At 57.5% G+C, this 227354-nt stretch carries 229 protein-coding genes and 3 tRNA genes (2 of these 232 only partly in view); 114 read left to right on the plus strand and 118 right to left on the minus strand.

Annotated elements, in window-relative coordinates:
- On the plus strand, positions 1-955 hold the end of the coding sequence (locus BM320_RS10550) for a hypothetical protein (protein ID WP_090199720.1). The gene continues 1112 nt to the left of window position 1, outside the view; only the last 955 of its 2067 coding nucleotides appear in the window; its start codon lies beyond the left edge, outside the window; it ends in the stop codon at positions 953-955.
- On the opposite strand, the gene BM320_RS10555 is transcribed toward BM320_RS10550, so the two are convergent.
- Together BM320_RS10555 and BM320_RS10560 are read right to left on the minus strand one after the other, a co-directional pair.
- On the minus strand, positions 952-1290 hold the full coding sequence (locus BM320_RS10555) for a hypothetical protein (RefSeq protein WP_090199722.1): 339 nt from the start codon (positions 1288-1290) through the stop codon (positions 952-954). The genes BM320_RS10550 and BM320_RS10555 overlap by 4 nt on opposite strands.
- The gene (locus BM320_RS10560; protein WP_090199724.1) at positions 1287-1985 is read right to left on the minus strand and encodes a DUF599 domain-containing protein; all 699 of its coding nucleotides are present in this window, start codon (positions 1983-1985) and stop codon (positions 1287-1289) included. Before BM320_RS10560 ends, BM320_RS10555 begins: the two co-directional genes overlap by 4 nt.
- Positions 1986-2066: 81 nt before the next feature.
- Here BM320_RS10560 and BM320_RS10565 point away from each other — a divergent pair, with 81 nt between their 5' ends.
- From BM320_RS10565 to BM320_RS10590, 6 genes are all read left to right on the plus strand, one after another.
- Positions 2067-3509 (plus strand): FAD-linked oxidase C-terminal domain-containing protein, encoded by a 1443-nt coding sequence (locus BM320_RS10565; protein WP_090199726.1) that lies wholly within the window; start codon positions 2067-2069, stop codon positions 3507-3509.
- A 1-nt stretch (position 3510) separates the two neighbouring features.
- A complete protein-coding gene (locus BM320_RS10570; RefSeq protein WP_090199728.1) occupies positions 3511-4620 on the plus strand; it encodes an FAD-binding protein in 1110 nt (369 codons plus the stop codon).
- Positions 4620-4970 (plus strand): hypothetical protein, encoded by a 351-nt coding sequence (locus BM320_RS10575; protein ID WP_090199731.1) that lies wholly within the window; start codon positions 4620-4622, stop codon positions 4968-4970. The genes BM320_RS10570 and BM320_RS10575 overlap by 1 nt, the downstream gene beginning before the upstream one ends.
- Positions 4971-6287, plus strand: a complete 1317-nt coding sequence (gene glcF / locus BM320_RS10580) for a glycolate oxidase subunit GlcF (RefSeq protein ID WP_090199734.1) — start codon at positions 4971-4973, stop codon at positions 6285-6287. It begins immediately after the preceding gene.
- Positions 6288-6341: 54 nt separating this feature from the next.
- Positions 6342-7151 (plus strand): trypsin-like serine peptidase, encoded by an 810-nt coding sequence (locus BM320_RS10585; RefSeq protein ID WP_090199736.1) that lies wholly within the window; start codon positions 6342-6344, stop codon positions 7149-7151.
- Between the two features lie 131 nt (positions 7152-7282).
- A complete protein-coding gene (locus BM320_RS10590; RefSeq protein ID WP_090199738.1) occupies positions 7283-7750 on the plus strand; it encodes an Hsp20 family protein in 468 nt (155 codons plus the stop codon).
- Positions 7751-7889: 139 nt separating this feature from the next.
- Here the strand turns inward: BM320_RS10590 and BM320_RS10595 are convergent, their stop codons facing one another.
- A complete protein-coding gene (locus BM320_RS10595; RefSeq protein ID WP_090200575.1) occupies positions 7890-9935 on the minus strand; it encodes an NADH:flavin oxidoreductase in 2046 nt (681 codons plus the stop codon).
- Positions 9936-10028: 93 nt separating this feature from the next.
- Between BM320_RS10595 and BM320_RS10600 the strand changes: the two genes are divergently transcribed.
- The gene (locus BM320_RS10600) at positions 10029-10646 is read left to right on the plus strand and encodes a TetR/AcrR family transcriptional regulator (protein WP_090199740.1); all 618 of its coding nucleotides are present in this window, start codon (positions 10029-10031) and stop codon (positions 10644-10646) included.
- Between the two features lie 105 nt (positions 10647-10751).
- Here BM320_RS10600 and polA read toward each other — a convergent pair whose 3' ends face one another.
- The 3 genes from polA to BM320_RS10615 form a co-directional block, all read right to left on the minus strand.
- Positions 10752-13565 carry a DNA polymerase I gene (gene polA / locus BM320_RS10605; RefSeq protein ID WP_090199742.1) on the minus strand — a complete coding sequence of 938 codons (2814 nt, stop codon included), beginning with the start codon at positions 13563-13565 and terminating at the stop codon, positions 10752-10754.
- Positions 13566-13641: 76 nt separating this feature from the next.
- Positions 13642-14193: a TIGR02117 family protein gene (locus tag BM320_RS10610; RefSeq protein ID WP_165615030.1), complete on the minus strand. Its 552-nt coding sequence runs from the start codon at positions 14191-14193 to the stop codon at positions 13642-13644.
- Between the two features lie 68 nt (positions 14194-14261).
- The gene (locus BM320_RS10615; RefSeq protein ID WP_090200576.1) at positions 14262-14441 is read right to left on the minus strand and encodes a zinc-finger domain-containing protein; all 180 of its coding nucleotides are present in this window, start codon (positions 14439-14441) and stop codon (positions 14262-14264) included.
- Between the two features lie 87 nt (positions 14442-14528).
- Here BM320_RS10615 and BM320_RS10620 point away from each other — a divergent pair, with 87 nt between their 5' ends.
- Positions 14529-15458 (plus strand): ABC transporter ATP-binding protein, encoded by a 930-nt coding sequence (locus BM320_RS10620; RefSeq protein WP_090199746.1) that lies wholly within the window; start codon positions 14529-14531, stop codon positions 15456-15458.
- A 1-nt stretch (position 15459) separates the two neighbouring features.
- Here the strand turns inward: BM320_RS10620 and BM320_RS10625 are convergent, their stop codons facing one another.
- Positions 15460-15822, minus strand: coding sequence for an HIT domain-containing protein (locus BM320_RS10625; RefSeq protein ID WP_090199749.1), 363 nt, complete (start codon positions 15820-15822; stop codon positions 15460-15462).
- Positions 15823-15830: 8 nt separating this feature from the next.
- Positions 15831-17408, minus strand: coding sequence for a DUF5928 domain-containing protein (locus tag BM320_RS10630; protein WP_090199751.1), 1578 nt, complete (start codon positions 17406-17408; stop codon positions 15831-15833).
- Positions 17409-17558: 150 nt separating this feature from the next.
- On the opposite strand from BM320_RS10630, the gene BM320_RS10635 reads away from it, so the two are divergent.
- Entirely contained in the window at positions 17559-18356 is a 798-nt protein-coding gene (locus BM320_RS10635) for a sulfotransferase family protein (protein WP_090199753.1), read from the plus strand.
- A gap of 22 nt (positions 18357-18378) precedes the next feature.
- On the opposite strand, the gene BM320_RS10640 is transcribed toward BM320_RS10635, so the two are convergent.
- Both BM320_RS10640 and BM320_RS10645 read right to left on the minus strand, forming a co-directional pair.
- A tRNA-Leu gene (locus BM320_RS10640) sits at positions 18379-18464 on the minus strand.
- Positions 18465-18476: 12 nt separating this feature from the next.
- On the minus strand, positions 18477-18962 hold the full coding sequence (locus tag BM320_RS10645) for an Lrp/AsnC family transcriptional regulator (protein WP_090200578.1): 486 nt from the start codon (positions 18960-18962) through the stop codon (positions 18477-18479).
- Between the two features lie 113 nt (positions 18963-19075).
- On the opposite strand from BM320_RS10645, the gene putA reads away from it, so the two are divergent.
- Both putA and BM320_RS10655 read left to right on the plus strand, forming a co-directional pair.
- Positions 19076-22537, plus strand: coding sequence for a bifunctional proline dehydrogenase/L-glutamate gamma-semialdehyde dehydrogenase PutA (putA, locus tag BM320_RS10650; RefSeq protein WP_090199755.1), 3462 nt, complete (start codon positions 19076-19078; stop codon positions 22535-22537).
- Positions 22538-22571: 34 nt separating this feature from the next.
- Positions 22572-23303: a rhomboid family intramembrane serine protease gene (locus BM320_RS10655; protein WP_090200579.1), complete on the plus strand. Its 732-nt coding sequence runs from the start codon at positions 22572-22574 to the stop codon at positions 23301-23303.
- Here BM320_RS10655 and BM320_RS10660 read toward each other — a convergent pair.
- The gene (locus BM320_RS10660; protein WP_090199757.1) at positions 23300-24088 is read right to left on the minus strand and encodes an inositol monophosphatase family protein; all 789 of its coding nucleotides are present in this window, start codon (positions 24086-24088) and stop codon (positions 23300-23302) included. The two genes, BM320_RS10655 and BM320_RS10660, sit on opposite strands and share 4 nt — an antisense overlap.
- 89 nt (positions 24089-24177) lie before the next feature.
- Entirely contained in the window at positions 24178-25083 is a 906-nt protein-coding gene (locus BM320_RS10665) for a LysR family transcriptional regulator (RefSeq protein ID WP_090200581.1), read from the minus strand.
- A 92-nt stretch (positions 25084-25175) separates the two neighbouring features.
- Here BM320_RS10665 and metF point away from each other — a divergent pair, with 92 nt between their 5' ends.
- The gene (gene metF / locus BM320_RS10670) at positions 25176-26042 is read left to right on the plus strand and encodes a methylenetetrahydrofolate reductase [NAD(P)H] (RefSeq protein ID WP_090199759.1); all 867 of its coding nucleotides are present in this window, start codon (positions 25176-25178) and stop codon (positions 26040-26042) included.
- Between the two features lie 15 nt (positions 26043-26057).
- Here metF and BM320_RS10675 read toward each other — a convergent pair whose 3' ends face one another.
- The gene (locus BM320_RS10675) at positions 26058-27116 is read right to left on the minus strand and encodes a T6SS phospholipase effector Tle1-like catalytic domain-containing protein (protein WP_207496901.1); all 1059 of its coding nucleotides are present in this window, start codon (positions 27114-27116) and stop codon (positions 26058-26060) included.
- Positions 27103-29403, minus strand: coding sequence for a xanthine dehydrogenase family protein molybdopterin-binding subunit (locus BM320_RS10680; RefSeq protein ID WP_090199764.1), 2301 nt, complete (start codon positions 29401-29403; stop codon positions 27103-27105). Before BM320_RS10680 ends, BM320_RS10675 begins: the two co-directional genes overlap by 14 nt.
- A gap of 181 nt (positions 29404-29584) precedes the next feature.
- Between BM320_RS10680 and BM320_RS10685 the strand changes: the two genes are divergently transcribed.
- The 4 genes from BM320_RS10685 (at position 29585) to BM320_RS10700 (ending at position 34411) form a co-directional block, all read left to right on the plus strand.
- The gene (locus BM320_RS10685; RefSeq protein WP_207496872.1) at positions 29585-29965 is read left to right on the plus strand and encodes a COG4315 family predicted lipoprotein; all 381 of its coding nucleotides are present in this window, start codon (positions 29585-29587) and stop codon (positions 29963-29965) included.
- Between the two features lie 80 nt (positions 29966-30045).
- Complete coding sequence (locus BM320_RS10690) at positions 30046-30543, plus strand: RNA polymerase sigma factor (protein WP_090199769.1); 498 nt, start codon at positions 30046-30048, stop codon at positions 30541-30543.
- Positions 30540-31301 (plus strand): anti-sigma factor family protein, encoded by a 762-nt coding sequence (locus tag BM320_RS10695; protein ID WP_090199771.1) that lies wholly within the window; start codon positions 30540-30542, stop codon positions 31299-31301. Before BM320_RS10690 ends, BM320_RS10695 begins: the two co-directional genes overlap by 4 nt.
- Positions 31302-31360: 59 nt before the next feature.
- On the plus strand, positions 31361-34411 hold the full coding sequence (locus BM320_RS10700) for a valine--tRNA ligase (protein WP_090199773.1): 3051 nt from the start codon (positions 31361-31363) through the stop codon (positions 34409-34411).
- 61 nt (positions 34412-34472) lie between these two features.
- On the opposite strand, the gene BM320_RS10705 is transcribed toward BM320_RS10700, so the two are convergent.
- Entirely contained in the window at positions 34473-34634 is a 162-nt protein-coding gene (locus tag BM320_RS10705) for a twin-arginine translocation signal domain-containing protein (protein ID WP_090199775.1), read from the minus strand.
- A gap of 76 nt (positions 34635-34710) precedes the next feature.
- Here BM320_RS10705 and BM320_RS10710 point away from each other — a divergent pair, with 76 nt between their 5' ends.
- Positions 34711-35814, plus strand: a complete 1104-nt coding sequence (locus BM320_RS10710) for a pyridoxal phosphate-dependent aminotransferase (RefSeq protein WP_090199779.1) — start codon at positions 34711-34713, stop codon at positions 35812-35814.
- A gap of 81 nt (positions 35815-35895) precedes the next feature.
- Here the strand turns inward: BM320_RS10710 and BM320_RS10715 are convergent, their stop codons facing one another.
- A complete protein-coding gene (locus tag BM320_RS10715; RefSeq protein ID WP_090199781.1) occupies positions 35896-36549 on the minus strand; it encodes an outer membrane protein in 654 nt (217 codons plus the stop codon).
- A 188-nt stretch (positions 36550-36737) separates the two neighbouring features.
- Positions 36738-37913 (minus strand): pyridoxal-phosphate-dependent aminotransferase family protein, encoded by a 1176-nt coding sequence (locus tag BM320_RS10720; RefSeq protein ID WP_090199783.1) that lies wholly within the window; start codon positions 37911-37913, stop codon positions 36738-36740.
- A 127-nt stretch (positions 37914-38040) separates the two neighbouring features.
- Here BM320_RS10720 and BM320_RS10725 point away from each other — a divergent pair, with 127 nt between their 5' ends.
- Positions 38041-39831, plus strand: a complete 1791-nt coding sequence (locus BM320_RS10725) for an ABC transporter ATP-binding protein (protein ID WP_090199785.1) — start codon at positions 38041-38043, stop codon at positions 39829-39831.
- The gene (gene ygfZ / locus BM320_RS10730) at positions 39824-40555 is read left to right on the plus strand and encodes a CAF17-like 4Fe-4S cluster assembly/insertion protein YgfZ (RefSeq protein ID WP_090199787.1); all 732 of its coding nucleotides are present in this window, start codon (positions 39824-39826) and stop codon (positions 40553-40555) included. The genes BM320_RS10725 and ygfZ overlap by 8 nt, the downstream gene beginning before the upstream one ends.
- Here the strand turns inward: ygfZ and BM320_RS10735 are convergent.
- A complete protein-coding gene (locus BM320_RS10735) occupies positions 40545-41573 on the minus strand; it encodes a serine hydrolase domain-containing protein (protein WP_165615031.1) in 1029 nt (342 codons plus the stop codon). The genes ygfZ and BM320_RS10735 overlap by 11 nt on opposite strands.
- A gap of 105 nt (positions 41574-41678) precedes the next feature.
- Positions 41679-42242 carry an elongation factor P gene (efp, locus tag BM320_RS10740; protein WP_090199791.1) on the minus strand — a complete coding sequence of 188 codons (564 nt, stop codon included), beginning with the start codon at positions 42240-42242 and terminating at the stop codon, positions 41679-41681.
- Between the two features lie 211 nt (positions 42243-42453).
- On the opposite strand from efp, the gene BM320_RS10745 reads away from it, so the two are divergent.
- Together BM320_RS10745 and BM320_RS10750 are read left to right on the plus strand one after the other, a co-directional pair.
- The gene (locus BM320_RS10745; RefSeq protein ID WP_090199793.1) at positions 42454-42777 is read left to right on the plus strand and encodes a DUF6280 family protein; all 324 of its coding nucleotides are present in this window, start codon (positions 42454-42456) and stop codon (positions 42775-42777) included.
- Positions 42778-42895: 118 nt separating this feature from the next.
- On the plus strand, positions 42896-44347 hold the full coding sequence (locus BM320_RS10750; protein WP_090199795.1) for a cobyric acid synthase: 1452 nt from the start codon (positions 42896-42898) through the stop codon (positions 44345-44347).
- Here the strand turns inward: BM320_RS10750 and BM320_RS10755 are convergent.
- The 9 genes from BM320_RS10755 to nth form a co-directional block, all read right to left on the minus strand.
- On the minus strand, positions 44344-45000 hold the full coding sequence (locus tag BM320_RS10755; protein ID WP_090199797.1) for a hypothetical protein: 657 nt from the start codon (positions 44998-45000) through the stop codon (positions 44344-44346). The genes BM320_RS10750 and BM320_RS10755 overlap by 4 nt on opposite strands.
- A 68-nt stretch (positions 45001-45068) precedes the next feature.
- Positions 45069-46442 carry a TolC family outer membrane protein gene (locus tag BM320_RS10760; RefSeq protein ID WP_090200583.1) on the minus strand — a complete coding sequence of 458 codons (1374 nt, stop codon included), beginning with the start codon at positions 46440-46442 and terminating at the stop codon, positions 45069-45071.
- Between the two features lie 50 nt (positions 46443-46492).
- On the minus strand, positions 46493-47119 hold the full coding sequence (locus BM320_RS10765; RefSeq protein ID WP_090200585.1) for a protein-L-isoaspartate O-methyltransferase family protein: 627 nt from the start codon (positions 47117-47119) through the stop codon (positions 46493-46495).
- A 150-nt stretch (positions 47120-47269) separates the two neighbouring features.
- On the minus strand, positions 47270-48343 hold the full coding sequence (locus BM320_RS10770; protein ID WP_090200587.1) for a DUF1513 domain-containing protein: 1074 nt from the start codon (positions 48341-48343) through the stop codon (positions 47270-47272).
- Position 48344: 1 nt separating this feature from the next.
- Complete coding sequence (locus tag BM320_RS10775) at positions 48345-49361, minus strand: imelysin family protein (protein ID WP_090199799.1); 1017 nt, start codon at positions 49359-49361, stop codon at positions 48345-48347.
- A complete protein-coding gene (locus BM320_RS10780; protein WP_090200589.1) occupies positions 49358-50845 on the minus strand; it encodes a di-heme oxidoreductase family protein in 1488 nt (495 codons plus the stop codon). Before BM320_RS10780 ends, BM320_RS10775 begins: the two co-directional genes overlap by 4 nt.
- Positions 50846-50932: 87 nt before the next feature.
- Positions 50933-52195 (minus strand): imelysin family protein, encoded by a 1263-nt coding sequence (locus BM320_RS10785; RefSeq protein ID WP_090199802.1) that lies wholly within the window; start codon positions 52193-52195, stop codon positions 50933-50935.
- 183 nt (positions 52196-52378) lie between these two features.
- Complete coding sequence (locus BM320_RS10790; protein WP_090199805.1) at positions 52379-53371, minus strand: adenosine kinase; 993 nt, start codon at positions 53369-53371, stop codon at positions 52379-52381.
- Positions 53368-54012: an endonuclease III gene (nth, locus tag BM320_RS10795; RefSeq protein WP_090199807.1), complete on the minus strand. Its 645-nt coding sequence runs from the start codon at positions 54010-54012 to the stop codon at positions 53368-53370. The genes BM320_RS10790 and nth overlap by 4 nt, the downstream gene beginning before the upstream one ends.
- A gap of 95 nt (positions 54013-54107) precedes the next feature.
- On the opposite strand from nth, the gene BM320_RS10800 reads away from it, so the two are divergent.
- The 4 genes from BM320_RS10800 to BM320_RS10815 all read left to right on the plus strand — a co-directional run bounded on the left by BM320_RS10800 (position 54108) and on the right by BM320_RS10815 (position 57530).
- Positions 54108-54947, plus strand: a complete 840-nt coding sequence (locus BM320_RS10800; protein WP_090199809.1) for a bifunctional helix-turn-helix domain-containing protein/methylated-DNA--[protein]-cysteine S-methyltransferase — start codon at positions 54108-54110, stop codon at positions 54945-54947.
- 173 nt (positions 54948-55120) lie between these two features.
- Positions 55121-55738: a hypothetical protein gene (locus BM320_RS10805; RefSeq protein ID WP_090199811.1), complete on the plus strand. Its 618-nt coding sequence runs from the start codon at positions 55121-55123 to the stop codon at positions 55736-55738.
- A 257-nt stretch (positions 55739-55995) separates the two neighbouring features.
- Positions 55996-56652 carry a YiaD family glycine zipper/OmpA-like lipoprotein gene (locus BM320_RS10810; RefSeq protein WP_090199814.1) on the plus strand — a complete coding sequence of 219 codons (657 nt, stop codon included), beginning with the start codon at positions 55996-55998 and terminating at the stop codon, positions 56650-56652.
- Positions 56653-56762: 110 nt separating this feature from the next.
- Complete coding sequence (locus tag BM320_RS10815; protein WP_090199816.1) at positions 56763-57530, plus strand: FadR/GntR family transcriptional regulator; 768 nt, start codon at positions 56763-56765, stop codon at positions 57528-57530.
- Here the strand turns inward: BM320_RS10815 and BM320_RS10820 are convergent.
- The 6 genes from BM320_RS10820 to BM320_RS10845 form a co-directional block, all read right to left on the minus strand.
- Positions 57512-58246 (minus strand): CPBP family intramembrane glutamic endopeptidase, encoded by a 735-nt coding sequence (locus tag BM320_RS10820; RefSeq protein ID WP_165615032.1) that lies wholly within the window; start codon positions 58244-58246, stop codon positions 57512-57514. The two genes, BM320_RS10815 and BM320_RS10820, sit on opposite strands and share 19 nt — an antisense overlap.
- A 115-nt stretch (positions 58247-58361) precedes the next feature.
- On the minus strand, positions 58362-58919 hold the full coding sequence (locus BM320_RS10825) for a F0F1 ATP synthase subunit B (RefSeq protein WP_090199820.1): 558 nt from the start codon (positions 58917-58919) through the stop codon (positions 58362-58364).
- Positions 58920-58922: 3 nt separating this feature from the next.
- Positions 58923-59471, minus strand: coding sequence for a F0F1 ATP synthase subunit B' (locus BM320_RS10830; RefSeq protein WP_090199822.1), 549 nt, complete (start codon positions 59469-59471; stop codon positions 58923-58925).
- A gap of 80 nt (positions 59472-59551) precedes the next feature.
- A complete protein-coding gene (locus BM320_RS10835) occupies positions 59552-59776 on the minus strand; it encodes a F0F1 ATP synthase subunit C (protein WP_090199824.1) in 225 nt (74 codons plus the stop codon).
- 59 nt (positions 59777-59835) lie between these two features.
- On the minus strand, positions 59836-60594 hold the full coding sequence (locus BM320_RS10840) for a F0F1 ATP synthase subunit A (protein ID WP_090199826.1): 759 nt from the start codon (positions 60592-60594) through the stop codon (positions 59836-59838).
- Positions 60584-60919 (minus strand): AtpZ/AtpI family protein, encoded by a 336-nt coding sequence (locus tag BM320_RS10845; protein WP_090199828.1) that lies wholly within the window; start codon positions 60917-60919, stop codon positions 60584-60586. The genes BM320_RS10840 and BM320_RS10845 overlap by 11 nt, the downstream gene beginning before the upstream one ends.
- Before the next feature lie 203 nt (positions 60920-61122).
- On the opposite strand from BM320_RS10845, the gene BM320_RS10850 reads away from it, so the two are divergent.
- Positions 61123-61449, plus strand: a complete 327-nt coding sequence (locus BM320_RS10850; RefSeq protein WP_090199830.1) for an ArsR/SmtB family transcription factor — start codon at positions 61123-61125, stop codon at positions 61447-61449.
- On the opposite strand, the gene BM320_RS10855 is transcribed toward BM320_RS10850, so the two are convergent.
- Positions 61446-62321 (minus strand): DMT family transporter, encoded by an 876-nt coding sequence (locus tag BM320_RS10855; protein WP_090199832.1) that lies wholly within the window; start codon positions 62319-62321, stop codon positions 61446-61448. The two genes, BM320_RS10850 and BM320_RS10855, sit on opposite strands and share 4 nt — an antisense overlap.
- The gene (locus tag BM320_RS10860) at positions 62318-63199 is read right to left on the minus strand and encodes a LysR family transcriptional regulator (protein ID WP_090199834.1); all 882 of its coding nucleotides are present in this window, start codon (positions 63197-63199) and stop codon (positions 62318-62320) included. The genes BM320_RS10855 and BM320_RS10860 overlap by 4 nt, the downstream gene beginning before the upstream one ends.
- Before the next feature lie 107 nt (positions 63200-63306).
- On the opposite strand from BM320_RS10860, the gene BM320_RS10865 reads away from it, so the two are divergent.
- The 8 genes from BM320_RS10865 (at position 63307) to rimM (ending at position 68087) form a co-directional block, all read left to right on the plus strand.
- A complete protein-coding gene (locus BM320_RS10865) occupies positions 63307-63843 on the plus strand; it encodes an FMN-dependent NADH-azoreductase (protein WP_090199836.1) in 537 nt (178 codons plus the stop codon).
- Between the two features lie 207 nt (positions 63844-64050).
- On the plus strand, positions 64051-65556 hold the full coding sequence (gene ffh, locus BM320_RS10870; RefSeq protein ID WP_090199838.1) for a signal recognition particle protein: 1506 nt from the start codon (positions 64051-64053) through the stop codon (positions 65554-65556).
- 3 nt (positions 65557-65559) lie between these two features.
- On the plus strand, positions 65560-66108 hold the full coding sequence (locus BM320_RS10875; RefSeq protein WP_090199840.1) for a GNAT family N-acetyltransferase: 549 nt from the start codon (positions 65560-65562) through the stop codon (positions 66106-66108).
- On the plus strand, positions 66105-66611 hold the full coding sequence (locus BM320_RS10880; protein WP_090199842.1) for a GNAT family N-acetyltransferase: 507 nt from the start codon (positions 66105-66107) through the stop codon (positions 66609-66611). The genes BM320_RS10875 and BM320_RS10880 overlap by 4 nt, the downstream gene beginning before the upstream one ends.
- On the plus strand, positions 66604-66900 hold the full coding sequence (locus tag BM320_RS10885; protein ID WP_090199844.1) for a chorismate mutase: 297 nt from the start codon (positions 66604-66606) through the stop codon (positions 66898-66900). The genes BM320_RS10880 and BM320_RS10885 overlap by 8 nt, the downstream gene beginning before the upstream one ends.
- A 48-nt stretch (positions 66901-66948) precedes the next feature.
- Positions 66949-67347: a 30S ribosomal protein S16 gene (gene rpsP, locus BM320_RS10890; protein WP_207496873.1), complete on the plus strand. Its 399-nt coding sequence runs from the start codon at positions 66949-66951 to the stop codon at positions 67345-67347.
- Positions 67348-67411: 64 nt separating this feature from the next.
- Positions 67412-67564: a hypothetical protein gene (locus BM320_RS16425; protein WP_165615033.1), complete on the plus strand. Its 153-nt coding sequence runs from the start codon at positions 67412-67414 to the stop codon at positions 67562-67564.
- The gene (gene rimM, locus BM320_RS10895) at positions 67557-68087 is read left to right on the plus strand and encodes a ribosome maturation factor RimM (RefSeq protein ID WP_090199848.1); all 531 of its coding nucleotides are present in this window, start codon (positions 67557-67559) and stop codon (positions 68085-68087) included. Before BM320_RS16425 ends, rimM begins: the two co-directional genes overlap by 8 nt.
- Here the strand turns inward: rimM and BM320_RS10900 are convergent.
- A complete protein-coding gene (locus tag BM320_RS10900; RefSeq protein WP_090199851.1) occupies positions 68056-68982 on the minus strand; it encodes a phosphotransferase in 927 nt (308 codons plus the stop codon). The two genes, rimM and BM320_RS10900, sit on opposite strands and share 32 nt — an antisense overlap.
- 63 nt (positions 68983-69045) lie before the next feature.
- On the opposite strand from BM320_RS10900, the gene trmD reads away from it, so the two are divergent.
- From trmD to BM320_RS10920, 4 genes are all read left to right on the plus strand, one after another.
- Positions 69046-69855 (plus strand): tRNA (guanosine(37)-N1)-methyltransferase TrmD, encoded by an 810-nt coding sequence (trmD, locus tag BM320_RS10905; RefSeq protein WP_090199853.1) that lies wholly within the window; start codon positions 69046-69048, stop codon positions 69853-69855.
- Between the two features lie 377 nt (positions 69856-70232).
- Positions 70233-70616, plus strand: a complete 384-nt coding sequence (gene rplS / locus BM320_RS10910) for a 50S ribosomal protein L19 (RefSeq protein ID WP_090199855.1) — start codon at positions 70233-70235, stop codon at positions 70614-70616.
- Between the two features lie 11 nt (positions 70617-70627).
- On the plus strand, positions 70628-70849 hold the full coding sequence (gene rpmE, locus BM320_RS10915; RefSeq protein WP_090199856.1) for a 50S ribosomal protein L31: 222 nt from the start codon (positions 70628-70630) through the stop codon (positions 70847-70849).
- 86 nt (positions 70850-70935) lie between these two features.
- Positions 70936-71250, plus strand: coding sequence for a DnaJ family domain-containing protein (locus BM320_RS10920; RefSeq protein WP_090199858.1), 315 nt, complete (start codon positions 70936-70938; stop codon positions 71248-71250).
- Positions 71251-71300: 50 nt separating this feature from the next.
- Here the strand turns inward: BM320_RS10920 and BM320_RS10925 are convergent, their stop codons facing one another.
- On the minus strand, positions 71301-72605 hold the full coding sequence (locus tag BM320_RS10925) for a DEAD/DEAH box helicase (RefSeq protein WP_090199860.1): 1305 nt from the start codon (positions 72603-72605) through the stop codon (positions 71301-71303).
- 393 nt (positions 72606-72998) lie between these two features.
- Here BM320_RS10925 and BM320_RS10930 point away from each other — a divergent pair, with 393 nt between their 5' ends.
- The gene (locus BM320_RS10930; RefSeq protein ID WP_090199862.1) at positions 72999-73808 is read left to right on the plus strand and encodes a division plane positioning ATPase MipZ; all 810 of its coding nucleotides are present in this window, start codon (positions 72999-73001) and stop codon (positions 73806-73808) included.
- A 144-nt stretch (positions 73809-73952) separates the two neighbouring features.
- Positions 73953-75503, plus strand: coding sequence for an FMN-binding glutamate synthase family protein (locus tag BM320_RS10935; RefSeq protein WP_375342071.1), 1551 nt, complete (start codon positions 73953-73955; stop codon positions 75501-75503).
- On the opposite strand, the gene BM320_RS10940 is transcribed toward BM320_RS10935, so the two are convergent.
- From BM320_RS10940 to BM320_RS10950, 3 genes are all read right to left on the minus strand, one after another.
- Positions 75504-76478: a DMT family transporter gene (locus BM320_RS10940; RefSeq protein WP_090199866.1), complete on the minus strand. Its 975-nt coding sequence runs from the start codon at positions 76476-76478 to the stop codon at positions 75504-75506.
- Positions 76479-76616: 138 nt separating this feature from the next.
- A complete protein-coding gene (gene leuB, locus BM320_RS10945) occupies positions 76617-77720 on the minus strand; it encodes a 3-isopropylmalate dehydrogenase (RefSeq protein WP_090199868.1) in 1104 nt (367 codons plus the stop codon).
- 57 nt (positions 77721-77777) lie between these two features.
- Positions 77778-78674: a LysR family transcriptional regulator gene (locus BM320_RS10950; protein ID WP_090199870.1), complete on the minus strand. Its 897-nt coding sequence runs from the start codon at positions 78672-78674 to the stop codon at positions 77778-77780.
- Between the two features lie 90 nt (positions 78675-78764).
- Here BM320_RS10950 and BM320_RS10955 point away from each other — a divergent pair, with 90 nt between their 5' ends.
- A complete protein-coding gene (locus BM320_RS10955) occupies positions 78765-79676 on the plus strand; it encodes an NAD-dependent epimerase/dehydratase family protein (RefSeq protein ID WP_090199872.1) in 912 nt (303 codons plus the stop codon).
- On the opposite strand, the gene BM320_RS10960 is transcribed toward BM320_RS10955, so the two are convergent.
- The 5 genes from BM320_RS10960 to BM320_RS10985 all read right to left on the minus strand — a co-directional run bounded on the left by BM320_RS10960 (position 79611) and on the right by BM320_RS10985 (position 84861).
- Complete coding sequence (locus tag BM320_RS10960; protein ID WP_090199874.1) at positions 79611-80495, minus strand: endonuclease/exonuclease/phosphatase family protein; 885 nt, start codon at positions 80493-80495, stop codon at positions 79611-79613. The genes BM320_RS10955 and BM320_RS10960 overlap by 66 nt on opposite strands.
- An 89-nt stretch (positions 80496-80584) precedes the next feature.
- Positions 80585-81361 carry a hypothetical protein gene (locus tag BM320_RS10965; protein ID WP_242650998.1) on the minus strand — a complete coding sequence of 259 codons (777 nt, stop codon included), beginning with the start codon at positions 81359-81361 and terminating at the stop codon, positions 80585-80587.
- A 340-nt stretch (positions 81362-81701) separates the two neighbouring features.
- A complete protein-coding gene (gene leuD / locus BM320_RS10970) occupies positions 81702-82307 on the minus strand; it encodes a 3-isopropylmalate dehydratase small subunit (protein ID WP_090199876.1) in 606 nt (201 codons plus the stop codon).
- Positions 82307-83713 (minus strand): 3-isopropylmalate dehydratase large subunit, encoded by a 1407-nt coding sequence (leuC, locus tag BM320_RS10975; protein WP_090199878.1) that lies wholly within the window; start codon positions 83711-83713, stop codon positions 82307-82309. The genes leuD and leuC overlap by 1 nt, the downstream gene beginning before the upstream one ends.
- Before the next feature lie 209 nt (positions 83714-83922).
- Entirely contained in the window at positions 83923-84861 is a 939-nt protein-coding gene (locus BM320_RS10985) for a calcium-binding protein (RefSeq protein ID WP_090199882.1), read from the minus strand.
- 130 nt (positions 84862-84991) lie between these two features.
- Between BM320_RS10985 and BM320_RS10990 the strand changes: the two genes are divergently transcribed.
- Positions 84992-86350: a mechanosensitive ion channel family protein gene (locus tag BM320_RS10990; protein ID WP_090199883.1), complete on the plus strand. Its 1359-nt coding sequence runs from the start codon at positions 84992-84994 to the stop codon at positions 86348-86350.
- Positions 86351-86536: 186 nt separating this feature from the next.
- Here the strand turns inward: BM320_RS10990 and BM320_RS10995 are convergent, their stop codons facing one another.
- Both BM320_RS10995 and acs read right to left on the minus strand, forming a co-directional pair.
- The gene (locus tag BM320_RS10995) at positions 86537-88525 is read right to left on the minus strand and encodes an Ig-like domain-containing protein (protein ID WP_090199885.1); all 1989 of its coding nucleotides are present in this window, start codon (positions 88523-88525) and stop codon (positions 86537-86539) included.
- Positions 88526-89117: 592 nt separating this feature from the next.
- Positions 89118-91076, minus strand: coding sequence for an acetate--CoA ligase (gene acs, locus BM320_RS11000; protein WP_090199887.1), 1959 nt, complete (start codon positions 91074-91076; stop codon positions 89118-89120).
- A 242-nt stretch (positions 91077-91318) separates the two neighbouring features.
- Between acs and BM320_RS11005 the strand changes: the two genes are divergently transcribed.
- Positions 91319-92011, plus strand: coding sequence for a hypothetical protein (locus tag BM320_RS11005; RefSeq protein WP_090199889.1), 693 nt, complete (start codon positions 91319-91321; stop codon positions 92009-92011).
- Here BM320_RS11005 and ureG read toward each other — a convergent pair.
- The 11 genes from ureG to BM320_RS11060 all read right to left on the minus strand — a co-directional run bounded on the left by ureG (position 91980) and on the right by BM320_RS11060 (position 102193).
- Positions 91980-92588, minus strand: a complete 609-nt coding sequence (gene ureG, locus BM320_RS11010) for an urease accessory protein UreG (RefSeq protein ID WP_090199891.1) — start codon at positions 92586-92588, stop codon at positions 91980-91982. The two genes, BM320_RS11005 and ureG, sit on opposite strands and share 32 nt — an antisense overlap.
- 14 nt (positions 92589-92602) lie before the next feature.
- Entirely contained in the window at positions 92603-93238 is a 636-nt protein-coding gene (locus BM320_RS11015) for an urease accessory protein UreF (protein WP_090199893.1), read from the minus strand.
- Positions 93228-93686, minus strand: coding sequence for an urease accessory protein UreE (locus BM320_RS11020; protein WP_090199895.1), 459 nt, complete (start codon positions 93684-93686; stop codon positions 93228-93230). Before BM320_RS11020 ends, BM320_RS11015 begins: the two co-directional genes overlap by 11 nt.
- Entirely contained in the window at positions 93687-94280 is a 594-nt protein-coding gene (locus BM320_RS11025) for a hypothetical protein (RefSeq protein ID WP_131802387.1), read from the minus strand.
- 66 nt (positions 94281-94346) lie between these two features.
- Positions 94347-96071 carry an urease subunit alpha gene (gene ureC, locus BM320_RS11030; protein WP_090199899.1) on the minus strand — a complete coding sequence of 575 codons (1725 nt, stop codon included), beginning with the start codon at positions 96069-96071 and terminating at the stop codon, positions 94347-94349.
- 1 nt (position 96072) lies between these two features.
- The gene (locus BM320_RS11035) at positions 96073-96378 is read right to left on the minus strand and encodes an urease subunit beta (RefSeq protein ID WP_090199901.1); all 306 of its coding nucleotides are present in this window, start codon (positions 96376-96378) and stop codon (positions 96073-96075) included.
- 42 nt (positions 96379-96420) lie between these two features.
- Positions 96421-96723 (minus strand): urease subunit gamma, encoded by a 303-nt coding sequence (locus BM320_RS11040; RefSeq protein WP_090199903.1) that lies wholly within the window; start codon positions 96721-96723, stop codon positions 96421-96423.
- Positions 96724-96726: 3 nt separating this feature from the next.
- Positions 96727-97578 carry an urease accessory protein UreD gene (locus tag BM320_RS11045; protein WP_242650999.1) on the minus strand — a complete coding sequence of 284 codons (852 nt, stop codon included), beginning with the start codon at positions 97576-97578 and terminating at the stop codon, positions 96727-96729.
- A 180-nt stretch (positions 97579-97758) separates the two neighbouring features.
- Entirely contained in the window at positions 97759-100044 is a 2286-nt protein-coding gene (locus tag BM320_RS11050; RefSeq protein ID WP_090200594.1) for a glycosyl hydrolase family 28-related protein, read from the minus strand.
- A 121-nt stretch (positions 100045-100165) separates the two neighbouring features.
- Entirely contained in the window at positions 100166-100570 is a 405-nt protein-coding gene (locus tag BM320_RS11055; RefSeq protein WP_090199905.1) for a DUF4864 domain-containing protein, read from the minus strand.
- 57 nt (positions 100571-100627) lie between these two features.
- Positions 100628-102193, minus strand: coding sequence for a lysine--tRNA ligase (locus tag BM320_RS11060; protein ID WP_090199907.1), 1566 nt, complete (start codon positions 102191-102193; stop codon positions 100628-100630).
- 108 nt (positions 102194-102301) lie between these two features.
- On the opposite strand from BM320_RS11060, the gene BM320_RS11065 reads away from it, so the two are divergent.
- Entirely contained in the window at positions 102302-102721 is a 420-nt protein-coding gene (locus BM320_RS11065) for a tellurite resistance TerB family protein (RefSeq protein ID WP_090199909.1), read from the plus strand.
- A 3-nt stretch (positions 102722-102724) separates the two neighbouring features.
- On the opposite strand, the gene dacB is transcribed toward BM320_RS11065, so the two are convergent.
- From dacB to mgrA, 5 genes are all read right to left on the minus strand, one after another.
- Positions 102725-104185, minus strand: a complete 1461-nt coding sequence (dacB, locus tag BM320_RS11070; RefSeq protein ID WP_242651000.1) for a D-alanyl-D-alanine carboxypeptidase/D-alanyl-D-alanine endopeptidase — start codon at positions 104183-104185, stop codon at positions 102725-102727.
- On the minus strand, positions 104185-104778 hold the full coding sequence (locus BM320_RS11075; RefSeq protein WP_090199913.1) for a nicotinate-nucleotide adenylyltransferase: 594 nt from the start codon (positions 104776-104778) through the stop codon (positions 104185-104187). The genes dacB and BM320_RS11075 overlap by 1 nt, the downstream gene beginning before the upstream one ends.
- 113 nt (positions 104779-104891) lie before the next feature.
- Positions 104892-105728, minus strand: coding sequence for a TolB family protein (locus tag BM320_RS11080; protein WP_090199914.1), 837 nt, complete (start codon positions 105726-105728; stop codon positions 104892-104894).
- Positions 105725-107320: a glycoside hydrolase family 43 protein gene (locus tag BM320_RS11085; protein WP_090199916.1), complete on the minus strand. Its 1596-nt coding sequence runs from the start codon at positions 107318-107320 to the stop codon at positions 105725-105727. Before BM320_RS11085 ends, BM320_RS11080 begins: the two co-directional genes overlap by 4 nt.
- A gap of 14 nt (positions 107321-107334) precedes the next feature.
- Positions 107335-108360, minus strand: coding sequence for an L-glyceraldehyde 3-phosphate reductase (gene mgrA, locus BM320_RS11090; protein WP_090199918.1), 1026 nt, complete (start codon positions 108358-108360; stop codon positions 107335-107337).
- A gap of 151 nt (positions 108361-108511) precedes the next feature.
- Here mgrA and BM320_RS11095 point away from each other — a divergent pair, with 151 nt between their 5' ends.
- From BM320_RS11095 to BM320_RS11110, 4 genes are read left to right on the plus strand one after another with little or no spacing between them, the layout of a single operon-like run.
- Complete coding sequence (locus BM320_RS11095; RefSeq protein WP_090200596.1) at positions 108512-109444, plus strand: aldo/keto reductase; 933 nt, start codon at positions 108512-108514, stop codon at positions 109442-109444.
- Positions 109441-110511: an NAD(P)/FAD-dependent oxidoreductase gene (locus BM320_RS11100; protein ID WP_090199920.1), complete on the plus strand. Its 1071-nt coding sequence runs from the start codon at positions 109441-109443 to the stop codon at positions 110509-110511. The genes BM320_RS11095 and BM320_RS11100 overlap by 4 nt, the downstream gene beginning before the upstream one ends.
- A gap of 10 nt (positions 110512-110521) precedes the next feature.
- Entirely contained in the window at positions 110522-111247 is a 726-nt protein-coding gene (locus BM320_RS11105) for a GNAT family N-acetyltransferase (protein ID WP_090199922.1), read from the plus strand.
- A gap of 32 nt (positions 111248-111279) precedes the next feature.
- On the plus strand, positions 111280-111579 hold the full coding sequence (locus BM320_RS11110) for a hypothetical protein (protein WP_090199925.1): 300 nt from the start codon (positions 111280-111282) through the stop codon (positions 111577-111579).
- Positions 111580-111604: 25 nt separating this feature from the next.
- Here BM320_RS11110 and BM320_RS11115 read toward each other — a convergent pair whose 3' ends face one another.
- From BM320_RS11115 to BM320_RS11125, 3 genes are all read right to left on the minus strand, one after another.
- A complete protein-coding gene (locus BM320_RS11115) occupies positions 111605-114106 on the minus strand; it encodes a GcvT family protein (protein ID WP_090199927.1) in 2502 nt (833 codons plus the stop codon).
- A 138-nt stretch (positions 114107-114244) separates the two neighbouring features.
- The gene (locus BM320_RS11120) at positions 114245-115465 is read right to left on the minus strand and encodes a hypothetical protein (protein WP_090199929.1); all 1221 of its coding nucleotides are present in this window, start codon (positions 115463-115465) and stop codon (positions 114245-114247) included.
- Between the two features lie 40 nt (positions 115466-115505).
- Entirely contained in the window at positions 115506-116492 is a 987-nt protein-coding gene (locus BM320_RS11125; protein ID WP_090199931.1) for a 2-hydroxyacid dehydrogenase, read from the minus strand.
- Between the two features lie 136 nt (positions 116493-116628).
- On the opposite strand from BM320_RS11125, the gene BM320_RS11130 reads away from it, so the two are divergent.
- Both BM320_RS11130 and BM320_RS11135 read left to right on the plus strand, forming a co-directional pair.
- Entirely contained in the window at positions 116629-117132 is a 504-nt protein-coding gene (locus tag BM320_RS11130; protein ID WP_242651001.1) for an SH3 domain-containing protein, read from the plus strand.
- A 42-nt stretch (positions 117133-117174) separates the two neighbouring features.
- Positions 117175-118083 carry a cation diffusion facilitator family transporter gene (locus BM320_RS11135; RefSeq protein ID WP_090199935.1) on the plus strand — a complete coding sequence of 303 codons (909 nt, stop codon included), beginning with the start codon at positions 117175-117177 and terminating at the stop codon, positions 118081-118083.
- Positions 118084-118103: 20 nt separating this feature from the next.
- Here BM320_RS11135 and BM320_RS11140 read toward each other — a convergent pair whose 3' ends face one another.
- Genes BM320_RS11140 through coaBC form a run of 7 tightly spaced genes read right to left on the minus strand, consistent with a single transcriptional unit; the run spans position 118104 to position 124918 of the window.
- The gene (locus BM320_RS11140) at positions 118104-118532 is read right to left on the minus strand and encodes a hypothetical protein (protein ID WP_090199937.1); all 429 of its coding nucleotides are present in this window, start codon (positions 118530-118532) and stop codon (positions 118104-118106) included.
- The gene (locus tag BM320_RS11145; protein WP_090200597.1) at positions 118516-120543 is read right to left on the minus strand and encodes a M3 family metallopeptidase; all 2028 of its coding nucleotides are present in this window, start codon (positions 120541-120543) and stop codon (positions 118516-118518) included. The genes BM320_RS11140 and BM320_RS11145 overlap by 17 nt, the downstream gene beginning before the upstream one ends.
- Positions 120544-120585: 42 nt before the next feature.
- Positions 120586-121398: an amino acid ABC transporter permease gene (locus tag BM320_RS11150; RefSeq protein ID WP_090199939.1), complete on the minus strand. Its 813-nt coding sequence runs from the start codon at positions 121396-121398 to the stop codon at positions 120586-120588.
- Positions 121395-122177, minus strand: coding sequence for a transporter substrate-binding domain-containing protein (locus BM320_RS11155; RefSeq protein WP_090199941.1), 783 nt, complete (start codon positions 122175-122177; stop codon positions 121395-121397). Before BM320_RS11155 ends, BM320_RS11150 begins: the two co-directional genes overlap by 4 nt.
- 43 nt (positions 122178-122220) lie before the next feature.
- Positions 122221-123276, minus strand: a complete 1056-nt coding sequence (locus BM320_RS11160; RefSeq protein ID WP_090199943.1) for a HesA/MoeB/ThiF family protein — start codon at positions 123274-123276, stop codon at positions 122221-122223.
- Positions 123273-123728, minus strand: coding sequence for a dUTP diphosphatase (gene dut / locus BM320_RS11165; protein WP_090199944.1), 456 nt, complete (start codon positions 123726-123728; stop codon positions 123273-123275). The genes BM320_RS11160 and dut overlap by 4 nt, the downstream gene beginning before the upstream one ends.
- Positions 123725-124918 (minus strand): bifunctional phosphopantothenoylcysteine decarboxylase/phosphopantothenate--cysteine ligase CoaBC, encoded by a 1194-nt coding sequence (gene coaBC, locus BM320_RS11170; protein ID WP_090199946.1) that lies wholly within the window; start codon positions 124916-124918, stop codon positions 123725-123727. The genes dut and coaBC overlap by 4 nt, the downstream gene beginning before the upstream one ends.
- A gap of 146 nt (positions 124919-125064) precedes the next feature.
- On the opposite strand from coaBC, the gene cobU reads away from it, so the two are divergent.
- From cobU to BM320_RS11190, 4 genes are read left to right on the plus strand one after another with little or no spacing between them, the layout of a single operon-like run.
- Positions 125065-125586, plus strand: a complete 522-nt coding sequence (cobU, locus tag BM320_RS11175) for a bifunctional adenosylcobinamide kinase/adenosylcobinamide-phosphate guanylyltransferase (protein WP_090199948.1) — start codon at positions 125065-125067, stop codon at positions 125584-125586.
- On the plus strand, positions 125583-126161 hold the full coding sequence (locus BM320_RS11180) for a histidine phosphatase family protein (protein ID WP_090199950.1): 579 nt from the start codon (positions 125583-125585) through the stop codon (positions 126159-126161). Before cobU ends, BM320_RS11180 begins: the two co-directional genes overlap by 4 nt.
- A 58-nt stretch (positions 126162-126219) precedes the next feature.
- Positions 126220-126909, plus strand: coding sequence for a glutathione S-transferase (locus BM320_RS11185; protein ID WP_090199951.1), 690 nt, complete (start codon positions 126220-126222; stop codon positions 126907-126909).
- Positions 126910-126960: 51 nt separating this feature from the next.
- A complete protein-coding gene (locus BM320_RS11190; protein ID WP_090199953.1) occupies positions 126961-128475 on the plus strand; it encodes a YifB family Mg chelatase-like AAA ATPase in 1515 nt (504 codons plus the stop codon).
- Here the strand turns inward: BM320_RS11190 and BM320_RS11195 are convergent.
- From BM320_RS11195 to rsmI, 4 genes are all read right to left on the minus strand, one after another.
- The gene (locus tag BM320_RS11195; RefSeq protein ID WP_165615034.1) at positions 128445-129284 is read right to left on the minus strand and encodes an alpha/beta hydrolase; all 840 of its coding nucleotides are present in this window, start codon (positions 129282-129284) and stop codon (positions 128445-128447) included. The two genes, BM320_RS11190 and BM320_RS11195, sit on opposite strands and share 31 nt — an antisense overlap.
- Positions 129285-129333: 49 nt before the next feature.
- Positions 129334-130278: a glutathione synthase gene (gene gshB / locus BM320_RS11200; protein WP_090199956.1), complete on the minus strand. Its 945-nt coding sequence runs from the start codon at positions 130276-130278 to the stop codon at positions 129334-129336.
- A gap of 69 nt (positions 130279-130347) precedes the next feature.
- A complete protein-coding gene (locus BM320_RS11205) occupies positions 130348-130704 on the minus strand; it encodes a YraN family protein (protein ID WP_090199958.1) in 357 nt (118 codons plus the stop codon).
- Positions 130701-131561, minus strand: coding sequence for a 16S rRNA (cytidine(1402)-2'-O)-methyltransferase (rsmI, locus tag BM320_RS11210; RefSeq protein WP_090199960.1), 861 nt, complete (start codon positions 131559-131561; stop codon positions 130701-130703). Before rsmI ends, BM320_RS11205 begins: the two co-directional genes overlap by 4 nt.
- 89 nt (positions 131562-131650) lie before the next feature.
- Between rsmI and BM320_RS11215 the strand changes: the two genes are divergently transcribed.
- From BM320_RS11215 to murJ, 3 genes are read left to right on the plus strand one after another with little or no spacing between them, the layout of a single operon-like run.
- Positions 131651-132829 (plus strand): penicillin-binding protein activator, encoded by a 1179-nt coding sequence (locus BM320_RS11215; RefSeq protein WP_090200599.1) that lies wholly within the window; start codon positions 131651-131653, stop codon positions 132827-132829.
- A complete protein-coding gene (locus tag BM320_RS11220) occupies positions 132789-135602 on the plus strand; it encodes a [protein-PII] uridylyltransferase (RefSeq protein ID WP_090199961.1) in 2814 nt (937 codons plus the stop codon). The genes BM320_RS11215 and BM320_RS11220 overlap by 41 nt, the downstream gene beginning before the upstream one ends.
- Positions 135599-137185, plus strand: coding sequence for a murein biosynthesis integral membrane protein MurJ (gene murJ / locus BM320_RS11225; RefSeq protein WP_090199963.1), 1587 nt, complete (start codon positions 135599-135601; stop codon positions 137183-137185). The genes BM320_RS11220 and murJ overlap by 4 nt, the downstream gene beginning before the upstream one ends.
- Here the strand turns inward: murJ and BM320_RS11230 are convergent.
- The gene (locus BM320_RS11230; protein WP_090199965.1) at positions 137182-137862 is read right to left on the minus strand and encodes a rhomboid family intramembrane serine protease; all 681 of its coding nucleotides are present in this window, start codon (positions 137860-137862) and stop codon (positions 137182-137184) included. The two genes, murJ and BM320_RS11230, sit on opposite strands and share 4 nt — an antisense overlap.
- 88 nt (positions 137863-137950) lie before the next feature.
- On the opposite strand from BM320_RS11230, the gene trpS reads away from it, so the two are divergent.
- The 13 genes from trpS to BM320_RS11295 all read left to right on the plus strand — a co-directional run bounded on the left by trpS (position 137951) and on the right by BM320_RS11295 (position 149208).
- Positions 137951-138967 carry a tryptophan--tRNA ligase gene (gene trpS, locus BM320_RS11235; protein WP_090200601.1) on the plus strand — a complete coding sequence of 339 codons (1017 nt, stop codon included), beginning with the start codon at positions 137951-137953 and terminating at the stop codon, positions 138965-138967.
- 221 nt (positions 138968-139188) lie between these two features.
- Positions 139189-139644 (plus strand): universal stress protein, encoded by a 456-nt coding sequence (locus tag BM320_RS11240; RefSeq protein ID WP_090199967.1) that lies wholly within the window; start codon positions 139189-139191, stop codon positions 139642-139644.
- Between the two features lie 75 nt (positions 139645-139719).
- A complete protein-coding gene (locus tag BM320_RS11245; RefSeq protein WP_090199969.1) occupies positions 139720-140283 on the plus strand; it encodes a NifU family protein in 564 nt (187 codons plus the stop codon).
- Positions 140273-140932 (plus strand): tRNA (adenosine(37)-N6)-threonylcarbamoyltransferase complex dimerization subunit type 1 TsaB, encoded by a 660-nt coding sequence (gene tsaB / locus BM320_RS11250; protein ID WP_090199970.1) that lies wholly within the window; start codon positions 140273-140275, stop codon positions 140930-140932. Before BM320_RS11245 ends, tsaB begins: the two co-directional genes overlap by 11 nt.
- Positions 140929-141339: a GNAT family N-acetyltransferase gene (locus BM320_RS11255; protein WP_090199972.1), complete on the plus strand. Its 411-nt coding sequence runs from the start codon at positions 140929-140931 to the stop codon at positions 141337-141339. Before tsaB ends, BM320_RS11255 begins: the two co-directional genes overlap by 4 nt.
- 200 nt (positions 141340-141539) lie before the next feature.
- Positions 141540-142535, plus strand: a complete 996-nt coding sequence (locus tag BM320_RS11260; RefSeq protein WP_090199974.1) for a BMP family lipoprotein — start codon at positions 141540-141542, stop codon at positions 142533-142535.
- A 78-nt stretch (positions 142536-142613) separates the two neighbouring features.
- On the plus strand, positions 142614-144152 hold the full coding sequence (locus BM320_RS11265; RefSeq protein ID WP_090199976.1) for an ABC transporter ATP-binding protein: 1539 nt from the start codon (positions 142614-142616) through the stop codon (positions 144150-144152).
- Positions 144152-145237: an ABC transporter permease gene (locus tag BM320_RS11270; RefSeq protein ID WP_090199978.1), complete on the plus strand. Its 1086-nt coding sequence runs from the start codon at positions 144152-144154 to the stop codon at positions 145235-145237. The genes BM320_RS11265 and BM320_RS11270 overlap by 1 nt, the downstream gene beginning before the upstream one ends.
- 1 nt (position 145238) lies before the next feature.
- Complete coding sequence (locus tag BM320_RS11275; RefSeq protein ID WP_090199980.1) at positions 145239-145661, plus strand: hypothetical protein; 423 nt, start codon at positions 145239-145241, stop codon at positions 145659-145661.
- Positions 145662-146627 carry an ABC transporter permease gene (locus tag BM320_RS11280; protein WP_090199981.1) on the plus strand — a complete coding sequence of 322 codons (966 nt, stop codon included), beginning with the start codon at positions 145662-145664 and terminating at the stop codon, positions 146625-146627. It abuts the gene before it with no gap.
- Positions 146611-147417, plus strand: coding sequence for a purine-nucleoside phosphorylase (locus BM320_RS11285; RefSeq protein ID WP_090199982.1), 807 nt, complete (start codon positions 146611-146613; stop codon positions 147415-147417). The genes BM320_RS11280 and BM320_RS11285 overlap by 17 nt, the downstream gene beginning before the upstream one ends.
- A 127-nt stretch (positions 147418-147544) precedes the next feature.
- The gene (locus BM320_RS11290) at positions 147545-148459 is read left to right on the plus strand and encodes a sulfite exporter TauE/SafE family protein (protein ID WP_090199984.1); all 915 of its coding nucleotides are present in this window, start codon (positions 147545-147547) and stop codon (positions 148457-148459) included.
- The gene (locus tag BM320_RS11295; protein ID WP_090199986.1) at positions 148456-149208 is read left to right on the plus strand and encodes a TIGR02186 family protein; all 753 of its coding nucleotides are present in this window, start codon (positions 148456-148458) and stop codon (positions 149206-149208) included. Before BM320_RS11290 ends, BM320_RS11295 begins: the two co-directional genes overlap by 4 nt.
- On the opposite strand, the gene BM320_RS11300 is transcribed toward BM320_RS11295, so the two are convergent.
- The 7 genes from BM320_RS11300 to BM320_RS11330 form a co-directional block, all read right to left on the minus strand.
- Complete coding sequence (locus tag BM320_RS11300; protein ID WP_090199988.1) at positions 149205-150731, minus strand: ATP-dependent DNA helicase; 1527 nt, start codon at positions 150729-150731, stop codon at positions 149205-149207. The genes BM320_RS11295 and BM320_RS11300 overlap by 4 nt on opposite strands.
- Positions 150732-150771: 40 nt before the next feature.
- Entirely contained in the window at positions 150772-151407 is a 636-nt protein-coding gene (locus tag BM320_RS11305) for an acyl-homoserine-lactone synthase (RefSeq protein WP_090199989.1), read from the minus strand.
- 118 nt (positions 151408-151525) lie between these two features.
- A complete protein-coding gene (locus tag BM320_RS11310; RefSeq protein ID WP_090199991.1) occupies positions 151526-152290 on the minus strand; it encodes a helix-turn-helix transcriptional regulator in 765 nt (254 codons plus the stop codon).
- A complete protein-coding gene (locus BM320_RS11315; RefSeq protein ID WP_090199992.1) occupies positions 152235-152450 on the minus strand; it encodes a hypothetical protein in 216 nt (71 codons plus the stop codon). The genes BM320_RS11310 and BM320_RS11315 overlap by 56 nt, the downstream gene beginning before the upstream one ends.
- A 187-nt stretch (positions 152451-152637) precedes the next feature.
- Positions 152638-153915, minus strand: coding sequence for a crotonyl-CoA carboxylase/reductase (gene ccrA, locus BM320_RS11320; protein WP_090200603.1), 1278 nt, complete (start codon positions 153913-153915; stop codon positions 152638-152640).
- A gap of 140 nt (positions 153916-154055) precedes the next feature.
- Positions 154056-154403, minus strand: a complete 348-nt coding sequence (locus BM320_RS11325) for a hypothetical protein (protein ID WP_090199994.1) — start codon at positions 154401-154403, stop codon at positions 154056-154058.
- Between the two features lie 79 nt (positions 154404-154482).
- Positions 154483-155859 carry a 1-acyl-sn-glycerol-3-phosphate acyltransferase gene (locus BM320_RS11330; protein ID WP_090200606.1) on the minus strand — a complete coding sequence of 459 codons (1377 nt, stop codon included), beginning with the start codon at positions 155857-155859 and terminating at the stop codon, positions 154483-154485.
- A 126-nt stretch (positions 155860-155985) separates the two neighbouring features.
- Here BM320_RS11330 and BM320_RS11335 point away from each other — a divergent pair, with 126 nt between their 5' ends.
- The 3 genes from BM320_RS11335 (at position 155986) to BM320_RS11345 (ending at position 159456) form a co-directional block, all read left to right on the plus strand.
- A complete protein-coding gene (locus tag BM320_RS11335) occupies positions 155986-157938 on the plus strand; it encodes an ethylmalonyl-CoA mutase (protein WP_090199996.1) in 1953 nt (650 codons plus the stop codon).
- An 81-nt stretch (positions 157939-158019) separates the two neighbouring features.
- Entirely contained in the window at positions 158020-158733 is a 714-nt protein-coding gene (gene deoD, locus BM320_RS11340; RefSeq protein WP_090199998.1) for a purine-nucleoside phosphorylase, read from the plus strand.
- A gap of 3 nt (positions 158734-158736) precedes the next feature.
- The gene (locus tag BM320_RS11345; protein ID WP_090200000.1) at positions 158737-159456 is read left to right on the plus strand and encodes a class I SAM-dependent DNA methyltransferase; all 720 of its coding nucleotides are present in this window, start codon (positions 158737-158739) and stop codon (positions 159454-159456) included.
- Here BM320_RS11345 and BM320_RS11350 read toward each other — a convergent pair.
- From BM320_RS11350 to sdhC, 10 genes are all read right to left on the minus strand, one after another.
- Positions 159453-160298, minus strand: coding sequence for an urea carboxylase-associated family protein (locus tag BM320_RS11350; RefSeq protein WP_090200608.1), 846 nt, complete (start codon positions 160296-160298; stop codon positions 159453-159455). The two genes, BM320_RS11345 and BM320_RS11350, sit on opposite strands and share 4 nt — an antisense overlap.
- 38 nt (positions 160299-160336) lie before the next feature.
- Positions 160337-161371 carry an AAA family ATPase gene (locus tag BM320_RS16630; protein ID WP_090200002.1) on the minus strand — a complete coding sequence of 345 codons (1035 nt, stop codon included), beginning with the start codon at positions 161369-161371 and terminating at the stop codon, positions 160337-160339.
- The gene (gene pnuC / locus BM320_RS11360) at positions 161371-161967 is read right to left on the minus strand and encodes a nicotinamide riboside transporter PnuC (RefSeq protein WP_207496876.1); all 597 of its coding nucleotides are present in this window, start codon (positions 161965-161967) and stop codon (positions 161371-161373) included. The genes BM320_RS16630 and pnuC overlap by 1 nt, the downstream gene beginning before the upstream one ends.
- 185 nt (positions 161968-162152) lie before the next feature.
- Positions 162153-163526 carry a cell envelope integrity protein CreD gene (creD, locus tag BM320_RS11365; RefSeq protein ID WP_090200004.1) on the minus strand — a complete coding sequence of 458 codons (1374 nt, stop codon included), beginning with the start codon at positions 163524-163526 and terminating at the stop codon, positions 162153-162155.
- Positions 163527-163678: 152 nt separating this feature from the next.
- Positions 163679-164458 carry a succinate dehydrogenase iron-sulfur subunit gene (locus BM320_RS11370; protein ID WP_090200006.1) on the minus strand — a complete coding sequence of 260 codons (780 nt, stop codon included), beginning with the start codon at positions 164456-164458 and terminating at the stop codon, positions 163679-163681.
- A 41-nt stretch (positions 164459-164499) separates the two neighbouring features.
- Positions 164500-164793: a hypothetical protein gene (locus tag BM320_RS11375; protein ID WP_090200008.1), complete on the minus strand. Its 294-nt coding sequence runs from the start codon at positions 164791-164793 to the stop codon at positions 164500-164502.
- Complete coding sequence (locus BM320_RS11380; RefSeq protein ID WP_090200010.1) at positions 164790-165110, minus strand: hypothetical protein; 321 nt, start codon at positions 165108-165110, stop codon at positions 164790-164792. Before BM320_RS11380 ends, BM320_RS11375 begins: the two co-directional genes overlap by 4 nt.
- On the minus strand, positions 165110-166915 hold the full coding sequence (gene sdhA, locus BM320_RS11385; RefSeq protein WP_090200012.1) for a succinate dehydrogenase flavoprotein subunit: 1806 nt from the start codon (positions 166913-166915) through the stop codon (positions 165110-165112). Before sdhA ends, BM320_RS11380 begins: the two co-directional genes overlap by 1 nt.
- A gap of 20 nt (positions 166916-166935) precedes the next feature.
- Positions 166936-167307, minus strand: a complete 372-nt coding sequence (sdhD, locus tag BM320_RS11390) for a succinate dehydrogenase, hydrophobic membrane anchor protein (RefSeq protein ID WP_090200014.1) — start codon at positions 167305-167307, stop codon at positions 166936-166938.
- A 13-nt stretch (positions 167308-167320) separates the two neighbouring features.
- Entirely contained in the window at positions 167321-167710 is a 390-nt protein-coding gene (gene sdhC / locus BM320_RS11395) for a succinate dehydrogenase, cytochrome b556 subunit (protein WP_090200612.1), read from the minus strand.
- Between the two features lie 313 nt (positions 167711-168023).
- On the opposite strand from sdhC, the gene BM320_RS11400 reads away from it, so the two are divergent.
- Entirely contained in the window at positions 168024-168635 is a 612-nt protein-coding gene (locus BM320_RS11400; RefSeq protein ID WP_090200015.1) for a hypothetical protein, read from the plus strand.
- A 24-nt stretch (positions 168636-168659) separates the two neighbouring features.
- On the opposite strand, the gene BM320_RS11405 is transcribed toward BM320_RS11400, so the two are convergent.
- The 5 genes from BM320_RS11405 to BM320_RS11425 all read right to left on the minus strand — a co-directional run bounded on the left by BM320_RS11405 (position 168660) and on the right by BM320_RS11425 (position 172138).
- Positions 168660-169685 (minus strand): MaoC family dehydratase, encoded by a 1026-nt coding sequence (locus BM320_RS11405; RefSeq protein WP_090200017.1) that lies wholly within the window; start codon positions 169683-169685, stop codon positions 168660-168662.
- Positions 169682-169885 (minus strand): DUF1737 domain-containing protein, encoded by a 204-nt coding sequence (locus BM320_RS11410; protein ID WP_090200019.1) that lies wholly within the window; start codon positions 169883-169885, stop codon positions 169682-169684. The genes BM320_RS11405 and BM320_RS11410 overlap by 4 nt, the downstream gene beginning before the upstream one ends.
- 4 nt (positions 169886-169889) lie before the next feature.
- Positions 169890-170435 (minus strand): NnrU family protein, encoded by a 546-nt coding sequence (locus BM320_RS11415; protein WP_090200021.1) that lies wholly within the window; start codon positions 170433-170435, stop codon positions 169890-169892.
- Positions 170432-171274: an HpcH/HpaI aldolase/citrate lyase family protein gene (locus tag BM320_RS11420; RefSeq protein WP_090200023.1), complete on the minus strand. Its 843-nt coding sequence runs from the start codon at positions 171272-171274 to the stop codon at positions 170432-170434. Before BM320_RS11420 ends, BM320_RS11415 begins: the two co-directional genes overlap by 4 nt.
- A 108-nt stretch (positions 171275-171382) precedes the next feature.
- Positions 171383-172138 (minus strand): sulfite exporter TauE/SafE family protein, encoded by a 756-nt coding sequence (locus tag BM320_RS11425; protein WP_090200025.1) that lies wholly within the window; start codon positions 172136-172138, stop codon positions 171383-171385.
- Between the two features lie 160 nt (positions 172139-172298).
- Here BM320_RS11425 and mdh point away from each other — a divergent pair, with 160 nt between their 5' ends.
- The 10 genes from mdh to BM320_RS11480 all read left to right on the plus strand — a co-directional run bounded on the left by mdh (position 172299) and on the right by BM320_RS11480 (position 183695).
- Complete coding sequence (gene mdh, locus BM320_RS11430; RefSeq protein ID WP_090200613.1) at positions 172299-173261, plus strand: malate dehydrogenase; 963 nt, start codon at positions 172299-172301, stop codon at positions 173259-173261.
- Positions 173262-173516: 255 nt separating this feature from the next.
- Positions 173517-174710: an ADP-forming succinate--CoA ligase subunit beta gene (sucC, locus tag BM320_RS11440; protein ID WP_090200028.1), complete on the plus strand. Its 1194-nt coding sequence runs from the start codon at positions 173517-173519 to the stop codon at positions 174708-174710.
- Between the two features lie 4 nt (positions 174711-174714).
- Positions 174715-175041, plus strand: coding sequence for a hypothetical protein (locus tag BM320_RS11445; protein ID WP_090200030.1), 327 nt, complete (start codon positions 174715-174717; stop codon positions 175039-175041).
- Between the two features lie 12 nt (positions 175042-175053).
- The gene (gene sucD / locus BM320_RS11450; protein WP_090200032.1) at positions 175054-175935 is read left to right on the plus strand and encodes a succinate--CoA ligase subunit alpha; all 882 of its coding nucleotides are present in this window, start codon (positions 175054-175056) and stop codon (positions 175933-175935) included.
- Positions 175935-176537 carry a hypothetical protein gene (locus BM320_RS11455; RefSeq protein WP_090200034.1) on the plus strand — a complete coding sequence of 201 codons (603 nt, stop codon included), beginning with the start codon at positions 175935-175937 and terminating at the stop codon, positions 176535-176537. Before sucD ends, BM320_RS11455 begins: the two co-directional genes overlap by 1 nt.
- Positions 176538-176558: 21 nt before the next feature.
- A complete protein-coding gene (locus BM320_RS11460) occupies positions 176559-179516 on the plus strand; it encodes a 2-oxoglutarate dehydrogenase E1 component (protein ID WP_090200036.1) in 2958 nt (985 codons plus the stop codon).
- Complete coding sequence (gene odhB, locus BM320_RS11465; protein ID WP_090200038.1) at positions 179516-180706, plus strand: 2-oxoglutarate dehydrogenase complex dihydrolipoyllysine-residue succinyltransferase; 1191 nt, start codon at positions 179516-179518, stop codon at positions 180704-180706. The genes BM320_RS11460 and odhB overlap by 1 nt, the downstream gene beginning before the upstream one ends.
- 103 nt (positions 180707-180809) lie before the next feature.
- Entirely contained in the window at positions 180810-181220 is a 411-nt protein-coding gene (locus tag BM320_RS11470; RefSeq protein WP_090200615.1) for an MAPEG family protein, read from the plus strand.
- A gap of 66 nt (positions 181221-181286) precedes the next feature.
- Complete coding sequence (gene lpdA / locus BM320_RS11475; protein ID WP_090200040.1) at positions 181287-182675, plus strand: dihydrolipoyl dehydrogenase; 1389 nt, start codon at positions 181287-181289, stop codon at positions 182673-182675.
- 183 nt (positions 182676-182858) lie between these two features.
- Positions 182859-183695 (plus strand): tellurite resistance TerB family protein, encoded by an 837-nt coding sequence (locus BM320_RS11480; RefSeq protein WP_165615035.1) that lies wholly within the window; start codon positions 182859-182861, stop codon positions 183693-183695.
- On the opposite strand, the gene BM320_RS11485 is transcribed toward BM320_RS11480, so the two are convergent.
- Together BM320_RS11485 and BM320_RS11490 are read right to left on the minus strand one after the other, a co-directional pair.
- Positions 183692-184339: a GntR family transcriptional regulator gene (locus BM320_RS11485; protein WP_090200044.1), complete on the minus strand. Its 648-nt coding sequence runs from the start codon at positions 184337-184339 to the stop codon at positions 183692-183694. The two genes, BM320_RS11480 and BM320_RS11485, sit on opposite strands and share 4 nt — an antisense overlap.
- Before the next feature lie 33 nt (positions 184340-184372).
- Positions 184373-185065 carry a M48 family metallopeptidase gene (locus tag BM320_RS11490; RefSeq protein ID WP_090200046.1) on the minus strand — a complete coding sequence of 231 codons (693 nt, stop codon included), beginning with the start codon at positions 185063-185065 and terminating at the stop codon, positions 184373-184375.
- Between the two features lie 109 nt (positions 185066-185174).
- Here BM320_RS11490 and BM320_RS11495 point away from each other — a divergent pair, with 109 nt between their 5' ends.
- Positions 185175-185498, plus strand: coding sequence for a TIGR02300 family protein (locus tag BM320_RS11495; RefSeq protein ID WP_090200048.1), 324 nt, complete (start codon positions 185175-185177; stop codon positions 185496-185498).
- 102 nt (positions 185499-185600) lie between these two features.
- Positions 185601-185676 (plus strand) — tRNA-Ala (locus BM320_RS11500).
- Between the two features lie 53 nt (positions 185677-185729).
- On the opposite strand, the gene BM320_RS11505 is transcribed toward BM320_RS11500, so the two are convergent.
- Positions 185730-186401, minus strand: a complete 672-nt coding sequence (locus BM320_RS11505; protein ID WP_242651003.1) for an arylesterase — start codon at positions 186399-186401, stop codon at positions 185730-185732.
- A 19-nt stretch (positions 186402-186420) separates the two neighbouring features.
- Between BM320_RS11505 and BM320_RS11510 the strand changes: the two genes are divergently transcribed.
- From BM320_RS11510 to BM320_RS11520, 3 genes are read left to right on the plus strand one after another with little or no spacing between them, the layout of a single operon-like run.
- Complete coding sequence (locus BM320_RS11510; RefSeq protein WP_090200051.1) at positions 186421-187110, plus strand: ABC transporter ATP-binding protein; 690 nt, start codon at positions 186421-186423, stop codon at positions 187108-187110.
- Positions 187107-189611 carry an ABC transporter permease gene (locus BM320_RS11515; protein ID WP_090200053.1) on the plus strand — a complete coding sequence of 835 codons (2505 nt, stop codon included), beginning with the start codon at positions 187107-187109 and terminating at the stop codon, positions 189609-189611. The genes BM320_RS11510 and BM320_RS11515 overlap by 4 nt, the downstream gene beginning before the upstream one ends.
- Entirely contained in the window at positions 189608-190156 is a 549-nt protein-coding gene (locus BM320_RS11520) for a gamma-glutamylcyclotransferase family protein (protein ID WP_090200055.1), read from the plus strand. Before BM320_RS11515 ends, BM320_RS11520 begins: the two co-directional genes overlap by 4 nt.
- On the opposite strand, the gene gltX is transcribed toward BM320_RS11520, so the two are convergent.
- The 3 genes from gltX to BM320_RS11535 are packed head-to-tail and all read right to left on the minus strand — an operon-like array spanning position 190143 to position 193637.
- The gene (gltX, locus tag BM320_RS11525) at positions 190143-191465 is read right to left on the minus strand and encodes a glutamate--tRNA ligase (RefSeq protein WP_090200057.1); all 1323 of its coding nucleotides are present in this window, start codon (positions 191463-191465) and stop codon (positions 190143-190145) included. The two genes, BM320_RS11520 and gltX, sit on opposite strands and share 14 nt — an antisense overlap.
- A gap of 57 nt (positions 191466-191522) precedes the next feature.
- Positions 191523-191951, minus strand: a complete 429-nt coding sequence (locus tag BM320_RS11530) for a DUF1801 domain-containing protein (protein ID WP_090200058.1) — start codon at positions 191949-191951, stop codon at positions 191523-191525.
- Positions 191952-191969: 18 nt separating this feature from the next.
- Positions 191970-193637 (minus strand): NAD+ synthase, encoded by a 1668-nt coding sequence (locus tag BM320_RS11535; RefSeq protein ID WP_090200060.1) that lies wholly within the window; start codon positions 193635-193637, stop codon positions 191970-191972.
- Between the two features lie 154 nt (positions 193638-193791).
- Here BM320_RS11535 and BM320_RS11540 point away from each other — a divergent pair, with 154 nt between their 5' ends.
- From BM320_RS11540 to BM320_RS11580, 9 genes are all read left to right on the plus strand, one after another.
- Entirely contained in the window at positions 193792-195198 is a 1407-nt protein-coding gene (locus tag BM320_RS11540; protein WP_242651005.1) for an MORN repeat-containing protein, read from the plus strand.
- Positions 195199-195282: 84 nt separating this feature from the next.
- Positions 195283-195699: a VOC family protein gene (locus BM320_RS11545; RefSeq protein ID WP_090200065.1), complete on the plus strand. Its 417-nt coding sequence runs from the start codon at positions 195283-195285 to the stop codon at positions 195697-195699.
- A gap of 393 nt (positions 195700-196092) precedes the next feature.
- On the plus strand, positions 196093-197652 hold the full coding sequence (locus BM320_RS11550) for a 2-isopropylmalate synthase (RefSeq protein ID WP_090200067.1): 1560 nt from the start codon (positions 196093-196095) through the stop codon (positions 197650-197652).
- A gap of 315 nt (positions 197653-197967) precedes the next feature.
- Positions 197968-199005: a rod shape-determining protein gene (locus BM320_RS11555; protein WP_090200617.1), complete on the plus strand. Its 1038-nt coding sequence runs from the start codon at positions 197968-197970 to the stop codon at positions 199003-199005.
- Positions 199006-199027: 22 nt separating this feature from the next.
- Positions 199028-199957: a rod shape-determining protein MreC gene (gene mreC / locus BM320_RS11560; RefSeq protein ID WP_090200068.1), complete on the plus strand. Its 930-nt coding sequence runs from the start codon at positions 199028-199030 to the stop codon at positions 199955-199957.
- Positions 199950-200537, plus strand: coding sequence for a hypothetical protein (locus BM320_RS11565; protein WP_090200070.1), 588 nt, complete (start codon positions 199950-199952; stop codon positions 200535-200537). The genes mreC and BM320_RS11565 overlap by 8 nt, the downstream gene beginning before the upstream one ends.
- Entirely contained in the window at positions 200534-202474 is a 1941-nt protein-coding gene (mrdA, locus tag BM320_RS11570; RefSeq protein WP_090200072.1) for a penicillin-binding protein 2, read from the plus strand. The genes BM320_RS11565 and mrdA overlap by 4 nt, the downstream gene beginning before the upstream one ends.
- Positions 202471-203610, plus strand: a complete 1140-nt coding sequence (gene rodA / locus BM320_RS11575; RefSeq protein ID WP_090200074.1) for a rod shape-determining protein RodA — start codon at positions 202471-202473, stop codon at positions 203608-203610. The genes mrdA and rodA overlap by 4 nt, the downstream gene beginning before the upstream one ends.
- Entirely contained in the window at positions 203610-204542 is a 933-nt protein-coding gene (locus tag BM320_RS11580) for a 2-hydroxyacid dehydrogenase (protein ID WP_090200076.1), read from the plus strand. Before rodA ends, BM320_RS11580 begins: the two co-directional genes overlap by 1 nt.
- 51 nt (positions 204543-204593) lie before the next feature.
- On the opposite strand, the gene BM320_RS11585 is transcribed toward BM320_RS11580, so the two are convergent.
- Positions 204594-205370 carry an SseB family protein gene (locus BM320_RS11585; protein ID WP_090200077.1) on the minus strand — a complete coding sequence of 259 codons (777 nt, stop codon included), beginning with the start codon at positions 205368-205370 and terminating at the stop codon, positions 204594-204596.
- Positions 205357-205947, minus strand: a complete 591-nt coding sequence (locus BM320_RS11590; RefSeq protein WP_090200619.1) for a uracil-DNA glycosylase family protein — start codon at positions 205945-205947, stop codon at positions 205357-205359. Before BM320_RS11590 ends, BM320_RS11585 begins: the two co-directional genes overlap by 14 nt.
- 99 nt (positions 205948-206046) lie before the next feature.
- Here BM320_RS11590 and BM320_RS11595 point away from each other — a divergent pair, with 99 nt between their 5' ends.
- The 6 genes from BM320_RS11595 to BM320_RS11620 all read left to right on the plus strand — a co-directional run bounded on the left by BM320_RS11595 (position 206047) and on the right by BM320_RS11620 (position 211956).
- A complete protein-coding gene (locus BM320_RS11595; RefSeq protein WP_090200079.1) occupies positions 206047-207330 on the plus strand; it encodes a Na+/H+ antiporter NhaA in 1284 nt (427 codons plus the stop codon).
- Between the two features lie 130 nt (positions 207331-207460).
- Positions 207461-208108: an ABC transporter ATP-binding protein gene (locus BM320_RS11600; protein WP_090200081.1), complete on the plus strand. Its 648-nt coding sequence runs from the start codon at positions 207461-207463 to the stop codon at positions 208106-208108.
- Positions 208098-209645 (plus strand): KpsE/RkpR family capsule polysaccharide export protein, encoded by a 1548-nt coding sequence (locus BM320_RS11605; RefSeq protein WP_090200083.1) that lies wholly within the window; start codon positions 208098-208100, stop codon positions 209643-209645. Before BM320_RS11600 ends, BM320_RS11605 begins: the two co-directional genes overlap by 11 nt.
- Complete coding sequence (gene kdsA / locus BM320_RS11610) at positions 209645-210478, plus strand: 3-deoxy-8-phosphooctulonate synthase (RefSeq protein WP_090200085.1); 834 nt, start codon at positions 209645-209647, stop codon at positions 210476-210478. The genes BM320_RS11605 and kdsA overlap by 1 nt, the downstream gene beginning before the upstream one ends.
- 66 nt (positions 210479-210544) lie before the next feature.
- A complete protein-coding gene (locus BM320_RS11615) occupies positions 210545-211819 on the plus strand; it encodes a mechanosensitive ion channel domain-containing protein (protein ID WP_090200621.1) in 1275 nt (424 codons plus the stop codon).
- A 62-nt stretch (positions 211820-211881) separates the two neighbouring features.
- Positions 211882-211956: transfer RNA gene (locus tag BM320_RS11620), tRNA-Gln, on the plus strand.
- Positions 211957-212029: 73 nt separating this feature from the next.
- On the opposite strand, the gene BM320_RS11625 is transcribed toward BM320_RS11620, so the two are convergent.
- Both BM320_RS11625 and rlmF read right to left on the minus strand, forming a co-directional pair.
- Positions 212030-212209: a hypothetical protein gene (locus tag BM320_RS11625; RefSeq protein ID WP_090200087.1), complete on the minus strand. Its 180-nt coding sequence runs from the start codon at positions 212207-212209 to the stop codon at positions 212030-212032.
- 279 nt (positions 212210-212488) lie between these two features.
- A complete protein-coding gene (gene rlmF, locus BM320_RS11635) occupies positions 212489-213415 on the minus strand; it encodes a 23S rRNA (adenine(1618)-N(6))-methyltransferase RlmF (RefSeq protein WP_207496877.1) in 927 nt (308 codons plus the stop codon).
- A 588-nt stretch (positions 213416-214003) separates the two neighbouring features.
- On the opposite strand from rlmF, the gene BM320_RS11645 reads away from it, so the two are divergent.
- Positions 214004-214570, plus strand: coding sequence for a hypothetical protein (locus tag BM320_RS11645; protein WP_131802389.1), 567 nt, complete (start codon positions 214004-214006; stop codon positions 214568-214570).
- Positions 214571-214683: 113 nt separating this feature from the next.
- On the opposite strand, the gene BM320_RS11650 is transcribed toward BM320_RS11645, so the two are convergent.
- Together BM320_RS11650 and BM320_RS11655 are read right to left on the minus strand one after the other, a co-directional pair.
- Complete coding sequence (locus BM320_RS11650; RefSeq protein WP_090200096.1) at positions 214684-215565, minus strand: AbaSI family restriction endonuclease; 882 nt, start codon at positions 215563-215565, stop codon at positions 214684-214686.
- Between the two features lie 378 nt (positions 215566-215943).
- A protein-coding gene (locus BM320_RS11655) for an IS3 family transposase (RefSeq protein ID WP_090200097.1) occupies positions 215944-217040 on the minus strand; the annotation gives its coding sequence in 2 pieces (ribosomal slippage) (positions 215944-216791 and positions 216791-217040; 1098 coding nt in all).
- An 80-nt stretch (positions 217041-217120) separates the two neighbouring features.
- Between BM320_RS11655 and BM320_RS11660 the strand changes: the two genes are divergently transcribed.
- Positions 217121-217375 carry a hypothetical protein gene (locus tag BM320_RS11660; protein ID WP_090200099.1) on the plus strand — a complete coding sequence of 85 codons (255 nt, stop codon included), beginning with the start codon at positions 217121-217123 and terminating at the stop codon, positions 217373-217375.
- A gap of 428 nt (positions 217376-217803) precedes the next feature.
- Here the strand turns inward: BM320_RS11660 and BM320_RS16305 are convergent, their stop codons facing one another.
- Positions 217804-218118 carry a hypothetical protein gene (locus tag BM320_RS16305; RefSeq protein ID WP_131802391.1) on the minus strand — a complete coding sequence of 105 codons (315 nt, stop codon included), beginning with the start codon at positions 218116-218118 and terminating at the stop codon, positions 217804-217806.
- 58 nt (positions 218119-218176) lie between these two features.
- On the opposite strand from BM320_RS16305, the gene BM320_RS11665 reads away from it, so the two are divergent.
- Positions 218177-219469: an autotransporter outer membrane beta-barrel domain-containing protein gene (locus tag BM320_RS11665; protein WP_090200100.1), complete on the plus strand. Its 1293-nt coding sequence runs from the start codon at positions 218177-218179 to the stop codon at positions 219467-219469.
- A gap of 321 nt (positions 219470-219790) precedes the next feature.
- Here BM320_RS11665 and BM320_RS11670 read toward each other — a convergent pair whose 3' ends face one another.
- From BM320_RS11670 to BM320_RS11680, 3 genes are all read right to left on the minus strand, one after another.
- Positions 219791-220615 (minus strand): aldo/keto reductase, encoded by an 825-nt coding sequence (locus BM320_RS11670; RefSeq protein WP_090200102.1) that lies wholly within the window; start codon positions 220613-220615, stop codon positions 219791-219793.
- Positions 220612-221583, minus strand: coding sequence for a TIGR03571 family LLM class oxidoreductase (locus BM320_RS11675; protein ID WP_090200104.1), 972 nt, complete (start codon positions 221581-221583; stop codon positions 220612-220614). The genes BM320_RS11670 and BM320_RS11675 overlap by 4 nt, the downstream gene beginning before the upstream one ends.
- A 63-nt stretch (positions 221584-221646) precedes the next feature.
- The gene (locus tag BM320_RS11680) at positions 221647-222828 is read right to left on the minus strand and encodes an MFS transporter (protein WP_090200106.1); all 1182 of its coding nucleotides are present in this window, start codon (positions 222826-222828) and stop codon (positions 221647-221649) included.
- An 84-nt stretch (positions 222829-222912) separates the two neighbouring features.
- Between BM320_RS11680 and BM320_RS11685 the strand changes: the two genes are divergently transcribed.
- The 6 genes from BM320_RS11685 to BM320_RS11710 all read left to right on the plus strand — a co-directional run bounded on the left by BM320_RS11685 (position 222913) and on the right by BM320_RS11710 (position 226741).
- Entirely contained in the window at positions 222913-223809 is an 897-nt protein-coding gene (locus BM320_RS11685) for a LysR family transcriptional regulator (RefSeq protein WP_090200622.1), read from the plus strand.
- A 343-nt stretch (positions 223810-224152) separates the two neighbouring features.
- Positions 224153-224494, plus strand: coding sequence for an ArsR/SmtB family transcription factor (locus BM320_RS11690; RefSeq protein WP_090200624.1), 342 nt, complete (start codon positions 224153-224155; stop codon positions 224492-224494).
- Positions 224491-224958 carry an SRPBCC family protein gene (locus BM320_RS11695; protein ID WP_090200108.1) on the plus strand — a complete coding sequence of 156 codons (468 nt, stop codon included), beginning with the start codon at positions 224491-224493 and terminating at the stop codon, positions 224956-224958. The genes BM320_RS11690 and BM320_RS11695 overlap by 4 nt, the downstream gene beginning before the upstream one ends.
- Positions 224959-225052: 94 nt before the next feature.
- The gene (locus BM320_RS11700; protein WP_090200110.1) at positions 225053-225472 is read left to right on the plus strand and encodes a VOC family protein; all 420 of its coding nucleotides are present in this window, start codon (positions 225053-225055) and stop codon (positions 225470-225472) included.
- Positions 225469-225951 carry a VOC family protein gene (locus BM320_RS11705; RefSeq protein WP_090200112.1) on the plus strand — a complete coding sequence of 161 codons (483 nt, stop codon included), beginning with the start codon at positions 225469-225471 and terminating at the stop codon, positions 225949-225951. The genes BM320_RS11700 and BM320_RS11705 overlap by 4 nt, the downstream gene beginning before the upstream one ends.
- 364 nt (positions 225952-226315) lie before the next feature.
- The gene (locus tag BM320_RS11710; RefSeq protein ID WP_090200114.1) at positions 226316-226741 is read left to right on the plus strand and encodes a GFA family protein; all 426 of its coding nucleotides are present in this window, start codon (positions 226316-226318) and stop codon (positions 226739-226741) included.
- Between the two features lie 165 nt (positions 226742-226906).
- Here BM320_RS11710 and BM320_RS11715 read toward each other — a convergent pair whose 3' ends face one another.
- Positions 226907-227354, minus strand: the 3' portion of a protein-coding gene (locus tag BM320_RS11715; RefSeq protein WP_090200115.1) for a tyrosine-type recombinase/integrase. The gene runs 185 nt beyond the window's last position; only the last 448 of its 633 coding nucleotides appear in the window; the start codon falls outside the window, past its right edge; its stop codon occupies positions 226907-226909.

Consider the following 227354-nt stretch of genomic DNA (forward strand, 5'->3'; position numbering starts at 1 on the left):
CGGCGCGGTGCTGGTGTCGTCGGGGCCGGAATATGGCAGCGCTGAAAGCATCTACCGCTCGCCGCTTGGGCAAATTCTGCCGGGCGCACCCACTGCGCGGGTATTTGAGGAAGGCTTCACCCCGCAAATCACCGAGATCGGTGAGCGCCACCCCGTGACCGAAGGTCTGGAAGAATTTGCACCCAATCCTGCGGGCGACGGCCCCGGTTGGGGGCGTTGGTTCCGGCTGGTTGATGTGCTGGTCCCGCAAGAGGCCACGACCGTGATGTCGGGGCTGGATGACCGCCCGCTTTTGGTGCTGAACCGCATTGGCGAAGGCCGCGTGTCGCTGATCGCCTCGGATCATAGTTGGCTATGGGATCGCGGGTTCGAAGGCGGCGGGCCGCAGCTCGAATTGCTGCGCCGTTTGGCGCATTGGATGATGAAAGAACCCGAGCTTGAAGAAGAATCGCTTTGGGCGGAACCCAGCGGCCAGACCATGCGGATCATCCGCCGCACATTGGGCGAGAGCGTGGGCGATGTGACAGTCACCCACCCCGATGGCACCGAGACCGTCCTGTCCCTTGAACAGGTGTCACCGGGGCGGTTTGAAACACTGTGGACCGGCCCTGAAATCGGGCTTTACCGGCTGACCGACGGGGTTGAAAACTCTGTAATCGCGCTTGGGCCTGCTGCACCGCGCGAGTTTGAACAAACGATTGCAACGGGTGACACGCTTGCACCTGTGATTGCCGCAACGGGCGGTGGCATGCTTGCTGTGTCGGACGGTGATTTCAGTATCCGCGCAGTGCGCGCAGGACGCCCCGCGCAAGGGCGCGGCTGGATCGGGATCACACCCCGCGACGCCTATCAAACGGCCGATATCCGGATCACGCCGATCCTGCCTGCTTGGGCGTGGCTATTGTTAGCCGCAATGCTGAGTATCGGCGCATGGCTGCGCGAGGGGCGGCGTTAGTCGCTTAACGCGACTTCGAACAGCGTGGCGTCCCAGCCATCGACACTACAGCGGGTGCGGATGAATACCGATGTCGCGCCTTCGGGGATCATGACCCCGCTTTGCGACCGCGTGAACGGTTGTTCATTGACATGCGGATGCGCGAGTTCGCGAAAACCAAGCCGATTGCCATCCGCATCAAGCACTTCCCATCCGTCTGCGTAATGGTCCCAACCCGTATCGGCATGCAAAATCGTGACCGACACGCGGTCACCTGAAACCGTCACGTCGGTGACTTGGGCGGGGTCGGCCAGCGCGGTTGTGGCCACAAAAAACGGGATCAGGGCAAGTCTCATGGACCCTCGTTTAGCAGAATACTGCGCGGCACCGATGCAAATTCGCGTGACCAGACAATCGCCAGTGCCGTCAGCGTCGCGCCGATCAGCGCAAACGCGCCCAACAGCCATGCTAGTGCCGCCAGCGCGAAATACATCGCCCGTAGCCCGCGGTTAAAATTCACGGCGGCGCGGATATTCAGCTCGGCCGCTTGCGCGGCGCGCGGATAGGCGGCAGGGTCTTCGGGGTCATTTGGCACCGCTGACATTACAACCGCGCAATAGCCGAACACGCGGTTGGCCCAGACAAATTTCAAAAATGCATTGGCCAGAAACAATACAACCAGCCCAAGTTTCAACTGCCAGACCACCACGGGCAGCGGCACATCTGTGACCTCGAGCGCCACACCGCGCAACGGGTCCGTGTTCCCGATCAGCGCCAGCACACCCCCCATTGCAAGAAGGCAGGTGGATGCAAAGAACGATGTGCTTTGCCGCAGACTGGCCAGAATTTGGCTGTCGAAAATACGTGGCGAGCGGGTCACGAAGACTTTCATCCATTCACGCCGATGCGCCGACATCAGCACCGTGACCGATGGGCGTTTGCTACCTGGTCGTTCAATCAATGTGCCGATAACCAGCCAAGCCAGCATGATAAACGCCGCAGCGCACCAATCCCAAAGGGTCAAAAGCCCAAGATGTTCAATGAGTTCCATGCACCCTGTTTAGCCAACCCGCTAATGACTTGCTATATGGAAAAATTGGTAATATATTTTTACCAAATACGGAGATCGCCCATGCAAATGCCAGCCCCCGATGCCAGCGTCCTGTCCCGCAAGGACCAAATTGTCAGCCGATTACAAGGGGTTTTGCCCGCAAATGCGGTGATTTCCGATATTGCCGAAACCCGCGCCTATGAATGCGACGCACTGACCGCCTATCGCTGCCCGCCGCTTTGCGCAGTACTGCCTGCGAATACCGCCGAAGTCGCGGCGGTCATGAAAATTTGCCACGATATGGGCGTGCCTGTGGTACCGCGCGGGTCAGGTACCTCGCTTGCGGGTGGGGCTTTGCCGACGGCTGATTGCGTGATCCTTGGCGTGGCCAAGATGAACGCTGTGATCGAAACCAACTATCCTGATCGCTATATCACCGTGCAAACAGGCCGGACCAACCTGTCGGTGACGGGCGCGGTCGAGGCCGACGGGTTTTTCTACGCCCCCGATCCTTCCAGCCAGCTGGCCTGTGCCATCGCCGGCAATATCGCAATGAATTCCGGCGGCGCGCATTGCCTGAAATACGGGGTGACCACGAACAACCTGCTTGGCGTCACTATGGTGATGATGGATGGCAGTGTTGTTGAAATCGGGGGTGCGCATATGGATGCGGGCGGGTTGGATCTGCTTGGGGTCATTTGCGGCTCCGAAGGGCAGCTTGGCGTCGTCACCGAAGCCACCCTGCGCATCCTGCCTAAACCCGAAGGCGCGCGCCCCGTTCTCATGGGCTATGACAGCAACGAGGTCGCAGGGCAGGTTGTGACCGACATTATCAAGGCTGGCGTACTACCCGTCGCGATCGAATTCATGGACCGCCCGTGTATCGAAGCCACCGAAGCCTTTGCCAAGGCGGGTTACCCGATGTGCGAGGCGCTGCTGATTGTCGAGGTCGAAGGATCCGACGCCGAAATCGACGCACAACTGGCCCTGATCATGGAAATTGCTGCCAAACATAACCCCGTTGAATTGCGCGAAGCCAAATCAGCGGATGAGGCGGCGCGTATTTGGCTGGGCCGCAAATCCGCCTTTGGCGCGATGGGGCAGATCAACGATTACATGTGCCTTGATGGGACGATCCCCGTGTCACAACTGCCCTATGTGCTGCGCCGCATTGGCGAGATGTCCAAAGAATACGGGCTGGGCGTTGGCAACGTGTTTCATGCTGGCGACGGCAATATGCACCCGCTGATCCTGTTTGACGCGAATAAACCGGGCGATCTGGAGCTCTGCGAGGCCTTCGGCGCGGATATCCTGAAGCTCTGTGTCGAGGTTGGCGGATGCCTGACCGGCGAACATGGCGTGGGCATTGAAAAGCGCGACCTGATGCATGTGCAATATGATCCTGCCGATCTCGAGGCGCAGATGGCCGTCAAGGATGTGTTCGACCCCAAATGGTTACTGAACGCGGCCAAGGTTTTTCCGCTTGATGCCTCTGAAAATCGCCGCATGGCCGGAGGCCGCTAAGATGACACCACAGACCGAACAAGACCTTAGCGATCTGATCAAAGATGCCCGTGATCCGCTCAGCATTCGGGGCGGCGGCACGCGTAGCTATGCCCATGTTGCGGGTGATACAGTTGATATGCGCGCCATGTCGGGCATTACGCTTTATGAACCCGGTGCCATGACGATTGTCGCAAAGGCGGGCACGCCATTGTCGGAAATCAACACCGCCTTGGCCGCTGAAAACCAGCGGCTCGCGTTTGAACCGATGGACCACCGCGCGCTTTTGGGTACGTCAGGCGAACCCACGATCGGCGGTGTGGTGGCCGCTAATATATCCGGCCCGCGCCGTATTTCTGTGGGTGCTTGCCGCGATTTTCTGCTGGGCGTGCGCTTTGTCGATGGGGCCGGCAATATCGTCAAGAACGGTGGCCGCGTGATGAAAAACGTCACCGGTTATGATCTGGTAAAACTGATGGCGGGGGCTTACGGCACGCTTGGCGTGCTGACCGAGGTATCATTGAAGGTGCTGCCAAATGTGGCGCAAACCGGCTGTGTGTTGATCCACGGGCTAGATGACGCGCAGGCGGTGGTGGCGATGTCAGCGGCACTTGGATCACCGTTCGAGGTCACAGGTGCCGCGCATTTCCCGCAAAACATGGACGGCGATCCGGTCACGATGATCCGCATCGAAGGTTTTGATGCGTCGGTCCAATACCGCGCTGACCGCCTGCGTGACCTGCTTAAACCTTATGGCGAAGTTACTGTAAAAATCGGTGATGCCGACGGGCTGTTAGAAAGTTGGGATCGGGTGCGCGATGTACATGCTTTTGCCGGTCAACCCGGTGATATTTGGCGCATCTCGGTGAAACCTTCGGATGCAGCGGGGCTGGTCGCAAAACTTGGTGCAAAGGCGGTGCAATATGATTGGGGCGGCGGTTTGATCTGGGCGCTGACCGATGGCGGCGATATGCGCGCGCGCATAGGTGAAGTCAAAGGGCACGCCACATTGATCCGCGGCACTGCCGCGCCCGTGTTTCACCCCGAACCCGCACCCGTTGCCGCAATCAGTGCCGCACTGCGCGCGAAATTCGACCCACGTAATATTTTGAACACAGGGTTGATGGGATAATGGGGATTATCGTCTTTATCGCTGTTCCGCCTATTGTGACCTTTCTCATTCTGGCCGCGACATCGGCAGGCAAGCCGTTCCTGACAATGCTTGCTATATTCGGGATTTTTTGGGTATTGGCCGCTGGCGCGACATTTCCAATTGCGCCGGCAAGCGGGCCGGATGACTGGTTTCACGGAATCGAAGTGATCCCACTATATGGGGCGCTCGGTGCCGCGCTGGCAGCGACGGTCGCACAAGCCATTCGTTGGTGGCGGTTACGGAATGGTAAACGCCCGTTTTATCTCATTATCCTTATCGCGGTTCTATTTGCGGCCTTTGTTATCACGACATCTTTGGGAGCCTTCTAAGTGCAAACCACATTCACACCAGAACAGCTTAGCGATCCGGGCACGGCGCGTGCCAATGAAATCCTGCGCGCCTGTGTCCATTGCGGGTTTTGCACGGCGACCTGCCCGACTTACCAAGTGCTTGGAGATGAGCTCGACAGCCCGCGCGGGCGGATCTACCTGATCAAGGATATGCTGGAAAATAACCGCAAGCCGGATGCCAAAACGGTCAAACATATTGACCGATGCCTGTCGTGTCTTGCCTGCATGACGACCTGCCCATCGGGCGTGCATTACATGCATCTGGTCGATCACGCGCGCGCCTATATCGAAGAAAACTATGACCGCCCGTGGTCGGATCGCGCATTGCGGTGGGTGCTTGCCCGCGTGCTGCCCTATCCGACGCGGTTTCGGGTGGCACTGCTGGGTGCCAGAATCGCGCGGCCCTTTGCGCGATTCCTGCCCGATCCACGCCTGCGCGCAATGATCGCAATGGCGCCAAAGGTGATCCCTCCTGTCAGCCGCAATGACGATCCGCAAACATTCCCAGCGCAGGGCAAAAAGATGCGCATCGCACTGATGACCGGCTGCGCGCAAAAGGCGTTAAATACCGACGTCAACGATGCCACAATCCGACTGCTGACCCGTTTCGGGGCTGAAGTTGTCGTGGCCGAAGGCGCGGGCTGTTGCGGCGCGCTCACCCATCACATGGGCAAGGAAGATGAAAGCCACGCAGCGGCAGCCAAGAACATCCGCGCTTGGGTGAGCGAGATGGATCAAGGGCTTGATGCGATTGTGATCAATACCTCTGGCTGCGGCACCACGGTCAAGGATTACGGGCATATGTTCCGCAATGATCCGCTGGCGACCGATGCAGCGCGGGTCAGTGCGATCGCGATGGATGTATCCGAGGTCTTGATGAAACTCGACCTGCCCAAAGGCGCTGACAAAGGCACCAAGGTCGCCTATCACGCGGCCTGCTCATTGCAACATGGCCAGCAGATCAAGACCCACCCTAAGACCCTGTTGAAAAACGCAGGATTTACCGTACTTGAACCCGCCGACAGTCATCTGTGCTGCGGATCGGCGGGGACATACAACCTGATGCAGCCCGAAATCTCGGCGCAGTTGAAGTCGCGCAAGGTGGATACGCTAGAGGCATTGACCCCCGATATCATCGCCGCAGGCAATATCGGCTGTATGATGCAGATCGGCAGCGCGACGGATGTCCCGATTGTGCACACCGTCGAATTGCTGGACTGGGCCACAGGCGGGCCAAAGCCGCCCGCGCTGATTGCGGGTCCAAATACGAAAATGAAGGTGCCAATCCTGCGCTAATGCCATATTGCTGCCGTAACTGTGCAAGAAGCTGTGCCAAACGATAGGGGCGACATGCGGCATTTATTGATCATTGCGTGCGGGCTGATGTTGGCCGGGCAATCGGCCCAAGCTGACGAAACCGGGCTTGTCAGCTTGCTCACCCGCCAGGACAGTCAGGGCTGGGAAGCTGTCGGCAGGCTCGATATCGCGGGCAAAGGGTTTTGCACGGCATCGCTGATCCGTGAAAGCCTGATTTTGACGGCTGCGCATTGCCTTTACGAAGATGATGGCACGCTGATCGACAGCGACAGGTTTGAATTTCGGGCGGGCTTGCGTGACGGGCGCGCCGCTGCCACGCGGGCAATCAGACGTGCAATTGCGCATCCCGACTATGATCCAAACGGCAGCGCCTTTATTCCGGCCGAAGTTGCGGTCGATATTGCCGTGCTTGAACTGGATCGCCCGATCCAGAACAGCAACATCCGCCCCTACCAGATTGCAACGCGGCCATTGACCGGCGATGAAATCGGGGTGGTTTCTTATGGGCGGGGCCGCGAAGATGTGCCTAGCCTGCAAGAGGTTTGCAGCGTCCTGGGGCGGCAAACAGGTGTGATCGTAATGACCTGTGATGTCGATTTCGGATCCAGCGGCGCACCTGTGTTTACCATGCGCGACGGGGAAACGCGGATCGCATCTGTTGTGTCTGCAATGGCGCGGATGGATGGGGAAAAAATCTCGCTTGGCACCTCGCTTGACGGGCCGCTTTCAACGCTGCTGGCGCATTTTGCAACCATGGGCCCCGCACTGCCCGGAGGCACAAGCCGGTTGATTTCCATTGGTGAACAAAATGACACAGGCGCAAAGTTCATCTCTGTCGACTAGGGTCTTGAAACCCCAAATCCGCATCCCCACATCAAGTTGACCAAGGCGCCAATTCAGGGCTTTGGACAAAACGGCCTGTCCCGAACGGGAAGGCTTCACACTTGTTATCGCTTGATAAAGGATGACCACCTATGCGTAATTTTGATCTTACCCCCCTGTACCGTGCCACCGTTGGTTTCGACCAAATCGCCGATCTTATGGATCGCGCCATCGCCAGCGATGTCGGCCAGAACAGCTATCCCCCTTACAATATCGAAAAGGTCGCAGATGACGGCTGGCGCATTTCGATCGCCGTTGCCGGTTTTGGCGAAGACGACCTCGCGATCGAGGTCAAGGACCGGTCGTTGCATATCACCGCGCGCAAGGCCGATGATGAAACGCAGCGCAAATACCTGCACCGTGGTATCGCAACCCGCGCGTTTGAACGCCGGTTTCACCTTGCCGACCACGTCCGCGTGACGGGGGCCAGCCATGAAAACGGCATGCTGCACATCGACCTGACCCGCGAAGTGCCAGAGGCGCTGAAGCCGCGCCGGATCGCGATCTCGGCGGCTGGTAAAAAAGATGCCAATCTTGTGGACGCGAAATCCGTCAACTAAGCAAAATCGCTCCCGGTATGGTGACGTACCGGGAGCGATGGCTTTGCAAACGCAGCGAACGGCAGCTTTGAGCCCATAGTACCGAATTTCTGTGACGCGGCGAACGTCCGGTTTCGATATTCGAACCGGAAGTAATCTTCTACAAGTCCTTCACGAGTCTAAGCGCATCGTAGATCGCGGCGTGTGTATTGCGGGCTGATACGGCGTCACCGATGCGGAAGAGTTGGAACGTTCCAACTTCGTTCTGCATGAGCATTTGAGGGGTCCCTGCGATTAGAGCGTCGTAGTTGACTGCACCTCTGTTTGAGCTAAGCGGTTTGAGATCGAAATACAATTCGTCCAGAGGCAATGTTCCGTAATTTACGACGACCTGATCGTATTCTTTTGTGCTTGTGTGTTCGCTGTAATCGGTGCCAATGGTCGCGGTCAGTTTGTTGCCCGTGCGCTCAACGCCCAACAATCTGCGGGTCACTGTGAAAGTCACGTCTTTGTCTTGTAGCGACCGCATATAAGGCACAAGGTTCATCGCCATGATGTCGGGCGAAAATGTGCGATCGGGGGTCATTATCTCGACCGCAGAGCCAGCCACTGCTGCAATTTCTGCAGCTTGCAATGCGGGATGGTCACCACTTTCGTCATAGATCAGCACGTTCTGTGCAGGCTTCACATCGCCCGCGATAATATCCCAAGACGTGACGACATTTGACGCTTCTTTCCTGCTTTCAAACAACTCTATGTTTGGCATGCCGCCTGTCGCCACAATCACCACATCAGGGTTTAGCGCGGTGACATCTTCCGCTTCGGCCCATGTATTAAAATGGAAGACAACATCGCGCGCAGCACATTGGGACATCCGCCAATCGATGATTGAAATCATCTCGCGGCGACGTGGGCTTTGGGCAGTCAGGCGCACTTGGCCGCCAGGGTCTGGTTGCGCCTCAAACACAACTACATCGTGGCCACGTTCGGCAGCAACACGCGCGGCTTCAAGTCCGGCGGGGCCTGCGCCGATAACGACAACTTTGCGCTTGGTTTCAGCCACCGGGATTGTGTGTGGCATTGTCAGTTCACGGCCTGTTGCAGCATTATGAATGCAAAGTGCATCACCAGCTTGATAGATTCGATCAAGGCAATAGGTCGCACCTACACAAGGTCGAATGTCTTCTTCGCGACCTTCAATGATTTTTTGAACAACATGCGGGTCCGCCATGTGGGCCCGGGTCATACCAACCATGTCGAGCAAGCCCGCATCAATAGCATGACGGGCAGTAGCAACATCAGGAATTTTGGCGGCGTGGAATGTTGGCATTCCGGTGAGTTTCTTAACCTGACCCGCGAAATCAAGATGTGGTGCGTTTGCCATGCCCTGAACAGGAATGAGGTCGGTCATTGCGGGGTCGGTATGGATACGCCCCCGCACAACATTCAGAAAGTCAAGTTGACCCGTCGCAGCAAGTTTCTTGGAAATCTCCAGACCATCTTCCGCAGTTATCCCGCCCTTTTGCGCTTCATCGGCTGTGTAACGGAAACCAACGATAAACTCTGCACCGACGCGTTTGCGAATTGCACCAAGCACATCAAGAGGGAACCGCATCCGGTTTTCAAGCGTATCGGCGCCATATGGTCCGACGAGGTCATTCGTAAGCGGCGACCAGAATTGGTCAAGCAGGTGCCCGTAAACTTGTAGCTCGATCCCATCCATACCGCCGGCTTTCATGCGCTCGGCGGCGTCGGCAAAGTCGTTAATTATCCGGTCGATGTCCCAATCTTCAATCAACTTGGGAAACGCGCGATGTGCTGGTTCGCGATGCTTAGATGAGGAAACAGAAGGCAACCAGTTGCCCTTGTTCCACGTAGTCCGTCGACCAAGGTGCGTCAGTTGAATCATGACCGCACAACCGTGCTCATGGCACCCATCAGTCAGGTTTTGAATCCACGGCACAACTTCGTCTTTGTAAGCTAAGATATTGTTGAAAACTGGAGGGCTGTCCTTTGACACCGCCGCCGATCCCGCTGTCATGGTTAGTGCGACACCCGCTTTCGCCCGTTCTTCGTGATAGGCGCGATAACGTTCTTTCGGCATCCCATCTTCTGGGTAGGCTGGTTCATGACTTGTGGTCATAATCCGATTTTTCAAAGTCAGATGTTTCAATTGGTATGGCTGAAGCAGAGGATCTTTAGTCATCTTGTCCATCTCGCAGTTGTCTTGACACATGTGTCGTGTTTGCATCCTGTCACTTAATTGACATATGTGTCAAGTTTTCATATTGTAAACGGTATGAAGTCACCCACCTCACGCCAACGCGGATCAAAAGAGCTTTGGCTTGACGCTGCATATGAGCTGCTCATTGCAGAAGGCATCGATGCTGTAAAAATCATGCCCTTGGCGAAAGTGCTCAATTTGTCTCGTACAGGGTTTTATTGGTTCTTCGAAGACATTGCCGAACTCCACGGCGCATTGGTCCAGCGTTGGGAAAGTAAGAATACCGGTCACCTCATTCAGCAATGCAATTTGGAGGCTTCAAATATCTGCGAAGCTCTTTTCAATCTAATGGATTGCTGGCTTGACCCCACGCTTTTTGATGCGCCCTTTGATCTCGCGATTCGGAACTGGGCGCGGGTGGATACCGACCTCGAGCAGCGCATCCAAGAGGCTGATAGGCGGCGGATATCTGCGGTGACTCAAATGTTTGAGCGGCATGCTTTTTCACAAGAACAAGCCGAGGTTCGCGGCCTGACGGTTATCTATACACAGATCGGTTATTTTTCGATGCAGGTCACAGAGAACGCAGCCGAGCGATTGGCAAGGGTTCAGCACTACGTCGAGCTCTTTGCAGGTGTTTCACCATCACAGAGCGACGTCTGCACATTTTTGAACCGACATGCAGCCAACTGAACAAAAGCAGGGTGCCGGAAATGCGAAGCACCAAAACCAGACCTTGAAACTCAAGCGCCTAATGTCTTCTTCGTCCGCGGAGCGGACCTAGCAGTGAACGCTACATCAATGCGCCTCGGCCCAGTTCGCGCCCTTCCCTGCGTCCACGGCCAGCTTCACGTCCAGCTTTACCGCGGGATCGCTGGCGTTTTCCATCACGTCGCGTGCCGTGGCGATCAGCGCGTCTGCGCTGCCTGCGTCGACCTCGAATATCAATTCATCGTGGACTTGCAGCAGCATTTTGGCGGGCAGCCCCGCAATTGCATCAGGCATGCGGATCATCGCGCGGCGGATCACGTCGGCGGCGGTCCCTTGGATCGGCGCGTTGATCGCGGCGCGTTTGGCGAAACCTGCGTGTGGGCCTTTGGCGTTGATCTCCGGCGTGTTGATTTTTCGTCCAAACAGCGTTTGCACATGCCCATGCTCTTTGGCAAAGGCGACCGTATTATCCATATAGGTCCGAATACCGGGGAACCGTTCAAAGTAGCGGTCGATGAACCCTTGGGCTTCGCTACGCGGGATACGCAGGTTGCGCGCAAGCCCAAAGCCGGAAATCCCGTAGATCACACCAAAGTTGATCGCCTTGGCCTGACGCCGTACATCGGGCGTCATTTTATCCAAAGGCACATCAAACATTTCCGACGCGGTCATTGCGTGGATGTCGATCCCGTCTTTAAACGCCTGTTTGAGCGCATCAATCCCCGCCACATGCGCCAGAATCCGCAGCTCGATCTGGCTATAGTCTAGGCTGACCAGCACATTGCCTGGTGCGGCAACAAAGGCTTCGCGGATGCGCCGCCCGTCCTCGGAACGCACAGGAATGTTCTGCAGGTTCGGGTCAGTAGACGCAAGCCGCCCCGTGTTCGCCCCCGCAATAGAATAGGACGTATGTACGCGACCCGTGTCAGGGTTAATATGTTCTTGCAGCGCATCGGTATAGGTCGATTTCAGCTTGGACAGCTGCCGCCAGTCCAGAATACGGCGCGGCAGATCATGGATCGTCGCCAGATCCTCGAGCACATCTGCACCGGTCGAATAGGCGCCGGTCTTGCCCTTTGACGGGGCCTTGCCGTCCGGCATTTCCAACCCCATTTCGTCGAACATGATCTCGCCCAGCTGCTTGGGCGATCCGACGTTGAATTTATGGCCGACCATTTCATAGATATCATGTTCCAGCCCCGCCATTTTCTGGGCAAAAGCGTTCGACATGCGCGACAGCGTATCGCGGTCCACCTGCACGCCGTGCATTTCCATCTGCGCAAGCACTGGCACCAGCGGGCGTTCTAGCGTTTCATAGACGGTTGTGACCTTTTTGGCGTGTAATTGCGGCTTGAACTGCTGCCAGAGCCGCAGGGTGATATCCGCATCCTCTGCGGCGTATTTCACGGCATCTACAATCGGCACGCGGTCAAAGGTAATCGCGGATTTGCCGGTGCCCAGCAGCGGTTTGATCGGGATCGGTGTGTGACCCAGATAGCGGTCCGAAAGCACATCCATCCCGTGGTTATGCACGCCTGCATTCATCGCATATGACATCAGCATTGTGTCATCGATGGGGGCAACGTTGATCCCCAGACGCGCGAAAATCTTGGCGTCATATTTCATGTTCTGGCCGATTTTGAGGATGGTTTCATCCCCAAGCACAGGCCCCAGCATGGCCAGACATGTGTCGAAATCCAACTGGCCTTCGGCCACATCATCGGACCCAAAAAGATCATCGGCGGCAGAGGCCTTGTGCGTCAGCGGGATATAGCAGGCTTGGCCCGGCTCCACACAAAGCGAGATGCCCACCAGTTCAGCGATCATTTCGTTCAGGCCGGTGGTTTCGGTGTCGACAGCGACATAGCCGCGCGCATAAATCCGGTCGATCCAGACCCCAAGCGCCGCAGCATCCGACACGCATTCATAGCTGTCGGCGTCGAACGGCACGGCTTCGGGTGCGGCGACATCGGGCGTGGCTGTCGGAACTGCAACAGCGGGGGGCTCTGCGCCCAGTTTATCGGCGATCCGTTTGGTGACGGTGCGAAATTCCATTTCTGCCAGAAAGCCAAGCAGGGTTTCAGGGTCCGGCGTGCGGACCTCAAGACTATCCAGATCAAAGGGCAGCACCATGTCGCAATCGAGCTGCACCAGCCGTTTGGACAGCTCAATTTGCGCGCGGTGGTCGATCAGGGTTTGACGGCGCTTGGGTTGTTTGATCTCACCCGCGCGGTCCAGCAGGGTTTCCAGATCGCCGTATTCATTGATCAAAAGCGCGGCAGTCTTGATCCCGATCCCCGGCGCGCCGGGTACGTTATCGACGGAATCGCCCGCAAGCGCCTGCACGTCGACAACGCGTTCCGGCCCGACACCGAATTTTTCAACCACACCGTCACTGTCGATGCGTTTGTTTTTCATCGGGTCCAGCATTTCAACGCCGCCGCCAACCAGTTGCATCAAATCCTTGTCCGACGACAGGATTGTCACCCGCCCGCCCGCATCGCGCGCCTGATGGGCAAGGGTTGCGATGATATCATCGGCCTCGAACCCTTCGATTTCTTCGCAGGCAATGTTGAACGCGCGTGTGGCATCGCGGGTCAGCGGCATCTGCGGGCGCAGGTCTTCGGGCATCGCATCGCGGTTGGCCTTGTATTGGTCATACATATCGTTTCGGAACGTATGGCTGCCCTTGTCGAAAATCACCGCAACATGGGTCGCGGCATCCGCCCCTGTGTTGGTTTCCACATAGCGTTGCAGCATATTCACAAAACCCGACACGGCCCCCACAGGCAACCCGTCGGATTTGCGCGTCAGCGGCGGCAACGCGTGATAGGCGCGAAAAATGAACGCCGAGCCGTCGATCAAATGCAGGTGGCAGCCTTTGCCGAATTGCGTTGTCATGGGGTGGCTCCTTGGGTTCAGTTCAGGTTCGGTTTTGCCATGATCAGCCCGGCTTCGCCAGCAGTCTTTGACAGACCTATTGAAGCGACCATGTGAATGGCGTCCATATCCCAATCCGTACCCCAGCACCGCGCAGCAAGTCACCCACCCACGCATTACAAGTCCGCAACAGATGAAACCGCCCCGTTGCGGGGTAGAACCGATCAGTCGCGTTAAATCCTGGATGGGCGATGGGTCGATCCGATGCAAACCCGGCGGTGATGCCGCCGAGCAATGCATCAAATTGCGCTGGGCTTAACCGCAATCGCGGCAGGTCCAGATCAGCATGCAACGGCCCCGCCAGATCGACGCGCATTACAGCGTCATCGCCAGTCACGGCGCGCCAAACGGGGCGAACACTAAGGTCGGCATAGTCTCCGGTGGTGGTGTAAAAATCGCGCGCGCCCCAGCCAATGCTGATCCACGCCACACCGGGGTGATTGATTGGCATGCCCGCCCCGGCCAGAAAACCCAACCTGTTGCGGACCTGTGGCGTCGCGGGGATCAAGATATCGGTGTGAATCGGTCCCGCAAAAAGCACAATTTCCACACCGCCCGTTTCAGGTGGCGGCGCACCTGTGCGGATCAACCCGCCAAATGTTCCCGCAAGGATATAAACGAGCGGTAATGAAAGCAGAAAAAGGCAAAGCCGCCGAATTAGACTTTGCCTTCAAAATCCGCATGTACGATTTTTGCATCGCAATAGGGGCATTCGACAAAGCCGACCTCATGCGGAATTTGCAGCCATACGCGCGGGTGGCCAAGGCCGCCGTCGCCACCATCACAGGCAATGCGCCAGTCGTTAACAATGCGGGTTTCTGGGGCTGGCGTGGTCATCATGTCACCTGTCTGCTTGCTGCGGGCCGCTATGGGCCTTAGATCACCTGTTACATACCGCAGGATGCACGCAGGGGAAAGACCAGCATGACCGACAACGCGATAGAAATTGCAGGGCTTAGGAAAACCTATGCGGCCACCGGACGCAGCCCCGCCAAAGAGGCGCTCAAAGGCATTGATCTGAACATTCCGCGCGGGTCCATCTTTGGGCTGCTGGGGCCAAACGGGGCCGGAAAATCGACACTGATCAATATCTTAGCGGGGCTTGTGGTGAAATCTGCAGGCAGTGTCAAAATCTGGGGTTTTGATCAGGATACCAACCCGCGCCAATCGCGCGCATCCATCGGGATCATGCCGCAAGAGCCGCATCTGGACCCGTTTTTTACGCCTGCGGGGTCGCTCGATGTGCAAGCCGGGCTTTACGGGGTGCCAAAGGCGCAGCGTCGCACCGCCGAGATTCTGGACCTGATCGGGCTGACCGATAAGGCGGATGCCTATGCGCGATCATTGTCGGGGGGTATGCGACGGCGGCTTTTGCTGGGCAAGGCGCTGGTGCATGCGCCACAAATTCTGGTGCTGGATGAACCGACTGCGGGCGTCGATATCACGTTGCGCAATATGCTTTGGCAGAACGTGCGCAAACTCAATGATGAGGGCATGACCGTGATCCTGACCACGCATTACCTCGAGGAGGCCGAGGCTATGTGCGACGAGATCGCGATCATCAACCACGGTGAAGTTGTGGTGCGCGACAGCACGGCCAACCTTCTGGGGCATCTGGATAGCAAAACGCTGGTGATTACACCCGACGGGCCTGCGCAACTGCCGGAATTACCCGCCACGATTACCGGCACGATCCGCGACAATGGCACGCTGGCGTTCACCTATCAAAGCACCAGCACCCCTGCGGATGCTGTCCTGAATATCCTGCGCAATGCAGGCATCGGGATCAGGGACGTCAAGACCGAACAGGCCGATCTTGAAGATGTGTTCCTATCGCTGACAGCGGCGAAATAAGCTAGGCGTCCAGCATCCGCCCGAGCGGGCGACCACCAAGGATATGCATGTGGTAATGCGGCACCTCTTGGACGCCGTGTGTGCGGGTGTTTGAAATGCCGCGAAACCCTTGGCCCAGATCGAATTTTTCGCACACGGCGGCAACGGCAGCAAAAAAACCCACCTGCTCATCAGCCGATGCATCGCGCGCAAAATGGTCAAGGCTCATATAAGGGCCTTTGGGGATCACCAGCACATGCACGGGGGCCTGCGGGTTGATATCGTGAAACGCCAGCGCGTGATCGTTTTCAAATGCTGTCTTGTTCGGGATTTCGCCGCGCAGGATTTTGGCGAAAATATTCTGGTCGTCGTAATTGTATTCCATGACTGGCCTCAATCAACAAAAAGATGGGGGGTTTGTGCAAGCGTGCGCGCGGTATCCATATCGACCTGCAAGAACCGGGCGATTGCCGCGGCATTGGATTCGTCAGAAGCAGTTTCGCTGATCTGCGCAGCACCGATAAAGCCCGCGTCGCGGATGCTATCGCGTTCATGCAAGATATCGCTGCGAATTGTCGGCAGCAGCCGTGCCACGGTCGCATCACTGCTTTGCGCGCCAGCCAATCCGACCCGTTTGGCATGGCCGGCCAGATAGTCATCATCAAATTCGCAAGCGATTTCCAGCAGGCGCACCACGGCCCGATCCGCAAAAAAGTCGCGCATCAGGTCGATATCGGCCGTATCAAGACAGATCACGAGCCGGTCGCTTTGATTGTGATCGAAAAGCATCCGCAAGAATGCACGCCTGTGACGTCCGCGTTTTTGCACTGTTGTCTCGATGCCACCCAAATCCGGCAGCGGCGTTGCATCTTCGTTAAACAAATATTCTACGGCCGGTATATCTGTATGCGCGCGAATGCCCGCGACAAGCCGTTTTGCGACATGCCATTTCTTGCAGGCCACTATCAGCAGTTCACGGTTGCGCCCGAGCGTGGTTTCGCGTTCCCAAAAACGCGGCGCAAACCGGCGGCCGATCCGCCCGCGCCCTGTCAGGAATTGAAACAGCCGCCGCCCTTCGTCGGTGATCACAAAATCGGTGCGGTCGCTGGCATAAAGCGCCCCCAGATCCGAACGCAATGTATGGGCCTCGGCGCTGATTTTGCGGGCGAACAACCCGCTTTGCCCCAACAATAGATCATAATGATCATTATAGAACGTCACCGGCATGCCGTAATCGGTAAACATCAAAAACGTCAGCGTGCGGTTTTCAATTTCTTTACCCGGCACCAGATGGCGGATAAGGGTCTGGAAAAATGTCTCGTCGGGGATCCAGGTGGTGCGGAAAAATCGCATCACATCCTTGCGCGCGCGAATGAAGTCCAGCAACGCTTCGACCGTTTGCCTGCGCAGACACCACCACTGGCTGCCAATCATCATTTGCACGCCTTTGGGCGTGTCGCGCGTGATCCGCAGCTTTTGCTGCAATGCCAGCGATGCATAAAAGCGCCATTTTTGCGTGCGCTCGTTGAAATAATGCCGGTAAATCAGCCGTTCTTCGCGAAAGCCCGTCTTGATCCAGTCACTGTCAAAGAAGTCATAGCTTTCAATAAAATCGCAATCATGGCGATCCAGAAAATCATGCGCATAGGTAGCCGATTTGATCGGCATGCAGTCGCCGGACACCATGTAAAAATGGCTGGCCCGCGGGAATGCATCAACCGCAGCCTCAACCGCGTATAGCGTTGCTTGCACAAGGCTCCACTCACCCCAACCGCATTTGATGCGCCGTTTGGCAAACGCCACATTGGGATTTTCCGCCAATGCGGATTGAATTGTCGCGAAATCCTGCGCGCTGGCCGATGCATCAAAATGGATCGCGATATAATCACCGGCCGCCGTCAGCTGCTGCGCCTGCTGCACAATCGCATCGGGGTTTTTGTGGCAAAGAAGGATAAAGGCGATTCTTGCCATATGCGTTGGGGGCCCCCTGCGAACAACGTAAATTTCGGCGCTTAACCGTGATCAGTCATTGAATAAACCTTGTTTCTTTGCTCTTAAAGGGAAAACGACGGCCGCGTTACGCAAAGGAGACCACAATTGGCGAGTTTTCCCGGAACATGGATGACCACCAGCGAAAGCGTTGTCTACCGCGTTGTGCCCAAATGCGCCTGCTCGACCATCGGGCAAATCATGTATTATTCCGATCACGGGCAGTTTTTTGACGGCGATATTCACGACGCGCAATCAGGGCTGCACAAATGGGCCATCGATGAAAGCAAAGAGCTGATCACCAAAAATGTGGCCCAGCACCAAAGCTATGCGTTCACTTGCGTGCGCAATCCCTACACCCGTATCCTGTCATCGTTTTTTGACAAAATCTGCGGCATCCAGCGTAACGGCAAATACTATCGCGGCAACCTTGTGCCGCTGCTGACGCAAAAATACGGGATCGAGGTCGGCAGCCCCGATAGCGGTTTTGAATTCGACCAAATCAAAAGCTTTCGCCGCTTTTTGCTGTTTGCCCGCGACACCATCCGCTGGCGCCGCCCGATGGATCCGGACATTCACTGGTCGGCCATGTCAGGCCATATTTCGACCTATATTGTGAACGGCGGCCGCTACGATAATATTTTCTGGACCGAAAAGTTCAACGAAGGCATGCAATCCGTGCTCGACGGGATCGAAACACCGCACAGGGTCGATCTGGCAACGATTCCGCGCTTTAACGAAAGCGAAGGCCACGGCCCCAAACGCGCCCACCCCGTCGAAGACTACTTCGACGATCTGTCGATGCATCTTGTCTACGAGATGTACAAAAAAGACTTCCGCATCTTCAAATACGATTTTGAAAATCCCGCCAACAAAATGCCCATCGGCGATATCGATCTCGATGAGGTCCACGCAAAACTGGGTCAATAACCCCGATATTTTTGCGAGATTGTGGTGCCCGCGGCCGGACTCGAACCGGCACGGCCATACAGCCGGGAGATTTTAAGTCTCATGTGTCTACCATTCCACCACGCGGGCACGGTGCTATTCCTATGCGGACATGTCGCGGGGGGCAAGCGGTGAAAGTCCTTCTTCTTTGACGGCTTGCATCGCGACATAGGTGGACGTGTTCGCAACATGCGGCAGGGTCGAAATTTTCTCGGCCAGAACAGCGCGGTATCCCATCATGCCAGAGGTGCGCACTTTCAACAGATAGTCGAAATCACCCGCGATCAGATGGCATTGTTCTACCTCTGACACGCGCATCGCGGCTGCATTGAACGCGGCCAGCGCGGTTTCGCGCGTGTCGCTCAGCTTCACCTCGACAAAGGCCACATGATCGCGCCCCAGACGGATCGGATCAAACAAGGCGCGGTAACCGCGGATGATCCCGCTATCCTCTAGCCGCTTAAGACGGGCTTGGGTGGGTGATTTCGACAATCCGATTCGGCGCGACAGTTCGGTCACGCTCACCCGTCCCTCGACGGCCAGAACGTCAAGGATCTTTCTATCGAAACTATCAAGTTCTTCAATCATTTCGCCCACCATTTGTAAAATCTTCAGATCAATTACCTACCAATCTGCGTATTACCACCCAAACAGACTTCTCGCAATCGCATAAACTGGGACCATTACCAAGGAGCCCCAAGATGCAGCAGAATACCCGTGACCTACACCAGGAAATCGACGCCGCAATGTACCGCGACGAACAGCAAACGCTTGCTGATCTTGTGCAAACTGCCGCGCTAAGCGCAGAAATCCGACAGCAAATTTCCGCCAAAGCGGCCGAATTGGTGCGCAAGATCAGGAACAGCGCCGAACCCGGATTGATGGAGGTATTTCTTGCCGAATACGGGCTGTCGACCGACGAGGGCATCGCGCTGATGTGTCTGGCAGAGGCGTTGCTGCGGGTGCCCGACGCCGAAACCATCGACGCGCTGATCGAAGACAAGATCGCGCCGTCCGATTGGGGCAAACATCTGGGGCATTCCGCGTCGTCGCTGGTCAACGCATCCACATGGGCGCTGATGCTAACAGGCCGCGTGTTAGATGATGAAAAACCCGGGATCACCCGCCATTTGCGCAGCGCCGTCAAACGCTTGGGCGAACCTGTCATCCGTACTGCCGTGGCCCGCGCCATGCGCGAAATGGGCCGCCAATTCGTACTGGGCGAAGACATCGGCAAAGCGATGAAACGCGCCGCAGGCATGCAAGCAAAGGGGTTCACCTATAGCTATGATATGCTTGGCGAAGCGGCGCGCACCGAATCTGACGCGCGCGCCTATCATCTGGCCTATTCGCGGGCAATTTCGGCAATTGCCGACCATTGCACCTATGACAGCGTGGCCCAAAACCCCGGCATTTCGGTGAAACTCTCGGCGCTACACCCGCGTTACGAAGTCGCCCAAAGTGACCGCGTGATGACGGAACTGGTGCCGCGCGTCCGCGCGCTTGCGCTGCTTGCGAAATCGGCTGGCATGGGGTTCAACATCGACGCCGAAGAGGCCGACCGCCTGTCGCTATCGCTTGATGTGATCGACGCCGTGCTGTCGGAACCTGCGCTTGCAGGTTGGGACGGCTTTGGCGTGGTTGTGCAGGCCTACGGGCAGCGCGCGCCGCTGGTCATTGACCACTTGCACGGGTTGGCCAGCCGATTGGACCGCAAGATCATGATCCGTCTGGTCAAGGGCGCCTATTGGGACGCTGAAATCAAACGCGCCCAAGTCGCAGGCATTGACGGGTTCCCCGTGTTCACCGCCAAGCAACACACAGATATCAGTTATATTAGCAATGCCCGCAAATTGCTGGGCATGACCGACCGGATTTACCCACAATTTGCCACCCATAACGCGCATACCGTTGCCGCCGTTCTGGATATGGCGGCGATGGCGGAGGTTGGTCCTGACGGCTATGAATTCCAGCGCCTGCACGGGATGGGCGAAACCCTGCACACGATTGTCCTGAACGCCGAGAAAACCCGCTGCCGGATTTATGCCCCCGTCGGTGCGCACGAAGACCTGCTGGCCTATCTGGTGCGGCGTTTGCTGGAAAACGGCGCGAACTCCAGTTTCGTGAACCAGATCGTTGACGAATCCGTCGCGCCAGAAACCGTGGCCGCCTGCCCGTTTGACGCGATTGGTCAGGGCATTTTCTTGCCCAAAGGGCCTGCGCTTTTTGCCCCCGAACGGGTGAACGCGCGCGGCTGGGATCTGACCCATGCGCCTACCCTTGCCGCGATTGATCAAGGGCGCGCCAGTTATTTGGAAGCCAAGTGGGACGCGGGCCCGATTGTTGCCGATACGGTTCCTCCGCCAAGCCCCAAGACCTCTGTGATCAATCCCGCGCGCAGCGATGATACCGTTGGCCATGTCCGGCCCGCTGATCCGGCGACAATTGCAGCCGCCTTGGCCGCCGCCACACCGTGGGAGGCGGACGCACAGACCCGCGCCAAGGCGCTGAATGCTGCCGCCGACGCCTATGAAGCCAATGCGCCCGAACTCTTTGCGATCCTTGCGCGCGAGGCAGGCAAAGCAATGCCCGATATCGTTGCCGAACTGCGCGAAGCCGTTGATTTCCTGCGCTACTACGCGGCCCAAGCCAGCGATGCGACCACCGCGCGCGGCATCTGGACCTGCATCAGCCCTTGGAATTTTCCGCTCGCGATTTTCACCGGGCAAATTGCCGCTGCACTCGCGGCAGGCAATGCGGTGCTTGCCAAACCGGCGGAACAAACCCCGCTGATCGCAACCCGCGCCGTTGAAATCTTGCACGCGGCAGGCGTCCCTTTGGGCGCGCTCCAACTGCTGCCGGGCGGTGGCGATGTGGGGGCGGCGCTGACGTCGGACGCGCGCGTGAATGGCGTGGCCTTCACCGGATCGACCGCAACCGCGCTGAAAATCCGTGCCGCCATGGCTGCAAACTGCGCACCCGGGACGCCGTTGATTGCGGAAACCGGCGGGCTGAACGCGATGATAGTCGACAGCACCGCCCTGCCCGAACATGCCGTGCGCGATATCGTCAACGGCGCGTTCCGGTCGGCAGGGCAACGCTGTTCGGCGCTGCGCTGTTTGTATGTCCAAGAAGACATCGCCGCGCCGCTTTTGAAAATGCTGCAAGGGGCAATGAATGAACTGGTTGTCGGTGATCCTTGGCATCTTTCAACCGATCTTGGCCCAGTGATCGACGCGCCTGCGCATCAGATCATCGCCGATCACATCGCGCAGGCCGAATCCGATGGGCGCATTATCCACCAAATCAAAGCACCATCAGCGGGCGGGCATTTCATTGCGCCCACCGCCATTCGCGTGGACAGCATCACTGATATGACCCGCGAGATTTTTGGCCCCGTGCTGCATGTGGCGACCTTTAAGGCAGATGAAATCGACGCGGTGATAGACACGATCAACGGCACCGGATACGGGCTGACGTTCGGGCTGCACACGCGCATTGACGACCGTGTGCAAACGATTGTCGAACGGGTTGCGGCGGGCAATATCTATGTAAACCGCGACCAGATCGGCGCAATTGTAGGAAGCCAACCCTTTGGCGGAGAAGGGCTTTCTGGCACCGGACCAAAGGCAGGCGGTCCACATTACCTACCCCGTTTCACCGCCAACCCCGCCCCAATGGCGATGGGCGTTTGGGACACCCCCGCCAATATGGTGGCCTTGCAAACTGCGCTGCGCGCGGTGCCTGCGCGGCCTGTCGCACCCGCAACAGATATGCCAGGGCCAACGGGTGAATCGAACCGCCACAGCTTGCGCCCGCGCGGCCCGATCCTGTGTATGGGGCCAGGCGCCGAAGCGGCCAAAGCACAGGTTGCGGCGGTCACCGCCTTGGGCGGCATTGCCGTGGATGCGGCGGGGCAAATCGCGGCGGACGATCTGCGTGACCTGACGCCGCTGGCAGGGGTGATCTGGTGGGGTGATGCCGATATTGGCCGCGCGATTGAAACCGCGCTTGCGCGGCGTGACGGCCCGATCACCGCGCTGGTCACGGGCATGCCTGACGCGGCCCATGTGATGCATGAACGCCATGTCTGCATAGATACGACGGCGGCAGGCGGCAATGCGGCGCTGCTGGCCGAGGTCGCTGAGCAAGCAACCGCTTGACGCTGCGCGCCACATAAATCACGGTCGCGGTATGATTTTACCATTCCGCGACCACAACCCGTCGACCCGCGTGCCCTATGTCACGATTGCGCTTATTGCGTTGAATATCCTGATTTTTGTTGTCAGCTACGCGCTGCAAACCGACCGCGAGATAAACCGCATTTTTGTCGAATACGGGTTAATCCCGGCACGGTTCCACGATGGCGACGGCTATGCCACGTTGATCAGTTCCATGTTCTTGCACAGCGGGTTTATGCATCTGGCAGGGAACATGCTGTTCTTGTGGATCTACGGCGACAATCTCGAAGACAAGCTCGGGCATCTGCCGTTCTTGGGCTTTTATCTGCTCTGCGGGATTGCGGCGGGGCTAGCGCAATATGCAGCACAGCCACTGTCCGGAGTGCCGATGGTCGGCGCATCGGGTGCAATTGCGGGGGTGATGGGCGGCTATATCCTGCTGTTTCCCAGGGCGCGCGTCGATGTTTTTGTGTTTTTTATCGTGTTTTTCCGCATCTTCCCGTTGCCCGCGTGGGTCACGCTCGGGTTCTGGTTCGGGGCGCAAATCTTTAATGGAATCAACAGCGGTGCGGGCGGTGGTGGCGTGGCGCATTGGGCGCACGCAGGCGGGTTTGTCGCGGGGTTTGTGTTGATGCTGCCGTTTTGGATCAAATTCGGCAGCACCGGATTTTGGCGCCGGACGCAAGGGCATCCGGACCACCCCGAATCCCGATATCGGCGCAGCTCTGTTCCAGTGGTGCGGCGTTAAGCCTTGCGGATCACTTTGGCGAAACTGTCAAAGATCGGCGCGTTGGAGCAGATCACTTCGCCGTCGGCCAAAATATCACCGTCAGCGCGGATCGGTTCAATCATCGCACCTGCTTCGCGGGCGATAATCAGGCCAGCCGCAATATCCCAGATGTGCAATTTGCGCTCCCAGAACCCATCATAGCGGCCAGCGGCCACATAGGCCAGATCAAGTGCGGCGGCACCAAAACGGCGCACGCCCGCGCAGGCTGGCAGGATGCGCGCAAGGTCTTGCAATGTTTCGGGCAAATCAGACCGCCCCGCAAAGGGCAGACCAGTGGCAAAAATGCTTTCGATCATCCGGTGACGACCAGACACGCGCATACGGCTTTCATTCAACCAGGCACCGCCGCCTTTTTCCGCATAGAACATTTCGTCTTTGGCAGGGTCATAGACAACACCGGCAACGATCTGACCTTTGTGTTCAAGTGCGATGGACACAGCCCAATGCGGCAAACCGTGCAGGAAATTTGTGGTGCCATCCAGCGGATCAACGATCCAGCGGCGGGTTGGATCGGCGCCTTCGATTTCTTTGCCTTCCTCGCCCAAGAACCCGTAGGTCGGGCGCGCGTGCAGCAATTCTTCGCGGATGGTTTCTTCGGCGGTGCGGTCGGCACGGCTGACAAAATCGCCGGGGCCTTTGGCGCTCACCTGCAATTGTTCAACTTCGCCAAAGTCCTTAAGCAATGCGCGCCCCGCTTTACGGGCGGTTTTCATCATCACGTTCAGGTTTGCACTGCCAGCCATTTGGACTTCTCCGGGTTCGGGATCAAGCGCGGCGTATAGGCCGTCATGCCGCGCAGAACAAGGGGCAATGCCGTATTTGGGTAAACCCGCTAGCGGCGTTGCAGTTTCACCGCCTCTTGTTTCGCCAAGCGGATCAGATGCGCCATAAACGGGCGGTGCGTGTCATCCGCGCGCGTCGCCGCATAAAGCCGCTTTGTAATGCCGGTTTTGGTTAGCGGGCGCGTGACATAATCAGAGTTATAGCGCACTTGGCTGACGACCCAATCCGGCAGCACCGCAACACCCCGATTGGACGCGACGAGCAGCAAAATTACGGCTGTCAGTTCCACCTGCCGCACCGATCCGGGTTCGACCTTGGCAGGGGTCAGCAGTTCGGAAAACACATCAAGCCGCGCGCGATCCACCGGATAGGTGATCAGGGTTTCACCGCGAAAATCTTCGGCTTCGATCACCTCTTTTTGCGCGAGCGGATGCGCGGCCGAGGCCACGAATACAGGTTCATAGTCAAACAGCGGGGTGAAATCCGTCTCGGGCAGGTCTTCGGGGTCGGAAGACACGACCAGATCGACCTCTTCTTTGCGCAGGGCGGGCAGCGCGTCAAACGCCAAACCAGGGCGAATATCGACATCGACCTCGGGCCATGCTTTTCGGAACTGTTCAAGCACCGGAAACAGCCATTCAAAACAGGCGTGGCATTCAATCGCGATATGCAAACGCCCCGTGCTGCCTTTGACCAGACCCGAAAATTCGGCCTCGAGCGCAGCAACCTGCGGCAAGATTGCGTCAGCCGCGGCCAGCATCCGCATCCCCGCCGCCGAGAGTTTCAGCGGCTTTGAGCGGCGCACAAACAATTCAACGCCTGCTTGGTCTTCAATCCCCTTGATCTGATGGCTCAGCGCGCTTTGGGTGATATTCAGCTGATCCGCCGCACGGGCCAGCCCGCCCGCTTCATGGATTGCCTTGATGGTCCGCAAATGCCGGAATTCGATATGCATATGAAAGACCCTCATGATCGTGGTGAAAGTTATGAATTTGCCTCAAGTTAATAAAGCTGCGATATGAGCAAGGCAAGAGAGAGGTCAGCCCCATGTCCAACACAACTGTTTCATTCGAATTCTTCCCGCCAAAATCGCTCGCGGCTTCGTTCCGGCTATGGGATTGCGTGAACACGCTCGCCCCTCTTGATCCAACATTTGTGTCCGTGACTTATGGCGCAGGCGGCACAACCCGCAAACTAACCCACGAGGCGGTGGGCACGATCCACAAGACCAGCGGGCTGAATGTTGCAGCACATCTGACCTGTGTAGACGCGACCAAGGCCGAGACGCTCGAGATCGCCGAAGGCTATGCGCAAGAAGGCGTGCGCGAAATCGTGGCGCTGCGCGGCGATGCGCCCAAAGGGTCCGACGGGTTCAAACCGCATGCCGAGGGTTTTGCAAGCTCGGTTGAGCTGATCGCGGCACTTGCAGATACAGGTAAATTCAACATCCGCGTTGGCGCCTACCCTGAAAAGCACCCCGAAGCCGCAGACCAAGCCGCCGACATCGCATTCTTAAAGCGCAAGATCGACGCAGGCGCGACATCCGCCATCACGCAGTTCTTTTTCGAGGCTGACACGTTTTTCCGCTTCCGCGACGCTTGTGTCAAAGCAGGCATCGACGCACCGATCCTGCCAGGTATCCTGCCGATCGAAAACTGGGCTGGCACGCAGCGTTTTGCAAAAATGTGCGGCACATCCATCCCGCAGGTCGTTACCGATGCGTTTGAAAACGCCACCCGTGATGGCACAACCGATCTGCTGGCAACGGCGCTTGCGACCGAACTTTGCGACAACCTGCGCCAAGGCGGCGTTGATCACCTACATTTCTATACGCTCAACCGCCCCGAGTTGACCCGCGATGTGTGTCATGCGCTTGGCGTGGCACCCAAGGCACGGGTACAAAACGTCGCATAAATCCTCGGGGGTCGCTCAGCCGCATTTTTGATCCCCAATATCATTTGCGGCTGGTGGGACTGGCGCGATTGTTTCATGCAACCGTTCCGACCGGCAGCGCCCGACCACGCGTTTGCGGCGGGCAAGGAAAACTTTGGACCAGCCGCGCCAATGCCCGATTGACGGGGCGTTCACGTCTTGCGGAAACCTGTCGCGCCAGCCCGCTGGCAAAGGCACGCCGCAATCCGACAAACGGTCAAGCATCCAGACCAGCGGGATATTGGCCAAGGGCCGCGCCTGCGGATGGTCGCCAACCTGCCCGCCGATATCGGCATGATTGCCGCGAAACCAGACCTGTTCCATATGCCCAGCCCAATCCGGCGGGCATTGCCACATTACCGGCGCATAAGCGAGCCTGCGTTCATCCAGCGCAAGCGCGTGAAATCCATTGCGCACATGCGGCCCTAGCGCGTGGTTGTGAAACCCGTGCGCCGTCGGTGTCCAGCGCCACAGGACCGGCAGGCGGAGGCCCAGCGCCTTGACGGTGTCCCAAACGGCGACGGCTTCGATTTGCACGTCGGCATGGCAAAACAATTCGCAAAACCGCCGCGCGACAGGGCGTGCCGCGCCGTTGCGATAATGCCGGTAGGCTTGGCGGACCCCGCGCACGGTCGCAAAATCGGCCTTGAGCAACCCAACGCTGTCAATCACTCCCGCAAGCGATCGCACCGCATAGGCCCCGCGTGAATAGCCAACCAGAACGATCTTGTCGCCAGGCCGGTAGCGTGACGCAATTACGCCATAAGCGCGTTTGATCTGGCGGTTTATCCCCTTTCCGGTCACCACATCCCAAGTGCCCGACCAGTCACGCCATTGAATGCCTGCCTCGTAATAGACGGTCAGGTTTGTGCGCGCGCTTACCTCGCTCAGCAGCTTAAAGGTGATTCCCGCATTGCTTTCATGTCCCAACGCAAGCGACGACCGTGTGCCATCCAGAATGACAACATGGGTCGCAGGGCCACGCCCGCGAATACCGCCCTCTTCGGTGCGCGCACGGCGCCCGATAAGGCCAAAAAGCCAGTCACGCAGCTGCACTGTCATCCTTTGCCGCCTTCATTGCCTGCCAGATACGGTGGGGCGTAAACGGCATTGCGACCTGCCGCACCCCCATATCCCAAAGCGCATCGGTCACCGCATTTGCCACCGCAGCCAAAGCGCCGACAGTGCCCGCCTCGCCACAGCCCTTCATGCCCATCGGGTTATTTGTTGACGGGGTGCATTCGGTCGCAAAACGGATCATCGGCATGTCATCCGCGCGCGGGATCGCGTAATCCATAAAGCTTGCGCTTAGCAATTGTCCGTCCGCGTCGAACACAACCCGCTCGGTCAGCGCCTGCCCGATCCCTTGGGCCACCCCGCCATGCACTTGGCCTTCGGCCAGCATCGGGTTGATCAGATTGCCAAAATCATCAACGACGGTGTAGCGGTCCACCTTGACCACGCCCGTGTCAGGGTCGATTTCCACCTCGGCGACATGCGCGCCATTGGGAAAGCTGCGATTTTCAATATCAAATGTCGCCGTATGCACCAGCAGATCATCGCGACCCGCATCGCGCGCCATTTGCACGACCTCAAGCATGGTTGGCGTCAGGTTCGACCCGTCCACGCGGAACCTTTCATCATCGAAACTGACGGCCCCGACATACACCCCCTGATCCGCCGCAAGAAACGCGCTGAATGCCGCGACCATCACGCCAACCGTCGCCAGAGTCGCGGCGTTTTGCACCGTTACCGACCGTGACCCGCCCGTGCCGCCGCCTTTTTTGATCAGGTCACTATCGCCCTGCACAACGGTGATCTGGTCCGCCGGTATGCCTGTGTGATCCGCCAGAAACTGTGCATAAACCGTTTCATGCCCCTGCCCGTTGGATTGCGTCCCGACAAAGATCAGCGCGCCATCATCGGTGAATGCCACTTTGGTCGTTTCTTCGGTATCACCCAGAATGCTTTCGATATAGTAACACAGGCCCTGCCCGCGCAGCAGGCCCTTGGCCTGTGATGCGGCTTTGCGGGTTTCAAACCCCGCGCGATCGGATTCAAGCGCAGCGCGGTGCAGCACCTTGCCAAAATCACCCACATCATAAGTGACACCGGTGACAGAGGTGTAGGGAAACTGATCAGGCCGGATAAAGTTCTTTTCGCGCAGCGCCCAAGGGTCCACACCCAATTGACGGGCGGCTTCGTCCATCGTGCGCTCAAGGACAAAAATCGCTTCGGGGCGACCCGCACCACGGTATGCGTCAACCGGCGTTGTATTGGTAAACACGCCCTTGCAGCCCATATAGGCCGTTTGCACATCATAGGTGCCCATCAGGACCTTGGCGAATAATTCGGTCTGGATTGGCTGCGCATAGCCCGAATTATAAGCGCCCATATTCGCGATGGTATCCAGATGATAGGCGACAATGCGGTGGTTTTCGTCAAAGGCCAGCGTTGCCTTGGTCGTCAAATCGCGCCCTGCATTATCCGACAGCATGGCTTCGGTCCGTTCGGACATCCAGCGCACCGGGCGGCCCAAGATCCGCGCGGCATGGGCAACGGCGAAGTATTCAGGATAGCGCATCGCCTTCATCCCGAAACCGCCGCCGACATCGGGGTTGGTGACGCGGATATCGGCCTTGTCGATGCCGAAATGCTTGGCCAAATCATCCTTAAGCCCCCAGACCCCCTGCCCACCAAAGGCCAGATGCAACCGCCCATCTGTGACTTCGGCAAAACAGCCGCGCGGCTCCATGGAATTGACGATAATGCGGTTGTCGACAACTTCGGTCGTGACCACATGGGCCGCCTTTGCAATCGCTGCCCTTACAGCTTCTTCATCCCCCAACCCGAAATCAAAGGCCTGGTTGTTCGGGGCCTCCGCATGGATCGCATCACCGCCCACAGCCAGATCGACATGCACAGGTAGATCGTCAATTTCGAGCCCGATGACTTCGGCAGCATCCTTGGCCTGTGCCAGACTATCCGCGACAATCATCGCGATGGCTTCGCCAACGTGGCGCACACGCCCCTGCGCAAGGATCGGGCGCAGCGGTTTTGCGCCACGCGTGCCGTCACGGTTTTTCACAACGGTCGTGCCCAACCCTATCTTGACGCCTGCTGCGATCAGATCATCCACAGTGACAATCAACTGCACCCCGGGCATGTCGCGCGCATCTTCCAGATCAAGCGCACAGATCACGCCGTGTGCCACCGGCGCGCGCAGGAAATAGGCATGTGCCGCACCCTCGGGCGCGATATCATCCACATAGCGCCCCTGTCCGGTGACAAGCCGAAGGTCTTCGACCCGTTTGACAGATTGGCTTTTCCCGAATTTTTCCATCTGCTTGATCCTGATTTCACGCGAGCTTTTGACCACCCTAAACCCGCGCCCGACGATGTCCAGTGACAGCTTTGTGCGAAAAACTTTCACATGCGGGGATTAAAACTGCCACCCCAGCCGTTGGTATTGTAACTGACCGGATTGGCCGGCAGCGACACGAAACCATGACCGGAGTATTTTGATGAAACTTTCCATTCTTGCTTTGACCACCATCGTCACCCTTGCCGCCTGTGATGACGCCTATGCCGCAGGCCACGCCAGCGCACCCGCTATTGATACCAATGGCATTCTGACAAACGCCGAAGGTATGAGCCTTTATACTTTTGATCCCGACACCGCGACGACATCCGCCTGCAACGGTGGTTGTGCTGCCAACTGGCCACCGCTTGCCGCTGATTCTGATGCCGCAGCAGCGGGCGATTTCACCGTCATCACCCGCGATGATGGCAGCCTGCAATGGGCCTATGACGGCCAGCCTCTGTATCTATGGGTCAATGACCGCGCACCAGGCGACACAACCGGCGATGGCGTCGGCGGAAATTGGCATCTTGCGCGCCCCTAAGCGGGAATATCTTTACGCAATGCTTTCTGGCCGTTAGCTTCGGCCAGGACAGCAATTGGGCACGGATTATCCCCGTCAATATGAACAGTTTTCAGCAGCAGATTTCGGATTGTTTGCCCGACCTGTGGCGCTATGCTTTTGCGCTCACCCGTAACCGCGATGCGGCGGATGACCTGTTGCAAGACGCCGTTGAACGGGCGTGGCGCAAACGCGCGTTATGGGAACCCACAGGCACAGTCAAAGCCTGGGCGATGAAGGTCTTGCTGAACACTTACCGCACGCAATTGCGCGCGCCCGCGCAGCGCCATGCGGCTGGCCCGCTCGACGACATCGCGCAAACCGTGCCTGCGGTCGATACATTGGCGGATCAGCTTGCACTCGCGGAAACCGCCCGCGCGATGGCGACCCTGCCTCAAGACCAGCGCGAAGCCTTGCTTAGTGTGGTTGTCGGCGGGCTCAGCTATAAAGAGGCGGCGGCGACATTGGACATTCCGCTTGGGACGCTTATGTCACGTTTGGGCCGTGCGCGCGCAGCCCTTAAGTCGGCGATGCAACCAGTTGAAGGCCCGGTATCATGAGTGCGTTGAATGACAAAATCACAGCCGACATGCTGCATGCCTTTGTTGACGGGCAGTTGGATGATGCCGATATGGCTATTGTCGAGGCCTATCTGAACGAAAACCCCGACGCGCTGGACGATGTTACCGCATGGGAACAGCAAAACGCGGCGATCAACGCGCTTTACCCCGCACGCGATACCCCACCCTCAATGCCCGCATTACCCACAGAGCCTGCCAATACCAATGCGCCAAGCGGGCTATCATGGGCCGCCATCGCCGCATCCGTCATGATGCTGGCCGTGGGGCTGGCTGGCGGCTGGATCGCGCGCGGCAACCAGACCAATCCGGCGTTGATCGCCAGCCTCGTCCAAGAAGCGGTGCAAGCCCACGCGGTCTATAGCATCGACCCGCACCGGCCTGTGGAAGTCGCAGCCTCTGACGAAGAAACCCTGATCCGCTGGCTGTCGAACCGGGTGGGCGAGCCGCTGCAAGCCCCTGACCTGACGACAAACGGGTTCACGCTTGTCGGCGGGCGGCTGGTGTCAGCGACCGAAGGCCCCGCCGCGCAATTCATGTATGAAGATGCAACCGGCAAACGGATCACCCTGTTCGCGGTCAAAGGGGCCACTGGTCAACTGGCATCCTTCAACTACAACCAAACCGGCGACACGGGCAGTTTCTATTGGGAAGACGCGAACCTGAGCTATGCGATTGTCGGCGATGTGGACCGCGAGGCGCTCAACCAATTGGCCATCAGCATCTATAACCAGCTATAGCCCCTTTCCCTTGGCCTGCCCATTGGGTATTCGGTCCCAAAGAATATGGGAACGTGACAATGGCCATGGACAAGACATTCGACGCAAAAACCGCTGAAAAACGCATCTACGAGATGTGGGAAAACGCGGGCGCATTTAAGGCAGGTGCAAACGCCAGCCGCGATGAAACCTTTGCAATCATGTTGCCGCCACCCAATGTCACGGGCCATTTGCACGTGGGCCACGCGTTCAACCACACGATCATGGACATGCTGACGCGCTGGAAACGGATGCAAGGTTACGACACGCTCTGGCAGCCCGGGCTGGATCACGCAGGCATCGCGACACAGCTGATGGTCGAAAAAGAACTGGCCGCAACGGGCCAGCCCAAGCGCACGGAACTCGGCCGCGAGAAATTCCTAGAAAAAGTCTGGGAATGGAAAGGCGAAAAAGGCGGCATGATCGAACAGCAGGCCCGCCGTCTGGGCGACAGCATGGATTGGTCGCGCTCTGCGTTCACAATGTCCGGCGCCGAAAGCGCGCCAGCGACAGAAAAGCCCGGCAATTTCCACGATGCAGTGCTGAAAGTGTTTGTTGAACTCTACAACCAAGGCAAAATCTATCGCGGCAAGCGTCTGGTCAACTGGGACCCGCATTTCGAAACCGCGATTTCCGATCTCGAGGTCGAAAATATCGAAGTCGACGGCCACATGTGGCATTTCAAATACCCGCTCGCGGGTGGCGAAACCTATGAATACGTCGAAAAAGACGAAGACGGGAATGTCACCCTGCGCGAGACCCGCGATTATATTTCCATCGCCACAACCCGCCCCGAAACCATGCTGGGTGACGGCGCGGTTGCGGTGAACCCCAAGGATGAACGCTATGCGCCCATCGTCGGAAAACTGTGCGAAATTCCGGTCGGGCCAAAGGCGCAGCGCCGCCTGATCCCCATCATCACCGACCCCTACCCCGATATGGATTTTGGATCGGGTGCGGTGAAAATCACCGGCGCGCATGATTTCAACGACTACGAAGTCGCCAAGCGCGGCAACATCCCGATGTATTCCCTGATGGATACCAAAGGCGCGATGCGCGCCGATGGCAAACCTTACGTCGAAGAGGCCGCAACCGCCCAAGCCATCGCCAACGGCGCACAGGAATTCGACGAGGCAATGATCGCCGCGATGAACCTTGTCCCCGAAGAATACCGCGGGTTGGACCGGTTTGAAGCACGCGCCAAGGTCGTGGCCGACATCACCGCCGAAGGGCTGGCCGTGATGCATGACGTGACCCGCATTGAAAAAGACGAAGACGGCAATAAGGTCGAAGTGACCGAGACAGTGCCATATGTCGAAGCCAAGAAAATCATGCAGCCCTTTGGTGACAGATCGAAGGTCGTGATCGAACCCGCGCTGACCGACCAATGGTTCGTCGACACCGATAAAATCGTCGGCCCCGCGCTGGATGCGGTAAAAGAAGGCCGCACCAAGATCATGCCGGAATCAGGCGAAAAGGTATTCTACCACTGGCTGGAAAACATCGAACCCTGGTGCATTTCGCGCCAACTCTGGTGGGGGCATCAGATTCCGGTTTGGTATGGGCCACGTATTTCCCGCAATGACAAAACTGGCCAAGAATGGCTCGACTTTGACAATCCAGTTGTCTTGTGCGCTCAGAATTTCAATGAGGCCTTAGACCTTTATCACGATCATAAACAAGGTTGGGGTGGTGCTGCATTTGATCTGCAGTACCTCGAAGCAGAGAATGCAGAAGCCGCCGAAAAGAAAACGCGCGAGAACCCTGGAAACAACTATCTCTGGCGCGACCCTGACGTGCTCGACACATGGTTCTCCTCCGGCCTCTGGCCATTTGGCACACTCGGCTGGCCCGCCGAAGACGAGGCGATGAAATACTTCCCCGGTGACGTGCTTGTCACCGGTCAAGACATCCTGTTTTTCTGGGTCGCCCGCATGATGATGATGTCGCAGGCCGTTTTGAAAGACGACCCGTTCCACACCGTCTATCTGCACCAGCTTGTCCGCGACGAAAAGGGCGAGAAGATGTCGAAAACCAAGGGCAACGTCATCGACCCGCTGGATATGATCGACGCTTACGGTGCGGACGCGCTGCGCATGTCCAATGCGGCGATGGCGGCACTTGGCGGCGTGCTGAAAATCTCCGAGGACCGGATCAAAGGCTACCGGAACTTTGGCACCAAACTTTGGAACGCGTTCAGCTTTGCCCAGCATTATGAAATCGCCTATCCCGGCGATGCCCAGCGCCCTGTCGCGACGCAGACAGTCAACAAATGGATCATCGGCGAAACCGGCAAGGTCCGTGAAGAAGTTGACGCAGCGCTGGAATCCTACCGTTTCAACGACGCGGCAAACGCGCTTTATGCCTTCACATGGGGCAAGGTCTGCGACTGGTATCTCGAATTCTCAAAACCCATCTTGCAGGGCGAGGACGCCGCCGCCAAATCCGAAACCGAACAGACCCTGCGCTGGGTACTGGACCAATGCCTGATCCTGCTGCACCCGATCATGCCTTTCATCACCGAAGAACTGTGGGGCCTTGCCGACAGCCGCGCCAAAATGCTGGTCCATGCCGATTGGCCGACCTACACGGCGGCGGAACTGGTTGACGCCGACGCCGACCGCGAAATGAACTGGGTGATCGCCCTGATCGAAAACACACGATCCGCGCGCGCCCAAAGCCATGTGCCCGCAGGCGCCAAAGTAGCACTGGTGGTGACCGGGCTTGACGCCAAAGGCCAATCTGCATGGGATAATAACGCAGCATTGATCCAACGGCTTGCGCGGATCGACAGCCTCACAGCGGTCGACGCCTTCCCCAAAGGTTGCGTGACGATCCCGATGGACGGCGGCACCTTCGGCCTACCGCTCGCTGATCTGATCGACGTCCCCGAAGAAATCGCGCGGCTTGAAAAGACGCTGCAAAAACTAGCCAAGGAATTGGGCGGGTTGCGCGGACGGCTAAACAACCCCAATTTCGTGGCCTCCGCCCCCGAAGAAGTCGTCGCCGAGGCCAAAGAAAATCTGGCGCTGCGCGAAGGCGAAGAAGCCCAGATCAAAGCCGCAATCGCGCGGCTAAAAGAATTGGGTTAAACATAGCGGGGCGGTCACTTCTGATCGCCCCATTTCTCTTTTCCAATAAATACTCAAAAAACTACGGCACAACCCGTTCAACCGCGCGCATCATGCCTAGCCCTTTGTCATAGACCAGCGTCAACACGCGGCGACCGCCTGTTTTACTGGCGATTTGCGGGAGGGCGCGTGCGGCAACGGCGGCACCTGTGCTGGCCAGAAACCCGCGTCTTGATAATTTCATCACAAATCCTCTTGTTGCGAATGATTCTCATGTAATCACGATTGCATTGGTTTCAAGTCCCAGCTTATCTAGCGCCATGACAAAACCAGCCCTGACCGCTCTCGCCCGATCCTTGCCCGCCTCTGTCCCTTTTGTCGGCCCAGAGGCCGCCGAGCGCGCGAATGGCAAACCCTTCATCGCCCGCCTTGGGGCCAATGAAAACACGTTCGGCCCTTCGCCGCGCGCGATTGCGGCAATGCAAAAAGCCGCGTCAGAGGTCTGGATGTACGCCGACCCCGAAAGCCATGATTTGCGCATAGCCTTGGCCGTGCACCACGGGGTAGCACCTGAAAACATTATGGTTGGCGAAGGTATCGACACGCTGCTTGGCGTGCTTGTGCGGCTTTATGTCGGGCAAAATGATCCTGTCGTGACATCAGACGGGGCCTATCCGACGTTCAATTACCACGTCGCGGGGTTTGGTGGGGTGCTGCACAAGGTGCCCTATCTTGACGACCATGAAGACCCCGCATCCCTGATCGCCAAGGCGCGCGAAGTCGGCGCCAAGCTGATCTATATCGCCAACCCCGACAACCCGATGGGGACATGGCACAACGCGGATGTGATCGACCAGATGATCGCGGATGTACCCGACGGGTCATTGCTCGTGCTTGACGAAGCCTATATCGAGATGGCCCCCGCAGGCACCGCCCCCGCAATGCAGATCGACAATCCGAACCTGATCCGGATGCGCACATTTTCAAAGGCGCACGGCATGGCAGGCGCGCGCGTGGGCTATGCGATTGGCGCGGCTGAGGTGATTGACGCTTTCAACAAGGTACGCAACCACTTTGGCATGGGCCGGATTTCGCAGGCTGGCGCGCTGGCGGCGCTGGCCGATCACGACTGGCTTGCGCATATCCAAACCCAAATCGCACAGGCCCGCGACCGGATCACCCAAATCGCAGCAGACAACGGGCTGACCGCCCTGCCCTCTGCCACCAATTTTGTCGCGATCGACTGCGGCCAGGACGGCAATTTCGCGCGTCGTGTTCTGGCGGCCCTGATCGCCCAAGGCATTTTCGTACGCATGCCCTTCGTCGCCCCCCAAGACCGCTGCATCCGCATTAGCTGCGGCACGCCAGCGGAAATGGATAGGTTTGCGGAGGCGCTGCCAAAGGCGCTGGACACAATGTCATAGGTTAACTCTAGGTGCCGGCAACAAAAACGCCGACCTTTGATTTCCACAAAGGTCGGCGAAAACTGGCGGCTCACAATTAGTTTAGAATTGCATGCCAAGGCGCACTGAGAACGTATCAAATCCTGAATCGTCCAACTCATATGTTGGCGCATAATCAAGCGTTCCGTTCAATTCACGACGATAGAACTCAGCACCAATAACGTACCGCTCCGCGATTTGGTAATCCACCCCAACGCCGTAACCCAACCCGGTCATAGCTTGAAGTGGTTCGCCATCTTCAGCAAACGGAGAAACGCTGTAGCCGAGCGAGCCATAGACTAACGCACTGCCAAAGGCATAGCCGCCCCGTGCTTTGAGATCAATTACACCCTCATACTGCTGCTCTTCGAAACCGTCTGGAGTTCCGCGAACTTCACCAAACACGGCGCTTAACTCGCCACCATAAACCAGGTTACCGCGCTGAACATTGTAGCCCGCAAATAGGCCAGGCAAATTGCCCTCCACGACATAGTCTCCGTTATCGAAAACGCCGGGGGCAGAGTAATAGTTCGTTTCTCCGGTCGCTTGACCGTAGGATAGACCGCCGTAGAAACCACCCCAATCAGCAGTCGGAGTGGACGCTGCCATAGCAGGCGCAACTACCGGAGCCTCAACAACAGGCCCTGCAACACTACCCGCTGTTGCCGATGTCGACAGTGCAGCCACAATCAAAGCACCAAAAATAGAAATCTTCATGTTAATTCTCCAGAAAATAAATACGTTCTAATTGTACTTAAATGGCGGGGTATGGCAAATAGATTTCAGCCTCAGAGCTGCACACAAGTACATTTGTATCGGGCTTGCAACGCCTCATGCAGCTTACGCAATGCCAATTAGGCTTACAAAATTAGTCGAACGCATGTGTGCCTTGCTCCACCCACCATCTAGGCCGTCGCAATCACCTCGGACGCCGCATCAAGCGCGCCGCGCCCGTGCGGGATGTTGAGTGCTTTGAGCCCTGCATCAATTGTACCCAGCGCGCCCATGATCATATGACCGCTGACATGGCCCATATGGCCGATGCGGAAGTAATGCTCTTCGGGGACGCGGCCCAGCCCGATGCCCAGCGTCAGCCCGCATTTATGTTCGGTCCAGCGGCGCAGCTCCAGCGCCGCGTCTGATCCCATCGCGATGGATGTGACCGCGTGCGACCGTTGCGCAGGGTTCGCGACGTTCAGTTTCATCGGCCCGTCAGCCCCCCACACATCGACGGCGGCCCAGACGGTTTGGGCGATTTTGGCGTGGCGGGCAAATACGGCGTCCAACCCTTCGGATTTGATCAGGTCAAGCGCGGCGCGCAGCCCGTAAAGATGATGCGTAGGCGCTGTCCCTGCAAAATATTGGTAATAGACTTCAGGCTTCACCCGTGGCCGCCAATCCCAATAGCGCGATACGGCTGTGTTTTGGGCTGCGCCCGCCTTGTCGTTGAAAAACACAAAGCTGATACCGGCGGGCGTCATCAACCCCTTTTGGCAGGCGGACACCATCACATCAACGCCCCAGCCATCCATTTCAAACCGGTCACATCCCAGCGACGCAATGCAATCAGCCATCAACAGCGCGGGGTGACCGGTGCGGTCAAGCACCGCGCGCAGCCCTGCGATATCGCTTTTGACACTTGTCGATGTGTCCACATGTACCGCCAGAACCGCCTTGATCCGGCCGTCCTGATCCGCTGCAAGCGCCTGTTCGGCACGGTCGAGATCAATCGCCGTTTGCGCCCCGAAATCGATGATTTCAACCTTGGCGCCCAGACCTTCGGCAATCTCGCTCCAGCCGATACCAAACCGGCCGGTCGCCAGCACCAGCACCTTGTCACCCGCGGCTATCACATTGGCCAGCGCGGCCTCCCATGCGGCGTGTCCGTTGCCGATATAGATCGCCACATTGTGATCGGTCAGCGCCACCGATTTTAGATCGGGGATCAGGCTGTGGGTCAGATCGTGCAATTCGCCTTCGTAGATATTGGGCGATGCGCGGTGCATGGCCTGCAAAACAGGGTCGGGAATCACCGAAGGACCGGGAATCGCCAGATAGGGGCGACCGTATGACAAAGACATGGGGCTGCTTTCAATAGTGGTTATGCGCAGACACTATCGCCAAGCCGGACGGGGTCAAGCCTAGCGAACTTGCCCCGCCCCCCTATTTGATATTAGACGTGCATGAACCTGATCCAAAGGACACGCGATGGCCGCGCCTATCCCGCCCAAAGACCCCAGCAAATCGCAATCGGCGGTCACCCTGTTCTGGTGGTTGTGGAAGGATTATCTGCGCCCGCAAAAATGGCTCTTGGTTGCGGCGATCTTCTTTATGATGATCGAAGGGTCGATGCTCGCGCTGATCTCGCGGATGATCCAGCCGATGTTCGATGATGTCTTTGCCGCCGCAGACGAAAGCGCGCTTTATTTCGTGGCTTTCGGGATATTGGGCATCTTTATCGTGCGCGCCCTGACGGCAACGGCGCAACGCTTGCTGATGACGCTGGTCGTGCAATTGACAGCCGCAAGCATGCGCAAGCACCTGCTACGGCATATGATGACGCTTGATAGCGGGTTTTACGCCATTCACCCGCCGGGCCAGCTGATCGAACGGGTGCAAGGCGATGTCGGATCAATCAATTCCGTCTGGAGCGGGATCATCACAGCCCTTGGCCGCGACCTGATTTCCGTGATCGGCCTGTTTGGTGTGGCGCTTTGGATTGACTGGCAATGGACGCTGATCGCTGTGGTCGGCATCCCGATGCTGGTCATGCCGTCGCTGCTGGTGCAATCCTATATCCGCAGGCGCGCGCGCAATTCGCGCGAAATTGCGGGCAAGATATCGACGCGGCTGGACGAGGTATTCCACGGCATCAACCCGATCAAGCTGAACGCGCTCGAAAACTATCAGGGCGGCCGCTATGACGCGCTGATCAAAGAAGGGGTCAGGGCCGATATGCGCACCGCCGCGGGCCAATCCGCCGTGCCTGCGCTGATTGATATCATGACAGGCATCGGGTTCATGGGCGTGATGCTTTATGGTGGCGTTGAAATCATGTCCGGCGAAAAAACCAATGGCGAATTCATGGCGTTTTTCACGTCGATGTCTTTGGCCTTTGATCCGTTGCGCCGTCTTGGTGCCATGAGCGGCCAATGGCAAATGGCCGCCGCCAGCGTGGAACGGCTGCAAGAGGTACTGAACCTGAAGCCGTCCATCGTATCCCCCAAGATACCTGCGAAAGCCGCACAAGGCTGCCCCGAAATTGTGCTGCGTGACGTCAATATGCAATACGGCGAATTGCCGGTGCTGCGCGGTGCGGGATTTGTGGCCAAGGCAGGAAAAACAACGGCGCTGGTTGGCGCATCAGGCGCGGGCAAAAGCACGATTTTTAACGTGCTCACCCGATTGGTCGAACCCGGCACGGGCGATATCACGATTGATGGCACGCAGATCAAGGACTTTGACCTGACCGAACTGCGTGGCCAGTTTTCGGTGGTCAGTCAGGATGCTGCGCTCTTTGACGAAACCCTGCGCGACAATATCCTTTTGGGCCGCGAAGATGTCACTGACGCGCATCTTCAGGCCGTGCTGGATGCGGCCCATGTCAGTGATTTTCTGCCGTTGCTGCCCGACGGGCTTGATAGCCCTGCGGGTCCGCGCGGGTCGAACCTGTCGGGCGGGCAACGCCAGCGGGTGGCCATTGCCCGCGCGCTTTTGCGTGACACGCCGATCCTGCTGCTCGACGAGGCCACAAGCGCGCTTGATACAAAGTCCGAAGCCATCGTCCAAGCCGCGCTGGAACAGCTTTCCGCAGGGCGCACAACGCTTGTGATCGCGCACCGGCTGTCCACCGTTCGCAACGCCGACTCCATCGTGGTCATGGATCATGGCCGCGTCATCGATCAAGGCACTCATGATGAATTGCTGGCGCGTGGGGGCATCTACGCGGATCTTTACAATTTGCAATTCTCGCAAGCCGAAAGCGAAGATAATGACTGATCGTACCGTTCTGGCCATTGGCGGCGCGGACCGCGTCACGTTCCTGCAAGGGCTGGTCACAAATGATGTCGCCCGCGCGCAAGGCGGGATCATCTACGCCGCCCTGTTGACGCCACAGGGCAAATATATCGCCGATTTCTTTGTTATCGGTCAGGATGACAGGCTGTTGGTTGATGTCGCCACCAGCCACGCCCCGACGCTCGCACAGCGGTTGATGATGTACCGTCTGCGCGCGGCCGTCACGATTGAAGAAACCCCGCTGATCGTGTCGCGCGGCACTGGCCCCGCCCCCGCCGATGCGCTGCAGGACCCGCGCCACCCTGACATGGGCTGGCGCGCCTATGGCGACGCGGATGTCAGCGATGACACTGATTGGGACGCGCTGCGTGTCGCCCATATCATCCCTGAAACGGGGATCGAACTTACCCCTGAAACCTATATCCTTGAGACGGGGTTCGAGCCGCTCCACGGCGTGGATTTCAAAAAGGGCTGCTATGTCGGTCAGGAAATTATTGCGCGGATGAAGCACAAGACCACGCTGCGTAAAGGATTGGTGCAGGTCAAAATTGACGGCGCGGCCCCTGTAGGCACAGTGATCGAAACCGCCGACGGCAAAGAGGCCGGCACAGTTTTCACGCAATCCGGCGGACGCGCGCTTGCCTATCTGCGGTTTGACAGGGCCACCGGACCGATGACCGCCGCGACGGCGCGGATCACGCTTTAGCGTTCAGCGCCTGCGCCATCAGCGCGATCCCCAGCTTTGCGACTTTGCGCATCCGACCTTCGCCACTGATCACAAAACCGACCGCGTTTTGTGCGGGAACGATTGCCAGAAGCCCGTACCAAAGCCGGTTCGACCCGTCATGCCCCCATGCCATCTGGCCCGTGCCGGGAATACCAAACCGCATCAGCCCCATGCCATAATCGCCGCCAAGCGTGTCGGTCATCCGCTGCATATGCGCGCGGGCAAGCTGCGCATTATCGCCCTGCTCTGCCGACAGCAAAAACCGGCCCCATGTCAACATATCCGCAATCGACAGATGCATCCGCCCCGCAGGCGTAAACACCGGCGGGTTGTCGGCGCGGGGCGCTTGTGGGGCGACGGGGCGCTTGAACAGACCCAATGCAGACCGGTGCCCGCGCAAACCGGCAGGCGGGCCGATGCCAAACGACGACAAACCAAGCGGATTTATGATGCGCGCGCGCAGCAGGTCTTCCCACGACTGCCCTGTCACCGTTTCAATCACATAGGCCGCAAAAATATAGCCGATATTGGAATATTGGAATGCACCTGGCTTTCCCGGCAATGGCGCACGCCACTGTGCCGACAGCAACTGGTGCCGGTCTTGTTTTCCGGCATATAGCGCCAGCATATCCGCGCGGTTCGGGTTGGGTTGTATTCCGGCACGATGCCCCAGAACCTGCGCGAGCGTCAGCGCCCGCCAATCGGAATGCATGTTTTCTGCGTCAAAATAGGTCGCAACAGGTGCGTCAATGTCGATCTGCCCGTCCTGCGCCAGCATCAGCACCAAAGCGGCGGTAAATGTCTTGGTAATTGATCCGATGTGCCACGCGGCATCAACGGGAACCGGCGTCAGGTCGGTGCGGCTTTTGGTGCCGCCCACATAGATTTCCGGCGCGCCACCGCCGCATTGAAACCCGAACCCGCCGGAAACCAGATTGCTTTGGGAAAACTGCTGTTCAAACGCCCTGCCAAGGGGGGAATTGCGGTTGCTGTTCACGGCGGCTCCTCTTGATTTTATACGACCTAAATGGCGTTTTCTGGTCATAAAAACAAGAAAGACCGCCCCAAAGGGCGGCCTTTGCAACACTTCAGGCGGTAAAACCTAGGCGCGTTCAACATATTCGAAAAGTTCGGTGTTCACGACGATATCTTCGTCCTGCCCCACAAACGGCGGGATCATCACGCGCAGGCCGTTGTCCAGAATTGCGGGCTTAAAGCTGTTAGCGGCGGTCTGGCCTTTGACGACAGGCTCTGTCTCGGCGATTTTGCACACGACCTTGAGCGGCAAAGTCACGTTCAGCGCTTCTTCACCGTAATATTCGATATGAACAACCATGCCGTCTTGCAAGAACGGGCGGCGATCGCCCAGAATATCCGCAGGCAGCGCGATTTGCTCGTAGGTTTCGCTGTCCATAAAGGTCAGCATATCGTCGGCTTCAAACAGGAATTGCTGGTCCTTTTGATCAAGCGTCACACGCTCGACCTTATCGGCAGAGCGGAACCGTTCGTTCAGCTTGCGGCCATCGCGCAGGTTTTTCAGCTCGACTTGCGCAAAAGCGCCACCCTTGCCGGGTTTGACGTGGTCGATTTTGACAGCAGCCCAAAGACCGCCTTCATGTTCCAACACATTACCTGGGCGGATTTCATTACCGTTAATTTTAGGCATTTGGGGCTTCACTTCGCGTTTGAGAAAGGTTGATTGATGCTGGAGAAAGCCTATATATCTACAGTGATAGGCTGGCAAGATCAGGCAAACAGCATTTGGAGCCATGCACCAAACGCATAGCTGCCATTCCAAAAGAGCGCCCCCGAATCGGGCTTAAACATGCATATTGCCCGTCACGCAAGAACTGCAAGAGCAAAATAAAGGAAGCAAGATGAGAGATTTTGTCGACGGTACCGCCTTTAACAATGAACAAGGTAACCGTGCGCGCAAATTATTCGCTGCTGTTGTGCTTGCAGCACTCGATGATGCGATTGCTGATGACAAGAAATACGGCAACGGGCCGGAACAAATCGCACGCTGGGCGCGGTCACGCGACGGGCGCGAGGTGTTGTCATGCGCGGGTATCGACCCGAATGAACGTGTTGTCAGCGGTTTGATGGATTTTGTCGGCAAAGGTGTGCGCACTTCTGTTGCCCTGTCACGCGAAGAAAGCGAACGTCGCAACGCGGCCGAACAGGAAGCACGCGCTGCCTAGGCACATTGCACAGCTTCGTAAAAGTTTTATGAACGCGCGGCCCCTCGGGGCTGCGTTTTTGTTTGTGGCAATGCCCGCGTTTGCATATCCCTAGCGCAACAGGACTGGCAGGACGCAAATGACCAAAGCAATCATGATCCAAGGCGCAGGATCCAATGTGGGGAAATCCATGTTGGTGGCGGGCATCGCGCGCGCCTGCGTCAAACGCGGACTGTCGGTCGCGCCGTTCAAGCCGCAAAACATGTCCAACAATGCCGCCGTCACTGCCGACGGGGGGGAAATCGGCCGCGCACAGGCGTTGCAGGCGCTTGCCTGCGGGCTCGCGCCGCTGGTGGATATGAACCCTGTGCTGCTAAAGCCTGAAACTGACACAGGCGCGCAAGTCATCGTGCAAGGCAAACGCTTTGCCACGCTACGGGCGCGCGATTACGGCAAACAAAAAGCCCAGTTGATGCCTGCAGTTCTGGACAGTTTCCGGCGCATCGCACAGGGGCGCGATCTGGTGATCATCGAAGGCGCAGGCAGCCCCGCCGAAGTAAACCTGCGCGCGGGCGATATTGCCAATATGGGCTTTGCCGCTGCGGCAAACGTGCCTGTTGTGCTGGTCGGTGACATTGATCGCGGTGGCGTCATCGCGCAACTGGTTGGCACCCATGCGGTGTTGCCAGACGATGACCGCGCCTTGATCAAAGGCTTTGCCGTCAACAAATTTCGCGGCGATACCAGCCTCTTCACCGACGGGATGGCCACGATTGCGGCGCGCACAGACTGGGCCGATCTGGGGGTGATCCCCTGGTTTGGCGACGCATGGCGCCTGCCCGCCGAAGATGTGATGGACATCGCCAGCCGCAAAAGCGGCGCAATCAAAATCGCCGTGCCGCGCCTGAACCGGATCGCCAATTTTGACGATCTTGACCCGCTGTCAGCCACCCCCGGCGTCAGTGTTGACATCATCAACCCCGGTCGGCCCCTGCCTGGTGATGCGGATCTGGTCATTATCCCCGGATCAAAATCCACCATCGCCGATCTTGCCGATTTTCGCGCGCAGGGCTGGGATATCGATTTGCAGGCCCATATCAGGCGCGGCGGGCATGTCTTGGGGATCTGCGGCGGCTACCAGATGCTAGGCAGACAGATCATCGACGATGACGGCATCGAAGGGCCGCCCAGCCGTGTCAACGGCTTGGGCCATCTGGATGTTACAACGGTGATGAAACCGCAAAAACGGCTGGCCCTGTCACGTGCGACATATCTGCCGACGGGCGATGCGGTGGACGGGTATGAAATCCATATCGGCGAAACCGACGGGCCGGATTGCGCACAGGCATTTCTGTCGCTCGACGGGCGGCCCGAAGGCGCCGCGTCACCCGACGGGCGGGTCAAGGGGTGCTATGTGCACGGGCTTTTTGCGGCGGACAGGTTCAGAGCCGCATTTCTGGCGGCGCTTGGCAAACCTGTGGCTGCATATGACTACGGGCGCGGCGTCGAACAGACGCTGGACGCGCTTGCCGCGCATCTTGAAACACATATGGATCTGGACAGGCTGCTTGCGCTTGCCGGGAAAATCTAGTCGAGCCCCTTGCTCACCAGAACGCGGTTGATCTCGCGGCGGACCAGCTTGCGCACGTTGCGGGTGATACGTTCACCCAATTCGCCGCTAAGTTCCTGATGCACAATTTCAACGACCAGCTCGCGCAGCGCGTCTTCGTCGATACCGACGGCAGGGGCATCGTCATCAGCGACTTCTTGCTCATCACCCAATGCCATGCGCAGGATCGGCGGGTATTCGGGCAGTTTTGACGAATCAACAAGCCGCGACTGAAATGCCGCCGCAGCCCATTCGGTATCATCTAAATTCTCGCCTTCATCGGCTTCCCAATCGTCGGCCTGCGATGTCACTGCGGCTTCCAATTCGGCGATGGTTGCCTCAAGCCCTGCGCGCTCTGAACGGTTGTTCGGCTCAAGCACAAGGATTTTGCTGACCTCATCGGCATGCCGAAATGCAGGTTCTTCGTTGGTTTCGTGAGCATCTGTTGCAGGTTCAGCCTGCGGTGCGGGCATCGCGGGCGCTTGCGGAACATCCACGCGCCACGCCGGTGTCAGGATCAGACGTTCGATCACACCGCTCGGGGCGGGTTGTTCACCGGTACGGACAGAAACCAGATTGCGCACTGATCTTAGCAATGCATCGTCAACATTACCCGTGCGTGCCGTATGAGACATGGTGTTTCCCTCGTTCCGTAGCCTTGGTTAAAAGCTAACTGATAACGAGATGTTAAACAACTATTAGCTTATTCTTCGCCAATCGCGCGCAGCACCCGATCAAGCGCGCGGCCCTGCTCGGACAAAAGCGGCGGCGCGTCTTTGACCAAATTGTAATAGGCCGCTGGATCATATTGCTGCACGGGCAGGCGCAGATGTTCGGCTGTCAACAGCCCCATCGCGGCCAATACCGCATAGGATGCGATCACCTCGTCTGCCTGACTGGAAATGCGGCTGGCTTGGGCATCCAGCAGTTCCTGCTCTGCGTTCAATACCTCGAGCGTGGTGCGTGACCCGAGCGTTGCTTCCTCGCGGATGCCTTCAAATGCCACGCGGGCCGCAGAAATCTGACGGTCAGAGGCTTCGCGCGATGCGCGCGCAATTTGCAACGATGCATAGGCATTGCCAACCTGCTGTTCGACGCTCGCCATGGTCAGATATAGCCCCGAACGTGCCGCATCACGGCGCGCGATCAGCTGCCGCATGGCGCTGGCGATCTGGCCACCGGCATAAATCGGGCCGCCGACGCTGATCCCGATTTGACCGGCCTCAACCGAATCCTGATTGGTGGAAATGGATCCGTCAATCGTGACCGACGGCATGACCGCCGCTTCACCGCGCTGGATATTCAGCTCTGCGGCGGCAACGGTATGCTGGACTTCGCGCACGCTGGGGTGGTTGCGCACGGCGTAATCTTTGGCTTCTGTCACGGTTTGCGACACTGGCGCGGGCGACACGGCCGCCGCACCGCTGGGCATATGGCCGATAGCCGCGTTATATTCTTCCATCGACTTCACCAAAGCCCCTTGGGCTGCTGCCAACAGGCTGCGCGCACCGGCAAGCCGCGCTTCGGCTGATGCGACATCGGTACGGGTCACTTCGCCCACTTCGAACCGGTCTTGGGCGGCGCGGAATTCTTGGGTGATTACGCGCACGTTGCTTTCGCGCAGTTGCACAAATTCCTGATCGCGGCGCACATTCATATAGGCCTGTACTGCGCGCAGCAGAATATCCTGTTCAACGCCGATCAGGGTCTGACGGGTGCTTAGCACCAGTTCTTTTTGCGCATCAACCGCCAAACGGCCGGTGCCCCCGTCATATAGCGTAAAGCTGCCGCTGATCGCCGCAATTGCGGTATTGGTCGCCGCACGTTGTGATGCAGGCAAGGCATTGTTGATCGAACTTGATGCGGAAATCGACCAGTTGATCACCGGCAATGTCGCCCCGACCGCAAGCGCGACATCTTCGTCAGCGGCCCGCAGCAAGGCACGGTTTTGCTCCAGCAAACCCGAATTATTATAGGCCGCCGTCAAGGCCGCCGACAGGGTTTCCGCCTGCGCGGCCGGACTTGCGAAAGCAACAAAAGCGACTGCGACAGCAGCAAACCGATTGCGTTTGATCATGGGTTTCTCACTTGTTTGTTTGCTGCGCGCTTTGCCAGTCATTCTACGGATTAAAGCGCGAATTCCGTCGTTTTTGTGAAACCCGCGACCAAAGGTGCGCTTGCGTTAAAGGCAAACCGCCAGTTCACCACGCCGTCAAGCTTGTGACCGACACGCACAACGCCAAGGCTGCCCTCGGCAAAGATACAGGCAATCCGGCCACCGTCACGCAACTGCGCAAGCACCGCGTCAGGCACGGTTTCGACGGCGCCTTGCACCATAATAATATCAAATGGCCCCGATTTTGCAGAACCTTCAGCCAAGGGGCCTGTCATGACCGCCGCATTGTCGATGCCTTGGGCAGACAGCAGGGTTTGCGCCTCTTCGGCGCGGGCTTCGTTGTCTTCGACAGCCACAACAAATTCGCACATATGCGCCAGCACCGCAGTGGAATAGCCCATCCCGCAGGCCAGATCCAACGCCACATGCCCCGGCTGGATATCGAGCGCATCCAGCATTTTGCCCAATGTGCGCGGTTCCAGCACCGTGCGACCGCCGCCGATGTCAATATTTTCGCCGACATAGGCCGCTTCGCGCAGGTTGTCGGGGACAAACTGTTCGCGTGGCACAGCCAGCATCGCGTCAATGATCGGAAATTTGGTTACATCAGAAGGGCGCACCTGTGTGTCGACCATCATTGTGCGGCGGGTGGTATAGTCTGTCACGATCTAAACTCTTTCGTTCAGTATGGTTTGATGTTTCATGCCACACAAGGGCGTCCACGGCAACGATTGATCTAGTCATGCACGCGCGTCAGCGCAAGCGCGGGGTGCACAACTTTCTATGTGCTACGCCCCGACGGGCACGATGTGATTGTCCCAAGCCAGCGGCGCGCGCGCCCCAAGCTGTAGCTGCCCTTGGGCAATCTGGCCCAATTGCCCCTGCCCGTTGCTGATAATGAACCCCGCGCCACGTGCAGCAACGCCGCCCGCGTCAACCGCCACGATCTGATGGCTGAGCGCATTTGTCGCGACATCGAATACCTGCGTCACCCCGCCCACGGGCGATGTCACCGCAACCTGATCACCGGCACGTGAAAACGCGATGCTGCCGACATAGCCGCGCATCGCGCGCATGTGGTCCGCGGATGCCGCGAGCGGCACAATCGGCTGCCCCTGCCGATGGAGCCCAGCCAAAACCGCAGGGTCACCGTCGCCCTGCCATTGCATCCCGAATGCCACCTGCCCGTCCGCGACATCCAGATGACGGATCGAATTCTTGTGCATATCCGGTGCAAGCGCCACAGTTTCGACCACCAGCCCATCGTGCAGATAGGCCAGATTAGGGGCCATAGTCGCGATATTGAGCTTTGTGCGGCCGCTGTCTGGATGCGTGTCGATCCCGCCATTGGCGACCACAAAAATATCGCTATCCCCCATACGTTTGATTTCATGCGGACCGATCCCGCCGCTGGCAAATTCGCCCGCGCGGGTATAGCCTGCCCGCACATCCCAAACGCCAATGCGCCCTTGTCCGGCTTCAAAGTCGTTTTCGGTCGTCAACAGCCAGTCACCATCCGCCGAAAACGCGCCATGCCCGTAGAAATGGCGCCCGCGTGGCGCTGTCATTGTCGATTTCTGCAAGCCGCTTGCGCAATCAATCACCGTCGCAAATGTCCCCGGGCGGCGGGCAAAGGCAACGGCTTCGGGCCGTGTCGGATGTGCCGCCGCCGCATGGCCGCGCGCGGGCAGCGGGATCTGGAACACAATCGCATCGCCCGCACCGATCCCGCACAGCACATAGGACCCGTCGGGCAAGGCTGCCGCCGCAACAAATTGCGGCGATCCGGCGTCGGCCCATGTCGGCGTTGGCGCAAGCCCCGTCGCCAAAAGCCCTGCTAAAAACTGCCGCCTGCTGGTCATATCAATCGCCGTCCAGCGCGTTGAACCCTGCCACAACGCCCAGCTTTGGCCCCAGATCATTGCGCACGGTCGCGCGGATCGCATCGATCGATTGCTTGAGAACCTCTATCGCGAACCGCCCGCTAGGGTCGGTAACACCTGCAAATACCGGATCATCAAGCTGCGCCACGCGGGCTTGCGCGCGGGCAAACCCGTCCGCAACCACGTCAGATACCTGCGCATCACCCGCTGCCAAAATCTGCGCCAGTTCACCAATCGCCGCCAGTGACAGCGCAACATGGTGCGCCGATCGGCCAGAGCGCCAGACTTCGGCGCGTGTTGGACGCGGGCGGTCAAACGTGCCCAACGGACGGCCCAGACGCGTATCACCCAAGAATTCCAAACCCGTGGATACCGCTTTGAACAGCTCTTGGGCGGCTTCTTCTTGGGTGCGGTAATGGCCCGTTTGCGATGGCGCGCGCATATCCGCAGCGTATGTACCGCGCCAATCCGCATCAATCGCACTGGCGAGCGCGGCAATATCCGCAGTCACGGTCTGGACCAGCGCGCAGCGGTAGGCCGCATCGCCCGCCGCCAGCGCCGCGTCATCATAAAGCAGGAATTCCAGCGCATAGAACCCGCGCGCGGCGATCGACACATCGGCATAGGCATCAGCATCCAGACCAATCGGGTCTTCGTCCGCGATCAATGACAGCAAACTGCGCGGGGTCACGCCGCGGCTATCGGGCCAAAACGCCAGCGCAAAGGCGCGGTCATCGTGCTCGGTCGGGCCAAAACGCAGGTGGCTGACCCCGACCCATGCGTCAAAGGCCGTGCCGTAGGCAGCGCGCAGCGCAGGCGACGCGGCATCGCAATTATCCTGCGCCACGTTGGCAAGCTGCTGCGCATCTGTCGCCAGCCGTTCAAACCGCGGCAAGATATGGGCGTCAATGGCTGCGCCAGTCACATCTGACAGCGATTGCGCGCTGACAGCACCTGCCCCCAAAAATATTGCGATTGCACAAAACAGACGTTTCATAGGCTCTCCAGAAAGGCGATCAGATCGGCGCGGTCGGCGGGCGTCATCGCAACCACTGTATCACGCATAACCTGTGCTTCGCCGCCATGCCAGAGGATGGCTTCTAACAAATTGCGCGCGCGGCCATCATGCAAGAAATTACTGTGCCCGCTGACTTGTTCAGTCATCCCGATCCCCCAAAGCGGCGGCGTGCGCCATTCGGTCCCCGTGGCACGGGCTTCGGGGCGGCGGTCGGCCAAACCTTCGCCCATGTCATGCAGCAACATATCCGAATAGGGCCAGATCAGCTGGAAACTTTGGGCCGTTTGCGGTTCCAAACGGTGGGTCACAAAACTGGGGGTATGGCAGGCTGTGCAGCGGGTTTCGTAAAACAACTGCTTGCCGCGCAAGACCTGCGGGTCATCCGCATTGCGGCGCGCGGGCACACCCAGATTGCGGCTGTAAAAGGTAATCAGATCCATGCCGGTTTCATCAACTTCGGTGACGCGCACATCGCCGTCACCATGTGGCGCGGTCTGGCAATCCTGCTGGGCTTGGGTGCATTCGCCCGCGCCATTCGGGAACAAGGGCGATGAAATCCCGATATCTCCCGAAAACGCAGCCGCCGATTGCTGGCGCACTGTGGGCGCCCCCGCCTTAAGCCCGAAGCGGCCCAGCATCGGCTGGTCAAATTCCAACGACCACACGATATTCGGACGCCCAGACACACCATCGCCATCAGCATCATCGGGGTCCGCATTGGCCAGAATATCCGCCGCCGGAATCGCCTCGAGCAGACCAAGCCCTATCATTTGCGGTGCAATGCGCGGGCTGATCATCGCGTCGGGATGCAACGGGCCATAGCCCAGATCAGCCGCCACATATATGGGCTGGCGCAGTTGCGCGACCTCGCCGCCTGCCAATGCGACCTGCGTTTCGGTATAGCTGACTGCAAGCCGGTATTCCGCCCGATGCCCCTGCACCGCGAAATCCTGCAATTGGCTCCCATAGGTCGGGTCCGGCAGGGTCGCGATATAGCCTTCGATATCAGCGGTTTTTTCGTCATACCCGCCAGGAATTGAGATCCGCAAAAACAGCGACACGGCACTGTCATCTGCATCAACTGGCGTATGCCCGCGCCCGTCCTTGATATGGCAGCGCTGGCAGGACCGCGCATTATAAAGCGGCCCAAGCCCGTCTGACGCCAATGTCGATGATGGTGACGACACCCAAAGCTTGCGAAAAAACCCGTTGCCGACCTTGAACGTCAGTTCGTCCTCAAAGCTGATATTGGCCGAAGCCTGCGAAAACGCATCTGCATCGCGGCGCGCGCGCACCGTAGCGGCGCCTGCAGGGTTTTCTTCGAACGCGGCTGGCGCGGTAAAATCCGATGTTAGCGCGGTCACAGCATCAACGCGCGCCTGTTCATCGGCGGTGCGCGCAACGATGTTCAAGTGCGGCTCGTCCAAGACACCCGCCTGCGCGACGCCAGCCGATCCAAGCATGAGGCCTGCAAAGAAATAGGTCAGCCGCACAGCGTATCTTTCTTTCGTGAATTGGCGCGGCCCCTTGTGGCACCGCGCCTGTGGTATTTACTTGAATACGGCCTCTGGCGCATCCAGACTATCAGAGCCTTCAAACGCGATCTGATCAACGCCCAGCGCCGCAACAACCCGCTCGAACGACCGTGTCTGGTCAATCAGACCGTTCACGCCGCCCATGATCAGGGCTTCTCCGCCCGCGTTGCCGCGTTCCAGCATCTGGTCATAAGCAAACCCTGCTTCGGCAGTGGATTTGATCCGGCCAAGCGCCAGCATTGTGGTTGCCAGTTTGCTTTGCACTTCGGCGTCCAATGCCGCATCGGTTTCAGCCACAAGATCAGACAGCGATGGCCCTGTTACCAATGTGCCATCAACGCGGATGTATTCGCCCAAGTAAACGTTCTGGATGCCCAAGCCATCGTAATAGTGGCTGTTGTGCGTGTTGTCAGAGAAGCAATCATGCTCTTCTTCCGGATCATTAAGCATCAGCCCAAGGCGCATACGTTCGCCCGCTTGTTCACCATAGGACAGTGAGCCCATGCCGGTCAGGATTGCAGAAATCCCTGTGGCATCGGTTTCGGACAATGCGGCGCGTGCATCACCGCCCTCGACCCATTGCGCGGCCATCCATTCCAGATCGGAAACCAGCAAATCAGTCGCGGCTTTCAGATACGCGGCGCGGCGGTCACAATTGCCGCCGGTGCAATCTTCGCCCGCTGCGTAGTCTGTCCAAGGGCGGCTGCCTGCACCTGCGCCGTGGCCGTTCAGATCCTGACCCCACAGCAGGAATTCAATCGCGTGATAGCCTGTTGCGACGTTTGATTCGACACCGTCTGCCTCGTGCAGGGTTTCCGCCAGCAGCTCTGGCGTGATCGCACTTGCGTCGACTTCGGTGCCGGACAATGTGAATGCAGGGCTTGCCACAACGTTCAACGCGGCAAAGTGGTTTTCGTCGGTGGCACCACCATAAGACAGATCAACATAATCGATCAAACCTTCGTCCAGTGGCCACGCGTTCACTTTGCCTTCCCAGTCATCGACAATCGCGTTGCCGAAACGGAAAACTTCGGTCTGCTGGTAAGGCACACGCGCCGCCAGCCATGCTGTTTTTGCGGCTTGCAGTGCTTCGGCGGATGGATCAGCAATCAGCGCGTCAACGGCGGATTGCAGCGCGACCGCAGTGATGCGCGCATCATCATAGTTTGCAGCGGCGATATCGGCATAAGTGGTCAACACGTCAGCCTGCTCTACGGCCAGTGCGGGGGTCGCAATGCAAAGGCCAAGCGCCGTTGAAAGAAGATAGTTGCGGGTCATGTGGGTTTCCTTTGGGTCGGTAGATCGGATTGCTTGCCTGCATCGGCTGGCGGGATGAATGCGGCTTACCTGATCATTTTAATCAACATTGTCAATCCGAGTTTTTTACTCGGGATAGAAAAATCGCAAAAAAAGGGCGGGCGCATCCCTGCACCCGGCCCCCGTTCTAGTCGTGCGCCAGTGCTAGATCAGCCCGTGCGCCGTGAATAACGCATTCAAATCCGCCTCGGGGCGCGCGCCGATATGGCTGATTACCTCTGATGCCGCGACATTGCCCATCTTGCCGCAGGTTTCGAGGTCATAGCCGTTTGTCAGCCCCCACAGAAACGCGCCCGCAAATAAATCGCCCGCGCCGGTGGCATCAACGATCTGGGTTGGCACCGCAGGCACCAGCCAGCGCTGGCCATCCGCCAAGACGTAAACGCCGTTTTCACTATCGGTGCAGGCAACAATCGCAACCTCTGCCGCGGCCTTGGCCAGTGCGGCGTCAAAATCATCCGTTTGATACATCGACAGCATTTCTGCGCGGTTGCAGAATAGCAGATCGACATGATCCTTGATCATCTCGCGGAACGCATCGCGGTGGCGATCGATGCAAAACGGGTCTGACAGGGTGATCGACACCTTGCCGCCCGCCCCTTTGCAGGCGTCAATTGCCTTGGCAAAGGCCGCGTGGCTGTCTGGCCCGTCAAAACGGTAGCCTTCAAGATAAATCCATTCAGCTTCGGCCATTTGGGCCACATCAATATCGTCGGGCGACAAAAATTCGGTCACCCCCAGATAGGTATTCATCGACCGCTCACCATCGGGCGTCACGATCACGATGCAGCGGCCTGTTTCGGCCTCTTCGGTCTTGGGGGCCAATGTGGTTTCATAAACGGCACCTTGGGCGCACAAATCATGGGCAAAGATCGCGCCCAACTGGTCATCCTTGACCTTGCCGACATAGGCCGTGCGCCCGCCCAGATGCGCGATGCCCGCAATCGTATTGGCGGCCGATCCGCCGCTGATTTCCTTGGCAGGGCCGATGCTGGCATAAAGCGACACCGCGCGGTCCATATCAATCAGCTGCATGATGCCTTTGCCGATTCCGGCCTCTTCCAGAAACGCATCTTCGGCGCGGGCCAAAACATCGACCATCGCGTTGCCAATACCGACAACCTGAAACTTCTTCATAGGTTCTTATCCTCGAATAAACATAGATCGCGGATCAGACAGGCCGCGCATTTGGGTTTTCTGGCGACGCATGTATACCGCCCGTGAAGGATCATCCAGTGGTGGGCGTGCTGTTGAAAATCGGCAGGTATATGGTCCTCGACCGCGCGTTCAACCGCATCGACGTCTTTGCCAACAGCCACGCCCGAACGGTTTCCGAACCGAAAGATATGTGTATCCACCGCCTGCGCGGGCTGATGCCACCACATATTCAGCACAACATTTGCCGTTTTGCGGCCGACACCAGGCAAGGATTGAAGCGCGGCGCGCGAATTGGGGACTTCACCGCCAAATTCATCGACCAGAATCTGGCTCATCTTGATGACGTTCTTGGCCTTTTGGCGGAACAGCCCGATGGTTTTGATATGTTCGGTCACGCCCTCCAGCCCAAGATCAAGCATCTTTTGCGGCGTATCGGCGATTTTGAACAGGGCGCGCGTGGCTTTGTTCACGCCTGCATCCGTGGCCTGCGCCGAAAGTGCGACGGCCACGACCAATGTGTAGACATTCACATGCTCAAGCTCGCCTTTTGGCTCCGGCTCGGCGGTGTGAAAGCGCGTAAAAATCTCGCGGATCGTGTGATAATCAAGCTGTTTTACCATTGCTTGGGTATGCCTTGCCCGCAACCGCGGGGCAAGCCACAGATGCGCAATAATCGGGTCGCTTTTGGCGCGCGAACTATCCTAGGGTGGGGACTATGGAACACAATGAACCCTATCACTATCAGGTCATGCGCCGCGCGATTGATGCGATTGACGCCGCAGGCGACACGCAGCGCAGCCTTGCGGATCTGGCCGCCGACATGCAAATGAGCCCCGCGCATTTCCAGCGGCTGTTTTCGACATGGGTGGGTGTATCGCCCAAACGGTATCAACAATATCTGACACTGGGGCACGCCAAGACCCTGCTGCGCGAACGGTTTACCACGCTGGACACGGCGCAATCGGTTGGGCTGTCAGGATCGGGGCGGCTTCACGATCTTTTCGTGCGCTGGGAGGCGATGAGCCCCGGCGATTATGCCCAAGGCGGCGCTGATCTGACAATTTTCTGGGGCTGGTTTGAAAGCCTCTTTGGGCCCGCGCTGGTCATGGGTACGGATCGCGGCATTTGCGGGCTGGCCTTTGCTGGCGAAACCGGACCCGATGCAACAATGGCCGATATGGTCTCGCGCTGGCCCAAAGCGGATTTTCGCGAAAATTCAGCGCGCCTGCAGCAATGGGCGCAGTGCGCGCTTGGGCAAACAGGCGAAACGCAGCTGCACATGATCGGCGCACCGTTCCAGTTGAAAGTCTGGGAGGCGCTACTGCGTATCCCGTCGGGCCACGTCACCACCTATGGCGAAATCGCAGGATCCATCGGCAACCCCAAAGCCGTGCGCGCCGTCGGCACCGCCGTCGGGCGCAACCCTGTTAGCCTGCTGATCCCCTGCCACCGCGCATTGCGCAAATCCGGCGCTTTGGGTGGCTATCATTGGGGGCTACCGGTCAAGCGGGCGATTCTGGCATGGGAATCAGCACGCGCGGATGCGGCGCAGTAGTTATTTTATGATCGGGCCTAGAAACAGTGGCCAGAAATCATGCGCAGCACGAGCACATAAAATATGACGGGACACATTGTTAGCCAGCTTCTAGGGTGGGCTTACCTAGACTATGAGAGCCGACATGTTACGCGGCCCTCAGTGCCGCTGAATATTGCCGCTCAATCGCCTGAATGGATCAAGATAATTTCGTAAATCATGGACAGTTCAATATGATTACAAGAATCGAGAAAACGCCCAGCGGCTATGCCCTCATCGGAAAGAATCCGCTGGGGCCAGTTGCACAAGTGGCGGGATTTTGTGCCTTTGTTCTGCTGATCGGTGCAAGCGTCTGGCTTGCGCTGTCAGGCATTGCAAATTGGCAAGAAAACGGCGTTGTAATGGTACTATGCGCGGCGATGACAGCCGCGTTCGGCGCGCTTATCGGATACGCAGGGTTAGCAAATATCAGGTTGGATGGGGAAATCGACCTCAACGCCGGACGCGTTATCCTGAGGCGCTCATCACGCATTCACGCAACCAAAGTAACAACTATTCCTTTTAACCGAATCGAAGCTGTATTTTGCGAAGACGGAAGCGCCGAAGAAACCGTTCAAAAAAGCCGCCAATCACTCGTACTCAAGCTGCGCGATCCTATCGGGCGCGCCGCAATAGACATGCCATCTGAGGACGCGAATAGTCTGCGTGATGTGTTATTGCACGCGCTTGGGCGGGCGCCTGCACCCGTCATAAGTGACGGGAAATCACTTGGTTCCCGTATCGCTTGGGAAGTCGCGGAGCGAAGAAGATAGGTACCATATCTACACTTACTACGCCCCAAATTGACGCCATACCAAACAACGTGCGGACCTTTTTTGGTGTGTGTAGGCTGCATTGCATGGCACCGTGGTGTTTCATCAGTTGCCCCCATCGCGGCCCAAACCTGTAATAATGTCAGATGGAACCAATCCAGATTTTACTTGTTATTGGATAACACTGGCATATGGCGCATAAGCTGGGCTATCCAGAACGCGCAATTTGCGCACCCATATCAAATGGAAAACAACCTATGATTATTTCAAAACTTCCCCTTGCGATCGCCGCTTCGGCGTTGATGTTTGTCACCGCCTGTGACGGCACGGCCCCCAATGGCAACCAGAACGCGCAACAAGGCGCGATGATCGGCGCCGCCGCCGGTGCTGCCGCCGGTCTTTTGACCAACCGTGACCGGTCGAACGCGGACCGCAACCGTGCAGCCCTTTTGACGGCTGTTGCGGGCGCAGGCATTGGTGCCGCTATCGGCAACAACATGGACCGTCAGGCCGAAGAACTGCGCCAAAGCCTTGGTAACGGTGTTGGCGTTACCCGTCAGGGCGACAACCTGATCGTGACCTTGTCTCAGGACATCCTGTTCGCGACAGATAGCACCGCCGTTTCGGGCGCGTCACAAAACGACCTGCGGATCGTGGCGCAATCGCTGAACAACTATCCGAACACAACTGTAAACGTCGTGGGCCATACCGATAACACAGGCGACGCGAGCTATAACTTTGACCTGTCACAGCGCCGCGCCCAAGCGGTGGCAAGCGTACTGCGCAGCGGTGGTGTTTCATCGTCACGTATCCGCGCCATCGGTGCCGGTGAAGACCAGCCCATCGCGTCAAACCTGAACGCATCAGGCCGCGCGGCCAACCGCCGCGTCGAAATCATCATCACGCCAAACTAATCTCTGGTAAGATGCCGATAGAAAGGGGTCGCATCGCTGCGGCCCCTTTTTCGTTGTGCAATCGTCCGCGCGGTCATATAAATTTACCAATTCAACGCAGGTGGACCCAAATGCCCTTCGAACCGGTGCAGCAAGAAAAACTGTCACATGGCGTTATCCGCCAGATCGAAGGGTTGATCCTGCGCGGCATCCTGCGCCCCGGTGAACGGCTGCCGTCGGAACGCGAGCTTAGCGACCGGATGGGCGTGTCGCGCCCGTCCCTGCGCGAAGCCTTGGCCGATCTGCAATCGCGCGGCCTGTTGACCTCCAAGGCGGGTGCAGGCGTGTTTGTGGCGGATGTGCTGGGTTCGGCCTTTGCGCCCGCGCTGGTCAAACTATTCGCCACCCATGTCGAAGCCGTATTCGACTACATCTCGTTTCGCCGCGACATGGAAGGGCTGGCCGCCGAACGTGCAGCGCGCCTTGCCAGCGACACCGATCTTGCGCTGATCAACACCATTTTCGCGAAAATGGAAACGGCCCACGAAAAACGGAACCCCGCGGACGAGGCCTATCTTGACGCGGATTTCCACCTGTCGATCATCGAGGCCAGCCATAATATCATCATGCTGCATATGATGCGGTCAATGTATGAATTGCTGCGCGAAGGCGTGTTCTACAACCGCTCTGTCATGTTCAAACAGCGCACGACCCGCGACACATTGCTGGACCAGCACCGTGCGATCAACGATGCGCTACAGGCGCGCAACCCTGCCGGCGCGCGGGCCGCGGTCGAGGCACATCTCGACTTTGTCGAAGGCTCGCTTGCGGATCAGCAAAAATCAGAGCGCAATGAAACCTTTGCGCAAAAGCGGCTCGATCACGAGGTTTCGCGCTGATCCGCGCGGACCAGCCGCGCCCAAAGCGAGACCGATATCAAGGTCTGGATCATGATCCCGATCAGCGCGTAACTGTGCAACACACCGGCCCATTGGCTGGCATAGACCAGCATGTCCCAGACCGCATGCCAGATGATCACCACCCACAGATTGCCCGCAGCAATCGCGATTGGTGCCAGAAATATCCCCACCAGAAACGCGAATCCCATTTGCTGGAATGTCACGCTGGCTGGCTGGCCGCTGACGCCGATAATCCCGTGCATCAACGCAAACAAAAGCGCGCTTAGCAGCATCGCGTAAAAGACCGGCAGACGCGCCATTGCCGCGCGCAAGATAATCCCGCGAAACATGATTTCTTCGGTGATCCCGATCAGCACGGGCACGGCGACCAGAAGCACAAGCAAACGCGGCTGTGCGCGCAATGCAGGAATGTCGCCCGCAAGCCCCCCAAGCATCAGCACCATCACAGCGATCACCGGCAAAAGCCATGCCACCCCCGCCCAATGGATCCGGCCAAACCCCGCAGCACGCCAACCAAACGGGCGCAGCGCAACCATGCATAAAAGCAGCAGCAACAGTTGCACCGGCAAAAGCGCGTAAAGCACGGCCTGCGTATCGTCCGGCCCCTGTCCTGCGCCAAACCGGTGCAGGGTCGCCACGATCAGGATCGCGAAATAGCCCGCCGCCGCAGCACAGACCCGTCCAAGACCCGCCATCCTAATGTTCCGTGATCCGCATGGGTAAAGTGTCCCGTGCAAGCACCGCCCTGTCAACGCAAAAGCCCGGACGCGGGGTCGCATCCGGGCTTTTCAAACTGGTTTTCAAAGCCGCCTAGTGCAGCTTGTCAGCAACTGTCGCGATTGAATCGTCGATCAATGTGCCCGCAGATTTTGCGTCCATTTGCTTGGCAATCACGTCTTTTGCAGCGCCAACGGCCACCACAATCGCCTGATCGCGCACGTCTTTGACGGCAGCAGCTTGGGCGCTGGCGATCTGCTCTTCAGCAGCGGCCAGACGGCGTGTGATCGAAGTCGCGATATCTTTCTTGGCTTCGGCGGCCGCTTTGGTCGCTTCGTCCTTGGCAGATGCCACGATACGTTCTGCTTGCGCGGCAACTTCCTTTTGCTTGCGCTCGTAAGAGGCCAACAAAGACTGTGCTTCATCGCGCAGCGCCTTGGCTTCGTCCAGTTCCGCCTTGATGCTGTCAGCACGTTTATCAAGCATACCGCCGATCGATCCGGGCACCTTCATATACATCAGGATGCCGACAAAGATCAAAAAGGCGATCAGGACAACAAAGTTGGTGTTGCCCAGCGAAAAGAACGGGCCGCTCGCAGCCAGCGCAGGTGATGCGCTCAGGGCAAAGAGTGCGGTAAAGATATTGCGCATGTCTTACCCTTTCATCCGTGCCGTCACCGCAGCGGTGATGGTTTTTGCGTCAGCCGACCCACCAAGTGCAGCAACCAGTTCTTTGGCTGTCGCTTTGGCAACGTCGGTTACGGATTTCACAGCGCCATCGCGAATTTCGGCAATTGCCGCTTCGCTTTCGCCTGTCTTGACGGCGATCTGCGCGTCGGCTTTTTCAAGCTCGGCGTTCAGTTCGGCCTGAATTTCTGCTTTCGCTTCGGCCACGATCTTTTGGGCTTGGGCGCGCGCATCAACAAGGGCTTGCTCGTAAGCGGCCTCTGCTTGTGTCGCTTTGTTCTTCAGCTCTTCTGCGGCAGCAAGATCATTTGTGATTGTGCCCGAACGCTCTGCAAGAACCGCAGCAATGCGGGGCAGTGCGATGCGTGACATCACAAAGAACAACGCAGCAAGTGTGATCAGCAACCAGAAGATCTGGTTCGGAATCCACTCTGCGCAAAGCTGTGGCATACCGATGGCACCACCATGCGAATCAACGCAGGCACTTGCAACGGCTTCGTGTGTTTCTGTCGCCATGTTGGCCCCCGAATACCTTGGATTTCACCGGCTGGCGCAGTTACCCGCGCCAGCCAGCCGTAAGGATGTGGGTCGCTGTCTTAGACTGCGAACATCAGCAGAAGCGACACGAGGAACGAGAAGATCCCCAGAGCTTCGGCGAATGCCAGACCAATGAACAGTGTTGCTGTCTGCGATGCAGCAGCAGATGGGTTGCGCAATGCGCCTGCGAGGTAGTTACCTGCAACGTTGCCAACACCGATAGCAGCAGCGCCAGAACCGATTGCAGCCAGACCGGCGCCGATGTGTGCGAGTTCGCCTTCCATGAGTATTCTCCTTACGATTGGAAGTTAGATAGTAGGGTGGGTGATTTCACCCACCTTTGTTAGTGATGCGGGTGAAGCGCGTCTTTCAGATAGACACACGTCAGGATCGTGAAAACATAGGCCTGGATACCGGCCACAAGGACCTCAAGACCGTAGATGGCAGTGATGCCAAGGATCGCAACAGGGCTCACCAGCGTCAGCGCGGCAAAGCCTGCGAAAACCTTGATCACAGCGTGGCCCGCCATAACGTTGCCAGCCAAACGGATTGAATGGCTTACAGGGCGCACAAAGTAGGAAATCACTTCGATAATTGCGATAATTGGGCGCAAGACCGCTGGCGCGTCTTTCATCCAGAACATGCCAAGGAATGACGGGCCGTTCTTGACAAAGCCAAGGATCGTCACCGCAAAGAACACACCGAAACCAAGGATCGCGGTCACCGCAATCATTGATGTCGGGCTATATGACATCGGGATCAGCGCCAGATAGTTCGCAAACAGGATAAAGACAAACAGGGTCATGATGTAGGGGAAATACTTCACCCCGTCCTTGCCGGTCACGTCTTCGACCATCTTGTAGACAAAGCCGTACATCAGTTCGCCGACTGATTGCAGCCGCGAAGGAATAACACCGCGACCGCGGCTACCCAGAACAAAAACGCCAACCGCACAAAGAATCAGGATCGCAAACCACAGTGTCAGGTTCGTCGGTGTATACCAATGCACCGCACCGTCACCAAACAATGGCTTGGGAATAAACTGATCCAGGGGATGAAAAACCAGACCACCTTCGGAAGCTGCTTCAGTCTCAGTCGCCACTTGCGTCACCCTTTTCTTCCGCAGCCTTTTGCTGCTTCAATTGCACCTCTTTGGCGGATCGCATCATGGTCAGAACACCAGCCGCGAGGCCAAAAAATATAAACAGCACCAAGAATATCGGCATGGTCCCAAACAGGGTATCCAGCCCGTATCCGATGCCAAAGCCGATCCCGAGACCGGCTACCAGCTCTATCACCATCCGCCACGCGAGCTGCGCTTGCGAATAATGTTCTTCCGCATGGTCCTTGACTTGCTCTGGCGCTTTAAGCGCTGCGATCTTTGCATCAAGCGCCTTAAGGCGGTCGGCATGGTCCGGATCAGGCATTTCAAGGTCCCTGGGAAGGTTGCGCATGGTTTAGGTGCGCGACAGCACAGAGTCAAGTAACCGTGAACACCGACTATCCCATTGAAAACAAAAATAAATCATTATGTGCAGCTGTGACATTTTGTATGCGCCAGCCCATTTGCGCACGATTCAATATTCAACCAGATGGTTGACGTTTCAGCCGCATCCCGCTTAATCGCGCCATGACCCACAAACTTGATCTTGCCTTTTCGGCCCTTGCCGACCCCACCCGCCGCGCCATCCTTGCGATGCTGCTCGAGGATGATATGGCCGTCACCGATGTCGCCGACCCGTTTGAGATGTCACTGGCCGCGATTTCCAAGCATCTTGGCGTGCTGACCACTGCGGGGCTGATCAGTCAGGAAAAGCGCGGGCGGGTCAAATGGTGCAAGCTGGAACCGGATGCACTGCGCGAGGCATCCGTCTGGATGCAGGCCTTTGGCCAGATGGGCGCGCTTGATCTAGATGATTTCGAGGCATTTCTGGCCGCGCAACTGCCCGACAGCTAGTCGCGCAACAACATCACCAAAGCAACAACCGTCAAGACGAGCCCCAGCAGCACCAGCACAGGCGGCGCCGGATGACCCAGCGCGATATCCCAGACAATCACCCATGACGGGGTCAGATAGGTATAAGCCATGACCTTTGAACTTGGCAGACGCAGCGCAGCAAATTGCAGCAGTGTAAAGGTCATCGCGCTGGCGACCACGGCAGTATACAGGATCGTGACCCAGACAATATTTGGCAGGTCCGCCCAATCGGTCGCCATCAAATCGCGCCAACCCACAAGCGTCAGGATCACCGCCCCCGCCAGCAATGTGCCAAAGGTAAAGACAAGCGTCGGCTCGCCGCGGTTCAATTTGCGGACAAGCGGCGTATAGACCGCATGCGACACGCAACCCCAGAAATAGATCATCTCGCCCGCGCCGATCTGGAACCGCAAGATCGCCGCGACATCCGCACGAAAAATCACCCAGATCGCGCCGGCAGCGCCGATGCCTAGCGCCAGCGCCATCCGGCCCGTCAGCACTTGCCGCAAAAGTAGCCAGCCAAAGCCAGCCGAAAGGATCGGGGTAAGGGTAAACACCGCCGCCGCGCTGACAGGGGCTGCGGTTTTCAGGCCTTCGAACATCAGCACAAAATAGGTGGTAAAGAACGCCGCCAGCAGCAGATACCGCCACGGCGCACGCAGGGCGCTGCGCGACACGCCCGTGGTTGCAAAAGCCGCGATCCCGATAATCGCGCAGGCGATCCAGAACCGCACCGCATTTAACGCCAGCGGCGCAATATCATTCGCCGCCAATGCGCCGAGCGAAAACGACCCAGCCACCAGCATCGAAAACAACAGCATCGCAAGATGCCCCGCCCGTGCCGGTGTCATGCGCAGCTTGCCCCTTTGACTTCATCCTTGAGGAACTTCAGAAAGGCCTGCACTTTGGATGTGCGGTGCAAATCAACGTGGGTAACAAGCCACAGGTTCGATTGCCATTCCTCGACCGGCGGAATGACTTCGGTCAGGCCCAAGTCTTGGCTCAAAAGATGCCGCTGCACAAAACCGATGCCCGCGCCGGCCATCACCGCGTCACGCATATGGCGGTTTTCGCTGGCAAGATAGACAATCCGGTTCTTGGGGACATTGGCGCGCATCCAAGTTGCAAAAGGTGCGCGGCTATTGTCATTGTCATGCCCGACAAACAGGTGGTTCTTGAAATCGTCCATATCCTTGGGCACCCCGTATTGCGCGACATAGGCGGGTGCCGCGACCAGCGCCATGCCAAGCGCCAAAAACGGCTGCACGACGTTATCGGGTTCTTCGGGCATACGCCCTGCGCGGATCGCAACGTGGGCTTCGCCGTATTCAAGCCGGAACACACGGTCGCCGGTGCGAAACCGCACGCGCACCTCGGGGTGGCTGGCCTGAAACCGCATCAGGATCGGGGTCAGCAGATCCGACATCATTTCAATCGACGTCACAATCAGATCGCCCGATACGCCTTCGCCCTGCCCTTTGATCCGGCCGGCAAGCTGGGTGAATTGATCGTCGGTCGCTTGCGCCACCTGCAACAGGTCCTGCCCCGCTTCTGTTGCGGTATAGCCGCGCGCATGGCGTTGGAACAGTTTCACGCCCAACCGCTGTTCAAGCGCGTCAATATGCCGGATCACGGTGGCATGATGCACGCCAAGCGTATCCGCCGCACCGCTGACCGTACCTTTGCGCGCGACCTGATAGGCCGTGCGGATTTCATCCCAATTATCCATCTGAATTCCTGTGCGCTGGTCAACAATGCCTGTTCATAATTGGACCTACCGTTCAAATTTGCAAGTGAATACCTGTCGATCACAACAAAATTCCAAAGGGAAAACCAATGACTACTGTTCTGCATCTTACCGCCTCCGGCGTTTCCGACGGCTCCGTCAGCCGCGCCGCAACCGCAAAAATCATCGCCGATCTGGACCCGTCTAAGATCATCACCCGCGATCTGGCAATCACGCCGATGCCGCAGGTCAACAGCCAATGGATCAACGCGCGGCTTGTACCGCCACAGGATCGGTCGGTCGCGGATGCGGCGGCGCTGGCGCTTTCCGACAGTCTGATCGCCGAAATTGCGGCCGCAGATGTGATCGTTATCGGCATGCCGATCTATAACTTTGGCATGCCCGCAGCGCTCAAAGCATGGGTCGATCTGATCGCGCGGCCCGGTGTGACGTTTTCTTATACCGAAAACGGCCCCGTCGGGCTGATCAAGGGCAAGAAGGCAATCGTCGCCGTCGCATCGGGCGGCACCCCCGTTGATGCGCCCATTGATTTTGCAACACCGCACCTGCGCCAAGTGCTGCGCTTTGTCGGAATCGACGATATCACCGTGCACACGGCCAAAGACCTGCTGCCTCTCGCCGCCTAAAGGGCAGCGTTTGCTCGGCCCGGGATGTTGACTCGGGCCGCATTGCAGCATAAACGCCCCCCAACACCCGGATAGCAACAGCTTTCCGGTCCCCGATTCTAGGGGATCGCCCTCCGTCAGCGCGTTGCGCCCACGGGGGCGCTACTGCTTTATGCTTTGCGTGCCTATATACGCAGGGCAACCGAAACGACTTGAGGGCTTTGGCCGATGTTTGAGAACCTATCCGACCGCCTATCCGGCGTCTTTGACAAGCTGACCAAGCAAGGGGCGCTGTCTGACGATGACGTCAAAACCGCCCTGCGCGAAGTCCGCGTGGCCCTGCTTGAGGCTGATGTCTCGCTGCCGGTCGCCCGCGATTTTGTCAAAGCGGTTCAGGATAAGGCCACCGGACAGGCCGTTACCAAATCCATCACACCCGGCCAGCAGGTCATCAAGATCGTCCACGACGAATTGCGCCATGTGCTGACCGGCGACGAAGACCCCGGTGCGTTGAAAATCGATAACCCGCCCGCCCCGATCCTGATGGTCGGTTTGCAGGGTTCGGGTAAGACGACAACAACCGCCAAACTGGCCAAGCGTTTGAAAGAACGCGAAGGCAAGCGCGTGCTGATGGCGTCCTTGGACGTGAACCGTCCAGCGGCGATGGAACAACTGCAAATCCTTGGCGCGCAGATTGGCGTCGATACTTTGCCAATCGTCAAAGGCGAAGATCCGGTTGCGATTGCAAAACGCGCCAAAACCCAAGCCAGCCTTGGCGGCTATGATGTATATATGCTCGATACCGCGGGCCGTTTGCACATCGATGCCGAACTGATCGCCCAAGCCGCCGCCGTGCGTGATGCCGTGAACCCGCGCGAAACCCTGTTGGTTGTCGACGGTCTGACAGGTCAGGACGCGGTGAACGTCGCGCAGGAATTCGACGATAAAATCGGCGTCACCGGCGTTGTCCTGACCCGCATGGACGGCGACGGGCGCGGTGGTGCGGCGCTCTCGATGCGTGCAATCACTGGCAAACCGATCCGCTTTGTCGGTGTCGGTGAAAAGCTTGACGCGATTGAAACCTTTGAACCCGACCGGATCGCGGGCCGCATCCTAGGCATGGGTGACATTGTTGCGCTGGTCGAAAAAGCGCAAGAAACCATCGAGGCCGAACAGGCCGAACGCATGATGAAGCGGTTCCAAAAGGGTCGCTTCAACATGAACGATCTGAAAATGCAGCTTGAACAGATGCTGAAAATGGGCGGCATGGAAGGCATGATGGGCATGATGCCCGGTGCGGCCAAAATGGGCAAACAGATGGCCGCGGCGGGCATGGATGACAGCATCCTCAAACGCCAGATCGCGCTGATCAATTCCATGACCAAAAAAGAGCGCGCCAACCCCGATCTTCTGGCCGCATCCCGCAAGAAACGGATCGCCAAAGGTGCAGGTCTTGAAGTATCCGACCTGAACAAGCTGGTCAAACAGCACCGCCAGATGGCCGATATGATGAAAAAGATGGGCAAAGGCGGGATGCTGAAGCAGGCCATGAAGGGCATGTTCGGCAAAGGCGGCGGCATGCCTGGCGGTGGCGCCATGCCCGATATGAACGATCCCAAAGCAATGGAAGAAGCCGCCAAAGCGCTTGGCGCGAAAATGCCTGGCGGCCTGCCCGGGCTTGGCGGCGGCATGGGGCTGCCCCCTGGTCTGTCCGGTTTCGGAAAGAAAAAGTAAATCATGACACCCGCCCCCACCCTTTCCACAGCGCGGCTGGTCCTACGCGGACCCCAAAAACGCGACCTTGCGGCCTTTACCGCTTGGGCGACGCAATCTGCGCGGATGGAATTTGTGGGTGGCAAGGTATCGGCGCGCGACGCTTGGCGCGGGTTTATCGCGGGGATCGGTCATTGGAACTGGCACGGCTACGGGTTCTTTACCGTGACCGAAAAAACCACCGGCATGGCGACAGGCCGCGTTGGCATCCTGAACCATATCGACTGGCCACAGCCGGAACTGGCGTGGCATATGTTTGACGGGTTCGAAGGCAAATCCTACGCGTTTGAGGCCGCTTGCGCCGTGCGCGAATGGGCGGGCCGTTCGCTCGGGCTTGCGCCGTTGATCTCGTTGATTGCGCCAAGCAATACGCGCTCGCTCGCCTTGGCCACACGACTGGGCGCGATGGAAGAACGCCGCGATACTGTTGACGGTGAAAAGGTCATCATCATGCGGCACCTGCGCTATGACGACCCGCGCGCCACCGCCCAAGCAGCGGGTGCGATCACATGATCCCGACGCTTTATACCGAACGGCTGGTCTTGCGCCCCTATGCGCGCGATGATTTTGACGCTTATGCCGCTTTCTTGGGGTCCGACCGCGCCGTGCATATGGACGGGCCGATCAGCAAAGACAAAGCTTGGGACTGGTTTGTCAACGATATAGCCGCATGGGCACTTTACGGTTTTGGGTCACTCGCAATTACCGAAAACGGGAAACTTGCCGGCGCGACCGGGCTGGTGCATCCGCCGTCATTTCCCGAACCCGAATGCGGCTGGTTCCTGTTTGACGGGTTCACAGGGCGCGGACTGGTCCAAGAGGCCGCGCGCGCAATCATCGACTACACATTCGCGACAACCCCGCTGGATAGCTTCGTCAGCTATATCGGGCCGCAAAACACCGCGTCCCTGCGCGTGGCGCAAGCGCTTGGCGCGGTCCACGACCCGGAAGCCGCAACACCAAACGGCGACAACTGCCTCGTCTACCGCCACACTAAAGGAGCACCCAATGTCTGACGCAATCACCCGCGCCGCAAAGGTTCTTAAAGGTCACCGCGAAAGCATCGACCGTCTGGATGCGATCCTTGTCTATACATTGGGCGAACGGTTCAAACACACCCAAGCCGTCGGCAAATTGAAAGCCGCACACGACCTTCCGCCATCCGATCCTGCCCGCGAAACGCAGCAGATCGCACGGCTGACCGACCTTGCAAACCAGGCCGACCTTGATCCCGAGTTTGCCAAGAAATTCCTGAACTTCATCATTCAGGAAGTGATTAAACACCACGAACAACATCAATCGTAGGGTGGATTTCAATCCACCTGCCCCTGCCATTTATAGGAGAACTACACCATGGCTATGAAAATTCGTCTCGCACGCGGCGGTTCCAAGAAACGTCCACACTACGCAATCGTTGCGGCTGACAGCCGTATGCCACGCGATGGCCGCTTCATCGAAAAGCTGGGTACATATAACCCGATGCTGCCAAAAGACAGCGAAGACCGCGTGAAAATGGACATCGAGCGCGTAAAGCACTGGTTGGGTCAAGGCGCACAGCCAACCGACCGCGTATCACGTATGCTCGAAGCCGCAGGCGAGCTGCCCAAGAAAGACCGCGCAAACCTGAAAAAAGGCACACCAGGTAAAGCGGCCCAAGCACGCGCTGCAGAAAAAGCAGAAAAAGCAAAAGCCGCTGAAGAAGCTGCAAACGCACCTGCACCAGAAGCAGAAGCAGACGCTTCAGAAGAATAAGCCGCGATCGTTGCCCGGCCACACGCGCCGGGCAACGCCCCCCTCTCCCTTTTCGGGACCAGATATGTTTCGACTGCTTCGTCTTGTGATTTTCACCGCAGGCGCATTTATTGCCGGCGTATTGACCGAACGCAGCAATGCGCAGGCAAATTGCGAAGCCGCCAACGGCAACTGGACCCAACAGATGTGCATAAGATCGGATATCCCACATGACTGACCGCGTTATTGTTGGCACGCTTGGCGGCTCTTTTGGCGTCAAAGGCGAAGTCCGTCTGAAATCCTTCTGCGCGGACCCTGCCGCGATTGTCGATTACACCCCGCTTTACACCGAAGACGGGCGCGCCTTTGCGCAGCTTGTACTGACAGGCCAGCTCAAGAACGGGTTCACCGCCCGCGTGGATGGCATCATCACCAAAGAGGATGCCGACGCGCTACGCAATGTCAGCCTTTATGCCGAACGCGACGCAATGCCATCCCTGCCTGATGATGAATATTACTATGCCGATCTGATCGGGCTGACCGTGCTTGATACCGGTGGCGCGACACTTGGCACCGTCAAAAACGTGATGGACCACGGCGCAGGCGATTTGCTGGAAATCATCGCACCCGGCCATACCGACACGATTCTACTGCCCTTCACGCAGGCCGCCGTGCCAACCGTTGATCTATCCGCAGGCCGGATCATCGCCGACCCGCCCGAAGGTCTGTTCACCCAAGCGGATCCAGATAAAGCCGAATAAGCGCCACCAGCCGCGCGCGGCGCCCGGCATTGCGCGCATAACGCAAGATCGATTTATACAGATACCAGCCATAAAAATAACGCAGCACCGTGCCGACCTCGGCTTCGGGGAGCCCTGCGGCCTGTGTAAATGCCGCAACCTGCGCGTCGCCTATCCCCCACGGGCCGGATAGTTCATCCGATTTCAGCGCCACATGCAGCAAGAAATGCGCCAATTCCCGCGCCAGCGGCACCTTGGCCGCCGTGCCCGTATCAAACCCGTACAGCACGCCATCATGCACCCGAAAATTATGCGGCGCAAAATCCCCATGTCCCGCGACACGGCAAATCAACGCACCTTTCAGCGCATGGGTCTGGAACCGCATATCCTCGCGCAGCTCCTGCGCCAGCGCCAGATCATCGCCGTCCAGCCCGTTCCGCGGGATCTGCTTCAGCTTTTTTTGCCAGAACATCGGCGACAGATGCGCCTGCGCGCGCCGCGCGCCGACATATGTCGCATGCCAACGCCCCGCATGTTCCAAAAGCGCAGGGTCGCTGGTTGCGTGATAGGGCACGCCGGGCACAAGCGAAGCAACCAGCACACCATGCGCAGGGTCCGCCGCGATCAGCTGGTTGATCTGGCAGTCACCTGCGTTCATCTGCGGGCCAACAAATGCCAGATCAGCCTGCATCTTGGTCGCAAGATCATGCGCATTGGGCCGCGCGATATGGCGCACAATGACCTGCACGCCTTGATATGTGGCCGCGAACACGCCCGAATAGGTCTTTGCACCCAGCAATGCGCCGCGCGTAATCTGCCCCAGCAAGGCGCTATGCGGCTGCACCGCATCCCAACGCGCGATCGCAGCCTCTTGCTCGGCGCCGCGATCCAGCAATCTGTTGATATCTGTGTTCATCCACTGCCCCTTGGGGCAATCTTGCCCCTTTCCCAGATCGGTGTCATCCCCTAGAAGCTGCCTATGTCAGATCAAACACCCAAACCCGCAGGCCGCGCCGCTGGCCGCATATCCATCCGGCCCACGCTGAAACCGCGCGCGCTGATGACCGACACGCCCGACCTTGCCGGATCATGGACCGCGCAAATCCTGACACTGTTCCCGCAGGCATTTCCCGGTGTCTTGGGCGAAAGCCTGACAGGCAAGGCGCTGCAAGACGGGCGCTGGCAGATGCAAACCTACGATCTGCGCGACTACGGCATCGGCAAACACCGCAACGTTGATGACACCCCTGCCGGTGGCGGCGCAGGCATGGTTTTGCGCGCCGATGTGCTTGAGGCCGCGATCAGGGACGCGCGCGCAGGCGCCAAAGGGATCATGCCGATGGTCTACCTCAGCCCGCGCGGTCAGCGGTTTGATCAGGCAATGGCCCGCAACTGGGCGCGCGCGGATGGGGTGACCATGCTGTGCGGACGGTTCGAAGGCGTGGACGAACGCATTTTGCAGCATTTTGGCATTCAAGAAATATCCTTGGGCGATTTTGTCATGACCGGCGGTGAAATCGCCGCCCAAGCCATGATCGACGCCACCGTGCGTCTGCTGCCCGGTGTGCTGGGCAACGCCGAAAGCGCGATTGAGGAAAGCCATTCCAACGGGCTGTTAGAACACCCGCAATACACCAAACCCGCCGAATGGCAGGGCCACGCGATCCCCGAGGTGCTGCTATCCGGCAACCACGCAAAGATCGCGCAATGGCGGCGCGAGATGTCCGAGAAGATCACGAGAGAACGACGACCGGATTTGTGGGCTCAGCATGAGACGAAGAAAGGATAAGGCAGCGTTCATTCTGGCTTCAACAACCACATATACCGAAGGCCCGCACCGCGATCTGCCTTTTGCTGCGCAAACAGGTTTCTGAATGCTACTACGCAACCTTTCAGCCCCAATCCCCCTTGATCACCCCCCCTTATCATCCTATACGCAGCCATTCTCGGTCGGCTTGCTGATTCCGGGTGTTGGTTTATGGCACCAGCTGGATATTGAGACGGATCTGCGTTGATCCACCCCTCACCAGTCAGGCCGGACGACCACAATAAACAATGATGACGCATCTCTGGCGGGCGCAATGGCGGACCCGGTAACGACGCAGAGCTCTGGGCCACGCAAACAAACATTGCGGATAACCGCAAGCATATCAAAGGAGCCGTCAGATGAATCTGATTGCACAACTCGAAGCGGAGCAAATCGCTGCGCTGGGGAAAGAAATCCCCGATTTCAAAGCGGGTGACACCATCCGCGTTGGTTACAAAGTAACCGAAGGCACACGTACACGTGTGCAAAACTACGAAGGCGTATGCATCGCCCGTAAGAACGGCAAAGGCATTGCCGGTTCTTTCACAGTGCGCAAAATTTCTTTTGGTGAAGGCGTGGAACGTGTGTTCCCACTGCATTCAACAAACATCGACAGCATCACTGTTGTTCGCCGCGGTAAAGTCCGTCGTGCAAAACTGTACTACCTGCGCTCGCGCCGTGGTAAATCCGCACGTATCGCAGAAGTCACCAACTACAAAGCGCCTAAGGGCGCCCAAGCGTAAGGATTGCTGTCATGAAAAAAGATATCCATCCCGACTACCACTTTATCGACGTCAAAATGACCGACGGTACTGTTGTGCAGATGAAATCCACATGGGGCAAAGAGGGCGACCAAATGGCGCTCGATATCGACCCGTCCGTGCACCCTGCATGGAACGGCGGTTCGACCCGTCTGATGGATGCTGGCGGTCGTGTATCCAAGTTCAAAAACAAATACGCCGGTTTGGGCTTCTAAACCGCGCGGTGGATCAAGATCCACCCTACGTATTGGGAACGCCGCGCATGAAAATGTGCGGCGTTTTGCGTTAAAAGGAGCCCACGATGGACCACCCGCTTAGCAGCCTGATTGATCAAATTGTGCAGAATGCGGAAAAACGCGGGGATTTTGACGATCTGCCCGGCGCAGGCAAACCATTACCATCCGTCGAGAACCCGCAAGACGCGGTGCTTAACCGGATCATGCGCGAGGCTGATGCAAAATCGCCCGTGGTGATCTTGCGCCAGCAAATTCTGGCGTCACAAGAACGGCTGAAGTCTTTGACAGATGCGGCCGCACGCAAGGAAGAAATGCTTGTGCTTGCCACTTTGCATACCAAACTGGCCGTTGAAATGGAAGCATTCCGCAAATACGGGTGACCCAAAACCTTTACAGGTTTTGGGTCAGAATTTTTCAAAAATTCTGGCGCTTAGGCCGCCGATTTTCCGCGCCCGCGGTTACCGCCGCCGTTGCTGCGCCGGCGCTGCCCGCCTGGCTTGCCACCGCCGGTCTTGGCACCGCCAGCATGACGGCCACCGCCGCCGCCACCACCGCGACGCCCGCCGCCACCGCCGCCATTGGGGCGCTTTTTCTGACCGGGCTGGATTTCCCATGGCCGGCCCGATGCAACAGGAATCGTTTCCTTCATCGTTTTTTCGATGTCTTGCAGCTCGATCATCTCGTCAGGTGCAACCAGTGCCACGGCTGACCCTTCGGCGCCGGCGCGCGCCGTCCGGCCAATGCGGTGCACATAGTTATCGGCCACATTGGGCAGGTCATAGTTATAGACATGGCGCACATCGGGGATGTCGATCCCGCGCGCGGCAACATCTGTAGCAACCAACACCCGCACCTTGCCCGCCTTGAACGCGGTAATCGCACGGTCGCGCTGGCCCTGGCTTTTGTTGCCATGGATCGACGCTGCTGCAAAGCCCTTGTTTTCAAGCACTTTATACAGTTTTTCACAGCCGTGTTTGGTCCGCCCGAACACAAGCGCCAGTTCATCGCGGTGTTTGTCCAGCAATTCGATCAACAGGTCGGTCTTGGCGGCCTGGGCCACAAAATGCACCGATTGCGCGATCTTTTTCACGGCCTGCCCCGGAGGGTTCACCTGCACGCGCACCGCGTCACGCAGATAGGTTTCGGCAAGTTCGGCCATCAGCTTCGGCATCGTCGCCGAAAACATCATCGTCTGGCGGTCTTTGGCCAATAGCGGCGCAATCTGGCGCAACGCATGGATAAAGCCCATGTCAAGCATCTGGTCCGCCTCGTCGAGCACCAGATAGATCGTTTCATCCAGACGCACAGCACGACGGTCAATCAGGTCGATCAAACGCCCCGGAGTGGCGACCAGTAGGTCAACCCCGCCGGCAAGCCGCTTGGTTTGGGCGACGATCCCCGCACCGCCAACCACAAGCGCCACTTTCAAATGGCTGCCTTTGGTATAGGCGGTCAGGTTGTCGGCAATCTGTTTGGCCAGTTCGCGGGTTGGCGCAAGAATCAGCCCGCGCGCCGTTTTAGCATTGGGCTTCACGCCCGCTTTCAACAATGCGTTGATCATCGGCAGGCCAAAGGCCGCGGTTTTTCCGGTGCCGGTCTGCGCAAGCCCCATCACATCGCGGCCATTCATGGCGTGCGGGATGGCTTGGGTTTGGATCGGGGTGGGATCGGTGATCCCCTGTTCTTTGAGAACGTTCACAAGGCGGGGCGCAAGCCCCAGCATATCAAAATCCATCAGTTGGATATCCTATTTTCAGACGGACCCGTCAGGCCCGCGCATATATGTGAACCCACGGGCATGCGCCCGCGCGTCCATAGCAAGGTTGCGCCATATGCTGACAGCCTGAACCGCATCGTCCGGGCGCCGATTTGGCGCGGGACCCCTGCGTGATGTGGGAACCTGAGAGTTAACGATGCCTTGCGAATGACAATGATTGTCTCGCTCTGCTCACGCGGCAGCTTGCATCGGTTACGCTGCACATGCGCCTTTGGGCGCGCGGTGTCAAGCCTTTGCCGCGATGTGTATCCCACACGGCACGGATCGGCGAAAATCACGCCCGACATCACTTCCCCTGCGCTCACCCCCCGCATATAGTGCGCGAAAGCATATTCTGTGGGGATAGATTGCGTGGCACATATTATTGTCGTGGGTAACGAAAAAGGCGGCGCGGGCAAATCCACGGTGTCGATGCATGTCGCGACAGCCCTTGCGCGGATGGGGCACCGTGTTGGCACGCTTGACCTTGACCTACGGCAAAAAACGCTGGGACGCTATATCGCAAACCGGCGCCAGTTTCTGACCCATGCAGGGCTTGACCTGCCATCGCCCGGCTATCAGGAACTGCCCGAAATCGACCAGACAAGCCTCAAGCCGGGTGAAAACGCTTTTGATCACCGCCTGTCCATGGCCGTGGCACAGATGGAGGCCGACAACGACTTTATCCTGATCGATTGCCCCGGTTCACACACGCGGCTTTCCCAAGTCGCCCATAGTCTTGCCGATACGCTGATCACGCCGCTTAATGACAGTTTTGTCGACTTTGACCTGCTGGCACATGTCGACAGCGACGGCGAGGAAATCACCGGCCCGTCGGTCTATTCCGAAATGGTCTGGAATGCGCGGCAACTGCGCGCGCAAGCAGGGCTCAAACCGATTGACTGGGTCGTTGTGCGCAACCGGATGGGCGCCCAAGCCATGGTCAACAAAGAGAAAATGCAGCGCGCCATCACCAAACTGGCCAAACGCGTCGGTTTCCGCACCGCCCCCGGTTTTAATGAACGCGTGATTTTCCGCGAATTGTTTCCGCGCGGGCTGACGCTGCTTGATCTGCGCGATATCGGGGTCAAGGGGATGAATATTTCCAACGTCGCCGCCCGTCAGGAATTGCGCGACCTGATCAAATCACTTGATCTGCCCGGCGTGACGCCTAATTTTTAGGCAAAAAGCAAAGAAACGCTTTCGTAATCAAGTTTTGCGACCTAAGTATTTAAATAAGTACTCGGAGGACTTGTTGTGCAGAAAATAATTGCGCTCCAGCGATATTCTACCATTGTCGCTGTCGCGATCTTGACCCTTGTGACCTTGTTGATCGGGGTTTTTGTGCCTTGGGTGTTTTTCTTATGCGCCATCTTTGCGGTGCTCACTTTGGTTGGCATCCGCGACATGCGGCAGGACCGGCATTCGATCACGCGCAACTATCCGGTGCTTGGGCATCTGAGGTTCCTGTTCGAACTTATCCGCCCCGAAATCCGCCAATATCTGATCGAAGGCGACCGCGAAGAACAGCCCTTTAGCCGCGAACAGCGGTCGCTTGTCTATCAACGCGCCAAAGGTGCCGAAGACAAGCGCCCGTTCGGCACCACCGAAAAAGTATACGAGGCCGGCTATTCATGGCTGACCCATTCGGTCCAGCCGGTGCATTTTTCGAACACCGATTTTCGGGTGACAATCGGCGGCCCCAAATGCAAACAACCCTACAGCGCCTCGATCTACAATATTTCCGCGATGAGCTTTGGATCGCTTTCGGCCAATGCGATCATGGCGCTCAATACCGGCGCGAAACTTGGCGGCTTTGCCCAAGATACCGGTGAAGGCGGGATCAGCCGCTATCACCGCGAACCTGGCGGCGATCTGATCTATGAAATCGGGTCGGGCTATTTTGGTTGCCGCAACGACGATGGTTCGTTCAACGCCGAAAAATTTGCTGAACAGGCCTGCGATGATCAGGTCAAAATGATCGAACTCAAGCTTAGCCAGGGCGCCAAACCAGGGCACGGCGGGATGCTGCCCGCGTCAAAAATCTCACCCGAAATCGCCGAGGCGCGCGGCATACCGATGGGCGTCGATTGCGTGTCTCCCGCGGCGCATAGCGTGTTTTCATCGCCGCTTGAACTGATGGAATTCATGGGCCTTTTGCGCGAAAAATCAGGCGGCAAGCCGGTTGGGTTCAAGCTGTGTATCGGGCACCGGCGCGAATTTATGTGCATGGTCAAGGCGATGCTGGAAACAGGTATCATTCCCGATTTTATCGTTGTCGATGGCACCGAAGGCGGCACAGGTGCCGCGCCGCTCGAATTTGCGAACCACGTCGGCATGCCGATGGTCGAAGGGCTGACATTTGTGCATAATACGCTACGCGGTGCCGGTATCCGCGATCAGGTCAAAGTGGGCGCAGCAGGCAAGCTCGTCAGTGCGTTTGACATCGCACGCGCGCTTTCCTTGGGTGCCGATTGGTGCAATTCGGCGCGCGGCTATATGTTTGCGATCGGCTGCATTCAGGCGCAGGCCTGCCACACAAACCACTGCCCTGTCGGGGTCACAACCCAAGACCCGCTGCGCCAAAAGGCGCTCAACGTTCCCAATAAGGCGCAGCGCGTGGCGCGGTTCCACGCCAATACGCTCAAGGCGCTGGGTGAAATTGCCGGCGCTGCGGGGCTTAGCGACCCTTCGGGTTTCTTGCCCTACCACTTTATGGCGCGGCGCGGCGACGGGCAGATGACCGAAGCAAACGATGTCTACAGATACCTACCGATTGGTTTCTTGATGGATGAAAACAGCACGGAAATCATCTACAAGGAACGCTGGGCACGCGCGAGCGCAGACAGCTTTGCGCCGCCCGAAGACCGCCGCTAGCTATTTCTTGACGTCGCCCTTGCGGGGCGGCGTTTGGCCCAGCGCGCGCATGAACAGGCTGATCCGTGGTTCCGCACCGTTAATGCTGCGCGACCGGTTGCGCAAAACAGGCGTGTTTGCGGATGTGCCTCGGCTTTCACGCAAGACGATATACAGGCCGCTGGCAATGATGATGCTGGCGCCCACACCTGTATAGATATCGGGCGTTTCATCAAAAAACAGAATCCCGAAAATCGTGGCCCAGATGATCTGGCTATATTGCATCGGCGCGATAATTGCGGCCTCGCCCGCGCGGTAGGCAAGGATAACCAGAAAACTGGCGACCCATGCAAACAGGGCAATCACCCCAAGCATACCCAAATGTTCGATCGGCATCGGTTTGTAAACAAACGGCAGCGCGCAGCCCATAAGCACGAAATTGGCAACCATCGGGTAAATCATCATCACCACAGGGCGTTCTTCGGACCCGATCTTGCGCACCACAATAGAGGCCACAGCGCCACAAATCGCCGAAGCAAGTGCTGCAAAATGCCCCGCAGTCAGTTGCGTCTCGCCCGGGCGCAGCACGACAAACACCCCGACCAGCCCAACCAGCACGGCCAGCCAGCGGCGCAGCCGCACCGTTTCACCCAAGACAGGGATCGCAAGCACGGTGATCAACAGAGGGGTCGCAAACAGGATCGCGTAAACCTGCGCCAACGGCAGCACCGAAAACGCATAGAACGCGGCAACCCCCGTGACCGTCGCAGCCCCCGTGCGCAGCGCCATCCACCACGGGTGGATCGGCACCAAGGTTCCGGGCTTGCTGTCACGCATCAGCATCACCGTGGCAAGCGGGAAGCTTAACAAGACGCTGAAAAACACGATCTGAAACGGCGCATAGGTCGCGCCCAGCACTTTGATGATCACATCATGGGTCGCGAAAATCGCAAAGGCGATCAGCGCAAAAACCGCGCCTTTGACATTTGGAGACATGCGAACCCTTTCTGGTGTTGATGAGGTGCAGACAAAAACAAATTGCCCGCCCCTATCAAGGCCACCCCGAACGGGATGTCAACGATAAGTGCGGGCAAGGATCATGCAACGCCCCCCCGATGGGGAGGCGCGCGAAAATCAAAGTGACGCGTCAAGCGCTGCCAAAATCACATCGCCCATTTGTGTGGTCGAAAGCGGAACGCCGCCTTCCGGCCCCATCAGATCGCCGGTGCGGGCACCATCCGCCAGCACCGATTCGATCGCCGCTTCCAGACGGTCGGCCTCGGCGCCCATATCAAACGAATAGCGCAGCGCCATCGCAAACGACAGGATGCAGGCAATCGGGTTTGCCTTGCCCTGACCGGTGATATCAGGGGCAGAGCCGTGCACCGGTTCATACATCGCTTTGGGGCGCCCGTTGGCCATCGGCACACCCAATGACGCAGACGGCAACATGCCAAGCGATCCGGTCAACATCGCCGCGCAATCGGACAGGATGTCGCCAAACAGGTTGTCGGTATAGATCACGTCGAACTGCTTGGGCGCGCGCACCAGCTGCATCGCGCCGTTATCCGCATACATATGCGACAGTTCGACCTCGGGGTAATCCGCATGTACTTCGGTCACAACATCGCGCCACAAGATGCCTGATTCCATCACGTTGGCTTTTTCCATCGAACACAGGCGTTTGTCGCGTTTCATCGCCAGTTCAAACGCCGCACGCGCGCCGCGCTCGATTTCCGCTTCGGTATAGCGCTGCGTGTTAATGCCGACGCGCAGATTGTCTTCCATATGGATGCCGCGCGGTTCGCCAAAGTAAACCCCAGAGGTCAGTTCGCGCACGATCATGATATCAAGACCGGCCACCAGTTCCTTTTTCAGCGATGAAAAATCGGCCAGCGCGTCAAAACACTGCGCCGGACGCAGGTTCGCAAACAGGTCCATTTCCTTGCGCAGACGCAGCAAACCGCGCTCTGGCTTGACGCTGAAATCAAGGTTGTCGTATTTCGGGCCACCCACGGCACCCAGCAGCACCGCATCTACCTCTTGGGCTTTGGCCATCGTGTCGTCGTGCAGCGGCACGCCGTGTTTGTCATAGGCTGCACCGCCGACAAGATCTTCAGAGACGTCAAACACCACGCCGCGTTTGTCACCAAACCAGCCAATGACGCGCTTGACCTCGTCCATGACTTCGGGGCCGATGCCGTCACCGGCGAGGATCAAAAGGGAGGGGTTTGCCATATGTCTGGTCCTTGGTTGCATAAGTTGCACGTGCCCTAGCCTGCCCGCGCAAAATGTTCAAGATACCAAGGGCCGCAAGCCCTGCTCTAACAGGTCCCAAACCCGTTTGATCCTTGGGGTTTGGCGCATAGCGGCATGGGCTGTCAGCCAGATCGGCAATTTCGGCAAAGGAAAGCCAAGATCAATCAGCGCGACAGCAGGGTCCGCCTGCCCGATCACACGCTGCGCAAACCCGATCCCGCATCCCGCCCGCACAAGCGCCCAATAGGTCGCATGGTGGTCGCAGCGGATCTTGAAGAAGCTGCGATCAACATCAAGCCCCGCCGCGCGGAACCCGGCAATAATGCGGTCGTCATGATCATAGCCGACAAATTCATGGTCAAGAATATCATCAATACCGCGCGGCTGCCCATGCGTTTGCAAATAGGTTCGGGCGGCAAACATCCCCAATGCGACATCGCCCAGATGTTTGGTCACAAGGTCAAGCTGGGTCGGGCGGTACATGCGCAGCGCAATGTCGGCCTCGCGGAACAGCAGATTGTGGCTGTCGTCGGTTGGCGCGATTTCAATCTCTATCTGGGGTTCGAGCTGGCGGATGCGCGCGACAATCGCGGGCAGATGATCTGCAGCCACCGCCACGCTGGCCGAAATGCGCACGCTTCCGGCAAGCCGCGCCTGCTGCCCTGCGGCGGTCAGCGCAATTTGTTGCACCGCATCGCGCATCGCCCGCGCAGGTGCCACCAGATCCGCGCCCGTGCTGGTCAACGCATAGCCACGCGGTTGCCGATGGAACAATTCTGCACGCAACTGCACCTCTAGCGCCTTGATCTGGCGGCCCAATGTCGGCTGGCTTGCGTTCAGCATACGCGCCGCGGCTGACAGGCTGCCCCCTTCGGCGACAGCCAAAAACGCCTGCACCAATGACCAATCCAGATTCTCGAAATGCTTGTCCATTCAATTATGAATACATGTATTGCGAATTTTGACAATTCAAATCCGTCTGTGAATGGCTAATTCATGTATCAAAGCAATAGGAGACACGCGATGACACAAACAGTTCTGATCCTTGGTGGCAGCGGAAAAATTGGCAGCCATGCCGCCATCGCATTCACAGACGCCGGCTGGACCGTCCGCCACTACGACCGCAAAGCGGGTGACATGACGCGCGCAGCCTTGGGGGCCGATGTGATCGTCAACGGGTTGAACCCGCCCAACTACCACAATTGGGCGCAGCTGATCCCGCAGATCACTTCGCAAGTCATCACCGCCGCCAAAGCCAGCGGCGCAACCGTCATTGTGCCTGCGAATATCTACAATTTTGGCAATCATCCCGGCACATTCGACGAACACACCCCCCAGCGCCCGCACACGCGCAAAGGCAAAATCCGTGTGGACATGGAAAAATCCTATGCCGCTGCGGGGGTGCAAACCATCCTGTTGCGGGCGGGGAATTTTATCGACCCCAACGGCAACGGCGATATCATGTCGGCCGCGATGATGCGCAGCATCCGCAAGGGCAAACTGACCTTTCTGGGCGACCCGACCGCGATGCAGGCCTATTGCTATGTGCCCGACTGGGCGCGCGCGGCTGTGCAACTGGCGCAAATACGCGATCAGCTTGGCCGTTTCGAAGATGTCCCCTTTTCCGGCCACGCATTCACAATGATCCAGCTACAACAAGACCTTGCGCGGCATTTGGGGCGGGATGTCAAACTCTCGGCGTTTCCGTGGTGGGCGATGAAACTGCTGTCACCCGTCTGGGAGCTTGCCCGCGAATTGACTGAAATGCGTTATGCCTACGCGATGCCGCACCAGATATCAGACGTGAAATTCCGGCGGCTATTGCCCGATTTTGCGCCCACCGATCTGGCCACGGTCATGCGCGCAGGGCTACCGCGCGATATCAACCCAGACAAGCCAGTGCGGCCCCGCGCCAAGGCTGCGATCGTCCAGTGACGGGTCGTCAGGCGGCGGGCGCTGCACGCCCGCATCCACGACACGCCAGCTTTGCACGGGCAGCACATAGCTGACGCGCAATTCCCCCAGTTCAGGCCGATCCGACCAAGCAGCGGTCGCAATTTCGGCCAATGGGTCTTGCAACCGCTGATCGGCCAGAAATGCAGCCATCGCATCGCGCAGCCCGTCGCCCGCAAGCGGGTCAAGATTGGCATTGCCAGCGATCACAAAATCTGCGGGCACCTGCCCCAATCCGCCATCCAGCACCGCCGTCCAAAGCCGCAATTCATCGCGGTTGCGCAGCCCGTTGCGGTCCTCGGGGCCGTCAAAAACCGGTGGCGTGGCCGCAAAGGCGAACAGATTCAGCGGGCCGTCAGGCAATAATACCGGCACCACCCAATGGCTGGTTGACGATAGCCGTTGCACTGCCGCAACCTGATCCGTCATCGGCGGCAGGGTCGCACCCGGTAAATCACGCCAACGCAGCGGCGAATAATCCGTGACCGCGCCAAGCGGCCAGCGCGACAGCACCGCAATCGCGCCATCACCCGCAAATTCGCCATAGCCTTGGGCATCACGCGCATCGCCACGGCGGTTATCCCCGTCAAGATCAAGCCCCGTCGGCAAACCCGCATTGCTTGGCCCTGCAAATTGATGCACATATTCCGGCCCCAATAGCTGCGCAAAAGCGGCAAGCGCGATGCCGTCATGGTCATAATCAAAATCCGTCAGCACCAGAACATCGGGCGCGGTTGCCCGAATGACCTGCGCAATGGCTGTTATCTGCGGATCGTCACCTTTATGGATATCGCGCAGCAACAGACCAGGGCCTGCACGGCTTAGCGGGGCGGCATAGGTCGCGACGCGGATCGTTTGTGCAAGGCCGGGATGCGGCAGGCACAGCAGGATCAGCCCGCATAATGCCCCGAGATAGCGGCCCGCTCTGCCGCGGCATGCCGCTGTGCGCGGATCATCTGTGCCACACGGCTGAGCGCGACACCGCGCATCAATATACTTGCTGGCAAAAACGCCCATGCGGCAACCATCCATAACAGCGTATGCATATCGTCAAGGCGCACCGCCGCGCCAAAGCTGGCAAATATCTTAAGCACCGCCGGCACCAAGAATGGCAGCAAGAACCCTAATATTACGTTAATGCGTCCATCCCGTTCGAGCCGTTCAACCACATCACCGCCCGCAGAATTGAACGTCGGCAGGTTCACCCAGACGTTAAACGGCGCGTCACGGCGCGGCCACTGCCGGAGCCGGAGCAAGACAACAAACCAGATAATCGCAATCGCCGCGATCATATAGCTAAGCCCTGCCCCGTCGCGCACCCGCAAAACAAGCTCGGGCGAGGCGCTTTCAGGCAGCATCAAAACCATCAGCCGCACCGGCGAAAACGGAAAATCCACAACCGCCCCGATGTTCGATCCGCCTCTTTGCACATATTCGGTCATCGCAGAGGGCGTGATGTAGCCCCGAAAAATGATCGACAGGCACAAGACAATCGCAAAAAGCGTCAGGAACCGCACACGGTTAAACGGTGGCGCTTCGCGGAATTCGATAACGCTGGGGCTGCCCGTGCAATATTCGGCAAGCGTAAAGATCGCGGCAAATATCGCGAATAAGACAATAATCTGAATATTGTAATCAGCCGCAGGCGGCAGGAAAAGTGCCGGCATGACAACAACCAGTACCACCAATATGGCGCGAATGATTGCTCCGGGTAGGCGGCTAAACACGCTGATCAATCCCCTTACAGACCTAGCGATCAAAATTTCGCAAAATAACGCACTGCTGTTGTAATTTACGGTGCAAGTTCAACAAGATACAAATTACTGCGTAACATGACAGCAGTGGCCAGTCGGACATCCAGAATGCCGCAATCTATGCGAACTGGCAATTGCTATTAACCATCGAGTGTCGCGAATTTGCGAAAATATGCAATAAAATTCATACATTGTCGCCAAAATAGAAAAAAGGCCACGCAGCGGCGCGGCCTTTTTCATAATGGGTGCCGGCTTAGACCCAAGGGCGTTCGGCAGCAGCTTTGGCTTCGAAACTGTCGATTGACGCCACTTTTTCAAGCGAAAGCCCGATGTCATCAAGACCGTTCAACAAGCAATGCTTTTTGAACGCATCAACCTCAAAGCTGAAAACATCGCCGTCTGACGAGGTGATCGTCTGCGCCTCAAGATCAACTTCGATCCGCGCGTTCGACCCTTTTTCAGCGTCTTTCATCAGCACGTCGACCTGCTCTTGCGGCAGGGCAATCGGCAAAATGCCGTTCTTAAAGCAGTTATTATAGAAAATATCCGCAAAAGATGTGGAAATCACGCAAGTGATCCCGAAATCCGCAATCGCCCAAGGCGCATGTTCGCGTGATGAACCGCAGCCGAAATTATCGCCTGCCACCAGAATTTGCGCATCGCGGTATTGCGGCTTGTTCAGCACGAAATCGGCAATTTCATTGCCCGCGCGGTCAAACCGCATTTCGTCAAACAGGTTCGCACCAAGACCGGACCGTTTGATGGTTTTCAGAAACTGCTTTGGGATGATCATATCGGTATCGATATTAACCAATGGCAAAGGCGCTGCGATGCCGCTGAGTGTGGTGAATTTTTCCATTAGTTCAGCTCCCGAATGTCAGTCAATTTGCCGGTGATCGCGGCGGCGGCGGCCATCGCGGGTGACATCAGATGCGTGCGCCCCTGATAGCCTTGGCGGCCTTCAAAGTTGCGGTTGGAAGTGGACGCACAGCGTTCGCCCGGCGCCAGTTGGTCGGGGTTCATCGCCAGACACATGGAACAGCCCGCAAGCCGCCATTCAAAGCCCGCATCGATAAAGATTTGCGCGATGCCTTCTTCTTCGGCCTGTGCGCGCACAAGGCCAGAGCCCGGCACAACCATCGCCCGCATCCCGTCCTTGATCTTCTTGCCTTTCAACACGGCCGCAGCCGCGCGCAGGTCTTCGATCCGCCCGTTGGTGCAAGATCCGATAAAGACGGTGTCGATCGCGATGTCGGACAGTTTCTGCCCCACCTTCAGACCCATATAGTCGATTGAACGCTGCACAGCGCCCGCTTTACCGCCAGCAAAGCTGCTTGGATCTGGCACAACATCGGTGATCGGCAGCACGTCTTCGGGTGATGTGCCCCAAGTGACCAGCGGCGCGATATCTTCGCCGCGGATGGTCAGCACCTTGTCGAAATGTGCGCCTTCGTCAGTGTAAAGCGTCTTCCAATATTCCAGTGCGGCATCCCAATCAGCGCCCTTTGGCGCGTTCGGGCGGCCGTTACAGTAGTCATATGTTGTCTGGTCAGGCGCGATAAGACCAGCGCGCGCGCCGCCCTCGATCGCCATGTTGCAGACCGTCATCCGGCCTTCCATTGACAGGCTCTGGATGGCTTCGCCGCAATATTCGATCACATAGCCGGTGCCGCCTGCGGTGCCGGTTTTGCCGATCACGGCCATGGTGATGTCTTTGGCGGTCACACCGGGCGCAAGCTTGCCGGTGATTTCGACCTTCATGTTCTTGGATTTCTTCTGGATCAGCGTTTGCGTGGCCAGCACATGTTCGACCTCGGACGTGCCGATACCATGGGCCAATGACCCGAACGCGCCGTGGGTCGCAGTGTGGCTGTCGCCGCAAACTACGGTCATGCCAGGCAGGGTCCAGCCCTGTTCGGGGCCAACGATATGCACAACGCCCTGACGGACATCGGACACAGGGTAATAGTGCAGACCAAATTCCTTGGCGTTCTTGTCCAAGGCTTCAACCTGAATGCGGCTGTCTTCGGTCATCGAGGCCGCATTGGCGCGGTCCAGCGTTGTCGGCACGTTGTGATCCGGCACAGCGATGGTTTTTTCTGGCGCGCGGACCGTGCGGCCTGCCATGCGCAACCCTTCAAAGGCCTGCGGGCTGGTTACTTCGTGGACCAGATGGCGGTCGATATACAATAGGCATGTGCCGTCGTCTGCTTCATGTGCGACATGCGCATCCCAGATTTTATCATAGAGCGTTTTGGGGGACATTGTCCTCTCCCGTATCAAATTTTCAGATGTCTTCAGGCGTGCGGAATTGGCAAGGGGATCACCCCTTAGCTAGTATCGTGCAGCTCGCGCCATAAAACCGCCAAGGCAGCCGGGCACGGTCATCCATGTCAAAAACCTGTTTCATAAGGGGTCAGATACACTTGGGCGCGCAATCTCGCAAGGGTCTACGCACCCAAATTACTTGGGCCCTAGGCTGTGACTGCGCTCATTGTGGCTTCGGGATCAAACAAATCCGCCTCGGTGGTTGATACCACATCCACGTTGCTGTCGTTCAGCTGATCGACGGTCACCCCTTTCAAGAACGCCAGTGCGCCTTCAAATTCTGCAGGCACATCGCCAGGGCCCGCATAGACCGCCTCGACCATAACGCCGTTCACGCCATCAACTGTCATTTGGGTCATGGTGACATCCACATCGGGCAATGTCCCGCCATCCGGCACGTGATCAATCGTGAGCGTCAAAGTATCGCTGAACGGGTTAAAATCTTCGATTGTGGCTTCGGTCAGCTGGTCGTCAGTGACATTAGCCAGCACAAAGAAATCATCCGCCCCGCTGCCACCCGTCAAGGTTGCTGGTCCGGTGACAAGGATAAGATCGTCCTCGCCGGCTTCGCCATCAGCAGTGCCGTTGCCGCCCCAGATATAGATCGTGTCATTGCCTTCGCCGCCGGTAATTGTATCGGTCGATTGCTCCGCAGGGACAATCTCGCCATCAATAAGACGCGAATCAAACCCGCCAAAAATCGTATCGTCACCGTCTTGCCCACCAAGCCGGTCAGATCCATAACCGCCGTCGATCAGGTCGTTGCCCTCACCGCCAAACACGCGGTCGCCACCAACTTGACCATAAAGTTCATCGTTGCCCGGGCTGCCAATAATCCAGTCGCGGCCGTCGCCGCCATAGACAGTATCGTCGCCTTCACCGGGGCGGATTTCATCGTCGCCTGCGCCGCCGTGGATAATATCATCCCCGGCCCAACCGCGCATGATATCGTTGCCATCTGTTCCAAACAGTTCATCGTCACCACTTGTACCGCGGATTTCGCCCTCTGTTTCATCATCATCGTCGTCCATCGATAAAATAAGGACACCAAAAGTAGCAAGCAATACGGCCAGAGTTACATACATGAATACATCCAAAAATTAGTATTTTAGAAAGAATTAGCTCGATTTCTTTAGGCTCACAAGAACAAATGCAGCTTAGCTTGCCCGCTGTCATTTCTCGTGCAAGACTGCCTGAAAACACGGTAGATAAATCATGGCAGGGCATAGCGACCTTTCTGAAACGGGTGACAGTGCTACAGGTGACGCGCAGCTCGAGCAGGTGCTGAGCATCGGCAATGATTTGTTCGATTATCTCAGCAAATTTGCCGACGGGTTTATCCGCCCGTGGAACCTCTACCAGATCGGGATTACTATCGGGCTATTTGCGCTTGCGCACCTTTTGCGCGCTGTTTTGGGGCCGCGCATCCGCGCATGGATGGCGGCGCGCGAAAACTGGCCCAAATGGCGTATCCGTATCCTTGTCGTGATCAACCAGCGGCTGCGCGCGATATTCTTTGTCGCGCTGATCTGGCTCACGATCTTTGTGATGCGCGAAGTCACATGGAACAGCCGCAGCTATCTGCTTGGGATCATTGGCACGCTGGCCTTTGCGTGGCTGGCCGTGGTCTTTGCCACGCGGCTGATCAAAAGCCCCTTCCTGCGCAAACTGGTCCGCTACGGGGCTTGGACCTATGTCAGCCTGCGGATTTTGGGGATGCTCGAACCGGCCGAAACCCTGCTGGACAGCGCCGGATTTACCGTCGGGGATATGCGGTTTTCGCTGCTCTTGCTGGTGCAGTCGCTTGTTATCCTCGGGGTGTTGGTCAGCCTTGCGCGGTTCTTTACCGCAACCACCGCCAAACGGGTGCGCACCAACCCCGATATCAGCCCGTCCATGCAGGTGCTGATTATCAAGGGGCTGCAAATTGCGATCTACGGCGCTGCTTTCTATTTCGGGGTCAAGGCGATCGGGATCGACCTGACAGGGCTTGCGGTGCTGTCAGGGGCCATTGGCGTTGGCCTTGGTTTTGGTCTGCAAAAGGTCGTGTCGAACCTTGTGTCGGGCGTGATTATCCTGCTCGATAAATCCATCAAACCCGGTGACGTGATCAGCCTTGGCGAAACCTTCGGCTGGATCAACGCGCTGGGTGCGCGCTATGTCTCGGTGGTCACCCGCGACGGCAAGGAATACCTGATCCCGAACGAAGACCTGATCACCGGCCAAGTCGTGAACTGGTCGCATTCCAACGATTTTGTGCGGCTCGATATCCATTTCGGGACATCCTACACCGACAATCCGCATGACGTGCGCCGGATCGCCATCGCCGCCGCCCAAGGGGTTGACCGCGTGTTGACCACTCGTCCCACCGTCTGCCATATCGTGGGCTTTGGTGATAGTTCGGTCGATTACATCCTGCGGTTCTGGATCACCGACCCGACAGGCGGGCTCACCAACATCCGCGGCAACGTGTTTCTGGCGCTCTGGGACGCGTTTACTGAGAATAATATCAGCATCCCGTTCCCGCAACGCGAGGTGAAACTGCTGAACGAAGCAAAGACGGATCAGGGGTGATGGTTGTTGTGACGAGACAAAGCGCACCTTGGCCCCCTAGGATCCAATCACTGCGTGCATAAGGTGGCGTACATAAATCACGCAATTACCCTCTGAAAAACAACCTTCGCACCGTCGGTTTCTGTGGTAGGAACACCGCTGGGTAGAGCATGCGATCACAGCGTCATGACGTGCGAATGCGCTATGTCAAAACGCCAAGTTGAAACCGACTTGCAGGCCATAACTTTCATAGCCACTGGTGCCGATACCGTCATAGAAGGCATCCACAGCCAGCATGCCGCCATTTGCAAGGGTGTAGTTTGCGCCCAGCTTTACCTTCCCGCGGCCACCTTCATAGGTTGGAATAACCAGGTCAGCATTGCCTGAACCGCTTGTCGATGATCCGATGGCCGCGACCCCGCCAGTGAGCATCAAAGCCGCACTATTATGGCGCAAACTGACAGCGTGACGGAAATCCAGGCCAACTTCTGCTTGCCCGATTTCAATACCTTGCTCAGGAACAAGGTTATCGAGACTATCAATATATGCGTCTTGATTGTCAGAAGTATAGGCAAGCTGCAGTGACGGGATCACGGTGGTCGCATTATACTGCAACTCGCCCGCGACCTTTAACTGCGCCAACACGCGTTCGGTGTCAAAGCCGTCAGTGTAGGTCCCAAAAGGTGAAACTTCGTTAGAGGTTTGACCATAAAGCAAACGCCCTTCAAAGAATAAAGGATGGGCAGCAGTGCGGGCCACAAAATAGGGGCCAGCCAACCAACCAGAACCTTCAACGGTCGCCAAGCCATCGTCTTGGCTAAAGTAGTCGATTTCGACCATGCCACCGACCAAAAGATTGGGAGAAACGGTATAGTGGCTGCCCAATACCCCAAAGACATATTGGGTCTCGCGCGTGTCTTCATTGGACCAAGACCCGTTTAGCCGGAACCAAAGACTGTTGTCGGCATTTGGTGACGTCATAAAGTTAAAGCTGCCGCCTGCTTGGGTAGCAGAGACGTCCAGGCCGCTGGTCGTGTCCCCTGCTAAAAACCCTGTCAGACCCGGCTGGTTTGAGATCAACTGATTGGCACGCGACTGCATGAACTGCGCGATGATTACTTGGGTTTCTTCTATGTTTGAACTGGAAACTGTCAGGCTGCCCGACGCGGTGCTGGGATTGCCCGCTGCATCTTCAGCGGCCCCTGCGGGAATGGAAACTTCAACGTCGCCTGAACCTGTTGCGACAACCGTTGCCACATAATCGGCGCCGCTCCCCGTGACGGCGGTCACCGATCCGTTCGCGACGATCAAATCGCTGGCACCAAATCCTGTGACGTCTTCGGAAAAGGTGACAGTTACTGCCACTTGAGTTGCCGCAACAACGCTTGTCACAGATGTAGAAATACTGACCGAGGGTGCGGTGCCATCATGGGTGACAGAAACCTCATCTGACGCGACCCAATTCCCAAGCCCATCGTTATCGGTAAAGCCCCCTCTTTGGACCGAAACACTGGCCGTCCCATCCGCGATCGGGGTCAGTACAACATTATAGCTGCTACCACTGCCCGAAACGATCGCCGTGGCATTTGTCAATGTAAGACTGCCAACGGTGAAATCAGTGCTGTCTTCAGATAAGGTCGCGGTCGAAGTATAGTTGCCACTAACGTCTGGCCCGCTGAGCGCACCAAGCGTTACCGTCGGCGCTACATTCAAAAGAGTGCGGTTAACCGTAACGGTCGTTGCCGTTTCCCCCCTGATTTCGGCAAGATACGCGTAGCGGTCGCCGGCAGTGGTCTCTGTCGCTTGAAATGAAAGCTGCATAAGGTCGACTTCTTCATACTCCCACGAAGCGCCTTGCTGAAAAAGGTTGGCAACGTCCGCAAGGCTGCAATGCGTTTCCAAATTTGCAGCAGTTATCGCCGAAAAAGTGGTGGATAAATTTCCATTAAAATAGCTTAGCCCGCCCGCCGCTTGAGTTTCTACAGAACCACCACCCGAAGGGCTAACGCGTACAGACGCCAAGCCACCATTCAGATTTTGGACGAAGGCGTTCAACCGGCATTCACTATTCAGCGCCAAACTCCGGTCGATACGCGTTGCGGCATCAAAGGCCGCTGCGGGTGATGTCAGGGCAAGCAGTGTAGCGCAGCTGAGTGCAAGACGGCCAAGACAGGCATTGCGTTGTTTCATATTCATTTTATCCAATTCCTGCACAACATTTCGAGATGCGGCGCCCAACAAAGAACACCACAGGTTTCGACCGTGTTACCCGGACTCAAACACCATTAATTACGTGTCGAGCATTTTAGTGACGGCGGTCAGAGCGCCACAAGTCTTCAAGCCGGAACTTGGTCGCTGCATTTTTCCGATCTATCAATGACCTTGCGTCAACAATTTGAGGCTCGCAGCAATGTCAGCGCGGCACAAGGCTTTAGTGCGGTTCTTGAGAGCAAGTAGCCTGCAAGAAGCGCTATTAAGGGAATACCAGTCCCAGCGCGTGACCGGTTTGTGTCTAAACTGCGAAGATGAATTCACCCGCAGTTACTAGCCGGACATACATAACTTAGCAGCATGCGTCACTTCGGCCCCACAGCAGACATTCACAACACCCCCATACGCCCGCCCCGTTAACCCGCGCAATCCGGCCAATTTGCCCGACGCAAGTCCGACGTTTTGCCGACGCGCTGCCGATCACAAAAATCACCCAAAACACCAGCATTTACACATAATTCGCCAAAAAGGCCGCGCTGGGTGTTGCGCGGCCTTTCAATTGCATCGGACGGGTGGGTTAGCCCTTGTTCATCCGGTTCTCGATCAGGTCATCGACCACTGACGGATCGGCCAGTGTGGATATATCGCCCAGCGCGCCGAAATCATTTTCGGCGATCTTGCGCAGGATGCGGCGCATGATCTTGCCAGAGCGCGTTTTCGGCAGGCCTGGCGCCCATTGGATCAGGTCAGGCTTGGCGATCGGGCCGATCTCGGCGCGCACCCAGACTTCCAACTCCTTGCGCAGCGCGTCCGTCGGTTCTTCGCCCGACATCAAAGTGACATAGGCATAGATCCCCTGCCCCTTGATCGCATGCGGATAGCCAACGACGGCGGCTTCGGCGACTTTGGCATGGGCGACAAGCGCGCTTTCGACCTCGGCAGTACCCATCCGGTGGCCAGAGACGTTGATCACATCATCAACGCGGCCGGTGATCCAGTAATAGCCGTCTTCGTCGCGCTTACAGCCGTCACCGGTGAAATAGTAGCCTTTGTAATCCGCGAAATAGGTCTTTTCGAACCGTTCATGATCGCCCCAAACGGTGCGCATCTGGGCAGGCCAGCTGTCTTTAATGCACAGCACACCTTCGGCGGCGGTGTCCGTGATTTCTTCGCCGGACGTTGGCTCTAGGATCACTGGCTGCACGCCAAAGAAGGGCACGGTCGCAGATCCCGGTTTGGTCGCCGTAGCACCTGGCAGCGGTGTTAGCAAATGCCCGCCAGTTTCAGTCTGCCACCATGTGTCAACGATCGGCACAACACCTTTGCCGACAACATCATTGTACCAGTTCCATGCTTCGGGGTTGATCGGCTCGCCCACGGTGCCCAGCACCTTCAGATCGGACAGGTCGTATTTTTCAACAAATTCTGTGCCTTGGCCCATCAACGCGCGGATCGCGGTGGGGGCAGTGTAGAACTGGTTCACCTTGTGCTTTTCGCAAACCTGCCAGAACCGGCCCGCGTCTGGGTAGGTTGGCACGCCTTCAAACATCACCGTGGTCGCGCCATTGGCCAGCGGCCCATAGACGATATAGCTGTGGCCCGTGACCCAGCCCACATCCGCCGTGCACCAGAACACATCGCCGTCATGGTAATCGAACGTGTATTGGTGGGTCATCGAGGCATAGACAAGATAGCCGCCAGTGGAATGCACGACCCCCTTGGGCTGACCGGTAGAGCCGGAAGTGTACAGGATGAACAGCGGGTCTTCGGCATTGATTTCGGCAGGCGGGCAATCATCGCCGACCTTTTCTTCCATTTCGTGCAGCCAGTAATCGCCCTCGGGGCGCCACGCGATCTGCTGGCCGGTGCGTTTCACTACCAGACATTTCACCAGATCGAAATCATGCAAGAGCGCTTGGTTCACGCTGTCCTTGAGGTTGGTCACACGGCCACCGCGCGGCGCACCGTCAGAGGTGATCACGACCTTGGCGTCACAGGCATTGACCCGCGCGCCCAAAGCTTCGGCAGAGAAGCCCGCAAAGACGATCGAATGGATCGCGCCGATCCGCGCACAGGCCAGCATCGCATAGGCGGCCTCGGGGATCATTGGCAGATACAGCACAACGCGGTCGCCTTTGGTGACGCCCATTTCTTTCAGCACGTTTGCCATTTTGCAGGTGCGCGCGTGCAGTTCACGATATGTAATATGCAGTGCTTCATCATCGGGGCTGTCGGGTTCCCAGATGATAGCGGTTTGGTCGCCACGGGTTTCAAGATGGCGGTCGATACAGTTTGCAGCGACGTTCAGCGTGCCGTCTTCGAACCATTTGATGTCAATATTGCCGGGTTCAAAGCTCGTATTCTTAACTTTGGTGAAAGGTTTGATCCAGTCTACACGTTTACCGTGTTCGGCCCAAAAACCTTCGGGATCGGAAATTGATTGCGCATACATCGCATCATATGTCGCCTTGTCCGCATGTGCGTTGGCGGCCATTTGCGCTGATGGCGGATACATCTTTGATGTTTGATCGGTCATGGTATCTCCCCCCGAGTGACGTGTCTTTTGGCCCAAGCGCTACGCGCGGACCCCTCCGCCGCACATCATGATCACAATGGCTGCGAATCCAAGACATCTCGCTGGTTGTGGGCGCAATTTGTCAATCTTAACACCCGCAAGGCGCGAGTTTTGTAATTTTCTTAACAAACCCTTCGGAGCGCGCAAGTCTTAACAAGAAATTAACCATCCCACCGCAAGCTCGCCCCATCAAAAGGTGCCCCATGCGTTACATTGTTCCGACCGTATTCTTCGCGCTTTGCGCTTGCGCTGCACAGGCCGGACCATGGCCGCGCGAAAAGGGCGTGGTCTTCACGGCATTCGGAGGCAATTTTCTGTTGTCAGAAGGCGCGCAGCTGCCGGTCAATTACGACCCGACATTCTACGGCGAATACGGGCTGAACGGGACTGTCACGTTTGGCGTCGACTATCACACAGCCGACCTCGGGCGCATTCAGGCGGCTGTATTCTTTGCCAGTTTTCCATTGGGCGAACCGGTCGGACCCGATGTTTTTTCAGCGCAGATCGGGCTGGGTGCGCGCATGGACCCGCTGAACCCCGTTGAACATTTGCTGCGCGGCGGCGTCTCTTGGGGGCGTGGGCTGGACAGCGGCTGGATGGCCATAGATGCCAGCGCGACCTATGGCGATATTGATCAGCTTTGGCGGCCCAAGGCGGATTTCACATGGGGGCATCACCTAAACGATCGTTGGAGCGTGATGGCGCAGCTACAAACGGGACAAGGCTATGATGATGACACCTATGCCAAGGTAAATCCGGCGGTGATTTTCCACATCAACGACCGCTATTCGGTCAGCATTGGCGCGGTGCATGCGTTGACAGGTGATCGCGGATCAGCGCTTAAGCTTGACTTGTGGACGACCGCTACAATCCCCCGATTTCACGCAACAGAGTAATCACTTCATCCACGCCCTTGCCATGCCGCAGACTTGCAAACACAACCGGCAGACCGCCACGCATGCGCGCCGCGTCGCGCGCCATCACATCAAGCGAGGCGCCAACATGGGGGGCCAGATCGGTTTTGTTGATCACCAGAATATCCGACCGCGTGATCGCAGGGCCACCCTTGCGCGGGATTTCTTCACCTGCGGCCACGTCGATCACATAGATCGTCACATCGGCCAGTTCGGGGCTGAAGGTCGCTGACAGATTATCGCCACCACTTTCGATCAGCACCAGTTCAAGATCATCGTGGCGGCTGCGCATTTCGGCAATAGCGGCAAGGTTAATCGACGCATCCTCGCGGATCGCCGTATGCGGACAGCCGCCCGTTTCGACACCCATCACCCGATCAGCGGGCAGGATTTGCATCCGCATCAGGGCTTCGGCGTCTTCTTGGGTGTAAATGTCATTGGTAATGACCCCGAGGCTGAGCTGATCCTTCAGCGCCTTGGCAAGCGCTGCGGTCAGCGTGGTTTTTCCGGCGCCTACAGGCCCGCCAATTCCAACGCGCAATGGTCCATGCGGTGACATCTTACTGTTCCTTCTTATGACCGGAAAATTCGGGGGGATTGGGTTTCATGCTGCATCGAGGCAATATCAATAGCAAAGCCGGATGATCCGATATCAGCCAGATCAGACAGGGCCGCGCGCGCGCCAATGTCGCGGCACATCGGCGCAAGGGCCGCAAGAATGCGCTGCCCTTCAGTTTGGCCCAGTGGCATCAGCCGTTGCGCGGCCTGCACCAGATTGCTGGCAAAGCATTGCAACCAGACCTGCGCAACCTGTGTCGCAGGCAGCCCCATCAGCCCCGCCGCGCGCCCGACCGCCACCGGATAGGCCATATCAGGCAGATCCAGCCCCCAGACCGCGCGGGTCGTCGCAGCAAAAGCAGCCCCTTGCTGCATGGTTTCCATCCGGCGTTCAGCAGACGGGGCAAGCACCGCAGCAAGATCTGCAACCTCGGACACATCCTGCGCCCCATGCGCCACGCACAAAAGGATCGCATCCGAACGCCCCGCGCCGTGCGTCAGCACATCTGACAGCCAATTTTGCAGGCTTTGGCTATCGCTGACATCACCGCGCTGCACGGCCCGTTCCAACCCGTGCGACCATGCAAAGGCCCCCACCGGATAGGCAGGCGAAAGCCATTGCGTCAATGTCAGCAAGTGGTCAATGTGCATGGGAATGGCCGTGGTCGTGGCCCATCGTGCGCCCGTGGCCGTAAGCCCCGCCTTCGGGGGTGAATGGCCCGTCAAAATCGGAGACCGTCGCGCCCAGCTGTTCCAGCATCGCGCGCATCACCTTTTCACGCTGCACGACCAGTGCATCTGCCATGATCGCGCAGGGCGCATGACGGTTGCCGATATGCCACGCAAGCCGCACCAGATCACCCCTGATCCGCATCAATGGCTCATCCGCGGCGGCAACCGCAATTTCGCGCCCGTCATCAAGCACAAACACATGCCCCGCATCGACCGAAGTCGTCTGTGCCAGATCGACCAGAAACGGATCACCCGCGTCTGTCACCAATCGCTTGCGCCGCAAAAGCCGCGCGTCATAGGTCAGGCTGACCGTCCCTGCGACAGGGCCATGCGCATGGGCATGGGTGTGATGGGCCTTGGCTGTCATTTACTTTCCGACCTTTGAAATACCCGTAACCGCATAGGTATCAGGCGTGTCCATATCACCGCTAAGATAGCTGGCCAGATAGCCGAACCCCAAAGCCGGCAGATAGTGGATACCTTCTTGGTAAGGGATACCATCACCCGCAGAATCCAGCTGCCCTGCGATCACATCATAGGTGCAACCGCCGATATCCATCTGTTCCAGCGCACCCCAGCGCGCGACGATTTTGTCGTCATAAGAACCGATACTATCGGTCACCACCATTCGGCCCCGAAACACGGCATCCGGTGTCGGGATCGGCAATGCGTCGGTAGGGATGTTCAATGCATAGATCGCTTGGGTTTCGGGGACAATCTGGCCACCTTCCAGGTCTGCAAACTCAAGCAGATAGACCCCCTGCCCCAGAAGCGCGCGCGACACATAGCCGTCCGAATAGGTGCTGAGCAACTCGACCTCGCCCGTTGGCAAACGTGTATAGGTTTCGGACACATCCGGCCCCATCTGCAAGGTGATTCCGTTCGTCAGATCAGCCGCAACAGGGCAATTTGCAAAAGCAGGCCCTGCGCAGGCAACAAGACACATGATTGATCTTAACATCGTTTTCTCCCTTGGTTTTGCCCCAGCCTAGCGCATTTTTTTTGCAAATGCGCCAGACAACACCAATCAGAACAAGAAATACCGCTGCGCCATTGGCAATTCTTTTGCGGGCTCACACGTCAGCAATACACCGTCGGCGCGCACCTCATAGGTTTCGGGGTTCACTTCCATATGGGGCATCGCATCGTTCAGCTTCAGATCTTTCTTGCCGATATTGCGGGTGTTGCTGACAGGCAGCGTCTGCTTGGCCAGTCCCAACTTGTCGCGCAAGCCATCATCTTGGGCCGCAGCACTGACAAATGTCACTGCCGAATTTTCAACAGACCGCCCATAAGCGCCAAACATCGGGCGCGAATAGACAGGTTGCGGCGTCGGAATGGACGCATTCGGATCACCCATTTGCGCGGCCACAATTGTGCCACCCATCAAGATCATTTCGGGTTTTACGCCAAAGAACGCGGGGTTCCACAGCACCAGATCGGCGCGTTTGCCTTCTGCGATCGACCCGACATGCGCCGAAATCCCATGCGCAATGGCCGGATTGATTGTGTATTTCGCGATATAGCGGCGCACGCGCATATTGTCGTTATCGCCGGTCTCTTCGGGCAGGCTGCCGCGCTGTTTTTTCATTTTATCAGCGGTTTGCCACGTGCGAATCAGCACTTCGCCAACGCGGCCCATCGCCTGACTGTCAGAGGCAATAATCGAAAACGCGCCCATATCATGCAAGATATCTTCGGCGGCAATCGTTTCACGGCGGATGCGGCTTTCGGCAAAGGCCACATCTTCGGGGATGGATTTATCAAGGTGATGACAGACCATCAGCATATCCAGATGCTCGTCCACCGTGTTCACCGTAAACGGCCGTGTCGGATTGGTCGAAGACGGCAAAACATGCGCCTCGCCACAAATCTTGATGATGTCTGGCGCATGGCCGCCGCCCGCTCCTTCGGTATGAAAGGCGTGGATGGTGCGGCCCTTCATGGCGCCGACCGTGTTTTCCACAAAACCGGATTCGTTCAGCGTATCGGTGTGGATCATCACCTGCACGTCCATTGCATCCGCGACAGACAGGCAATTATCAATCGCCGCAGGGGTTGTGCCCCAGTCCTCGTGCAGCTTCAGGCAGGACGCGCCGCCCAGAACCTGTTCTTCGAGCGCCGCAGTAAGCGACGCGTTCCCCTTGCCTGCAAAGGCAAGGTTCATCGGAAACGCATCCGCCGCCTGCATCATCCGGCCAATGTGCCAAGGGCCTGGCGTACAGGTTGTGGCCAGCGTGCCATGCGCAGGGCCGGTACCGCCACCGATCATAGTGGTCAGGCCGGAATGCAACGCATCCTCAATCTGCTGCGGACAAATAAAATGGATATGGCTGTCAATGCCGCCAGCCGTCAGAATGCGGCCTTCTCCCGCAATCGCCTCGGTGCCAGGCCCCACAATAATATTCACACCAGGTTGGGTGTCAGGGTTTCCCGCCTTGCCAATCTTGACAATACGCCCGTCTTTCAGGCCCACATCCGCCTTGATAATGCCCGACCAGTCAACAATCAGCGCGTTGGTGATGACAGTATCAACCGCCCCTTGCGCACGGGTGGCCTGCGATTGACCCATCCCGTCGCGGATCACCTTGCCGCCGCCGAACTTGACCTCTTCACCATAGCCGCCCGCAACTTCAACGGTCAGGTCACGCTCGACCTCGATCATCAGATCCGTATCCGCAAGCCGGACCTTATCGCCCACTGTGGGGCCAAACATCGCCGCATAATCGCGGCGTGAAATTACTGCTGGCATCTTAAAGATCCCCCATCACTTTGGCATTAAATCCAAACACGCGGCGCGCGCCCGACAACGGAATCAAAGACACTTCTCGCCGCTGTCCCGGCTCAAATCGCACCGCCGTGCCCGCCGCAATATCAAGCCGCAGCCCATGCGCCGCCTTGCGGTCAAACGCAAGCGCAGGATTCGTCTCCGCAAAATGGAAATGCGACCCGACCTGCACGGGGCGATCACCGGTATTGGCAACTTCCATCACCACAGCCGTGGCCCCCGCATTCAACACAATATCGCCGTCAGCGACGATCAATTCACCGGGTTTCATGGCGCAATCCCCCTCATCATCTTGCTATAAATACTCGAAAAATCAACGGATCGGGTCATGCACTGTCACCAGTTTTGTACCGTCCGGAAAAGTGGCTTCGACCTGCACTTCTTGGATCATCTCGGCAATGCCATCCATGACATCATCGCGGGTGATCACCTGCGCACCCGCCTGCATCATATCCGCGACGGACCGGCCGTCGCGCGCACCCTCAACCACGGCATCCGTGATCAGCGCAATGGCTTCGGGATAGTTCAGCTTAACACCGCGCGCACGGCGTTTGCGCGCAACCTCGGCGGCCATGGCGATCAAAAGCTTGTCTTTTTCTCGGGGGGTCAATTGCATGGGTCATAGTCTCCAGACACGGGGGATCGGCGCGGTTGAGAGCGCCTCGACAACAGGGATGAGCATGCGGCGCAGTGCAAAACCGTCAGCAGCGAGAAACCGCACCAACAGCAAATCATCGGCAATCAGGCTTGCGCCACAGGTTTCAGGTAAATGCAGCTTTCCAACGCAAGCCTGCGCCGCAGGCCCCGCCAGCAAAACGGTCGCCATCGCGCCCGCGCCGCCGGCAATTGCGGGGCGCTCTAGCTGGCGTTTGGCATCGCCAATCAACCGCACAGCATCCGCAAAAACCAACCTGTCGTCGCGCCAGACGCGCCATTGATCGGTGAAATGCAGATTGCGGACATCTTCGCCCATCGCGGGGCGACCAAAGATCACGGGTTCAACAATCAAGGCGGTTGCATCATCTGCCAGCCGGACATGCATCTGGCGGTCGATTGCCGCGCTTTCAAACAGGATGGTTTCCTGCGGGATCCAGTCAATCCGGCCCCCGGCACCGACAGTCAAATTGACCTGCGCCTGCGCGACCTGCCCGGGGTGCGCGCGGTAGCCGCGTTCAGCAGCCTGCGACGACAAGGTCACATGCGCGCCCGCTTGGGCCGTTACATCTATACGCATATTATCGCCACCGGTCAGCCCGCCGGCGGTATTCAGAAACACCGCATCCAGCGCATCACCACGCACCCGCGGGAACAGCGCCTTAAGCGATCCTTCCTGCCGCAAATCGGCAATCACCGACTGCGCCCCGCGCCGCTTGGCGCTTAGGGCCAACACGCCTTGTGCGCGCGGGCCCGTGGGCACGGCGTCGGCTGTGGCAATTTGGGCGGCGTAGGTAATGGGCTGGCCTCTGGGCATGGGTTTCCAATTGGTAAATTGCCCAAAAACCAAGCGAAGAGGCCAGCAAACACGCGCCCGCGCGCGCCCCAAGCGTTGCATTCGCAGGGGCGCGCACAAAATATGTGCTCATATTTTGGCATCGCACAATAATTCATCCAAATTGAAATCCGCCGCCTTTCAACGCGCAAACACCGCAGATTATGGCTTGTCCATCCGGACCTGATAGCGGATTTTTCCCTTAACGGCGGTCCCCCAGTTCAGATGCACGCTGCGGTTATCTGCACCTTGCGCGCCTTCGGCCCATGGCATTTCGTGAATGCGGTTGCCCGCCGCATTGGTGATCGCACCATCGGGCAGAACGCTATCGACAAACAGCGCGTGCCCTTCAAACGGGAGCGCAACACCGGTGTCGATCACCCAAGTCAGCGCTGTCGTGGCTTGGTCATGGGTCAATGTCACGGGGTTCGCGACGGATTCATTGACATTATGGAACGTATTGCCCCGAAATTCGAGCCCGCGCGTCCGCGTATAATCCAGATCGGCAAATGTCGTATCCACCCGTTCGACCCGATCCATCTGTCCGTTGGACGACCGGAACACGTTCCCCAGCACCGCAAACCCGTTGATATAATGACCAGGCCCGTAAGGTTTGATCACAATGAAATTCGCCCAAGAGGCCACATCACTATTCAGGAAAATATTGCCCGTAATGGTCAACCCGCCAAATGAAAACTGCGTCCCCAGTGCCGGATCGCTGCTGTGTTCATTGGTCCATTCGATAAAATTATTGTCACAGTAATTACCCGTAAAGATGGTTTTAGGATTGGGGGTTGTGATCACCACCCCGCCCTTGCGCACGCCCAAAATCTCGTCGTCGCCGTGGAACCAATGGTTGGCGGTAATCAGCGTACCCGACCCCGACAGCACGCAAAAGTGCTTGAACCGGTTCACGCGGTTATCGCGGATTTTTACGTCATTGGCGTTGGCATTGAACCCGATGCTGACACGCGCCGAAACCGGCACGGATTGCTCGTCGGAAATAAATTGGCAGCGGTCGATCATCATCCCCTGACAGCCGCGGCCGGGCGACGACAGCCCGCGATCTTTGGGTTTGTTCACAAAGCAATCGCGCAGATGGAACGTCAGCCCGTCGGGCGCAAGCATAATCCCGCTGGCAATGCCGCTGCCCTGAAATTCGATATCATCAATCACGAACTGGCTCAGCTTATTGTAGCCCGAAAAATCAAGCAGGTATTTGTAACGGGTAAAGGTAAAGCTCTGCGTGCCTTCGGCGTCATAAAGCGGCGCGCTGAGTTCGAGCGTCTGCGCGCCCGTATCAACCGACCGCACATAAATTTCGCGCCCCACCCCGTTGCCGGTAACCAGAGAACCCACAGGAATATTTGCGATATTGACCACATTGGTCAGCACCAGTTCATTTGCTGCGGCATAAGTCGCGGTGGATGTGAAAACTTCGGTATCCCACGCGGCCCCTGCGACAGGCTGGAACTGTCCGTTGCGGATCACGCGGCGGGTGGCATATTCGGTCCGCGTCGGATCGCAGGCTTGCATATCGACGGGTGCCGTCAGCGCCACCCTTCGCCCGCAAAGATCAAGCGATTCATGATCGGCAAAATTAATCAGCGCCTGAAACGCCTTTTTAAACGCCAGTTCTTCGTCTTTGAACGCATCCAGATAGGCATCATAATTATAGCCGCACTGCATGATAAAGCGGTAGGTCGCATCCTGCACGATTCGGCCTTCGAATTTGACATGGTTTTCCATTGTTACGCTGTTTTGCAGCAGATAATCCCCCGGCGGCACCATCACCGTGCGCCCGCCTGCTGCGGCATCTGCCGCCTCGAACGCAGCGCTGTCATCGGTCAGACCGTCACCCTTTGCGCCGTAATCCAAGACATCCACAATCGCCAGCAGATCGCGGGTAAACACCGCGCTGACATCCTCAATCTGGATATCGTCAACGCGCACAACCCCGCCTGTCGGTCCGGTCAGATCAATTCCCAGATGGCCGTAATCCGCCCCCGTCCAAAGCATATCAACGCCCGTGCGGTCGCCCGTGCCGATGATGGCGGTGATTTCGACGACTTCGCCGTAGGTTGTCAGTTGTACGGATGGGCCAAAGGCGGGCAGGCCCGGCGCAGGCGCGCCGCCCGTCAGCCCCGCCCAGCCCGATACGCGCACGGCAGGCAGCGGGCCGGAAATCGCTTTGACCTTTGCGGTGACACGCAGATAACAACCCGGCAGAATGGGCGTTTCGGTCATATAGCGCACATGCGCGGTTGGGTCGATTTTCAGCACCTCAAGACAGCCCGCAAAATCCGCGTCCGCCGCCACATATACGCCCGACCCGCTGATTGCATAGGTGTCGGACCCCGGTGTGCCGTCGCCGCTTGACCAGATGCCAAGCCCCGCCGAGAACGGTAGCGGCTGAAATACAATTCCGTCTGTGATCGCTTTATTCATGGGAAAACCTTCTTTCGCAGCGCGTGCAATTTGGTCCCGCGTCATGCGGCACCGCTGCAAAAGAGGTAGGTGAAATTGCTAAAGCGCCCCTAACACCACCGTCACGGTGGGGCGCGCAACGCTAGGCGCCAAGGTCAGATTGGGGCAAGACCTGTACCGCCGTAATCTGCCATTGGCCGCCGTTTAAGGCCAGTTCATACAGCATGATGTGACCGCGCCCTGCGGCATCGCGGATCATCACCTTTTGCCACAAGCCACCCCCAACAACGCCCTGATCCAAGAACACTGCATCCGCGTTGTCCCAAACCATCGGATAGCCGCGTTCAACCATTATGCCAAAGGCATCAGGGTCGCCAAAAAATTCCTTGACGTTAGGTGCTGCAAATTCCCATGCACGCGCAATATCGCGGTCGCGAAACGCCTCTAGTTGATTTATGATCGTGTCTTCATGGGCGCGCGTGTCTTGCGCAAACGCGGGTAACGCTGCGACATAAAGCCCTATAATTATTGCCAAAAAATGTTTCATCCTCGCCTCCGGTTTCGTATCCTACATAGAAGATACGATCTGAACGCCAGAATGGTTTCATTTTGCCAGCTGTGCTTCGATCAGTTCAATCGTTTCCGCGACACCATAAAGCGCGATAAACCCGCCAAAACGCGGACCTTGGGATGCACCCAATAGCACCTCGTAAAGCGCTGTGAACCAGTCGCGCAGCGGATCAAATGCATGATCCTTGCCAACCGCAAAGACCATGGTTTGCAGGGCTTCGGCGTCCAGCCCGCCATCCCAGACCTTAAGCCGCGCAACCAGATCTTGCATCGCGGCACGTTCTTGATCGGTTGGTGCGCGGTAGACCTTGGTCGGTTTCACAAAATCATTGTAATAGCGCACGGCAAAGCCCGCCGCCTGATCCATCTGCGGGTTGTTTTCGGCGGATGCATCGGGCGCATAGCGCTGGATAAAGCCCCACAGCGTGTCCTTGTCTTCGGCCCCTGAAACCGACGCAAGGTTCAAGAGCATCGCAAATGGCACAACCATATCGGACGCGGGCACATCTTTGCCGTGAATATGGAACACCGGATTGTTCAGCTTGCCTTTGTCATCTTGGCCTTCAAACGCGCGCAATTGCTGGTGGTATTCGTCAACAGCCTTCGGGATCACGTCGAAATGCATCCGCTTGGCTGTTTTGGGTTTCAGATACATGAAATACGACAGGCTTTCGGTTGATGCATAGGTCAGCCATTCGTCGATTGTCAGCCCGTTGCCGGATGTTTTCGAAATCTTATGGCCGTCGGCGTCAAGGAACAATTCGTAGGTGAAATGTTCCGGCGCACGGCCGCCAAGCACCCGACAAATCCCGTCATAGATCGGGGTATTGGTCGCGTGATCCTTGCCGTACATTTCAAAATCAACATCAAGTGCCGCCCAACGCGCACCAAAATCAGGCTTCCATTGCAATTTACAGTTCCCGCCGGTGACAGGCACCGTAATATCTGTGCCGTCAACATCCGTGAATGTGATCATCCCGTCCTTGGTGACCTCTTTCATCGGCACATAAAGCACCTGCCCCGTAGTCGGGCTGATTGGCAAAAAGATCGAATAGGTCTGGCGGCGTTCTTCGCGCAACGATTTCAGCATAATCGCCATCACGTCATCGTATTTTTCAGCCGCTTTCAGTAGAATTTCGTCCATCTTACCGGATTGGTAATACGCGGTCGAGGACGCGAATTCATATTCAAAACCGAAGGTATCAAGGAAATTATTCAACCGCGCATTCATATGATCGCCAAAGCTGCCATGCGTGCCAAACGGGTCCGGCACGGCGGTCAGCGGCTTTTGCATGAAAGGTTCAAGCGCGGCGGGGTCCGGCACATTGCCCGGGATTTTGCGCATCCCGTCCATATCGTCCGAAAAGCACAGCAACTTCGTCGGTATGTCGGAAATCATTTCAAACGCGCGGCGCACCATGGTTGTGCGCCCGACCTCTCCGAAGGTGCCGATATGCGGCAGGCCTGAGGGGCCGTAACCCGTTTCAAACAGCACATAACCCTTTTCGGGGTCTTTCTTTTCATACCGTTTAAGCACACGGCGCGCCTCTTCAAAGGGCCAAGCCTTGGATGTCATTGCCGCGTCGCGCATATTGGTCATGATAGTTCTCACGTCTAAACGGCACCCCTATGGCACCGACTTTGCGCTCTCCCTATTGCGACAGCGCGTCTGCGTCAATAAATGGGTCACATAGATAAAGGAAACAGCATGAACGATGATGCCCCGCTGACCGCCCAAGACGCGCTTGCCGCGCTGATGATTGCCGTCTCTGCCTCGGATGAAAACATCCGCACGTCGGAATTGGTCAAGATCAGCAACGCGATCAACATGCTGCCCGTTTTCGCGGGCTACGACCCTGAACGCCTGCCGCGCATGTCGAAAATGGTGTTTGACCTGCTTGAACAGGAAGACGGGCTGGAAGCTCTGTTCGGCCTGATTCGCGATGCGCTGCCCGAACGGCTGTTTGAAACCGCCTATGCGCTGTCGTGCGATGTGGCCGCAGCTGACGGGCGGATCGAGGACCAAGAGGGCCGGATGCTTGAAGAGATTCGCGAGGAGCTATCGCTGGACCGTCTGCATGCCGCTGCGATTGAACGCGGTGCGCGCGCGCGCCACCTGACGATCTAGCCGCTAAAGCACCCAGTGCCGCAAGAGCCGGTGCTGCAAATTGCGCGCGATGCGGTTCCATTGCTGCGCGCCGGTGGGCGGCTCTGCGCCTTCAAGCTTGCCGCGTTCGCGCGCCGCCAGATCAGAGGCAAAAATCGTAAAGGCGCAGATGCGCCCGTCAGGTCTGCGTAAATATCCCGCCAGATTGGATACGAAATTCAGCGTCCCCGTTTTTGCCTGCACCGCACCCTGCGCTGCGACAATCGTATCGCCCTGCTGATCGCGCAGCGGAATTTCCTTCATCAGCGGGTGCAGGGTCGCGGGCACATCGGCGGAGGTCAGAAATTGCACCATCTCGGTAGGGGTCAGGCGCGATGCGTCGCCCAAGCCGGAGTGATCCGCAAACAGCGGCGTGATCCCGCCAGCGCGGCGTGTCGCCCAGCGCCCCATGCGCGCCGCGCTGGCACGCAGCCCCCATTTTTGGCCGGTCTGCGCAATCGTCGTTGCCAGCCCTGCCGCCTCGGCGGTGATGTTGGTCGAATAACGCATCATCGCGCGCATCATCTCTGGCAGGGCTTCGCTTTGGAATGCCGTCAATTTGGTCGCCCCTGCCGGAATCGCGGCAATTTCTTTGGGGGCTTTCAACCTGATCCCGTGGCTACGTGCGAAGGTCGCAAAGACCTCTCCGGCGTATAGCGCGGGGTGGCGCACCGGCAACCACCGCGACCCCGCATCATTCAGCGCGCTGCGCGCCACCGTCCACTGATCCGCCTGCCCAAGGTCGCGGTAGGTAAACACCGGATCATTGCGATCCGCGATTGTGATCCGCGATGTTGTCACCGCAGGGCGGTAGTTTTCGCTGCGCGCGTCCATAAAGGTCGCAAAGTCATCTGCCTCGCGTTTCCATTCAAAATGCACGCGGTTGAAATTTAGGTTCAGTCCGGTGATCGTCGGATTATAGCCGAGGTAATCCAGCTGGCTGTCGTCGATTTCGTCGAGATTTGTCAGCGCGTCATCCCAGACATGAAATTCGCCCGTCACCTGCGCGATGCCCGCTGCGCGCAGTTGCTGCGCAAGCGTGGCCAGTTGATCGGTCACAAGGTTCGGATCACCACCGCCCGCTAAAATCAAATCACCATCCAAAATCCCATCTAATACCGGACCATCTGCAAAAATAGCGGTCTCGAACTGGAATTGCGGCCCAAGATGTTCAAGCGCGTATAGTGCAGTAAATGCTTTGGTCACGCTGGCGGGTGGATGCCTGAAACCGGCGTCAAATGCGTCAATAACCTCGCCTGTCTGCGCATCGGCCAGCACGGCGCCCACTGCGCCGGTCACGCCCGATGTGGCGATCATCTGTGCCAGTGAATTGCCCGAAAACGGGCGCGCGACGGGGCGCAATGACATCATCGGCGCTTCGGCCCAAGCCGCGGTTGCGCTGCTGGCCACAGCCCCCAGCAACATGGCGCGCCGTGTCAGCCGCATCACCATCCGCCCCGCGCGCGGATTGCTGTCGATGATGCATCCGACATCGGCACATTCACAAATGACCAGACAGGCGCAGGCAGTCGCCCGATGATATGGCTGGCGCGGCTGGGCAGTTTCGCTTGCGCATAGACCTTTGCGGTTTTCGACATCCTTGCTGCGATCCGGTCACCGGGGCGCGCAATCACACCAATCGGCACATTGTCGATGATCCAGCGCCAATCCTGCCAAAGGTGGAACTGCGCCAGATTATCCGCCCCCATCAGCCAGACAAAGCGCACGCCCGCGTAGCGGCGCTGCAAAGCGCGCAGCGTTTGTGCGGTGTAACGGGTGCCTAGTTGCGCCTCGATCCCGGTCACCCGCACGCGCGGGTGCTGCATCATGGCGCGGCTGGCTTGGATACGTGCGCCCAGCGGCGCAGGCCCGTTAAGCTTGAGCGGATTGCCCGGGCTTACCAGCCACCAGACCTGATCCAGCCCGAACCGTTTCAGCGCGGCCTTGGTGATATGCACATGCCCCGCATGCGGCGGATCAAATGACCCCCCAAGCAGCCCGATCACTTGCCCCGGTTTTGCGGTTGGAAATCCGTCCACTGTTATTTCTCCGCTCAACCTTGGATCACAGGACAAAACACCATGCGCAAGGGCGCATATTTGCTTGTTTTAGACAGATTTTTCGCGGGTGCAAAGGGGTTCTGCCCGCGCGGTCATTCTGCTTTGCTATAGCGCATGAATGCAAATTGCCGGCTGTCAGGCGCCCAGCAAGGCACGTTGATTGTGCCTTGGCCACCCCAGAGGGTCACCAATTCGCGCGATGCACCACCACCTGCGGGCATCATGCGCAGCGCCACGTCCAACCCAGCGGGATGGCCTTGGGTGCCTGCCGGATAAGCCAGATAAAGCACCTGCGCCCCATCCGGACTGGGATGCGGGAACCAGTTGACCGCCGCGTCATCAGTCATCTGTGTCAGATCGGTCCCATTGGGCCGAATGCGCCACAAATCAACCTGCCCGTCACGTTCGCCGTTAAACCATATCCACGCCCCATCCGGCGAATAATCCGGCCCGTCGATGTGTTCAAAGCTGTCGATCACACAGGTTTCGGCCCCGCCACTCGCCGCACAGGTAAACAGCCCGTAAGCCACCCCGCGCTTGGCCGCATAGGCCAATGTGACCCCATCAGGAGACCAGCCGTGCCAATAGGATGGGGTATGCTCCGTCACCCGCTGCGGGGTGCCGCCTGTGATTGGCAGGGTATAGATGCAGCTTTGCACGGTCAGGCTGCTGTCGCTGATCACCAGCCGCCTGCCATCTGGCGAAATCCCGTGATCATTGTTGCAGGCCTGCGCAAAGCCGGTGTCGATCAGTTGGAGTGCAGGCGCATCAAGCGGCACTTTGAACAACTGCCCGCCGCCATTGACGACAAGATAGCCATCCTTGTGCCAGTTCGGCGCCTCGATATGACCGGCATGGTCAAGCAAGACCCTGACGCTGCCCGCGTCACAGTCAAAAATGCACAGTTGGCTGCGTAGGGTGGATTTCAATCCACCGCCCCCGGCAGATAGTCAAAGCGGGTAAACCGAGCCTCCTTGCCTTGGCCGGTTTGGTCAAACGCGACCATGCCCACAAAGGCACCGGTGAACGATCCATGTTCGCCGCGTCCGCCTTCGTCCGAAATCACTGCCGCATTCAACGCCGGCCCGAAAGCCACCCAATCGCCGGACTGGCGATAATAGAACTGCTGGGTTGCGCCGTTGACATCAACAGCCAGTTCAATTGGCCCCGCGTCCAGCGCAATGTCATCTGCAGGATAGGTCAGCGCTCCGTCCGGCCAATCACCCGGGCAAGACATCAGGCTAAGCACAGGCCCAACATCCGCCGCATGGGTGACAAGCACCGCGTGGAATTTATGGCGGTTGTAATAGGTCGTCAGCCCCGCGGCCTGCTGATAGCTCTGCGCCGTGATATCCACACGCGTTTGCGCGCGGTAGGCGTGATGTTCCTGACGGCGCGCTACCAGCGCCTGTTCGAACCAGCTACCAATGCTTTCGCGCCCGATCAGCACCAGCGCGTCAGGATCGTGGCGCATGATCCGCTCAGGGTGCGGGGTGCGCAGCCATTGGAATTCAGGCGGCAATGCGCCGCCCAGTTCGCGCTGCACTGGCGCGGGCAGGCGCAGGGTAGCGGCGACAGGTGCAGGCACCTGCACGCGCGGCACCGTGCCGCCGGATTTCAGATAAAGCCAATCATCGCGCCAGATGACTTCTTCAATGCCGGTTTCACGGCCAAGCGCGCAAAACGGCCCGTCCGGCCCTTGCAACGGGCGGCCCATCAAAAACGTATGGTAATGCGCGCCCCAATGGGTTTCGACATATTGGCCGTGGCCCGTGCGCTGGATCGGGCCGTCAGAATCTTCGGCACAGATCACATGTAGATCGGGGTGGTTTTCATAAGGCCCCCAGATATCGCGGGACCGCGCTAGCGTGACGGCGTGGTTGTAGCCTGTGCCGCCCTCGGCAGTGGTCAGGTAGTAATAGCCGTTGCGCTGGAACATATGCGGGGCCTCTGTCAGCCCGCGCTTTGTGCCCGCGTAGATGTTTTTGACCGGACCGAACAGGCCCTTTTCGGGCGACCATTCTTGCAGCAGGATCCCGTCAAAGGCGTCATTGGCCGGATTGCAGCCCGATCCTTTGCGGCGGTGGTTCCACTGCATGTTCATGAAATACTTGCGGCCATCGCTGTCATGAAACAGCGACGGATCAAAGCCGCTGGCGTTCACAAACCACGGGTCGGTCCAGTCACCGTCAATCGTTTCGCAAGTTGTGATGTAGTTCGGCGCATCCTTGAACGCGCCGTCCAGCCGTTTCACATCCGTGTAGACCAGCCAGAATTTGCCGTCAGCATAGGATAGGCAAGGCGCCCAAATCCCGCAGCTGTCACCATTGCCGCGCATATCCAAAAGGGCGGCGCGGTTCAACGGCCGCGCCACCAGATCCCAATTCACCAAGTCGCGTGAATGATAAATCTGTACGCCCGGATACCATTCAAATGTGGACACGGCGATATAGTAATCTTCGCCAACACGGCAAAACGAAGGGTCCGCATTAAACCCTGGTAGAATCGGATTCTGGATCATGGTTGCCCCCTTTGCTATTCCGACGACTTGGCCCAAAGGTTGATCTGTTCCTCATCGGCATAGGTGTCGATCAGCGCCAATTCTTCGGCGCTAAAGTCGAGGTTCCCCACCGCGCCAACACAGTCTTCGACCTGGCTTGGCTTGGACGCGCCGATCAGCGCCGTGGTAATGCCACCTTCGCGCAGCACCCATGCAATCGCCATCTGCGCGAGGGTCTGGCCACGGCTTTCGGCGAGTTCGTTCAACTTACGGATATTAGCGATTGCGCGTTCCGACAGCATTGCCGGCGCCAGTGATTTGCCTTGGCTGGCACGGCTGTCCGCAGGGATGCCACCCAGATATTTCTTCGTCAGCATCCCTTGGGCAAGCGGGGTAAAGGCGATAGAGCCAACGCCAAGCTCTTGCAATGTGTCTTTCAACCCGTCTCGTTCGACCCAACGGTTGAGCATATTATAAGACGGCTGATGGATCAGACAGGGGGTGCCCAGATCGTTCAGGATCGCGACAGCTTCGCGGGTGCGTTCAGCATTATAGGATGAAATCCCCGCATAAAGCGCGCGACCAGAACGCACGATGTAATCTAAAGCACCCATCGTTTCCTCAAGCGGAGTGTCAGGATCAAACCGGTGCGAATAGAAAATATCGACGTAATCCAGCCCCATCCGTTTGAGCGACTGGTCGCACGACGACACCAGATATTTACGGCTGCCCCATTCGCCATATGGGCCGGGCCACATGCCATAGCCCGCCTTGGAGCTGATGATCAGCTCGTCACGGTAGCCTTTGAAATCCTCGGCAAGAATCGACCCGAACGCATGTTCGGCTGACCCCGCAGGCGGGCCATAGTTATTGGCCAGATCGAAATGGGTGATCCCGTTGTCAAAGGCTGTGCGGCAAATTGCCTGTTTGGTCGCATGCGGCGTGTCGTGGCCAAAATTATGCCAAAGCCCAAGCGAGATTGCAGGCAATTTGACGCCTGATTTTCCGCAGCGGCGGTAAACCATCTTTTCATAGCGGTTTTCGGCGGGCACATATGTCATAGGATTTCCTCCCCTATATCGATTTCGGAGCAAGCGACCACGCCGCGCGCCCGATGTCAACGCCATGCGCAGAAAACACCCTGCCGCGGTGAATGATAAATCGCCAGAGTTGGTACTTTTCATTGGTCCCAGCCCATGCAAATCTGCCGCCATGACACAGATGATAACCCGCGCCGGGCAGGCGATTTCACAGATCACATTCGGCACCATGCAATTTGGCGGCACTGCCGATGAAAAGGCAAGCCGTGCAATGTTTGACTCCGCCCGTACGGCAGGAATTAACCATTTCGATACGGCCGTTGGTTACACAAATGGTGCATCAGAAACCATTTTGGGCCGCATGATCAAAGACAAGCGCGATGATCTGTTTATCGCAAGCAAGCTTGGCTACATCGGTGGCACGGGGCGGCAGAACCTGGCTGACCAATTTGACCGCAGCCGCCGCCAGCTGAATGAAGATGCGGTTGATCTTTTGTATCTGCACCGCTTTGACCCTGAAACGCCGCTTGCTGAAACCTTTGAAACGCTGGCGCAGCTGCAATCAAACGGGTTGATCCGCTATATTGGTGTCTCGAACTATGCGGCCTGGCAGGTGATGAAAGCGCAGGCTGTCGCCAAAGCGCTTGGCACCAAGATCGACGCAATCCAGCCGATGTATAGCCTCGTGAAACGCCAATCCGAGGTCGAGATTATCCCGATGGCCGATGATCAAGACATCACAGTCGTGCCCTATTCGCCGCTGGGCGGAGGGCTGCTGACGGGCAAATACGCGGCGGGCGGCACGGGGCGATTGACCGAAGATTCGCGGTATAAAGCACGCTACGATCAGGCATGGATGCATGACACGGCGCGCGAACTTACAGCGCTTGCGGCAGAATTGGGTACAAGCCCCGCGACCCTTGCGGTGGCGTGGGTCAAGACCCACCCTACGGCGCCGCGCCCGATTATTTCTGCGCGCAACGCCACGCAATTGGCCCCGTCACTGGCCGCGCAGGGCTTTGATATGTCCCCAGAACTATACGCAAAAATCACCGCGCTCAGCGTGGCCCCGGCCCTTGCCACTGACCGATTGGAAGAAGCATGATCGACTTTCTGATTATCGGCGGCGGGATCGCTGGCATATCTGCGGCAGCGCGGCTCAGCGCATTGGGCAGCGTCACGCTGCTCGAAAGCGAAGACGCGCTGGCCTATCACGCCTCGGGCCGCTCTGCCGCCCTTTATGAACGCAACTACGGCAAGCCCGCGACCGTGGCGCTCAACGCGGCCTCATATGACTATCACAAAGCGGCTGAAGTCCTCAGCCCGCGTGGGCTAATGCTTTTGGGGCGCGCGCATGACCAAGCCGCATTTGACGAGGATTTCGCGCAGATGGGGCTGGAACGCATTACGCTGGATGAAGCCGCGGCGCATTTTCCAATTCTGGACCGCGCAGTTATCACCCAAGCGGGCTTTGACGACCGCGCGCAGGACATCGACACGGACAGGCTGGTGCAGGCATTCGCGCGCACGGCCCGCGCAAATGGCGCGCGCATCGTCACAAAGGCAGCAGTGACCGCAATTTCGCGCGGGACCGGCGGCTGGGCTGTATCTTCGGCGACTGAAACCTACGACGCCAAAACAATTGTGAATGCCGCTGGCGGCTGGGTGGACCAGATCGCACAAATGGCAGGGATTGCGCCGCTGGGGTTCACACCGCTGCGCCGTTCAATGGCGCGCATTCCGGCACCCGACGGGATGGATGTCAGCACATGGCCGATGGTGTTTTCAGCGGGCGAAACATGGTACGCTAAACCCGATGCGGGCGCACTGATCGTCTCACCCGCCGACGAAGATCTGGTCACCCCCCATGATGTTTTCGCCGACGATATGGTGCTGGCCGAAGGGCTGGCGCGTTTCGAAGAAAACGTCACAATGTCGGTCACAAGGTTGCTTGCCTCTTGGGCGGGGATGCGCACATTTGCGCCCGACCGTACGCTTGTCTTGGGGCCGGACGCGCGCGATCCCGCGTTTATCTGGTGTGCGGGGCAAGGCGGCTATGGGATGCAATCGTCACCCGCAGCGAGCCAACTGCTTGCCGATATTATCGCAGGCCGCACGCCCGAAATACCGGTCGAAATGGTCGCCGCACTTTCACCCAGCCGTTTCACATAAGAGCCAAGCCATGACCCAGCACAAAAACCCGCAAGGCCAACCCATCGGCGCGCCCGTTCCCGAATGGACCGGCTGCGCACCAATTCCCCGCACCCCGATGCAGGGGCGCTATTGCGATCTGGTGCCACTGGATGCGGCGCATAGCGCCGATCTATTTGCCGCCTTTGATGCCGATACCACTGGCACACTTTGGACCTATATGCCCGTCGGCCCCTTTGCCACGGCACAGGATTATGCCGCTTGGGTCGCCACCGCACAGCACAGTAAAGACCCGCTGTTTTTCACGATCATCGCCAAAGATGGCAGGCGGCCCGTGGGCGTTGCCAGTTTCTTGCGGATGGATCCGGCAAACGGCGTGGCCGAGGTCGGTTTCATCACCTTTGCCCCTGCCCTGCAACGCACCCCCGCCGCGACAGAGGCCATGTATCTGATGATGAAACGCGCCTTTGACCTAGGCTACCGTCGGTATGAATGGAAATGCGACGCGCTGAATGCACCGTCGCGCAAGGCCGCCGCGCGGCTGGGGTTTTCTTATGACGGGCTGTTCCGCCAAGCCACCGTTTACAAAGGGCGCAACCGCGACACCGCTTGGTTTTCGATTCTGGACAAGGACTGGCCCGCGCTGGATCAAGCATTCCAGCTTTGGCTGGCTGCGGAAAACTTCGGGCCAGACGGCCGCCAAAGACAGCGGTTTGGCGATTTGGCCCCGCAGCCAAACAATAATCCAAACGATTGAAACTTCGCCTATAAAGGCCCATCTAGCGGCACATGACCCATCCTGCCCGCAAACCCGGCCGCGAACGTTTTGAACGCGAATTTGCCAAAATCGCCGCACTGGCGCCTTGGATCAACCGTCTGCGCAAACCTGGCTGGATGATCCTGCGGGTCTTGCTGGGGCTTGTCCTGATTGCGGGTGGATTTCTGGCGATCCTGCCGGTTTTCGGGCTTTGGATGATTCCGGTCGGGCTGTTGTTTCTGGCGATCGACATTCCGCCTTTGCAGGGGCCGATTGCCGCGCTTATCGTGCGCGCCCGCAGGCGTTGGCAACGGTTACGCAAGCCTTGGTAAGATGCCAAGACTTGCGTCATCTTTGTCAGCCGTCCACGCGGATTGTCGCGTTTGCCGGATCATAGGGGCTGTCTTCGACGATCTCGGCGGGCCACAATTTATCAAACATTTTGACCTGTAGCTTGGTGCCGACAGCGTTCCCGCCCGGTTTGACATAGCCCATGCCGATAGATTTCCCGAAAGCCACGGAATACCCGCCAGAGGTCAAGCGCCCTACGCGAGTGCCAGCCAGATCATAGAGCGCCTCGCGGCCCCATGGGTCCGCATCTTCCGGCCCGTCAATCAGCAAGGTGACACAGGTCGAGCGGATTCCGATCTTTTCCATCGCGGCCTTACCGTGGAAATCCTTGGACAGGTCCACAAACCGCGGCAAATCCGCCTCGAGCGGGGTGGCGTCACGGCCCAATTCGGTCCCAAACGCGCGGTAGGATTTTTCCTGCCGCAGCCAGTTTTGCGCACGCGCGCCGACCAGTTTCATGCCGTGGTCCGCGCCCGCTTTTTCAAGCAGGTCAAACAGATAGTTCTGCATCTCAATCGGGTGGTGCAATTCCCAGCCCAATTCACCGGTATAGGCAACGCGGATCGCGTTCACAGGGCACATGCCCAGTTCGATCTGGCGCGCCGACAGCCAAGGGAACCGCTTGTTCGATAGCGCGGTTTCGGGGTCCGGATCGCAAATCACTGATTTCAGCACATCGCGTGCTTTGGGACCTGCGATGGCAAAAACGCCCCATTGGGTTGTGACGTTCTGCACTTCGATCCGGCCAAATTCAGCCTCTTTGTCCTCAATCGCTTTGCGCAGATAATCGGAATCATATTCGGTCCATGCACCGGCAGAGACCAGATAGAATTCGTCATCCCTTAGCCGCACAATTGTGTATTCCGTGCGTGTCGTGCCTGCAGAAGTCAGGGCATAGGTCAGGTTGATCCGGCCAACTTTCGGCAATTTATTGGTGGTGAACCAATCAAGAAACGCTTCGGCACCCGGCCCTTTGACGATGTGTTTGGTAAAGGCGGTTGCGTCGATCAGGCCAACGCCTTCGCGGATCGCTTTGGCCTCGTCTACGGCATGCTGCCACCAGCCGCCACGGCGGAAGGAATTTGTTTTTTCGTCATAGTCTTGCGGTGCATCAAGCGGGCCAAAGTAGTTGGGGCGCTCCCAGCCGTTGACCTGCCCGAATTGCGCGCCGCGCTTGGCTTGGCGGTCATAGGCAGGCGATGTGCGCAAGGGGCGCGCCGCGGGGCGTTCTTCGTCCGGCCAATGAAGTTTGAGCAAGAACGGATAGGTTTCCTCGTTCTTGACGGTCGCATATTCCGACGTCATCCAATCGCCGTAGCGTTTGGGGTCAAGTGACGCCATGTCGATCTCGGCTTCGCCTTCGACCATCATCTGCGCGAGGTAGTAGCCCGCACCGCCGCCCGCAGTGATCCCGAATGAGAACCCCTCGGCCAGCCACATGTTCCGCAGCCCCGGCGCGGGACCGATCAGCGGGTTGCCGTCGGGCGTGTAGCAGATCGGGCCGTTAAAATCATCCTTTAGGCCGACATTTTCAGTCGAAGGAATACGGTGGATGAAATCCATATATTCCTGTTCGATCCGTTCAAGGTTCAGCGGGAACAGATCGGCACGGAAACTATCCGGCACACCGTAGCGGAAACGCGATGGCGCGCCGTCCTCGTATGGCCCAAGAATCCAGCCGCCGCGTTCTTCGCGCACGTACCAGCGCGCATCGACATCGCGCAGCACCGGATGTTCGCCGTTTTCCTTGCGCCATGCAACCAGCGCCGGATCGGGTTCGGTCACGATAAACTGGTGTTCGACAGGAATCGCAGGGGTCTTGATCCCCAGCATTTTGGCGGTGCGCTGCGCGTGGTTGCCGGTGGCGGTCACCACATGTTCTGCGTGGATCACGATCTGTTCGTCAGACGGGATCAGATTGCCGCCCTTTTCAATCATCTTGGTGCAGGTCACATCCCAATGATCGCCGGTCCAGTGATAGCCGTCCACCTGCCAGCGCCGTTCAATCGCAACACCACGCTGGCGCGCACCTTTGGCCATTGCCATGGTCACATCGGCGGGGTTGATATAACCGTCTGTCGGGTGGAAAATCGCGCCTACCAAATCTTCGGTACGCACCAAGGGCCAGCGTTCGCGAATTTGATCAGGGGTCATCCATTCGTAAGGGATATCAACGGTTTCCGCCGTTGTCGCGTATAGCATATATTCATCCATACGCGCCTGCGACTGCGCCATACGCAGGTTGCCGACAACCGAAAAACCGGGGTTCAGGCCGGTTTCCGCTTCGAGCGTCTTGTAGAATTTGATCGAATAATCGTGGATATGGCTGGATGCGTAGGACATGTTGAAATAGGGCAGCAGGCCCGCCGCGTGCCATGTCGACCCCGAAGTCAATTCGTCACGTTCAAGCAACATGACATCATCCCAACCGGCTTTGGCCAGATGATAGGCGATAGATGTCCCGACGGCGCCGCCACCAACAACCAATGCTTTGACATGCGTTTTCATCGCCCGAATCCCCTTTTTCGCGTGTTACAACAAGATTGCGCCGAACCGCGCGGATATGCGTGAACCTTCCGACGTCTCATCATACATTTACGACAATATGAAACGGGTCATGAGATTTTCACGGCCAAAAGCGCAGACCTAATTGCCGCCAGCAGTGCAACTGCGGACCCCGTTTTCGACACGGCACTGGCCCGATTGCAGAATCGCGTTGGTCCCCTGTAGCCCTGTTGTTGGCACAATGCGCGTCGAGGTCGCGACCCCTTCGGCGGGAAGCTGCAAGACCAGCGCCATCACATCATCCGCAACATCGGGGTTTCCTGTCAGATAGTCCGAAAAATCCGCCTGCGTCGAATCCGGATTTACGATCTTGCCCAGAATGTAATGCTCGTGATCGTTCCAGACGCGGTCGCTGTTGCGCAGCCTTGCGGCAAAATAGCGGGCTTTGTTTTCCTGCGATCCGTCGTCCAGAAGTTCAAACAGCGGCATTGGCACCTGCGCGATCTGATCAGGATAAAGCGCGATCAAACCGTCCCAATTGGTGATTTCAGCCGATTTGATGCGCGCCAATGCTTCCATCCACGGATCACCCAAATCAACGCCATCCGCAATCATCCCTGCGGCAATATACGCAATCGAAGGCGCGGGCGGTACCGCTGCAAGCGGTTGCTGGTTCGGGGTCACAATGCCCGAACTGTCGGAAAATTTCGGATCAGGCGTTGGCAACAATCCGTTCGCACGCCCAAGATCGACATGCATTAAAAGCGCTGCCACAGCCGCGTCACTGCTGTTGCTCAAGAGCGTGATATCAACAACTTCGTCGATTTCTTCGTCACCCAGACGCATCACATAATGGCGATATTTCACAGGCACAGGACCGCTTTGGCCGGGTACTTCGGACAGCATGGGCTTTGCTATCAATGCAATGCCACGGATCATGGCAATATCGACGTCCAAATTTGGCTTGGATTCGCCCGCAGACGCCCGCGTCATCTGGTCAAAAATGCTGTTACGAACCGGACGGTGGGGGCCGAACGCCATCTGCAAAACGACAATTTCATCGCCATTTACAGCCGACCAAACCGCACCTTTGGTTGGATCACCGTTCAGCGTTTCAAACCCGCGCAAAAGCCGCTGCGTGGTGGTTGCCGGCGCATCGGGGGCCGCCAATGGCTCTTGCACGATCGTTTCACCATGGGCCGTCAGATAGGGGACAATCTCCCAGCCTTCGGGCGCTGTCACCTCGATGCTGACCAGCCGCTGCTGGAAAACATGTTCATCCCAGACGATCTTGAAGACAAAGACGATTGCCGCCGCAACGACCAGCATCAAAAGCCCGACAAGTGGCATCAACAATCGCATAGCGCATTATCCTTTCAAGGAAATTTCCACGAGACTAACGCTAGAGCATTGCCGGCACAACCAGATCGGGTGGGCGGTGCCCGTCGGCAAAGGTCTTGATGTTCACAATCACCTTTTCGCCCATCTCGATACGGCCTTCGACGGTGGCCGACCCCATATGCGGCAACAAAATCGCGTTTGGCAATTCCTTAAGGCGCGGGTTGATTTCATGGCCGCGTTCAAACACATCCAAACCCGCCCCCGCAATTTCGCCTGCGCGCAGCATGCGGGTCAGCGCGTTTTCATCAATCACTTCGCCGCGCGAGGTGTTCACGATTACCGCGTCCGGCTTCATCAGTTTCAGTCGCCGCGCGTTCATCAGGTGAAACGTTGAAGGCGTATGTGGGCAGTTGATCGAAATCACATCCATGCGGGCAACCATCTGGTCCAGACTTTCCCAATATGTCGCGTCCAGCGCATCTTCGATTTCGGCGTGCAGGCGTTTGCGGTTGTGGTAGTGCACCTGCATCCCGAATGCCGCCGCGCGCCGTGCCACAGCCTGCCCGATCCGGCCCATCCCAAGAATGCCCAAGCGCCGCCCCCGAATGCGCCCGCCCATCATTGCGGTCGGCGACCAGCCCTGCCAGTCGCTTGATTGCGCAAGCCGCAACCCTTCGGCCAAGCGCCGCGTCACGCCCAGAATCAGTGCCATGACCATATCGGCGGTGTCTTCGGTCACAACCCCGGGAGTGTTGGATACATGAATGCCCCGCTCGCGCGCTGTCGACACATCGATATTATCAACCCCCGCACCGTAATTTGCGATCAGCTTCAGACGCTCGCCCGCACGGGCCAGCAATTTGGCGTCGATTTGGTCGGTAATTGTGGCTACCAGAACATCCGCATGCGCCATCGCCTCGGCGAGTTCATCCGTGGACATCGGCGTGTCGTCTTCGCGCAGCTTAACATCGAATAATTCTTTCATCCGCGTTTCGACAACATCGGGTAACCGTCGCGTCACAACAACACTTATTCGTTTGCTTGGCATGGGGGCGCCTCCCGTGGCTTTCCAAATTCTGCATTCCATGTCAGGTTGCGCCAAAGGGACGCGCAGCACAAGAACCGCGCGCCATATTTTGAGCAGTATAGGGTAAACGATGGGTAGTTTTCTGCGATGGCTTCGCATGTGTTCTCTGGCGGTGATGGCCTGCGGGTTCAGCGCCCAAATAACCCATGCTCAAGACGCGAATGATGCCCCCGCACTTGGCCCCGAAACCAACCTGCCACTGCCGCGATTTGTGTCGCTCAAAGCCTCTGAAGCCAATGTGCGGCGCGGCCCGTCACTGTCGCACCGGATTGATTGGGTATTTCAACGCCGCAACATGCCGCTCCAGGTGGTCGCAGAATACGGGCACTGGCGGCGTGTCATCGACCGCGAAGGTCAGGGCGGCTGGGTGCATTACACAATGCTTTCGGGCGTGCGTACGGTGCTGGTTGACGGCGATGATACGCCGCTGCGCACAAACCCGTCTGAGGATGCCAATCAGCGCGCCGTGCTTGAACACGGGGTAATCGCACGTCTGGGCGATTGCACCCCGACATGGTGCGAAATCAGCGCTGGCGGCTACGAAGGCTGGGCCCCCAAATCCGCAATCTGGGGCGTGTCCGATCTGGAAATCCGCGAATAGGTGATGCTTGCGGCATTTGCCAAAACCGCCTAGCACTGGGCCATGCCCGATGCCCATTCCACCCGTTTGAACCTTTCTGCCGGATTGTTATCCGTTGCGGTGGCGCTGGTCTTGGTGATCGCCAAGCTTTGGGCGCTTGGGCAGACGGGATCGCTGTCGATTGCGGCGACATTGGCTGATAGCGCGATGGATCTGATGATGTCGCTTGGCGGGCTTGCGGCTATCGCCTATGCCGCCAAGCCCGCGGATGACGACCATAATTTCGGCCATACCTCGGCCGAAGATCTCGCGGCGCTTGGGCAGGCGCTGTTTATCCTCGTCTCTGCCGGGGTCATCGCAACGGCCGCGATCCTGCGGCTGCTTGACGACACCGTGTCCCTGCCCGACCGCGAGGCCCAAGGCATTGGCGTGATGGTGTTTTCTATCGCGGTCACGCTTGCGCTTGTGCTGTGGCAACGGCGGGTGGCAGCAACGACCGGCAATAAGGTCGTGCAAGCCGACAGCCTGCATTATCTTGGCGACCTGATCCCGAATATCGGCGCGATTATTGCACTTTGGGCTTCGGCGCGTTTGGGGCTTGGGCAGATTGACAGCGTGGTCGCGCTCGGGGCTGCGGCGCTTTTGGCTGTCGGTGCCTTGCGCATTGGCAAGGGCGCGTGGGACGCGTTGATGGACCGGCAGGCGGACCCTGCGATGATCGCAGGCATATGCGCAATTGCCGACGGGTTCGACGGCATTCACGGCTATCACGACCTTAAGACCCGCGTCGCAGGCAGTCGGGTTTTTGTGAACCTGCATATCGAACTTGATGGCGCGCAAAGCCTTAAGGATGCCCATGCAAAAGGTGCCGCCCTGCGGCGGGCGATTGTGGCGGCCTACCCGCAGGCTGACGTGCTGATCCACAAAGACCCGATTGGCGTCGAAAAACACCCCGATGATGCACGCCCGTAGGGTGGATCTTATCCACCCGCCTAGAGCGCGCGCCAGTCATATTGCGGCACGTGGTAACCGACGTCCTCGGTGACTTGAAAACTGCGCGCGCAGGCATCGCAAGTCACGCGCATCTCGCTCCAACCAGCATGGGTTACACGACCTGTAATGCGCAACGTGCCACCTAGCTGCGACGGATCCCCGCGATATCCCTGACAGGGGCATCGCGGGGGCGTCGCATGACCACGCTGAAGCCGTTCAATATAGTGGTCAAGTGTCGCCCGCCGGTCCGGCGGCAGCGCGATATTGCGGGTCGCAGCCACCAAAGCATCGACATGCGCGGCCATGTATTTATGGACCTCCAGATCAGCAATGCCGCAGGTTCTGTCTACAGTGCGGGCCACCCGCAAAGGATCGCCCGATAGAAACCCGCGCAAACGCTTTGCACCGGCACTAGGTTTGCGGGCCAAGACCGCGCCCTTTCAGCAGCGCATCCACCCCCGGCAATCGCCCGCGGAACGCCACATAAAGATCGGCAGCATCGACAGACCCGCCGGATGACAAAACGGTTTCCTCCAACCGCTTGGCGGTCTGCGGGTCAAACGGGTCGCCGACCTCTTGAAATGCATCAAACGCATCTGCGTCCATCACTTCGGACCACATGTAGCTGTAATAGCCGCTGGAATAGCCGTCGCCTGCAAACACATGCGCAAAATGCGGCGTTGCATGGCGCATCCGAATTGCATGCGGCATGCCGATTTGTTCAAGAACCTCGGCCTGTTTTTGCATCGGGTCAGCGGGCGCCGGCCCGTTGTGAAACGCCAGATCAACCAAGGCCGAGGCCACATATTCCACCGTCTGGAACCCCATGTCATAGGTCGCGGCCCCCAGCATCCGGTCAAGCAGGTCCTGCGGCATCGGCGCGCCGGTTTCCGCATGGGTTGCAAATTCGGCCAGTACTTCGGGCACCTCAAGCCAATGTTCAAACAACTGGCTGGGCAGTTCCACAAAATCGCGGGCAACCGACGTGCCGCTGATGCTTTCATAGGTCACATCCGACAGCATCTGGTGCAACGCATGGCCAAATTCGTGGAACAATGTGCGCGCGTCATCGTACGATAGCAGCGCTGGCTTGCCTTCTTCGGGCTTTGCGAAATTGCACACGTTCACAACATGCGGGCGGATATCGCCGCCGATCTTTGTTTGCGACCGCATTGCCGAACACCAGGCACCCGACCGTTTTGACCCCCGCGCGAAATAGTCGCCAATGAAAACAGCGACATGCGCGCCGTCGCGGGTGACTTCCCACATGCGCACATCAGGGTGGTATGTCGGGCCGTCAAGCGGCGCAAATGCAAGGCCAAACAGGCGGGTCGCACAAGAAAATGCGGCGTCAATCATCCGGTCAAGCTGCAGATATGGCTTCAGCTCTGCCTCATCGAGATCATGCAATTGCTTGCGGCGCTTTTCAGAATAATATCGCCAGTCCCAAGGCTCTAACGGTCCGTCCCAGCCGTCCGCGTGCAGCATCCGCGTCAGCACCTCTGCATCTGTTTGCGCTGCGGCTTTTGCGGGCTCCCAGACCTGCATCAGCAGATCATTGACCGCCGCAGGCGTTCCGGCCATTTCGGTTTCCAGTTTGAAATCGGCGAAATTGGCATAACCCAGCAGTTTGGCACGTTGTTCGCGCAGTCTCAGCGTTTCCGCCGCCAGCGCGCGGTTGTCGGTCTCGCCGCCATTGGCCCCGCGCGCACCCCATGCTTCATAGGCTTTCTGGCGCAAATCTCGCCGGTCCGAGAACTGCAAGAAAGGCACGATCAGAGACCGCGACAGGGTAACAACCGGACCGCCCGCGTCTTTTTCGGCGCCTGCAGCCTTGGCCGTGGCAATGACAAAATCGGGCAACCCATCAAGATCATCCGCGCCCAAAGGCATGAACCAGCTGCGTTCATCCGCCAGCAGGTTTTGCGTGAATTGCGTCCCCAGAACCGACAGGCGCGATTTTGCGTCGCGCAGGGCCAGCGCATCATCGCCCGTCAACTGCGCGCCTGCACGCACAAACCCGCGGCGCGTCAACATCAGGACACGTTGCTGTTCATCGGTCAGATCCAGCGTGTCGCGCTGATCCCAAAGTTGTTCCACCCGCGCAAACAAGGCCTTGTTTTCAGAAACTTCTGACGCATAAGCGCTCAGCAGTGGCGCAAATGCGCGCTGCAGTTCTTCGCGCGCGGCGTTGCTATCGGCGCCTGCCATCGCATAGAACGCGCCCAAAACGCGGCCCAGCAATTCGTCGGCGGTTTCCAAAGCGGTGATTGTGTTGTCAAACGTCGGCGCATCCGCATTGCCCGCAATCGCGGCAATATTTTCGCGCGACAGCGCAAGCGCCGCGTCCACAGCGGGCGCAAAATCACTGTCTGAAATCAGGTGAAACGGGGGCAATCCAAAGGGCGTGTCCCAAGTGGCAAGTAGCGGGTTGGTCATAGAAATCTCCTTTGCGGAATAGATAGGGTGCGCGCCGCGCATTTACACGCGTTGCCGCATCCTTTGTTCAAAGCGGCGCAAGCCAATCGACAGGCTGATTGTCATCGTCAGGTAAACCAGCGCGACCACGTTATAGGTTTCAAAATAGCGGAAATTTCCGGCGGCGGTGACCTTGCCCAATTGGGTCACATCGGTCACGCCCAGCACGGAAACAAGGCTCGAATCTTTCAGCATCGCCACAAAATCATTGCCCAAGGGCGGCAAGATCGTGCGCAAAGCCTGCGGAAAAACGATGTGACGAAACCGCTGCCAGCGGTTTAGGCCCAGCGCCTCGGCGGCCTCGATTTGTCCGACATCAACCGATTGCAGCCCAGCGCGGAAAACTTCGGCCAGAAATGACGCATAGGCAAGCGTCAGCGCAATAATCGCGCGCCAAAGCAGCGAAAAATCACGGGTGCGGATCGGGTCGAACCCGATCAGATCCGCGGCCCAGTTCCACGCCATCACCAGCCCCGGCGCCAGTACAAATGCCACATAAAGCAAAAGCACAATGATCGGCACGCCGCGCACAATTTCGATGTAAAACCGCGCCAGCTGCCGCAATACAATCGAGCGCGACATGCCCGCCAGCGCCAAGCCAAGCCCCAGCAAACAGGCCATCGCGTAGGCAACCAGCGTGACGTAGACCGTCACCCAAATCCCCTTGCGCAGCGTATTGAGAACCTTGGTATAGGTTTCATCAATAAGAACCTGCCAAAACAAATAAAGGCCGATCGCGATCACCGCGACCAGCCAATACGGAAAATCCGCTTTGCCGGTGTTTTTAGGATGCAATGCGGGGGCCTCGGGGCTTATTCGCCCAGTTTATAGTCAAGGAACCAACGGGTATTAAGCGCGTCAATCGTGCCGTCTGCTGCCATATCGGCAATCGCTGCGTTGATCGGTTCCACCAGATCGGACCCTTTGGGGAAGATGAAACCAAAATCCTCGGTGCCCAGTTTTTCACCGATAATTTTCAGCGCCCCGTCAGAGGCTTCGACATAGCCGTTGCCAGCGGTGCCATCTGTCAGGACCAGGTCAACATCGCCCACTCGCAGCGCCTGCACGGTGGCCCCGAATGTTTCCATCAATTGAATGCGCGGGTTTGCTTCGTCCCCGTCAAGCACATCATAGACGCCGACATAAAACGGCGTGGTGCCCGGTTGCGCGGCCATCAGCAGATCGGGATTGGCGGCAAAGCTGGCAGCGTCGTCAAACCGGTCTTCATCGCCGCGCACCAGCATCACCATTTCAGAGGTCATATAGCTGTCCGAGAAATCAACAATTTCGGCGCGGTCGTCGCGGATGGTGATGCCTGTCATGCCGATATCAAACTGCGCGCCTGACACGGCAGGGATCATCGCATCCCAGCTGATATTTTCATAAACCACGGTTGCATTCAGCCGCGTCGCGATTTCCGCCATCGCGTCGTATTCCCAGCCCACGGCATTGCCTTCGCCGTCAATGAATTGCAGCGGCGGATAGGCATTTTCCGTGACAACAACGATCTCGCGGCCTTCAAGGTTAGGCAGGTGGCCTTCGGCCAGCGCGGTGGTTGCACATAGGGTCAGGGCAAGTGTCGCGAGCGTTTTCATACAGATTCTCCGATGCTGTCATTTGGCGGGCAGCGTATGCGGGTCAGCCCTTTGCGTGCAAGCCCTTGCCACCACAAACCGCGCAATCCGCACGCGGTTTGACAGCAATCACGCGGGTTTGCGCATAGAGCGCATCATAAATCAGCAACCGCCCCGCCAAACCATCGCCAGCGCCCGTGATCTGCTTGACCGCCTCAAGCGCCATCATCGCGCCGATCACGCCGGGCAATGGGCCGATCACGCCCGCTTCGGCGCAGCTGGGCACCAGCGCGGGATCGGGTGCGTCGGGAAAGACGCAAGCGTAGCAGGGCGCGCCAGCGGCGGGATCATACAGGCTGATCTGCCCTTCCCATTGCGTCAGCGCCGCCGCGATCAACGGTTTACCCAAGGCCACAGCCGTACGGTTCACCAGATAGCGCGTGTCAAAATTATCGGTGCCGTCCAAGATCAGGTCATAGTCTGCAAACAGATCGTTCGCGACCGCATCCGTCAGGCGCCGGTGATAGGGGTTCACCGTGACAAACGGGTTTTGCGCGCGCATGGCCTCGGCTGCGGAATGCACCTTTGGCATGCCGATATTGCGGTCTTGGTGGATTATCTGGCGATGCAGGTTTGCATTTTCGACATGATCATCGTCAATCACGCCAATCGTCCCCACACCGGCGGCAGCAAGATATTGCAGCGCGGGCGCACCAAGCCCCCCTGCCCCGACAACCAGAACACGCGCATTGCGCAGCGCCTTTTGGCCCGGCCCGCCAACCTCGCGCAGGATGATGTGGCGGGCATAACGGTCCAGCTCTGTGTCAGAAAAACTGTCGGATTTCAGGGCTTTGGTCCCATGGTCCGGCGCGCGCGCTTTCAGACGGCCCAGCAGATTGCGATAACCTGCGATAATTACGCCAAAGGCAATCATCAGCGCCCAAAGCCGCGCATCACCACCCGTGGCCATCCGCAGCGGATGCCCGTCAGGCAATACAAGATGCCCCGCGATCACTGCGCCAATCAGCAGCAAAAGCATGGTCCAGCGCGCCCGCATCGGAGCACCCATCAAAATGCCGATCCCCCAAAGGGCGGCGGCCATTGCACCGACCATGATCATAGGCCAGTCGACCCGAATCCACCCGCACCGCGCGTGGTCAAATCCAGCAGGGCGACGGGCTTGAACTTTGCCTGCACCACAGGGGCCACAACCATCTGAGCAATGCGCATACCGTGTTCAACGGTGAAATAATCCTGCCCCCAATTGATCAAGATAATCCCGACCGGCCCGCGATAATCGCTGTCAATTGTGCCGGGGCTGTTGACCAAGCCGATGCCGTGTTTCAGCGCAAGCCCCGAACGGGGCCTGATTTGCACTTCGAAGCCTTGCGGGATCGCCATGCGCAGGCCCGTTGGCACCAAAACGCGGCGACCGGGTGGCAATTCTAGCGCGCGTCTGTCTGCAAGGTTCGCGCGCAAATCAGCGCCCGCCGCACCGGATGTTTCATAAGACGGCAGCCCAAGACCGACATCGGCCCCTTCGTCCCATTGGATCGCAATTTCGGGGGTCACGCGATGGCCTTTGCAATGCGGTCCGCCAGCATTTCGGCGGTGGCTTGTTTGGACATGCGCGGCCAGTCCTCTGTCCCGTCTGCGGTGATCAAGGTCACGTCGTTGTCTACCCCGCCCATGATCCCCGTTTCCGGCGATACATCATTGGCCAAAATCCAATCGCAGCCTTTGCGCAGGCGTTTGGCTGTGGCATTGGCAATTACATCATCGGTTTCAGCGGCAAATCCCACAACCAGCGCGGGGCGGCCGGTTTTCATCTGTGACACGGTGGCAAGGATGTCGGGATTTTCGGCAAATTCCAGATGCGGCAAGCCGGACTTATCTTTCTTAATCTTGCTATCGCCCGCATTCGCCACATGCCAATCCGCCACGGCAGCGGCAAAGATAGCAGCATCTGCTGGGGCCGCGGCAGTGACCGCATCCAGCATCTGCTTGGCGGTTTGCACGGCCACAACGCGCGCACCTGCGGGTGGGGCCACATCCGCGGGGCCGGTGACAAAGGTGACCTGCGCGCCCAGCGCGATCAGGGCTTTGGCAATTGCAGTGCCTTGCGCGCCCGATGATCTGTTGGCGATATACCGCACGGGATCAATCGGCTCGTGCGTGGGGCCAGAGGTGACGAGAATATGTTTACCCTTAAGCGGCCCGTCCGACAGGGCGGCATCAATCGCGGCGATTATGTCAGGCGTTTCGGACAAACGGCCCGGCCCGTATTCGCCGCAGGCCATCGCGCCTTCTTCGGGGCCGACAACCAGCACGCCGTCATTTTGCAACCGCGCCAGATTGCGCTGGGTTGCGGGATGTTCCCACATGCGTACATTCATCGAGGGCGCGATCAACACGCGCTTGTCAGTGGCCAAAAGCAGGGTCGATGCCAGATCATTGGCCATCCCGTTTGCCATTTTCGCCATCAAATCGGCGGTTGCAGGGGCCACAACGATCAAATCGGCGGCACGCGACAATTCGATATGGCCCATCTCTGCCTCGTCGGTCAGGTCAAACAGGTCTTGGTAAACCTTGCTGGCCGATAATGCCGAAAGGCTAAGCGGCGTGACAAATTCAGCGCCTGCTTTGGTCAGCACAGGGGTCACATGTGCGCCTTGTTCACGCAATCTGCGCAGCAAATCCAACGCCTTAAACGCAGCGACACCGCCGCCAACGATCAGCAAGATATGTTTGTCCGCCAGCATGGCAACTCTCCGGTCGTGTAACAATGTGAACTTAGGTCAGAACGCGGCCATGCACAATGACGCGCCCGCGCGCCCATTAGCCCGTGCGCGCTCGCACCTATCCGTGCTAAGGAGGTTGCGATACGGATCAACAAAGGTGCGCAGCAATGTTGCCCAAACTTTCGCTTATTCTTGGCGGTGCCGCCTCTGGTAAATCGGGCTTTGCCGAAACGATTGTGCTGGGTGCTGGGTTGCGCAAAATCTATATCGCCACGGCGCAGGTCTATGATGACGAAATGGCGCAAAAAGTCGCGCGCCACCGTGACCAGCGCGGCGGATCATGGACCACCATCGAAGAGCCGGTCCATATCGCGGGCGCACTTGCCACGGCGGGTGCTGGCGATGTGGTCTTGATTGATTGCGCAACACTTTGGCTGACAAATGTGATGCTTGGCGATCATGACGTGCAGGCGCAAACGGCGGGTCTTTTGGCCGCGATTGAAACCTGCGCTGCGCCCATTGTCATTGTCTCCAACGAAGTGGGCCAAGGCCTTGTGCCCGATAACGCGCTGTCACGGCAGTTTCGTAACGCCCATGGGCAATTGAACCAAGATATCGCCGCCAAGGCTGATCTTGTGGTTGCGGTCATGGCGGGCCTGCCAATGGTGCTCAAGGGCCAATTGCCATGACACGGCTATGGTGGCTGCGCCACGGGCCGACCCATGAAAAATGCTTTACCGGTTGGCGCGATGTGCCTGCGGACCTGTCCGATCACGCGCGCATTGCCCGCGTCGCGGCCTATCTACCCGCAAAGGCGATCGTGGTCGCATCCGACCTGATCCGCGCATCACGCACCGCCGACGCAATCGCAGGCACCCGCACACGCCTGCCTGATCAGCGCGGGTTGCGCGAGTTTGATTTTGGGGTCTGGGACGGGATGGATTTTGCAGCCGTCGCCAAGCGCGACCCGACCCTTAGCCGCGATTATTGGGAAAAACCCGGTGATCTTTGTGCGCCAAACGGCGAAAGCTGGAACATGGTCGCCACGCGGGTCAATGCGGTGGTTGACGATCTATGCGCGCGCTATACGGGGCAGGATATCGTGCTGGTCGCCCATATCGGGGTGATCATGACGCAAATCTGGCGGGCGTCCGGCAGCACCGCTTATCAGGCGATGGGGCATCAGATCGACAATCTGTCGGTCACCCAGATAACACGCGGTCCGCAAGGATGGTCATTGGGCGTTGTTAATCACATCGCGTGATGAAAGGCGTCACATTTTGTCATTTTGCAATGGAATCTTTCTGCGCTAACCTCTTCTAATGACATATCAATTATACATCGGTGATCGCACCTTTAGCAGTTGGTCGCTTCGCGGCTGGCTCATGCTCGAAAAATTCGGGCTGGACTATAACACCAACCTCGTCGGGCTATACGCTGGCACCTACCGTGAAGAACTGGCGCATCTGGCACCGGCGCGCACAGTGCCCGCCATGCAAACACCCGAAGGCTATGTGCTGACGGATAGTCTGGCCATGGGTGAGACGCTGGTAGAGCGGCACCCCGACATTGACCTTTATCCGCGCGACGGGGCCGCGAGGGCGCTTGCACGGACCATCACCCATGAAATGCATTCCGGATTTATGGCGCTGCGCGATGCCTGCCCCAATATGATCACCCATGTCTGGGAGGGGTTCAAACCATCAGACGCGGTTTTGTCCGATCTTGCAAGGATCGAGGAGCTTTGGGCGCTGGCGCGTAGCCGCCACGGGCAAAACGGGCCTTGGCTGTTCGGAGAATACTCGCTGGCGGATGTGTTCTATGCGCCCGTGGCCCTGCGGATCACAGCCTATGATTTACCGGTTAGCGCGGATGCCCAAAACTATGTGAATGCCCATCTGTCGGACCCTGCGTTTTTGGCATGGCGCGAGGCATCAAAATCCGAAACCTATGAACCGTGGCCTTATCCGATGGATTTGGGACGCAAACCCTGGCCGGGCGATGTATCTTAACCATTCGTAAACTACGACCACGTAACCGTTAACCAAAAGCGGAGCGTGGGAATGGTCGCACAAGCCTATACGGTTGCATTTGAAGGAATTGACGCGCGGCTGGTCGAGGTGCAATGCGCGATCAGCCCCGGCATTCCTGCATTTTCTATCGTCGGGCTGCCCGACAAGGCCGTGTCCGAAGCCCGCGAAAGGGTGCGCGCCGCGCTGACGGCAATGGCCATCGCGCTGCCATCCAAACGGATCACGGTTAATCTCTCGCCCGCCGATCTGCCCAAAGAAGGGTCGCATTTCGACCTGCCGATTGCACTTGCGCTGCTGGCAGCACTTGAAATCATCCCGCAAGATCAAGCTGCGCAAACCGTGGCCTTGGGCGAACTATCACTTGATGGCACATTGGTGCCCGTGGTCGGCGCGCTGCCTGCCGCCATGGCCGCCGCCGAAGACGACCGCACGCTTTTATGTCCGCACGCCTGCGGGCCAGAGGCAGCATGGGTCGGCACAACCAACGTCATCGCGCCGCGCACTTTGGCAGATGTGGTGCGCCATTACACCGGCCAATCGGTGCTGGCCCCGTCTGAGCCCGGCGAGGTGCAGCGCAGCACCCACACCCGCGATCTGTCCGAAGTCAAAGGACAGGAACGTGCCAAACGGGCTCTCGAAATCGCAGCGGCGGGGCGGCACCATCTAATCATGGTCGGATCGCCCGGATCAGGCAAATCCATGCTGGCGGCACGCATTCCCGGCATTTTGCCGCCGCTTACGCCTGTCGAGGCCTTGGAAACATCCATGATCCATTCGCTGTCTGGGCTGTTGGACGAAGGCGGCATTAACCGTGAATGCCCGTTCCGCGAACCGCATCATACCGCATCGATGGCCGCAATTGTCGGCGGCGGGCGCACCGCCAAGCCTGGCGAAATCAGCCTTGCGCATAATGGCGTTTTGTTCATGGATGAATTCCCCGAATTTGCGCGCACCGTGCTGGAAACCCTGCGCCAGCCAATTGAAACCGGCGAAGTCGTCGTCGCGCGCGCCAATGCGCATGTGCGCTATCCCTGCCGGTTCATGCTGGTCGCGGCGGCAAACCCTTGCAAATGCGGGTATCTATCTGACCCCGCGCGCGCCTGTGCGCGTGTACCGCTGTGCGGCGATGATTATTTGGGGCGCATTTCGGGGCCGCTGATGGACCGTTTTGATCTGCGCATCGAAGTGCCACCCGTTGCCTTTACCGATCTGGATCTGCCGCAGGACGGCGAAAGTTCGGCCGACATCGCCGCGCGGGTTGCCGCCGCGCGGGGCATCCAATCCGCGCGGTTTGCAGAGCACGATAAAATGCGGGTCAATGCCGATGCCGAAGGCCGCGTGCTGGAAGAAATTGCAACGCCAGACGCACAAGGGCGGGATTTGTTAACCAAAGTCGCTGAAAGATTCGGCCTGTCCGCGCGCGGGTATCACCGCGTTTTGCGGGTCGCGCGCACCATCGCCGATCTCGACGGATCGGACGCAGTACGCAAACCGCATGTTGCCGAGGCCATCAGCTACCGGTTGTCGCTTTCGAAAGAAGTCTGAACAAACGCCCCGAGTTCGGCCAGCGCGCTGCGCGCCTGCGGGATATAGCCCGCAAACATCTGCCAGACATGTGGCACATCCGGCCAGACACGCATATCCGCCGCATCCCCCAAAACCGCGCCCATACGCAGCGCATCGTCAAGCAACGCCTCATCGCGCGAGACCTGTATCAGAACCGGCGGCGGATGATCAAATCGCGCAAACAAAGGCGAAGCGCGCGGGTCGTTGCGCGGCGCTCCGTCAAGATAGCGGTCAACAACATCGTTCATGCGCGAAACCGGCAGCAGGACTTCGCTTTTTGTCTGCAGGCTCGCGCCGCTCAGGGTAAGGTCTGTCCAAGGTGACATGGCAAAAGCCGCGCGCGGGTGCTGCGCGGTTTGCGTCAAATGGGCCAAAAGCGCGAGCATCAACCCGCCGCCTGCGCTATCACCCCCCAGAACGATATCTTGGGGCCTGTAACCGATTGAAAGCAAATAATTCCATGCCTGCAGGGCATCGTCAAATGCGGCCGGAAACGGGGCATCTTGCAATAGCCGGTAATCGGGCAGACAAACCCGCAGGCCGGTCGCCTTGGATATATGTCCAGCCAAACCCCGATATGCGACCCCGCTGCCGGTAAAATAGGCACCACCGTGCAAATACAAAATAACACGGCGCGATTGCGGTGCGCCGACACTGATCCAGTGCAGCTTGCGCCCGCCCACACATTCATCCAGATGACAAATATGCGCCGGTCCGCGAAACAGATGCGGTGCGACCAGATCAAACACACGCTTTGCCCGTTCAGGCGACTGTGAGATCCTGATCACAGGCCGCACAAAATAGCGCAGCGCGCTATTTAAGGCGCGACACCGCAGATTAGTGTTCACGCCGTGCTTCAATGGCCTGCCAGATTTTTTCGGCAACATTTGTACCGTCAAACCGTTCAAGTTCCTGAATACCTGTGGGCGATGTCACGTTGATTTCGGTCAGCCAGTCGCCGATCACGTCGATGCCGACAAAAATCTGGCCCTTTTCACGCAAAAGCGGCCCGATCTTGGCGCAAATTTCACGGTCGCGGTCGGTCAGGTCAACTTTTTCAGGGCGCCCGCCAACGTGCATGTTCGACCGCGTTTCGCCAGCCGCAGGCACGCGGTTGATCGCGCCGACGGGTTCACCATCGACAAGAATCACGCGTTTGTCGCCTTTTGACACAGCGGGCAGGAATTTTTGCATGATCAACGGTTCGCGGTTAATGCCGCTGAACAGTTCGTGCAAGGATGCGAGGTTGCCATCGCCCTGCGCCAGCTTGAACACACCCGCGCCGCCGTTGCCGTAAAGCGGCTTGAGGATCACATCGCCATGCTGTTCCCGAAAACCCCGCAACGCATCAAGATCACGCGCGATCATGGTCGGTGGCGTCAGGTCGGGAAAACCCAGCACCAGCAGTTTTTCAGGGTAATTGCGCACCCAGAACGGATCGTTCACCACCAATGTCTTGGGGTGGATCATATCCAGAATATGGGTTGTGGTGATATAGCCCATATCAAACGGCGGATCCTGACGCAGCCAGACCACATCAAAATCAGCGAGATCAACGGTTTTTTCTTCGCCCAAAATCGCATGATCGCCTTGGACACGCTGCACCGTCAGCGGCCAGCCGCGCGCCGTCACACGCCCCTGATCAAAGGCAAGCTTGTCCGGCGTATAGTAAAACAGCGAATGTCCGCGCGCCTGCGCTTCTTCGGCGATGCGGAACGTGCTGTCGGCGTCGATATTGATCGGGCCGATTGGGTCCATTTGAAAGGCGATCTTGAGCGACATTGGGGCAACCTCTTTGCAAATCTTGTTGCCCGATACATGGCGCAGCCCCCGCCCTTGTGCAATGGGCAGTCAGGTTTCCATAAAGGCGTTTTCGATCACTTTTACTGCACCGGACCCGTCAACCAAGGCCAGATCAAAGCGTACATCGGTAAGCTGGCCGCGCGGCTCTCCTGCCAGAAATTCGGCGGCGCTGCCGCAAATTCGGTCCATTTGACTGCGGCTTAACCGGGTTGCAGCACGCGCAAAGCTGCCGCTTTTCTTGACCTCGACAAAAACGACTGTATCGCCATCACGGCAGATCAGGTCGATTTCACCACTTTGACCACGCCAGCGTTCACTGGCAACCGCATGGTTCCGGCGGAGATAATCGCGCGCGACAATTGCTTCGGCGGCTAACCCTGCATGATACCCTGTTTGCCCGCTCATTCATCTTCCTTCATGCCCAGCGCGGTTTGATAGACCTGTCTGCGCGGCAACCCCAGCGCGCCCGCAACAACCGTTGCCGCGTCTTTGACGCGCATGGTTTGCATGGCCTCGCGCAGCGCGTCTTCGACGTCCATTTCGGCCACATCCGTGGCACCCGCACGCCCGACCAGCACGACCAGTTCGCCCTTTACCGCCCGCCCGTCAAAGGCGTCAGCCAATTCCGCCAGCGTCCCGCGTTGCGTTTCCTCAAATTTTTTGGTCAGTTCCCGACACACAACCGCCCGCCGGTCCCCACCCAGAACATCGCGCAAATTTGCTAACATTTCCCCAACGCGTTTCGGGCTTTCGTAAAACACCAATGTAAATGGCGCATCGCGGAGCGCGGCGATTTCGGTTTCGCGCTGCTGTCTGGCCGCGGGCAGGAACCCCACAAAGGCGAATCGGTCCGTCGGCAGGCCCGATACCGTCAGCGCCGCCAAAACCGCCGATGCCCCTGGCGCAGATGTTACAAACAGCCCCTCGGCAATTGCTGCCACGCCCAATTCATACCCTGGATCGGCCACCAATGGCGTGCCTGCCTCTGACACATAAGCAACTGATTTTCCTGATTTAATATCACCCACCAGCCGCGCAACCGCGCTTTCGCCACTGTGATCATGAAAGGCCACAACCTTGCGCCCGTTCAGCGGCACACCGTGGATTTCCATCAATTTGCGCGCGGTGCGCGTGTCTTCGGCTGCGATCAGATCAGCGCTCGCAAGAATATCGAGCCCGCGCAACGTCATGTCGCGCGCAGACCCAATGGGGGTGGCTACAAAGTACAACCCGGCAGAGAGTGGCTTGTTTACGAAATTCATATCTAGACCCGCGTGTCCCCTGCTTTATGATGGGCGCAAATGGCGTTGCTGCATACCAAACAGCGCCCGATCCTGGAGGGATACCGCAAATGTTCGCCCGATACAGTAGTGCGCGTCGCGCAATCGCACGTTTTTTCGCTTTTTTCGCCATGGTTTGGCTGGCCGCTTGTGATGCAACCATTGATCCGAATGCAAACGTGGGTCAGGGGATCGACCCCGGTGATCCGGTACAGGTGGCGCTTTTGGTGCCGCGCGGATCGGGCACCGGCAGCGATGATTTCCTCGCGCAAAACCTTGAAAACGCGGCACGTCTTGCGATTGCCGACCTTCAGGGCGCAACGATCGAATTGCGGGTCTACGACACCGCTGGCGATCCGGCGACAGCCGCCGCCGCCGCGGTAAATGCGGTCAATGACGGTGCAAAAATCATTCTTGGCCCGCTTTACAGCGAAGCCGCAAACGCCGTTGGCGTGGCCGTTGCGGGGCGCAATGTGAACGTGCTTTCGTTCTCGAACACCACGAGCATCGCGGGCGGGAACGTCTTTGTGCTGGGGGCGACGTTTGAAAACACCGCAAACCGTCTGGTCCAATATGGCACACGCAACGGGATCAACCGTTATCTGGTTGCCTATGGCGACGATGCCGCAGGCCAGGTTGGCAGTCAGGCGATTGCCCGCGCAGTCCAGAATAACGGCGGGCAGGTTGTCGGGATGGAAAGCTATCCGTTGTCACAACAAGGGATCTTTACGTCTACACGGCGCATAGTCTCGAGCGTGCGCAGTTCCGGCGCGCAGGCGGTATTCAGCACAGCCGGTGCTGCGGCCGATCTGCCCATTATCGCAACCGCCCTGCCCGACGCAGGCATGAGCGAAAACGTCCGTTTCATCGGTCTGACCCGTTGGGATACGGTGCCGCAACTTTTCGCATTGCCTGGCGTGCAGGGCGGGTTGTTTGCGATGCCCGACCAAACCACGGCAACATTGTTTGCAGACCGCTACACTGCCACCTACGGCGAACCCCCGCATCCGCTTGCCGGTTTGGCCTATGACGGGATCGCCGCCATTGGCGCGCTTGTCGCGGCAGGCAACACTGAGGCGCTGACCAAAGCCGCGCTGACCAGCCCGCAAGGGTTCCGCGGCACGTCGGGTGTTTTCCGGCTCTTGCCAAACGGGCTCAACGAGCGCGCATTGGCCATCGCAACCATTCAAGAAAATCAGGTGATCGTCCTTGAACAAGCCCAACGCAGTTTCGGCGGCGCCGGTCTCTGACCAGCACGCCAGATCACATCAAGGTACGCCGGATAGATACATCTGTCCGGCGTCAACTATTTTTGACCTCGCTGCGGTCAGCGCCGAGCTGTCGACGGCGGTCAACCAGTTGCAGTCCGAAAAAGAGGTGCGCGCCGCCGCGGTGGATGTTCTGGCACGCGCGCGCGCCACAGGACGTGCAGCCATCGCAGACGCGTTTCGCGCGCAACCTTTTGCATCACGCGCGGCCACCCAATCCTATAGCTGGCTGACCGACCAGATCGTGAAACTTGTGCTTATGGTTGCAACCGACCGGCTGCACCCGCTGCCCAATCCAACCGAAGGCGAAAAACTGTCACTGATTGCTGTCGGTGGCTATGGCCGTGGCGAAATGGCCCCTGAATCCGATGTCGACCTGCTGTTCCTGACGCCCTACAAAATGACCCCATGGGCCGAAAGCGTGATCGAATCCATGCTTTATATGCTGTGGGATCTGAAACTGAAGGTCGGCCATGCCAGCCGCACCGTCAAAGATTGCGTGCGCCTTGCGCGCGAAGATTACACGATCCGCACCTCTTTGGTGGAATACCGGCACATTGCCGGAGATGTGGCACTTGCCAAACGCTTGGGCAAGCGACTTTGGGAAGACCTGTTCAAAAGCACCGCCGCGGAATTTATCGAAGCAAAGCTCGAAGAGCGCGGCGAACGCCATCGCAAACAAGGCGGGCAGCGCTATGTGGTTGAACCCAATGTCAAAGAAGGCAAAGGCGGCCTGCGCGACCTGCAATCGCTTTATTGGATCAGTAAATACATCTACGATGTCAAGGAAGCCTCTGAGCTTGTCGGGCTTGGCGTCTTTACGGCCGAAGAGTTTGATACATTTGTCACGGCCGCGGATTTCCTATGGGCGGTGCGCTGTCACATGCATCTGATTACCAACCGCGCGACCGACCAGCTTACGTTTGATCTGCAAGTCGAGGTCGCGGACGCAATGGGCTATACCGATCACGGCGGCCGGCGCGCGGTTGAACATTTCATGCAGGCCTATTTCCGGCAGGCCAACCGCGTGGGCGAATTGACCCGCATTTTCCTTACCGCGCTCGAAGCGACCCACACCAAGCCCGAACCCATGCTTGTGCGGTTGCTGGGGCGGCGCAAAAAGGCCAAAGCGCCCTATGCGATCAAGCAAAACCGCCTGACAATCGCCGATGAGGACGGGTTCTTTGCCGATAAGCTGAACATGCTGCGCATATTCGAAGAAGCATTGCGTACCGGCACATTGCTGCACCCCGATGCGATGCGGCTGATTGCGGCCCATCTTGAACTGATCGACGAAGACCTGCGCCAGAACCGCGAAGCGCGCCGGATATTTCTTGATTTGCTTCTCAAGCACGGCAACCCCGAACGCGCGCTGCGGCGGATGAACGAACTTGGCGTGCTTGACGCGTTCATCCCCGAATTTGCACCGATCGTCGCGATGATGCAATTCAACATGTACCATCACTATACGGTCGACGAACACACAATCCAGTGCATCTCGAACCTTGCCCAGATCGAACGCAAGGAACTGATCGAGGAACTGCCCGTCGCATCGGGGATTTTGGAACGCGGGCTGAACCGCAAGGTGCTCTATGTCGCGCTTTTGCTGCATGATATCGGCAAAGGCCAGGACGAGGACCATTCGATTTTTGGGGCGCAAATCGCGCGCAAGGTGGCCCCGCGTCTGGGACTTAGCAAAAAAGACTGCGCCACCGTCGAATGGCTGATCCGCTATCATTTGCTGATGTCCGACGTGGCCCAAAAGCGCGATATTTCAGAACCGCGCACGGTGCGCGGCTTTGCCAAGGCAGTGAAATCCGTCGAGAGGCTTGATCTGCTGACAGTGCTGACGGTCTGTGACATTCGCGGGGTCGGGCCTGGCACCTGGAACAACTGGAAGGCGGTTCTGATCCGCAACCTGTACAAGGCAACCAAAAGTGCGCTGCAAAACGGACTGGAAGACCTGAACCGCGACACCCGTGAGGCCGAGGCAAAACGCGCGTTGCGTGCAGCCATTGCCGATTGGCCCGCAAAGGATATCAAAACAGAAATCAGCCGCCATTACGGCCCCTACTGGCAGGGTATGCCGCTTGACTCGCATGTCACGTTTGCAAAGCTTTTGCGGGACATTTCGGATGATGAAATGCGGATCGACCTGATGCTTGACGCCGACCGCGACGCCACGCGCACCTGCTTTGCAATGGTCGATCATCCGGGGCTGTTCAGCCGGATGACGGGGGCACTGGCCCTTGTGGGTGCCAATATCGTCGACGCGAGCAGCTATACATCCAAAGACGGCTATGCGACGGCAGTATTCTGGATTCAGGATAACGACGGCAACCCCTACGAAGAATCCCGCCTGCCGCGCCTGCGCCAGATGATTGCAAAAACCTTGCGCGGCGAAGTCGTTGCCCGCGATGCGCTTGTCAGCAAGGACAAAATCAAAAAGCGCGAACGCGCCTTCAAGGTCCAGACCAATATCACCTTTGATAATGACGGATCCGAAATCTACACAATCATCGAGGTCGAATCGCGCGACCGGCCCGGGCTTTTGTATGATCTCACCCGCACCCTTGCGAATAACTATGTCTATATCGCGACCGCCGTGATCGCGACCTACGGCGAACAGGTGGTCGATACCTTCTACGTCAAAGATATGGTCGGGCTGAAATTCCATTCGGACACCAAACGTGCCGCCCTTGAACGCAAGCTACGCGAAGCCATCGCGCAAGGCGCAGAACGGGCAAATAAATGAAACCTATCCGCCTGATGTCAGGCTTTTTCACCGTTGGAATCTGGACGCTTGCCAGTCGGTTGCTGGGTTTTGTGCGCGACATCATGATCGCGGCCTACCTTGGCACCGGCCCCGTGGCCGAAGCATTTCTGGTCGCGTTTTCACTGCCCAATCTGTTCCGCCGCTTCTTTGCCGAGGGCGCATTCAACATGGCCTTTGTGCCAATGTTTTCCAAAAAGCTGGAAGCCGACGATGGCGCACACCAGTTTGCCCAAGACGCCTTTGTCGGCATGGCGGTGCTGCTGACCGGTTTCACAATCCTCGGGATCATTTTTATGCCGGTGCTGGTCATGGCAATGGCCAGTGGGTTCATCGGAGATGCAAGGTTTGATCTGGCGGTCAATTACGGGCGGCTTGCCTTTCCCTATATCCTGTTCATCTCGCTTGCGGCGCTTCTTTCGGGCGTGTTGAACGCAACGGGGCGGTTCATGGCTGCTGCCGCTGCCCCTGTTTTGCTGAACATAATCTTTGTGCTGGCAATCTTGATAACCGCTGCAACCGGTCGCCCCGCCTCGCAAGCGCTTGGCTTGGGCATTGATCAGGCACTGGGTCTTCAGGTCGGGGACAGTCTTGCGCTGTCGGTGCCTCTGGCAGGTTTGGCACAGATGGCGCTGGTCTGGTGGGCGGCGGCGCGCGCGGGATTTCCGCTGCGGCTCAAACGGCCGAAACTGACGCCCGAACTCAAACGACTTGCGATTATCGCAGCCCCTGCTGCGCTCGCGGGTGGGGTTGTGCAGATTAACCTGCTGGTCGGGCGTCAGGTCGCCAGCTTCTTTGACGGGGCAGTTGCGTGGCTAAACTATGCCGACAGGCTGTATCAACTGCCGCTTGGCGTCGTGGGGATTGCGATCGGGGTTGTTTTGCTGCCGGACCTGTCGCGGCGGTTGCGCGCAGGCGATGCGGCGGGCGGGCAAAATGCGTTTAACCGCGCCTGCGAAATCAGCCTTGCGCTGACCATCCCTGCAGCCGTCGCGCTGATGGTAATCCCGACACCGCTGGTTAGCGTGCTGTTTGAACGCGGCGCGTTTGATGCGGCAGACACTGCCGCCACAGCACTTGCAGTGGCAATCTACGGGCTGGGGCTGCCCGCATTCGTGATGCAAAAGACGCTCAACCCGCTGTTTTTTGCGCGTGAAGACACCAAGCGCCCGTTTTATTATGCGCTGGTGGCACTGGTGTTGAACGCGGCGCTTGCCATCGGGTTATCGCCATTTATCGGCTATATCGCTGCGGCCATTGGCACCACGCTGACCGGCTGGGCCACGGTGCTTTTGCTTTGGAACGGGGCGCGGGGCATGGGCGGCGCTGCGCAGTTTGACGCGCGGTTCAAACGGCGCTTGCCGCGCATCTTGGCGGCATCATTCGGGATGGGGGCCATTCTTTGGGCCACCGCATTTGTGCTTGCGCCCTATTTCGGGGTCGCGACCCTGCGCTATGGCGCGTTGCTGGGCTTGGTTATCATCGGGATAATCAGCTATTTCGGGATCGGACATCTGATCGGCGCGTTCAAACTGGCCGAATTCAAACGCAGCATGCGCCGCTAGGACCGTGTGCGCATGCGGCGCAAGAACGCCGACCAGCCACCTGGCGCAAGCAAAAGCGACAGCGCAAACCCCACAACAAATGCGGATAGTTCCGCAACCCAGCCATAGCCTGTGTCAAAAATCAGCCCGAAAAAAAGCTGCAAACCGAGCAAAACCGCAATCAGGCGAAATGCCTTGAGCTGGTTTTCACCCATCGCCTTCAGGTTCAGCCAAAGCGCATAGGTATAGGCCCCGATCAACCCGTAGACCGGCGCAAAACCCCCGATCAGCGGATAGTTATTCGGCGCGACAAAACCGAACACCAAAGCCCCCGCAATGGCGGTCACAAAATAAAGCACAAGAATTTTGACGCCGCCATAGAATTCGGCCGTGAACTTGCCCAAGGCCAGCGTCAGCGCCGCGCAAAACGCCATTTGCGTCAGGCCGGTGTTGATAAACGGATAGGTCACAAAGCGGGACAGCAGCCCGAATGAATAATCCTTGTTTACCATGATCTGATCCAAAACAGCGCCCGCAAAGCCAAACCGCTGCACCGCGTCAATCCGCCAGCCCACGCCGCGCGGCCCGCCAATGATCGCAAGATCAGCCAGCTGCAAAACCGCCTCTATCCCGATAATCGCGAGCGCAAGCACGATGATGACAGGCGGGATCGTGTTAATCGGGCTTTCAGGTTTCATCATATGGCCTTGCGGTGTTGAAGTTGACGGGTCTGTCTGGCATGGGTATGCGACCCCTGCCCCGAAATCCAGTCCGGACATTTGCACAATGACAAATTCAGCATTCACACCCCGCGTTTTTTCTGGGATCAAACCCTCTGGCGGTTTGACACTTGGCAATTACTTGGGCGCGATCAAACGGTTTGTCGGCATGCAAGGCCAGATGGAAACCATCTATTGCGTGGTCGATATGCATGCGATCACGGTTTGGCAGGACCCCAAGGAACTTGCCAATATGACGCGCGAGGTCGCGGCAGGCTACCTTGCCGCCGGTCTGGACCCGTCGCAATCCATTCTGTTCAACCAAAGCCAGGTTGCCGCCCATGCGGAACTTGGCTGGATTTTCAACTGTGTCGCACGTGTCGGCTGGATGAACCGCATGACCCAGTTCAAAGACAAGGCTGGCAGCAACGCGGAAAAAGCGTCGCTAGGGCTTTACGCCTACCCATCGCTGATGGCCGCCGACATTCTAGTGTACCATGCGACCCACGTGCCCGTTGGCGAAGACCAAAAGCAGCATGTCGAACTGACCCGCGATATCGCGGCCAAGTTTAACCATGACTATAAGGTCGATTTCTTTCCGGCCACAGAACCCGTGATTGAAGGCCCTGCCATGCGGATCATGAACCTGCGTGACGGCACCAAAAAGATGTCGAAATCCGGCGAAAGCGATATGGAACGCATCAACATGACCGATGATGCCGACAAAATCGCGAAAAAATTCAAAAAGGCGAAAACAGACCCCGAACCGCTGCCCGAAACGGTCGAAGGATTGGCCAGCCGCCCCGAGGCCCGCAATCTGGTCGAAATCTACGCTGCCTTGGACGACACCACCCCCGAAGCCGTTATCGCACAATATCCCGGTGCCGGTTGGGGCACGTTCAAGCCAGCGCTTGCTGATCTCGCGGTTGCAAAACTTGCCCCTATTTCGGTTGAAATGGCGCGCTTTATGGATGATCCCGCCGAAATCGACCGTATTTTGGCATCAGGGTCCGAAAAGGCCCGCGCAATCGCGGATCCGATCCTCAAGCAGACCTATGACATCGTCGGGCTACTGCGCGGGTAACCTGTCACATAACTGAATCGTTGTGCCGCGAACCTGCGGGTGTGCGGCGATGATTCGCACATGTTACTGCCCCGCGCGTCATGTCCCGCCACTGCCCGACGCTGCGGTAAGACCCGCGTCCGGTGTTCCCCCGGCACCGGACGCCCCAAGCCGGACATCGCAAAACCGTTGCCAGTAGCAAGCCAATGCGCCAATATCCCCCGAACGGGAGAAACCTGAACATGCGTAAGTTTTTGGTAATACTTGACGATAGCCGCGAATGCCTGAACGCAATGCGCTTTGCCGCGATGCGCGCTTCATCAACGGGCGGTGGTGTTGCGATTCTTTCGGTCATTCCACCGGACGAATTCAACCACTGGATCGGTGTCGGTGAAATCATGCGTGCAGAAACCCGCGAACGGATCGAAGTCCATTACGAGGTTTTTGCCAAATGGATGCGCGACCGCCAGAATGTACACCCCGAACTGATTATCCGCGAAGGCGAGCCGCTGACAGAAATCATCAATCAGGTGCAGGAAGATCCCGATATCGGTGTGCTTGTGCTTGGGGCGGGCACCGATAACAAGGGCCCCGGGCCGCTTGTCACACAGCTTACGCGCCAGTCCGGCAGCCTTCCGATCCCGATCACGATTGTGCCGGGCAATATGTCAAAGGAACGGCTTGAGGCGATCACCTAGTTTAGAATCGTTCCAAACCTTGACACGGGCCGGACCAAAGCGCATATCTAAATTCTGACAAAAAAGGTTTGCCCCATGTTTATTCAGACGGAATCAACACCCAACCCCGCAACGCTAAAATTCCTGCCCGGCCAGAATGTGCTTGACGCTGGCACAGCAGATTTCCCAAGCGCCGAAGCGGCTGAAAACTCGCCACTTGCAAAGCGTATTTTTGCGGCAGCAAAGGTGACGGGCGTGTTCTTTGGCAATGACTTTGTCACAGTGACAAAGGCCGATGATGTCGAATGGGATCATATCAAACCCGGCATTCTGGGCGCGATCATGGAACATTTCCAATCCGGCCAGCCGGTCATGGCGGCAGATCACGCCCCTGCCAGCGGCCATGCCGAACATAGTGGCGAAGACGGCGAAATCGTCAACCAGATCAAAGAATTGCTGGATACCCGCGTGCGCCCTGCCGTGGCCCAGGACGGTGGCGACATCACATTCCACGGCTTTGATCGCGGCATTGTGTATCTGCACATGCAAGGCGCCTGTGCCGGTTGCCCGTCGTCAACATTGACGCTGAAAATGGGTATCGAGAACCTGCTGCGCCACTATATCCCCGAGGTGGTCGAGGTGCGCCCCGTTGCCGCCTAAACCCACGGTCATTGCCTTTGATACATCGGCGGCGCATTGCGCCGCCGCTTTGCTATTGGGCGATCAGGTGATCACCCGCATTGATGACATGGCCAAAGGTCAGGCCGAACATTTGATGCCCATGCTGAACGAAATCCTTGCCGCGCAAGGGCTGGCATGGGCGGATTTGGACGCGATTGGCGTTGGCATCGGACCGGGCAATTTTACCGGCATCAGGATCAGCGTGGCCGCCGCACGCGGCCTTGCGCTCGGGCTGGGGAAGCCCGCAATTGGCGTGTCGACGTTAGAAGCACAGGTCTACGGCCTGTCTGGCGTTGTCGCATCCTGTCTGCGCGCGCCGCGCGGGCGCGCCTATGTCCAAGGCTTTTGCAATGGGCCAACAACGCAACCCGCACTGTGTGAAATCCGCGCGGATGATATGCCCACTTTGCCGATGAAGGCCGACCCGATGGTGTGCGGCGATGCAGCTGATGAAATTGGTGCCCTGACGGGCTGGCAGCCCGTCGCGCAGATGCAGCCGACAATCGTGGGGATCGCAAAACTGGCGCGCGCGCGCATCCATTCCACCACCGACAGACCCGCCCCCCTATATTTGCGGCCCGCCGATGCGGCCCCGCCGCGCGATCCCGCGCCGACGATTTTGGCATGACCCCGCAGGCGCTTGCACAACTGCACGCCGCAGCATTCACCCAAACACGTGGATGGTCAGCGGATGAGTTTGCAGCGCTTTTGTCGCAATACGGTGCGATTCTATCGGCCAGCGATCATTGCTTTGCTTTGCTGCGGGTCACACTCGACGAAGCCGAAGTCCTAACGATTGCCACAGACCCTGAACACAGGCGCAAAGGCTATGCGCAGCGCGTGTTGGCGCAGGCAGAAACATCTGCCCAAGAATCAGGCGCAACGACAGTATTTCTGGAAGTCGGCGAGGATAACCACGCCGCAAAAACGTTATATGCCAAGGCAGGTTATGTCCAAGTCGGGCGCAGAGCGGGTTATTATACGCCTAAAGATGGGGCACCAGTTGCCGCATTAGTCCTGCGCAAACAACTTTAGGGCGCATTACCACGCGTAAGTCCCTGAATTTGCCCCGCTTGCATCCGTGCTGGCTGCGTATTTCATGAAAAACCTGTTGATCTTCTGGGTCAGTCAGGGCCTTATCTGTTGATGGACCGACGCTAAGATCGGCGCGGCATATTAACAGAGGTGGCGCAGTGCGCAAAAAACGCCTCGTGTAACGACTTGGGAGTATACACATGACCCTTACGCAAAAATTTCTGGGCGCTTCTGCGGCGCTTGCTCTGACAGCTGGCACTGCTGCCGCTGATCCGGCCATCCTGTTCGACCTTGGTGGCAAATTCGACAAATCATTCAACGAAAGCGCCTATAACGGTGCAGAACGTTGGGCTGCTGAAACCGGCGGCACCTACGCCGAAGTTGAAATTCAATCAGACGCGCAGCGTGAACAAGCGATCCGCCGTTTCGCCGAATCCGGTGCAAACCCGATCGTTATGGCTGGCTTCTCTTGGGCGACACCACTGGCCGAAGTTGCGGCTGACTATCCGGACACAAAATTCACCATCATCGACATGGTTGTGGATGCACCAAACGTGCGTTCGGTTGTGTTTAACGAACACGAAGGGTCATACCTTGTTGGCATGATGGCGGCGATGGCGTCTGAAACAGGCACCGTATCATTCGTCGGCGGCATGGACATTCCGCTGATCCGCAAATTCGCATGTGGCTATGCCCAAGGTGCGATGGCTGCAAACCCTGACGTCACCGTTATTTCCAACATGACAGGCACAACACCTGCAGCTTGGAACGATCCGGTAAAAGGTTCCGAATTGACATTGGCACAAATCAGCCAAGGCTCTGACGTTGTATTCGCGGCCGCTGGCGGCACCGGTGTTGGCGTTCTGCAAACAGCGGCTGACAGCGATATCCTGTCAATCGGCGTTGATGCGAACCAGAACTACCTGCACTCGGGCGAAGTTCTGACATCCATGATGAAGCGCGTGGATAACGCTGTTTACGAAGCAATGTCACAAGGCGAAATGCTGGAAACCGGCTTTAACGTGATGGGCGTTGCAAACGAAGGTGTCGGCTACGCGTTGGACGAACATAACGCAGAGCTGGTTTCTGACGAGATGAAAGCCGCGGTTGACGCTGCTGCTGCGGAAATGGCAGCTGGTACATTGGTCGTTCACGACTACTCAAGCGACGAAACCTGCCCTGCACTTGATTTCTAATCACGCCAACTTGGCTCTATAAAATCGGGGCCGCGCGGTTACACTTGCGCGGCCCTTCCCTTTTTAGACAGGTACCCCATGACCGATATTGCCCCCGCGATTGAACTTAAAGGCATTTCCAAATCCTTTGGTCCCGTAAAAGCCAACAAAGACATTTCGATCCGCGTGATGCCGGGCACGATCCACGGGATCATCGGCGAAAACGGCGCGGGCAAATCAACGCTGATGTCGATCCTTTACGGGTTCTACAAAGCCGACGCGGGCGAAGTGTTCATCGGTGGCGAAAAGAAAAATATCACCGACAGTCAGGCCGCGATTGCCGCAGGCATCGGGATGGTGTTCCAGCACTTTAAACTGGTTGAAAATTTCACGGTACTTGAAAATATCGTTCTGGGTGCCGAAGATTCGGGGCTTTTGAAACCATCGCTGGCCCGCGCGCGCCGCGAGCTCAAAAGCCTTGCCGATGAATATGAACTGAACGTCGATCCTGATGCCGTGATTCAGGATGTGGGCGTCGGCATGCAGCAACGGGTTGAAATCCTCAAGGCGCTGTATCGCAAGGCCGATATTCTGATTCTGGATGAACCCACAGGCGTGTTGACCCCTGCCGAGGCCGACCACCTGTTCCGCATTCTTGAAAACCTGCGCCGCGAAGGCAAAACCATTATCCTGATCACGCATAAACTGCGCGAAATCATGGATATCACCGATACCGTCAGCGTGATGCGGCGCGGTGAAATGACCGCGACCGTCAAGACATCTGAAACCAATCCGCCGCATCTGGCCGAACTGATGGTCGGGCGCAAGGTGCTGCTGCGCGTCGATAAGGCGCCCGCGCAGATCGGACGCAAAATTCTGGAAGTCAAAGACCTGAATGTGACCGATGCAAAGGGTGTGCACCGTCTTAAGGGTATCAGCTTTGACGTCCATGCAGGTGAAATTCTGGGCATCGCTGGGGTTGCGGGCAACGGTCAGTCCGAATTGCTCGAGGTTCTGGGCGGTTATGAAAAAGCCACCGGCAGTATCATGATGAACGGCGAAGCCATCGACCTGACAGGCGCGAAATCCGACGGCCAAAGCCGCCGCAAGCGCGGCATCGCCCATGTGCCCGAAGACAGGCAGCGCGAAGGGCTGATCATGGATTTCCACGCTTGGGAAAACACCGGTTTCGGTTATCACCACGATGAGAAATACCAAAAGAACGCGCTGTTCATGGATAATGCCGCGCTCAAACGCGACACCGAAGAAAAAATGGCCCGTTTCGACGTGCGCCCGCCTGATCCGAACCTTGCCGCCAAGAGCTTTTCAGGCGGCAACCAGCAAAAAATCGTGCTGGCCCGCGAGATTGAGCGCAACCCCGATCTGCTGCTGATCGGCCAACCGACACGCGGTGTGGACATCGGCGCGATCGAATTCATCCACCAGCAGATTGTTGCACTTCGGGATCAGGGCAAGGCAATTTTGCTTGTTTCTGTCGAGCTAGAAGAGATTTTGTCGCTCTCTGACCGGATTGCTGTTATGTTTGACGGAAAAATAATGGGCGAGCGGATGCCTCAGAACACAGACGAAAAAGAACTCGGCCTTCTCATGGCCGGGATGACAGGAGGCCATTCCTGATGGACGCGTTGCCAAAATGGGCTGATGTGATCCTGATCCCTGTGATCTCGATCCTGCTTGCTGCTGTTCTTTCTGCGCTTGTTATTCTGGCGATCGGTGAAAACCCGTGGGACGCGCTGAAACTGATGGTGGACGGCGCGCTGGGGTCGACATACGGCTGGGGCTACACGATCTATTATGCCACCAACTTTATCTTTACCGGTCTGGCCGTAGCGATTGCGTCGCAGGCCAAGCTGTTCAACATCGGCGGCGAAGGTCAGGCGCTTTTGGGTGGTCTGGGCGTCGCAGTTGTCTGTCTTTACATCCCTTGGCCGCATTGGACGCTGGCCCTGCTGGGGGCCGCCGCTGCGGCCGCCCTGTTTGGGGCGGCTTGGGCCGCGATCCCTGCGTTTTTGCAGGCAAAACGCGGCAGCCACATCGTGATCACAACGATCATGTTCAACTTTATCGCGGCTGCATTGCTGAACTATTTCCTGATCGGTGCGCTCAAGGCACCTGGCATGGAACCGGCAACCGCAAAATTCGCAGAAACCACGCATCTGCCGTCATTCCAAGACATGTTCAACTTTGGCGAAACCACGTTTTTCCGTGGCGCGCCTGCAAACGTGACATTCTTTGTGGCGCTTGCCGCTTGTGTGTTTGTTTGGGCATTGGTCTGGCGCACGCGGTTGGGCTATGAAATCCGGTCATTCGGGGAATCTGAATCTGCCGCGAAATATGCAGGCATCAACCCCACAAAAATCATCATGGTCACCATGTTAATTTCCGGCGCGCTTGCCGGAATGATGGCCATCAACAACGTACAGGGCGAGGCCGAACGGCTGGTCCTGAACGCAGCAGAGGGCGCTGGCTTTATTGGCATCGCCGTCGCGCTCATGGGTCGCAACCATCCTTTCGGGGTATTGTTGGCGGCTCTTCTTTTCGGCTTTCTATATCAAGGCGGCGCAGAACTCGCCCTATGGACGTCGATCCCCCGTGAGTTGATCATCGTAATACAGGCATTGGTGATCCTCTTTACGGGTGCACTAGATAATATGGTGCGCATGCCGCTCGCGCGGCTATTCCTGGCAATGAGGAGAGCATAAAATGATGGCAGGACCCTTTAAATTAGGTGTCGATGACGACACCGGCGCTGATCTGGGCTTTGTGCTCAGCTGTTTGGCGCTTGGCATGATCACGATGGAGGAGCTGCACATGTGGATCCATCACGTGATTGCACAAACACCCGGTGGCGACGTGCCGCCGCATTTGGTGGCATTGCTGGCGCTACAAAAACCGGCAAGCGTTTTCCGCCCGAACGAGGCTGTGATGCGCCGCATCCCGCATGACCCGTTCATCACCGACGACCGCTTTGACGCGATGCTGGGGCTGCAATTCTTTTTGCGCCGCGACAGAACCCAAGCCGTCGATATCACACAAGCAGAAGCCGAAGATGCCCTGCGCCGCAACCCCGAGGTAGCAGACCGCTTTTTTGCGCTGTTCCCCTTCTTGATGGAGAAAGTTGCCTAAATGGATCTCGCGACCCTCTTGCAGATGCTGGACGCAACATTGCGTCTGGCGACCCCGCTTTTGCTGGCCTGTCTGGCTGGTCTTTACTCCGAGCGGGCCGGAATTTTTGATATCGGGCTAGAGGGTAAGATGCTTGCCGCCGCATTCCTATCGGCGGCAATTGCATCGGTGACAGGCAATGTCTGGCTGGGGCTATTGGCGGGGATTGGCGCGTCGATGGCGCTGTCGCTTATTCACGGGCTGGCTTCGATTACGTTTCGGGGCAACCAGTTGATTTCAGGGGTTGCGATCAACTTTTTGGCGGCGGGGCTGACGGTTGTTGTCGCCCAAAGCTGGTTCCGTCAAGGCGGACGCACGCCGCAGCTATCAGGGGATGCACGGTTTGATTCCATCACCCTGCCCTTTGCGGAAACGTTGCGCGATGTTCCGGTGCTTGGCACGATCTATTACGAATTGATTTCGGGTCATACGATCCTTGTTTATGTGGCGCTTTTGCTGGTGCCGGTCACATGGTGGGTCTTGTACCGCACCCGTTTTGGCCTGCGTTTGCGGGCGGTTGGGGAAAACCCTGCGGCCGTGGATACGGCGGGCGTTTCAGTTGTCGGGCTGCGCTTTGCCGCTGTGGCAATCTGCGGTGTGCTTTGCGGGATTGCGGGTGCCTATCTGGCGACGGCCCTGCAAGCAGGATTCACAAAAGACATGAGCGCGGGGCGCGGCTACATCGCGCTGGCCGCGTTGATTTTTGCGAAATGGCGTCCGTGGTATGCGCTTTTCTCGTGCCTGTTGTTCGGCTTTTTGCAGGCAATGGCACTACGGTCTGACGTGGTTGCCGACGTGATCGGTTTTGCGTTGAACGGGCAGCTTCTGGATGTTTTGCCATTCATCCTTGTTGTGGTTCTGACCGGCTTTGTTGGCAAGGCCACAGGCCCCAAAGCAGGTGGGCAGGCCTATGTCAAAGAACGCTAAGGCGCTTGCCGCGCAAATTCAGGCCGCTGCGGGCGATGCCCCTGCGCAAATCGGGCTGATCCTTGGCTCTGGGCTTGGGCATATTGCCGATGCGGTGGATGGCGTGGCGATTCCCTATAGAAACCTGCCGGGTTTTCCGCATGCAGGCGTGTCGGGGCATAACCCGAATCTTGTGATCGGCGATCTTGAAGGCGTGCGCGTCGCGGTTTTCGGCGGTCGGGCGCATTACTATGAAACCGGCAAGGCGGACGCGATGCGTCTGCCGCTTGAGGTCTTGCGCGCACTTGGTGCGACGCAAATGATCGCGACCAATGCGGCAGGGTCCATGGTGCCGGATATGCCCACCGGATCAATCATGTGCCTGTCCGACCATATCAATTTCTCGGGGCTGAACCCGCTGATCGGCGAGCCGACAGACGCGCGGTTCGTGCCGATGAAAGACGCGTATGATCCAGATATGCGCGCGCGCCTGCGTAAGGCGGCGGACGCCGCCGATGTCGACATGGCCGATGGTATCTACGCATGGTATTCCGGTCCTTCGTTCGAAACCCCCGCTGAAATCCGCGCAATCAGATTGCTTGGCGCCGATGCGGTCGGCATGTCCACCGTCCCCGAAGTGATCCTTGCGCGGTTCTTGGGGCTGCGCGCCGCTGCGATTTCGACCATCACCAATATGGCCGCAGGCATGAGCGACGAATCCATCAGCCATGAACACACCAAGGCAATGGCCCCCATCGGTGCCGCCAAGCTTGAAAAGGTGCTGCGCGGCTATTTGCGCAAGATGGCGTAGGTCCAGAACCGCAAAGCCATGTCACTAGCGCGGCAATTGCGCACCGCCACGCGAATATCTGCGTTGCACGGTTTGACAGTGGCGCATGAAACCGTTTTTGTAGGGACACAAGCGCCCGGAAAAAATCATGCAAGTTTATCTTCCCATCGCCGAGATTTCGGTGAACGCATTCCTTCTTTTGGGAATAGGCGGGCTTGTGGGGATTTTGTCCGGCATGTTCGGCGTCGGCGGCGGTTTCTTGATTACGCCGCTCTTGTTTTTTATTGGCATTCCGCCCGCCGTTGCCGTGGCAACCAGCACAAATCAGGTGGTGGCATCGTCGTTTTCGGCGCTTCTGGCGCATCTCAAACGCAAAAACGTCGATATGCGCATGGGAACGGTGCTGCTGGTCGGCGGGCTTGTCGGCTCTGCGCTTGGGGTGCTTTTGTTCAATTTCCTACGCTCTTTGGGGCAAGTCGATCTGCTGGTGCAGCTGTGTTACGTGCTGTTTTTGGGGGTCATCGGGGCGCTGATGTTTGTCGAAAGCCTGCGCGCGATCCGGCGCGCCAACCGCCCCGGTGTGCGGCCGGTGCGGCGCAAGCACAATTGGGTGCATAACCTGCCGCTCAAGATGAAGTTTCGGGTGTCTGGGCTTTATATTTCGGTTGTGCCGCCGCTGCTTGTGGGGGTGCTTGTCGGCGTTTTGGCCGCAATTATGGGGGTCGGCGGCGGCTTTATCATGGTGCCTGCCATGATCTATCTTTTGGGCATGCCCACCAAAGTCGTGATCGGCACATCGCTGTTCCAGATCATCTTTGTGGCCGGATTTACCACAATACTGCACGCGACAACCAACCACACTGTTGATGTGGTTCTGGCGCTTTTGTTGCTGATTGGCGGGGTTGTCGGCGCACAATTCGGCACACGTTGGGGCGTGCGCATGAAGGCCGAACAGCTACGCATTCTACTGGCCACGCTTGTCTTGGGCGTCTGTGCCAAGCTCGCGATTGATCTGTTGATCCAACCCGCAGAGCTGTATTCTCTCACGGCGGGCGTGCTATGATCCGCATTGCATTGGTCTTGGTTTTAATGGCCTTTCCCGCAGCCGCTGATGAGGAAATCGTGCTGGGGCTATCGCATGATCAGGTGGCCATTACAGCGACCTTCGAAGGCTCCAACATCCTTGTGTTCGGGGCCGTGCGGCGCGAAACCCCGATCCCCGACCACAGCGATCTTGGCGTGATTGTCACCATCTCCGGACCGGATATGCCGGTCGAAATCTGGCGCAAGCAACGGCGCGCGGGTATCTGGATCAACACCGATGAAGTCGAAGTTGACGCGGCCCCGTCATTTTACGCGGTGGCGACATCGGCACCCATGTCTGACGTGCTGCACCACGTCGAGGATCTGCAATACCGGATCACAACCCCCCGCACGATCCGTGCAATCGGCGGACAGGTCAGTGACAGTGTCGACTTTATGGAAGCGCTGATCCGTATCCGCACGCAAGAGGGGCTTTACCAGCGGCTTGAAGGCGCAGTTGATCTTGAACAGGACACGCTGTTTCGCACCGCGATCACGCTGCCCGCAAACCTGACAGAAGGCATTTACGAGGCGCGGATTTTCCTGACCCGCGACGGCCGTGTCATTGATGAATATGTCACCGAAATCCCCGTGCGCAAGGTCGGGTTGGAACGCTGGCTTTACAATCTCGCGCAGCACCAGTCGCTGATCTATGCGCTGATGTCACTGACAATTGCGGTGGGGGCGGGCTGGGGGGCCTCGGCGCTGTTTGGAATGCTCCGGCGCTAGATTTCTTCGCTGACCAGCGTAAACGGCGTGGCCGGCACCACAAGGTCATCGACCTGCAACACACCTTCGGGGCGCGCCAGACGGTTGCGCACGACCCAGCGCAATTGCGTTTCCGCGCGGGTAATCGCGACATAGGCCAGCCGTTTCCAAAGCGGCTGCCCCGCCTCGACGCGGCCCATACGGCTGGCGATTTCGATATCGGGCGCAAAGACCTGCACCGTGTCCCATTGTGACCCTTGGGCCTTGTGAATGGTCACCGCCGCCCCGTGCAAAAACGTGGCCCCCATGCGCGCGGCAAAAGGGATAAACGGCTCTTCATCGCCTTCTTGTTCGATCTTCACGATGCTCGCGGCACTGACCTGCGGGTCTTCGGCCCCCATCACATGCAGGCGCGAAAAACCGGGTTTGCGGCCCGGCCCAAGGTAGATAACCTGCGCGCCCTTGATCAGTCCGCGCGCCTCGAGATCAAGGCGTTTTTTGCGGTGCTTAAGTGGCAATTCAATGCCATCGCAAACCAGCGGCTCGCCTGGCAGAAGTTCATCGCCCGGCGCGTTAAAGGCTGCGCGAAACGCGTGGATCAGCCGGATACGGGTCGCGTTGCGCCAGACCAGACAAGGCGAACGGGCCATCAAATCCGCCTCGACGCGCTGCGCCATCACGACACGTTCATCCGTTTTGGCGGCCTCTGCGACCATGCGTTCAAAGGCGTAGAAATCCACCATCGGATCGGCCAGCGCATGGGCCAGATCAAGGATCGGGTTGCCCGCATCTTGGCGGTGAATACGGCTGAGTGTCTGCACCCGCTTGGCCGGTAGGGTTTCAAACACCATGCCGCCCGATGATTTTACAGGCGGCAGCTGTGCGGGATCGCCAAACAGGACCAGCGTCGGGAAAATCTCTTGCAGGTCTTCGAACTGCTTTTCGTCCAGCATGGAACTTTCGTCAACAAACCCGATATCAAGCGGGTCTTCGCGGCGCTTCCAGCCGGTGATAAAATCGCTGCCACGCAACCCCGCCGCCGCCAATGCCGCCGGAACAGAGCTGTTCACCTGATACGACGCAAAAGCACGGTCAAGGGCCACATCCGTCAGCCCTTCGATTTCGGGGCGCTCGCCCTGCCCCGCCAGCCAGTCCGCGATCTTTTCATATTCGGGGTCATACATCGGCGTGTAAAGAATGCGATGGATCGTCGTCGCGGGCACGCCGCGATTGCGCAGCACGCTGGCCGCCTTGTTGGTCGGGGCAAGGATCGCAAGCGTGCGGCGGTCCTTGCGCTTGCGCCCTTCCCAATCGCCCGAAATGACATCAACCCCTGCTTCCTCTAACGCTTTGTAAAGCTCGGCCAAAAGCATGGTTTTGCCTGACCCTGCCTTGCCAATCACCGCCATCACGGATGATTTTTCGGATGCGGGGGCTGTCAACAGGCTGTTGTCGAGATCAACGCCGGACTGGCGCAGTGCGGTGGCGACGTTATCCCAGGCTTCGGCCTGATCGTCAGAGAATGTAATCACACTTGCGTTCATGTCGGGACACTACCTGCGGCCTGCAGGGCGTTCCAGTCAATTACGCGACCTTTTGCATTGCCTGAATAGATTTGCCAAATGACAGATCGAACCATGCCTCTGATTGTTCTGATGTGACCTGTGCGCGGCGCAAAACGCGGGTACGGTCCTCGGGGCGAAACGGCCACAGGCCGACGCTGATCTTATCGCGGCCGGTGCCTGCACTGCCAAGCACCTCTGGCGAGGCGCCGATCATGCTATAAATGCGGACCATGCGCGGATCAAACACGCCCAAAAGATGGGTCAGGGAAAAGGCGCGCATCAACTCGCCCCCCGCCAGCATCATCGCCGCCGCAACACGCGGGGTTGCCTGCTGGCCCAGCACAAAGCGCGTGCATTCCCAAATGAACGGGCTTTCGATCCTTTCGCCGTTCAAAAGATTCGCAAAGTGATCGTTGACCATTGTGCGTTCCGAGGTTGGCAAAAACCGCATTGATCCGCCATGTGTCCCGTCGGGGTTTTCCCAAATCACATAAAGCGGGTTCATCGCATCATATTCGTCGTGCTCTTCACCTTGCGCATCGACCGTTACCGCCCATTTCAACCGGTCCGCAAATTGCACAGCGCGGTCCTTATGCATCGAATGTTTCAGGATCGGCAACCGAGCCAGGTCAGTTCCGTAGATATAGCGCAGCATGAAATTGTCCCCTTTCAGCAATATTTGTTGTCAAAAAGGGTAGCGATCGCTGCGCGAAATTCGTTAATCGCGCGCGCGCGGCGTTAACGAATCTTTAAGGAATTGCTGCATTGCAGCGTTAGTCAGTTTCGCGCCCCGGCCATCCGCCGCTTGCGTTGCGGGCGGCGCCACCGACAACGATCAACCCTTCGCTGACTGCACGTGCGACAGCGTGGGTTGTGTTCAGTGCCCCAAGCTTGAAGCGTGCGCTTTCGATATAGGCGCGCAAAGTATGTTCGGAAATTTCTAACAACTCAGCGACCTTGGCACGGCCGTGGCCCATGCCCAGAAAGGTCAACGCCTCAACCTCGCGCGGGGATAGCTGGCGGGTGGGGGCGGGTCTGCGCTGTGCGGCCAATAGCAGCGCCTTGAGGTTCAGGAAATGCGCAATCAATATCCATTCGCGCTGATTGGCATGCACAAAGCGGTCCCAACTGCGGTCGTCCGTGCAATGCGATGCGGTCAGCAGCGCAAGCTGGCCATTCGGGCCACGGATCGGAAAGGAAAGACCCTGATTGCCAACCCCATGCGCAATCGCGTCTTTGCGGAATGCCTTTGCGGCGCGCGAGGACCAGTCAAGCTGCCGCCAGTCAACCGGATGAAACCGCTGGAAGCAGCCGATAATCACCGGATCAATCCGCATATAATCCTTTTCAACATAGCGCTGCACCCAAACAGGGTCATATGTGCCAAACCCGTATTGTTCACCATCCGCGCTCAGCCAGTGATAGACGGCATGATCAACGGCGAACATATCGCGCAGCTGCACCGTCAAATCCTGAATTTGCTCAAGCGCGTCCGCCCGCTCCAGAGATTGTAAGAAACTGTTGAGTTCCAGGATTATCTCCTTGGTTTGGCAAGAATGAACTCTCGATCATACGATTGATTTCAACCCTTGCAAGCGCGGAGGTTCGTTCGAGTTGTGTCTCAAGCTGCGAAAGCTCGTGCTTGTGTGCATAACGCTGCAGGTCAGCAATGACATCGATAATCCACTCGTGTTCCATGTATCGGTCCTTTTACCAATTACAACCCAACGGCCAACGGAAAGCGTAACACCACGACTATTAAGGATTTATCCACAGGCGCAAACTCCCCAAATATGGGGAGTAGACGTGTAAAATTACCCTTAAGAAACAACAATGGCGCCACAGATTCTGTGACGCCATTGGCAATAACGCGTTTTCTGACGGCCTATTCTGTTGCGGCGAGAACATCATCCAGCGACCGCAGCCCCGCTTTTGGTGCCTGGATCAAGACCGACATATTGCCGGGCTTATGTTCGTTGCGGCGCATCTTGGCGTGGGCCTCGGGCAGTTCGTCCCATGTGAACACCTCGGACATGCAGGGATCTAGGCGGCGCTCGATCATCAGCTTGTTGGCGGCGCTGGCTTGCTTGAGGTTCGCAAAATGGCTGCCTTGCAGGCGCTTTTGGTGCATCCACATATAGCGCACATCGAACGTCAGATTATACCCTGTCGTCCCCGCACAGATCACTACCATACCGCCGCGCTTGCACACGAATGTCGACACGGGGAATGTGGCTTCACCGGGGTGTTCAAACACCATATCGACGTTATTGCCTTTGCCTGTGATCTCCCAGATGGCCTTGCCGAATTTGCGGGTTTCGTTGAACCATTCCTTATATTCAGGCGTGTTCACCGTTGGCATTTGGCCCCAGCAATTGAAATCATTGCGGTTGATTACGCCTTTTGCGCCCAATGACATGACAAAATCACGCTTGGTTTCGTCGCTGATGACACCAATCGCATTTGCTCCCGCCGTGTTGATCAGCTGGATCGCATAAGACCCGAGCCCACCAGACGCCCCCCAAACCAGCACGTTCTGGCCCGGCTTCAATTCATGTGGGTGGTGGCCGAAAAGCATCCGGTAGGCAGTGGCAAGCGTCAGCGTATAGCAGGCGCTTTCCTCCCATGTTTGGTGCTTTGGACGTGCCATCAATTGTTGTGATTGCACGCATGTGAACTGCGCGAACGACCCGTCGGGGGTTTCATAGCCCCAGATCCGCTGGCTTTCCGAATACATCGGATCACCACCGTTGCAATGTTCATCATCGCCGTCGTCCTGATTGCAGTGAATAACAACCTCGTCGCCGACCTTCCAACGCTTGACCTTGTCGCCAACGGCCCAAACGATGCCTGACGCATCCGAACCCGCGATATGGAAATCCGCACCATGAACATCAAACGGGCTGATCGGAATGCCCAAGCCGGCCCAAATACCGTTATAATTCACGCCCGCCGCCATCACCAGAACAAGAACCTCGTGGCTATCGGGTTTGGGGGTTTCAACGGTTTCTACCTGAAACGCCTGCGCAGGTTCGCCGTGGCGTTCGCGGCGAATGGTCCACGCATACATCTGGTCAGGCACATGCCCCAGCGGCGGGATTTCACCGACCTCGTAAAGCGCCTTTTGGGGTGCAGCTGCGGGGGCATTCAGATCTAGGGCCATGTTGGTCTCCATCACATAAGGTCACGTTTTGCTGCGCCGCAGAATCGGCGCCCTATGTGATGGATAGTGTCTGCTGCGCAACTTTACAACCTCCCAGATGCGCATTTTGTAATTTTATGTCCGCCGCGTCGCAGCGTAACCTAATGGAAAGTCACAGAAGAGACCTGACAGACATTGACGTTGTTACGCACAAGGCTACTACCGTCACGGAATTCGGCCTTCATATCGAACATGCAGGCGCCCGTGCCATCATTGAAATCAATGTTGATGGAGCTGCCGCTCGACAGTACCCGACTGCCAAGAATATCTTCTTCCCAAGAGTTGGTGCTGGTGCGCGACCCGTAAAACCGCCAGATCGTATAGCCGGTGTTATTCACAATCAGCACGTTGCGGTTCAGCCCGCTTGAAACTGTTGTTGTCTCGACGCAACCAGATGCGCCCAATGCAACAGCGGCCGCCAGGGCCAAAGATTTAAAATGAAATGCCATAGCGGTACTTTCCTCATTAACCGCGACCCTAAACGGTCGCAAAACAAGGATAAACGGCGGATATGATTCGAAGCAATCCCTAGGATGCCGCAGGGTCATCCTCAAAATGATGTGTAATAGAATTGGCATAATAGGCCAGAATCGCGCGGCCATCCGTGGCAATTGTGATCGTTTGACCGGTGATTGTGATAGCGCCACGCCCCGCAAGCCTGTCCAAAGCATCCGTGACAATCTGGTCGACAGGACGGCGCGGCAGCGGCATCTTTTTGGGCTTAAGCAGCACCAGTTTGGCAGTAATTGCGGCCGCAAGGGCCTGCTTGGAAGTGGCTTGGTCGTGGATCAAAGCGTGCGCAACCAGTGGTACCCCCAAAACAGGGATTGCCCGCATAATGCGCTGTTTCAGCGCACTGGCAACAGCGGTCGTAATATCATCGGTGTCGGCCTGCGCCTGAAATTCCGAAAGCTTCAGCGGATCGCCAAAACTGACCGAGGCCGTCCCGAAACTGCGAAACCTGCGCGTCAACCGTAGCCAGATATGCAGCCCGACACGGCGCACCAAATGCATCATTGGCGGGCGGAACCGGCGCGTGCCGGCCTGATCCGCGGCAATCAGAAACGTATCTTCCAGCACGCGGTCATAGTTCAGCGCAACCGGCACAAAAATCACTTCGCGCGCGGCGGGGTCAAAATCATCAATGATATAGTTCAGCAACCCGACACGCGGTTCGGCCATACGGCCATCAAGGCTCAGCCCGCCTTCGGGAAAAACGGCCTGACTGACACCGCCGCGCGTTGCCATCTGCACATAGCGCGCAAGCACTTGGCGATAAAGCGCACCGCGCGATTTGCGCCTGATAAAATAGGCCCCCATCGCCCGAATAATCGGCGACAGCGGCCAAACCCGCGCCCATTCGCCAACCGCATACGACAGCGCGCCCGCATTTGCGGCGAGATAAGTGACCAGCACGTAATCCATGTTGCTGCGATGGTTGATCACAAAAACCACGGCCGCATCAGGGTCGATCTCGGCCAGTTGTTTACGGTCAAACGTGCCCAACCTGATCCGGTAAAGCGACTTTGACAGCCAGCGCGCCAGCCTGATCCCGATGCTGAAATAAGCCGTTGCCGAAAACGATGGGACAATTTCGCGCGCATAGCCTTTGGCTTTTTCAAAGGCCACGTTTTCAGGTACATTTTCCTTGCGGGCATAATCCACAATCGCGCGCGTGACTTCGGGATCATAGATCAGCCGCTGGATCATATCATAGCGCCGCGCGAGCTTGAACGGCTCGATCGGGCGCTGCAACCGCTTGTTGACGCGCGCAATGACGCGTTCGGCGCGCTTGCGGAAAAACCAGCGGACCGACGGAAACAAAAAATGCGACGCAAACGTTACGCCCGCAAAAAGGACAATCAGGACAAAGGCCCAAAGCGGCATTGATACGGTTTGCGTCATTGCGCGAACCTGACAGGGAAACGCCGCAAGGTAAATCCCGTCATGCCGCAATGCAGCGAATTGACAACGCCACAAAGTACCAGTTACTAATCCAATAACGCAATATTATTTCGCAAGGATCGCAAAATGTCGCACGTGCAGAAAGACCGCCCATGGCTTTTCCGGACTTATGCAGGCCATTCGACGGCTGCGGCTTCTAATGCGCTTTATCGGGGCAATCTGGCCAAAGGGCAGACCGGCCTGTCTGTCGCCTTTGATCTGCCGACGCAAACCGGATACGACAGCGACCATGTGCTTGCCAAAGGCGAAGTCGGCAAGGTTGGCGTGCCCGTTAGCCATCTGGGCGATATGCGCGCGCTGTTTGATGACATCCCGTTGGACCAGATGAACACGTCGATGACAATCAACGCGACCGCACCTTGGTTGCTGTCGCTGTATATCGCCGTGGCCGAAGAACAGGGCGCCGATATTTCCGCGCTGCAAGGCACCGTGCAAAACGACATTATCAAGGAATACCTGTCGCGCGGCACCTATATCTGCCCGCCCGAACCATCCTTGCGGATGATCACCGATGTGGCCGCCTATACCCGCGAACATCTGCCCAAATGGAACCCGATGAACGTCTGTTCCTATCACCTGCAAGAGGCAGGCGCGACACCCGAGGAAGAGCTGGCCTTTGCGCTCGCCACGGCCACCGCCGTGCTTGATGACCTGCAAGGCAAGGTGCCCGCGGAACATTTCCCTGCCATGGTCGGCCGCATTTCGTTCTTTGTGAACGCGGGCATCCGTTTCGTCACTGAGCTGTGCAAAATGCGTGCCTTTGTTGAATTATGGGATGAAATCTGCGCCACCCGTTACGGCGTTGAAGACGCGAAATACCGGCGGTTCCGCTATGGGGTGCAGGTGAACTCGCTCGGGTTGACCGAACAGCAGCCTGAAAACAACGTCTACCGCATCCTGCTGGAAACGCTTGCGGTGACCCTGTCCAAAAACGCCCGCGCCCGTGCCGTGCAACTGCCCGCATGGAACGAGGCGTTGGGTCTGCCCCGCCCTTGGGACCAACAATGGTCGCTGCGGATGCAGCAAATCTTGGCCTATGAAACCGACCTTTTGGAATTTGACGACCTGTTTGATGGCAACCCCGCAATCGACCGCAAGGTCAGCGCCCTCAAAGAAGGCGCGCGCGCAGAGCTTGCCCAGATCGACGGGATGGGCGGCGCCGTGGGCGCGATCGCCTATATGAAATCGCGTTTGGTCGAAAGCAACGCCGCCCGTATCGCCGGGATCGAGGACGGGCGCACCACGGTCGTTGGCGTCAACAAATGGCAAGCGGGCGAACCTTCGCCGCTAACGGCAGGTGACGACGCAATCATGGTCGCAGACCCAAAGGCCGAGGCCGATCAACTGGCCCGTTTGAGCGCATGGAAAACCGCGCGCGACGCGGCAGCGGTTGAAACCGCACTTGCCGCATTGCGTGGCGCGGCAAAAGACGGCAGCAACATTATGCCGCCATCAATTGCCTGCGCGCAGGCTGGCGTGACCACAGGCGAATGGGCCGATGTGATCCGCGCGGTTTTCGGGCAATACCGCGCGCCAACAGGGGTTAGCCAGAACCAGTCCAACCGGACCGAAGGGCTTGATGAACTGCGCGAACAGGTTGATCTGGTCAGCGCGGCATTGGGCCGGCGGCTCAAGTTTCTAGTAGGCAAACCGGGGCTCGACGGGCATTCCAACGGGGCCGAACAGATCGCCACCCGTGCGCGCGATTGCGGCATGGACATCACCTATGAAGGCATCCGGCTCACGCCTGATGAAATCGTCGCGGCCGCAGGCGAAAATCAGGCCCATGTCATCGGGTTGTCGATCCTTTCAGGGTCGCATGTGCCGCTGGTGCGCGATGTCATGGCGAAACTGGCCGCCGCCGAATTGACGCATATCCCCGTTATCGCGGGCGGTATTATCCCCGAAGATGACGCACGCGCGCTGCGCGAAATGGGTGTCGCCAAAGTCTATACGCCCAAAGATTTCGAGCTGAACAAGATCATGGGTGACATCGTCACATTGGTCGATCCGCGCTAGGGTGCAAAAACCTCACTTCGGGTCTCCCGCTTTGTTTGCATTCGGCATAGGCTGTTCGCAAATGCACATGGGAGACCCGCAATGACCATCCATATTGGCGCCGAAAAAGCCGACATCGCCCCAACCGTATTAATGCCCGGTGACCCGTATCGCGCGAAATGGGCGGCCGAAACATTCCTGACCGACACGCGTTGCATTAATCAGGTGCGCGGCATGTTGGGGTTCACCGGCACATGGAACGGCCACCCCGTTACGATCCAAGGGTCAGGCATGGGGATGCCGTCGCTTTCGATCTACGCCAACGAACTGATCAAGGATTTTGACGCACAAACCCTAATCCGCATCGGGTCATGTGGCGGGATGCAAAAACATGTCGGCATCCGCGATGTGATTCTGGCGATGACCGCATCAACGCTTTCCACCCCGTCGCGCGGCATTTTCAAGGAATTGAACTTTGCACCCTGTGCCGATTACGGTCTGCTGGCCGCGGCGCACGCGGCCTCCAAATCCAAGGGCGTGCCAACCCATGTCGGTGGCATTTATTCATCGGATGTTTTTTATGACGAACGCCCCGACCTGAACGAACAAATGGTCCGGCACGGTATTCTGGGTGTCGAAATGGAAGCAGCCGAACTTTACAACCTTGCGGCCCGCCACGGGCGGCGCGCGCTGGCGGTGCTGACGGTCAGCGACCACTTGATCACCCACGAGGCCCTGCCCGCCGAAGACCGCGAAAAATCCTTTGGGGACATGGTCGAAATCGCACTGCAAGCCGCTTTTGCGCCTGCTGGCTAGAATATGACCCACAACTATTTTGACAGCGATGTCGCGGGATCCTACGACCAACTGCACGGGCAAGGTGACATCGCGGGCACCGTGGACACGCTAGCAGAGCTTGCCGACAACGGTCCGATCCTTGAATTTGCGATAGGCACAGGGCGCATTGCCCTGCCGCTTGCCGCGCGCGGGTTCAAAGTGAAAGGAATCGAACTGTCGGGCGCCATGGTCGACGAGCTGCGCAAGAAAGAGGTCGGCACGCCAATGGAAATTGCCATCGGCGATATGTGCACGACACGTGTGGCGGGTGAATTTTCGCTGGTTTGTCTGGTCTTTAACACCATCGACAACCTGACCAACCAAGACGCGCAGGTCGCCTGTTTCGAAAATGCGGCCGCCCATCTGGCGGATGGCGGGCGGTTTGTGATCGAAACACTGGTGCCACCTATTCAGAAAATCCCCTTTGGCGAGACGCAGCGCGCCTTTGCTTGTGACGAAACCCATCTTGGCATCGACAGCTTTGATATCACGACGCAGCGCTATAGTTCGACCCATGTGTGGATGGATCAGGGCCAGCACAGCTATCTGAGCGTCCCGTTCCGCTATACTTGGCCAGCCGAGCTTGACCTGATGGCTCGGATCGCGGGGCTTACGCTGGAACACCGCTGGGCGGATTGGGCGAAAAGCCCGTTCACCAATCAAAGCACATCACATGTCTCGGTCTGGCGCAAAGCGCCCTAGACCCCGTGACTGCGATCATAGCCATTCTTGGCGGGCGGCACCCACCCGTTCAGGGTGCCGCTTGCGGGGCGCAAAACCTCCATGTCCAGCGGATAACAGGCGGCGGCATCGCTTGAATGCTCGGCGCTGCAATCGCCGCCCGGGCAGGCGCTTAGCACTGCAAGCAGGTCAATTTCGGCAAAGAGTTCAATGTAATCACCGGGCCGCACGGGGCTGGCCTTCATGAAATATTGGCCGGTGTCGCGGGTAAATCCGGTGCACATAAACACGTTCAACACGTCATGCACATGCGGTTCCGCCGCATCCACCCCCTGCCCCATATGCGCGGCTAAGGCGCGGGTCAGGTTGGAATGGCAACAGTGGTGATACTGCGCGCCAGACAGTAATTGCCCCGTATAGGGGTCACAGCGCGTGCCGATCACATCATGCACTGAGCCGCCATATGCGTCGATCCCGTACCAATCCAGCGTGTCATGGGTCACGGTCGCCATCGGGCGCAATGTCGGAAAAGACGACCAAAGGCGATCCCCCGTCGTGACATGCGTGCCATGCAGCGCGCGGGTCTTGCCGGAATAGAACCGTTCTGACAGGTCATTGGCATTAAACAGGTTCAAATCACCGACCTGCGGGCCATCCACCGAATGGATGCGCAAGAAATGACCGGCGGGAACGGTGATGGACGCGGCATCGCGCGGCGGCACCTGCACGCGTGTCACAGGTTCAAGCGCCGTGCGCGCCGCCTGATACAGGGCCAGATCAGCGGGTGGCAGCGTGTCGGTCGGATAGCATATCACCGGCGGGACAGCACGGCGCGCTTCTGCATCTTTGGGGGGCTTGTTCATACCAACAAGAAACAAATATTCAGCGCGCCGCACAAGGGTTATTCTGCTATTGGTGTGTGATCAGCAAAACGGCTGTAAAAATCGCCATCCAACAGATCAGACACCGCCTGTGCTGCATGGTGCTGGCGCGCCAGCCAAGTCGTATCTGCAATTTCCACCCAAGATGCGCCGACCGCCCCTAGCCAATGCTTTAGCCGCGCATGAAACCAGCGGCGTTCCTCAAGACTTGCATGGTATCTAGTACCATCATCGACCCACGCCATTTGCGGGCTAAGCAGCAGATACAGATCGGGGCGTTTCACTGTTTTCAAGCGGCTGACAAGCACGTCCGGCACCACCTCAAGCAGGGCTTCCGACCAGACGACGGTTTGCAATAGATCCGTATCTTCGATGACCACGGGGCCAGCATGTGGCGCAATTGCCGACGCCTGCGCCGCGTGACCATCCGCGATGGTCATGAAATCCTGTTCTTCCCAGTTGGCCCCTTGCTTGAACGCGGCATCATAAAAGCGACCGAACTCGGGAACAGTTTTGGTCGCAAACTGATCACCCAGCACTTTCGCCAACGTCGATTTTCCCGTGCTTTCAGGCCCGATCAACGTGAGACGCTTTTGCAGATGGCGACGGACAGGTGCGGGAATGTGACCCCAGTTTTGTCCGGCGTCGCTGCGGATAACGGTCCCTGATACGGGCACGGTTTGACGTTCAAGATCGACGATGAACGGTTTGGCGTCCAGCGCTTGCGCCAGCGGATAGATATATTCTTCGGAACCGAAAACATAGTCGATCGGCTTTGGATGGTGCTCGGTTATTGTGTCCGTCCAAATACGCCAGAAATCGGGGTGGTCATCAGGGGTTTGAGGAATGTCGCGGTGCATGTGGACGACATTGCAGTTTGTACCATTCAGGCATTCGCGCATCCATTCAGCGCGCAGGAACCCGTCAATCGGCTCTGCATCATGGCTACACACAAAAACAGTGAGCTCATCAACAAAGCGGGCGGCAACGTCGCATACGAATAGGTGTCCGTTATGCACGGGCATGAACTTTCCTAGAAAAAAGCCTCTTAGCATCAGTGCGCGTTTTCAATTTTGACGCGGCGCCACTGGACGTAGCCCGCGACAGCCAAGCCAAGGAAAACAACGTAAAGCGCGGCAGTTGGCACCAGGTCTCTGGTATAGAAAAGCCCGATTGCCAATAGATCAACGGCAATCCACAAAATCCAGCTTTCCAAATGGCGGCGCGACATCAACAACTGTGCGGTCACACTAAGAGCCGCAACAGCGGCATCCCATCGCGGCGCCGCGGCGTCTGTGTAGGTAGCCATCAGCGCGCTGATCACGAACCAAGCAACAGCTGTCGCAGCCAGATATACGGCAAACCCTGCCCGCGCCAGCGGAACAACCCGCACACGCCCATCAGCAGCACGCCCATTTACCCAGTTCCACAAACCATAGAATTGAATGACGAAAAAATAGACCTGCAAAATCGCATCACTGTAAAGTTTGTATTCAAGGAATATGAAAAAATAGAGCACCACCAACAGGAAGCCGAAAGGATAATTCCAGATAGAGCGCCGGATGATCAACCCGACATTCACAAGACCGCAGGCCACCGCGACCCATTCGATCAGCGATCCGCCTACCATACCAAAGAAAAAATCGGTCATGCGTCATGCCTTAATGAAAATGGAACCGCTTTTTCTCAGACCACAGCACTGGCGGTGTGACAAGTGGCATCTGCCGCTACAAGGTTTCGTTCATTCAAGAAAATCAAAACATTACGGCGCGCTACAGTTTCTTGTCGGGCGATACTGCGCCCAAGGCGACAAACATGCAGCGCGCCGCACAAGGGCTATTGCGGACTATCGGGCGATGGCTTGGCTTTGCGGGCAAACCAGCGCCCTGACCCGCCGTTGCCGTGCCAGTCTTCGTTACGGGTGGCGATCATTGTGCCTGCAAGTGCTGCAAAGGCCAGCGTCGCCCCCGCCAATAGCGCGTAATCAGCCGACCGCAAGATCATGTAAAGCAGCCCGTAAAGCACAACCAGCATCGTGCCGAAAATCCAGACGCGCCGCCCAAGCCGCAGCCCCGTGATGCCATAGATCACAAGCAACCCAATCGTCGCAGCCGACGCAAGCCCGTAAGCGGCGGCAAAGCCGATCTGTTCGGCATAGGCCACCATCAGAAGCGAAAATATCGCCTGCGCCAACCCGATCAGGATATATTGCACCGGATGCGCACGGCGTGATTGCCCCATTTCAATCAGCATCACGGTCAAAAATGTCAGTGCAATAAATAAAATGCCATATTTGGCTGCGCGATACGCCTTTTGATAGAAATCATTGGGCTGGTAATAGCGCACACCGAAACCCGCACGCTGCGCTGAAAGCATCGGGTTTTCGCGTGAAACCTGCGGCAGGTTGCGCGCCAGATGCGGGATCGCCCATTCGGCAACAAACCCGTCTTCGGTAATGCTGCGCGCATTTGGCAAATAGGCCCCGTCAAAGCTCGGGTGTGGCCAGTCGCTTGTCATTGTGACATTGGTGCTGCGCCCAACGGGCGTAAGCGACAGGCTCTCGGCGCCATTAAACCCGAGCACAAGCTGATAGCCCCCTACACCGCGCGGATCACCCGTTGCGGAACGGATGCCTTGCAGCCCCTCGCCTGTTGTCGGCTCTAGCCGCAAATCCCGCGCGCCTGCACGCAAGGATGCAGCGCCGCGCAGCGCCTTATTGGCAGATAGCCCCAATTGAATATCGCCACGGTCCCAAAGAATTTCTTCGCCAGCAGCCAGATCCGTTTCCAGATCATCCAGAACAAAGTCAAAGTCGATGCGCAGCTCAGCGCTATAAACAGGTACTTCGAACACCCCCCGCCGCCGGACTTCGCTGGTGGATTGCACGGTGACATCATAGCGGTCTGGCAAAATATAGATTGGGGATTTGGCCACAATGCTGGTCACCTCATATGTTTCGGCGGAGACTTGCCCCGTGCGCGGATCAACCACATCGCGGGTTTCCTTGCGGGTTACGGGGCCTTGCACAGGCAGGATCAGCACCGGCCCGTTCACCATCTGCCGCCCACCCCATTCCGCGCCCACCGATCGCACGGTTTCGCGGCTGTAATCCGCACGCGATTTGACGACTTCGCCGACCATGGCCAGCGGAATATACATAAATAGGGCCAAGACCCCCACGATCAAAAATCGCGCACCCGGAGATTTCATTCGATTGCTTCCTTCATTTCATTTGCCCCGCCACGCTAGGCGGCCGCTGTGGAAATGATCGGGGTGGCATAAGCAGAATTTGTGCAGGGTAGGGTAGATACGCAAAACGGCAGCGCGATGCGCTGCCGTTTCATATTGTCACCTTGGGCGGTTTAAACGATCCGGTCGACCATCATGCCTTTGATATGCGCGATTGCCTTGGCGGGGTTCAGACCCTTGGGGCAGGTTTTCGCGCAGTTCATAATCGTGTGGCAGCGGTACAGTTTGAACGGATCTTCCAGATCGTCTAGACGTTCGCCGGTGGCCTCGTCGCGGCTGTCGATAATCCAGCGGTAGGCGTGCAACAGGGCCGCCGGTCCAAGGTACCGGTCGCTGTTCCACCAATAAGACGGGCAGGATGTGGAACAAGACGCGCACATCACACATTCATAAAGCCCGTCGAGTTTCTTGCGGTCTTCGATTGACTGCTTCCATTCTTTGGCGGGGCGGTTTGTTTTGGTTTCCAGCCACGGCATGATCGACGCGTGCTGGGCGTAGAAATGTGTCAGATCGGGGATCAGATCCTTGACCACCGGCATATGTGGCAGCGGATAGATTTTCACATCGCCCTTGATTTCATCCAGTCCGTAAATACAGGCCAGCGTGTTGATCCCGTCAACGTTCATCGCACAGGACCCGCAGATACCTTCACGGCAGGACCGGCGGAAGGTCAGGGTCGGGTCGATTTCGTTCTTGATCTTGATCAGCACGTCCAGAACCATCGGGCCGCAGCTATCCATATCAACGAAATATGTGTCCAACTGCGGGTTTTTCCCGTCATCGGGGTTCCAGCGGTAAATCTGCACCTTGCGCAGATTGGTCGCGCCTTCGGGTTTTGGCCATGTCTTGCCCACCGTCATGCGGGAATTCTTGGGGAGTGTCAGTTGCACCATCGTGATGTTCCTTCCGATACGGACAGATTGCCCGAAAATTCTTACAATGACCGCAGCCGCGCAGGGCGGATGGGGGTTTCGCCGGTCAATTCAATGACGCAGCTTTCATAGACTTCTTGCGGGTCGCGTCCGCGCAGAAAATCGCCGGACAGGCCGATGTTGATCCCTGTGGACACGCCGGAATTGCTGTTCACGCCGACGCTGACCCCACCTGTCGGGGCTTGGGCCGCGCGGGCGCGTTCCTCGCAACGCGCGGCTGCTTCTTCGGGGGTGGGCGGTGTTGCCGCGCAGCCTGCCAAAGTGGCGATCAGAACAATGCCAAAAGCGCGGATCATAGCGCGATCCCCAAATAGCTGCTGGCCGCACAACGTTGCGTTTCTGGGCGGCTTGCAATGGCCACAACCAGATCCGTTGTTTGCTGGCTGGTGCCGACAACCGCCGCTTCGGCAATCGTGACAATTTCCGCGCCCGATGCATTGTCGATAATGCAATCCGTCACCGGCGTTGCATCAACACCCGGAAATTTGGACGCGACCACGTTGTTCACCACGCCTTTGGCGGCATGACGGGCAAGCGCATCGCCGGATGCGCCCATATCTTGCATACAGCCCGACAGGGCCAGCGCAGCAATGGTAAGTCCGATGATCCGCATCAGAATGTCCGCTCTTTTGGAGCGATCTTGGCTTCGGAAATTCCGCCTTCGGCTTCGGTGGTCAGACCTTTAGTAATCACCGGACGGTGGCTCAATTTCACCTTGTTACCGTCAACATGGCTGATCGTGTGAACACGCCAGTTTTTGTCGTCGCGCGTTGAATAATCTTCATGCGCATGTGCGCCGCGGCTTTCTTTGCGGGCCTCGGCGCCAACAATCGTAGCAAGCGCGTTTGGCATCAGGTTGGTCAGCTCGAGCGTTTCCATCAGGTCAGAGTTCCAGACCATGCTGCGGTCGGTGACCTTCAGATCATCCACCTTGCCTGCAATCGCGGTCATCTTCTCAACGCCTTCGGCCAGCGTTTTATCGGTACGGAACACCGCCGCGTCCGCTTGCATCGCTTTTTGCATCTCAAGCCGCAGCTCCGCAGTCGCGACATTGCCTTTGGCATGGCGCAAACCGTCGAAACGATCAAAACACGCGTCAACAGATGACTGGTTCAATGTCGGGTTCGGCGCATTGCGATCCACAACTTCACCTGCGCGGATCGCGGCGGCACGGCCAAAGACCACAAGGTCAATAAGCGAGTTCGACCCAAGGCGGTTTGCGCCGTGCACGGATGCACAGCCCGCTTCGCCAACGGCCATCAGACCTGGCACAACGGCGTTGGGGTCTTTCTTGGTGGGGTTCAGCACCTCACCAAAATAGTTCGTCGGAATACCGCCCATGTTATAGTGCACCGTTGGCAGAACAGGAATTGGTTCTTTGGTCACGTCGACACCTGCAAAAATCTTGGCGGATTCCGAAATGCCTGGCAGGCGTTCGGCAAGCGCCTCGGCTGGCAGGTGGTTAAGGTTCAGGTGAATGTGATCACCGCCCGCACCCACGCCGCGCCCTTCGCGGATTTCCATCGTCATACAGCGGCTGACATAATCGCGCGGGGCAAGGTCTTTGTAGTTCGGGGCGTAACGCTCCATGAACCGCTCGCCCTCGGAATTGGTAAGATACCCGCCTTCGCCGCGCGCGCCTTCGGTAATCAGGCAGCCCGCGCCGTAAATGCCGGTCGGGTGGAATTGCACGAATTCCATGTCCTGCAATGGTAGACCCTGACGGGCCACCATGCCGCCGCCGTCACCGGTACAAGTGTGCGCAGATGTGGCCGAGAAATAGGCGCGGCCATAGCCGCCCGTCGCCAGAACAACGGTTTTCGCGTTGAACACATGCATTGTGCCATCATCAAGCTTCCATGCGATCACGCCTTGGCAGATGCCATCATCGGACATGATCAGATCAAGCGCGAAATATTCGATATAGAATTCAGCCTGCTGTTTCAGCGACTGACCATAAAGCGTGTGCAAGATCGCGTGACCGGTCCGGTCAGCAGCAGCACAGGTGCGCTGTACGGGCGGGCCTTCACCGAATTCGGTGGTGTGGCCGCCAAACGGGCGCTGGTAAATTTTGCCTTCTTCGGTGCGCGAAAACGGCACGCCGTAATGTTCCAGCTCGTAAACCGCTTTCGGGGCCTCGCGCGCCAGATATTCCATCGCATCGGTGTCACCCAGCCAGTCGGACCCTTTGACGGTGTCATACATATGCCACTGCCAGCTATCGGGGCCCATGTTGCCAAGTGACGCCGCAATGCCGCCCTGCGCCGCAACAGTGTGCGAGCGGGTAGGAAACACTTTGGATATACAGGCCGTGCGCAGACCCTGTTCAGCCAGACCAAGCGTCGCGCGCAGACCGGCACCGCCAGCACCAACCACGATCGCGTCATAGGTATGGGTTTCGTATTCGTATGCAGCCATTGTTTTGTTGCTCCGCAGAATTAAAGGGCGATGCGCACAATTGCGAAGATCGCAAAGGCAGCAGCAGAATAAGACAGGCAGTTCACGCCGATGATCAGGAACTGGCGGGTGTGGCCGCCGGTATAATCCTCGATGGTGGAACGGGCGCCATTGGCAAAGTGGTTAAAGCCCACCAGCATTGTCAGGATCGCAATGATCGCAGGGAACGGGCGCTGGTAATAGGCAAGGACCTCTTCATAAGGGGACCCGAGGATCGCGCCGAATGAAAAGATGAACATGATCACCAGCGGCAACAGCGCCACAGAGGTGATTGTCATATGCCAGTGATGTTCGGTGCCGGTTCTCGCAGAGCCAAGACCAGCAGCGCGTTTACGGTCAGTGATAAATCGCATGATCCGCCCCCCCCTAAAGTACGATGACGACAAAAATCGTCAGCAAAACGGACCCGACCAACGCGGCCTGCGCGTACATTTCGGATTGATCCACCTCAAGCATCCGGCCTGAATCCCAGATCAGGTGCCGCACGCCAAACAACATGTGATAAAACATCGCCCAAGTGGACAAGAACAGCACCAGATCGCCAAACCAGCTGGTCACAAAACCATTTGCGGTTGCGAATGCCTCGGGGCCGGTTGCCGCGGCAACAAACCACCAGACGATCAACAAGGAAGCGACCAGCAATGACAGTCCGGTGATCCGCGTAAAGATCGACGACATCGATGTCCACTGTGGGCGGTAATACTGCCCGATCATGAACGGAGACAGAGGACGGTTGTCCTGTTTATTGTCGGCCATGAATGTTCCCTTCTTTGGCTTGGCTGCCATTTCGGTCGCGCCTTTTGGTCATTTCTGCACCAGTTTTCGCCCAGAGTCACGCAAAGTAAGATGCATAAACCGTGAATAATTGACGCATATTTGAGAAATGTCACAATTTGTGATCACACATTTTTTCCATGTGATCACAAAAGAAAGGATGAGTAATTTGGTCGGAATTAACATCAGGCATGCATTCCTCTCAGACCTACAGAGCGGATGCGCTTGCCCAAATTGACTTATGCTGCGCGCTGGACCAAGGTCGGCTTAATTGATGCCACGCAGATACCTGTCAATGGAACAAATATTTACCAGCAATTCAGAGCAATCAGTGGAAGCGGATACTGGCATTATCAGATACCGAGACGAGACCTCACTACGTTTCAGGGTGTTCGTTACGCTGGTCGTGATCCCGTTCATGGTCATCCTGGCAATAGTTTTCATTTCTGTTTTTGGACTGTTCGGAAGCGATGCCTTGGATTTGATTGTGCCCATCCTGCAAGGCGACTTCACCCGCTTGGACGATTTTCTGGGTTATTTGGTCGTGCTGTTGCTAGCTGTCTGCGTACCCGGCGCATTTATCTATGCTTCTATAAGCCAAGGCATTCTCGCTCCAAACATTGTTGTCACTTTTGACTCGAACCTCGGCATTGTTTCGGTACAGCGGGAATTACCTTGGTTCGGCACAAGTGAAACAGAATATTCATTCAACGATGTTGAAGCCATTGAACTGGACACCCGTTTTCGGACAACCAGTGAAATGAACGAAATCTCGCTTCGTATTCGCGGCGTCAGGCGGCCGCTCGTCTTGGTCGCTGTTTTTAGCGCGCAGCATACGACGCAGGAGTTTCAAAAGCTCAAGGCGTTACTCGGCGATGATGGGGGTTGTCGATTTGTCACACGCTGAACGCTCAATGGCCCAAGCTTTTGCTCATTCTGGCATCAACGCCCAATAATCCAGATCAAGCAGCACATCGGGGTGATATTTCCCGTCATCTGTACGTAAAACACCCGCCGCGCCTTTGGTCGCGACCAGCCGTAGCCGGATCGCGCCGACGCCCGGTGCCGGTGTTTCGGCGATATCTAGAACCTCGGACCATGCCCGCACAGTATCGCCGGCAAAACACGGGTTCGCGTGGGCACCACCATTCAGCGCCACGATCATCTGCGCATTGGCCAAGCCGTTGAACGACAGCGCCCGCGCCATTGAAATCACGTGCCCGCCATAGATAAGGCGTTTGCCATCAGGCCGGTTGGTCGCGTCAAAATGCACCTTGGCCGTGTTCTGCCACAGACGCGTGGCGAGCATATGTTCGGCCTCTTCGATGGTCACACCGTCAACATGGTCGATGACTTCACCAACCGCATAGTCAGACAGGCGGTGCGGTTCCCCAGCCAGCGCAAAATCATAGGCGCTGAAATCAAGCCCGCGCGGGATCACCAGATCAGCAGCCGCAACGGCGCTGCGCAATTCGGGGATCACTGTTTCAGGCGCGGGACCTTGCCCGCGTTTGCGCACCATCACCCAACGCACATAGGACATCAGCACTTCGCCATGCTGGTTGCGGCCCGTTGTGCGCACCCAGACCACACCGCTTTTGCCGTTCGAATTCTGCTTGACGCCGATCACCTCGGACGTGGCGGTGATTGTATCACCGGGCCAAAGCGGCGTTTCCCAGCGGCCTTCGGCATAGCCCAGATTGGCCACCGCGTTCAGCGAAACATCGGGCACCGTTTTGCCAAACACCGTGTGAAAGGTCACAAGATCATCAAGCGGGCTGAACGGCAGGCCGCAGCTTTGCGCAAATTGATCCGACGAATGCAACGCGTGGCGCGCGGGGTAAAGCGCGTGATACAACGCGCGCTCGCCCATCTTGATCGTGCGCGGCACGGCATGTGTGATCACATCGCCAACGGTGTAATCTTCGAAAAACCGGCCCGCGTTTGTCTTGCTCATTGCTGGCCCAACTTCATATCTGGCGAATAGGGTGTATCAATATCTTTGGTCACGGCCTGCCCGCAACGCATCACCCCGTTGGCGTGATCGAACGCATAGGTCGGGCTGCCGTGCAATTCCCACCCTTTGGACAGGGCGAGCGATACTTTGTGGCAAAACGCCGATGTGTCATCTTCGGTCAGAAGGCGGTAGATTTTCATGGTCCTATCCAAACGGGTTATAGCCCAGCGCCATATGTACGCCTGCCACAACGGCAAAGACGATCACGGTCGCGATCAAGGCAGTGATTTCTTTTTTCATTGGCACGGTCGGGCCCGGCGTCCAATCGGGCTGCGCGCGGTTGATCAACTGGATCTCGGAGCTGGCCCAAACCAGCATCCCGCCAAACAAAATGATCGAGGCCGCATCCCCATTCACCAGCATATGCGCAAGCGCCCAGACCATCACGGCAGTCAGTTGCGGGTGGCGGATATACTGTGTGATCCGCGCCTTTGATCCGGATGCCGCAAAAAGGTAGAATGACAGCAACATCAACAGGTTGTTGATACCCGTCAGCGCTGGCGTGCGGCCCCAATAGTACGCCCCTTCGGCCATCCGGTAGCCGATGATCATCAAGATCAGCCCGGCACCTGCGCCAATGGCCACATACATCTTGCCCTTTTCACCGAATTTGGCGCGGTGCGCAGGGGCAAGCCGTTTCCAGAAATGCGCCAGAACCCAAAGGGCAAGGCCAAGTATCAATAGTGTCATGTTGTCTCCAATGCGGCGATGGCGTCAGCTTTGGCCAAGGTCGCGCGTGCGGTGACAATATGCAAGTTCTCAACGATGCGCCCGTCCACAACGGCAACGCCCTGCCCTTCGGCGGCGGCGGCATCAAAGGCGGCAATCTGGCGGCGGGCCAGATCGATATCCTCGGCGCTTGGGCCAAAGGCCGCATTGGTGATCGCGATTTGCGCCGGATGGATCAGGGTTTTTCCATCAAACCCCATATCGCGACCTTGCGCACATTCGGCACGCAGCCCGTCGTCATCTTTGAACGCATTATAAACACCGTCCAGAACCACAATCCCCGCAGCCTTGGCCGCCAGCACACAAAGCTGAAGCGATGTGACCATCGCCGCGCGCCCCCGCGCATGCAGGTCTTTGGCCAGATCATTCGTGCCCAGCACAAACCCTGCCATACGCGGATGCGCGGCGATGCTTGCCGCGTTCAGAATACCCTGCGGCGTTTCCATCATCGCCCAGATCGGCAGGTCAGGGATCAGCGCGGCCAGTGCATCAAGATCAGCCACGCTGTTCACCTTTGGCAAAAGCACCGCATCGCAATCCATCGCCGCGATGGCCGCCGCATCATCCGCGCCCCAGTCCGTATCCAGCCCGTTCATCCGCACGATTTTCAGGCGCGGCCCATAGCCGCCCTGCGCCAGCGCATCGGCCAAGGTACTGCGCGCTTCGGCCTTCGCATCGGGCGAAACTGCGTCTTCGAGATCGAACAGGATCGCGTCCACAGGCAAGCCCCGCGCTTTATCCAGCGCGCGTGGTTTTGAGCCAGGAATGTAAAGGGCTGAACGAAAGGGGCGGGTATGCATGATCTGTCCTCGCAATAAAGTTGCGCACACATGGCCAGAAATTGAATGATAGTTCAAGGAAAAATATGCCGCACTGCGGCGCAACTGTCGTCGGCACCCGCCGCTACATTACGTCACAGCCACCCAGATCAGCCGCGTCCCCGTCAGCAAAAGCAAGACATAGGTCAACCCAAAGAACAGCCGTTCAGGCACCAAATCATGGGCGCGCACCCCGATCCACGCCCCGATCAGCGCAAAAGGCGCAAGCGCAAGGCTGCCCAAAATCGTGTCCCATGTGAAAATGCCCAAGAATGCATAGGGGACAACCTTCATCCAGTTGACCGCCCAGAATGTGATCACGGTTGTGGCCTGATAGGCCGTTTTGCTTAGTCCTTGCGACAATAAAAACACCGCGGTGGGCGGGCCGCCTGCATGGCTGATAAAGCTGGTGAATCCGCCGACAAAGCCTGCGGCCCACGCGTAGCGGCGCGCAAATGCCATTTGCCCGATACGCAGCCAACCCATCGCGCGGCTTAACTGAAAGCCCACAAAGGCCAGACAGATCACGCCAATCAAGAACCGAAAGAAATCCGCGTCAACGGCGGTATAAACCCAAGCCGCAAAGGCCACACCCGGCACCGCGCCCAGCATCAGCCCCTTGGCCGATGGCCAGTGCCATTTGCGCCAATAGGGCTTCAATGTCGCAACATCGATCAGCATGAACAGCGGTAGGATAATCGCCAGCGCCGCGCCCGGCGGCACCACAAGCGCCAGAATCGCACCCGCGACGAATGCGGCACCTGACCCGAATCCACCCTTCGAAATGCCGCCAAAGATGATGGCTGGGATACCAGCTGCGAAAAAATACCAGTCGAATGCGAACAAAGACGCGCCCCTAAAATACCTTGGTTTCATCCTTTGTTAGCGCCTAACAGTTTAATGAGCCACTCAGTAATAACGGATGCCGCATCGCAGCACACTTGCGCGCGCGCGCACAAAGGCTTACCCAATGGCGCAAATCCAACCCACCAAAGGATCCTTTTCCATGGCTAGACCCAAGATTGCCCTTATCGGCGCCGGACAAATCGGCGGCACGCTTGCACATCTCGCAGCGATCAAAGAACTCGGTGACGTCACATTGCTTGACCTCAATGACGGCGCGGCCAAAGGCAAGGCGCTTGATATCGCGGAAGCTGGCCCTTCCGAGGGTTTTGACGCGCAAATGGCAGGCACAGCGGATTACGCGGATATCGCAGGCGCAGACGTTTGTATCGTCACTGCCGGTGTCGCACGTAAACCCGGCATGAGCCGTGATGACCTGCTGGGCATCAACCTCAAAGTCATGAAAGCCGTTGGCGAAGGCATCGCAGCCCACGCGCCAAACGCATTTGTAATCTGCATCACCAACCCGCTTGACGCGATGGTTTGGGCGCTGCGCGAATTCTCCGGCCTGCCACATAGCAAGGTTTGCGGCATGGCGGGTGTTCTCGACTCTGCGCGTTTCCGTCACTTCCTTGCTGACGAATTCAAAGTGTCCATGCGCGACGTGACTGCGTTCGTTCTGGGCGGCCACGGCGATACAATGGTCCCACTGACACGCTATTCCACTGTTGCGGGCATCCCCCTGCCTGATCTGGTCAGCATGGGCTGGACCACACAAGAAAAACTGGACGCAATCGTACAGCGTACACGTGACGGCGGCGCCGAAATCGTTGGCCTGCTGAAAACCGGTTCTGCCTTCTACGCGCCAGCGACATCCGCCATTGAAATGGCCGAAGCCTACCTCAAAGACCAAAAACGCGTTCTGCCATGTGCAGCCCACGTTGACGGCGCTTACGGTCTGGACGGTTTCTATGTTGGCGTGCCAACCGTGATCGGCGCCGGCGGCGTCGAACGTGTTGTCGAAATCAACATGAACAAAGAAGAACAAGCAATGTTCGACAAATCTGTCGACGCGGTCAAAGGTCTGGTCGCGGCCTGTAAAGAAATCGACGGTTCACTGGCCTAATCGCCGCTGCAAACTGTTACGCTGGGGCGTCCTTTGGGGCGCCCTTTTGCGTCTGTGCCGCAAGATGCCCCGGCGAATCCCGCTATTTCGTCGCGCGCTGCCAGAATACCAGGGCAACAACCATTTTGTGATCACACTCCAAAAACGTGTGATCACAAATGTGCGAATCTCTGCGATAATTTCATTTTTCAGTTACAAAACGTTCATTCCTTGTGATTTAGATGGCGCAACCGAAGCCAAATTGGACATGTCCCTATGAACATCCACGAATATCAGGCCAAAGCACTCTTGCGCAGCTACGGCGCGCCCGTATCTGATGGCCGCCCTGTGACCCGCGCAGAAGACGCAAAAACCGCCGCTGGCGAACTTGATGGCCCGCTTTGGGTGGTCAAGGCACAGATCCACGCAGGTGGCCGCGGCAAAGGCAAATTCAAAGAAGCCGACGCAGGCGAAGCAGGCGGTGTCCGTCTTGCCAAATCAGTCGAAGAAGCCGCCGCAGAAGCCAAAAAGATGCTGGGCCGCACATTGGTCACCCACCAGACCGGCCCCGTCGGCAAGGTCGTGAACCGCGTCTACATCGAAGACGGCTCTGGCATTGAAACTGAAATGTACCTCGCGCTGCTGGTCGACCGCCAGACAAGCCGTATCGGTTTTGTTGTGTCCACCGAAGGTGGGATGGACATCGAAGAAGTTGCAGCAAACACCCCAGAAAAAATTCTGAACTTCACAGTTGATCCCGCGACAGGCTATCAGGCATTCCACGGCCGCCGCGTTGCATTCGCGCTGGGTCTCGAAGGCCAGCAGGTCAAACAATGCGTCAAACTGATGGGCCAGCTTTACACAGCTTTCGTCGAAAAAGACATGGAAATGCTGGAAATCAATCCGCTGATCGTGACGGACAAGGGCGACCTGAAAGTTCTCGACGCCAAAGTATCGTTCGACGGCAACGCGGTTTACCGCCACGCGGATGTTGCAGCGCTGCGCGACGAAACCGAAGAAGACCCCAAAGAACTGGCCGCGTCCAAGTTCGACCTGAACTACATCGCACTTGACGGTGAAATCGGTTGCATGGTGAACGGTGCGGGTCTGGCAATGGCCACAATGGACATCATCAAACTCTACGGTGCTGAACCTGCCAACTTCCTTGATGTTGGTGGTGGCGCGACCAAAGAAAAAGTAACCGAAGCCTTCAAGATCATCACATCCGATCCCAACGTGAAGGGCATCCTTGTGAACATCTTTGGCGGCATCATGCGCTGTGACGTCATCGCCGAAGGCGTGATCGCCGCGGTCAAAGAAGTCGGCTTGCAAGTGCCACTGGTTGTCCGCCTCGAAGGGACCAACGTCGAAAAAGGCAAAGAGATCATCAACAATTCCGGCCTCGCCGTGATTGCTGCTGACGACCTCAAAGACGGCGCCCAGAAAATCGTGAAAGCGGTCAAAGGATAGTATTATGGCTTCGGCGGTTGAAGGAAGAGCGATAAGTATCACTCAAGGGAATGTGGACAACAACCACATCCCGATCACTTACATAAAAGAGCTGTTTCCTTCTGACTGCTTTGGCGGCGAAAGTAGAACCTCTATTGGAAAACTGATTCAGGTGGCGCTGGATGGAGTTGGCACTTTTGACACCGACATTGCCACAAGCAAAAACATCCTTCGCATTCGTCAATCCGACGCAATCAAGACTTTTTACAAGCTCAACAACGCAAAGCACGGCACGCGACTATTCTTTGAAAAGACTAGCCCTCGTGCGTTTCGCGTCACAGCAATAGACTAGGGAGCCAACAACATGGCCATTCTCGTTAACGAAAACACACGCGTCATCTGTCAGGGCCTTACTGGTTCGCAGGGGACGTTCCACTCTGAACAAGCCATCGCATATGGCACAAAAATGGTTGGCGGCGTAACGCCTGGTAAAGGTGGGCAAACCCATCTGGACCTGCCGATCTTTAACTCGGTCCACGAAGCCAAGCACGTCACCGAAGCCAACGCATCGGTCATCTATGTGCCGCCGCCATTCGCAGCCGATTCAATCCTCGAAGCGATCGACGCTGAGATGGAATTGATCATCTGTATCACCGAAGGCATCCCTGTGCTGGACATGATGCGCGTGAAAAAAGCGCTTGAAGGGTCGGCATCGCGTCTGATCGGGCCAAACTGCCCCGGCGTGATCACACCTGACGCCTGCAAAATCGGCATTATGCCCGGCCACATCCACCGTCGCGGGTCTGTTGGTGTTGTTTCGCGTTCCGGCACATTGACATATGAAGCCGTGAAACAGACGTCTGATCTTGGCCTTGGCCAGTCAACCGCGGTTGGTATCGGTGGTGACCCGATCAAAGGGACCGAACACATCGACGTGCTGGACCTGTTCCTTGACGATGATGAAACACAATCCATCATCATGATCGGCGAAATCGGTGGTTCTGCCGAAGAAGAAGCCGCAGAATTCCTTGCCGATCAGCGCAAAAAAGGCCGCTGGAAGCCCGTTGCTGGCTTTATCGCTGGCCGCACGGCACCTCCGGGCCGCCGCATGGGTCACGCTGGCGCGATTGTTGCCGGTGGTAAAGGCGATGCAGAAAGCAAGATCGAAGCCATGAAATCTGCCGGCATCATCGTCGCAGACAGCCCCGCCACACTTGGCGAAGCTGTGCTCAAGGCAATCGGCTAATGCGCGCGGCGGTCCTGCCTGTATTGATCGGCTGTCTTGCCCAACCCGGGTACGCTCAGGCAGAAGCTGGCATCGATACAATGATGTCGCTTTGCATTCCGATTTCTGCCACCGGCACGAGCATTCGTGCCGGATTGACAGAGTCCGGCTGGACCGCACAAACACCACAGTCGGGCCTGCAGGCCCGCCGCGACCTTATTGGATCGCAAATGTGGTCATTCTTTTCAGACGCGACGCCGTCACAGCGGCTAGAGCTTGTGGACGACGTCGTAATCGCGGTTGGCGCTTCAATGGTCGACCCGAATTTTGCAGAAATTTACACCCACGAAGGCGAAGTTGTTTTGATCCTGTCACAGGGTCCTAACATTTCATGCCTTTGGGTCGGCCCCGAAGATGAAGCATTTGATGCGCGCGTCGCCGCCATCGGTGGTTTTCCGATGGGCGTTCCCGAGTCTACGACAACAACCGCCGCACTTACCCAAACCGTCGAAGCTGGTGGTAGTGACTGGACCCGTATTGAAAACTACGCCCGCATCGATGCTAGCGACCGCACGGGGCCCTATCCTGCTGCTGCCCGTCTAGATCGTTCGCCCGCGCAATAATCACACTATTGAGGTCCCCCAATGACTGATCAATCACCAAACGACATTCTTCACGCCTCATCGTTCCTGCAGGGGCACAATGCGAAATATGTAGAACAGCTTTATGCGCGCTATGCCGACAACCCAAATGCGGTTGACGAAAGCTGGCGCGACTTTTTCAAGGCGCTGGGCGATGCCCCGTCGGACGCCAAGGCAGAGGCCGCAGGCGCGTCTTGGGGCCGTATGGACTGGCCGCCGGTTCCCAATGATGATCTGACTTCCGCGCTAGATGGCCAGTGGCCAGCCGAACCCGAAGCCGCAGGCAAAAAGATCGCGGCCAAGGCCGCCGAAAAAGGCGTGTCGCTCGACGAAAACCAAGTCCGCAATGCCGTGCTGGACAGCATCCGCGCGCTGATGATCATCCGCGCCTACCGTATTCGCGGGCATTTGATTGCCGACCTTGATCCGCTTGGTATGCGCGAAAACGTGCCCCACCCCGAGCTTGATCCAAAATCTTACGGCTTTACCGCTGCTGACATGGATCGCCCGATCTTTATCGACAATGTCTTGGGCCTTGAAATAGCGACGATGAATGAAATCATCGCGATTGTGCACCGTACCTATTGCGGCACTTTTGCCCTGCAATACATGCATATCTCCAACCCCGAAGAAGCGGGCTGGCTCAAAGAACGCATCGAAGGATACGGAAAAGAAATCGCCTTTACCAAAAACGGCCGCAAGGCGATTTTGAACAGCCTTGTGCAGGCCGAAGGTTTTGAAAAGTTCTTGCATGTCAAATACATGGGCACCAAACGTTTCGGCCTTGATGGCGGTGAAAGCCTGATCCCTGCGATGGAGCAGATCATCAAACGCGGTGGCCAATTGGGCATGGATGAGATCATCATCGGCATGCCGCACCGTGGCCGCCTGTCGGTTCTTGCGAACGTGATGGAAAAACCCTACCGCGCGATTTTTAACGAATTCCAGGGCGGGTCGTTCAAGCCCGAGGATGTCGACGGGTCCGGCGATGTGAAATATCACCTTGGCGCCTCGTCCGATCGTAGCTTTGACGACAATTCTGTGCACCTGTCGCTCACTGCTAACCCTTCCCACCTTGAGGCGGTGAACCCCGTTGTCTTGGGCAAGGTCCGCGCCAAACAAGACCAAAAGAACGACGTGGATCGCACCCGCGTCATGGCAATCTTGCTGCACGGCGATGCGGCCTTTGCTGGACAAGGCGTCGTTGCCGAAGGGTTCGGCCTGTCCGGCCTTAAAGGCCACAAAACCGGCGGCACAATGCATATCGTCGTGAACAACCAGATCGGCTTCACGACCGCGCCGCACTTCTCGCGCAGCTCGCCCTACCCGACCGATATCGCACTGATGGTTGAGGCCCCGATTTTCCACGTCAACGGCGACGATCCCGAAGCCGTTGTGCACGCCGCGCGCGTCGCGACCGAATTCCGCCAGAAGTTCCACAAAGACGTGGTGCTGGACATCATCTGCTACCGCCGCTTTGGTCACAACGAAGGCGACGAGCCGATGTTCACCAATCCGGTGATGTATAAAAAGATCAAAAAACAAAAGACCACGCTGACGCTTTACACCGAACGTCTGGTCAAGGACGGGCTGATCCCCGAAGGCGAAATCGAAGACATGAAGGCCGCGTTCCAAGCGCACCTGAATCAGGAATTCGAGGCCGGAAAAGACTATAAACCCAACAAGGCAGACTGGCTTGATGGGAAATGGTCGCATCTGGACCGCCAGAAAGACAAATACCAGCGCGGCAAAACTGCGATCAAACCCGAAACACTGGCTGAAATCGGCAATGCGCTGACCACAGTGCCAGATGGTTTCCCGCTGCACAAAACCGTTGGCCGTATTCTGGAAGCCAAGAAAGGCATGTTCGAAAGCGGCACAGGTTTTGACTGGGCAACCGGCGAAGCGCTGGCTTTCGGCTCTTTGCAGGTCGAAGGCTATTCTGTGCGTCTGTCAGGTCAGGATTGTACCCGCGGTACGTTCAGTCACCGGCATTCGGGCCTGATTAACCAAGACAACGAAGACCGCTACTATCCGCTTAATCACATCCGTGACGGTCAGGCGAACTACGAAGTCATCGACAGCATGCTGTCGGAATACGCGGTTCTTGGCTTTGAATACGGCTATTCACTGGCCGAACCAAACGCGCTGACCCTATGGGAAGCCCAGTTCGGCGATTTCGCCAACGGCGCGCAGATCATGTTCGACCAGTTTATTTCTTCGGGCGAAAGCAAATGGCTGCGGATGTCGGGGCTCGTCTGCCTGTTGCCGCACGGCTATGAAGGGCAAGGCCCGGAGCATTCCAGCGCGCGTCTGGAACGGTTCCTGACCATGTGCGGTGGCGACAACTGGATCGTGGCAAACTGCACCACGCCTGCGAACTATTTCCACATCCTGCGCCGCCAGCTGCACCGCAGCTACCGCAAACCGCTGATCATGATGACACCAAAATCACTGCTGCGCCACAAACTGGCAGTGTCAAAGGCCGAAGAATTCACCACCGGTTCCAGCTTTCACCGTGTGCTGTGGGATGACGCCCAGCACGGCAATTCAGATACGCAACTGGTGGCCGATGACAAGATCAAGCGCGTCGTGATGTGTTCGGGCAAGGTCTATTATGACCTTCTGGAAGAACGCGACGCACGCGGCATCGACGACATTTACCTGTTGCGCTATGAACAGTTCTACCCGTTCCCTGCCCAATCTGCGGTGAATGAACTGAGCCGGTTCAAGAACGCTGAAATGGTCTGGTGTCAGGAAGAACCCAAAAACCAGGGCGCATGGTCGTTCATGGAACCCAATATCGAATGGGTCCTGACCCGCATCAAAGCCACCCACAAGCGTCCCGTCTATGCCGGTCGCGCCGCTTCGGCATCACCCGCGACAGGGCTTGCCAGCAAACATAAAGCAGAACAATCGGCGCTCGTTGATGACGCCCTGACTATCAAAGGAACAAAGTAATGAGCACCGAAGTCCGCGTACCTACACTTGGCGAATCCGTCACCGAAGCCACCGTTGCCACATGGTTCAAACAGCCTGGCGATGCCGTCGCCGTTGACGAAATGCTGTGCGAACTGGAAACAGACAAGGTCACCGTAGAGGTGCCTTCGCCCGTTGCCGGCACATTGTCTGAAATCGTTGCCGCCGAAGGCGAAACTGTGGGCGTTGACGCGCTGCTGGCCCAAATCGCCGCTGGCGACGCGGCCCCTGCCCCCAAGGCCGAAGCCCCCGCTGCGGCCCCCGCACCTGCGGCCGCTCCTGCGGCGGCTGCGCGCACCGATGTTGAAAACGCGCCTTCCGCCAACAAACTGATGGCCGAAAACAACCTGTCAAACGTGGCAGGCACCGGCAAAGACGGCCGCGTCATGAAAGAAGACGTGCTGAACGCGCTGGCAGCCCCCGCGCCCGCAGCCCCTGCCGCACCGCGCGCACCTGTGGCCGCAAACCAGGCCGCCCGCGAAGAGCGTGTCAAGATGACCCGCCTGCGCCAGACTATCGCCAAGCGGCTCAAGGACAGCCAGAACACCGCCGCAATGCTAACCACCTATAACGAGGTCGACATGACCGCCGTTATGGATTTGCGCAACGAATACAAAGACCTGTTCTTGAAAAAGCACGGCGTCAAACTCGGCTTTATGTCGTTCTTTACCAAGGCATGTATCCACGCGCTGAACGAAGTCCCCGAAGTTAACGCCGAAATCGACGGCACCGATGTGGTTTACAAAAACTACGTCAACATGGGCATCGCGGCTGGCACACCAACCGGCCTTGTGGTGCCGGTGATCAATGATGCGGACCAGATGTCATTTGCCGATATCGAAAAAGCAATCGCCGAAAAAGGCGCGCGCGCGCGTGACGGCAAACTGTCGATGGCCGAAATGCAGGGCGGCACATTCACCATCTCGAACGGTGGTGTTTACGGGTCTCTGATGTCCTCACCGATCCTGAACCCCCCACAGTCCGGCATCCTCGGCATGCACAAAATCCAGGACCGCCCCATGGCGATCAACGGGCAGGTTGTGATCCGCCCGATGATGTATCTTGCACTGTCCTACGACCACCGGATCGTCGACGGCAAAGGTGCCGTGACATTCCTCGTGCGCGTCAAAGAAGCGCTCGAAGATCCACGCCGTCTGTTGATGGATCTGTAATAACCCAGGGCAGTGCCTGGGCCTCGGGGTGGGGTCCGGGCGCTGCCCGGCGATGCCGGACTGTCCCAAACAGATTGTGCGGTGAATTGGATTGGCGAACGATATGACACCTGAACTCACCGTTCTTGCGCTTGCTGCATTGCTTCAGTCCGTCCAGTTTTGCCTCATGGCGATCCCCGCGAATATGGAACTCGGGCCCGGCAAGACCGCCAGCCCGCGTGACCCGCAGCGCCTGTCCAAACCGCTGATGGATCAGGCCAGCGTCGGCACAGGTCGCCTGTTTCGCGCGATGAACAACCACTTTGAGGCGCTGATCCTGTTCACCATCGCGGTGGTCGTGATCACGCTTGGTGACAAGGGCACCGGGTTCAGCGCGATTTGCGCATGGACCTATCTGGCCGCCCGCATTCTATACGTCCCCGCATATTATTTTGGCTGGGTGCCTTGGCGCTCGCTGATCTGGTTTGTGGGGTTTTTCGCGACTCTGCTCATGATACTCTCGGCATTATTCTAATGGCCGACCCGAAACATACCAATGTCCGACGCAAGTCCGACACCTAAAAACGCTAAAGGAGACACCATGTCCAGCTATGACGTTATCGTAATCGGCGCAGGCCCCGGCGGCTATGTCAGCGCCATCCGTTGTGCCCAACTCGGCATGAAAGTAGCCGTTGTCGAAGGGCGCGAAACGCTGGGCGGCACCTGTCTTAACGTGGGCTGCATCCCATCCAAAGCATTGCTGCATGCCACCCATATGCTGCATGAGGCCGAACATAATTTCGCCGATATGGGCCTGAAAGGCAAAGCACCTTCGGTCGATTGGAAGCAAATGCTGACATACAAGGAAACTGTCGTTGGCCAAAACACCGGCGGCATCGAATTCTTGTTCAAAAAGAACAAGATCGACTGGATCAAGGGCTGGGCGACCATTCCGGCAGCGGGCAAAGTGCAGGTTGGTGACGACACATATGATGCGAAAAACATCATCATCGCATCCGGCTCCGAAGCCTCTGTGTTGCCAGGTATCGAGGTTGACGAACAAACAGTCGTGACCTCGACGGGCGCGCTGACACTGAACAAAATTCCGAAATCACTGGTTGTGATCGGCGCAGGTGTGATCGGGCTTGAACTGGGGTCTGTCTATGCCCGGTTGGGCGCAGAGGTCACAGTAATCGAATATCTAGATGCGATCACACCCGGAATGGACGGTGAAATCGCGCGGCAATTCCAAAAGATGCTGACCAAGCAAGGGCTTAAGTTCACCCTTGGTGCCGCTGTGCAAGGCGTTACTGTCAAAAACAACAAGGCAACCGTGACCTATCAGTTGCGCAAGGACAACAGCGAACATAGCATCACAGCTGATACAGTGTTGGTCGCAACGGGCCGCAAACCCTATACGGCAGGCCTTGGGCTTGATGCATTGGGTGTCGCATTGACAGATCGCGGCCAGATCAAGACCGACGCAAAATATGCTACAAACGTGCCGGGCATCTACGCCATTGGTGATACGATCGCGGGCCCGATGCTGGCACACAAGGCCGAAGACGAAGGCATGGCCGTCGCCGAAGGGATCGCCGGCCAAAAGCCGCATGTGAACTACGGCGTGATCCCCGGCGTGATCTATACCCACCCCGAGGTCAGCAATGTCGGCGAAACCGAAGAGACGCTCAAGGCTGCGGGCCGCGCCTATAAGGTTGGTAAATTCCCGTTCATGGGCAACGCCCGCGCCAAGGCCAATTTTGCGGGTGACGGCTTTGTAAAGCTGCTGGTTGACGCGCAAACCGACCGTATCTTGGGCGCCCATATCATTGGTCCGATGGCCGGTGATCTGATCCATGAAATCTGTGTCGCGATGGAATTTGGTGCCGCCGCAGAAGACATCGCGCGCACCTGCCATGCGCATCCAACCTATTCCGAAGCCGTGCGCGAGGCCGCGCTTGCCTGCGGTGACGGCGCGATCCACGTTTAACAATCCGGCGCGCCGGCCCCGTATCGGCGCGCCATTTTTCTACAGGTTATTGATCTAATTTTGTGAACAATGGCCGATTTATTATACGGTCTTGCAGCGCTATTAGGCAGCTGCGACCATATCCGCGCCACATTTTTGCACCCAATCCATGTTTTAACGCGGGAATGTTTTGTGAGAGCCATGATGAATAGACTCATAGTTGCCGTTTTCCTTTATTGCACGTTAAGCACCGCTGCACTGGCCCAAACAGATGCTGTCATCCGAGAGCCGGGGCTGGAGTTCGTCGCGGAAACCCTCATCCCGGGCGCGGACGACACGATGATGTCGCTTTGCTATGTTACGGAAAACCTTGTTGTTTTCGGGCTTGTCCTGACAAGCGATGTGCAGGGCTATGCATTGGCAAGCGACCGCTGCAACACCACCTATGACCAGCTTTATCCCGAAGAAAAGATTATCGCGGCACAGGCGCTTGGTCTTATTTCCGCTGATATCAAACCCAAAGCGGGCAATGACTGGAAACATAATCTGGGGATTTACGGTCTGCTTGTTTCGGGTTGTCTTGGGCTTATTGCGGTTATCATTCGCAGAATTAAATCGCTGCTGGGCTATGATTTACGCGGCCCGATGCGCAAGAAAGCCGCGCTGCGTATTCTATCGGCGATGTGCCATATGGCGAAATGTGACGGTCTTGTCGATTCGATCGAACTGACCCATATTCGCACAACCATACGCCGCCTGACCGGCCGCAATTATCCCACATCCGAGATCATTCAAATGGTAAGCGCCATTGATATGTCAGAGGGGCTGAACGAGCATCATTTTATCGCCTTTGGCAAAGGTCTGCGCGACCGCGAAAAGGACCTGATGATGCAGGGCATTCTTTCGGTCGCCATCGCGAGCGGCCGGCTTATTCCGGTCGAACATGCTTTTGCGACAGAGCTGGCCTATGGATTGGGTATCCCCGGCGAGGATTTTCGCCGCCTGCTTGATCAGGTGCTTGCCACCGAATTGCCCGTTTAGGTTTTTAGCAGGCGCAGCCCTTGCGTTGCGTCTGTGCGCACGGCCAACCGCAACCCCGGCTCGTCCCCGGCTTTGAGCGCGGCAAGGATCAGCCTGTGGTGATAGGGTGGCTCTGTCCGGTTCAACCGCCCGTATAGCGCGCGCATTGTCGGGCCAAGTTGCAGCCAGACCGTTTCGGTCATCGCGAGCATCGCGGGGGCCTGCGCGCGCAGATAAAGCGTGCGGTGAAATTCAAGGTTCATCCGGATATAGCCCGCCGAATCGTGGCGCACGATCATCTGGCTGACCCCGTTATTGATGCTTTCCAACCGGTCGATCAGCGCAAAATGCGCACGCGGCAATGCGCGCGACGCCAGTTCGGGTTCCAGCATGGCGCGCAATGTCGCAAGTTCTTCGATCCGGTCATTTGACAGCGCGGGCGTCGATACGCGGCCCGACGACGACAAGAACAGCGCCCCTTCGGCCACAAGCCTGCGCACGGCTTCGCGGGCGGGGGTCATCGACACTTCAAATTCCGCGCCAATCCCGCGCAGGGTGAGCGCCTCTCCCGGGGAAATTTCACCGTGCATGATACGGGTGCGCAGGGCACGGTACACGCGCTCGTGCGCGGCAATGTTGGTGTCTGAGGGGCGAGGCTGAATCATAACGTGAATATGTGATCACATATTGCGCGGCGGTCAATCATCGAATCGCATGCGGTGCAACTGATCGCCGTTTTGACGCAGCCAGTCGCGGTGCGCCGCATAATCGGGGCAAAGTGCTGCCACCAAAGCCCAAAAATCCGGCCCGTGGTTCATTTCCCGCAGATGCGCAACCTCATGCGCGGCAACGTAATCCAGCACGGCGGGCGGCGCCATAATCAGCCGCCATGCATACATCAACGCGCCAGCACTACTGCAAGACCCCCACCGTGACCGCGTGTCACGGATTGTCAGCCGCGTATAGCTGACCCCGAGACGCGCCGCATAGGTATCCGATGCCGTCGCTAGCGCATTGCGCGCAAGCACCCTGAGCGCGGCCTGTAGCGCCGCCCTGTTCAGCGCACGCCCCTGCGGCACCAATATCGCATCATTACCGATTTTTAAGCGCGACACATCCGCGTGCCGGACCGGCAGTTTTTGACCCCGCAATAACAGCGTGCCACCTATTGCGACCTGCTCTGCCGGTTCCAGTTGCGCCAGATGCCCGCGCAGCCAGTTTTCCTGAGCCTTTGCAAATGCAAACGCTTCGCGGTCGGGTGTCATAGGGGGCATTGTCAGCGTCACGCGACCGTCAAGCCGCGACACCCGCAAGGACAATCGCCGCGCCCGCGCAGTGCGGCGCAATTCCACGACAATCGAGGGGTTGCCTTCAAGCGTATGGCGGCCCATATCCAACACCTCATGAATTATGTGTCAAAGGCTTTGACACGCCTGCCTGCTTATGGCAGTTGGCACCGATCACCCGCAAGGGTTAGACAAGAATTTGAAGGGATAGCCTATGCCTAAGGAAGAATGGGGCACAAAGCGTGTTTGTCCTGAAACCGGCAAACGCTTTTACGACCTGAATGCGACACCTATCATTAGCCCCTACACCGGCAATGAGGTGACTATCGATACGTCCAAGACCCGGACAATGGTCGCAGACGCCGAAGACGCGCAATCTGCAAAAGTCAAAGAAGCGGATGAAGAAGACGATCTGGTGCTCGACGATGACGACGACGCCGACGATGTCGATCTGGGCGATGACGTGCTTGAAGACGATGACGATGATACCGTTTCGTTCGACGAGCTTGCTGACGTTGCGACAAACGACGACGATTAATTTACCTTCCCCGGGCGCGATTTTCTGCTTGATCTCGCCCGGTTCGCTGCATAGATAGCACCTCGCAACATATGTTGTTCCCGATGACACAGTCATCACGATGGGGCCTTAGCTCAGCTGGGAGAGCGCCTGCATGGCATGCAGGAGGTCAGCGGTTCGATCCCGCTAGGCTCCACCAAATTTTTCGGATCTCAGCAATTACCTGCCGCCTTTCCAAGCGACAAACAGGTGTTAGCCGTCATGCCCAAGCCGCTGGACAAATCCTAGCAGGACCGGCCCGAAATCGGCAACAATATGCCCCACGCCATCAGGGTTCGGGTGCAGCCCGTCGGCCTGCAAAAGCCCCGCCAACCCTGCGCCATCTTGCGCCGCACGCCGCACGCCGGCCAGCATATCGGGGTAAAGTAGGACGTCGTATTTCGCGGCCAGATCAACATAGGTCTGCTCGAATGCGGTTTCATAGTCGGGGCCATAGTTTGCCCCCACATCCAGCCCGAGCAGCAAGACCGCGACCCCCGCATCTGCACCTGCGGCCAGAATCGCATCCAGATTTTCACGGCTAACGGCCGGATCGATTCCGCGCAAATAATCATTGCCACCAAGCGCCACAATCATCGCATCAACATCGGGCGTCAGCGTCCAGTCAACGCGACTGCGCCCGCCTGCGGTAGTATCGCCCGAAACGCCCGCATTGATCAGTTTCACGTCAGCCCCATTTGCATCCAGCCAAGCCTGCAATTGCGGCACAAACCCTTGGTCCTGTTGCAACCCGTATCCTGCGGTCAGGCTGTCACCCAATGCCGCGATTGTGACCGTTTCGGCGTGAACCGCACCTGTTGTTAGCAAAACCCCGAAACTAAGGTTGCGCAGCCCGCCAAAGGCCCCATATCCAAGAGACATCATTTGACCAAAGGCCCTTTGCATGACCGAGCTAGTGTATTCCATAACCGACACCAATCTTTCGCTGAACGGGAACGCAGGGCGCGTTGATATTTTGCATGATATCACGTTGGAAATCGCGGCGGGCGAAACATTGGGGCTTGTCGGGCCAAGCGGATCGGGCAAATCGTCTCTCCTGATGTTGATGGGCGGGCTGGAACAGGCCACATCTGGCAGCATTCTGGCGCTTGGCCAAGAGCTGACAAAAATGACCGAAGACCAGCTGGCCCGCTTTCGTAGGGATCATATGGGGGTAGTGTTCCAGTCTTTCCACCTTATCCCGACAATGACCGCGCTGGAAAATGTCGCAACACCGCTGGAACTGGCGGGCGCCCGCGATGCATTTGCGCGCGCGCAGGCCGAACTCGCGGCAGTGGGCCTTGGCGACCGGATCAATCACTATCCCAGCCAGATGTCGGGCGGGGAACAACAGCGCGTGGCGCTTGCGCGTGCCTCTGCCCCGCGCCCGCGGATTTTGCTGGCGGATGAACCCACGGGCAATCTGGATGAAACCAACGGGCAGGCAATCATGGATCTGCTGTTTGATCTGCGCGATCGCCACGGCGCGACCTTGATCATGGTCACTCACGCACCCGAATTGGCAGCGCGTTGTGATCGTGTTGTGCGCCTGCGCGACGGGCGGATTGATTCTGCTGCGATGGCCGCGCAATGAGCATGCGGATTGCGGCACGTTTTGCCACGCGCGAATTGCGCGGGGGGCTGCGCGGGTTTCGCGTATTTCTGGCCTGTCTGGCGCTGGGTGTAGCGGCCATTGCCGCCGTTGGCACCGTGCGCGCAGGGATCGAGGCAGGTTTAAAACGCGATGGTGCCGCCCTTTTGGGGGGCGACGCCGAAGTGTCGTTTACCTATCGGTTTGCCCGCGACGCCGAACGCGACTGGCTGGACAGTATCGCAACCCGCGTGTCCGAAACCGTCGATTTCCGGTCCATGGCCGTTGTCGGCGATGAACGCGGGCTGACCCAAATCCGTGCGGTTGATGATCTTTACCCGCTGATCGGAAACGTGACGTTGGACCCACCAATGCCGCTTGCAGATGCGCTTGCGGATCATGGCGGCGTGATGGAACGGGTGCTTGTCGACCGGCTTGGGCTGACGCCCGGAGACCAGTTCCGGCTTGGCACCCAAAGTTTTACGCTGCGCGCGGTACTTGACCGCTATCCGGATAATGCGGCGGGCGGTTTCGGGCTGGGGCCGCGCACGATTGTGCTAACCAAAGCGCTGGAAAATTCGGGGCTATTGAACGAAGGCACACTGTTTTCAACAGAATACCGGCTGGACCTGCCAGAGGGCGCTGACCTGACCGCCCTGCGCCGTGATGCCAACCGGCAATTTGGCGATGACGGGCTGCGCTGGCGCGATAGCCGCAGGGGCGCAGGTGGCACAGCGCAGTTTGTCGACCGAATCGGCGCATTTTTGATCCTTGTCGGCCTGTCGGGTTTGGCGGTTGGTGGGGTTGGCGTTTCAGCCGCCGTGCGTGCCTATCTGGCGGGCAAGACCAATGTGATCGCCACGCTCAAGACATTGGGCGCGACGCGGGCGACAATTTTCCAGACTTATTTCATACAAATCGGGGTTCTGGCATTGGTCGGCATTTGCATCGGCTTGGCTTTGGGCGCAGCGCTGCCACTGGCATTTGCACCATTGATCGAAGCACGCCTGCCGATCCCTGCGGTATTCACGATTTACCCCGCGCCATTGATCGAGGCAGCCGTTTACGGCGTTTTGGCCGCGCTGATTTTCACGCTTTGGCCGCTTGCCAAGACAGATGACATTCGCGCGGCTACCCTGTTTCGGGATGCGTTCGGGGGTGCAAAAACCCTGCCCCCGCGTCAGTATCTGAGTGCGCTTGCCGCTTTGGTCCTGACGCTTGTGTCTGCCGCTGTCTGGTTTTCGGGCACGGTGTTTCTCACGCTCTGGACGGTGGGCGGCATTGCCGGATCACTGGCGGTGTTGGTCTTTGCGGCCTATGTCATCCGCTGGATCGCGCGGCGCTTGCGCGCACCGGCGCGGGGACGGCCTGCGTTGCGTCTGGCGCTTGGGGCGATTGGCGCACAAGGCGGTGAAGCGACATCGGTCGTGCTGTCACTGGGACTTGGGCTCACGGTTCTGGCTGCGGTTGGGCAGATCGACGGGAACCTGCAAAAATCATTTGCAGATGAATTGCCCAGCATCGCGCCCAGCTATTTCTTTGTGGATATCCAGCCCGATCAGATCGACGGGTTCAACGCGCGGCTGGATGATGATCCGGCGGTCAGCAAGGTCGAAACCGCGCCCATGCTGCGCGGAGTGATCACGCGGATCAACGACCAACCCGCACAACAGGCCGCTGGCGGACATTGGGTTGTGCAAGGCGACCGCGGGATAACTTATGCGGACGGGGTCCCAAACGGCACCGAAATCACAGCGGGTGAATGGTGGCCGACAGGCTATGACGGCCCGCCGCAGATTAGTTTCTCGCAAGAAGAAGCCGTTGAGATGGGGCTGGCGCTTGGCGATACGATGACGATCAACGTGCTTGGCCGCGACATCACGGCAACCATCACCAGTTTCCGTAATGTCAGTTGGGAAGACGCAGGAATCGGCTTTGTCCTCGCCCTGAACCAAGCGGCACTTGCCGGTGCCCCGCATAGCTGGATCGCGACCGTCTATGCCGAAGAACAGGCCGAGGCCGCAATCCTGCGCGACCTTGCAATTGCCTATCCAAATATCACCGCAATCCGTATTCGGGACGCGATTGACCAGATTGTCACGCTGATCGGCGGCATCGCGGCCGCCACACGCTATGGCGCATTGATCACGCTTGTCACTGGATTTCTGGTGCTGATCGGGGCGGCTGCAGCCGGCGAACGCGCCCGCACCTACGAAGCGGCTGTTCTGAAAACGATTGGCGCCACGCTGGCGCGCATTTTGGGCAGCTTTGCACTGCGCTCTGCGCTTTTGGGGCTGGCTGCGGGTGTGGTTGCATTGGGGGCTGGCATCTTGGGCGGCTGGGCCGTAACAACTTTTATCATGGAAAACACATATACCGTCATTTGGGGCAATGCCCTGTTGATCATTTTCGGAGGGTTGGCGGCATCAACCTGTGCCGGGCTTGGCTTTGCGTGGCGGGCATTGGCGGCGAAACCCGCCCAAGTTCTAAGGGCACGTGAATGAGCGATCCGGCATTTTTTGGTTATGGCAGTCTCGTCAACCTATCCACCCACAGCTACCAAGACCCGCGCCCTGCACGGCTAAAGGGGTGGCGGCGGACATGGCAAGGCACCACGGCACATGAGATTGCTTATCTATCGGTGTTCCAAGATCCCAGCAGCGAAATCGCAGGCGTTATTGCGCGGGTACCGGGTGCAGACTGGGCCGCGCTTGACGCGCGCGAAGATGTATACAACCGCCATAATGTAACCGATGCGGTGGTCCATGACGCGCCTGTCGCAATGACAGCAGTCTATCAGGTCATGCCCGATATCTACACGCCGCATACCAATGACCACAGGATTTTGCGCAGCTATCTGGATGTCGTCGTGCAGGGCTATCACCAGATGTTTGGCGTTGAGGGCGTAGATGCGTTTTTTGCCACAACTGATGCATGGGCCCCGATCATCGATGACCGGAGCGCACCGCAATACCCGCGCCACCGCGCCTTAACAGCGGATGAAACCGCGTTGGTGGATCACCACCTGCAAAGACTTAACCTAGTTTAGGTTTAGTCTGCAGCAGCGGCATCACATCGCCCATTTCCGGCCCGCGTTCCAACCCTGTGACCGCCTTGCGCAATGGCATGAACAATCCGCGCCCTTTGCGTCCGGTCGCTGATTTGGCTTGTGCGGTCCAATCGGACCAAGTGGTCGCCGAATAGGGCGGATCGCCCAGCATATCAAAGGCTTGCGCGACGAATTCCGCGTCCTCATCCGCAACAAGCGGTGTCGCCCCGTCACGGAACAAGACCCACCACGCCGCTACATCATCCAGCGTGTTGATATTGTCGCGCACGACCTTCCAGAACGGTTCGGCCAAATCATCCGGCACACCGGCAGCGGTGATTGTATCGGCGACGGCCGTATGATCCAGCGTCGCCAGATGCCGCGCGGTCAGCGGGCCAAGGTCGGCCGCGTCGAATTTCGTGGGCGCAGAGCCGAATTTACTGATGTCAAAACCGGCGATGACCTCGTCAATATTTGCGCGCAGTTCAACCGGCTCGGACGATCCAAGCCGCGCCATCAATGACAGGATTGCTTCGGGGGCGATGCCCGCTTTGCGCAGATCACGCAGCGCAAGGGTGCCAAGCCGTTTTGACAATGCCTCGCCCTGCGGTCCGGTCAGCAGGGAATGATGCGCAAAACGCGGTGGCGTGCCGCCCAGCGCAAGCATGATCTGGATTTGTGTTGCGGTGTTGGTCACATGATCAGACCCGCGCACAACATCGGTCATGCCCATTTCAACATCATCCACAACCGACGCCAGCGTATACAGGATTTGACCGCCGTTTTTGAACAGGACCGGATCACTGACGGACGCGGCATCGATGGAAATATCGCCGATAATCCCGTCAGCCCATTCGATCCGTTCATGATCAAGCTTGAACCGCCAATGCGAACCGCGTTCCGCGCGCAGCGCATCTTTTTCGGCCTCTGACAGCGCAAGTGCAGCGCGGTCATAAACCGGCGGCTTGCCCATATTCAGCTGTTTCTTGCGTTTCAGATCAAGCTCGACCGGCGTTTCAAAGCATTCGTACAGGCGCCCCATGTCGATCAGCTTTTGTTTTGCCAGTTCATAGCGGTCCATGCGCAAGGATTGGCGCTCAACACGATCCCACGTGATGCCAAGCCATGTCAGGTCTTCCTTGACGCCTTCGACATATTCTTCCTTGGACCGTTCACCGTCCGTGTCATCAATGCGCAGTACAAATTGCCCGCCGTTCTGGCGCGCGATGGCATAGTTGAAAAGTGCGGCGCGCAAGTTGCCGATATGCAGCCAACCTGTGGGCGAAGGGGCGAATCTGGTCGTTGTCATGGGGTCATCTCCTGTTGGCGCTCTTATGCCCATGCAACAGGCCGGATGTCCAGTTTGCTAAGACGGCCGGACCTGATAGCGCGCGCCCAGATCATCAAGCCCTGCGCGGATGATTTCTGCCACAACATCCAGATCAACATCATCCAGCTTGTTGATATACAGACAGGACTTGCCCAGCTTGTGTTTGCCCAGCCGCGCCAGAATATCGCCGAAATCCGCATAGCCCGGCATGATATACAGCACCATATTCGCCTTGCGCGGGCTAAACCCCGTGGCCAGAAAATCACCTTCGCGGCCGCTTTCATATTTATAGTGGTACTGACCATAGCCAACAATTGCAGGCCCCCAAAGCCGCGGCTGCCAGCCTGTTATTTCTTGGAATAGCGCATTCAGAACGGTTGCATCATCGCGCCTGCGTTGGGGTTCAACGCTGGCGATAAATTCCGTGACACTTTGAACGGTCGGTTGGGTTTTGTTTTCAGCCATGCCCGCAGTTTACCGCAACTAGGCCCCGCTGTCATCGCGCCAGCGGTTGACGATCGGATAGCGCCGATCAAGCCAGAACGCGCGGTGCGACAGCCGCGGGCCGGGGGCCGACTGGAACCGCTTGTATTCGCTGATGTAGATCAGGTGTTCGACCCGTTTGACGGTATCGCGGTCATAGCCTGCGGCGACACAATCGGCGACCGATGCCTCTTCATCGACCAGCATCGTCAGGATGCCGTCCAGAATGTCATAGGGCGGCAGGCTGTCTTCGTCTTTTTGATCGGGGCGCAATTCGGCTGACGGCGGTTTGTCGATGATCGCCACTGGTATCACCTCACCGGCGGGGCCTTGCATCCAGTCGCGGTGGTTGGCGTTGCGCCAGCGGCAGGTTTCGAACACGCGGGTTTTATACATGTCCTTGATCGGGTTATAGCCGCCCGCCATATCGCCATAGATCGTGGCATAGCCCACGGCGACTTCGGATTTATTGCCGGTGGTCAGCAGCATTTCACCGAATTTGTTAGACTGCGCCATCAACAGCAGCCCGCGAATACGCGACTGGATGTTTTCTTCGGTCAGATCGGCGGGCAGATCGCCGAACAGGGGCGCAAGCGCTTCGGTCACGGCCGCACGCGTGCCTGCGATATTCACGATATCGTATTTCACGCCCAGTGCATCCGCCGCTGCCGCCGCGTCATCAAGCGATGCTTGCGACGTATATTCAGAAGGCAACATCACGCAGCGCACATTTTCAGGTCCCAAGGCATCGGTCGCAATCGCGGCGACAATCGCGCTATCGATTCCCCCTGACAGGCCCAAAAGCACCTTTCCAAAGCCAGTTTTGCGCATGTAATCGCGCAAACCCACAACCATCACGTTATAATCTTGTTCAATATCGTCGGGGACCGGCGCAAGTTCGCCGGGGATGGCCTCCCATCCGGCGTCGGTTTCCTGGAAATCGACATGCGTGATTGCCGACTTCAGAATCGGCATCTGCACCGCCAGTTGCCCGCCGCGGTTCAACACGAATGATCCGCCGTCAAACACCTGATCATCCTGCCCGCCGACCATGTTCAGATAGACAAGCGGCACATTATTTTCGACAACCCGCGCGACCATGGTGTTCATACGCACGGGGAACTTGTTGCGAAAATAGGGGGAGCCATTCGGCACGATCAGAATTTGCGCACCGGATTCGACCATCGCTTCGGCAACATCGGGATACCAAGCGTCTTCGCAAATGGGGCTGCCGATCCGCGGCCCGTTGTTGACCGTGTAAGGGCCTGAAATAGCGTCGCTTTTGAACAGGCGCACTTCGTCAAAAACGTTGAAATTAGGCAAGAAATGCTTTTTCATCCGCGCAACGATCTTGCCGCCGCGCAGGATAAAATAGCAATTGTATAGACGGCCATCGTCGACTTGCGGGCCCCCGATTGCCAAGGCAGGACCATCCGCGCAATCCGCCGCCAGCGCCATGACATGCGCCATAGCATCGGCGACAAACGCAGGCTTTTGGACCAGATCCTGTGTCTGGTATCCGGTGATGAACATCTCGGGCAAGGCGACCATATCGGCACCCGCATCGCGGGCCGTACGCCACGCCATGCGCGCAAGATCGGCATTGCCCGATAAATCACCAACGGCGGAATTTAGCTGGGCCATCGTAAGGCGGAACATTTTTGTCATAGTTTTGTCCTATTTCACCGCAATGCATGTACCAGAATGACGCGTATTGAAAAGGCGGCTGCAAAACAATGTTGGGATCAGGCATCCTTAACCGTTGTCAGACTGCAGTGCCTTTCATAAGCTGCGGTGTGATTAATACGATCGGAGGACTGGAATGACGATGCTTGGATTACCAAAGACAATGGCGGTGGCCCTTCTTACAGTTGGGTTGGCGGCTGGCGCGCAAGCACAGACGGTCCAAACAAAACAGTACGATGATGGCGGCGTTTACGAAGGTGAATTTGTCGATGGAAAACAGCACGGAATCGGCACTTACACGCTGCCGACCGGCTATGAATACACCGGCGAATGGGTCGACGGCGAAATTCGCGGCCAAGGTGTTGCGCGCTTTGCCAACGGATCTGTCTACGAAGGATCCTTTGTTGCGGGCAAACCCGAAGGGATCGGGCGAATCACTTTTGCTGATGGCGGCACCTTTGAAGGCGACTGGGTCGACGGCAACATCACAGGCCGTGGCGTGTCACATTACGCCAACGGGCTGACCTACGAAGGTGAATTCCGCAACGCGATGTATCACGGCACCGGCACCATGACGAGCGAAACAGGCTATGTCTATTCCGGTCAATGGGTCAACGGCATCAAAGAAGGCGAAGGCACAATCACCTATCCCGACGGGGCGGTTTACACTGGCAACCTGACCGCTGGCGAACGCGACGGGATCGGCACGATGACAATGGCCGATGGCGTGATCTATAGCGGGGAATGGGTCGATGGCCAGATTCAGGGACGCGGCACGCTGACCCAGACCAACGGTGATGTCTACGAAGCAACCTTTGTCGCCAGCAAGCGCGAAGGCGAAGGCACCGTCACCTATGCCAATGGCGATGTCTACACGGGTATGTTTGCCAATGACAAACGCCACGGCACCGGCACGCTGCAAGGCGCCGACGGATATGTCTATGTCGGCAATTGGGTCGAAGGCCGGATTGAAGGTGAAGGCGAAGCCACCTACCCCGACGGGTCGGTTTACGTGGGGACATTTGTTGATGACCTCGCGCATGGCACTGGCACGATGACCTATCCTGACGGGTCGACCTATGCGGGCGACTGGGACAACGGCGTGATCAGTGGATCGGGCGTTGCGACCTTTGCGAACGGTCTTGTCTATGAAGGCGAATTCCTGAACGCGAAAAACCACGGCACAGGCACGATGACCTATACCGACGGTTATACCTACGAAGGCCAATGGGCCGAAGGTCAGCGCAACGGCATGGGCCGCGCGTCCTATGCGGATGGCACTGTTTATATTGGTGAATTCGCAAATAACCAGCGTCACGGCAAAGGCGAGATCACCCTGCCCGACGGGTTCAACTATGTTGGCGATTGGGTCGAAGGCACGATCAACGGCCAAGGTCTGGCAACCTATGCCAATGGCGATGTCTACGAGGGCGCATTTGTCCGCGGCCGCCGCGAAGGCGAAGGCAAGATGACATTTGCCACCGGTCAGGAAAGCATCGGTATCTGGTCGGATGGTGCTTTGGTTTCCGAAACAACCGAATAACCCCCGACAAAACCCAAACAGGCGCCCGCATTCACCCAGCATTGCGGGCGTTTTTGTTTCCTCGCACGAAAAGGAAACCCCGCGATGATTGCCTATGTCACTGTTGGCGCCGATGATATCGGACGGGCAAAACGCTTCTACACGGCTTTTCTTCCGGCGCTTGGGTATACGCTATCCGAAGCGGCCGACGGGCTCAGCTTTGCCTTGCCCGTTTCGGCGGGACAAAAACCGGTCTTTGCGGATTTCTACGTGAAACCCACCTATGACGGCAAACCCGCCTCTGCCGGCAATGGGGCGATGGTTGCGTTTGATGCGCGCAGCCAAAGCCGCGTGCGCGACCTGCACGCCGCCGCAATTGCCGCAGGCGGCACGGACGAAGGGCAGCCCGGTTTTCGCGCTGCATACGGGTCGCATTTTTACGTAGGCTACCTGCGCGACCCGCAAGGCAACAAGATCGCCTTGTTTTCGGACAACCCGCAAGAGCCTGGGCGCGACGGTTAAGCACGCGCTTTGACGCCCGCAAATGCGCAATTCGGGCATTTCCGGCTTTTCAACGCAAAAAACGCGGCTATAGTCGCCTTATGGATAATGCCCGTCATATCGCAAACCCGCAGCGCCTTCCGGCGCCGTTTGCGCGTGGGCTAGACCTACTCCTAACTCGCCTCTGAGCGCGGCCTTGTTTGGCGCGCGCGCTCAGAGGAGTTGAGACCCTGCGCTAAAGCACCCCGATCAGAGTTAGGAAGAACCATGCATATCACCATTTGCACTGCAAACCGGCAAACTTGCTGCGCGCAACGCATACCAATACCCGTAAAAATGTCGTACATCGCACCCAATTCTGGCGATGCGGATCAACCCGCCGCCCCCAAAGACCATATTTGAAGGAACAATCAGATGACCAAAGACAATGTTCTGATTTTTGACACCACTTTGCGCGACGGCGAACAATCACCCGGCGCGACAATGACCCACGCAGAAAAGCTGGAGATCGCGGAGCTGCTGGATGAAATGGGCGTCGATATTATCGAGGCAGGTTTTCCGATTGCCTCGGAAGGTGATTTCAAAGCCGTGAGCGAAATCGCGCGATTGTCAAAACGCGCGACCATCTGTGGTCTGGCCCGCGCCAATTATAAAGACATCGACCGCTGTTGGGAGGCGGTGAAACACGCCAAATCCCCGCGCATCCACACATTTATCGGCACTTCGCCACTGCACCGCGCGATCCCCAACCTGACGATGGATGAAATGGCCGAACGCATCCACGACACGGTCACGCATGCGCGCAACCTTTGCGACAATGTGCAATGGTCGCCGATGGACGCAACCCGCACGGAATGGGATTACCTGTGCCGCACCGTCGAAATCGCAATCAAGGCCGGTGCCACGACGATCAATATCCCCGACACGGTGGGTTACACTGCCCCCGTTGAAAGCGCCGATTTGATCCGCAATCTGATCGCAACAGTGCCCGGCGCGGATGCTGTCGTTTTTGCGACCCATTGCCATAACGATCTGGGCATGGCGACGGCGAACTCTTTGGCGGCGGTTGCCGGCGGGGCGCGCCAGATCGAATGCACAATCAACGGGTTGGGCGAACGCGCGGGCAACACCGCGCTGGAAGAGGTGGTGATGGCGCTGAAAATCCGCGGCGATATTATGCCCTATGCCACCGGCATCGACACAACCAAGATCATGAACATTTCGCGCCGCGTAGCGGCCGTGTCCGGTTTTGCGGTGCAGTTCAACAAGGCCATCGTCGGCAAGAACGCATTTGCGCATGAAAGCGGCATCCATCAGGACGGGATGCTGAAAAACGCCGAGACATTCGAGATCATGCGCCCCGAAGATGTGGGGCTTTCCGGCACCTCGCTGCCTTTGGGCAAACATTCGGGCCGCGCGGCCTTGCGCGCCAAGCTGCGCGAGCTCGGTTTTGACGATCTGGCCGACAACCAGTTGAATGATGTCTTTGTGCGCTTCAAGGATCTGGCAGACCGTAAGAAAGAAGTCTTTGACGACGATCTTTTGGCGTTGATGCACCAGAACAGTGGCGACGAAGACCGGCTCAAACTGAAATCCTTGCGTGTCGTCTGCGGCACCCAAGGCCCGCAAACCGCTGATATGGTCATGGAGATCGACGGGGCTGACGTTAAAACATCAGCCACGGGTGACGGGCCGGTTGACGCGACTTTCAACGCGGTCAAAGCGCTGTTCCCCCACGGCGCGCGTTTGCAATTGTATCAGGTCAGCGCTGTTACCGAAGGCACCGATGCGCAGGCAACCGTCTTTGTGCGGATGGAAGAAGAAGGGCGCATCGCGACCGGTCAATCGGCAGACACAGACACGGTCGTCGCAAGCGCCAAGGCCTATATCAACGCATTGAACCGGCTTTTGGTGCGGCGTCAGGAATCCGCGCCGGGCTATGACGTCAAAGGTGTCAGCTACAAGGACCGCTAACCGGACTGGCGGCGACTCGTTCTGATTGGGCGCTCCGATGCATCGGGGCGCCCAATTGCATACATACACCCGCAGCAACGCACCGCGCACATGCCGCCAAGCGCACCACATTTTGCCCCGATATTGAAAATTCAATATATTTTTTCCATAAATGCTAAAATTTCACCAAAAATGTTCGAAAAGTGATAGCTATTGATCCCTTGATCACGTCTTGAATCAAGGGCTTCTATCCTTGTCCGCACCACCGTATAACGACACAGGATAAACGCGCAGGGACGGCGCGTGAAAAACAATCAAAATATGGAAGGCCACGAGATGGCAGGCTTTGGCGGGTTATTTTCTTCGGACATTGCGATCGATTTGGGAACGGCAAACACGCTCGTTTACGTCAAGGGCAAGGGCATTGTGCTGTCCGAACCTTCGGTCGTCGCCTACCATGTTAAGGACGGTGTCAAAAAGGTACTGGCCGTCGGTGAAGATGCAAAACTGATGCTGGGTCGCACGCCCGGCAGCATCGAGGCGATCCGCCCGATGCGCGACGGTGTTATCGCCGATTTCGATACCGCCGAAGAGATGATCAAACACTTTATCCGAAAGGTTCACCGCCGTTCGACGTTTTCAAAACCCAAGATCATCGTCTGTGTACCGCACGGGGCGACCCCTGTTGAAAAACGTGCGATCCGTCAATCCGTGCTTTCTGCCGGTGCACGCCGCGCGGGCCTGATTGCGGAACCGATTGCCGCGGCGATTGGCGCAGGCATGCCGATCACCGACCCGACCGGCAACATGGTCGTCGATATCGGCGGCGGGACTACCGAAGTTGCGGTGCTGTCATTGGGTGACATTGTTTATGCACGCTCTGTCCGCGTCGGTGGTGATCGCATGGACGAGGCGATCATCAACTATCTGCGCCGCCAGCATAACCTGCTGATCGGTGAATCCACAGCCGAGCGGATCAAGACATCTATCGGCACAGCGCGCATGCCCGACGACGGGCGCGGCCAGTCGATGCATATCCGTGGCCGCGATCTGCTGAACGGCGTCCCCAAAGAAACCGAAATCAGCCAGGCCCAGGTCGCCGAAGCGCTGGCCGAACCCGTGCAGCAAATTTGCGAGGCGGTGATGACCGCACTTGAAGCGACCCCGCCGGATCTGGCCGCGGACATCGTGGATCGCGGCGTGATGCTGACCGGTGGCGGCGCGCTGCTGGGCCAGCTTGATCTTGCGCTACGCGAACAAACCGGGCTGGCTATTTCAGTGGCGGACGAATCGCTGAACTGTGTGGCCTTGGGCACCGGCCGTGCGCTGGAGTACGAAAAACAGCTGCGCCATGTTATTGACTACGACAGCTAGAACCGACCGGGGATGATTGCCCTTGGCTAAGGACAAGAACAGCGAAGACTTTATCACCCCCCTCCGCAGATTGCTGGTGGGGGTGATTTTGCTTGTGTTGCTTGGCCTGTTTCTGGTCTGGCGCATCGACAGCCCGCGCGTAGAACGGTTTCGCGCTGCGGCGATCGACCGGTTTGTGCCGTCGTTTGAATGGGCGATGGCCCCTGTCACCGGTATCGCCCGTTTGATCAGCGATTTCCAAAGCTATCAACAGCTTGCCGATCAAAATCAGGACCTGCGCCGCGAATTGCAGCAGATGAAAGCCTGGAAAGAGGCGGCGCTACAGCTTGAACAGGAAAACGCCAAACTGCTGGATCTCAACAACGTCAGCATCGACCCGCAGCTGACCTTCGTGACCGGTGTTGTCGTCACCGACAGCGGATCGCCATTCCGGCAATCAGTGCTGGTCAATGTCGGTGCACGTGACGGAATCATCGACGGCTGGCCCACGATGGACGGGATCGGACTGGTCGGGCGCATTGCCGGTGTCGGTCAGGAAACCAGCCGCGTCATGCTGCTGACAGATACTTCCAGCCGCATTCCTGTCATCATCCAGCCATCGGGGCAAAAGGCGATTCTGGCCGGAGACAACACATTGAATCCGCCGCTGGATTTTCTTGAAGACACCGGACTGGTACGTCCGGGCGACCGCGTCGTTTCATCGTCGGACGGGGGGGTATTTCCTGCTGATCTTTTGGTCGGGCAGGTCGCGCTTGGCACCGATCAGCGGCTGCGCGTCCGCCTTGCTGCGGATTACCAGCGGCTCGAGTTTTTGCGCGTGCTGCGCGCGCGCCCGCACGAGGTTATCGAAGACCCCGGTGGATTGTTGACACCCGGGGCCGAATTCTTTGGGCCTGCGGCCCTGCCGGCAACCCTGCCGCCATTACCAGAAGACGACCTGAACGATGGCTAGCCGCACCGGCCCACAGATATGGGTGAAATGCGTCACGTTTGCGGTGATCATCCTTGTCATCATGGTTGTGCAACTGGTCCCGCAAAGCATGGAGCCGCGCATCTTGACGATCGCGGTCCCGTTTGACTGGTTTACGCCATGGCACCTGCGCATGGTTCCGCCCGATTTTTGTCTGGCGGTGATGTTGGCTTGGGTTGTGCGGCGGCCGAAATTTGCCCCCGTCTGGATCATTGCCGGCATTTTCCTGCTGGCCGACCTTGTCTTCCAGCGCCCTCCCGGACTTTGGGCGGCGATGGTTGTCTGGCTTTCCGAAGAACTGCGCAAGCGGCACCGCGAATTTCGCGCAATGCCGTTCTTGGGTGAATGGGGCAGCGTGGCACTTGCGATGTTCGCGCTGTTTGCGACCTATCGGCTGGCGCTGGCGGTCTTTGCGCTGGATGTGGCACCCTTGGGGATGGTCGTACTTCAACTGATTTTGACAATTGCGGCCTATCCATTTGTGGTTGTTTTCATGCATTATGTTTTTGGCATTTCCCGCGTGGCACCCGGTGAAACCGGCAGCAGAGGGCAACGCGTATGAAACGACCACCCAAGGATATTATCGCAAGCAGTCGCACTATCAGCAGGCGCGCCTTGGTCGTTGGTGCGTCGCAAATCGCGATTATGGCGGTGCTGGGCTGGCGCATGCGGTCGATGCAGGTCGAACATGCCGATGAATTCCGCCTGCTTGCCGAAGAAAACCGGATTAATATCCGCCTGCTGCCGCCATCGCGCGGGCTGGTGTTTGATCGCAACGGCATCGCGATTGCCGACAACGAACAAAACTACCGTGTGGTGATGGTCCGCGAGGATGCAGGCGACGTCGGAGAGGTCCTTGCCCGCCTGACCGAGATCGTCGACATCGCCCCCGATGATCTGGCGCGGGCGATGGAAGAAATGCAGCGCCGCTCGCCATTTGTGCCTGTGACCATTGCAGAACGGCTGACATGGGAAGATGTCGCCAAAATCAACCTGAACACCCCCGCCCTGCCCGGCATTTCCGCCGAAGTCGGCCAAAGCCGCGTGTACCCTTGGGGCGCGGATCTTGCGCATGTGGTTGGCTATGTCGGTCCGGTCAGCGACTACGACCTGAGCCGCATTGACGATCAGGACCCGCTGTTGCAAATCCCGAAATTCCAGATCGGCAAGACGGGCGCCGAGAACAAGCTCGAACACACGTTGCGCGGCAGCGCCGGCCACCGCCGGATCGAAGTAAATGCCGTGGGCCGCGTGATGCGCGAATTGGACCGGCAGGAAGGCGACGCAGGAAAAGACGTGCAGCTGACCATCGACAACCGTCTGCAAACCTACGCCCAGGCAAGGTTGGACGGGGAATCAGCAGGGGTTGTTGTGATCGACCTTGAAAACGGTGATCTGCGCGCGATTGCGTCTGCCCCGTCGTTTGACCCCAATCTTTTTGTGCGCGGCATCTCGGTGACCGATTGGACCGGCCTGAACGAAGACAAATATCGCCCGCTATCGGCCAAAGCGGTCCAAGGCACCTATCCGCCCGGATCGACATTCAAGATGGTAACGGCGCTGGCCGCGATGGAAGACGGCGTACTGGCTGCGGATGAAACGGTTTATTGCCCCGGCTACACGGATGTTTATGGCATCCGGTTCCACTGTTGGAAAAACGGCGGACACGGGAATATTGATCTGCATGACAGCCTGAAACAAAGTTGCGACTGCTACTACTATGAAATCGCCCAGCGCGTAGGCATCGACAAGATGGCTGCCATGGCGCGCAAGCTTGGTCTTGGTATCCGCCATGATCTGCCGCTTTCGGCGGTGGCCTCGGGATTGGCACCCGACAAGGAATGGAAATCATCCGTGCGCGGCGAAGACTGGCGGATCGGGGACACTGTCAACGCGTCGATCGGGCAAGGTTACGTGCTTGCCTCGCCGTTGCAACTGGCGGTGATGACGGCGCGCATCGCAACGGGGCATGAAATCACGCCGCGGCTCGTGCGCTTGATTGACGGGGTTGAACAGCCGTCCGGTCGCGGTGAAAGCCTCGGGTTGAACGAAAACACCCTGCGCCGTGTACGGGCGGCCATGGTGGATGTCTGCAACAATCGACGCGGCACGGCTTACGGGACGCGCATTTTGACGCAAGGCTATGAAATGGCAGGAAAAAGCGGCACCAGTCAGGTGCGCCGCATCACCGCCGAAGAACGTGCCGCAGGTGTGACCCGCAACGAAGACCTGCCGTGGGAACGCCGCGACCACGCCCTGTTTGTCAGCTATGCACCGATTGAAAACCCGCGCTATGCTGTGGCTGTCATTGTGGAACATGGCGGCGGCGGTTCAAGTGCCGCGGCCCCTATCGCGCGCGATGTCATCTTGCAGGCCCAATATGGCGGCGCGCCACCGCTGGACGCCTATCCGGCCAACCAGCGCAGCGCAATCGAACAGCAACAGCGCCGCATCGAAGCACGCATTCCGATGGGCGCAAAGGCCCAGAGCCGCGCATGAGCTATCTTGCCCATAACACCCAGCACGTGCCCACGGGCCTGCGCAAGATCTGGTACATCAACTGGCCCCTTGTCATGCTGCTTTCGGCCGTGGCGAGCGCCGGATTCCTGATGCTTTATTCCGTTGCAGGTGGATCGGTGACGCCGTGGATGGAGCCGCAGATCAAACGGTTCGGGCTTGGCATGGTGCTTATGTTTATCGTGGCCATGGTCCCGATCTGGTTTTGGCGCAACATGGCCTTTGTTGCCTATGCAGGGTCGCTAGTCCTGCTACTCGGGGTCGAATTCTTTGGCGAGGTCCGCATGGGTGCCCAGCGCTGGATTGATTTGAAATTCATGGTGTTGCAGCCGTCGGAGCTCACGAAAATTACCGTGGTGATGTTTATTGCGGCCTATTACGACTGGCTGCCGCTTGAAAAGACATCGCGCCCGCTGTGGGTGGCTTTGCCGGTGATCTTTATTCTTGTGCCGACGATGCTTGTGCTCAAACAGCCCGATCTTGGCACCGCGTTGCTGCTTTTAGTTGGTGGGGCCACTGTGATGTTTTTGGCGGGGGTGCATTGGGCCTATTTCGCGACCGTGGTCAGTGCCGGCATTGGCGGTGTAGTTGCCGTGTTCGAAAGCCGCGGCACATCGTGGCAGTTGCTAAAGGATTATCAATACCGCCGGATTGACACGTTTATTGACCCCTCCAACGATCCGCTGGGTGCGGGTTATCATATCACGCAGGCCAAGATCGCGCTGGGATCGGGCGGATGGACGGGCCGCGGGTTTATGCAAGGCACGCAGTCGCGGCTGAATTTTCTGCCCGAGAAACACACCGACTTTATCTTTACCACGTTGGCCGAAGAATTCGGTTTTGTCGGCGCCTCCACCCTACTGCTGCTTTACCTGCTGATTGTCGTGTTTTGCATTGCTTCTGCTTTGGGGAACCGCGACCGATTTGCGGCCCTTGTGACTTTGGGCATTGCGATGACGTTTTTCCTTTTCTTCGCGGTGAACATGTCGATGGTCATGGGGCTTGCGCCCGTGGTCGGCGTGCCGCTACCGCTGGTCAGCTATGGCGGTTCTGCCATGCTGGTTCTTCTGGTTGCCTTTGGACTTGTCCAAAGCGCCCATGTCCATAGGCCCCGCTAATGATCAACATCCTTTTTGCCGCCGGCGATGACGCTTGGGCGCAATACAAAGCCCCTTTGCGGCGCGCATTTGAGGCAGCCGAAGTCGCCGCCGATTTGCACCGCGATCATGCGGCTATTGATACTGATTACATCATCCTCGGGCCCGGTGGCCCTGTGTCTGATTTTACGCCCTACACCCGCTGCAAGGCAGTGTTGAACCTTTGGGCCGGCGTCGAAAAGATCATCAAGAATGAAACTTTGACCCAACCGCTGTGCCGCATGGTCGACCCGAGCCTGACAGATGCAATGGTCGAATGGGTGGTAGGCCACACGCTGCGCCACCATCTTGGCATGGATGCGCATATCCGCGGGCAGGACGGCATCTGGCGCGATGATATGTATCCGCCGATTGCGGCAGATCGTCCGGTGACGATATTGGGGATGGGCGCGCTTGGCGCGGCCTGTGGTCAAGCCCTGCATCAGTTGGGGTTTCCGGTAACCGGCTGGAGCAGATCACCCAAAAACATCCCCAATATCCGTTGTTTGCACGGCGATGAAGGGCTGAACGATGCGTTGAGCGACGCGCAAATCCTGATCCTTTTGCTGCCCCTGACGGTGCAGACTGAAAACACGATGAATGCGGCACGGCTGGCCCTGCTTGCGCAGGGGGCTTTTATCATTAACCCCGGTCGCGGCCCGCTGATTGATGATGCGGCGCTGCTGGCGGGTCTTGATGCGGGGCAGATCGCCCATGCAACGCTGGATGTGTTTCGCGTTGAACCGCTGCCGCAGGACCATGCGTTCTGGGCGCACCCGCAAATCACCGTCACGCCGCATATCGCCGCCACCACCCGCCCTGGTACCGCCGCACAGGTGATTGCGCAAAATATTTCGGGCCATGAAACCGGCGCGCCCTTGCAGCATCTTGTTGATCGCGGGCGTGGCTACTGACCCAAATCCTTACAAAGGATTTGGCCCCAGACTTTGTTCAAAGTCTGGGCGTTAGCGCAGTTTTGGCGGTTTGGCGGGGTCCATGCCGGGCGCGCCGGAGACATGGGGCTTTTCGGGTTCGGGCAGGTCAAAACGCAATCCGACTTTGGCCAGATGCGCAGCCAAAGGATCAGCGGCGCGCACGAACATCACATCCATCACCCCCGCTTCGATCCCCGAAAACGTCAGCACTTCGCTTGCCGCATTGGCCAGCGCCTGTTCCGCGCCCGGCACGGCATCGATAAAGGCAAGCACATGCCCCGTCGCCCCGCCTTCATAGGTTGCCGCCGCAAGATAGGCGGATTTTGCAAGCCCTGCGGCAATGGCAAGTTTACGGTCCAACCCCAGAACCACGGCTTCGGGCAGCCCGCCGGGCGCGTTGATCTCGGTCAGTCTTGCTTCGGTTTCGTCAGGCGCATGTGACAGGGTTTGCACCAGCCAGTCCACCGCTTCGGCGGGGATCAGCATCGCCGAGGGTGCCACCTCGAGGTTCAGCGCAAGCCCGATCCCCTGCCCTGCCAGCATCTGCGCCAGCCCCCGACCGGGAATGCCCGCATAGGGCGCGGCCCTGCCCACAAATTCCGCAAGGCGTTCTTCGCGGTCGAACACAAGCGCAAAGCGTTGGTCTTCTATTTCAAATAGTTCCGGCGCGATCTGGTCGCCTTCGGCTTCGGCACCCAAAAGCATGAACAATTCCGTATCCGCCAGATGTTCATAGAACCGCAACCGTGCGGTGTCATCTTCGGGGGCCGCTTCCATCGCCGCATGGGCCGTATCAAGATCCGTCATCAAGTACCTCTTTCACGCGGGCCTGCAACGCGGGCAGTAGCTGCGTTTCAAACCATTCGTTTTTCTTGAGCCAACCGGTATTGCGCCACGACGGATGAGGCAAGGGAAACACGCGCGGTGCATGGTCGCGCCATCGGGCAACTGTGGCGGTCACGCTGTCATGCGAATTGAGATGCCAGCGCTGCGCATACCCCCCGATCACCAGCGTCAGGGGCACATCACCGATCTGCGCCATGACCCTGTCATGCCAGGTTTGCGCACAGATAGGGGGCGGCGGCAGGTCCGACCCTGCCGCGTTGTAGCCCGGAAAGCAGAACGCCATTGGCACAATCGCAATTTTTTCGCGGTCGTAAAACCGGTCCTTACCGACCTCCAGCCACGCCCGCAGCCGGTCTCCGGATTTATCCCAGAATGGCTTGCCCGTTTCATGGACCCGCAATCCGGGCGCCTGCCCAAGGATCAAAATACGCGGGCGCTGCCCGAACCAGACGACCGGACGTGGCCGGTGCGCGGTCTTTGTCGCTGCAAACCGGTCGGCGCATAAAACACAGGCAGAGATTTCTTGTCCAAGCTTCAAAATCACACGTTCCCGACACGCGGTGGCCGTACATTTGCCGGGCGCTTGATGCCAACTCCGCTTTGCGGTAATTGCGGGCTAAGTAAACTGGGGAACAGCATGTATCGCGTTTGGAACTTTCTAACCAATTATTCACTTTTGTTGATCATCGGGGCGAGCATCGCTCTGGTCTGGGCCAATATCGATGCGACAAGCTACCACCATTTTGTCCATTTTGAAATTCTTCACGATTCATGGGTTGGTCACGCGCATTATGATGCCAACGGGGCGGTCGAATATCGCACTTTGACGCTGCATTATCTTGTCAACGACGTGCTGATGGCTTTTTTCTTTGCGATTGCCGCAAAAGAAGTCTGGGAGGCCGTAATCCTCAAGAATGGCAGCCTGCGCGGCAAAAAGGCGGCGACACCGTTGTTTGCGACGCTGGGCGGTATGATCGGCCCGATCGCAGTCTACCTCGGGCTTGCTCTTTTGCTTGGCTCCGAGACCTATGATGCCGTTGCAAATGGCTGGGCCATTCCAACCGCCACCGACATTGCGTTCAGCTACCTTGTTGGGCGCCTCGTATTCGGCGCGGGCCACCCTGCGGTCCGGTTCCTGTTGCTATTGGCGATTGCCGATGACGCGGCCGGTCTGATCATCCTTGCGATTTTCTACCCGTCGGGCGAACTGGCCCCCGAATGGCTGCTGTTGTCGTTGTTCGCGGCGATTGCTGTGTTCTACTTTTTCAACCGCCTGCCACGTCAGTTGGACCGCGGCAAGGAAATGCGCCCCAATTCCACATGGGTGCGCAACAAGCTGTCATTCTGGCCATATCTGATTGCCGCTTGCGCCAGCTGGTACGGGTTCCAACAAGCAGGCATTCACCCCGCACTTGGTCTTTTGCCAATTGTGCCAACGATCCCGCACGCTGATCGCGCATTTGGTATCTTTGCCGAGGCCGAACAGTACCTGACCGACCTTTTGAACCATATCGAACACATTCTCAAACACCCGGTCGAGGTCGTCTTGTTCTTTTTTGGTCTGCTTAACGCGGGCGTTGAATTCTCGTCGATCGGGTCACCGACGTGGCTTGTCCTTGCGGGTCTGCTGATTGGTAAACCTGTTGGCATCTTGCTGTTCGGCTGGTTTGCGGCGCGTCCGCTCGGACTTGGGCTGCCTGAAGGTATGCGCATCATCGACCTTGTTGTGATCGGCTGCGTTGCCGCGATCGGCTTTACGGTCTCGTTGTTTATCGCCGCCGTTGCATTTGATAGCGCGGTCATGCTTGGCGACGTGCCTGTTCAGGATGCGGCGAAAATGGGTGCGCTGTTCAGCTTCTTTGCGGCCGTCATTTCACTGATCGCAGGCAAGCTGACAAAGGTGCAAAAACAGCACGGCTGATGTCCGGCACAGATCGTGCTGTATTTTCCGGCCAATTTGACGATACTGCGTCAAAAGGCGTTGATCGTGACCCGGTATTAACCTTTATCGGTCACGGTCGACCCGACCCTTGGGGTGCTGTAGGAATCAGATGCTCGAATTTGCACAGGTAAGTAAATCGTTTTGGACAGGAACGCAGCGCAAGGTGATCCTTGACCGCGCTTCGTTTCGCGTCGAATTGGGGCACTCGCTGGGGATTCTGGCGCCCAATGGCACGGGCAAGACAACACTGATCAATATGATGGCCGGCCTTGAAAAGCCTGATGAAGGGCGGATCACCCGCAACTGCCGCATTTCGTTCCCCTTGGGCTTTATGGGCGGCGTGTCCAACAGCCTGTCGGCAAAAGAAAATTGTCGCTATATCGCGCGTCTCTACGGGCTGGATCCCGACTATGTCGAAGCCTATTGTCGCTGGCTTTGCGGGCTGGAAGAATATTTTGACATGCCCGTGGGTGTCTATTCTAGCGGGATGAAGTCTCGGTTTTCTTTCGCGCTGATGCTCGCACTTGATTTCGATATCTATCTTATCGACGAAGGTATGCCTGGAACTGCAGACGCCGAATTCAACCGCAAAGCGGGGGAAATTCTGCGCGAACGGCTTGAAACCACCACGATGATCATTGTGTCGCATCAGGCGGCCACATTGGAACGCTTTGTGCGCTCGGCGGCTGTTTTGAAAAACGGGCAGCTTTACGTATTTGACACTTTGGAAGAGGCAAGGGCCGTATATGAGTACTAATCCAAAGGTCAAAAGATTTCGCATCCGCCGCGGAGATGACGCCGCGCCGCAAGCGGACACACCAGCGCCAGACACAAATGCCGCGCCTGATGAAATTGACGCGCAAATTAACGCAATCAGCAACGAAGGGCTTAGCGCGCGCCAGTTGCGCATGGCGCGACGCGTTGCCCAAAAACACGGGCTGACTTTCACCTCTGAATTTGATGCAATCCGGCAATTGCGGGCCGCTGGTATTGATCCGTTCCAGCAAAAATCCGTGCTGGAACTGGTCATGCCCGATGGCCACAAAAACGCAGGGCAAGAGGGGCAAATCCAGCTGCCGCAAAAGGTAAGCGGCCGCAATACGCAGGTGGATGCGCAATCGGGGCTCAAGATGAACCCGACACATGCGGCCGAAATTCGCCAAATCCAACTGGACATCGCACGCAGGCGGCGGCGCAAGATCGTGCTTTTGTTCACACGGCTCGCGTTTTTCGTGTTCCTGCCGACATTCATGATGGGCTGGTATTTCTACACACTCGCGACCCCGATGTACGCGACAAAATCTGAAATCGTGATCCAGCAGGCGCAATCGGCTTCGGCAGCTCCGGGTGGCCTTTCGACCCTGTTTCAGGGGACATCAATGGCAACGCAACAAGACAGTATCGCCGTGCAATCCTATCTGGCCTCGCGCGAGGCGATGCTGCGGCTGGACGCCGACCACGGTTTCAAAGCGCATTACACAGATTCCCGCATTGATTCTATCCAGCGGCTGGCTGCGGATGCGACGAATGAAGAAACCTTTAAACTTTATTCCGATCATGTGCGCATCAGCTATGACCCGACCGAGGGGATCATCAAGATGGAGGTGATCGCAGCCGATCCCGAAACCAGCTTTATTTTCTCGACGGCGTTGATCGCCTATGCGGAAGAACAGGTCGATCAGCTTACAGGCCGTCTGCGCACGGATCAGATGAAGGGCGCGCTGCAATCCTATGAAGACGCCGAAATCCGCCGTGCAGAGGCGCTTGCGACATGGTTGAACTTGCAAGAAACAATGCAGCAGATTGATGCGGGCAGTGAATCCGGTGCACGGATGGGGCAGATCAACGCGCTCGAAAGCGAACGCCAGCAGCTGTCACTTGTGTTGCAGTCGCGGCTTAATGTGGAACGGCCCAGCCAGATCCAGGTGCAGGCGCTGCGCGATCAAATCGCGAATATCGACGCGCTGATCGCCGAACTACGCCAAGAGCTGACAGGCTCTGACGGGGATGGGGCATCGCTTGCGGCGCGCAACACCGAGCTGCGCGTTGCCGAAGAAAACTACAATTTCCAGACAGCAATGGTGCAACAGGCGCTGACCCAGATGGAAACCGCCCGGATCGAGGCCAACCGCCAGGTCCGCTATTTGTCCCAAAGTGTGAACCCCGTGATCCCCGATCAGGCAGCCTATCCGCGCGCATTTGAAAACACGCTGCTGTCCCTGCTGATTTTTTCGGGCATCTACCTTCTTATTTCAATCACCGTTTCTATCCTTCGCGAACAGGTAAGCTCTTGATGCATAATGTCGAAATTGGTCCGCTTAACGTCAGCAATGACGCCCCGTTGTTGCTGATTGCCGGCCCTTGCCAGCTTGAAAGCACCGACCACGCCCAGATGATCGCGGGTCACATGGCCGAAGTCTGCGCCCGCCACGGCGCGCAGTTTGTGTTCAAAGGCAGCTATGACAAAGCAAATCGCACATCGCTGAACGGCGTGCGCGGGCTGGGCATGGATGAGGGCCTGAAGGTCATGCAATCCGTCAAAGACAGCATCGGCTGTCCGGTGCTCACCGATATTCACGCGCCCGAACATTGCGCGACTGTCGCGCAAGTCTGCGACGTTATGCAGATCCCCGCGTTCTTGTGCCGCCAGACCGATCTTTTGCTTGCTGCTGGCGAAACCGGTGCGGTGATCAATGTCAAAAAAGGGCAGTTCCTTGCGCCGTGGGATATGCCCAACGTCGTGTCCAAGATCGAAAGCACCGGCAACAAACGTATCCTGCTGACCGAACGCGGGTCGTCATTTGGCTATAACACATTGGTTGCCGATATGCGGTCGCTGCCGACAATGGCGCGCAGCGGCTACCCCGTGGTCATGGACGCGACACATTCGGTGCAACAACCCGGCGGCATGGGCGGATCATCGGGCGGGCAACGCGAATTTGCGCCTGTAATGGCGCGCGCGGCGGTGTCGCTTGGTATCGCGGCGGTATTCATCGAAACCCATGAAGACCCTGACAACGCCCCCTCTGACGGCCCGAACATGATTGCGCTTGAAAACATGGATGCGCTTGTCAAAAGCCTGATGGGTTTTGACGCGCTTGCCAAGGCGGACCCGCTGCGGGTCTAAATTGGGGGTTTTCCCCCGCGCGCCATCTTCTTAGGATTGTCCAAACTCTTTCATTGGATGATTGCCATGCGTTTTCTTATTTGTCTTGTACTTGCGCTCACCTTTGCGGCCCCCGCCACCGCCCAAAGCACGGCGGGCCTGACAGCCGAATACGCACAACAAGACGCCGATATCGCCGTGCGGATGCGCGAAATTCTGACCGAGCTGGGCAATTACGACGATGTGACGGTGCAGGTCAACGACGGGGTGGTCACGCTGCGCGGCACGGCAACCTCTGTCGCGGAAGTCGGCGCGCTTGAACCGCTCGCGACAGGGATTGCAGGCGTAGTCGCGGTCAAAAACCAGGTCACCGAAACCGCCGATATCGGCCGCCGGCTGGATCCCGCGATTGAACGGTTCCGGTCGCGGATCGACCAGTTCATCGTCTTTTTCCCGCTTGCGCTGATTGCGGCCATCGTTTTTTCTATCGTCGTCTTCATCGGTTTCGCGATTGCGCGGATGCGCCAGCCTTGGGAACGGCTTGCGCCAAATCTGTTTATTGCGGAACTGTTCCGCCAGCTTTTGCGCATTGCATTTGTAATTTTCGGCATCGTGATCGCGCTGGATATCGTTAACGCCACTGCACTTTTGTCGACGATCCTGGGCGCTGCAGGGATCATCGGTCTGGCGCTTGGTTTTGCGGTGCGCGACACGGTTGAAAACTTTATCGCATCTGTCATGCTGTCGATCCGACAGCCGTTCCGGCCCAATGACACGGTTGAAATCAACGGCGACCAAGGCAAGGTCATCCGGCTGACAAGCCGCGCGACGATCCTTTTGTCGTTTGATGGCAATCACATCCGGATTCCCAATGCGACCGTGTTTAAAAGCAGAATCATCAACTTTAGCCAAAACGCCGAACGCCGGTTCAAATTTTCGGTGATGGTTGACCGCGACGCCGATCTTGGTGCAACGCGCAGCCTCGTCGCCGATACCGTTCAGGCCCTGCCCTTTACGCTTAGCGAACCTGCCGCTGACACATGGATCGAAGCGCTGCACTCTGCAGGCGTCGAATTGATTGTCACAGGCTGGGTTGATCAAAATGAAAGCTCGCTCGTGCGCGCCAAAGGCGAAGCCCTGCGTCAGGTCAAACTGGCGCTAAATGCGGCCGGCATCGCGATTCCCGATGCAACACAAGCAATCCAGATGATCAGCGACCCCGCGCCGCATAGCGCCAAAGAAAGCACAAGCGTCCAAACGGTTGCCGCCGTTAGCGACGCTGCATTGACGCGTATTGTCGACGCGGAACGCGACCTTGACAGCTCGGAAGACTTGCTGCGTCCGGAAGGTTTAAAAGAATAGCATTTTTTGTGAAAACGGGGCTTGAACCCTGCATCCCTTCGCAGTATTCACCGCTTCGCTGATGGGGTGTAGCCAAGTGGTAAGGCAACGCTTTTTGGTAGCGTGTACCGTAGGTTCGAATCCTACCACCCCAGCCAGCGTATTCTGAACATCGTTAGACGAACGCTTCATGGCAGCAGCGCACCGCAAGTGCCCCAAACGCTGCCCCAGTTACGGTGCCTTGCGCAGGATCAGCTCCCAGCCGGGTTCGCCATAGACGCCGCTCAGCGGCCCTGTGAGTGAGTAGCCAATGACGCAATCCTCAAAGACTTCATCGACTTCGAACAGATGCTCCGGCCAGTCGTCCGACGCCCGAATGACCACAATGTCGCCCTCCTGCAGGTCAATCATCTGGGCGCCTCCAGGCAGCCAGGATAGCGAGGGTGGCGAGCAGGGTGATGACAGGGTGCGAACGCCCGCCAAGCCATACGAGCGTGGCCAGCACGGCCTTGGGTGGCGGTGATGAAAGAAAGCCCGCTACTAGGGCTGATAAGATACGCATGAGTAACCCTCCTTTGATTGGTATCATTTTAGATACGGAAGGTTGCGCGGTTTTGGTGGGGGGCTGGGGGGTGTTTACGGCCCGTTGCCGACATTGAGCTGCATTGTAGAACTTCGCCAAAGGGGCCTCTATACCCAAGCTCTATTCGCAAATAAGAAACGCTGATCTTTCTTCATGTAAGTCCAAGCAACAAAACGACTTGTTTTTTGCCCCTGAGCCATTTGGACGACTTTAAAATCAGCAACCCTAGCTTTTTCTAAAATTCGGCAGAGTGGTTGGAGATTGTCTTTTTTCGAAACCAACGAGGTAAACCACAGACACTGGTCGGCGAACTCCATGCTCTGCTCAACCATGCGGGCGATAAACTTTATCTCGCCACCCGGACACCAAAGTTCAGCGTTTTGACCGCCAAAATTGAGCTTTTTTGAATGCCCTTTTCCAAGGTTCGCCCACTTGCGTTGGGTGCCTTTATTCGCTTGTTCCATGGACGAATGAAAAGGCGGGTTGCACATGGTTGCGTGAAAAGTATCGTTTGCTTCGATCACGCCTCTAAAGATATTCTCAGGTTTATTTTGTCGCCTAAGGGTGATTTTCAACTTGTTAAATTCACAAATTTGCCTTGCCGATTTCAGAGCACCCGCATCGATATCGACGCCAGTGAAGTTCCAGCCGTATTCGCTCTGGCCCGTCAGGGGGTAAACTAGGCTCGCACCGGTGCCGATGTCTAACATTTTGATTTGACGCCCACGCGGGATGTCTTGATTATTGCTGTCGGCGAGCAAGTCCGCGAGATAGTGGATGTAGTCGACACGACCGGGAATTGGTGGGCATAGATAGCCGGCAGGGATATCCCAAAAATCAATATTGTAATGCGTCTTTAATAGTGCCCGATTAAGCATACGGACAGCGCTCGCATTTTGAAAATCAATCGTTGTCTGACCGCGTGGATTGCTGATCGTGAAAGCTTCAAGTTCAGGCGTCTGCGCCACTAAACGCAAAAAGTCGTAGCCTTCTGAGTGTTGATTACGAGAGTGCAGCTGCGCTTTGGTGGACATGGTAGATGCCTTCATGAAAGTTGTTGGACTTCGCTCGCCAGACGGTTAGTTGGTTTTAGATCCTCATGTACAAATAGTAAAATTAGGAGCAAGGCAGATCCTCAGCTGACGCGATGGCCCGACCGTTCCTTCCGCGTGCAGCATCCTTCATTTTGGGCTCGAAACTGACTTTCTCTAACGCGCAGTATTGCGCTGATCCAATAGGTGCGTCCGTCAATCACGGCCCAAACCGGACATTCACGCGCCGAAGCGCTTCTGCTATGTATCGTATCAAATCAGACTTTCCTTACGCTGTCATATTTGACGCACAAAGCGCCATCGCGATGATAAAGGTTTCGTGTCATAAGCGATGGAGGACATCATGATAGAGATACAGCGTAAGCGCCGCGAACTAATTGAACTACCGATAGTGGGACAGGAATTCGTTGCCCGTCCGGGAGAGACAACGGTAGGATCAATTTTGATTCAAGAAGTACGTTTAGATTCTCGGGGAGATGAGGAGACCGTACACATATTGGGTTTTGGGTAACGTCGCCCATCGCTAAGGGACGGCTCTGGGCACAATACGTGGACGGCCAGAAGCCGTCATTGGCTCAGATCATTGTCGCTGCAGTGCAACTTCCAGTTCTAAGAAAAGGCAGAAAATTGATTAGTCCCGAAATCATCGACGTTATCGATCGCTTTCAAAACGTACTTGTTGGTGCTGTTGGATTCCTAGGCGTCATTTGGACGTTGCGAGCCAATGCAAAACACTCGAATGAAGAGTATCGGAGACATTTGGACAGTCGGCGAATGACCTTGCGGCGTATTTTGGCGGCTGAATTTCGCAACTACGCGCGCGCGCTCAAGGCCAACCTCGAAGCGAAGGGTCCAGTTGGCGATCATCTATCAGTTGGGAAAATTCATAAGCTCTTTTCGGAAGATCTGGCTGGTGAACTTGGGTTGCTAGAATTGGGTGAAGTTGACGTCGTTGTTAATGCTTTGATCAGCTTGGAGGGCATGGAACAGTATTTAGGACATATTTCGACGGGCCAAACGGACAAGAGATTTCTTATTCCAGCCGTCGCGATGGATGATTTTCGTATGATCACCTCAACCACTGCTGATGCGCTCAACTATGCGATTGAAGCCCTAGAGCATTCAGGGGAGGCGTAACGGCCCATTCCGGCCCTTCGGCTTCGGCCCCTTGCCGCATCGCAGCTTCACCAGACCGGCCATTCGTCCATCTTGCAGCATTTTCGGGCCCAGAGGTCGGCAGAGCGGACACTTCAGACGCCTGATGCTCTGTGCAGATCTGCCAAAGATATGGTCTTCACACTTTTTGAAATTCTTCGAAACCGGTGTTCGTTCCCGCTACTAAAGTCGGGAATGACCTCAAAAACGCCGACGAAGCGATATAGTGTTTGGTTCAGAGCATTTCGCGAGCGCGCCATCACAATACGCCGGTCCCAACGCTCAGAATACGTTTCTTCCGGGTTCTTGTTGATCTCTGTAATTATGCACCCGCCTTCAGACAGGGAGTTCCACCATCTTTTCTGCTCATAGAGCCTCGGAAACCAAACCATACACGCGCCGGTTAGTTCAATTTCGTCAACGACCTCAGCCGGAAGATTCCACACACCGCGTTGAAAATGACCTTTGGTGTATCCAAAACATCTCAGAGCATCTTTTTGATATCTAAAGACGGAGTGGGGGCCAATCGTAATGTAGCCTCGAGCAATATGGGCTTCAGGTTTGTATCGCCCCTCGTAGTCCCAAGCGTCAAAGTCGCTGACCTCGGATTTTCGCCGACGTATAAGATCTATGAACTCCTCAATACTGGCATTTACCTGTTCAATTGAAACGCCGCTGGTGGAGATCCTAACTTCTGTAAGCCCCGACGCCTCTGCTATATCAAAACGGCGGAGGGCATCGTTAATAAGTGCATTGTCACCGTCATGGTGAGCTTCATCAATCTCGAGGTAAAGGTCGAACTGCGGGAAAAAGATGTCCGCCAAATAGTATTTATCACCTTTTCGTATGCATTGTTGGCATACAAACTCAACTTCTGGATCATTCAGTCTGTGAAAAAGGCGGTTTATAACGTAATGCTCCCATCGCTTGCTCGAAAGCTTTGACAGCGACCTCAAGATGTAATCTGATTTACTCAATGGATCTTCTCACTCTTCTTCCCGCGTTCACACGATCTACCCTCCCGTTGCAGGATTCGAGAAGCATTATTAGTGAACGCTTAGGGCTCATTGCCGTCATTAAACCGATCGAAGCATAGTCAAAAAATGGCGTTTGTTCCACTACACGGACGGCCCAAAGGCGACTTCCAGTAAGCGTGACGAATGCTGCGATTGCGGCCCACAAAGCAGCCATACTTTTTGAACCGATTCGCTCATCAAGAACTTACGCAGTGACCTAAGAGTTGAGGAAAGCAGGGTCCGGATACGACAATACACGGTGCAAGATATTAAGACTTTGACCTGCGCCCCAAGTTCCCTCCAGCTTTTCGCGGAGTCCTTGGGTTTAATTCTGTGACCTTAGGCGGCCATCTTGTCCATCACCTTTCTCTGCAAGAATTCCATCGGCGTCAGGTTTCCTAGTGCTGAATGTGGTCTGCGCCAGTTGTAATCCTCTTTCCATTCTTCCAGCGTTTCGCGTGCATCAGCTAATGTGCCAAACAGCGTTTCATTGAGGCATTCATCACGTAGCTTGCCGTTGAAGCTTTCGATGAAGCCGTTCTGCTGAGGCTTTCCTGGCGCGATGTAGTGCCAATCAATGCCCGTATCCTGAACCCACTTCAGGATCGCCATGCTGGTGAGCTCGGTGCCGTTATCCGACACAATCGTTTTTGGCATACCACGTTCAGCGATAATGCGATCCAGTTCTCGAACAACACGATGCCCTGACAGCGATGTGTCCGCGACCAGTGCCAAGTTCTCGCGACTGTAGTCATCAACAACTGCCAGAATGCGAAAGCGGCGACCGTCTGTTAGCGCATCAGACACGAAATCCAAGCTCCAACGCTGGTTTGGTTCATCAGGTAACACCATCGGCTTCCGAGTGCCCAAAGCACGCTTTCTGCCGCCTCTGCGGCGCACCTGAAGCTTCTCTTCGGTATAAATGCGCCTCACCTTCTTGTGGTTCACCACAAAACCCTCTCGCGCGATCATCACGTGAACACGGCGGCAACCAAACCGTCGCCTTTCCCTCGAAACCCGCTTGATGGCATCGCTTAGCTCAACATCATCGCCACGGCGCGACAGATACCTCACCGATGACCGACCAACTTGAAGCACATCACACGCCCGTCGCTGGCTGACCTGATGAACGTCCATCAGATGCGCCACCGCTTTCCGCTTCCCAACGGGCGTCACCATTTTTTTGAGTTGATGTCTCGCAGCATCGCGTTGTCCAGCAACTGCTCAGCCAGCAACTTCTTCAGCTTACCGTTCTCATCCTCCAACGCACGCAGACGCTTTGCATCTGAGGGTTCCATCCCGCCATACTTCGATTTGTATTTGTAGAATGTCGCAGAACTGATCCCGTGCCGCCGACATACATCTGCGGTCTTCTCACCAGATTCCTGCTCTTTGATCATTGCGATGATCTGTTCGTCCGTAAATCGTGCCTTCATTTGTCCGTCCTTGTGTCGGGCGGACTCTACACAAAACTGGTGAAGATTCAGGGGCTCAGGTCACAGGAAAAGCGATATCTGTGCCATCACCTTCTCCGGTCGCCCCCGATATCGGACATCAGGCAACGTCGCTTAAACGTCAAATTATCCAAACAGAGATTAACGCGCTCGACGGTGGAGATATTCGCGTTGCTGCAGCAAACCTACTCTCCGATGAAGAGAAGAAGGATTTCGACCGCTTCATCAAAGAGCAAGTCATGCTCACGGCAGCCGTAAAAAACGCCATGGATAACGCAACATCAAAAGAAATGGAGCGGAAATTTTTCAGCGACTAGCAAAATCGCAATCGAGTTCTGGGGAGATATTCCGCTCTCCACGATAACTGGCGATAAGGTGAAGCACCTTATGTGGTTCATCCAGCCAAGTTACGGTTCAGTTCACTGTCATTTGCAAAAGATGCAATATGATGTTTTCTCTGGGGGTATTCTGTAACCGACTGACGCCTTTTTTCACGGGTGTCGCGGCGGGTGTAATTGAAACGGCAATTTCCCTGCGCAGGTCGGAAGATTTTCTTTCTTACACAACAATGCAGCCAGCCACACCCTTGGGCTGTGAGCAAAGCTGCATTATATAAACAAACGCGCGAAAACGCTTTACCTACAAGACTTGCTCAACACCACTACAACCACACAGTTTCACTGCTCAGATAATTCGCTGCGCCGCATCCACTTACCACCACTATCTGAGCACAATATTGCCACCATCATGCGTGATTTCCTAAAACTACGTTAAAGAAGTTTGTCCTGAGTTGCGCTTTTGAAATTGCCCATGCCCAATCGACAGAAGAGCGGGTTTCGGAGAGATTTTGGGAACCTGTCATTAACGTGATTGCAAAGTAAAAATGTGGAAGTTCTTGGGAGAAAAGTTGAATGAGTTCGAAGATTATAAGTTCCAGCATTGGAACAAGAGCGCGGGCAATAGCGACATGTGCCGCGTTGATGTAGATTGGTGTTACGCAAGCAACAAGCGCGATTGCACAAACAACACTAGAATATGACGGCAGCGGTGCTGACAGCACTCGCACGTCCAGGGGTGTGAACGAGGGGGTTGCAGGCCAGTTCACAGTATCAGCAGCGATGCAACTCACGCAATTTGGCGTCGGCTTGGATCTTGTGGCGGATGGGAATGTAAACTTTGTCGTCTTTGAAGACGCGACGCTCATCTATCAATCCGGCAGCGTTGCTTCTATCGACATCGGATATCACGAAGCGCTTAGCCCTGCGCTTTCTTTGACATTGGTTCCCGGAAACAATTATTTTATTGGGGTAACAACTGATGTGGGCACTGAAATCGGGTGTTGTGGAACGGGCGGCACGCAGGGCGTAGTCACAAGTATCGCAGCCAACTCGAATCCATCAGGCTTTTTGAACCCAACGCGAGGGGCGACCCATGGTGCACATATTGATATCAACCTTTACAGCGGAAACGTTATTACGCCCAGCACCGACCCAACCGTCGAACAAATTCAGACCGAAATCAGCAACCTCATGCAAGAGCGCGCGCGCCATCTGATAGCAGCGCAACCAGATTTGATTGGCTTCTTGTCTGGCAGCGCAACGGGTGCTTTCAACGTCAATGCCACATCCGGTAACGGCACGTTTGAACTTGCCACATCTGGCGGGCGCCCAATTTGGGCGCGTGTGCGCGGTGATTGGTCGGAAAACGGAGACATCGCTAACAGCTATTTCTTTGGTGTCGCGGGCGCCCATTACGCCGTCAATCCTGATCTGCTTATCGGTGGGATGCTTCAGTTTGATACAATCAAACAAGAAAACGGCGAGAACACCACCCAAGGCGATGGGTATCTTGTAGGGCCATATATTGTCGCAAAATTGCCTGACCATCCACTTTACTTTGAAGGCCGCTATTTGGTTGGCCGGACCGAGAACACAGTGACGATTGGTGATGCCGATGCACAAGCTTTTGATACTGACCGCACGCTGGCCAGTCTTAAGGTTGCGGGGCAGTTAGAATATGATGATCTGACGTTCACGCCAAGCCTTACGGCCACGCACCTTGAAGACACCCAAGGGGCGTTTACTGATAACGCCGACCAAGACATCCCAGAGCAAAGCATTACCGTTCAAAATGTGGCCCTTGGTCTGGATGTTGCAAAAGCCTTTGTGCTGGAAAACGGCGCGTTAACGTTGACGGGTGGCATTGCAGGAAGTTGGTCCAAGACTGAAGGCACAGGATTTGCGGAAACACTAACACCAAATTTTGAAGGCAAACGTGCAAGCGTCCATCTTGGCAGTACATTTGCCATGCACAACGGCATGATATTCAGCGCGCAAGCCAACTACGATGGCATTGGAACTGATGATTTTGAAAGTTTCGGGTTGGAGCTCGGATTCGAAATGGTGTTCTAATCCGAACGCTAGAACCTACACAAAAAGGCGGCGCCAAGGCGTCGCCTTTTTTTGCACAGCTACAGTTGATCTGACAAATTGCTGAACCAAGCAATTAAACCTCAGGGTGCAGGAACCGCCGAAGTAAACAAGGCCAACAAACATATGGGGTTTACAATCGATCCATTATCACCGCGTGACAAGCTGGTGCGTTCGCAGTGAAAGTCGGCAATGACTGGCTGCATCGCGGTATGCCCGACGACGGGCCAATGGCCGCAATGGGCCGAAGGCTGAAGTCGACGGGTATAGGTCCTGCAGTGTTTCTGCAGGACCAGTGAATGATCAATCCCAAGCTGGGGCAAGTGTCTCTGGGCTTACCAACCGCCCCTCGGCAGTACCAAGGGCATCAATTCGGGCGATCTCTTCGGCGCTCAACATGATTTCCGTTGCACGCAGATTGCTGGCAAGCCGGTTTATATTGGCGGTCCGCGGCAACGCGATGCTCATTGGGCGCGTCAGAATCCAGGCCAGGGCAATCTGGGCCGAACTTGCGTCATGCGCGGCGGCAATCTCGCGCAACGTGGCGTTCCCCATGACATTACCTTGCGCCAGCGGCGAATAGGCTTCAACTGGAATGCCTTTGCTGGCGAGGTGAGCGATCATCCGTGTTTGGTCGATCAGTGGGTGCAGTTCGATCTGGTTGGCGGCCAGTGGCGTGTTCAGCGCAGCCTGTGCTTGGTTGACCATATCCATGGTGAAATTCGACACGCCCCCATGGCGAACTTTGCCCGCAGCAATCAGATCATTTAGCGCGCCAATGGTGTCGGCAATCGGCACATCTTTTGAGGGCCAGTGCAGCAAAAGCAGGTCTACATAATCCGTCCCCAATCGTTTCAAAGACAATTCGGTGGCAGCGGTGAAGGCTTCTGGCGAGAAGTGCTCGGGCAGGATTTTTGTAGTGAGGAACACATCACCGCGGCGGACATCGGCGCGACGCAAACCTTCGCCGACTTGCGCTTCGTTTTCATAGGCCTGCGCCGTATCAATATGGCGGAACCCTTCGGAAAGGGCCGCGGCCACCATATCGGCTACGGTATCTTGCTCAAGTTGAAAGGTGCCGAACCCCATGGATGGAATTTGGGCAGGGCCGATCAGGGTGATACTCATTGTGCTATCTCCATTGTGTTTTCTTGTGCAAACTCAGGTATGACGTGCTCGGCCAACTCGGCCAGAACGTCTTCGATTTCGCGTTGTGATTGGCGCAGGTTAAAGGCGATATGGGCGACCCCTGCAGCGTGCAGCGATTGAACATGTGAAATGAGCGCATTGCGACCGATACGGCCCCCGAACTGGATTGGCCGAGAGGGCGCATCGGGATCAGGGTCAAGGTCCAAATGCATGGCGGTCAGGACCGGCGCAGAGGGAAGGCCAGCATCTGTGCGCGCCTGACGCCATATTGAGAGGCGGCGCTCGGCCTGATCAGGAGGGCCGGGATAGGTGAACCAGCCGTCCAATGTGCGGGCGATCCATTGCAGGCTTTGCTGGCCCATTCCGGCCATGACCATCGGGATACCTTCCGGCACATAGGGGCGCACGGTGACCGGACCTTGCGGTCCTTGCAGCGCATCCCCTGACCAGAGGTTGCGCATCTGGTCGACGCGATCGCGCAGGGCGGCTCCGCGGACCTCATAGTCGAGACCCATAAGAGGGTATTCCACCGGACGATCCCCCGACGCGATGCCAAGGATCAACCGCCCACCCGACAGATGGTGCAAGCTGGCGGTCATCTTGGCCAGCAGGATTGGATCGCGCAACGGCAGGACGATACCCGCAGTGCCAAGCGCAATGCGCCGCGTGCGGCCGGCAAGAAAGCCGAGATAGGGAAACGGGTCAAACACCTGCCCTGCATCCCCGAAGCTTGGATCGTGAACCGGTACGTCCCGCAGCCAGACCCCATCGAAGCCAAGGCTCTCGGCCAATTCCACGCCCTTGGCGGGGTTTGAAATGTCCGGCACACCAAAGGGGCGACCCTCGATACGGGCACGGCGTTGACCGGCTTCAGACCAGTCGCGGTCCAGCGGCAATTCAATGCCAAAAGTCATGCGGTCTTTGTAAATCAGATTTAGGGCAGACATGATACGAACCTCCTGTTCATTGGTCTGCCCCGCCGCACGTTAGATACGGCGGGGCAAATGAGGTTATTCAGCAGCAACAGTTTGGGGTGCTGTTGCGTTCAAGCGACCAGACAGGCGCACCAGAACGATCCCGACAACCACCACACCAGCGGCGATGTAAGGCGCAGCGGCAAGGCCGATGCTTTCCACCACAAGTCCACCAGCCCATGCGCCGCCGGCAATGCCGAGGTTGAACGCACCGATGTTCAAACCGGACGCCACATCAACCGCGCCGGGCGAGACTTCGCGGGCGATTTGCACGACGTAAGACTGCAGCGGCGGCACGTTGGCGAAGGCAAAACCACCCCAGAAGGCCGCAACCGCAACGGCTGCAATCGGGCTGGTTAGGAACGCGCCGAGTGCGACGAGTGATATGGCAAGGCCAGCAAAGATCACGGTCAAGGACGGCACTGCACCGATACGGTCGGCCAGCTTGCCGCCTGCGATGTTCCCCACGGCGACAGATGCACCGTAAAGCAGCAGCACAAGGCTGACCGCGCCTGCGGACAGACCCGTGACTTCGTTCAGCATCGGCGCAAGGAAGGTAAAGGCGATGAAGTTGCCGCCATACCCCACAGCCGTGATCAGATAGACCAGCAACAGACGAGGTGAGGTCAGCACCTGTAACTGTGCCTTGATCCCCGCTGACGCAGCCTTGGTCAGATTGGCAGGCACCAGCACGGCAGAAGCGATAAAGCCGATTACACCCAGCACGACAACGCCAAGGAAGGTCGACTGCCAGCCAAAGTTCAGGCCGATGAACGTCCCCAAAGGCACACCCGTCACAAGCGCGACGGTCAGGCCAAGGAACACCAGTGCGATGGCAGAGCTTTCCTTTTCGGGCTCCACCAGATCGGTGGCAATGGTCGAGGCGATGGCAAAGAACACGCCGTGAGCGAGACCAGTAATAAAGCGCGCAGCGACAAGGCTGCCGTAGTCCGGCGCGAAGGCGGCATAAGCATTGCCGAGCGTGAACAGCGCCAGCAAGAGCAGCAACAGCGTCTTACGAGGCACCCGGTCAGCCATGGCCGTCAGCACCGGCGCACCGATGGTCACGCCAAGCGCATAGAGGCTGACCAAGAGGCCAGCGGAAGGGATGGAAACGCCAAGATCGGCGGCGATGGTGGGCAACAGACCGACGATAACGAACTCGGTCGTTCCGACGGCGAAAGCGCTGATGGTCAGCGCCCAAAGGGCAAGTGGCATCGGTTTTCTCCAATAAATTTGATGTCGACGCCGTATATGCCTGTCGTTATCTATTGCGAGAACAGACAAGTTTGGAATGGATCATTGCAAAAACTGCACGAATTGCTGCGCATGGGGGATTTGGCTGCCTTCGTCGGGATCGTCGATGATGGGGGCTTTGCTGAATCTGCACGGCGCAGAGGGGTGTCGGCCTCTACGCTCAGCCGGTCAGTCACGCGGTTGGAAGAGCAGTTAAAAGTCACGCTGCTGCGTCGGACCACGCGGTCCATCGAGATCACCCCCGAGGGTGCAGCCGTTCTGGCGGAAGCGCGCGAGATTTTGGACCGCAGCGAAGCCCTGCAAGAGATAGCTACCAGCGGACAGGCCCCCGCCGGACCACTGCGTGTAAACGCACCGGTCCCTTACGTCCTGCATGTCCTCGCCCCACGGTTGGCCGAGTTTCACGCAAAGTATCCGGACATCCAGCTTTCGATCGACATGACAGACTCGTTGGTGGATCTGATCGGCAGTCACGCGGATGTTGCCATACGGCTCGGACGGCTGCCTGATAGCGACATGTTGCACCGCTACTTGGGGCGCACGGCTTGGAAATTGGTGGCTACACCGGACTATCTGGATCGCAAAGGATGGCCAAAAACACCGGCCGACCTCTCACAGCTGGAGCAAGTGCGGTTCGCGGCGCCAGATCATATCAACACATTGGGTTTCACTGCTATGTCCACCCCTGTGACGGTGCCCCCCGCCCTGACCGCGGGCAATGGAGAGGCCGTGCGCCAAATGGTATTAGGCGGTCTGGGTATCGCGCGTTTTTCCGATTTCATGATCGCAGACGATATCCGGGCCGGGCGTTTGATTGAGCTGTTTTCTGGCCAGCTTGATGCGGACCCGCTGAATATCTCCGCGCTCTACCTTACCCGCGTGTCGGGGTTGCGACGGTTGGGTGTTTTTTTGGATTGGTTGGCGACCATTAGCGACGGCTGAGTTATTCACACCCGCTTTCAGTATGCATAACGATTACGAGCAAAGCCTGGCCGCAAAAAGTTATTCTCAGTCAGTCTTATATCGGCATATTTTTAGATGTCCGCTTCTTGGACGCCGCGATGCAGCAGCGCGGTGCCGTACGAACGGCTGGAAAGGGCCGTTCGTGTCGGTAGTGACACACTCACGACGCGGGAATGCTACGACCGATCTAATGTCGGCAACGAGCCCATACTGTTCGTTCGTCACCGCGCAGCGAATGTCTGCTATTGCTCTCGCATGGCAATGGTTAGGATGTTCCCTAAGTCTTATTGACAACATTCAGTCTGCAGTGTTACTTAGGTATATGTCTAAGTATGACCCCAACCTCGACCAGTGCTTTTCCGCTCTTGGAGATCCGACGCGGCGCTTGATCCTTCAACGTCTTGCAAGAGGCGAAGCAAGTGTCAGCGAATTGGCTGCGCCGCACGACATGGCGTTGCCGTCATTCATGGAACATCTGAAAAAGTTGGAAGTGGCGGGCCTCGTCACATCAAAAAAGCAGGGGCGAACGCGAACCTGCGAACTAGCACCCGACGCTTTTGCTCCAGCCAAAAAATGGCTGAGCGAACAAAGCGAGATTTGGGAAGGGCGACTGGACCGCTTTGATGACTACGTGAAGAACCTCATGCAGGAACGCCAAAAATGAAACTTGATCCGAAAACCGATCTGACCTTCACCCGCAAGATCAATGCACCAAAAGAGCTGCTTTGGGAGTGTTGGACGACGCCGAAGCACATCAAAAATTTCTTTGTGCCCAAACCGCATAGCATCGACGCTTGCGAAATCGACCTGCGCGTCGGTGGTAAGTTCAACACGACGATGAATGTCGAAGGCAATCTCATGGAGAATGAGGGTGTCATTCTGGAAGTCATTGACGGCGAGCGCCTTGTTTTCACGGACACTTACAGCGAAGGCTGGAAGCCTGCCGCTGATCCGTTCATGACGGCGATTGTCGAATTCGCAGATGATGGGAAGGGTGGCACTATCTACACCGCGACCGCTCGTCACCGCTCGCCCGAAGCACGCCAGAGGCACGAAGACATGGGCTTTTATGATGGCTGGGGCACAGTCGCTGCGCAGCTCGAAGAATATGCCCAGTCTCTCAAATGACCGACAGCGGACATCGCATCTATGACAGCATTGGCCGCTAAACCAGTTACTCTAACAGCAGCCCTGTAGTCGGCTGCACGGAAAGGACACTACAATGCCAAAGATGATTTTCGTAAATCTGCCGGTTACCGATTTGCAAAAGGCAATGGCATTCTATCAAGCTATCGGGTTTGAGAACAATCCGCAATTTACCGATGATACAGCGGCTTGTATGGTTTGGAGCGAGGCAATCTTTGTTATGTTGTTGACCCATGACAAATGGCGCACTTTCACCAAGCGCCCAATCCCGCCTGCAACCTCAAGCGAAGTGCTATTAGCGATTTCTTTCGACGATATAGCCTCCGTTGATACAATACTGGACGCGGCAGCAGCATTTGACGGCACACCAGATATCAACGCCAAACAGGATTACGGATGGATGTATAGCCGCAGCTTTGCCGATCCGGACGGGCATGTATGGGAATGCATGTGGATGGATATGGCCGCGGCCAGCGAACAGGAGGTGATATCATGACTACCGCCAAGAACACTATTTGCATTTGGTATGACAAAGACGCCGAAGCTGCCGCAAGGTTTTACACCACTGTTTTTCCTGACAGCGAAGTCACGGCGGTGTCTTTCGCGCCTACCGACTATCCGTCAGGTAAGGCCGGTGACGTTTTGACCGTTCAATTCAGGGTCGCGGGAGTAGCCTGTATCGGCCTGAACGGCGGGCCAGCATTCAAACAGGATGAGGCGTTTTCGTTTCAGATAGCCACGGACGATCAGGACGAAACTGACAGTTACTGGAATGCAATCGTCGACAACGACGGGCAAGCAAGTGCCTGTGGCTGGTGCAAGGACAGATGGGGTGTCTCTTGGCAAATCATACCTCGTGTGCTGATCGATGCCTTGGCCGCCGGCGGGGACCCGGCACAACGTGCGTTTGAGGCGATGATGCAGATGGGCAAAATTGACGTGGCCAAAATCGAAGAAGCTTTACGGAACCAGTAGCCCCAGCACTTCCATCAAGATGGACCGCTTCGCCTAAAAGAATCTACTGTAAGCAGACTTTGGCGCGAATGGGGCGAACCGCAGCAACGTCCGAAGTGCGGTCATCTAGCTGGCACCAAATGCTGCACGCTGCGCGAATGTCCGCAATGCGGGCTGCGACCGCAGCATTCAGATGTTGTGACCAACGGCAGCAATGGGCCGTCCATGACGACGCCACTTGAGCAGCGATGATGCTGCGAAGCGGTGAACGGCAGTTCAGAGCCCTGAATGACCAAATAGCTATGCTTGAAACTGGGCACTCAATGGCACGAGTTCCTCTACCGTTTGAAGTTGTTCATCTTGATACCGAGTGTAATGTCTACTCATGGAAAAGAAATATCATGGGAGATGTCTTTGCGGCGAGGTCACATATGTTGCAGTGGGGCCGCCAGTCGTCGTTGCACAATGCCATTGTGAAGAATGCCGCCGACTGAGCGGAACAGGCCACACTGTGGGAGCCATGTTCAGTTCGGATGCCGTTTTCCTTAGCGGAAAACTAAGTCAGTTCAGTTATTTGTCTGACAACCGCTCACAGGTTACGAAAGCTTTTTGTGCCGATTGTGGTAGCCCCATTTACGGGAAGAACACACGAATACCTAATCATCTGACACTGAGCCTTGGCACGATGGATGATGCCGAAGGGCTGGACATTGAAGTCGTGATATTTGAGCGCGACAAGCAACATTGGGATCAGCTTGGGAAGGATGTTATCTCTTTTGCGACACAGCCTGACTGGAAACCTGAAGGCTGAGCGGCGTTTTGCGAAGTGCTATTTCTGACGTCCGCTGACTGTGAGTTCGCTTGTGATGATATTTTGCAGCCGCAGCGAATGGCTAGTTCGACGGGCCGCACCGCATCATCTAATATCTTCGGTGGACGGCGGCTTTGGGCCGTCCCTTACGAACGGCCCGAAGGTTTAGATTTCAATAGCCTCCGAAATTGCCAAGGCGTCATCAAGCTCAACACCAAGATATCGCACTGTGCTGTCCATCTTGGTGTGACCCAGCAACAATTGAACGGCACGCAGATTGCCTGTCTTCTTGTAAATCTGTGTAACCTTCGTCCGTCGCATTGAATGCGTGCCAGAAGCTGTAACTTCCAAACCGATGGACCCAACCCAGTCCCGCACGATCCGTGCATATTGACGCGTTGAGATGTGCAGGCGCCCGTGGAAACGTCCAGGCCAGAGAAATTCGGACCCGACCATCAGGGGGGCTTCCATCCACTTTGCGACCGATGCCTGCGTGCCTTCCGAAATTTCAAACCGAACCGGTTTTTGGGTTTTGCTTTGCAGTACGGATGCACGCGCTTTGATCTGCCCTGACGCCATTCCATCTGCGACTTTCATCCGGACGAGATCACAG

This window comes from Yoonia tamlensis (genome assembly GCF_900115105.1).
GTDB lineage: Bacteria > Pseudomonadota > Alphaproteobacteria > Rhodobacterales > Rhodobacteraceae > Yoonia > Yoonia tamlensis.

What these genes read in the sequence shown, in the direction of transcription:
- BM320_RS11265 (WP_090199976.1), top strand. Translation starts at nt 142,614, where the DNA reads ATGACCGATATTGCCCCCGCGATTGAACTTAAAGGCATTTCCAAATCC.
- BM320_RS11545 (WP_090200065.1), top strand. Translation starts at nt 195,283, where the DNA reads ATGATTGCCTATGTCACTGTTGGCGCCGATGATATCGGACGGGCAAAA.
- BM320_RS10925 (WP_090199860.1), bottom strand. Translation starts at nt 72,605, where the DNA reads ATGGATTTTGATATGCTGGGGCTTGCGCCCCGCCTTGTGAACGTTCTC.
- BM320_RS11060 (WP_090199907.1), bottom strand. Translation starts at nt 102,193, where the DNA reads ATGACCAATATGCGCGACGCGGCAATGACATCCAAGGCTTGGCCCTTT.
- BM320_RS11015 (WP_090199893.1), bottom strand. Translation starts at nt 93,238, where the DNA reads ATGCACATTGACCACTTGCTGACATTGACGCAATGGCTTTCGCCTGCC.
- BM320_RS11670 (WP_090200102.1), bottom strand. Translation starts at nt 220,615, where the DNA reads ATGAGTATCACCCTGATCGGCCCTGCCCAAATTCCATCCATGGGGTTC.
- dacB (WP_242651000.1), bottom strand. Translation starts at nt 104,185, where the DNA reads ATGCGGCTGACACGGCGCGCCATGTTGCTGGGGGCTGTGGCCAGCAGC.
- BM320_RS10995 (WP_090199885.1), bottom strand. Translation starts at nt 88,525, where the DNA reads ATGAATATGAAACAACGCAATGCCTGTCTTGGCCGTCTTGCACTCAGC.
- BM320_RS11130 (WP_242651001.1), top strand. Translation starts at nt 116,629, where the DNA reads ATGTGTTCTCTGGCGGTGATGGCCTGCGGGTTCAGCGCCCAAATAACC.
- BM320_RS11315 (WP_090199992.1), bottom strand. Translation starts at nt 152,450, where the DNA reads ATGGAACACGAGTGGATTATCGATGTCATTGCTGACCTGCAGCGTTAT.
- BM320_RS10565 (WP_090199726.1), top strand. Translation starts at nt 2,067, where the DNA reads ATGCAAATGCCAGCCCCCGATGCCAGCGTCCTGTCCCGCAAGGACCAA.
- BM320_RS10600 (WP_090199740.1), top strand. Translation starts at nt 10,029, where the DNA reads ATGAAGTCACCCACCTCACGCCAACGCGGATCAAAAGAGCTTTGGCTT.
- BM320_RS11490 (WP_090200046.1), bottom strand. Translation starts at nt 185,065, where the DNA reads ATGGGCCGCCATACGCTTGAAGGCAACCCCTCGATTGTCGTGGAATTG.
- BM320_RS11505 (WP_242651003.1), bottom strand. Translation starts at nt 186,401, where the DNA reads ATGATGTCTCTTGGATATGGGGCCTTTGGCGGGCTGCGCAACCTTAGT.
- BM320_RS10865 (WP_090199836.1), top strand. Translation starts at nt 63,307, where the DNA reads ATGACTACTGTTCTGCATCTTACCGCCTCCGGCGTTTCCGACGGCTCC.
- BM320_RS11535 (WP_090200060.1), bottom strand. Translation starts at nt 193,637, where the DNA reads ATGACAAAAATGTTCCGCCTTACGATGGCCCAGCTAAATTCCGCCGTT.
- BM320_RS11045 (WP_242650999.1), bottom strand. Translation starts at nt 97,578, where the DNA reads ATGCCCAGAGGCCAGCCCATTACCTACGCCGCCCAAATTGCCACAGCC.
- mdh (WP_090200613.1), top strand. Translation starts at nt 172,299, where the DNA reads ATGGCTAGACCCAAGATTGCCCTTATCGGCGCCGGACAAATCGGCGGC.
- BM320_RS11285 (WP_090199982.1), top strand. Translation starts at nt 146,611, where the DNA reads ATGTCAAAGAACGCTAAGGCGCTTGCCGCGCAAATTCAGGCCGCTGCG.
- BM320_RS11270 (WP_090199978.1), top strand. Translation starts at nt 144,152, where the DNA reads ATGGACGCGTTGCCAAAATGGGCTGATGTGATCCTGATCCCTGTGATC.
- BM320_RS10570 (WP_090199728.1), top strand. Translation starts at nt 3,511, where the DNA reads ATGACACCACAGACCGAACAAGACCTTAGCGATCTGATCAAAGATGCC.
- BM320_RS11530 (WP_090200058.1), bottom strand. Translation starts at nt 191,951, where the DNA reads ATGGCTGAAAACAAAACCCAACCGACCGTTCAAAGTGTCACGGAATTT.
- BM320_RS11690 (WP_090200624.1), top strand. Translation starts at nt 224,153, where the DNA reads ATGTCTAAGTATGACCCCAACCTCGACCAGTGCTTTTCCGCTCTTGGA.
- BM320_RS10630 (WP_090199751.1), bottom strand. Translation starts at nt 17,408, where the DNA reads ATGGCAAGAATCGCCTTTATCCTTCTTTGCCACAAAAACCCCGATGCG.
- BM320_RS11600 (WP_090200081.1), top strand. Translation starts at nt 207,461, where the DNA reads ATGCTCGAATTTGCACAGGTAAGTAAATCGTTTTGGACAGGAACGCAG.
- BM320_RS10900 (WP_090199851.1), bottom strand. Translation starts at nt 68,982, where the DNA reads ATGAACACAGATATCAACAGATTGCTGGATCGCGGCGCCGAGCAAGAG.
- BM320_RS10850 (WP_090199830.1), top strand. Translation starts at nt 61,123, where the DNA reads ATGACCCACAAACTTGATCTTGCCTTTTCGGCCCTTGCCGACCCCACC.
- trmD (WP_090199853.1), top strand. Translation starts at nt 69,046, where the DNA reads ATGTCAGATCAAACACCCAAACCCGCAGGCCGCGCCGCTGGCCGCATA.
- BM320_RS11005 (WP_090199889.1), top strand. Translation starts at nt 91,319, where the DNA reads ATGCGTTACATTGTTCCGACCGTATTCTTCGCGCTTTGCGCTTGCGCT.
- BM320_RS11245 (WP_090199969.1), top strand. Translation starts at nt 139,720, where the DNA reads ATGTTTATTCAGACGGAATCAACACCCAACCCCGCAACGCTAAAATTC.
- BM320_RS11145 (WP_090200597.1), bottom strand. Translation starts at nt 120,543, where the DNA reads ATGACCAACCCGCTACTTGCCACTTGGGACACGCCCTTTGGATTGCCC.
- BM320_RS10680 (WP_090199764.1), bottom strand. Translation starts at nt 29,403, where the DNA reads ATGGAAAAATTCGGGAAAAGCCAATCTGTCAAACGGGTCGAAGACCTT.
- BM320_RS10625 (WP_090199749.1), bottom strand. Translation starts at nt 15,822, where the DNA reads ATGGAATACAATTACGACGACCAGAATATTTTCGCCAAAATCCTGCGC.
- creD (WP_090200004.1), bottom strand. Translation starts at nt 163,526, where the DNA reads ATGAAATCTCCGGGTGCGCGATTTTTGATCGTGGGGGTCTTGGCCCTA.
- BM320_RS10690 (WP_090199769.1), top strand. Translation starts at nt 30,046, where the DNA reads ATGAACAGTTTTCAGCAGCAGATTTCGGATTGTTTGCCCGACCTGTGG.
- efp (WP_090199791.1), bottom strand. Translation starts at nt 42,242, where the DNA reads ATGCCTAAAATTAACGGTAATGAAATCCGCCCAGGTAATGTGTTGGAA.
- BM320_RS10810 (WP_090199814.1), top strand. Translation starts at nt 55,996, where the DNA reads ATGATTATTTCAAAACTTCCCCTTGCGATCGCCGCTTCGGCGTTGATG.
- mgrA (WP_090199918.1), bottom strand. Translation starts at nt 108,360, where the DNA reads ATGACATATGTGCCCGCCGAAAACCGCTATGAAAAGATGGTTTACCGC.
- BM320_RS10815 (WP_090199816.1), top strand. Translation starts at nt 56,763, where the DNA reads ATGCCCTTCGAACCGGTGCAGCAAGAAAAACTGTCACATGGCGTTATC.
- BM320_RS11480 (WP_165615035.1), top strand. Translation starts at nt 182,859, where the DNA reads ATGAATAGACTCATAGTTGCCGTTTTCCTTTATTGCACGTTAAGCACC.
- BM320_RS10955 (WP_090199872.1), top strand. Translation starts at nt 78,765, where the DNA reads ATGACACAAACAGTTCTGATCCTTGGTGGCAGCGGAAAAATTGGCAGC.
- BM320_RS10990 (WP_090199883.1), top strand. Translation starts at nt 84,992, where the DNA reads ATGGCAGGGCATAGCGACCTTTCTGAAACGGGTGACAGTGCTACAGGT.
- murJ (WP_090199963.1), top strand. Translation starts at nt 135,599, where the DNA reads ATGAAACCTATCCGCCTGATGTCAGGCTTTTTCACCGTTGGAATCTGG.
- BM320_RS10745 (WP_090199793.1), top strand. Translation starts at nt 42,454, where the DNA reads ATGAGAGATTTTGTCGACGGTACCGCCTTTAACAATGAACAAGGTAAC.
- BM320_RS11125 (WP_090199931.1), bottom strand. Translation starts at nt 116,492, where the DNA reads ATGCCAAGCAAACGAATAAGTGTTGTTGTGACGCGACGGTTACCCGAT.
- kdsA (WP_090200085.1), top strand. Translation starts at nt 209,645, where the DNA reads ATGCATAATGTCGAAATTGGTCCGCTTAACGTCAGCAATGACGCCCCG.
- BM320_RS10765 (WP_090200585.1), bottom strand. Translation starts at nt 47,119, where the DNA reads ATGATGGTCGACACACAGGTGCGCCCTTCTGATGTAACCAAATTTCCG.
- BM320_RS11485 (WP_090200044.1), bottom strand. Translation starts at nt 184,339, where the DNA reads ATGATTCAGCCTCGCCCCTCAGACACCAACATTGCCGCGCACGAGCGC.
- BM320_RS11350 (WP_090200608.1), bottom strand. Translation starts at nt 160,298, where the DNA reads ATGAACAAGCCCCCCAAAGATGCAGAAGCGCGCCGTGCTGTCCCGCCG.
- ureG (WP_090199891.1), bottom strand. Translation starts at nt 92,588, where the DNA reads ATGTCACCGCATGGACCATTGCGCGTTGGAATTGGCGGGCCTGTAGGC.
- BM320_RS10635 (WP_090199753.1), top strand. Translation starts at nt 17,559, where the DNA reads ATGACCACCAGCGAAAGCGTTGTCTACCGCGTTGTGCCCAAATGCGCC.
- BM320_RS10710 (WP_090199779.1), top strand. Translation starts at nt 34,711, where the DNA reads ATGACAAAACCAGCCCTGACCGCTCTCGCCCGATCCTTGCCCGCCTCT.
- BM320_RS10595 (WP_090200575.1), bottom strand. Translation starts at nt 9,935, where the DNA reads ATGACTAAAGATCCTCTGCTTCAGCCATACCAATTGAAACATCTGACT.
- BM320_RS11305 (WP_090199989.1), bottom strand. Translation starts at nt 151,407, where the DNA reads ATGCTGCGCTATATCTACGGAACTGACCTGGCTCGGTTGCCGATCCTG.
- ffh (WP_090199838.1), top strand. Translation starts at nt 64,051, where the DNA reads ATGTTTGAGAACCTATCCGACCGCCTATCCGGCGTCTTTGACAAGCTG.
- BM320_RS11050 (WP_090200594.1), bottom strand. Translation starts at nt 100,044, where the DNA reads ATGAATAAAGCGATCACAGACGGAATTGTATTTCAGCCGCTACCGTTC.
- BM320_RS11105 (WP_090199922.1), top strand. Translation starts at nt 110,522, where the DNA reads ATGACCCAGCACAAAAACCCGCAAGGCCAACCCATCGGCGCGCCCGTT.
- BM320_RS10885 (WP_090199844.1), top strand. Translation starts at nt 66,604, where the DNA reads ATGTCTGACGCAATCACCCGCGCCGCAAAGGTTCTTAAAGGTCACCGC.
- BM320_RS11410 (WP_090200019.1), bottom strand. Translation starts at nt 169,885, where the DNA reads ATGAAAATCTACCGCCTTCTGACCGAAGATGACACATCGGCGTTTTGC.
- BM320_RS11335 (WP_090199996.1), top strand. Translation starts at nt 155,986, where the DNA reads ATGTCGCACGTGCAGAAAGACCGCCCATGGCTTTTCCGGACTTATGCA.
- BM320_RS10760 (WP_090200583.1), bottom strand. Translation starts at nt 46,442, where the DNA reads ATGATCAAACGCAATCGGTTTGCTGCTGTCGCAGTCGCTTTTGTTGCT.
- putA (WP_090199755.1), top strand. Translation starts at nt 19,076, where the DNA reads ATGCAGCAGAATACCCGTGACCTACACCAGGAAATCGACGCCGCAATG.
- trpS (WP_090200601.1), top strand. Translation starts at nt 137,951, where the DNA reads ATGACAAATTCAGCATTCACACCCCGCGTTTTTTCTGGGATCAAACCC.
- rodA (WP_090200074.1), top strand. Translation starts at nt 202,471, where the DNA reads ATGAGCTATCTTGCCCATAACACCCAGCACGTGCCCACGGGCCTGCGC.
- BM320_RS11135 (WP_090199935.1), top strand. Translation starts at nt 117,175, where the DNA reads ATGCCCGATGCCCATTCCACCCGTTTGAACCTTTCTGCCGGATTGTTA.
- rpsP (WP_207496873.1), top strand. Translation starts at nt 66,949, where the DNA reads ATGGCTATGAAAATTCGTCTCGCACGCGGCGGTTCCAAGAAACGTCCA.
- BM320_RS11445 (WP_090200030.1), top strand. Translation starts at nt 174,715, where the DNA reads ATGGCTTCGGCGGTTGAAGGAAGAGCGATAAGTATCACTCAAGGGAAT.
- BM320_RS10590 (WP_090199738.1), top strand. Translation starts at nt 7,283, where the DNA reads ATGCGTAATTTTGATCTTACCCCCCTGTACCGTGCCACCGTTGGTTTC.
- BM320_RS10665 (WP_090200581.1), bottom strand. Translation starts at nt 25,083, where the DNA reads ATGCATATCGAATTCCGGCATTTGCGGACCATCAAGGCAATCCATGAA.
- BM320_RS10855 (WP_090199832.1), bottom strand. Translation starts at nt 62,321, where the DNA reads ATGACACCGGCACGGGCGGGGCATCTTGCGATGCTGTTGTTTTCGATG.
- gltX (WP_090200057.1), bottom strand. Translation starts at nt 191,465, where the DNA reads ATGACAACGACCAGATTCGCCCCTTCGCCCACAGGTTGGCTGCATATC.
- sdhA (WP_090200012.1), bottom strand. Translation starts at nt 166,915, where the DNA reads ATGGCTGCATACGAATACGAAACCCATACCTATGACGCGATCGTGGTT.
- BM320_RS10880 (WP_090199842.1), top strand. Translation starts at nt 66,105, where the DNA reads ATGATCCCGACGCTTTATACCGAACGGCTGGTCTTGCGCCCCTATGCG.
- BM320_RS11455 (WP_090200034.1), top strand. Translation starts at nt 175,935, where the DNA reads ATGCGCGCGGCGGTCCTGCCTGTATTGATCGGCTGTCTTGCCCAACCC.
- ureC (WP_090199899.1), bottom strand. Translation starts at nt 96,071, where the DNA reads ATGCCAGCAGTAATTTCACGCCGCGATTATGCGGCGATGTTTGGCCCC.
- BM320_RS11420 (WP_090200023.1), bottom strand. Translation starts at nt 171,274, where the DNA reads ATGCATACCCGCCCCTTTCGTTCAGCCCTTTACATTCCTGGCTCAAAA.
- BM320_RS11705 (WP_090200112.1), top strand. Translation starts at nt 225,469, where the DNA reads ATGACTACCGCCAAGAACACTATTTGCATTTGGTATGACAAAGACGCC.
- BM320_RS11275 (WP_090199980.1), top strand. Translation starts at nt 145,239, where the DNA reads ATGATGGCAGGACCCTTTAAATTAGGTGTCGATGACGACACCGGCGCT.
- BM320_RS11230 (WP_090199965.1), bottom strand. Translation starts at nt 137,862, where the DNA reads ATGAAACCTGAAAGCCCGATTAACACGATCCCGCCTGTCATCATCGTG.
- leuB (WP_090199868.1), bottom strand. Translation starts at nt 77,720, where the DNA reads ATGGCAAACCCCTCCCTTTTGATCCTCGCCGGTGACGGCATCGGCCCC.
- cobU (WP_090199948.1), top strand. Translation starts at nt 125,065, where the DNA reads ATGTTGCCCAAACTTTCGCTTATTCTTGGCGGTGCCGCCTCTGGTAAA.
- leuC (WP_090199878.1), bottom strand. Translation starts at nt 83,713, where the DNA reads ATGTCCCCCAAAACGCTCTATGATAAAATCTGGGATGCGCATGTCGCA.
- BM320_RS11255 (WP_090199972.1), top strand. Translation starts at nt 140,929, where the DNA reads ATGACCCCGCAGGCGCTTGCACAACTGCACGCCGCAGCATTCACCCAA.
- BM320_RS10940 (WP_090199866.1), bottom strand. Translation starts at nt 76,478, where the DNA reads ATGTCTCCAAATGTCAAAGGCGCGGTTTTTGCGCTGATCGCCTTTGCG.
- polA (WP_090199742.1), bottom strand. Translation starts at nt 13,565, where the DNA reads ATGACAACGCAATTCGGCAAAGGCTGCCACCTGCATTTGATCGACGGC.
- BM320_RS10770 (WP_090200587.1), bottom strand. Translation starts at nt 48,343, where the DNA reads ATGACCAGCAGGCGGCAGTTTTTAGCAGGGCTTTTGGCGACGGGGCTT.
- BM320_RS16425 (WP_165615033.1), top strand. Translation starts at nt 67,412, where the DNA reads ATGTTTCGACTGCTTCGTCTTGTGATTTTCACCGCAGGCGCATTTATT.
- BM320_RS11415 (WP_090200021.1), bottom strand. Translation starts at nt 170,435, where the DNA reads ATGACACTATTGATACTTGGCCTTGCCCTTTGGGTTCTGGCGCATTTC.
- pnuC (WP_207496876.1), bottom strand. Translation starts at nt 161,967, where the DNA reads ATGACCGATTTTTTCTTTGGTATGGTAGGCGGATCGCTGATCGAATGG.
- BM320_RS10725 (WP_090199785.1), top strand. Translation starts at nt 38,041, where the DNA reads ATGGCCGCGCCTATCCCGCCCAAAGACCCCAGCAAATCGCAATCGGCG.
- BM320_RS10645 (WP_090200578.1), bottom strand. Translation starts at nt 18,962, where the DNA reads ATGATTGAAGAACTTGATAGTTTCGATAGAAAGATCCTTGACGTTCTG.
- BM320_RS11515 (WP_090200053.1), top strand. Translation starts at nt 187,107, where the DNA reads ATGAGCATGCGGATTGCGGCACGTTTTGCCACGCGCGAATTGCGCGGG.
- BM320_RS11035 (WP_090199901.1), bottom strand. Translation starts at nt 96,378, where the DNA reads ATGAAACCCGGTGAATTGATCGTCGCTGACGGCGATATTGTGTTGAAT.
- acs (WP_090199887.1), bottom strand. Translation starts at nt 91,076, where the DNA reads ATGACCGATCAAACATCAAAGATGTATCCGCCATCAGCGCAAATGGCC.
- BM320_RS10775 (WP_090199799.1), bottom strand. Translation starts at nt 49,361, where the DNA reads ATGAAACGTCTGTTTTGTGCAATCGCAATATTTTTGGGGGCAGGTGCT.
- BM320_RS11470 (WP_090200615.1), top strand. Translation starts at nt 180,810, where the DNA reads ATGACACCTGAACTCACCGTTCTTGCGCTTGCTGCATTGCTTCAGTCC.
- rpmE (WP_090199856.1), top strand. Translation starts at nt 70,628, where the DNA reads ATGAAAAAAGATATCCATCCCGACTACCACTTTATCGACGTCAAAATG.
- ygfZ (WP_090199787.1), top strand. Translation starts at nt 39,824, where the DNA reads ATGACTGATCGTACCGTTCTGGCCATTGGCGGCGCGGACCGCGTCACG.
- BM320_RS11040 (WP_090199903.1), bottom strand. Translation starts at nt 96,723, where the DNA reads ATGCAATTGACCCCCCGAGAAAAAGACAAGCTTTTGATCGCCATGGCC.
- BM320_RS10790 (WP_090199805.1), bottom strand. Translation starts at nt 53,371, where the DNA reads ATGAAGAAGTTTCAGGTTGTCGGTATTGGCAACGCGATGGTCGATGTT.
- BM320_RS11205 (WP_090199958.1), bottom strand. Translation starts at nt 130,704, where the DNA reads ATGAGCGGGCAAACAGGGTATCATGCAGGGTTAGCCGCCGAAGCAATT.
- sucD (WP_090200032.1), top strand. Translation starts at nt 175,054, where the DNA reads ATGGCCATTCTCGTTAACGAAAACACACGCGTCATCTGTCAGGGCCTT.
- BM320_RS11380 (WP_090200010.1), bottom strand. Translation starts at nt 165,110, where the DNA reads ATGCGGATCATCGGACTTACCATTGCTGCGCTGGCCCTGTCGGGCTGT.
- BM320_RS10555 (WP_090199722.1), bottom strand. Translation starts at nt 1,290, where the DNA reads ATGAGACTTGCCCTGATCCCGTTTTTTGTGGCCACAACCGCGCTGGCC.
- BM320_RS11280 (WP_090199981.1), top strand. Translation starts at nt 145,662, where the DNA reads ATGGATCTCGCGACCCTCTTGCAGATGCTGGACGCAACATTGCGTCTG.
- BM320_RS10950 (WP_090199870.1), bottom strand. Translation starts at nt 78,674, where the DNA reads ATGGACAAGCATTTCGAGAATCTGGATTGGTCATTGGTGCAGGCGTTT.
- BM320_RS10825 (WP_090199820.1), bottom strand. Translation starts at nt 58,919, where the DNA reads ATGCGCAATATCTTTACCGCACTCTTTGCCCTGAGCGCATCACCTGCG.
- BM320_RS11665 (WP_090200100.1), top strand. Translation starts at nt 218,177, where the DNA reads ATGCAACTCACGCAATTTGGCGTCGGCTTGGATCTTGTGGCGGATGGG.
- BM320_RS11025 (WP_131802387.1), bottom strand. Translation starts at nt 94,280, where the DNA reads ATGTTAAGATCAATCATGTGTCTTGTTGCCTGCGCAGGGCCTGCTTTT.
- BM320_RS10695 (WP_090199771.1), top strand. Translation starts at nt 30,540, where the DNA reads ATGAGTGCGTTGAATGACAAAATCACAGCCGACATGCTGCATGCCTTT.
- BM320_RS10830 (WP_090199822.1), bottom strand. Translation starts at nt 59,471, where the DNA reads ATGGCGACAGAAACACACGAAGCCGTTGCAAGTGCCTGCGTTGATTCG.
- BM320_RS11020 (WP_090199895.1), bottom strand. Translation starts at nt 93,686, where the DNA reads ATGACAGCCAAGGCCCATCACACCCATGCCCATGCGCATGGCCCTGTC.
- BM320_RS11510 (WP_090200051.1), top strand. Translation starts at nt 186,421, where the DNA reads ATGACCGAGCTAGTGTATTCCATAACCGACACCAATCTTTCGCTGAAC.
- BM320_RS10835 (WP_090199824.1), bottom strand. Translation starts at nt 59,776, where the DNA reads ATGGAAGGCGAACTCGCACACATCGGCGCCGGTCTGGCTGCAATCGGT.
- sdhC (WP_090200612.1), bottom strand. Translation starts at nt 167,710, where the DNA reads ATGGCCGACAATAAACAGGACAACCGTCCTCTGTCTCCGTTCATGATC.
- BM320_RS11190 (WP_090199953.1), top strand. Translation starts at nt 126,961, where the DNA reads ATGGTCGCACAAGCCTATACGGTTGCATTTGAAGGAATTGACGCGCGG.
- BM320_RS11240 (WP_090199967.1), top strand. Translation starts at nt 139,189, where the DNA reads ATGCGTAAGTTTTTGGTAATACTTGACGATAGCCGCGAATGCCTGAAC.
- BM320_RS11495 (WP_090200048.1), top strand. Translation starts at nt 185,175, where the DNA reads ATGCCTAAGGAAGAATGGGGCACAAAGCGTGTTTGTCCTGAAACCGGC.
- BM320_RS11700 (WP_090200110.1), top strand. Translation starts at nt 225,053, where the DNA reads ATGCCAAAGATGATTTTCGTAAATCTGCCGGTTACCGATTTGCAAAAG.
- BM320_RS10660 (WP_090199757.1), bottom strand. Translation starts at nt 24,088, where the DNA reads ATGGCTGGCAGTGCAAACCTGAACGTGATGATGAAAACCGCCCGTAAA.
- rsmI (WP_090199960.1), bottom strand. Translation starts at nt 131,561, where the DNA reads ATGAATTTCGTAAACAAGCCACTCTCTGCCGGGTTGTACTTTGTAGCC.
- BM320_RS11345 (WP_090200000.1), top strand. Translation starts at nt 158,737, where the DNA reads ATGACCCACAACTATTTTGACAGCGATGTCGCGGGATCCTACGACCAA.
- BM320_RS11625 (WP_090200087.1), bottom strand. Translation starts at nt 212,209, where the DNA reads ATGATTGACCTGCAGGAGGGCGACATTGTGGTCATTCGGGCGTCGGAC.
- BM320_RS10820 (WP_165615032.1), bottom strand. Translation starts at nt 58,246, where the DNA reads ATGGCGGGTCTTGGACGGGTCTGTGCTGCGGCGGCGGGCTATTTCGCG.
- BM320_RS10965 (WP_242650998.1), bottom strand. Translation starts at nt 81,361, where the DNA reads ATGCCGGCACTTTTCCTGCCGCCTGCGGCTGATTACAATATTCAGATT.
- BM320_RS10560 (WP_090199724.1), bottom strand. Translation starts at nt 1,985, where the DNA reads ATGGAACTCATTGAACATCTTGGGCTTTTGACCCTTTGGGATTGGTGC.
- BM320_RS11100 (WP_090199920.1), top strand. Translation starts at nt 109,441, where the DNA reads ATGATCGACTTTCTGATTATCGGCGGCGGGATCGCTGGCATATCTGCG.
- BM320_RS11605 (WP_090200083.1), top strand. Translation starts at nt 208,098, where the DNA reads ATGAGTACTAATCCAAAGGTCAAAAGATTTCGCATCCGCCGCGGAGAT.
- BM320_RS10755 (WP_090199797.1), bottom strand. Translation starts at nt 45,000, where the DNA reads ATGTCTCATACGGCACGCACGGGTAATGTTGACGATGCATTGCTAAGA.
- BM320_RS11155 (WP_090199941.1), bottom strand. Translation starts at nt 122,177, where the DNA reads ATGAAAACGCTCGCGACACTTGCCCTGACCCTATGTGCAACCACCGCG.
- leuD (WP_090199876.1), bottom strand. Translation starts at nt 82,307, where the DNA reads ATGGAAAAATTCACCACACTCAGCGGCATCGCAGCGCCTTTGCCATTG.
- BM320_RS10985 (WP_090199882.1), bottom strand. Translation starts at nt 84,861, where the DNA reads ATGTATGTAACTCTGGCCGTATTGCTTGCTACTTTTGGTGTCCTTATT.
- BM320_RS11375 (WP_090200008.1), bottom strand. Translation starts at nt 164,793, where the DNA reads ATGATCCGCGCTTTTGGCATTGTTCTGATCGCCACTTTGGCAGGCTGC.
- nth (WP_090199807.1), bottom strand. Translation starts at nt 54,012, where the DNA reads ATGGTAAAACAGCTTGATTATCACACGATCCGCGAGATTTTTACGCGC.
- BM320_RS11400 (WP_090200015.1), top strand. Translation starts at nt 168,024, where the DNA reads ATGGAACAAATATTTACCAGCAATTCAGAGCAATCAGTGGAAGCGGAT.
- BM320_RS10750 (WP_090199795.1), top strand. Translation starts at nt 42,896, where the DNA reads ATGACCAAAGCAATCATGATCCAAGGCGCAGGATCCAATGTGGGGAAA.
- BM320_RS16630 (WP_090200002.1), bottom strand. Translation starts at nt 161,371, where the DNA reads ATGCTAAGAGGCTTTTTTCTAGGAAAGTTCATGCCCGTGCATAACGGA.
- BM320_RS11095 (WP_090200596.1), top strand. Translation starts at nt 108,512, where the DNA reads ATGACACAGATGATAACCCGCGCCGGGCAGGCGATTTCACAGATCACA.
- BM320_RS11675 (WP_090200104.1), bottom strand. Translation starts at nt 221,583, where the DNA reads ATGTCTGCCCTAAATCTGATTTACAAAGACCGCATGACTTTTGGCATT.
- BM320_RS11565 (WP_090200070.1), top strand. Translation starts at nt 199,950, where the DNA reads ATGGCTAGCCGCACCGGCCCACAGATATGGGTGAAATGCGTCACGTTT.
- mrdA (WP_090200072.1), top strand. Translation starts at nt 200,534, where the DNA reads ATGAAACGACCACCCAAGGATATTATCGCAAGCAGTCGCACTATCAGC.
- BM320_RS11555 (WP_090200617.1), top strand. Translation starts at nt 197,968, where the DNA reads ATGGCAGGCTTTGGCGGGTTATTTTCTTCGGACATTGCGATCGATTTG.
- BM320_RS11120 (WP_090199929.1), bottom strand. Translation starts at nt 115,465, where the DNA reads ATGCGATTGTTGATGCCACTTGTCGGGCTTTTGATGCTGGTCGTTGCG.
- rimM (WP_090199848.1), top strand. Translation starts at nt 67,557, where the DNA reads ATGACTGACCGCGTTATTGTTGGCACGCTTGGCGGCTCTTTTGGCGTC.
- BM320_RS10720 (WP_090199783.1), bottom strand. Translation starts at nt 37,913, where the DNA reads ATGTCTTTGTCATACGGTCGCCCCTATCTGGCGATTCCCGGTCCTTCG.
- BM320_RS10805 (WP_090199811.1), top strand. Translation starts at nt 55,121, where the DNA reads ATGGATCAAGATAATTTCGTAAATCATGGACAGTTCAATATGATTACA.
- BM320_RS10575 (WP_090199731.1), top strand. Translation starts at nt 4,620, where the DNA reads ATGGGGATTATCGTCTTTATCGCTGTTCCGCCTATTGTGACCTTTCTC.
- BM320_RS11260 (WP_090199974.1), top strand. Translation starts at nt 141,540, where the DNA reads ATGACCCTTACGCAAAAATTTCTGGGCGCTTCTGCGGCGCTTGCTCTG.
- BM320_RS10700 (WP_090199773.1), top strand. Translation starts at nt 31,361, where the DNA reads ATGGCCATGGACAAGACATTCGACGCAAAAACCGCTGAAAAACGCATC.
- BM320_RS10620 (WP_090199746.1), top strand. Translation starts at nt 14,529, where the DNA reads ATGACCGACAACGCGATAGAAATTGCAGGGCTTAGGAAAACCTATGCG.
- gshB (WP_090199956.1), bottom strand. Translation starts at nt 130,278, where the DNA reads ATGTCGCTCAAGATCGCCTTTCAAATGGACCCAATCGGCCCGATCAAT.
- BM320_RS11370 (WP_090200006.1), bottom strand. Translation starts at nt 164,458, where the DNA reads ATGGTGCAACTGACACTCCCCAAGAATTCCCGCATGACGGTGGGCAAG.
- BM320_RS11085 (WP_090199916.1), bottom strand. Translation starts at nt 107,320, where the DNA reads ATGATCCAGAATCCGATTCTACCAGGGTTTAATGCGGACCCTTCGTTT.
- rplS (WP_090199855.1), top strand. Translation starts at nt 70,233, where the DNA reads ATGAATCTGATTGCACAACTCGAAGCGGAGCAAATCGCTGCGCTGGGG.
- BM320_RS11615 (WP_090200621.1), top strand. Translation starts at nt 210,545, where the DNA reads ATGCGTTTTCTTATTTGTCTTGTACTTGCGCTCACCTTTGCGGCCCCC.
- BM320_RS11550 (WP_090200067.1), top strand. Translation starts at nt 196,093, where the DNA reads ATGACCAAAGACAATGTTCTGATTTTTGACACCACTTTGCGCGACGGC.
- BM320_RS11215 (WP_090200599.1), top strand. Translation starts at nt 131,651, where the DNA reads ATGTTCGCCCGATACAGTAGTGCGCGTCGCGCAATCGCACGTTTTTTC.
- BM320_RS11300 (WP_090199988.1), bottom strand. Translation starts at nt 150,731, where the DNA reads ATGAACGCAAGTGTGATTACATTCTCTGACGATCAGGCCGAAGCCTGG.
- BM320_RS11680 (WP_090200106.1), bottom strand. Translation starts at nt 222,828, where the DNA reads ATGCCACTTGCCCTTTGGGCGCTGACCATCAGCGCTTTCGCCGTCGGA.
- ccrA (WP_090200603.1), bottom strand. Translation starts at nt 153,915, where the DNA reads ATGGCCCTAGATCTGAATGCCCCCGCAGCTGCACCCCAAAAGGCGCTT.
- BM320_RS10785 (WP_090199802.1), bottom strand. Translation starts at nt 52,195, where the DNA reads ATGACCCGCAACTATCTTCTTTCAACGGCGCTTGGCCTTTGCATTGCG.
- BM320_RS10705 (WP_090199775.1), bottom strand. Translation starts at nt 34,634, where the DNA reads ATGAAATTATCAAGACGCGGGTTTCTGGCCAGCACAGGTGCCGCCGTT.
- BM320_RS11110 (WP_090199925.1), top strand. Translation starts at nt 111,280, where the DNA reads ATGACCCATCCTGCCCGCAAACCCGGCCGCGAACGTTTTGAACGCGAA.
- BM320_RS11585 (WP_090200077.1), bottom strand. Translation starts at nt 205,370, where the DNA reads ATGACGGATCTTGATACGGCCCATGCGGCGATGGAAGCGGCCCCCGAA.
- sucC (WP_090200028.1), top strand. Translation starts at nt 173,517, where the DNA reads ATGAACATCCACGAATATCAGGCCAAAGCACTCTTGCGCAGCTACGGC.
- BM320_RS11520 (WP_090200055.1), top strand. Translation starts at nt 189,608, where the DNA reads ATGAGCGATCCGGCATTTTTTGGTTATGGCAGTCTCGTCAACCTATCC.
- BM320_RS11160 (WP_090199943.1), bottom strand. Translation starts at nt 123,276, where the DNA reads ATGATCATGGTCGGTGCAATGGCCGCCGCCCTTTGGGGGATCGGCATT.
- BM320_RS10780 (WP_090200589.1), bottom strand. Translation starts at nt 50,845, where the DNA reads ATGCTTGGATCGGCTGGCGTCGCGCAGGCGGGTGTCTTGGACGAGCCG.
- BM320_RS11405 (WP_090200017.1), bottom strand. Translation starts at nt 169,685, where the DNA reads ATGAGCAAGACAAACGCGGGCCGGTTTTTCGAAGATTACACCGTTGGC.
- BM320_RS11580 (WP_090200076.1), top strand. Translation starts at nt 203,610, where the DNA reads ATGATCAACATCCTTTTTGCCGCCGGCGATGACGCTTGGGCGCAATAC.
- lpdA (WP_090200040.1), top strand. Translation starts at nt 181,287, where the DNA reads ATGTCCAGCTATGACGTTATCGTAATCGGCGCAGGCCCCGGCGGCTAT.
- BM320_RS11540 (WP_242651005.1), top strand. Translation starts at nt 193,792, where the DNA reads ATGACGATGCTTGGATTACCAAAGACAATGGCGGTGGCCCTTCTTACA.
- sdhD (WP_090200014.1), bottom strand. Translation starts at nt 167,307, where the DNA reads ATGCGATTTATCACTGACCGTAAACGCGCTGCTGGTCTTGGCTCTGCG.
- metF (WP_090199759.1), top strand. Translation starts at nt 25,176, where the DNA reads ATGTCCAACACAACTGTTTCATTCGAATTCTTCCCGCCAAAATCGCTC.
- BM320_RS11185 (WP_090199951.1), top strand. Translation starts at nt 126,220, where the DNA reads ATGACATATCAATTATACATCGGTGATCGCACCTTTAGCAGTTGGTCG.
- BM320_RS10685 (WP_207496872.1), top strand. Translation starts at nt 29,585, where the DNA reads ATGAAACTTTCCATTCTTGCTTTGACCACCATCGTCACCCTTGCCGCC.
- BM320_RS11595 (WP_090200079.1), top strand. Translation starts at nt 206,047, where the DNA reads ATGTATCGCGTTTGGAACTTTCTAACCAATTATTCACTTTTGTTGATC.
- BM320_RS11055 (WP_090199905.1), bottom strand. Translation starts at nt 100,570, where the DNA reads ATGAAACATTTTTTGGCAATAATTATAGGGCTTTATGTCGCAGCGTTA.
- BM320_RS10860 (WP_090199834.1), bottom strand. Translation starts at nt 63,199, where the DNA reads ATGGATAATTGGGATGAAATCCGCACGGCCTATCAGGTCGCGCGCAAA.
- BM320_RS11180 (WP_090199950.1), top strand. Translation starts at nt 125,583, where the DNA reads ATGACACGGCTATGGTGGCTGCGCCACGGGCCGACCCATGAAAAATGC.
- BM320_RS10615 (WP_090200576.1), bottom strand. Translation starts at nt 14,441, where the DNA reads ATGACCACGCCAGCCCCAGAAACCCGCATTGTTAACGACTGGCGCATT.
- BM320_RS10800 (WP_090199809.1), top strand. Translation starts at nt 54,108, where the DNA reads ATGGAACACAATGAACCCTATCACTATCAGGTCATGCGCCGCGCGATT.
- BM320_RS11695 (WP_090200108.1), top strand. Translation starts at nt 224,491, where the DNA reads ATGAAACTTGATCCGAAAACCGATCTGACCTTCACCCGCAAGATCAAT.
- BM320_RS11065 (WP_090199909.1), top strand. Translation starts at nt 102,302, where the DNA reads ATGAACGATGATGCCCCGCTGACCGCCCAAGACGCGCTTGCCGCGCTG.
- BM320_RS11290 (WP_090199984.1), top strand. Translation starts at nt 147,545, where the DNA reads ATGCAAGTTTATCTTCCCATCGCCGAGATTTCGGTGAACGCATTCCTT.
- rlmF (WP_207496877.1), bottom strand. Translation starts at nt 213,415, where the DNA reads ATGTCCACCAAAGCGCAGCTGCACTCTCGTAATCAACACTCAGAAGGC.
- coaBC (WP_090199946.1), bottom strand. Translation starts at nt 124,918, where the DNA reads ATGCTGGCGGACAAACATATCTTGCTGATCGTTGGCGGCGGTGTCGCT.
- BM320_RS10845 (WP_090199828.1), bottom strand. Translation starts at nt 60,919, where the DNA reads ATGCCTGATCCGGACCATGCCGACCGCCTTAAGGCGCTTGATGCAAAG.
- BM320_RS10875 (WP_090199840.1), top strand. Translation starts at nt 65,560, where the DNA reads ATGACACCCGCCCCCACCCTTTCCACAGCGCGGCTGGTCCTACGCGGA.
- BM320_RS10920 (WP_090199858.1), top strand. Translation starts at nt 70,936, where the DNA reads ATGGACCACCCGCTTAGCAGCCTGATTGATCAAATTGTGCAGAATGCG.
- BM320_RS11325 (WP_090199994.1), bottom strand. Translation starts at nt 154,403, where the DNA reads ATGGCATTTCATTTTAAATCTTTGGCCCTGGCGGCCGCTGTTGCATTG.
- BM320_RS11115 (WP_090199927.1), bottom strand. Translation starts at nt 114,106, where the DNA reads ATGAAAACGCATGTCAAAGCATTGGTTGTTGGTGGCGGCGCCGTCGGG.
- BM320_RS11330 (WP_090200606.1), bottom strand. Translation starts at nt 155,859, where the DNA reads ATGACGCAAACCGTATCAATGCCGCTTTGGGCCTTTGTCCTGATTGTC.
- BM320_RS11460 (WP_090200036.1), top strand. Translation starts at nt 176,559, where the DNA reads ATGACTGATCAATCACCAAACGACATTCTTCACGCCTCATCGTTCCTG.
- BM320_RS11295 (WP_090199986.1), top strand. Translation starts at nt 148,456, where the DNA reads ATGATCCGCATTGCATTGGTCTTGGTTTTAATGGCCTTTCCCGCAGCC.
- deoD (WP_090199998.1), top strand. Translation starts at nt 158,020, where the DNA reads ATGACCATCCATATTGGCGCCGAAAAAGCCGACATCGCCCCAACCGTA.
- BM320_RS10585 (WP_090199736.1), top strand. Translation starts at nt 6,342, where the DNA reads ATGCGGCATTTATTGATCATTGCGTGCGGGCTGATGTTGGCCGGGCAA.
- BM320_RS10715 (WP_090199781.1), bottom strand. Translation starts at nt 36,549, where the DNA reads ATGAAGATTTCTATTTTTGGTGCTTTGATTGTGGCTGCACTGTCGACA.
- BM320_RS11710 (WP_090200114.1), top strand. Translation starts at nt 226,316, where the DNA reads ATGGAAAAGAAATATCATGGGAGATGTCTTTGCGGCGAGGTCACATAT.
- odhB (WP_090200038.1), top strand. Translation starts at nt 179,516, where the DNA reads ATGAGCACCGAAGTCCGCGTACCTACACTTGGCGAATCCGTCACCGAA.